We start from the raw sequence: 213953 nt of genomic DNA on the forward strand, positions 1-213953 counted from the left end.
CACGGTTTGGAAACCCAAATCGCCCGCTTTGGCAGACAGCGGATCATGACGTTGAATCACGCGGTTCAATGCAGGTGCAGACAACACTTCAATCGGTAATAAGAATTCCATCTCAACCAAACGTTGCGCCGGACCTTTTTGATTGAGCAGTAGTGCTTTGCTATCCAAAGGCGTTGCCAGCACGGTATCAATCAACTGTTGCAGGATTGGCAGCCACTCTTCATCAAGCTGTTCACTTTCCATCAAGCCGAGGATGATTTGGGTGTTCTCTTCCGTTGTCGCGGGCTGAGTAAACTCAATTTCCTCAAATAAGCTGTGCAGAAAAGTACCCGGACGTGCGCCACGCGGGAAGTTGAAGATAGAGCGTTCTGGCTCAACCAATTCCGCCTCATCTTGCTCTTCTGAAGAATCGATATCAAAGCCGGTAATTTCAATCGTCGCGTCATGCTCAGCATGATGAGAACCTTGTTTAACCAAGCCCGAGTAACTGGTGATTCGCCAGTTTCTATCAATTGGGTTTTGCAGCTCTTTAGCTGTCAACGCTTCTAACTCGGTTTTCTCCGCAACATACATCTCGTCATGTTGCTTTGGAGGATCACAAATCACCACGTTATCGAGATTCTCTTGTTGCTTCTTCAACCCAACAAACAGGTCGTTGATGCCGCCCTCTTGACCATTTTGCACCAAGTAACCAATCGCACTGTGATGCACGCCGGTTGGCTCTTTGGTTGAGCGACCATTGCGCAGCGGCGAAGCGCCAATAAAGCAGGCATACACGGCTCGCGTTAGCGCTACGTATATAAGACGCAAGTCTTCAGCAAGGCGCTCTTTATCTGCTTGTTTTAACGACGCATCATTGCCAGTGATATCGAGTACGGTGCGATCGTTCTCTGCGTCGTAGTATTTGGCTTCACTTGCTTCTCGGTAACCAAACACAAATGGCAAGAAGACCAAGTCATATTCCAGACCTTTAGATTTGTGAATGGTGACGATTTGCACCAAGTTACGCTCTGATTCCAGACGCTGAATTTGGTCATCACTGCCACCTAGCCCATGTTCTGCATCGCTGATGGATTGCGCTAACCAACGCAGCAAACCGTGGTCGCTGTCTAATTCGTTGCTCGCTTGCTGCAATAGTTCACCAATGTGCATCAGATCGGTAAGTACTCGCTCACCGTTCTCACTTTGCGAGCTCGCCCCTTCTTCTAGCAAACGCTCAGCAATATGACGCTTACTGATCACTGCTCGCAGCATAGGTAGCACACCACGTTGCACCCAAAGCTTACGGTATTCTTTGAACTCGTTAACCGCGTTTTCCCACACGGTTTCATCGTTGTTGAGGGCGTCTAAGCTGGCTGCATCTAGAGCGAACAATTCTGATGCTAGGCTGGCACGCAATGCTCTGTCATTTTCTGGCGTTAACACCGCGTGCAGCAAACGCTGTAAGTCTTGTGCGACGGAACTGGTAAACACGCTATCGCGGTTGGACAAATACACACTAGCAATGCCTTGGTCTGCTAACGCCTGCTTGACCATGCGACCTTCGCTACCCGTTCGCACCAATACTGCAATGTCGCCCGCTTTAACTGGCTTCTGCTTTTCGCCATTGACCAGACACGCTTGACCTTGTTGCGCGGAGGTCAAAATGGTTTGAATTTGGCTCGCTGTCGCCTCTGCCATAGTTGTGAGGTATTCACCTTTTGGCAGAGGTTTATCTTCCGCTTCTTGCAGCCAATAAGTCAGTGCAGGCTGTTTTTGACCACCCATGGTCCAAACGCGTTTGTCGGCACTTGGGCTGTAATCCACAGAATGGAATGGAATGTCGGAGTCGTAAATAAACGGGCTATCTGGCAGAGCAAAAATCTGGTTCACAGCCAATACCATATCGGCACTTGAGCGCCAGTTGGTGCCAAGCGTGTAGTGAGCACTAACTTGGTTACGAGCCTTAATGTAAGTGAAGATATCCGCCCCACGGAAGCCGTAAATCGCCTGCTTCGGGTCACCGATCATAAACAAACCGCACTCAGGATTATCTAAATAAATGCGGCTGAAAATGCTGTATTGCAGTGGGTCGGTATCTTGGAATTCATCGATCATCGCAACCGGATAAAGCGTGCGAATGCGCTCTGTCAGTAGTGCGGTTTCATCGGTATCAATCGAGGCAGAAAGCTGAGTCAGCAAGTCATCGAATGATAACCATTGCTTCTGATTTTTTGCTTTTGCCAGCATCACGCGACAATGCTCAATCGCATGAGCCAATAGCGGCGCTTTTAAACTGATTGGGTTGGCAAGGAAGGCTTCTATTGCCTCAAACACCGGGTGCTGTGGCGCAGTGCCTTTCGGGGTTTTCTCAAACAACACATTCTGCGCGAACTTCTCCAGCTTATCTGGATAGTCATAACCCGTGGTTTCTGTCGCAGCCCATGCGTTGACCGCTTCTAACCACGTCGGTAAAGACTTTTTGGTGTAGCTGCGTTTGTTGACGTCGGAATCAGAAATCAGTGCGAGGAAATCCTCTTGGCTATCACACCATTGGGCTTTCAAAGCATCAATTTGCTTTAAGTTTTGCTCATGCAAATCGGCAAGGCTACCTTGCATTGCAGGAACAGAGAGACTTAGCGGCGCGCCCGTGAGGTAGTTACTGATGTCATACAGTAGATCCGATGGCGAGCCCCATAGTTGACGCACTTCTCCTGCCAAAGCGAATGGCAGAGGATAGAAGTTACGACGCCAGTAATCGGCAACCACTTGCGCTTTAAGATGGCTTTCGTCTGTCACAAACTCATTATTGAAACGACTACCAGATTCAAATGCGTTTTGCGTCAGCATGCGTTGGCAGAAACCGTGAATGGTGTAAACCGCGGCTTCATCCATTTGGCGCTCTGCTTGCAATAGGATCTCAGCGGCTTGCTTATGATCCTCGACTTCTTCCAGCAAAGGTTGAATCACAGGATCTGAGCTTTGTCCGCGAGCGAATGCGATCCTCGCGTCGTGAATACGCGCACGAATACGATCACGTAACTCTGCAGTTGCGGCTTCGGTAAAAGTCACTACCAGAATTTGATCCACAGTCAACGGCACGCGATGTTTCGTATCGGCAGTGCCATGCCCTAGTAAGAGTCGCAGATACAAACCTGCGATGGTAAAGGTTTTACCCGTGTTTGCAGTGGAGTTGGAACTGACATTTGCGCCATAACGCTGAATCTCTCCAAGTATTCAACAAGGACATGTGGATCTTCAAAGGCGTTTCGCATCTAAAGATCAACAAACCCTATAATGTGATCTATCGTTAAAAATTTTATTAATGAGTCTAATAGGTTGGAATATTTAAACCTTTGTGGGATCTCACTCACGGTTATCATTACGGAGTACCGTTAGTATGCGCCTCACGAGATAAGCCAAGCCATTCAGGCGGCTACACTCAAACGAATCATGGTCCCTCTGACCTTGTGGCCGTACAGCGAACGCCCTACAAAAAATAATGATTTTCTGGCGGCCACCCTACTCCTTTTCATCCTTAATCATTCCAACTTACTTTTCATCATCAGCATCTTGTGCTGCCAATCTTGCGCCTTGAAGAACCAATGCAGTCAGTGTGCGAACTTCTGCTGCAAGCTCATCATTCCAAGCAGACCAAATACGCGAAATATACGCATTGTTTCCTTCGCCTGGGCTCATGTACCCATCATTGAATGCGTCCGCCATTTTCTTCAGCGATTTCTCTTCGTCATCAGCCCAGTGGTCACGACTAAAGCCCGCCTCGACACACGCCAGTGCTGTTTTCGGGAAATATGGCAATGGCTTAGTCATGCCTTCAAAAAACAGACGTACTAATTCAGCAAGAAATTGTCTCGCTTGCTCAGCGTCTGCCATTGCAGGGTAAACTAAATGCACCGCGCCTTCCTTGCGGTCATAACCGATAACGTGGGTCTTTCTAGCCTGACCAGAGGCAGACATAGCAAGATGATCAATCCATGCAGCAAGGTAATCCTGCGCACGAATTTTACCGCTGCGGTAGCGAATCAACCCAGATTGATAGCATTGAGTTAGCCAACCGGTTAGGCGGATGTTTTTTCCTTCACCAAGCACATCGAAGGTAAGGTCGATTTCTAAATCGTCTTGCGGAGCACCGGATAAGAACGCCAACTTATCCACCAGCTCTTCCGCTTGCACGCGGTTGGTTTCAAACTCGATATCACCAAATGCGCCAACCGGTAATTTGCCCTGCGCGCGTTGCTCACTCATAAAGTGCTTGAGTACGTCTGCTTTTGCGGACGGTTGAGTAATGGCGGTTTCGAGCAAGGTTTCTAGTAACTCATCGCGCATCTGATAGCTTTCTAAGCCGCCTAATACGAAGGGTTCATCATCTTCCATCACGGGCAATGGTGGCTCGAACATCACTTTCAAACGACGGTTAAAGAAATACTGCACAGGCAAACGCCAGAAGCGTTGTAATTCCACCAAATCCAATTCGATTGGGAAGGTTGCGCCAAGCAAGTAATCATCCAATGCGCGGTTAAACTCGCCACGCGCATGACCTTGCGATTGATTGCTTTGGGTCAACGCAGCTGGAATCCACTCTTTAGCATAGCTTGAATGAGAACCTTGGAATGCGCTTGGGCTGAATGGCACCATGGCATGTACGTTCACTAACTCGTTGAGTAGTTTATCTCCGGAGTCATCGACAGGCTGGTCTTGATCGCCATCTAGGCAGTAGTTCTGATGGCAATATTCCATCAACTCCGACACCAACACAGACGGCACGCGCTCAGTGTTGTCTTGGATAGAACGTCCAACATAACTGATGTACAAACTTTGCTGTGCAGACAGCACGGCTTCTAAGAATAGGTAACGGTCATCGTCTCGGCGTGAACGGTCGCCCGGTTTAGTGCGCCCTGTCATTAGGTCAAAACCTTCTGGTGGCATTGAGCGCGGGTAAACACCATCGTTCATACCGAGTAAACATACGGTTCTAAATGGGATCGAGCGCATCGGCATCAGTGTACAGAAGTTCACTTGTCCAGCAAGGAAGCGCTGGCTGACCCGTGTTCCTGACAGCTTGTTTTGTAGATACTGGCTAACAATAGATGGCGACAAGGCATCATCAAATGCCGCATCGGTTAGCTGTTCTTTCAGTTGGCTCAAGGTATCTCGAATCGACTTAAGTGCCATTTCCCCTTCTAGCTCAACAGAGAAGAAGTCATCCAACATTGCCACCAAAGCTTCACGCCATGCATCAATCGACTGAACATGGGAAAGTTTGCGGCGATATTGGCTAATTTGTTGAATAAAGTGGGCTAACTTACCAGCAAGTTCTGCGCCCATGCCTTGCACTTCATTGTATGGCGAGAGGCTACCCTCTTGCGCTTCAAACAAACCGGCAGATTCTGGCATCGCGTAGCCTAATAACATACGCTGAATACCAAATTGCCATGTATTTTGGCGTGTTTCTGGCAGTTCAAATTCGCTGCCCGTATGGCTATCTAGCCCCCAGCGAATGCCGGATTCTTCCACCCATTGTTTGGCTTGAAGGAAATCATCTTCGCTTAAGTCGAATCGCTTCAAAATCGCCGGCGTTTCTAACAACTCAAGTAATTCAGAAGCCAAACAACGTGTATTCGGTAAATTAACAAGTTGCATGAAAGCCGCCAAAATTGGGCTTTCTTGATCGGCCGTTCGGTCTGAAATCGAGTAAGGAATGAATCGTTCACCCGGCGCATTGCCGAATACCGCCTGAATCGCAGGGCTGTAGGCATTGATGTCTGCCACCATGACAATAATATCGCGCGGTTTCAGTGTTGGGTCAGCATCGAACATTGCCAAAAGCTGATCGTGTAGCACTTCCACTTCTCGCATTGGACTGTGGCAAGAGTGCAAGCTCAGAGATTTATCACCCAAACTCACCACTTGTTTGTGCTGACTGCTGTCGATTTGCTCGTCGTCTTGGTGCTCTTCTAAATTAAGAATGTCAGCTTGAAGTTGATGGAGCAGACTGTCGCGCTCAACATCAACAAAAGCTTCTATCTCATGGGATTCAAGCTGCGACAACAGATACATGTTATCGCGCCCAAGTTTGCCCATCGAAGCCAACAAACTGTTACCCACCACATCGGTATGCAGCTCATCCACCACGTTTTCTTCTAGTGAACCTTTTAACTGCTCAGTCTCACCTTGCACTTCAGAATGGTCTTCTTGCCACACCACGTGCTGACGATGTTTTGCTGCTAAGCGAGCTAGGAATTTACGGTCGCGTACTTCACCCCAATAATAACGGCAGGGGTTAGTAAACATTAGATGGACATCAATATGTTCACCAATGGCTTTTAGCGCATCCATGTAACGTGGTGGCAGTGAAGAGATACCAAACACAAACAGACGCTTCGGCAGATGATCAAAATTGCCGTTGAAGTTTTCTAGCGTATCAATGAAGTGTTCGTACAAATTGGCACGATGATAAGGCGATTGCCCAAGAGTAACCGTGTGGTCGTACAATGCTTGCCACAAAATCGGCTGCCATGGATGCTCGTCTTCAAGTTCAGGCACCGTTTCTCCTGCTTCCCAGCTTGCAATCCACTCTGGGCGGTACACCAAATAGCCATCAAAGATATCGGCAATTTTCTCTGCTAATTGATACAGCTTGGAGTTGTCACTGTCGTCTTGAAGATAACGTGCCAAAGGTTCGAATGACGCTTCGTTCAACAAACCCGGAAGCAAATGCATCAGCTTCCACGTCATGGCCTCTTTGTTGAAGGCACTGCGCTTTGGCACATCAGCCAATACTTGGGTAAACATTTCCCAGATAAAGGTCGCTGGCAGCGGAAACTCTAGGTTTGCCGCAACACCAAACTCTTTCGCCAATTCCATTTTTAACCACTGAGACATACCCGGGCTCTGCACCAGAATTTGCTCTTTTTCGAATGGGTTTTCTAATGGGTTGATGCGAATCAGTTCAACAAGAAGTGATTTGAGAACATCGACCTGATTGGAGTGATAGACAGTAAACAAAGTAAGTGCACCGAATGCCAATGGAAACTGCTAGCAAGCTTAGCACAGCCGCATTTATTCCTAGAGCGATCTCGATAGCTTAAATAACAAAAGGTTAGAGAACACTCAAACTGTGCTCAAATAACCAACAACTGACATTTGTAAGCAACGTCTTACACGCAAATACAAAGCGTGACATCAGTCACAAGTATTTCATGATAAAAAACACTGTTTTATAATCATCACAGATTTTTATAACAATACCCATCATATTGAATATTGGTTTGAAACCAACAATTGGAGGCGAAATTGCTCCTCTCTTCGGTGGATATCCACTCTAAGTTCAATTAAATGGGCGAGAAATACTGGAATATCAAAGTATGTTACGCAAACTTTCTTCTAATAGTGCTTGGCTGATGGCTTTTTTTGCCTGCTTTGCTCTTTATCTGTCGATCGCTTGTTACCCATTTTTGCTGTCAAATAGCCAAGCAGAACCGCTCACATTTCTGCAAAAGTACTACTTAGTCGCGACACAACTAGGCTGGCTGGGATTGATTGCTATGCCAATGATGTTAGGTTGTTTATTGCTGTCCTTTCTGCCGACACGCATGTTCAAAGTCGTTGTGATCGCCATTGCAATCGCAATCTTGATCATGCTGAAAGTCGATATCCTCGTTTTCCAGCAATACAAACTGCACATCAATGGTCTATTGATCCGTATGTTCTTTGAAGGAGGTCGTGACGTATTTGAAATCTCTTGGATGAGCTGGTTGATCTTTGTTAGCGACATTGCACTGCTTATCATTGGTCTCGCATGTACCGTTTGGCTTAGTCACAAACTTGTTCAGAGCCGGGGGAAGTTTATCCTGCTCAGCATTTGGTTTACTTTGCTGCTAAGTAGCCAGATGATCCACGCTTATAAAAATGCGCTCTACGATGATGAAGTCAGCCAATTTTCAAATAACTGGCCACTGTATTATCCACTCACTGCACGCCAATTTATCTACCGTCACGGTTTAGTTGACCAAAGCATCGCATCTCAAAACCGAGTAGAACTCAAGAATATTGAAAGCAGTTCACTCAATTACCCATTGGCGCCTATTAGAGTCGAACGTAAAGATAAACAACCTAATGTCCTTTTCATACTGGTTGATGCGTGGCGCTACAGCGATGCAACACCTGACATCATGCCAAATGTCAGCAAGTTCACCGAAAAAACGGTCAACTTCTCTCAACACATGAGCGGTGGTAACTCTACTCAAGCGGGCATTTTCAGCCTGTTCTACAGCTTACCAGCAACGTATTGGAACAGCTTTTATGCGAGTCAGAAATCGCCTGTATTCATGGATACATTGCAAAACCAAGGCTATCGAATGGGCATTTTTGGCTCCGCACCATTAACCAGCCCACCTTTGTCTCGCACTGTCTTTAAGAAGGTGAAAGATCTTACGTTAAAGCAGACTGGCGAAACACAAATCGAACGAGATCAACAGATCACCGATGAGTTTATTCAGTTTCAAAAGCAGGATAGCGACAAACCATACTTTAGCTTCTTGTTTTATGACTCTGCCCACGGCACCAGTTTCCCAGAACCGGAATTTGCCAAATTCAAACCTTACTGGGAGCGCGTCGATCATATTCTGCTCGATAACGATTTTGACGCCTCGCTTTACCACAACCGCTATAAGAACTCGTTATATTTCATTGATAGTTTGATCGAAAAAGTTCTGAAAAACGTTGATCTGGAGAACACCATTGTCGTGATTACCTCCGATCATGGGGAGGAATTTAACGATCATAAAATGAACTACTGGGGTCATACGGGTAACTACAGTGATACTCAAGTACACGTGCCGCTGTACGTTTATCTGCCAGATCATCAGCCGGAACAAATTAATTACCGCACAACGCACTTTGATATCGTGCCAACCCTAATGAACGAGCTATTCGACGTTAAAGGGGAAACCCAATCTTACAGTGTAGGACGAGACTTGTTTGACAATTGCGTTCCGCGAGATTGGTTCATCGCTGGAAGCTATTACAACTATGCGCTGGTAGGTAAAGAAACTATGTTAGTGGTAAACCCTGGTGGGCACTCTCAGCAACTCAATAACCAATTGAAAGTTGATAACGAACACCAAGTACCAGTGAACGCCATCCAACAATCGTTGGATGAAATGTCGCGCTTTTACAACAAGGGATAACCAGTCCCTAGTTTGATGAATTAGTATTGTGTCGAACTTTCCTGCCACCCTATTCGGGTGGCTTTTTTATCTACTCGTCAACATAGAATCTATTCGTCGACGTATAACCTAGTCTACCAATATAAAAAAAGCCTCTTGGCGAGAGAGACCAAAAGACTTTGCTTTACGAGTAAAACTTCAGCTTTATGCGTGATGTGTGGTCATCAAGCGTGGTTGAATGAGCAAGTTATTGATGTATTGCAAACCTACGTAAGTCACCACAATCGTTGCCACAATTAATTCGATGCCTGCTAGACCACGAACTTGTTGTACATAGTGCGCTGCTAGACCATTTGCTTCCATCCAATTTGCTGTTTTGAACAGAGCTGTCGCACCAATCACCATTGGGAAGGTAAACGCTGCATAGCCAGGGCTAAATGGCAGTCTTAGCAGTTTAAAGAAAGCTAAGTAGATGATGGCTGTCATCAATACCGCGATACCAAACAATAGAGCAATAATCACTGGTGAAGGCGTCGCTGTTACAGTTAGGTAACCGGCCAACGATAGGCTTGCTGGTGCCGCCATGATTGCCATTGTTGGTTTTGCTGCATCTGGAATTTCATGAGTGAACATGAAACGGTAGATCATCATTGGCAGCATCACAGCGTAAGCCACCATACCGAAGATCAATGCACCATGTGCAATTGGTGCAAGCACTGGGTTACCAGAGAAAGACACGTCTGCAACGATAATACCCACTGGCGGTACGAACCAGCTTGGCACCATGTGGTGTAGTTCGAAATCTTTCGCGCGGTGGTACAAAAAGCTCACAAGGAACACGATATGTAAAGCTACCGCCACTAACCAAAGCACGTCACCTGCAACAGAGAAGAAATGCCCTAGTGAGTTTGAAACCACCATAGTTCCCATTGCGAAAGTTGGAACGACACTACCCACCACAGGGTGCGCAAGATCTTGTCTTAACAAGTGATTGTGAAAAAGAAATTTAACCGCCAAGATTGCTAGCAATACACTTGCAATACCTGCGCTAATCCACTGTCCATAGCCATGTAATTCGGCGAAGTTTTCCCAACTCCAACCCAAGCTCGCAATACCAAGAGCCAGACCCGCCATTGGGGTTGGTGCTCCCATTACTTTTGCTTTTGTTCTTTGAATCATTACGACCTCAAAATCTAGGCTAACTTTCTATGGGGTGTATATTACTCTTGCACTTCGTTCCAATATATCTAATTATTTAAAACTAACGTTCAGATTTACTTAACGGAATATCATGCCTAGTCATATCTCTCTTAAACAACTGAAAGTTTTTACTACGATCACTCAGCACAAAACGCTGACAGCGGCTTCAGAAAGCCTGTTTCTTTCGAAAGCAGCGGTAAGTATGGCGCTGTCTGAGTTAGAGAAACAAATCGGACATCACCTATTTGACCGGGTGAACAACCGCTTAATTCTCAACCAAGAAGGACAAAAACTTTTGCCCCTCGCGGATGAACTCCTCAACCGAGCTCGGGATATTGAGAGTGTGTTCGATGGCGACCAAACCTTATCGGGGCTGCTACGCATCGGTGCCAGTGACACCATCGGCAACCAAGTTGCGCCTTACCTGTTAAGTGATTTTCGTAATGAAACGAATCACCAATCACAGAGTTTGTTCATCTCCAACTCTGCCCAGATTTGTGACATGTTGATCGCTTACGAACTCGACATCGCGCTCATTGAGGGCAAGACCATACACCCAGAGCTAGAATCAACGCAATTCAGCGAAGATGAAATGTGTGTGATTTGTCCACCTGATTACCCTAACTATGACGAAGGGCCTATCAGCCTAAATGAACTCGAAGACACCGAGTGGATTCTGCGTGAAGCTGGTTCTGGTTCTCGAGAGTTTTTTATGCGCGTTATCGCTCCGCGTTTAGAGCATTGGCATGAGGCTTTTCAGCTCAACACCACTGAAGCGCTGATCAATTCGGTATCTGCTGGGCTTGGTTTAGGTTGTTTGTCGCGCTTATCCGCAGAACCTGCAATTCGCGATGGTCGAGTGAAGATGCTCAACATGCCTTTAGATATGAAGCGCCGCTTCTGGCTTTTGATCCACAAAGAGAAGTATCAAAACCCACTTCTGCGCACGTTTATTGAATTTTGCCAAAATTGGGAACGCCCAGAGAACCCGCACCTTAAAGGTGACTAGTTCGAGGTGGATAGTTCAAGGTAGAGAATCCAAGGTAGATAGCTCAAATGCTGGTCAGTTAGTTGTACCCGGCTCTCATTCTGAGGCTTGTCGCTAGACTTAATTGGTCAAAAACTGTATAAAAAGCCAGTATAAATTCATCAAGTTAGAGGACCAACCATGGCTGTAATCGTCAAGTACGTGGTAGAACGCAATGGAGAAGAGAAAATGACTTTTACCTCTAAAGCGGAAGCTGACGCATACGACAAAATGCTGGATATGGCAGACGAGTTATTCTCACTGCTAGGTAAAAGTGAACTTCTAGAAGACGAAGGTAAGCAAGAAGATCTTGCAATGTTCCTTGCGCAAAACAAAGAAGAAGTACTTTACGCTTTGGGTGCAAAACGTAAGCCTGCGCCAAAAAAAGCAAAGAAGCTTGAAGCTGTTGAAGAAGATAGCGAACAAGAAGACGCTGCGTAAGCCTCTCATTTGTTAAAAAAAACGTCGCACCATGCGGCGTTTTTTTATGCCTTCCGTTTGTCGCCATATATCTCTGAGAATATAAAGAACCGATTTAATATCCCAAATTGCTCTAAATTTCATGTTGCAGATTAGTGTGACTTAGATCTAATCTAAATGGGCACGGTGATGGGGTACCACCGGAATCGAAAGATTCAAACCGCTTTTAAAGCTGATGACTCCTACAGAAACGAGAACAGGTAAGCCCTGTTGGAAGTACTTTTGCCTCTAGTGTAAAAGTAAGAGTTCTGTAGTGAGCAATTCAACTCTTCTCCAACCCCGCTCCTGTTTTCTCAAAAATTAAAAAGATATCCCAAATAGTTGTTAACTCAACAAGGCGACAAACGCGTAAGCCTCCTGAACATAGTTTTTCTATTTGATGGAGAGAATAAGAGCAGTCAACGCCGTTGAGTCTGACCAATATGCTGGATATCGTACACTGGGAAAACATTATGCAATACTCACACGAAATCCAATCAATGTGCCCGATTCAACGCGGCGATCTTCATGCTTCTGCACCGATCCCTGTTGAAGGCGCAATGATCAATCCAAAAGACGTTATCGCGATTTCCGGTCTTAGCCACGGCGTTGGTGCTTGTGCTCCTCAACAAGGTGCAGCAAAACTGACCCTTAACGTCAAAAACGGCATCATCGAAGAAGCTTTGATCGAAACGATCGGCTGTTCAGGCATGACTCAATCTGCAGCGATGGCCGCAGAAATCCTAACCGGTAAAACCATTCTTGAAGCACTCAACACTGACTTAGTGTGTGATGCTATCAACGTCGCGATGCGCGAAATCTTCCTTCAATTTGTTTACGGTCGTACTCAATCTGCTTTCTCTGAAGGCGGCTTGGAAATTGGCGCGGCACTGGAAGATCTTGGTCAAACTCAACGCAGCCAAGTGGGTACAAGCTACTCAACCAAAGCAAAAGGCGTGCGTTACATGGAGTTAGCTGAAGGCTATGTAACCAAACTCGCGCTAGACGAAAACAAAGAAGTGATTGGTTACCAATATCTCAACCTAGGCAAGATGATGAAAGCCATCAACGAAGGCGTATCTGCAGCAGAAGCAGCAGACAAAGCAACGGGTACTTACGGTCGTTTTGACGAAGCCGTAACGACCATTAACCCACGCCAACAATAATTGCCACCAAGAGGAAAGAGATTATGAACACTCCAATTACTGAATCTGTACGTCGCACATTAGACGAAATGCAACTTTCTTCTCTGGAAGAGGCTTACCAATACTGTATGGATCGTGGTATCGACCCTAAAGCACTAGTGATGGACACTCAACCTATCGCGTTTGAAAGCGCGGCAGATGCCTACACACTGGGCACCGCTTTGGCGATTTTCCGCGGAGCAAAAACAGCAGAAGAAGCAGCAAACATCATCGGTGAAGGTCTTCAGGCGTGCACTAAACCCGGCAGCGTGGCAGAGCAACGCCAAGTGGGTATCGGTCACGGTGCATTGGCGGCTCGTCTATTGAATGAAGAAAGTGGCTGTTTCGCTTTCCTTGCCGGTCACGAGTCATTCGCAGCGGCAGAAGGCGCAATCAAAATCGCATTGAACGTGAACAAATCACGCAAAAATCCGTTGAAAGTGATCCTGAATGGTTTAGGTAAAGACGCCGCTTACCTAATCTCACGCATCAATGGTTTCACTTACGTACGCACTCAATACAACTACCAAACTGGTGAGTTAGTGGAAGTAGAACGTCGCCGTTTCTCCCAAGGTCCACGTGGTGAGATCCTTTGCTACGGTGCAGACGATGTACGTGAAGGCGTGGCTATCATGCATAAAGAACAAGTGGATGTGAGCATCACTGGTAATTCAACCAACCCGACTCGCTTCCAACACCCAGTAGCAGGCATCTACAAAGCAGAACGTAACCGTGAAGGCATGCCTTACTTCTCTGTGGCATCAGGCGGTGGTACTGGTCGTACTCTACACCCAGATAACGTGGCGGCAGGTCCTGCCTCTTACGGTATGACCGATACCATGGGTCGCATGCACGCCGATGCACAATTCGCGGGCAGCTCTTCAGTACCTGCACACGTAGCGATGATGGGCTTCATCGGTATGGGCAACAATCCAATGGTAGGTGCAACTGTTGCACTTGCCGTAGCCGTCGGTGAACTTAGCCTTTAAGCCGATTTAATCGCTTTCTATCCAAAGCGATTAAATCCAACAAACCCAGTGTAGGGGGAGTGACTTCGGTCCTCCCCTTATTTTTTGCTATGCCCCTTTTCCAACTTCACTTTGTCTTTACCCCAAATCGGTCTGAGAAGGCTTTTGCGACACATTTCTCATCAGACAAACATATCTCTAAAAAGACAAAAGGTATCCATCTACAGACTTTCTCCATTTCCCCTCTTTAAACTCCCCAACACTCTCTTTATGATGACTGACAACTTAATTATTTCTTGTCAGTGAACAGACGAGACACAAGACTCAACACATGGAGATCAACTATGGCTTTCTTCTCTCTAGCCTTTGGTACGGCAACTAAAAATCGCGACGGCAAAATCATCGAAGCGTTTTTCCCAAACCCAGTTCTTAACCCAAGCGAAGCGCTTGTTAACGCACTAGCAGCAGTAGCAGGTTACGAGCAAGGCAACCAAGCTATCGAGATCTCTGCAGCACAAAGCGCAGAACTGGCAGCAGCATTTGAAGCAAACGGCGATGCGGCAAACGCTTCTTTCGCAGCAAAAGCAGCAGAATCAGCACAACCACTTGTACTGGTTATCCTTGCAACTGACGAACAGCCACAAAGCGTTGCTGAAGGCTTCCTAAAACTTCAACTTATCTCTAACCGCCTAGTTCAACCGCACGGCACGGTACTAGACGGTATCTTCGGTCTACTACACAACATCGCATGGACTAACGAAGGTCCAATCGACCTACCTGAACTGGCAGAGCGTCAAATCGAAGCTCGCCTAGCGGGTCGTGCACTAAGCGTAGATTGCGTAGACAAGTTCCCTAAAATGGTGGACTACGTGGTACCAACTGGTGTTCGTATCGCTGACACTTCTCGCGTACGTCTTGGCGCACACGTTGGCGAAGGCACAACGGTAATGCACGAAGGCTTCATCAACTTCAACGCGGGTACAACTGGCGTGAGCATGGTTGAAGGTCGTATCTCTGCTGGCGTAGTGGTTGGTAACGGTTCTGACATCGGCGGTGGCGCATCTATCATGGGTACGCTATCTGGCGGCGGTAAAGTTGTGGTTTCTATCGGTGAAAACTCGCTACTAGGCGCAAACGCAGGTCTTGGTTTCCCAATGGGTGACCGTTGTACTATCGAATCAGGTCTATACGTAACCGCTGGCTCTAAAGTGCGCATGCTAGATTCTGCAGGCCAAGAAGTAGAAGTAGTAAAAGCACGCGATCTTGCTGGTGTTTCTGACCTACTATTCCGTCGTAACTCTGTAACAGGTCAAATCGAGTGTCTTGCAAACAAGAGCGCGGTTGAACTGAACAGCGAACTGCATAAAAACAACTAATAAGAATACCCAAATAACCTCGAGATACTTGATTCAGCGAGGCTGACTTGGCTTGCAGGCGCAGCAACGAGTTGAAGATCTAGTCAATCTAAATCAAAGCTCGTTAACAAAGCATGAAAGCCAAGACAACTCGCCCTTTGGGAGCGTGTCACTATCACGATTCCCACGTCAAATAACTTGAAAATAGCGAGCTATTTCACTTCGTCATTTTATCAGTGACCAGACTCTGAACTGAGCATCTTGAAGTCATTTAGGTATTGCAGTAAATTAGCCCTACGAAAAATCCCCCAGCAGGAAACTGTTGGGGGATTTTTTATTGCCTGATAGAGGGCACATTGTTACGACATGGCGTGTGACGTAATACTGAGAACTTCAAATACTCAGCTTTTTTGAATTTTACTTGTTCAGAAAGTTGACTGCTTTATCAGGGAAGTCAGTAAACAAACCATCCACTTTCACCTGATTGTAGAAGATGTCCATCATGCCATCGAAGCTGTCGGTGTAAGCAGGAATACGCCCTGGATCCGCGCGGAAAGTATAAGGATGCACTTGCAAACCCGCGTCTTTTGCCGCTTTCATCAAAGGTTTGATGATGATGTTATCCTTGGTTGATTTGTCATCCACCAACATTGGTTTCCAAGGACCGATCCCTTCCGCGTATTCCGCGACCTTCTTCATACCATTGGTTTCAAACATCCAGTCATAACTGTATGGTGTTGCTTTTTCGCCTTTGTACTCCATGGTCTCGTTCCAATCGGTGTAAGCCATGAGCTGAACGAGCTTTAAATCCATGTCCATTGCGGGCATGAGTTCACTGTTGATGCGCTGAAGCTCATTCGCATCAAAACACTGAAGGTATACTTTGTCGTCTTGCGAATCGTAACCGTACTGTTTTAAAACTTTAAGCACCGCTTTTGAGATGTCTTTGCCTTCATGACGATGGAACCACGGCGCTTTGATTTCCGGGTAAATACCGATGTCATAACCCAGCGTTTTGTTTAAGCCTTGGATCAGCTCAATCTCTTCAGCAAAAGTAGGTACGGTGAAGTCTGATTTCCACATTGGGAATCGTGTCGGATAGCCAGCAACCTTGTTACCTTTATCATCAATGTTAAAGCCTTCAGTGACTCGCAATGATTTGATTTCTGCCAACGTGAAATCAATCGCATAGTAACGACCATCTTTACGAGCACGATCCGGGAATCGCTCAGCTACATCGGTCACGCGATCGAGGTAATGATCATGCAATACAACGAGTTGATCGTCTTTGGTCATCACCACATCTTGTTCGATGTAGTCTGGTTTCATCGCGTACGCCAACGCTTTTGCTTCTAAAGTATGTTCTGGTAGATAACCCGATGCGCCACGGTGCGCGATAACAAGCGGTTGTGCAATAGCTCCAGCTGAGATGCTCAGAGCGAGAACCGTCATGCAAACTGACGTTGTTTTCATTGTTCTTTCCTTAGCTTATTGAAGGGGCAGTATTCCACCGCCCCTTTAATGTTTTATGACGCCAATGCTTCTTTCTCACGCACTTTTTGTTCATGGTGAGCACGCTCGCCAAGAAATGCGTAAGTTAGACAAACGATAGAGGTGATACATGAACCAATTAGGATGATAAAGCCGCCATCCCAGCCGAAGTGGTCTACTGTATAGCCAAGAATCGCGTTTGCCGCTACCGCACCGCCCAAGTAACCAAATAAGCCAGTTAGACCTGCAGCCGTACCTGCCGCTTTCTTAGGAGCAAGCTCTAGCGCATACAAACCAATCAACATTACCGGACCGTAAATCAAGAAGCCGATTGCAACCAGCGCCATCATATCTACTGCTGGGTTACCTGCTGGGTTGAACCAGTAAACCAACACCGCTACGGTTACTAACGCCATAAATAGAATACCGGCAGGAGCACGACGACCTTTAAATAGCTTGTCTGAAATCCAACCACACAATAGCGTACCTGGGATACCAGCCCACTCGTATAGGAAGTAAGCCCAAGAAGATTTATCAACCGAGAAGTCCTTCGCTTCTTTAAGGTATACCGGCGCCCAGTCCAGCACACCGTAGCGGATCAGGTAAACAAACGCGTTCGCAATCGCAATTGACCACAACAACTTATTAGAAAAGACATACTTGAAGAAAATTTCCTTCGCCGTCATTTCTTTTTCGTGTGATTTGTCGTAATCGTCAGGGTAATCGTCTTTATACTCTTCAATTGGCGGAAGACCACAAGACTGCGGTGTATCTCTTACGGTGAACCAAATAAAGACAGCTACGAGCGTGGCAAAAAATGCAGGAACATAGAAAGCGGTGCGCCAATCGTCGTTGAATGCCCAAAGACCAAGGATGAACAGCGGACCAATCAAACCACCACCCACGTTATGTGCCACGTTCCAAACCGACACTATCTCGCCACGCTCTTTGCGCGACCACCAGTGAACCATGGTTCGACCACAGGCAGGCCACCCCATACCTTGGAACCAACCGTTTAGGAACAATAGAATAAACATCGCTGTAATGCTGCCAGTAGCCCAAGGCATAAAGCCGAAGCAGAACATCACAAGCGCTGACATTAATAGACCGCCACTTAAAAAGTAACGAGGGTTTGAGCGGTCAGAAACACTGCCCATTAAGAATTTTGATAAACCGTAAGCAATAGATACCGCAGCTAAGGCAACACCTAAGTCACCACGACTAAAACCTTGTTCAATAAGATAAGGCATCGCCAAGCTAAAGTTTTTACGAACTAGGTAGTAGCCAGCGTAACCAACAAAGATGCCGATAAAGAGTTGCCAACGTAAGCGGGAATAAGTGCCATCGATCTTATCGGACGATAAACGATCGATGTGCGCCTTAGGTTTGAATATTCCAAACATAGGAACCTCATTAATAATGTGAGCGATGGTAGGGAGTATAAAATCGCGAACGAGCAAAAAGGAGTTTCGTTCGAAAGTGAATGCATTTTATGAAATTCGATTTTTATTTCTGTGACAAATGTTGCATAAGAATTAAATTTCAGTAAATACAGAAAATTAGAGGCTTTTAATTAGACTGCGCTTCCACTTTCTGCAGATTTCGTTACTGTCCACATAGAACACGAAGTGCGCAAACGAACAAAATCAGCACAATATTAAGTGAATCAAGTGCTCAAATGACCACAAAAATGGATAAAAGATGGAAGTTGAAGAGACGAAGCACGTGATTTAAGCCATCAAACGCCTCAATTGTGGCGTGTTGCAACAATGTCATCGTGTTAACAATTAGGGTCAACATAATCCTACCACTTCCAACGTACATTTAGAGGTCGTCTCCAAGCAAAAGATGGCATATGTGCTACGGGAAACGGTCTTCTTTCTTTGAGACGGCGTAGCTCTTAGCAACGAGCGAATGAATATCAGCAATCCCTTATCATCATTAATGTTAGCTAGCTCTTTAGGGTTAGTTTTCGACCAATAATCTGAGTATTTTCCCACCATTCGCGAAGCAGGTTCACAAAACTCCTCTTACCAGTTTGTGCATTGATTTTCACATCGGTAGTTTTAGTCCATCAAAGCAAAATTGAAGACCATAATTCGTTTTATCGAGTTTCCTTTTTGAGCAAAAGATGCGTCAATTAACAAAAACGAAGAGTTTGATTAACAAATTTATGCTCAAACGCTCATTTTTAGCGCTCGTTTGTTTTCGCAAACGTTTATATATGCACAATAGAACCGTGCTAGATAAGCATAAATATTAAAGGACTCTTAACATGACAACGAACAAACACCCCTCACTGCTCGGAGAATGTTTGGCCGAGTTTATCGGTACAGGATTACTTATCTTTTTTGGCGTAGGCTGTGTTGCTGCACTCGTTTTGACCGGGGCTCAATTTGGTCAATGGGAAATCAGTATTGTATGGGGCTTTGGCGTCGCCATCGCTATTTACTGTACTGCGGGCGTATCCGGTGCACACATCAACCCTGCCGTAACTATCGCACTGGCGATGTTCCATGGATTTGATAAGGCGAAAGTTGTGCCTTATATCATTGCGCAAATGCTAGGTGCATTTTGCTCTGCTGCTTTGGTCTACAGCTTGTACAGCAACCTCTTTACGGATTACGAAATCGCACACAACTTCGTTCGTAGCAGCCAAGACGCATTAGCCACAGCGGGCATTTTCTCGACTTACCCACATGCTTCTCTCTCTTTCTTTGGCGCTTTTGCTGTGGAATTCGTGATTACTGCAGTGCTGATGTTTGCCATTCTTGCTCTTGGTGATGAGAACAATGGCGCACCTCGCGGCGCGATGAACCCTCTACTGATCGGTATCCTAATTGCGGTAATCGGCGGTTCTCTAGGTCCACTAACAGGTTTTGCGATGAACCCTGCACGTGACTTTGGTCCTAAGCTGTTTGCCTACTTCGCAGGTTGGGATTATGCCCTGACTGGCGCGCGTGAAATTCCATACTTTATTGTTCCAATTCTTGCTCCTATCGCAGGTGCTTGCTTCGGTGGTTGGTTGTACCCGAAAGCGATTGCTGCATATCTGCCAAAGCAAGGTCACGGCTGTACAATCCCTAACCAGTGCGAAACCGAAGAAGAAGCAGAACAAGCGCAAGCTTAACCCCTACCAATTCGAACATTTACTAAAATATAAATAACGAAACAAAAGGATTCTTACCATGACTGAGCAAAAATACATTGTTGCCCTAGACCAAGGCACGACAAGCTCTCGTGCTGTCATTCTGGATCATGACGCGAATATCGTAAGCGTCGCTCAGCGAGAATTTACTCAGATTTATCCAGAGGCTGGTTGGGTTGAACATGACCCAATGGAAATCTGGGCAACTCAAAGCTCTACCTTGGTTGAAGCACTTGCGAAAACCGGCATCCGTAGCGACCAACTTGCAGGTATCGGTATTACCAACCAACGTGAAACGACGATTGTATGGAACAAAGAAACAGGCAAACCGGTTTACAACGCGATCGTATGGCAATGCCGCCGCACTGCCGATATTTGTGAAGAATTAAAAGCGCGCGGACTAGAAGATTACGTTCGCGACAATACAGGTCTGGTTCTAGACCCTTACTTCTCGGGTACAAAAGTAAAGTGGATTCTAGATAACGTTGAAGGCGCACGTGAAGATGCTGAAGCAGGCAAGCTGCTATTCGGTACTGTTGATACCTGGTTGGTTTGGAAGATGACACAAGGTCGCGTTCACGTAACCGACTACACCAATGCTTCTCGTACCATGCTGTTCAACATTAATGACCTATGCTGGGATCAAAAAATGCTGGATGAGATGGGCATCCCTGCATCCATGATGCCTGAAGTAAAACGCTCATCAGAAATCTACGGTCAAACCAACATTGGTGGTAAAGGTGGTACTCGTATCCCAATTGCAGGCATTGCAGGTGACCAACAAGCCGCTCTTTACGGTCAGATGTGTGTTGAAGCTGGTCAAGCGAAGAACACCTACGGCACAGGTTGTTTCTTGTTGATGAATACGGGTCAAGAGAAGGTAACATCGAAAAATGGTCTGTTGACCACGCTAGCATGCGGTCCAAAAGGTGAGCCAGCTTACGCCCTTGAGGGTGCGGTATTCATGGGTGGCGCTTCAATTCAATGGCTACGTGATGAAATGAAGATTCTGGCTGGTGCCGAAGATTCAGAATACTTTGCGACCAAAGTTGATACTTCAAATGGTGTTTACGTGGTTCCTGCGTTTACTGGTCTGGGCGCACCATATTGGGATGCTTACGCTCGCGGTACGATTGTCGGTCTAACTCGTGGTGTAAACTCTAACCACATTATCCGTGCAACTTTGGAAGGTATCGCTTACCAAACTCGTGATGTGCTGGATGCAATGCAAGCAGACTCGGGCATCAAGCTCGCGAACCTTCGTGTAGATGGCGGCGCAGTGGCGAACAACTTCTTAATGCAGTTCCAGTCTGATGTTCTTAATACCGAAGTTCACCGTCCTCAAGTAACTGAAGTGACCGCTTTGGGTGCAGCATACCTAGCCGGTCTAGCGGTTGGTTTCTGGAATAGCATTGATGAGCTGCAAGACAAAGCAGTGCTCGATCGCACATTCGAACCACACGATGATGAAGAAAAACGTAACCGTCGTTACAAAGGTTGGAAGCGCGCAGTCAAGTGTGCTCAAACTTGGTCTGAGCTTCACGACGAAGACGATTAATTTCTGATAAACGATTAGTTTCCCCCTGATTAATCGTAAAGAGCGCCGACTTGGCGCTCTTTTTTTGCGTTCGATCGCGGATTCCCTATTCCCACGACTTCTCACAATGCGCTAATTCGAGCACAATAGAGCGAGTTTCTATATTCGAATTTGAAGCATTGGCGATTACCAGTGCACAAGGGAGTGCTAAGTGAAGCAAATACCAAGACACCAACAGATTGTTGAGTTGGTGAAAAAACAAGGCTACGTCAGCACGGATGAGCTGGTAGAAAAATTTAATGTCAGTCCTCAAACTATCCGTCGCGACTTAAACGACCTTGCTGATGAAAACAAGATTCGACGCTACCACGGTGGTGCTACCATTCCTCTCAGTTCAGAGAACACGTCATATAACACGCGTAAAGCGCTTAACTTCAATGAAAAAGATGTCATTGCGGAAGAACTAGTAAAGCACATTCCAGATGGCGCAACCTTGTTTATTGATATCGGTACCACGCCAGAAGCCGTCGCTCGAGCGCTCAATAAAAACCACAAACAACTTCGCGTGGTGACCAATAACATTAATGTTGCCACCATTCTTTTACCAAACCCAGAAATCAAAGTTATTTTGGCGGGCGGTGAAGTTCGCAACCGTGACGGCGGTATTGTCGGTGAAGCGACGCTCGATTTCGTCAAACAATTCCGCCTCGATTTCGGCATTTTAGGCATCAGTGGTATCGATTTTGATGGCTCACTACTGGACTTTGATTATCATGAAGTTCGCGTTAAACAGGCAATTATTGATAACAGCCGCAGTGTGTTCCTTGCGGTTGACCATTCGAAATTTGGTCGCAATGCTATGGTGAAACTGGGCAATATCGCGCAATTGAACATGGTATTCACCAACAAACAACCACCAGAAGAGATTCTTGCGATTCTAAAAGATGCCTCGGTTCCCCTTGAAGTGGTTGATACACAAATAGAAAGATCTGAGAACGAATAGCAAATTACCTCTCTTTCTATACGAATAAATGACCTCTGTCTTAATTAGGCAGAGTTTTTTTTGTGCCCAAATCACACAAAGCGCTCACAAACGAAAATAAATAATGACCACAAACGAAACCTAAGCTAGGATAAACTCATGTTCTAAAATGCTCGTTCGCTCACCAAGAGGTCAAATTTATGAGTATCCAACAAAATGCTTCCACGACTAACGCATCCCCTACTTTAGACCTGATCGTGATCGGTGGCGGCATTAACGGGGCTGGTATTGCTGCAGATGCTGCTGGTCGTGGTTTAAGCGTCGGTTTATACGAAGCTAATGACTTCGCATCGGCAACCTCTTCTGCAAGTTCAAAACTGATCCACGGCGGATTACGTTACCTTGAACACTATGAGTTTCGTTTAGTTTCGGAAGCGCTCGCTGAACGTGAAGTGATCTTACGTAAAGCACCACATGTGGCTCTACCAATGCGCTTCCGTTTACCTCATCGCCCATTTTTACGCCCAGCTTGGATGATCCGCTGTGGTTTGTTCCTTTACGATAACTTGGGTAAACGAACCACACTGCCAGGCAGCAAAACTGTCAACCTAGCAAAATCAGGTCTTTTGAAACCTGAAATGAAAACCGGTTTCGAATACTCAGATTGTTGGGTAGACGATGCGCGCTTAGTCTTACTTAACGTTCTGGCTGCAAAAGAGAATAACGCAGAAGTTCGCAACTACTGCCGCGTAGAAAAAGCACACCGTGAAGGCGGCATTTGGCATGTCACTATTCATGACGTCACAACAGACCAACGTTTCGAACGTAAAGCGAAAGCTCTGGTTAACGCTGCTGGTCCATGGGTGAAACAGTTCTTTGATGAAGGATTAGAGCAAACCTCCCCTCGCAACATTCGTTTGATCAAAGGCTCGCACATCGTTGTTCCTCGTATCCACAACGAGCCGCAAGCCTACATCCTACAAAACAAAGATAACCGCATCGTATTTATGATCCCTTACTTAGATAAGTTCTCGATCATTGGTACCACAGATGTGGAATACAAAGGCGATCCGCGTGAAGTCGCGATCTCCGAAGATGAAGTCGATTACTTGATCGATATTGTTAACCAACACTTTGTCCACCAGCTAAGCCGCGAAGATGTGGTATGGACTTACAGTGGTGTACGCCCACTGTGTGATGATGAGTCTGACTCACCGCAAGCGATCACACGTGACTACACACTAGAGTTGGATGCTGAATACGACCACGCACCTTTACTTTCAGTGTTCGGCGGCAAGCTCACGACATACCGTAAGCTTGGCGAAGCGGCAATGAAGAAACTTGCACCTTACCTACCTGAAATGGGTAAAGACTGGACGGCAAACCAAACCCTTCCTGGTGGTAACTTCAGTTGCAGCCGTGAGCAACTTGCGAAGATGATTCATGCAAAATACTCGTGGGCATCAGAAGCGATGTTGCTGCGCTACGTGACTCAGTTTGGTACACAAACTTGGGATCTGATGGAAGGCACTAACAGCGTAGAAGATCTTGGTCACTGCTTCTCAGAGCAAGCAAGTGGCGTATATCAACGTGAAATTGATTACTTGATGAATCACGAAATGGCGCTAACCGATGAAGACATCTTATGGCGTCGTACAAAACTTGGTTTATACATGAACGAAGAGGAGAAAATCGCACTGGCAGAATATCTAAAAGAGAAGCTGCAACAAAAGGTCGTTAGCCTCTCACAAGTAAGTTAAATTGGACTCTCCTAATACAAAGCCTGCACCCCGCAGGCTTTTTTTTGGAGCTAAATTCTAATATCAACACCTTCTATCGAAAGCACAAAAAGTTTTAATTTCAGACAATTAACACTCTTACTTATTATTTTCTTCAGTCGGCAATTGCCCTCACCTCTAATTAAATCGGTATCCGATGAAGAAATCGCTATTCCTGAGCTTACTTCTCCTCAGTGGTTGCTCTGTTGCTCCTGAAGAAACACCACCTTGCGCATGTGATGACTACGTACCTCCCTATGTAAAGCCGCCAAGTGCATCTAACCAAGAGAATATCCAACAGTTACTGGCTTACATTGCGCAAAAAGCCAAAGATCGCTGGGGTGAAGATGAGTTCGTCGAAGCGGGAAAACACCGCTACGTGAAATACCTTGATGGTTATAACACCCGCGCTCATATCGACTTCGAAGCGGGAAAAATCTACGTTTCGACAATTTCCCAATACCAGCCAACGGAAAAGCTACAAAAAGCGATTGTACAGACACTACTCATGCCTGCCGATCCAGCACATGCGGAGTTGTTTAGTGACAAGGAAGCGGTATTACGTGGTAAGCCTTTTTTATTGGGGCAAGTTCTCGATCACGATGGAAAACCGATTGAATGGGAATGGCGTGCCAATCGTTACGCAGACTACCTACTCGACAACAAACTGCAAAAGAAAGCCATCAAACACGGCAGTGCTTACTATGTCGAAATCAACATGGTGAAAGATCATCTAGAACAACGCGAATACCAGTACGCTGGCTTGATACGTGACGCTGCAAAACGATATGGTTTATCAGAAGATCTGATTTTCGCCGTGATCAAAACCGAAAGTAGTTTTAACCCTTATGCGGTTTCTCATGCTGGCGCTTACGGCTTGATGCAAGTGATTCCAAAAACAGCGGGTGCGGATGTGTTTAATTTAGTAAAAAACAAACCAGGTATTCCTACCAAAGAATACTTATTCGATCCTGCCAATAACATTGATACTGGTGCAGCGTATTTCTATATATTGAAAAACCGCTATCTACGAGACGTGAAACATCCAACCTCGAAGCACTTTAGTATGATTTCCGCCTACAACGGCGGCACTGGTGGTGTGCTTTCGACGTTTGATAGCGACCGTAAGCGTGCAATGAATGAACTTAACAGCCTCAACCCAACTCAAGTTTATGATGCATTAACCACTCAACACCCAAAAGGGGAAGCGAGACGCTATCTACAGAAAGTTCTTTATTTCCAGAAAGACTTCAGCCAAGGGAATATCTAATTTTACCTAGCCACAAAACGAAAAACGCCGCTTAGTTCCACGGAGGTATAGAACTAAGCGGCCATGTAATTACACGAAAGACACCTATGGGTCTAAAACGTCAATTGGCTAGTTAATCACTCATATTCATACGAGCAATAACAGATACAGAGTATCGAACTCCGCCTTTTCTGGCACGAGCAAAACTCAGATTAGAATTCAACGTTTTTCACATTCTTAATAATTCCCTTACTATTAATGGGTTATTTGCTGAAGCAACATCAAACAAAAAAGGCTTAGCATCTCGCCAAGCCCTTCTTCACTTTCATTTTTCTTCGATTATCCCGGATGACCATCCACACGCGGAGTTATCAACATCACACCAAAACGCCACACAAACATACCAAATGCAAGAATCCATAATGCTGCGCTGATATCAATCCAAAAGAACATCTGTGAAGGAGCAAATATCACACCTAAGCTTCTCGCTAACGCCGCAGCAATCACCGCCGCAAACGCGATACTCATGTTCGGACCTTTGTAAATCATACGTCCAGTGTGCCCCATGGTGACACGAGTAATCATTGCTAGGATTAAGCCACCTAGCGCACCAATCGCAAACAAATGAATCAAGTTGTGGTTGGCAAACGCGTTATCCCAGCAGCCACGTAGGATAAGACTTAAAGGCAGACACAAATAAGCCGCATGTAAAGACCAAACAAGTGGCTCGCTCAGAGTCAACCAAGGTTTCCAGCGTAAGAATCGAACCAATTGGGTGATACCAGCAAACAACATCAGCGGCTTCCCAAGTTCAGCAAACGTCACAGGGAAGAAACTCAGTACAAACAACATGACCAATGGTAGGTTGGCGAGCCAATCTAGCCACATCAGCGGTTGAGCTTTTTCAAAGTTGAAACGACGTGCAGTAAAGAAAGGGATTACTCGCCCACCCATGACAGAAAGCAGTAAAGTGAACCACCACAGCATTGCTTGCCACACAGCAGAAGAGGTAAATGGAGGCATACCTTTCACCGTGGCATAACTGGCAAAGTTCGCAAAGATTGCAAGTAAGAATAACGGAACAAAAAATAGGTTACGCCACCCTTTAGCACGATAAACTCGTATGCCGACCTCATACGCTACAAACAGTAAAAACAGCGCTTCAACACTGCTGGTTAACCAAAGTGGTGCAGGCGTCCAAAGTAGAACTCGAGGAGCAAGCCATAACAAAAACAAGGCTAGCAAGGTGTAGTGCTTCGTCCCATTGATCCCCGTCCAGTTTTGTACCGCAGTCAGAACGAACCCCACCACAATCGCCATAGAGAAACCAAACAGCATTTCATGTACATGCCACCACAAAGCCGGAACACTCAACGCGCTAGGCTGCCCTGTTTGAAACATCCATACCCACAACGCAATCGCGATGATGGCGTAAATAGAGCCAAACAGGAAAAACGGTCTAAACCCAAGTCGCAGCCATGCAGGGATTTTTTCTTCCACTTTTTTATCGGTGATATTCAGCATTGTGATGCCCTTACGTACCAATTCGTACTGTCGAAAAACTTAACGTCAGCGATCTTAACACAAACATGCATAAAAAATACATGTTATAAGATAAGACTATCCTTTAGAGGTAAAACATTGCGCCTGATGCCGTGGAGGCATTTCCTCCCAAGAACGTCAAAATGCTGGGCTCAGTAAGAATGACTTAGATATCATATTTAGGTATAACGGATAGAACGGAATTCGTCGAAGTAAAAGGGAACAATCACGATGTATATATTTGGCTACGGCAGCTTAATCAATTCGGCCTCACGTGAGCTTACAGGGCAAACGGGTGAAGCAATTCCCGTTATTGCCCATGGGTTAGTGCGCTATTGGGGCAAAGTCGACGACAGCTATATCTTGTCACCGCTGGTTGTGAATGAAGGCGAAGGGCAAGTGAACGGTGTGCTGCTCGAAGTAGACCACCAAGCGCTGACTGAATTTGACCGCCGCGAACGTGGCTATCATCGTATTCAAATTCGTCCTGAACAAATCGAAACTGACATCAGCTTTAATCCAGATCATGAGATTTGGGTTTACGTGAAAAGCGATCCCCTTCCACCCTGCACGCTCAGCCCAATCATGCAAAGTTATGTAGATACTGTTTTAGCAGGATGCTTGGAAGTCTCTCACGCGTTTGCTGAACACTTTGTTCGCCATACTATAGGTTGGCAACACGCCAAAGAGAATGACCGCCACCAGCCCAAGTATGGCAACCTTGCGGGTGTGCAAGATCATCATTATGAATTAATAGATAACCTGATCAAAAAGGGAGCCTAGTGGCTCCCTTCCATTTTTCATATTCGACAAATATCTGATTAGAATTTGTAGTCTAGACCTACGTAAAAGCCATCAAAATCAAAATCTAAATCGCCGCCATTTTCAACATCAATCGTGACCGAAGACGCACGGTAACCACCAGAAACAATCAGACCAGAAGCAAATTCATAACCTGCTTCAGCACCGTAGTTGAAACCAATATCGCTACCATCTGTTGATATTGAGCTAGAAGATGCAGTTGGAACATCCAACTTCAGGTCAACACCCATCACGCCCAAGCCAGCCACAGCGCCTAAGTAGAAACCTGTGCCTGTGAAGTAGTATTTAGGTTTCGCATTAAGATTCGCAGCGTAACCTTCAACTTCAATGCTCGCATTGTGCGCAGTGCCAAACTGATCGATGAAGTATCCGTTCTCTTTAAAGCTGCCAAAGTGAATAAACTCACCCTCAAAAGCTAATACAAACTGCTGAGAGAGCGCCATCTCTTTACCAACAGCGATACCAAAGCCTGTTGAAGACGATGAATCAATGTTCAACTCTGTATCGATCTCAGTGTTATGAATATCCGCACCAATATACCAACCACTATTTGCTTGAACCGACGCTGAAGCAACCACTGCACCTAAAGCCAATAAAGGCAAAACCTTTTTCATTATAATTTCCTATATTTTCATACTGTTAAACAGTTTTAAATCAAGAAAATTATAAATAAAGGTGAATATGAATCAACTCACTCATTTATAAAATGAGACATAAACCATAAGCATTTGTTATATAAATAAATTTAACTTACAGCTTAAACAATTCGCACGCCTGATGGCATTGCGCGTTCCGGTGTCAGTAATACGCTTTCCGACTCATCATCAGTTTCAGCGCACAGCAGCATACACTCAGAGGTTTCACCACGCATCTTAGCTTTTGCTAGATTACACAGCACTACCACTTGTTTACCCATTAACTCTTCTTCTGTGTAGTACGGTACAAGGCTCGTGACCGTTTGCAGGGTTTTCTCACCGACATCGATCTGCACAATGTACAGCTTGTCTGCATTCTCGTGGCGCGCCACCTCAATAATTTTTCCAGTGCGAATTTCTAACTTTGCAAAGTCTGAGTAAGCGATCGTTTCCATTAATTAAAACTCCGGTAAAATTTTACTAAAACAAGTTCAACATTAACAGTTAAGGCTTTAAATACAAGAGGTGAAGATCGCATTTTGATGCGTAAAGGTCGTATGAATTGCAAATATCCTTTACCAAATATCACTCAGTTTCGGCCATCCCCACGCCGTAATCTCAACACCTTTGAAAATATCTTGAAAGCTTAGTGTTTGTTGATGGTGAAGCATTGGACTAACCAAGCCTTCGTATATGAGGACGGAGCCTAACTGTTCTAATTGATTCAAGTATTCACTAGGAGAAAAGCGCGCACGGATCTGGTTAATTTCGGTGATCAACCACTCTCTCACTTCAGCGCCAATCGACGCATGTAAAACCGGGTCACTGAGGAAATATAAAAGCGCAGATACTTGACGGTTATCATCTAGGTTAAAGCTGCCAAATACGATCTCTTCATCAAAGCTTTCACTCAACGCTTTTTCAATATACGCCTCAAATGAGTAAACAATTATATGCACCTCAATCCCCTCTTTGACCAATATCTCTTGAGTGGCTTTTGCACAACGTTGCAAACCAAGATGGGAATAACAGGCGATGCGAATAGAATCGGGCGGCACCACCTTATGACTTTTGATGTGTTTTACGTTGTGCCAGAAAGGGAAAAAATTGTGTGCAACTTCGGCTCCAAACGTTGTCTTGCTCTGCTCAAGCTGCTGCCAAATCTTGTTCCCATTGAGTTTGTCACTTAACCAACGGCGTTGAGAATAGGAGAGGTTTGAGTTGTGCTGATTGAAAAGCATAATTAAACACCCTTCCTCAATACGAGCTCGAGAACGGGTATGCTCTTTATCTATGCTGAATTGATTAAAGTCGTCATTATGGTTGGTGATAATTTTCTTCGAATATTGTTCAGTCTCAGAGAGCTCACGCGTGGCGTTTTCAGAAGCCGCATGAACACTATTCAACGACCAGATCGTCACTTTGTCTGTCAACGAACGAAACGCATGAAAACGCTCATTCGCAACCAGAGTTAATTTACTATCGGTGTGAGATTCTAAAGAGAAAATCCCGCATCCAACAATATCCGGCGAATGCTTGTTCAATTGCTCTGGTGGTTGCAGAGAATATTTCAAATCACTAAGGAGAGCAGCAAAACCTTTATCAGGACGGCTAAGTTCTATCGATAAACGATAAGGGGACTCGACAATGATGTTTTCAAGGTGATCGAGTTCATTCTTATAATACGAGCGAGCCTTCAGTTGGCTTAGCAACTGTGAAACAACGACGGCATCGACTTTGACGCCCGAATGAAAATAGACGGACGGACGAAGATAAAAAGTCCACGTTCGCCACGCCTCATCCGCCTCCCAATAATGGGCAATATTGGTGACAACTTCCCCTTTTGAGTTCATATCGACCAAACAGGCATGAATTTGACGAATTAAAAATCGCTCGCTATTTCGGTGGGGAGTTGCAGGTGTTAAAGGCGCAAATGTACGATTGTAAGTCAGTTGAACGTTCACTCTTCCTTCGGTGATTTGAGCGCCAGAGGTTTGCTTTAACAGTTGCTCGAACACGGCTTGATCATAATCGAGGAACTCTAAAGCTCGGTCGTATTTTGTCTCTTGAATCCATTCCAACGCGATGGCGCATTTCACCTCTGCTCGATCAAACTTACGGATCAAGGTTGAGCGCTGGTTTCGCCCTACTCTTGGTATCCACGCTATCCAGTTAAGCTCATTCATTTGCTTAAGAATCGTCCGAGCATGTCTTGAACCTGTAAACATCTTCTCTGCTATGTCGGCTAACGTCACAGCGTGCTCTTCTCGCAATTCAAATGTTTCCAAACGTTCGTAGTATCGAAATAGATTAATACTCTCCAAAACAGGCTCTCCAAAGTTCATTTCCTATTCCTTATATTAGCTACAACCCCGCTCCTTCAAGTAAAAAGGTCTAAAAACTTAAATATTAGGAACCAAGAAAACAAAAAACACTCTGTTTTTTCATGCCTTATTTTTAATCAAAATACTCTCAGATTCTGACGCAGTCCTATGGTTGAGTGATTGAAAAATGCCGTTTCAAATTATAAAAGCACCTCGTTCTTTCACTCGAACACGTTATTTATAAAGCTTTAGCGATAGCAACCTGTTTTATGTTTATGCTCCAAACCCCCGCAAACCATAATCGCGATGCTATCGCTAATCCCCTCGCTTCCCACAGTTTGTTCATGACTGCGCCCACCAAGATTTTCATATAACACGTTGGAGTATATTTATGTTTGCTAACTTTTTTGCCAACCTTTCTAAGGTCGGTAAGGCGCTCATGTTGCCAATTGCCTCGATGCCGGCAGCGGGTATTCTTTTAGGTATTGGCTCGGCACAATTTGGTTTTATTCCCCCCGTCGTATCTGAATTGATGGCGGAAGCTGGCGGTGCAGTGTTTGGCAACCTACCACTTATTTTTGCGCTTGGTGTTGCTATCTCATTTACCAACAACGACGGCGTTGGTGCGGTTGCTGCAGGTATTGGCTACTACGTATTAGTCGCGACTTTAAAAGTCATGGCAGGCGTACTGGGAGTGGATCACATCGACACTGGCGTACTCGGCGGTATCATCTCTGGTGCGGTTGGTGCGTATATGTTTAATCGCTTCTACACCATTAAGATGCCAGCTTATTTGGCCTTCTTTGCTGGTAAACGATTTGTCCCAATCGTAACGTCATTTTCTATGTTGTTCTTAGGCATCGCTATTGCCTTTGTTTGGCAACCTATCGGTGCAGGCATTGATTGGTTCGGCACTTGGGCAACAGAACAAAATCCGTTAGTCGCATTCTGGGCTTACGGCACTGCTGAGCGAGCATTGATTCCATTTGGTCTGCACCATGTCATCAACGTGATTATTCAGCTACAAGCTGGGGAGTTTGTGAATGCAGCAGGTCAAGTGTTCCACGGTGAAATCCCTCGTTTCTTCGCCGGCGATCCGAATGCAGGCAACTTGGCAGGTGGTTACTTATTTAAGATGTTTGGTCTGCCTGCTGCTGCGATTGCAATTGGCCGAGCTGCAAAGCCAGAGAACCGTACCAAAGTTATGGGCATCATGATCTCAGCGGCACTGACGTCATTCCTAACTGGTATCACTGAACCTATCGAATTTGCGTTCTTGTTCATCTCACCAGTGCTTTACGTGATTCATGCGATCATTGCAGGTCTGGCTTACCCGCTGTGTATTATGTTGGGTGTCAAACATGGTTACAGCTTTAGTGCTGGTCTGATCGACTACGTGACCTTCTTTGGTATTTCCACCAAAGGTTGGATGATCATCCCATTAGGCTTGGCATACGCAGCGCTCTACTACATCGTATTCACTTGGTTTATTAAGACGTTCGATTTGAAAACACCTGGACGTGAAGAGCAAGATAGCAGCGAAGCCATCAATGACACGAGCTCAGAATTTGCCAGTGAACTAGTCAGTGCATTTGGTGGCAAGCAAAACATCTTAAGCACGGATGCTTGCATCACTCGTTTGCGAATCCAAGTTACAGATCAAGACAAAGTCGACGAAGCAAAACTGAAAGCACTTGGCGCAGCAGGCGTCGTACGAGTCGGCACTGGGGTACAAGCTATCTTCGGCGGAAACAGCGATGTGTACAAAACCCAAATGGTTGACTGGATGAACAATAACTAGTGCCCCAAATGCCATTATCTATGGTCTACATGTTAAAAACATAAACGACAAATCGCGGTGATATCTAATGACCGCGATTTTTGTTTTCTCACTATAAAATGATTCAAACCTTCCTTACATAAGATAACGTTTACACTTAATATATCTCTAATAAATTCATAGAGTAATGAGCCATTGGTTGCAATATAAATAGGTGCCAATTGCACTTATTACACAATGGGTGTTTAATACTCCGGTTAACGTTTTTAGCCAACGAAAGGTTCCTCATGGCAACAATCAAGGATGTCGCGAAAGAAGCGGGTGTATCAGTCGCTACCGTTTCTCGTGTGATCAACAAATCACCCAAGGCAAGCCAAACTTCTATCGATGCAGTGACTAAAGCGATGAGCAAACTTGGCTATCGCCCTAACGCGGCGGCACGAGCGCTCGTCAGTCAAAGTACCAATACGATGGGCGTGCTGGTGAGTGATGTCTCTGACCCCTTCTTTGGCACCATGGTCAAATCAGTTGATAACGTCGCAAGAGAAAATGGTAAACACATTCTGATTGGCAATGGTTATCACAATCCAGAAGATGAACGACAAGCGTTAGAGTTGCTGATTAATAGCCGCTGTGAGGCGATTGTGATCCACTCTAAAGGCTTATCAGATGAAGAATTGATTGGCTATGCCAAAGAAGTAAAAGGGATGGTATTGATCAACCGCCACATTCCTGAGTTAGCAGAGCGTTGTATCTCTCTCGATAACCGTAAAGGTGCGTACCTCGCGACAGAATATTTACTTCGTCATGGGCATACCAAGATAGCTTGTATCGCTTCTTCACATGACATTGAAGATACCGATGAGCGCTTGCAAGGTTACCAAGCGGCGCTGAAAGACCACAAGATTGAACTGTCGAAAAGTTACGTTGAATATGGTGAACCAAACAGTGATGGTGGTGAAATAGCAATGACCAACTTACTGACGAAATCACTCGAAATCACCGGTGTCGTGGCTTACAACGATTACATGGCAGCCGGGGCACTTGCCGTATTAGATCAAAACGGAATCAGCGTACCAGAGAAAGTCTCTATGGTCGGTTTTGACGATGGTTTAATTGCTCGCTTCGTCAATCCAAGTTTGACGACAATTCGTTACCCAATTGAAATGATGGCAGAACGCGCTGCTCGACTAGCGTTGGCATTATCACGAGATGAACAAGTGGAAGAAGACACGATCATCTTCAGCCCAACCTTAGTTCGTCGCAACTCGGTTGACCGCCTCTAACTCTGCACCCAATCTAAAATACGAAATAAAAAAGCTCTGCTACAGAAGTACCAGAGCTTTTTTGTTTTTAGTTCAACTAAGCTTTTGACCTACTGTAGGCAAAAAGCTCATGGCAACCCAAAAGGCTAAAAATCAATACCTTAACTAAAAAGCAAACTGAAACGTGGTACTGAATCGATACGCTTGCTCAGGTTCAAGAATACAACTTGGTTGCCCCCACTCAGCATGGTTCGGTGAATCTGGCAAAAACTGAGTTTCTAACGCCAAGCCCGTGTAGTCTTGGTATTCCCCACCGCGACGGTTTGGTGCACCCGCTAACCAGTTACCCGTATATAATTGCATGGCAGGCTTATTGGTCACGACAGACATATGCACTTTTCCATCCGGAGAAACCACCCGGGCAACGGGTTTTGAAACGTCGCGATGAGCATCAAATAGATAGCTGTGGTCATAACCTTTCGCTGCAATCTGCTGCTCATCTTGTAAGAAATGCTCCGATACTGGCTTTTCATTTCTAAAATCAAAGCCTGTTCCTTTCACATCTTGCAATGTCCCCAAAGGAATACCGACCTCGTTAGTTGGTAGATATTGATCTGCTGCGATGGTTAAACGGTGAGAACGGCAATCCAAATCGGCTTCCGCACCAAGCAAATTAAAGTAAGCGTGGTTGGTTAAGTTCACTGGTGTTGCTTTGTCTGTCTTTGCGAAATACGCAATGCTCACTTGGTTGTCATCAGTCAGGGTATACGTCACATGGACTTCGAGGTTCCCCGGAAAACCTTGATCACCATCTTCAGACAACAAAGAAAACGTCACTTGCTGTTCGGACTGAGACTCAATGTTCCAGCGGCGCTTATCAAACCCTTCCTCACCACCGTGTAAGCAGTTTCCCGCTTGGTTAGTGGAGACTTGAAATGCTTCGCCATTAACCTCAAAAAGCCCATTGGCGATGCGGTTTGCGTAGCGACCAACAGTGACACCCATATAACACTGTTGATGCATGAAACTCCCCATCGTCCCCACTCCGAGAAGCACTTCGCGCAACTCCCCATTCGCCAAAGGTAAACGACAACTCAGCCATGTCGCGCCAATATCCATAAAGGAAACGCTCATGCCTGTGTTATTTTTCAGTTCGACCACTTTGGCAGGCTCACCATCAAAAGCAGCCTGCTGTGTCATCGTGATGGTTAATGGCTCGGTCATATCTCGCTCCTACTAAAGCTGCGGTGCGCTTAAAGCACTTCGACTAAGCTAGCGCCATTTTTCGCTTGGCACACGTAGATAGATTCTTTCAACCCTGTTGCTGCTTGGTATTTAGCTTCAACGGTTGCTTTCACGTCATCCACTAATGCAGGCGGTACAAGAGCGACAATACAACCGCCAAAGCCTCCGCCAGTCATGCGTACACCGCCTTGCTCACCGATGACCTCTTTCACCATCTCAACCAATGTATCGATTTCTTTTACTGTGATTTCAAAATCATCACGCATTGAAGCATGAGACTCTGCCATCAACTCACCCATGCGCTTCATGTCGTGTGCGCGAAGAGCTTGTGCGGCTTCGACCGTGCGATCGTTTTCTGTGATCACGTGGCGAGCACGTTTTGCCACCATTTCATCCAGCTCAGACACTTTCTGGTTAAACTGCTCAATGCTCACATCACGGAGTGCTTTTACGCCGAAGATGCGTGCCGCTTCTTCACACTGCTCACGGCGCGTGTTGTATTCGCTGTCTACCAAGCCACGTTTTTTGTTCGAGTTGATGATCACCACGGCCATGTCTTCAGGCATTGATACCGCTTCAGTTTCTAGGCTGCGGCAATCCAACAGCATGGCGTGATTTTCACGGCCTTCTGCCGAAATCATTTGGTCCATAATGCCGCAGTTACAACCAACGAATTCGTTCTCTGCTTGCTGGCCGTTTAGCGCGATTTCCGCTTGGCTGATTTCTAGATTGAACAGCACTTTGAATGTTTGACCAATCACCACTTCCAACGCTGCCGACGAGCTTAAACCCGCACCTTGAGGCACGTTACCGCTAACAGAAATATCCGCACCAGAGAATTGGTAACCACGAGCAAGAAGACACTTCACCACACCGCGAATGTAGTTCGCCCACATTTTGTCTTGCTGGAATGTGATTTCTTGCGTGATGTCGAATTCATCAACTGCGTTGCCGTAATCCACAGAAACCACGCGCACTAGGTTGTCTTCACGTTTTGCTGCTGCCACAACCGTTTGGTAGTTGATCGCACATGGCAATACAAAACCATCGTTGTAATCAGTGTGTTCACCAATCAGGTTGACACGACCAGGTGCTTGAATAATGTGGCTTGGAGCGTAACCCAGCACTTGTTCAAAAGAGGTTTTAACGTTTTGGATTAAATCAGACATAGTAAAATCTCAGCATAAAATTTTTGTGTGAATTCTCGACAGCTTTCATATCTCGCAATCAGAAACGACATATTTGATTGTCTAACATTTGTCATTCCGGGCGATCCCTAGCGAGCATCCGGAATCTACGTTCAGCGCACTCTGATGGTAGATTCCGTATCACGCTCGTTCCTCGCTGTACGGAATGACATCTTTCGTATTTATCGTTAGTTACTGTTCTTTGTAGTGCACATCGCTTAGGTCACGTAGGCGCTGTGCTGCTTGCTCTGCGGTTAAGTCGCGTTGGTTTTCTGCCAACATTTCATAACCCACCATGAACTTACGCACTGTTGCGCTACGCAGTAGCGGCGGGTAGAACAAGGCATGCAGTTGCCAATGATCGATATCAGTACCTTCTTCAAAGAACGGCGCGTAATGCCAGCCCATTGAGTAAGGGAAAGAGCATTGGAATAGGTTGTCGTAACGGCTAGTTAGCTTTTTGATTGCAACCGCAAGGTCATCACGTTGCTCATCGGTTAGCTCACTCATTCGACGAATGTGCGTTTTAGGCAGTAGCATGGTTTCGAATGGCCACGCAGCCCAGTAAGGTACAACAGCAATCCAGTGCTCAGTCTCAACCACAGTACGTGAGCCATCTTTGAGTTCAGCTTGCACGTAATCCACCAGCAAGTTACTGCCATGGCCTTGGTAGTACGCTTTTAAGTTGTGCTCTTTACGCTCAATTTCATTTGGTAAGAAGCTATTCGCCCAGATTTGACCGTGTGGATGAGGTTGAGAACATCCCATCGCTTCGCCTTTGTTCTCAAATGCTTGCACCCACACGTAGTCTTTGCCAAGCTCTTCGATTTGCTCATTCCAGGTGTCAATCACGCCACGAATTTTGTCGACTGGTAGTTCCGGTAGCGTTTTGCTGTGATCGGGAGAGAAGCAAATCACTCGGCTCAACCCGCGCACGCCTTGAGTCTTGAACAAAGGGCTGTCTGACTCAGGTGCATCTGGAGAATCCATCATCAACGCAGCAAAGTCATTCTTAAATACGTAGGTGCCTTGGTAATCTGGGTTTACATCTCCAGAAATGCGCTCGTTCGTTGGACATAGGAAACACTTCTCATCGTAACTAGGCAGTTGATCGATAGACGGTTTCTCATCGGCACCACTCCAAGGGCGTTTTGCACGATGCGGTGACACTAAAATCCACTGACCCGTTAGTGGGTTGTAGCGACGATGTGGGTGATCCACTGGGTTAAATTCAACATTCGACATCTTACTTACTCAACTTTTAAAATTTCTTTCATCTGCATTCCCCAATGAAATTGGAGTTGCTGCTAGGCGGTAAGCTTTCCAATATCCATGAGCATAGGTTTTCTATGTGATTGGAATTGGAAAGTACAGGCGACAACGCTGCAGCATCAATTACGCAGGGGAATAGCCTTGCGGGTTATTTGACTGCCATTTCCACGTGTCCGCCGTCATTTCAGTAACGCTGCGAGTCGCTTTCCAGCCAAGATCTCGCTCTGCTTTTTCAGTACTTGCCCAACATTCTGCAATGTCACCAGGACGGCGAGGACACAGCTCGTAAGGCACTGGCTTACCGCAAGCCAACGCGAACGCTTCCACCATATCAAGCACGCTAGAGCCTTTTCCCGTACCTAAGTTGTAAATGTGCAAACCGGCTTTATCACCGACCGATTTCAGCGCTGCGATATGACCGTCCGCTAAGTCCATCACGTGGATGTAATCACGAACGCCCGTGCCGTCTGGTGTTGGGTAGTCATTGCCGAATACCGACAGTTTTTCACGGCGACCGACTGCGACTTGTGCAATGAACGGCATTAGGTTGTTTGGAATACCTTGAGGGTCCTCACCCATGGTGCCGGATGGATGTGCACCCACTGGGTTGAAATAGCGCAGTAAAGTAATGCTCCAATCGTTTTCTGCGTTGAACAGATCACTTAAGCACTCTTCCACCATGTACTTGCTACGACCGTATGGGTTGGTGGTTGCGCCCGTTGGCGAGTCTTCAGTAATAGGTACAATGTCAGGGTCGCCGTACACCGTCGCGGATGAACTGAAGACAATGCTTTTCACCCCAGCTTTGCGCATACTGCGTGCCAAAACGAGCGAGCCATTCACGTTGTTATCGTAGTACTCCAACGGCTTCGCAACGGATTCTCCAACGGCTTTTAGACCAGCGAAGTGAATCACGGCTTGGATATCATGCTCAGCAAAAACCGAGTCTAAAAAGGCTTCATCACGAATATCACCTTGATGGAAGACGGGTTGTTTACCTGTCAGCGCTTCAATACGACTAAGCACTTCTACTTTGGCGTTACACAAGTTATCGACAATGATTGGCTCCATACCTGCTTCAATCATCTGTACGCATGTGTGGCTACCGATGTACCCCATACCGCCTGTGATAAGAACTTTCACTTTTGCTTCCCCATTGTTGCTGCTCATGCTTGGTAACGATTTGAGCCTATTAACCAAGCAAATTCGCAGATCGCTTAACTGGTTAAAAGTCTACCAACCAAAACCGATCTAGATCCGTGATCAAATTCAAACTTGTGTAAACGTTTCCACAAAATTGCACAACACATAAAACTTAATAAGATTAAAGAAAACTTATTCATTTAAGGAATCAAAACGAAAAAATACTAGACAAGATGTATAAACGTTTACATCTTCACAGCAACATTAAAAGGTGACGCGCAACGCAAGAAAGATCAGGCTTCGCTTTAGATCCCTGACATTGCTCTTACAAAACAAGGTGCAAAGCTCGTTACAGTAGCCCCGCCCCAAATGTAACCATTTGTAACAAGACTAAAATCCATGTCTTTTCTTTTATTGGGGCACATTGAGCACAAAGACCAAACCTAAAGGGCATCCATGCTACGCAAGCGAAACGAATTCCGAGACCACAATCAGGAAGTAAGATTGTTTAAAAACCGCGCCATCGTTGCTTTTATCGGCATGGTTATTTTGTTGGGAGGACTGGTTGCTAACCTTTATAACTTGCAGGTTAATCACTTCAAAGATTACCAAACTCGCTCGAACGACAACCGAATCAAGATCCTGCCAATAGCCCCTACCCGTGGTCTTATATATGACCGAAATGGCGTTTTGTTGGCTGAGAACCGTCCTGTTTATAACTTAGATATGATCCCAGAACAGGCGGACGATCCAGATGCATTAATTGAAAAACTGCGTCACTATATTGATATCACCCCAGATCAAGTCGAATCCTTTAAAAAGCGTTACAAGCACACTCGCCGCTTTCGTTCTGTCACGATCATGAACGAACTGAATGACAAGCAAGTGGCGCGCTTTTCTGTTCATCAGCACGAGTTTAACGGCGTCTTTGTTACCGCAGATCTCAAACGTTACTACCCTTACGGCGAAGAACTGACCCATGTTTTGGGTTACGTTTCTCACATCAACGATCGAGACTTGCGTCGACTGGATGAAGAAGGCAAAGCACAGAATTATCAGGCAACGCAAAACATCGGCAAGTTAGGTGTTGAACGTTATTACGAAGACATCCTCCACGGCACCAAAGGCTACGAGGAAGTAGAGGTAAACAGTCGCGGTCGCGTGATTCGTACGATCAAATATGTGCCGCCAGTTCCCGGAAAAGACATCGTATTGAATCTGGATATTGAGCTACAAGAGTATGTCTACAAACAACTCAACCATCGCCAAGGCAGCGCAGTCGTGCTCGATCCACGCGACAATAGCGTATTAGCCATGGCATCAAGTCCGAGTTATGACCCAAACCCTTTTGTTAACGGCATATCTAGCAAAGCCTACCGTGCCTTACTCAATGATCCAGCTCACCCACTTGTGAACCGTACAACGCTTGGCGTTTACCCTCCTGCTTCTACGGTAAAACCTTTTATGGCCGTCGCTGGGCTTGAAGAACACGTTATCACACCAAGTACCGTGCGCAACGATCACGGTCTCTGGCGTATTCCTGGCTCTAAACCAAATTCAAAAGCATGGCGAGATTGGAAACGTTGGGGTCACGGCAACGTGGATGTCACCAAGGCAATTGAGGAATCAGTTGATTCCTTCTTTTATCAGACCGCATTTGACCTTGGGATTGACCGCATTTCGAAATGGATGAATAAGTTTGGCTTTGGCTTGCCAACGGGTATCGATATTTACGAAGAAAGCAGCGCAAACATGCCAACACGAGAATGGAAAATCGCACGTCATCGCACCCCTTGGTATCAAGGTGATACGGTGCCTATCGGTATTGGGCAAGGTTATTGGACAGCAACACCAATGCAGATAGCCAAAGCAACATCATTCCTCATTAATCATGGCGAAATGAAAGCGCCACACCTTCTCAAAGCCGTGATTGAACATGGGGAAGACTTCGAAAACCAAGTCGATGTTAAACCAAAAGCGCTGCCTTCTATCGAAGGAGTACCAGAGAAGTTCTGGGATATTCCAATCAACGCCATGCGCTTGGTAAATAATGGGGCTCATGGTTCTGGTCGCCGTGCATTTAGAGGCGCAGAGTACAGCAGTGGCGGTAAGTCAGGTACTGCGCAGGTATTTGGTCTGCGCAAAGACGAAGTCTACAACTCCAAAAAACTCGCAAACCACCTACTCGACCACGCATTGTTTACCGCGTTTGCACCATACGATAAACCCAAATACGTGGCGACCGTGGTTATCGAGCACGGTAATGGTGGCTCTAAAGTGGGCGCGCCGTTCATTCGAAATGTGTTTGATCACTTGCTTGTCCATCACGACAAAGACGACAGCAATAAGGTGAAGTCTTAAATACGCCAGAACAACACCCAATAAACAAAGCCTGAGTGGATGTCCTAGCCACTTGGGCTTTTGTTTGTTTTCCAGCACAACCCCACCCACCCAAATTCTATAAAATACAAAAAATGTGAGATAAATCAGAAGCGAATAACAACGAGAAGAACATCACTATCAATAACCCCCCTTTCGTTTGCTAAAACGAAATCATCAATAGTTCACCCCTCATCACTAAGAAAATAAAGTTTTTGGATTTCACTCTTTTTAAACCGAAAGACAATTTGCGCAAATTGGAAAAGCAGAAGATTTGTGACAGCAAGCTCAACGAAAACAGGGATGGTGATTTCAAATGTAAGAGCAATAAATAATCAGTAAGGGAAAATCAATGAACTACAAGACTTTGAAAGCTAGTGGGTTGGCGGTTATAGTCTCGGCAGCTTACATAGGGAATGCGTACTCAATGGAAATAGCCAATGATGCAATGGCAATAACATTTGATAATAACTCAGGTGTCGTGTCATTGATCAATAATAATACGGATGAACAAATCACCCCAACTGAACTTTTCTTCATTACTCTACCGAATGAAACAACACTTCATACCAAAGATTTTAAGTTGGAAAAGTACAAGAAAGATGGTGACAGCATCAATCTCACTTTTGTTCGCAATGATTTTGAAGTGGATGTCACTTTGAACGTAATCAAACAACGATATGTGAGTGTTGATTACAAAATCAAAGCTGTTGGTAACGATCGCAAGATCAAAAAAATCACTTTCTTGCCAACCAAAAAACAAACGCAAGCGCCTTATGTTGACGGTAGCATTAACAGCTCACCAATTATCGCGGATACGTTCTTCATGCTGCCGCGTAAACCGATTGTAAATACCTATGCTTACGAAACGAAAACCAACCTCAATATTGATATTGTCACTCCAATAAGCACAAACGCCCCATTAAGATATACAACTTATATCGGTACATTTAGCGAAGTCAGTCAATTAAGACGCGACTTCAACAAGTTCATTGAAGCAATGCGACCACGTCCCTACAAACCATATTTACATTACAATTCATGGATGGATATTGGCTTTTTCACTCCTTATACAGAAAGTGACATTAAAGGACGAATGAAAGAGATTTATCATGAGTTGGTGGAAAAACGCGGCGTAGTTCTTGATGGGTTCTTACTTGATGACGGCTGGGATGACTTAACAGGAAACTGGGATTTTGGCTCAGCATTTGCTGATGGGTTTAGGAGCGTAAAAGAGCTAGCCGATTCAATGAATACTAGTGTAGGTTTGTGGCTTTCCCCTTGGGGAGGCTATAACAAGCCACGTGACATTCGCGTTTCACATGCAAAGGAAAATGGTTTCGAAACGGTGGATGGTAAGTTTGCTCTCTCAGGTCCGGTGTACTTCAAAAACTTCAATGACAAAATCACCAATCTAATTAAAAACGAACATATTTCATCGTTTAAACTTGATGGAATGGGCAACGCAACATCTCACTTAAAAGGCAGTCAATTTGCTTCCGATTTTGATGCGTCAGTTCAGTTGATCGAGAACATGCACAAGGCCAATGATAAAGTATTTATCAACCTAACGACCGGGACCAACGCAAGCCCATCATGGTTATTCTTCGCTGACTCAATTTGGCGCCAAGGTGATGATATCAACCTTTATGGTGATGGCTCTCCAACACAACAGTGGGTCACTTACCGAGACGCTGAAACATATCGTTCGATTGTCCGTAAAGGTCCATTATTCCCGATGAGTTCGATAATGCTTCACGGTATTGTCAGCGCCAAAAACGCTTATTATGGACTTGAGAAAGTACAATCCGATCAAGATTTTGCCGATCAAGTATGGTCATATTTTGCAACTGGCACACAACTACAAGAAATGTATATTACGCCAGATATGCTCAATTCAACTAAATGGGACACTCTTGCAAAAGCAGCTAAATGGGCAAGAGAGAACGCCGATGTTTTGGTGGATTCACATTGGATTGGTGGCAATCCAACTAACTTAGCGGTGTATGGTTTTGCGTCATGGAATGAAAACAAAGCCGTAATTTCGTTGCGTAACCCATCGGATAAACCACAAAAATATTACTTGGATCTCAATCGTGATTTTGAATTGCCTACAGGTGCAAATGGGCAGTTCAAGCTAAAAATGGCTTACGGTGAAAACAACACAATTCCATCTCACTACACCGGCCCAGTAGTCATAACCCTGCAGCCACTACAAACTTTAGTCATCAACGCGAATAAATAACCAGTAATCAAAGAAAAGGCACTGTTATGGTGCCTTTGTTCGCTTTTTCTCAGACCTTAATACCATCAAATACGATAGAGCAACGAGTGCTTAACGTATTCTTCCGGCAGATAACTTCACTTCCCCGATCGCACAGTTTTACTAAAAGTTTGTGCATCCATAAGTAGCTGTTTACAATGGTGGGATTATTGCTTTTCTCACTGGGACAGTGAGCTTTGCCTACGGGAAGTGCACATGGCAACACTAAAAGATATCGCTACTGAAGCTGGCGTCTCACTCGCGACCGTATCGCGCGTGTTAAATGATGATCCGACTTTGAGCGTAAAAGAAGAAACCAAACACCGCATCTTAGAAATCGCAGAAAAGCTGGAATACCGCACCAGCAGTTCCAAAAAAGCCACCAAAGAGGCAAGACAAAAACACCACTTCTTAGCCTTGTATAACTACAAGCAAGAAGCCGAGGTGAATGACCCTTATTACTTGTCGATTCGTCACGGGATTGAAACCCAGTGTGACAAATTGGGCATTACGCTAACCAATTGCTACGACAGCATCATCGATGTAGAAACGCAAAAGATCACCGGTATCCTTCTGGTAGGTAAAACTGACAGCGCCGTGATTCGTAAATTGCCTAAACGTCTTACTGACAGCATTTGCTACATCGACTTCTCTGACAGCGATAGCACATACGACTGTGTTGATATCGATCTTGCGCGAATCAGTAAACAAGTGGTCGACTTCTTTGTTGAACAAGGCTACGAACGGATTGGTTTTATTGGTGGTCAAGATGAACCAAACACTGCAGACATTCGTGAAAATGCATTTGTAGAATACGGCAGCTTAAAAGGCGTGGTGTCAGAAGACGATATTTATCGCGGCGACTTCTCTAGCTTATCTGGTTACGATTTAGCAAAAGCCATGTTAGCAAAAGGCGATTTTCCTAAAGCGCTCTTTATCGCTTCAGACTCAATTGCAATTGGTGTTTTACGCGCGATTCATGAATTCGGTTTGAACATTCCACAAGACATTGCCCTAATCAGCGTCAATGACATTCCAACCGCCCGATTTACCTTCCCACCACTCTCAACTGTGCGCATTCATTCTGAGATGATGGGTATTCAAGGGGTAAATTTATTAGTAGAAAAATACCGCGACGGTCGCGCACTGCCTCTACAAGTGCATGTGCCGAGCAAATTAAAACTCCGCGGCACCACTCAGTAATTCCCTTCACATCATCAAATTTATAAAGCACTGAATATTCAGTGCTTTTTTATTATCCCCTCTTTAAATCTAGCTATTTTTTATCCACTTTACCTAAGAAATCGGCTTGGGATGCCATTCCTTTATCCTGATCACATCTTGTTCAATGATCGTCCAATAAAACGTGACCAAGTTAAAGTTAAACGTTTTCACTAATTTATTTTAGTAAAACTTTTACTAAAATCTTTTCCTAGATAATTCATCACTCTTTTTCAAATGACATCGGCTGCATTTCTTTTGGATAGCTTCAAGCATTGGACTCCTCCTTTGCCTGCTACCAAACTAAGCCGAGGGGAGAACAAACGTGAACAATTGGGAAAACTTCCTTCACCTGCATGAGAATCGTATGGCACCACGTGCTTACTTCTTCTCTTACGATTCAATTAAAAACGCACAAACATTCCAACGAGAACTGAGCAGCCGCTTCAAACTGCTAAGTGGTCAATGGACATTCAACTACTTCACCAATCCTCTCTTGGTGCCAGAAGAGTTTTACTCGCAAAAAATGGAAGAATGGGGACAAATTACCGTTCCAAACATGTGGCAAATGGAAGGTCATGGCGACCTTCAATACACAGATGAAGGCTTCCCATTCCCTATCGATGTGCCTTTTGTTCCGACAGATAACCCGACAGGTGCTTACCAACGCACGTTCACTCTGGGTGAAAACTGGAACGACAAACAAACCATCATCAAATTTGATGGCGTTGAAACCTACTTCGAAGTTTACGTAAACGGTCATTACGTTGGCTTTAGCAAAGGCAGTCGATTGACCGCAGAGTTCGACATCTCTTCTTATGTACAACAAGGTGAAAATTTACTGTCTGTACGTGTGATGCAGTGGGCAGATTCGACTTACATTGAAGACCAAGACATGTGGTGGACGGCGGGTATATTCCGCGATGTGTACCTTATCGGAAAAGAGCACGTTCACGTCCAAGATCTGACTGTTCGTACTGATTTCGCCGACGATTACCAAAGTGTCACCTTAAGCTGCCAAGTTGAACTAGAAAACCTATCGACTACGGTTGCGTCTGGTTACACGCTGGAATATGCCCTTCAAGATAAAAGCACTGTGGTTGCAAGCGGTCAATGTGATTCACTGACTATTCAGGACAACAGCCAAGCAAGCTTTGCCATTGATGTGGTGAACCCAACCCATTGGACAGCGGAAAATCCATACCTTTACCAACTGTTCATTACACTAAAAGACACACAAGGCAATGTTGTCGAAGTGATTCCGCAACGTGTTGGCTTCCGAGACATTAAAGTGCGTGATGGTCTGTTCTACATCAACAACCAATACGTGATGCTGCACGGTGTAAACCGTCATGATAATGACCACCTAAAAGGTCGCGCTGTTGGCATGGATCGCATCGAGAAAGACCTGATCTTGATGAAACAGCACAACATCAACTCAGTTCGCACCGCGCACTACCCTAACGACCCACGCTTCTACGAGCTGTGTGACATTTACGGCTTGTTCGTAATGGCAGAAACCGACGTAGAAACCCACGGCTTCGCTAACGTTGGCGATCTCAGCCGCATCACCAATGACCCAGCATGGGAAGGTGTGTTTGTCGATCGCGCAGAGCGCCATGTTCATGCTCAAAAGAACCACCCTTCGATCATCATGTGGTCACTGGGTAATGAGTCTGGTTACGGCTGCAATATCCGCGCGATGTACAGCGCAACTAAGGCGATTGATGACACTCGCTTAGTACACTACGAAGAGGACCGCGATGCAGAAGTGGTTGACGTCATTTCAACCATGTACTCACGTGCTCAGCTCATGAACCACTTTGGTGAACACCCGCACGACAAACCTCGCATCATCTGCGAATACGCACACGCGATGGGTAACGGACCTGGCGGTCTGACGGAATACCAAAACGTGTTCTACAAGCATGACCACATTCAAGGTCACTACGTTTGGGAATGGTGTGACCATGGCGTATTAGCGCGCGATGAAAATGGTCAAGAGTTCTACAAGTACGGCGGCGACTACGGCGATTATCCAAACAACTACAACTTCTGTATGGATGGTTTGATTTACCCAGATCAAACGCCGGGACCAGGCTTAAAAGAATACAAACAAGTTATCGCACCAGTGAAAATTCACGCGGTGGAAGGCACAAAAGACCGCTTTACCATAGAGAACAAATTGTGGTTCACCAACCTGAATGATTACACCATCACTGCAGATATCCGAGCGGAAGGTGAAACGCTGCGCTGCGTGCAGTTTAAGGTCGAAGAGCTTGCAGCGAACAGCGCACGTGAAATCACGATTAATTTGCCTGAACTGGACGAGCGTGAAGCCTTTATTAACTTCACCGTGCGTAAAGACAGTCGAACTCTGTACAGCGAAGCAAACCACGACATCGCGACCTACCAGTTCCAGCTAAAAGAAAACACAGCAAGTGAAGCCGAATTTGTTAACCACAATGCGCAAGCGTTAGTAACAACAGAAAGCCGCTTGGAACACGTGATTGAAGGTCACAACTTCACGCTGATTTTCTCTAAAGTCAACGGCAAGCTGACCTCTTGGCTCGTCAATGGTGAAGAGCTGATTCAATCTGAGCCTAGACTGAACTTCTTCAAGCCAATGATTGATAACCACAAACAAGAGTACGAAGGTTTGTGGCACCCAGCACACTTGCAAATCATGCAAGAGCACTTCCGCACGCTGCAAGTCGAAGCAACCGATGATTCGGTTTCGATCACGACCACCAGCATCATTGCACCGCCGGTGTTCGATTTTGGCATGCGCTGTACCTACCGCTACCAAATCAACGCACAAGGGCATTTGAATGTGGAACTGAGTGGCGAGCGCTACGGCGATTACCCGCATGTTATCCCTGTAATTGGTTTGGATTTGGGCATCAACGGCAGCTTTGACCAAGTCAGTTACTACGGTCGCGGTCCTGAAGAAAACTACCAAGACAGCCGCCAAGCCAACTTGATTGATGTTTACCACAGCACGGTAGCCAACATGTTTGAGAACTACCCGTTCCCACAAAACAACGGTAACCGCCAACACGTTCGTTGGGCATCACTAACGAATCGTCACGGGACGGGGTTGTTGGTGAAACCACAACAAGAAATCAACTTCAGTGCGTGGTTCTACACCAACCAAAACCTGCACGAAGCGCAACACACCATTGAGCTAGAAAAGAGCGGCTACATCACGCTCAACCTTGACCATCAAGTGATGGGACTGGGCTCAAACTCGTGGGGAAGCGAAGTGCTCGACTCATACCGCGTGTACATGGATGAATTCCGTTATGGCTTAACGATGATGCCGCTTCAAGCTGGCGATTGCAGTGCACAAGCCATGGCAAACCATGATTTCGACAATGCGTTCTTCACTCAATCCAATACTCAAACAGCAAACGAGGCGTAATCCATGATCGTGTTAGACAACTTAGACCAATTCAAAGTCGTGTACCGCAATGGGCGTAAATGGCAGCGCTGTGTCGAGGCAATTGAGAACACCGTAAACCTTAAAGATGGCGTGATGTATTCCATCGGAGACTCCTTGGTTTACATGATTCAAGACGGCACAAAACAAACTGAAATGTTTGAAGGCAACCGCCGCTACTTCGACGTGCATTACTACCTTGAAGGTCGCGAAACGGTGGAGTTCGCAGACAAGAAAAACCTACAACCTGAGCAAGCTTACCAAGATGAAACTGACCGCGAGTTCCTTTCTGGCCAAGGGGATACTCGTGAGCTTTGTGAGGGGCAAGTAGCGATTTTCGATAACACCAAAGCCTACCGCTTCCACGGTGATAACCGCGTTAGAAAGGTCGTGCTGAAAGTCACTATCGAAGATGGCTACTTCTTAAATAAATAACAAAAGCAAAGAACAAGAGAAGGGCTGCGCTCACAGCAATGCAAGCCCTTCCTCCCTACAATTCCAACGTGATTCATCGGAGATAGAAAATGTCTGAATCCAAACGTAATACGATAGGCAAATTCGGGTTGTTGTCCCTTACCTTTGCCGCGGTCTTTAGCTTCAACAACGTAATTAATAACAACATTGAGATCGGTCTTGCTTCAGCGCCAATGTTCTTCTTGGCAACCATTTTTTACTTTATTCCTTTCTGTTTGATCATCGCAGAGTTTGTATCGTTAAACAAAGACTCGGAAGCCGGTGTATATGCATGGGTAAAAAGCTCACTTGGTGGACGTTGGGCGTTTATCTCTGCCTACACCTACTGGTTTGTTAACCTATTTTTCTTCACGTCATTGCTGCCACGCGTTATTGCTTATGCGTCATACGCGTTCCTTGGCTATGAATACATTCTGACCCCACTCACCACAACAGCACTGAGTATGATTCTGTTTGCATTCGCAACTTACGTATCAACCAACGGTGCGAAGATGTTGGGTCCAATTACTTCAGTCACTTCTTCTTTGATGTTACTACTGACTATGTCGTACATCCTGCTTGCTGGCGCTGCATTAGTCGGTGGCGTTCAACCTGCTGAACCAATCACAGTAGAAGCCATGGTGCCAGACTTTAGCTGGGCATTCCTAGGCATTACCACTTGGATCTTTATGGCTGCAGGCGGTGCTGAATCGGTGGCGGTTTACGTAAACGACGTGAAAGGCGGCTCAAAGTCTTTTGTTAAAGTGATCATCGTTGCAGGTATCTTCATCGGCGTACTTTACTGTGTCGCTTCAGTGCTGATTAACGTATTCGTACCTAGCGAAACACTTAAATACACGGGTGGTTCTGTACAAGTATTTGAAGGTTTAGCGGCGCACTTCGGCTTGCCTGAAATATTGATGAACCGCTTTGTAGGCTTAGTGTCGTTTACTGCAATGTTCGGCTCTCTGCTAATGTGGACAGCGACACCAGTGAAAATCTTCTTCTCTGAAATTCCAGAAGGTATCTTTGGTAAGAAAACCGTAGAGCTAAATGAAAACGGCGTGCCTGCTCGTGCGGCTTGGTACCAATTCCTTATCGTTATTCCACTGATGATCATCCCGACTTTAGGCTCGAACACAGCGCAAGATCTGATGAACACGGTCATCAACATGACGGCGGCGGCTTCAATGTTGCCACCACTGTTTATCATGTTGGCTTACCTAAACCTACGCCTAAAACTGGACCATCTAGAACGTGATTTCAAAATGGGCTCTCGTATGACAGGTATCGCTGCGGTTTCTGTGCTTATCGTTATCTTTACTGTGGGCTTCCTAGCGTCAACCTTCCCAACTGGCGCAGACATCATGACGATTATTTTCTACAATGTTGGTGGCATTGTGATTTTCCTTGGCTTTGCTTGGTGGAAGTACAGCCAGTACGAAAAATCACTCGACCAAGAAGAGCGCGCCAAAGAAGCAGCGCCAGCAACTCAAGCAATGTAAGCCTTACACATAACGCTTGATAGCACCTGACCACATTCGTCAGACCAAGGGCACCCATCGGTGCCCTTTTTTATACCCAAGTAACCTCGAAATGCTAGGTTCAGCGAGAGTGCGTTGAAGTAACGATATCTGCCACCAACTGACGTAGCCACATCCCTTTGTCTTCATTGTTACGACTGGTGTGCCACAGCATAGCAATATCAAAATCGGCAACCGCAATCGGCGGCAGCACAGACACTAAGCCATCTGAAAAGCCTTCTGCTGATGCCATTTTTTCCGGCACAATAGCAATCAAATTACGTTGTTTAAGCAGATTACGGATCGTCAAGAAGTTACGTGAAGCTACTGTTACCTTGCGGCTTAAACCATGTTCTGCGAGTTTTTTGTCTACCTGTGTACTTAAACTGCCATCCGGGCTCACCAAGGCTTGTTCAATATTGGCAAATGCTTCAATCGATAATTCAGTCTCACCGTTTAAAACCTGCTTATCGCATAGGCACACATGCTTTTCAGTGTAGAGATATTGGCTATCAAAGTTGTCATCGAGTACGGGCATGCTACCAAGAATGACATCGAGCTTGTCGTGTTCAGTAATGGCGACATAGTTGCTACGGTTAACATTGATAAAGCTGATTTGCGCTTCTGGCGCGCGCTTGCGGATTTCATCATAAAGCAGAGGGGCGAAGATGAATTCAGCGTAATCGGTAAGACCAATGCGACACACGCCAGTGTAGTTTTCTGGCTGAAACTCGGACTTAGTCAGCAAGTCTTTGGCAATGGAATCCAATAAATGATGCACTGTTGGCGCGATATGATGCGCGTGCTCAGTCGGATCCATTTTATGTCCTTTACGCTCAAACAGAGGGTCATCAAATAGCACACGTAAACGCGATAAGCTGTGGCTCATGGCGGACTGACTGACAAAACTCTTCTCGGCAGCCAAACTCACACTGCGATAGCGATACAGATAAGAGAAAGTCACCAACAGATTCAAATCGATGTTACGCCACTGAATATCATCTTTCACAAATCACCCAATCCCATTTCATTCATAGATGAAATTAAAACTATTAATTTGAGTCATCTTAGTACATTTCATACAGTAACTGGAGTGTTATTGGAGATTTAACAGGCTCAATATGTTTACCATTTTTAAAACCTTTTTTTGGCTTGGTTGGATCAGTTTCGGTGGTCCTGCAGCACACATCGGTTACTTCCGCCAAACATTCGTAGAAAAACTCAAGTGGATTGATGATAGCGAATACGCACAAATCGTGGCGTTGAGCCAATTTTTACCGGGACCGGGGTCAAGCCAAGTTGGCTTTGCATTAGGTTACAAACGCGGAGGTCTGGGCGGCGCTTGTATGGCGTTTCTTGGATTCACGCTGCCTTCGGTGATCATCATGTTGGCACTTGCAATGGTGAGCAGCCAAATCACGGATACGGCACTGTTCCAAAACATCGTACACGGCTTGAAGTTACTGGCTGTTGTGGTGGTCGCTGATGCGACATGGGGAATGTACAAAAATTTCTGCCAAAACAAACTAACAGCAGGATTGTGTGTAGCAACCGCAATAGCGCTATTGGTTGCACCTAGCATCATGACACAAATGTTGGTCTTAGTAGTGGCCGGTTTGATTGGTACTCAATATCTAAAGAAAGAATCGACCACACCAGCAGAGCCGTTCAAACCAACTATCGCTCCACTCGCTCTGTTTGCCGTACTTCTTGTTGGCTTGCCTTTGGTGGCTCACGCTCTACCGATGTTAGGGTTATTTAGCGACTTCTTTCAAGCCGGCAGTTTAGTGTTTGGTGGTGGTCACGTGGTTCTTCCATTGCTGCAAAATATTGTTGGCGATCAGCTCAGCCAAGATGCGTTCCTAACGGGCTATGCAGCAGCGCAAGCTGTACCTGGACCGATGTTTACCTTCGCAACTTACATTGGCTATGAACTATCGGATACACCAATTCTAGGGGCGCTAGTTGCAACACTGGGTGTCTTTCTTCCGGGCTTTTTGCTGTTACTTGGCGTGCTGAAAAACTGGCAAGCTCTAGCTGGTAAACCTGCGGTATCTGGCGCAATTAATGGCGTGAATGCCTCAGTAGTTGGTTTACTCTTAGCGGCACTTTACCAACCAGTATTCACTAGTGCTGTGATTGCTCCGATTGATATCGCATTAGTCATTGCCGGTTTCTACCTACATAAAAAGCTCAATCTATCTGTACTTTGGATGATCGTATTCTTTGTCGCAGCAGGCATTGTGACCGGCATGATGTAGAGAGTGGCACAGAGCACTGCATGCGCAGTGCTTTTTCATCCCTACTCTGACATTACCGCATTAACATAACCTATTAATTTTATTTAAAAAATTCAATTTTCATTACTATTCAAATTTTCCTCACCAAACTTTAATCTTCATTAATCAAATTACCACCTCTAACTACGACTATACTCAATAGCAACGTTTTCATACTAGGTTAATAATATATGGAAAATGAGTGTGTAAAGTCTGAGGTTAATTTATCTACAAAATTACATCGTTTCTTGAAAGAGATTCAATCTGATCTTAAAGATGACAAGCTCATCTATTACTTTATTATTCTCTCTTCAGTCATTACCTATATTATTTCTTTTTTTTCTCCAGGTGGAATAACATTTTCTTTTTTTACCTATTTGGGAATATTGGGTATTTCCATGTTTGTTTTTTTAAATGCATGGGGAATATATTATTACTTCTATCTTTTATTCAAGCTAGAGCCTCACCCGTTAAAGGCATTTTTTTACAAAGCTAAAAGTTCGTTAACACCAATAAATAGACCATTATATATACTTTTCTTGATCACTGCTGTTCATGTAACTTTCTCTTCTTTCACTTATTTGAAGTCTATTATCCCTTTTCTTCATGCTTTCAAATATGATGAACTCTTTGCAGATATAGATCGTTTATTACATTTTGGCATAGACCCTTGGATCATAACGCATACTATATTTAGTAGTCCGTGGATGAGTCTAATTATTAATATTTTTTATAACCTTTGGTTTTTCTACTTTCTTGGTGTTCTTATTTATTTTATCTGTTCTCAGTCAAACCCTAAGATTAGACTCCAGTTCATTCTTTCTTTTTTGTCTTGCTGGATGATATTTGGCGCTTTATTAGCGACCTTACTTTCCTCTGCTGGTCCATGCTTCTATGAAGCATTACTAGATGATGCACGATATGGTTTATTGATGGATAGGTTACACTCTCAAAATGATTATATATTGAAATACATCGACATGCCCCTGTGGGCTCTAGGAACTCAAGATTCGCTTTGGAATGATTATGTAAACAATGAAAGTGGTGTAGGTTCTGGAATATCTGCAATGCCAAGTATGCATGTCTCTATTGCAACGGTTTCCGCCCTAGCACTATATCAGGTAAAAAAAACAGTCGGACTATTTGCTTGGATATTCACTGCTATTATTCAAATCGGGTCTATACACCTTGCATGGCATTATGCTATCGATGGTTATGTAAGTATTGTCATAACCATATTACTTTGGAAATTAGTCGGAAGATATTTAAAAATGACTAAATAACCCATGTAAAAATACAATAATTCTCACTTTTGATACTGAGACCATTAATAAATAAACCATTGATTAAACTACTTATTCAAATTCGAAAAGTCATTAATCTACTGCTATACCTAAGTATGGGACAAATATTATTATCGCGTTAGAACTATCTATTTGATTTTAGGTGATTTTGATTCACCTTTCGCCAAATTTTTACATCTGGCGCTGTAATACCGGAAAGTTAAGGGTAAGGGGCACAGTTATGGTGGTAAGAAAGATACGCCAGATCGGCACCGCTTTAATTGAATTCACGATAGTAGCCTTCTTTTACATGATCATTTTCTTCACTATTGTCGATTTCGGAGTGTTTGGTTACGTCAAATTGACAATGCAACATGCAGTTAGAGAAGGTGCTCGGTATGCGATCACTGGGCGGACTGACTTAGATCCGAATAACAGTAGCGACCGTAGCGCAGCCGTTATTGCAAAAATTGATAATGCATCCGACGGTCTTTTATCCCGAGTCACCAACACCAGCAACATTCGCGTCGAAGACATCGATGGAAACAGTGTTGCTGGATTTGGACAACCAAGACAGCTCATTTCCATTCATCTGGATTGTGAGTGGCCAAGCTTCAGCCCTTTCATTCGACCATTTGTCCAAAATGGTCATTACAAGTTCACCGTAAGCTCAGCAATGAAAAACGAGGCATTCTAGCACGCCTTTTCTGCTAAACAGCAGTTCTAGAATGAACAAGGATAAGAACATGTTCAAAGCACGACGAAAACAAGCCAAAGGATTCGCATCGATAGAAATGGTCATCATTGCACCTTTGATGCTCATTGTTGCGATGGGTATATTTGAGTTAACTCAGCTACTTCAAGCCAACAGTATTGTGGTGAATGTAAGCCGAGAAGGAGCAAGTCTGATCTCCCGTAGCAGTACGGAAACCCCACAAGAGGTAATGGATGTTGTCGCCTCAACGTCCTCACCGATAGATCTCTCCACTAAAGGAGCAATCTACATCAGCCTTGTTGTTGGGAGACAAAACCAATCTCCCTACCTCTCACGACAAATTCGTTGGAATCAATCTGGTCTTACAATTGCCAGCCAAGTATGGTCAAGTTGCGGCTCATGGCAGAGTAACGGTGAGTGCAATCTTGGAAGTCCAAAACCAGCATTATCAAATTTTCCGATAGCACTAGACGATAGTGAGATTGTTTATGTCGTTGAAGTTTTTTACGACTACGACCCCGTTTCTACATTTGTTTTTGACAGCAGCTTCACCATAGGTGAAGTCACTTATTTGTGAGGTAGTCGCTATGATGAATGTCACAAAAAACCACCGCAAGTCTAAAGGGCTAGTAATTTGGCTAACCGTCATCGCCCTTCCTTTCTTTTTAATGATTACCGGTCTAGCACTAGATTCTGGTCGAGCCTATTTAGTAAAAGCCAAACTCTTCGCCGCTTTAGATGCGGCCGGTATTGCTGCAGCTCGAGCGGTGGCAAATGGGGAATCTGCCGCGAGAGCAGCGGCAAACAAATATTTCTCTGCCAACATTCCAACCAACTACCTCGACAGCAATCCATCATTAGGTCAGATTAATTTTTCCACAGATGCATTTGGCAATGTTTCCATCAATCTGAACGCGTCGGCTAGCTTAGTGAATCCATTCTTGAGTGTGTTTGGTTATAGCAATTGGGACGTGAGTGCTGAGGCTCAAACCATTCGCAGACCGGTTGATTTAGTCTTGGTTGTAGACAACACAACCTCACTACGTTCTGGTTCGATAGGCGATGTAACTCAAGATGTGATTGATCGGTCTAAGTCGTTCGTAAAAAACTTCAACGAAAACTTCGACCGAGTTTCTATCGTGAAGTACGCATACGGCGCGGAAACTCCAGTGACGTTTAACAGCACCAGAGGGCATTCACGACAAGCTTTGATAAGTGCCATTGATAGTTTTACGTTTGGCTCTTTCTCTTCTCCACAATACACGAATGCCTCTGAAGGTCTGTATCGCGCTCTTGATGGGATACGCAATGTTTCCAACCCTGCCAACTTAAAGGTGATAGTGTTCTTTACTGATGGGGCACCAAACACGTTCTCAAGCCGTTTCCGGTTTGTTGGTGAAACGGGCTGGCATAGAGGCTCTATTCGCTCGGGGGATAGTACGTCAAACGGGACCCCTAGAGGACTTTGGCGACATAACCGAGTGAATACGACGGCATCTAACGGTGATTATCATGGCTCGAATATTGACGATAAATTAAGACGCTTCCCCGACTACTATAATACTCACAGCGTTAATGCCTCGGAGTTCAGAGTACTTAACCCAACTCACCCTGTACGTCCTGTCGCTCAGTACAATCCAAATTCTCATACTGCGGCTCAACTTTATCAGCGGGTCAATCGTATTTCCCGCAACTTAGTCGAAGATATGGCGGAAAAAGCCAGACAAGAAGACATCTACGTGTTTACCCTAGGTCTAGGTTCGTCTCTCACCAGTTTTTCTGGTCCCGATATGGAGAAAGGGGAAGACCTATTGTTACGTATGGCAAATGATCCGAGTATGCTCAGTCGCCCAAGCCTTTCTAGCGACTTTAAGCCAACACAACTGCAAGGTGTGTACTGTCACGCGGTTGATGAGGAAGCATTAGGTCCTTGCTTCGACCAGATGCTGGATGTCATTATTCGCCTAACACTGTAGAGTCTGACAACCCGAGCGCGGATGAATGTATAGGTAACTGCCGTTCTAACTGACTTTGCACAAATAGCTTCTAGCTTCTAGCTTCTAGCTTCTAGCTTCTAGCTTCTAGCTTCTAGGAAGCATAAAAAAACAACTCACCATTGAGTTGTTTTTTATGTTCGTAATTCAAAAGTAGGATAAATCAAAAATAGCAACTTACCACGCCGCTGGTTTATCTTTCTTTCTCACTTCAGTTAATGCTCGAGCAAGGTTTTCGTTCGCTACTTTGTAATAGGATGGTTTCTTGTCAATCGCTTGCTGAAGGTACGGAATGGCTTCATCAGGTTTACCTTGAAGCATTAAGAAATAACCGACATTATTGAGTGCTTCAGCATCTGACATTTGACGCTTGAAAAGGCTCAATGCACGCTGGCTTTCTCCCCTTGCAAGATAAATCAATGCCAGATTATTAATTGCTCGCTCATTGTCTGGGTCATATTGAAGAGCCGTAGCGGTCACACGTTTTGCACTTGCATAATCACCACTCATGTAACGTGAATAGCCCATATTGACTAACCCTTTAATTGAGGTTGGATTAGCTTCTAAACATTTCTTGAAAAACTCTTGCGCAATATCGTGCTTTCTTTTGACATCAGAAAAGACCCCTAGCCCCATATAAGCAACAGCAGGCGAGCTACTATCAATGGCAAGCGACCGTATCGTCTCAATGCTATTGGAATCACTCACAGTGGTGCTAGAGTTCAATCGTTTTTGGTCTTGATTTATCGCTTGGACAAAATACTTCTTCGCATCGTTCATTCTTCCTTGCTTCGAATACAGCAGCCCCAACTCTGCCATGGCAGCTGCATTTTCAGGATTGTTTTCAATTGACGCGAGAAACGCCTTTTCTGCCAGTTGATCATTTTGACGCGCTACGTGTATTTGCCCTATCGTCATGAGTGTTTTGTCATGGTACTGCTTTTCTGGATAACTCAACGACCGAATGTATTCGTACAGTGCAAGGTCTAAATTCTGCTCTCGTAGTGCAACATCACCTCGCATAATAGCTTCTTTCTCGGTTGATGGCGGTGCATCACTGGACAAGCTATCTATTGGCTTGCCCGAATACAGCGCAGCATTGAAATCATCGCTTGGCTCTGGTGAGCTCGTACATCCGACGGTCGCTAACGATATGCACAGAGTTAGGGTCGTAAGTTTTAGGTTATTCATAGACTTGCTCCTGGTGCAGACAGTGCATCAAGGACAATCAAGATGCCTGGTCCTAGTGCAACAATGAAAAAACATGGCCAAATAAACAGCAACATTGGGAACAGCATCTTTGTAGGAATCTTAGCGGCAATTTCTTCTGCTGCTTGTTGTCGTTTATCTCTAAAATCGTCGGTATAGGAACGTAAGGTCTCTCCCAAACTACCACCGATTTTAGCCGCGTGGGTTAACACAGAGACCAAACCAGACAGCTCCACCAGCCCAGTTCTAGAAACTAACTGAGCGAGGGCATCTGGCATCGTGACCCCTGCTTGTATTTTGGTACACACGGTATCGAGCTCATCTGCAAATTCCGGATGAGAAACGTACAACTCCCTTGTTACCCTGTTTAATGCAGCGTTAAAACCCAAACCTGATTCTGTACATACAACCAACAGGTCTAAAGCATCTGGTACACCATTGCGTATTTTTCTCTGACGCTCCTTTTTCATATGCTCTAACAATATGTTCGGTAAGAAAACGCCAATAAACACAGCGGTAATAATGAACAAGTTCTGAAACGAACCACCAATATCTAAATAGTAAATGCCAAACGCAATGATCAAACCAAGCAAAGCAGAAAGTCCTTTCAGTGCGTAAAACACTGACAAAGCGCTCTTATTATGAAATCCAGCATGCATCAGTTTCTGTATGTAGGTTTCTTTCTCCTTTTCACTACCCTGAGCAATGTAAGGGCTGAGTGAATCTAACGTGTGAGCAAACTTAGCCGCTGTTGTGTCTTTGCCAGTATTGCCTGAAGTATTAATATCTCGAACACGCTTATCTAACGGAGAACGAAGACCAAAAACAATAAAACCTACAGTGAACGTAAACGCCATTGTGGTTAGCAGAACAAGCCCATAAAACAGATATTGAGCATTAGTATCGAAGTTCAATATCATATTTTGCCAATATGTTAGGTTCAAATATTCCATAATTTATATCTCGATACTGACAATTTTCTTTATCCAAACCGCACCAATTGCAAGTAGGATCACGCCAATGCTGATCATGTTTAAACCCCGAGGATCGGCATACAAAGGTTCGATATATTCTGGGTTAAAAATCTTCAGACCTAAGAACAAGATAAAGGGAGATAAGGTGAGTATCCATGCGGATAAACGACTCTCTGCAGACAAGGTTTTTATTTTTCGTTCTAGCTTAAATCTTGCTCGTAGCACTTGAGATACATTTTGCAGGTTCTCTGTTAGATTCCCCCCAGTCTCTTTTTGCAATAACACGGCACTAGAAAAAGCCAGCATGGAGATCGTTGGCACTCGTTCCGCCATCTGTAAAATCGCTAAACGCAGGTCATAACCAAAATTAAGCAAGTTGTACGTGTTTTGAAATTCGATACTGATAGGTGGTGACATCTCTTCTCCAACTTCTCGAAATGCTTTAACGAGAGGCTGTCCACCTTGTAACGAACGGCGAATAATATCCAAAGCTTCCGGTAACTGCTCTTCAAAAAGGGCTAATCGCTTTTCAACTCTTCTTTGTACGTAAAAGTAAGCACCAGACATAGATAGGAAGAAAAGCGCAACGCAGATATACCATTCCTGTTTGAGCATGATGCCAACAAGGGAAAAGGCGAAGCCCACTAATACAACGGTCATCAAAAAACTTGCGACGCCAACCTTCAAACCTGCTAGTTCAATGACTCTTCTTATATCGGCGAAGAAGGAAAAACGAACTAAGAATTGATCCGTTGGGGAGAGCTCTTTTCGGTAGTGTTCTTTAAGTAAAGATAAACTTTGTTCATCTACATTTCGGTTCTGCTTGAGCCGGTTAGACAGCTCTCGGTGCTTACTTTTCTTACCTACAACAGGAAGCAGTAATGCTTGAGAAATCAGTAATACCGCAGCAAAGAGCAAGATGAGTGAAATCGTAACTTCATCCATGATAGATCTCCTCTAGCTATGCTCATCGGTAAAGAGTTCAAACGGTAAGTTAAACCCTCTTTTTGCTAGAGCATCATGTGCTTGTGGAACCACTCCTGTGGCAACGAAGTGTCCAAGCACATTACCTTCACTATCAAGCCCCTGACGCTCAAACTTAAAGATTTCTGACATGGTGATCACTTCTCCTTCCATGCCGTTGATCTCTTGCACACTCACCATGCGACGTCGACCATCTTCTTGTCTTTCCATTTGAATGACCAAGTGAATCGCAGAAGCAATCTGCGAGCGGATATTCTTTGTCGAGATATTCCAACCAGCCATTGAGAACATATTCTCAATTCGACTTAATGCATCTCTTGGTGAGTTAGCATGTATGGTCGTCAGTGAGCCGTCATGACCTGTATTCATTGCAGCTAACATATCCACGGCTTCACTACCACGAACCTCACCAACTACAATTCTATCTGGGCGCATACGCAGGGAGTTTTTCACTAGCTCACGCTGCCCTATCTCGCCTTTTCCTTCTAGGTTTGCAGGTCGAGTTTCTAGACGAATAACATGAGGTTGTTGAAGTTGAAGCTCGGCGGAATCTTCAATTGTGATGATACGTTCATCTCTTGGGATGTAACCAGATAGGATGTTTAAGGTTGTGGTTTTACCTGAACCTGTACCACCAGAAATAAGAATGTTCAGTTCGCCTTCTACCGCTGCCTCAACAAATGTCGCCATTTGCGGTGAGAGCGTGCCAAAGTCTAAAAAGTTCGACATTTTGAGTCGTTCAACGGCAAAGCGTCGAATAGACACGGAGGGACCATCAAGCGCCAAAGGAGGGATAATGGCATTGACGCGAGAGCCATCAAGTAGGCGCGCATCAACCATAGGGGAAGATTCATCGATTCGGCGCCCTACTTGGCTCACAATCCTATCAATGATGTTCCGCAGATGGCGATCATCAAGAAATGTGTAGGGGGTCTTCTCAAGTTTACCCCTACGCTCTACAAAAACATTCTTGGCTCCATTAACCAAAATATCAGAAACCGTGTCATCACTGAGTAGAGGCTCCAAAGGGCCTAAGCCAAATACTTCGTCTTCAATTTGTTTTATAACTCGCTTTCGCCCTTCAGCGCTGAGCGCTTGTGAAGGATCATCATTCATCATTTGAAGAATGGCTTCATGCAAATCTTTCTTCGCCTGTTCCTGACCTAAATTCGAGAGCAATCCCAAGTCCAATGTTTCTAACAGTTGTTTGTGGTAATAGTGCTTAACCGCTAGCTCTTGTTCCAAGGCTCGTTTTGCCTCTTCAATGGCTTGTTCTTTAGCTTGCTGGGCTTCAAGCTTCTTATCAACACTCGCAGTCTCCTGAGAAGGTTCAACCCCTTCTAGTGCTTTCGTTTTGTCGTCCTCTAAATTCGCTTTATGCTCGAAGTCAGGGTTTAAATTTTTACGTTTAAAGAACATCGTTATCTCCCAAGTTCCCTATGAAAACAGCTTGCTAAACCAGCCTTTTTCCACTTTTTCAGGGGGTACGATTTTGTGAGAAAAGTCGATAATGGAGCGGGTAATAAAGCTTCTTTTTTTAGTACTCACAAATGGCTTGCCTAAATTGGCGCTGTCGATTGCCACTTTAAAATCATTTGGTACCAGATGAAGCTGCTGCCCTTTGAGTGCATGTTCGATGTCTCCGATCTTGATGCTTTGTCTTTTTTCATATCGATTGACGATCACTTCGATGATCTCTTTTTGCAATCCATACTCAAAAGCGAGGGAGTTCAGTAATCTTGCACTGTTTCTTACCGACACTAAATTTTGTTGAGCAACCAAAAAAACGCGCGTCGCAGGAGCAATGGTCGATGCAAACACATGGTCAACTCCTCGCGACAGATCAATAATGGTGTAAGGATAAAAACGCCTTAATATCGGTAATAACCGACCTATTCTTTTTGCCTGCTCAAAATCATCAGCTAAATTTTCATGCTTAAAGCTGAGTATATGTAAGCCAGATTCATGTTTATGAACGAGAGAACCGAGAGACACCTCATCGAGGTCTTTCGATATCGCGATGGCATCCGAAATGCTGTAGGCAGGCTGAACATTTAAATAGTCAGGAATGACACCAAACTGCAGATCGATATCGAGCAGCAAAACTTTATTTTGGTGGTAACTGGCAAGTTCAATTGCAGAATTAAGCGCCAGCGTTGTCGCCCCCATACCACCTTTCGAATTGATAAAAAGAAACAACTCCCCAAAAGACAAGCTGTCCAATTTCTGGGTTGCCGTTTTCTCTAGCATCGGCATCATGCCAGAGATGGTAATCTCCCGAGACAGAAAATCACTGGCGCCGATACGCAGAGCAGTTCTGAGCATCTCGCTATCACCTTCATCACCAAAAACGATTAATGATGATTCGTGCTCGCCCCAAGAGAAGTTGTATTGCTGCATCTCTTGCATCTTTTGCGCCCAACCATCACCAGCTTCGACGAAGATAAGATCTGGTGCAGCAAGGTTGTGTAAAAAGGTTTCGCTAACGTTATTCAAAGAGCAAAAGTCGAGATGTAAGTTACGGCATTTAGCGAGTTCAGACTTCATATGAAGATGAAATGCTTCACTCGAATACACTACCCACACTTTCAAATTTGTCTTCAATCTATTGATTGTTGGCTCACTTTCCGGCTGCATAAAAACGGTTTCACCCATAACTCACCCTTCCATACTGGTGCGTATGCTTCATAAAAAATCACGACGTCTTTGCTTGTTCTTTTTATTCGATTAGTACGCTCTACCGTCACTCGTTTAATTAAACTCCTCAAGCACTTTGCTTGAGCGTGTAGATAGATCATCCGTATCCTTGCCAACATATTGGTCGTAAGACTGCTGCATCTTTTCACCAACACCTTCAGGTACGAGCCCCATGTTTTCTTGCGTCGCTGAAGGGTTATAAGTTTGCAATGTTCTTAGATTGGTTACCGACTCTCCGAGAGGTTCGTTATGGCTGCATCCTGATAAAACTAATATCGCAGTGACAAACACTGGCGCAATCCATCTTGTTGTTTTATAAGTCATGTCCAAATACCCCCTCACTGCCGCCATCAACTTGAATGACCACGCTATCCTCTTCTTGACGCTGAATAGACTCTGATTGTGGTAAGTCTAGATAAGCCCCTCGTCCTAATAAGTAGTACTCGAAGTCATTCGGAGTAACGAATGCATCGGTTGGTAAAGTGACACGCTCTCTATCTATTGGAGTGGCAAGGCGAGGTGTAACAAGGATCACGAGTTCGGTTTCACCAGAGACAAACTCTTGACTGTTAAACAATTGACCCAGTACCGGAATGTCTCCAAATCCCGGCATCTTATTACTGATATCTCGAGCGTTTTCACTTAATAGACCCGCAATCCCAATAGTTTGTCCGTCGGCAAGCTCAAGTGTCGATGATGCACTACGTCGGGTAATTGGAGGGATAAAATAGGTCGCGTTGGTTTCAGTAGGATCAATAGTCAATGAACTGCCGTTTGCAATCTCACTGACATCAACAGCCATGTTTAAATTGATTTTTTTGTCGCTAAGAACGGTAGGAATGAACTTCAAACCAACACCATATTCTTTGTACTCAATGACGATACCGTCATCGTCAGGAACAGGAATTGGGAACTCCCCACCAGCGAGAAACTCGGCTTTGGAACCACTCAGTGCAGTGAGGTTAGGTTCTGCCAATACTTTCGCCACACCATTTTGTTTTGCTATATCTAGTGCAAAAGAAAACAAGGTATTTCCATCAATAAACGAGCCTAACAGCCCATAATCGCTCGCAACGGGAATATCAAAGATAGGCGTTCCATTGAATACACCACCAGGTCCGGCAGTCGCCCCCCAAGAGAAATTAGAGCCCGATGTCTGGAAGAAATGGAAGTTAGCATCAAATTTCTTTACTAAGCTTCTTTGAACTTCGGCAACAGTAACCTCTAGCATCACTTGCTGCGCACCACCAATCGCCATCAGGTTGATAACACCAGTATCTTCTACAACTTCATTCGATGAGCCTTTTTCCTTATCAACGGATCGCCCACCCGAATAACTTTCTGCAATCCTCATCGCGGTGTTCATTCTGGCTTGATTACTGACTAAGCCACTTAAAACAACGCGATTTTGAGCGCTATGGACTTCGATTTTTTCATCAGGAAGAAACTCGTAAAGTTTGGCTTTTAAACTGTTTAAATCATGAGTTACTTCAACATTAATGGATTCAATCAATTGTCCTCTGGAATCCCACGCCATAAGATTTGTAGCGCCAAGTTTTTTACCAATCAAAAACACTTCGTTCGAGCGAAGCATGACGATATCAAGTACCTCAGGATCGCCCAAAGATACTTTTCTTGCCTTACCAGACAGGACAACGTGTGTGGATTTGTGATGAGGTACAACGACGGTTTTTCCTGTCGGTGCAGCTCCATATGCCCCAAATGAGAAACAACATAAGGCAATCAAATACGTTATTATTTTGTTCATATTAACCTCAATTGCTCACTCTAATGTTAGACGTTTCCGTACCTCTAATGATGGTTACGCTCGGTTTTGGAACATAACGGCGCACTTTCTTGTCCACAGCATGTGGATTTCTCAACGCCAATTGCAGTCCACCTTTTGATTGAGCCGTCATCAGTTTTTCAGCCTCTTTTGGGCTAACTTCTAGCGTGACAGCACGAACAATGACTGGAGAGTTTTCTTCTGAACGAGAAGTTTGGTCTACCGCAAGCACCCTAATGTTCTTAAGCACTGTAGACGTGTTAACAATATTTTTTTGGTACTGGATCGTATTTAAAATATCGACCTTATTCCCAGGCAATAGAAAACCGGCAACACCAATAACATCATCTACCCTGATAGTAACTGCTCGTTTGTCTTCTGGGATTAGCGAAGCCAATGTGACGCCCTCTCCGGGCAATGTGAACCTGAGACGGTGAACCACCTCATCTTCGTAAATCGTATTCGCAACAACTTGTCCTACTAGCTCACTTTTATCTGTGTAGTTGTTTTCGTTTATCCAATCTTTTTCCATCAGTTTTAGAGTTAAGTCTTTGTCTTGGACGACAGTACCTGCGGGAATTTCAGTCGCCGCCACGACAACAGGATGACGCTCAATTTCTTCAATCTGAACGGTTGGCTTTTGATTTGCTTCAAGCCACTGTTTAGCAAAAAAGACCGCCCCCAACCCAAATATCACTGACAAAATAAGTAGTAAAAACACCTGTTTACTTCCCATTTTCCTTGTCCTCTATTAATCCTCGGTAAAATACACCTTCCACGCCCTCTCCAATATTTCTGACGTTATAATTGGTGAATATTCCTCAAATTTGATCATATCTTGGCTGATTCCCACCAGGTCTTTCGGTAAACAGGGATAAAACGCAACCTTATTTTTTTGATGTAGATTTAGTACCGTATCTAAAGCATCACTCTCTAATTCTAATGCTTTCTGTTTTGCTGTTTTCAACCACAACTCTTGATATTCATCTTTAAGAATAGGATCGAATTTAATTTTGTACCCAAGCCTTCTTAGAAAGGCAGGGTCGCTTATTTTCTCTGGCGTAAAGTTAGTAGAAAATGCCAGATTTAAAATAAATGGCGCAGTAATTTGTTGACCGTTTGGCAATGAAAATTGGTCGAAAAAATATTCCATTGGCACAATCCAACGATTAAGTAGAGCATCCACTGGAACAGGCTGTCGTCCTAGGTCATCAATCACCAAAATACCGTTATTCGCCATCATCTGCAGTGGCGCCAACCAAACTCTGTTGTGCTCTGAATGGTTCACTTCCAACATATCCAGAGTAAGTTCGCCTCCGACTTGAATATTTGGACGTTCACACAACACCCAGCGATTGTCATATTGCTTTTTATATAGAAATTCTGCTTCTTCGAAATGCCCTTCAACTTTGACATGATGCTGAGGCGAGAACACTTTGATCACATTACCTAAAGCATATACCGCAAAAGGAATATAGACTGAGGTATTTAATGCATTGATAATCTTAGAAGCGACAAACGTTTTACCCGTACCAGCTTCTCCATATAGCAACATTGCACGACCAGAGTTAATAGCGGGTCCCAGCAAAGGCACTAAACGGTCTGCACCATATACATCACTGAGTGCGCTCTCTAACGCTTGCCTAGAGATCGCTTTCGATCGTAAGTCTTGCGCCTCGACGATTTCACAATAGTGCGCAAGAGATACTGGCACAGGTCCAAGATAAGGGTCTTTCACAAAAGCAATTTCTGCTGCCTTTCGTCCTTTCTCAGACAACGAATAACGAATGTGATTGTGAGAAATGCTGGCTTGAAAGCCATGTTCACTAGGTTGAAAAACTTCGATCTCTGAGCGAGCTCTCAACGTTGCAAGAACCGTTTCAACAACGCCTATGACAACCCCTAATAGCTTAGACAATTCAAGCAAATCAGATTTGGGATAGGCTGCCAAATGTTTTAATACCAGGTTTTCTACAACGGCCTCAGGCACGCCTAAAGCGTCACACGAGGTTGGTACAGGAATAGGATCAATGTGAGGGGTCAAGTCTCCAGAATGCAGTTTTTTTCGAATATCCATGGAGATCCCTCGAATAAAATAGATTAATCCAGACTGTTAATCTTTAATGAAAGTAACTAAACATAGCGAGTCCAATAACCACTGATGGAGCAAAAGGCATTGTTAAATTATTCTTGTATCTCACGTGGGTATGAAGGTTAGTAGATCCTTTATCTTTATGACTTTCTATTCCTCTCAGTATCCATCGATTAAAAAAGTAGTTTTTTGCCAAAAAACTCACTTGCTCTCCGCTTTGAGAAATACTGTAGAAAAGATATAACGATCCGACTATCCCACCAGCAACAACAATATATACACTGGATTCAACAAGATTACCCCAACCAACATATGCACCAACAACAAATAAAAGTTTTACGTCACCCGCAGACATCGCTCTGAGAAAAAATAAAATTAACCCAAAAACAAAAAGGGCAATCGCACCATACATTGAATACAATATTTCATTGTAATCAATTGGTGGAATCAAGAGTTTAACAACAAGAAATAGAAGCAAAAGAATGAGTAGGTTATTATGTATTCTATGCCATCGTATATCATTGATAGCAATCATAATCATAACAACCCAAAAAGGAGCATAAATATCCATACTTTTGCTCTATCCCCTCTTTATATCATTGATATTATTGAGCCGACTGTATTAGCTAAATCCACCCACAAGCTTGCGAAAGCAACACTTAGGAAGAAAACTAATAAAGCTGCCCCAATTATATATTCAACAACAGTCAAACCTTTCTGTTTATAGTAATGTGAGTTAGCCACAACTAGTTTCTTGGTCAATGGTTTAATATTTCTACGGAGCTGAGCTCGAAGAGATAGCACTTACAATATTGCCAAGCTTGGCGCTCAATGTACTACTAATGCCCCCGAAAATAGTCGATAAACCGAATACAAGCATCGCCGCGCCGATTACGTATTCGATAACAGTTAAACCTTCTTCATCTTTCAAAAAAGCTTTGCAGCTATCTACAAATTTGCTCATGACAATCACTCCCTTGTCTTAACTTGATAAACAGGTCAATTACCTGTCCTTTAAAACTTAGAGGGCGATTTTCATTGTGGGTAGGACTTTTTTGCCAAGCACTAGCACTTTCTTGCTAGAGACGCCTACAAAGTGCATATGTAGCAAATTTGAGACAAACCAAGCAAGATATGTGACACCTTTCACACTTGAAGTCTATTTATATAAGCCTAAGCTTAATAAACGAAAGGTTGAGTTTTTTGATCTCAGGAATAGAGAGCTAATTTTAGTTTTACGGCTCAAATTGTATAAAGTTCACAATTCATGGAATCATTATGGAAGAACAGGTTAAGGCATACTGGCTCGGTAAAACTGTTGAGTCTCTCCCGAGCACTTTTCGCTCAGAGCTTCTAACCTTTTTCTCTGTTATCGAAAGTTATAACGACATTTCAATCCTAAGCGACAAAGAGTTCACCCACTTCTTTTACTATGCTGAGCCAAAGCATGAGCATTTACATAAGAGCATAATTACTCTTTGCGAGAACCTTGATAAAAAGTTACTCGTGATCCACGACAAGACCAATCCCATCACTCTCCCACCTGAACACATTACAGCTGAGTACTATCACGTTGAATCAAATAATGCTTCAGAATGGTTGTCACAGATAAAGCTCAGATACTTTTCCACCACCATGTCTAGTGAAGCAGTACTTTCAGGTGATTTAGTATTAAAGAAAAATGGCAAGCCTAACTTTTCTGATGTAGTTAGCTATATCGCGAACAATGCACACAAAGATCTAAGAGAGGAAGAAGCCGCAGCACTTTGCCATTATTCCCCGAATTACTTTTCTAAACTCTTTCACCGAAAAGTTGGAATGTGTTTTCGCGATTACATCACGGAAAAGCGCATCTCTCTTGCCAAGAAAATGCTTACAGAAGAAGACTCAATGAAAATTGCCTATATTGCGTATCAATGCGGCTACCGTGACGTCTCGTATTTTTCTCGCATCTTCAAAAAGAAAACCGGACTTTCACCCGCAAGCTATCGGCAACAGTTTTAATGAATGACGACTTGGGCAACTTTGCCTTCTCTAACGTAACCTTTCCCACAGATTTCATCAAAATGCATTCCCGTATAATGATTTAACATGCTAAAGTTAACAATGTTTTAACAACTATAAATACAAACGAGAGAAGACATGGAGTCATCTACAATGAATCAGCCTAACCTAGAACAGACCGCTGGTTGCGCTCTCCCGCCGCCAAATGAAATGATCCTTAAATGGGCAGAGGAACGCCCAAATGAGGTTTACTTAAAACAAATCATTAATCGACAGTTTGTTGAATTTACTTATGCCGAGGTCGCCGATAAGGCGCTTAAATTGGTTACCGCTCTGCGCAACTTGGGTGTTCAACCCGGTGAAAAAGTCGCATTGGTTTCGAAGAACTGTGCCGAATGGTTTATCTGCGATTTAGCCATGATGCTTGGCGACTACGTGAGTGTGCCAATTTTCCCGACAGCTGGCGCTGACACCATTGAGTACTGTGTTACCCACAGCGAAAGTAAAGCACTGATTGGCGGTAAGTTAGATGATCCAGCGGCAACACAACAAGTGATCGATTCAATGCCAGATTTAATTAGCATTGCACTTCCTTACGATACTGCGCCGAAATGCCAATATCAGTTTACTGAGATTATTGCCGACGTAGAGCCAAGCGCAGAGCGTCCACAACACCATGATGACAAGCTTATGTCTCTCGTGTACACCTCAGGTACGTCAGGGCTGCCGAAAGGTGCAATGCTGACATACGGCGCGTTCAGTTGGTCCGTTCAACAACTGATCAATCACATTGGCATCCAAGAAAACGATCGATTGTTCTCTTATTTACCACTCGCTCATATCACAGAACGAGTTTACATCTTCGGTTCATCGATTATGGGTGGCGTAACGACGGCTTTCCCTGAGTCACTCGATACTTTCATTGAAGATGTCAAAATGCATCGCCCGACACTCTTCATCTCTGTACCGCGATTGTGGACACTGTTCCAGCAACGTATTCAAGACAAACTTCCTCAGAAAAAGCTCAATATTCTGCTGAAGATCCCATTCGTTAATTCACTGATTAAGAAGAAATTGGCGGATGGTCTCGGCTTAGATCAAGCCCGCGTCCTTGGTTGTGGTTCTGCCCCAGTGTCACCAGCACTACTTGAGTGGTACCGCAGTGTTGGTCTAAACATCACTGAAGCTTGGGGGATGACAGAGTCTTTCGCCTACAGCACACTAAACTACCCATTCCGCGCCGATAAGATTGGCTCTGTGGGCAATGCCGGACCAGGTATTGAACTTAAGATCGCTGACGATGATGAGATCATGGTTCGCGGCAAAGGGCTGTTCTCTGGCTACTACAAAAATGACATCGCGACACAAGAGTCGTTTGACTCAGAAGGATGGCTTCATACTGGTGACATCGGTTCAATAGATGCGGATGGTTACCTCACCATTCAAGGTCGTAAAAAAGACACCTTCAAAACTGCCAAAGGTAAGTTTGTTGCTCCGGTTCCTATCGAGAAGAAACTGTTTGAGTATAGCCGCGTCGAAATGATGTGTTTGATCGGCTTAGGCTTGCCAGCACCCATTTTATTAGTTGTGCCACATGACTTCCCGAACTTTGATAAAGAACGTTACGCCCGCACCACACGCAAGGTTGTCGCTCGCATGAACCAAGAACTTGAATCGCACGAGCAAATCAAAGGGGTATTGATGATCCAAGACCCGTGGAGTATTGAAAACGGCATTCTAACACCGACCTTGAAGATCAAACGCCACGTTCTTGAGCAGAAATATCATGAAATCGGACACAACTGGCCAAAAGGCGAACTGGTTGTATGGGAAGAAGATTTATAATCTCTTACTCACACTCCGAGAACCAACAATTCAAACGCTCCCATAAAGGGAGCGTTTTTCATTTTCGACGATGATCAATCACGCCAAAATGGTTTCTGAATTTCCTTTTGGACTTCAGTTTCGTTGTAGCCGATATCATCCAAAAGGTGGTGAGGTAACTCAGACAAATGACGGCGTGTACGGTAGTTTTTTCTCCATACGGCTAATTTAGAAAAGATATACTGAACTAAGCTCTTGCGTGGCTTCGATGCTAAGTGACCACAGGTTTGCGTTGCATTGTTCATATACCCTCCTTGATTCATTCACATTGACCACTTAATAATCAGTGACTACCCTGTTATTCTCAAACGATAGAATCTGACATTGAGTTAAGGAAAACTAATGTGAAAGAACGCATGCCTCCGCTACAAGGGCTGTATTATTTCTACATCGCGGCAAAGGAAGGCAGTTTTAAAGCGGCTGCCAAATACTTATTTGTCACACCAGCAGCGATTAGCCAACAGATACGTCAATTGGAAGAATTTCTGGGTACCGACTTGTTTGTGCGCCAACATCGAAAGATACTGCTCACCGCAGAAGGCGACTTGCTGTTTGCCCAAGCCGAACGAGGTTTCAATCACCTCCAACAGGGTGTGCGATTAATTAACCAAGATCCCAACCCAAATCATCTCTCCATCTCAACACTGCCTTCTTTTGCTCATCATTGGTTAGTACCAAGGATTGCTGCATTTCGACAACGACATCCAGATATCTCGCTACTCATGGAGCCAACGAATGAACTGGTTTCATTTCAAGATAGCCAGATAGATCTCTGTGTCCGTTATGGTCATGGATACTACCCGAATCTGGAATCACAATGGCTGATGGATGAAGTCTTCTACCCTGCCTGCCATCCCATCTACCAAAAAGAACATGGTATCTACAGCGTCCAAGATTTAAATAAAGCAGAGTTGATCGAAGATTTATGGCCGGACTTAGACTGGAATATGTGGCTCAACACATTAGGTCATAAAGCGGCAAAACCAACGCTCAAGTACAGTGGCTCGCATTTGGTTTTAGAAGGTGCTCTGTCGTTACAAGGCGTAGCGTTGGTCAAGCACAGCTTGGCTTATCGATACATCCAAGAAGGAAAACTGGTAAGAATTGGTGACATAGGCATTCAGCCTAAGTATGCCTATTACCTTTGCGCGCCGACAGGATATTTGAAGCGTCAAAAAACACAGTTATTTAGTCAATGGATAAAAGAAGAGATTGCTGAATTTGAACGCAGTACCGTTCGAGACTTTGAAACGATTCAATTAAAAGAAGAATGAAGTAAGCAATAAATTTTGGAAAACACCAGCTCCGTTCAGATAGACAAGTAAACAGATGCTAGATAGTAAAAAGCCCCGCACTAGGCGGGGCTTTGATGTCTTACAGAGTTAACTTAAGAATTACTTCTTAGCGTTACGCTCTTTAACGTCAGCAATTACTTGCTCAGCAACGTTGTTTGGACATGGCGAGTAGTGTGAGAACTCCATAGAGAACTGACCACGGCCAGAAGTCATAGTACGTAGAGTACCGATGTAACCGAACATTTCTGATAGAGGTACATCACCCTTGATACGTACGCCAGTAGTACCAGCTTGTTGGTCTTTGATCATACCACGACGACGGTTAAGGTCACCGATTACGTCACCAACGTGATCTTCTGGAGTGAACACGTCAACTTTCATGATTGGCTCAAGAAGTTGCGCGCCAGCTTTAGGCATAGACTGACGGAATGCGCCTTTAGCAGCGATTTCGTAAGCGATAGCTGAAGAGTCAACTGCGTGGAAGCCACCGTCGAATAGTTCAACTTCTACGTCTAGAGTTGGGAAGCCAGCTAGAACACCGTGTTCCATCATGCTAGCGAAGCCTTTCTCTACTGCAGGCCAGAATTCTTTAGGTACGTTACCACCAACAACTGTTGATTTGAACGTGAAGCCTGAACCAGTTTCGCCTGGTTTGATACGGTAGTCGATCTTACCGAACTGACCAGAACCACCAGACTGCTTCTTGTGCGTGTAGCTGTCTTCGATTGCTTGAGTGATAGTTTCACGGTAAGCAACCTGTGGAGCACCTACTTCTAGCTCAACGCCGTAAGTACGCTTAAGGATATCTACCTTGATGTCTAGGTGAAGTTCACCCATACCTTTCAGGATAGTTTCGCCTGAATCTTCATCAGTCTCAACTTGGAATGATGGATCTTCTGCAACCATTTTACCGATCGCGATACCCATCTTCTCGCTGCCGCCTTTATCTTTAGGCTTAACTGCGATAGAGATTACTGGATCTGGGAAGATCATTGGCTCAAGAGTACATTCGTGCTTAGGATCACATAGAGTGTGACCAGTTTGAACGTTCTTCATACCAACTACAGCGATGATGTCACCAGCTTGTGCTGAATCGATCTCGTTACGCTCGTCTGCGTGCATCTCAACCATACGGCCGATACGCTCTGTTTTACCAGTTGCAGAGTTAAGTACTGTGTCACCTTTCTTCATCTTACCAGAGTAGATGCGGATAAAGGTTAGAGCACCAAAACGGTCGTCCATGATCTTGAACGCAAGCGCTTTTAGTGGCTCGTCTGCAGATACTTTTGCTACTTCGCCAGTTGGCTCACCAGTTTCTGAATCTGTTAGAGGTTGTGGATCAACTTCTGTTGGTGATGGTAGGTAATCTACTACCGCGTCAAGAATAAGTTGGATACCTTTGTTCTTGTACGCTGAACCACAGTAAGTTGGGAAGAATGCTAGGTCACGTGTACCTTTACGGATACAACGTTTGATGTCTTCTAGAGATGGCTCTTCGCCTTCTTCTAGGTAAGCCATCATTAGATCTTCGTCTTGCTCTAGAGCAGTTTCGATTAGCATTTCACGGTATTCAGCCGCTTTCTCAACTAGATCAGCAGGGATGTCTTGAACTTCGTAGTTCTCTGGCTGGCCAGACTCGTCCCATACGTAAGCTTGTTGGCTTAGTACGTCAACAACACCTACGAAATCTTCTTCGATACCGATAGGTAGAGTCATTACTAGTGGAGTAGCACCTAGAACGTTTTGTACTTGGTCAACAACTTTGTAGAAGTCTGCGCCCATACGGTCTAGTTTGTTAACGAAGATCAGACGAGATACGTGTGATTCGTCAGCGTAACGCCAGTTAGTTTCTGACTGAGGCTCAACACCACCAGAACCACAGAATACACCGATACCACCGTCAAGTACTTTTAGAGAACGGTAAACTTCGATAGTGAAGTCAACGTGTCCAGGAGTATCGATGATGTTTAGACGGTGATCGTTCCAGAAACAAGTTGTTGCTGCAGACTGGATTGTAATACCACGCTCAGCTTCCTGCTCCATGAAGTCAGTAGTAGTTGAACCGTCGTGAGTGTCACCGATCTTATGGATCTTACCAGTTAGCTTTAGGATACGCTCTGTAGAGGTAGTTTTACCCGCGTCTACGTGAGCAAAAATACCAATGTTTCTGTATTTTGATAAATCAGTCATTGTCTTACTCTGTTAATAAGGTATAAAGTGCGCGCAGAGTATATCACATTCTGTCAATACTGATACCCTTGCGTGCGGATGGAAGAAAAAAAATTTTAACGTCGATTTTCCATCCTCAAATAATAGTCAAACTTCGCAATATGTGTGCTTAATTCGACAATAATGAGGACAGATTCAACATTATTGTTACCCCTAGAATTGGGGCACAAGATAGCGTTTACAACTCATCAAATGCTTCGATAGCTTCCGATAGTTTTTTCACGCCGTGGATTTGCATACCAGGAATACCGCCCTTGGGCATATTCGCTGCAGGAACGATTGCTTTCTTAAAGCCGTGCTTAAACGCTTCATTCAAACGCTCTTGCCCACTTGGTACAGGTCGAATCTCACCCGCCAAGCCCACTTCCCCAAACACCACCACATCTTTTGGTAGTGGACGGTCGCGGAAACTCGATAAAAGCGCCATAACTAACGCAAGGTCAGCACTGGTCTCTGTGACTTTAACGCCACCAACGACATTCACAAATACATCTTGGTCTGCCATTTGTAGACCACCATGCTTATGCAGTACCGCTAGTAATAAAGAGAGACGGTTTTGTTCTAAGCCAACCGCGACACGACGTGGGTTTGCCAGTTGTGAATAGTCTACTAGCGCTTGAATCTCTACTAGTAGAGGGCGCGTACCTTCCCAAACAACCATCACGGAGGAACCCGACGTCTCCTCTTCACCACGAGAAAGGAAGATCGCCGATGGGTTGTTCACTTCTTTTAACCCTTGCCCTGTCATGGCAAAAACACCGAGCTCGTTCACTGCACCAAAACGGTTTTTGTGGCTACGAAGCGTACGGAAACGGCTATCAGTCCCACCATCTAGCAACACGGAGCAGTCAATAATGTGCTCAAGTACTTTAGGTCCCGCAAGGGTACCATCTTTTGTTACGTGACCAACAATAAAGACAGCAACATTGTTTTGCTTTGCGTAACGCGTCAAGGCGGTTGCCGATTCACGTACTTGAGCGACACTCCCCGGTGAGGATTGAACATCAGAAACGTGCATAACCTGTATCGAGTCGATAACCATAATGCGTGGTTGCTCTTTCTCTGCAATTTGACAGATCTTATCGACATTCGTTTCTGACAGCATCTTTAAATGCTCTTTTGGCAAACCAAGACGGGAAGCACGCATCGCAACTTGCTGAAGTGATTCCTCACCCGTTACGTACAGCGTAGGCATTTGCGCCGACAACAAACACATGGTTTGTAGAAGTAACGTTGACTTACCTGCCCCTGGGTTACCACCAATCAAAATCGCCGCACCAGGAACCACACCACCGCCAAGTACACGATCGAGTTCTTTAAACCCACTGGTGAAACGCGGCACTTCTTGCAGATCAATCTCGGAAAGCGTCTGAACTTTTGATTCCGTCGCTGAGCCTGCATAACCAGATAAGCGTTCATTGCGCGCTACCGTTGGCGATGCAGCAATACGAACTTCAGTAATCGTGTTCCATGCACCACACGCATTACACTGCCCCTGCCAACGTGGGAAATCTGCGCCACAATCATTACAAACATACGCTCGTTTTGCTTTCGCCATGATGCCTCGATCTTTTCAACACTCGGTTTTTTCAACAAATGTGACCAAGCACTGCCATGTCTGACCTTATTGGACATGAACTCTTGATATACTCAAGTTTTGCTTTGCTTAGCCGATATAATTCGAATAACGACATACTTTAACAGAAATAATGCAGCAATCTGAAATTCTCTCGCTCGCAGAACGACTCATCCCAGTTTATGGCTCTGATGACTTTGACTTCGTCCTTGGTCAATTGACCGAGGGGGAACCGCCATCGGCCAAAATTCTTGTAAAGATGGAACTCAACCGTGTCATGGCACCTTGCAAGAAAAGCATTGATTTGCGAGGTCGAGTGAAAGGTGAATGTCGTGAATACTTATTAGATGGCATCCCTCATTGGTTGGATGACGTCGCTTTCAACGCTTACCACAAAAACTTAAAAAAATTCGGAGCTTACACTGAAGGCATGTGGGAAGCCTTGGTCAATACACGTAACAACTTTCGTGTAATGAGTAAAAACAACGGTAAGAATGAAGAACAATCGCTGACCGACCCTAAAAGTCCATTCCTTGCCGAACCGGTTCATCTTGGTTACGACTTAAAGCGCCAAGAAAAGCGCTTAAAAGTACAGTCTCAGGTAGAAATCATTCGCTCAAAAAGCCAAGTGATCCACGGTCTGAGTATTGACCTTTCTAGCTCTGGAGCAAAATTCAAAGTCCCAAGTGCATTCAAATACAGCTTGGGCGAAGTCATTCAAGTTACCTTTACCGAGTTTGCCAGCAAATCTCAGGTTGCCGGCGTTGAAAAACCAATCACTTATCGTGTGCTCGCAGTGGATGATTGCTACGAGAACGATGCTGTTCGTTATCTAAGAACCATTCGTTTGACCGAGACCAATGTCGTTGCTCGCTTGATTGATGAAGCTCTCAACAGCGCTGCAAAACGTGCTCGCCATGATAACCAAGATAAAATCATTCGCGCTCGCACGCGTGGTTACGAACATATTGCCCTGAAGCACACCAGCAACCTCCCTCTGTTTTTTGAAGGCAGCGAACTCAAGCTCGCAATGCTGACACCAAATAACCAAAAGATGTGGCAATACTGGCATGATGAGCGTAACCAGCAAGTATTTGGTTCGTTGTTCAATCCGAAAAGGATGGCTTCGTTAATTGCGCCGGGGGTCAAAGGGGCAACCAACGTGCTCTATTCCTTTACTCATGAGCATGACAACAAAACGTACTTCTATTCAATGCTGCGCCCAGAAGCGACCAGAGAGCAGCGTCAATTGTTCTGGCACCTGGGAGCCAAACGCGCCAGTTGGCGTGCTTTCCGCATTTCGATTTTTGAACTGTCTCAACAAGAAAAAGAAGACCTTGCTGCGTTTTCTTCTGAGTTAGCCGAAAGTTCGCAAAAACTGACCCACGTAGGCATTTTGCAAGAAATTGCCGATGAGAAGTCTGGACAGGATTATTTGCTTACTGAAAAACCTCGCGTGCCCGCGAATACACTTAATGCTTTTCGCCATCCACGTAAGATCATCGGCAATCCAAAAGGTATTTACTTTGACGCCCAATCTCGTCGAAAAGAGCCCCGTTATCGCTTCAAAACCCCTTTAGTGCTTAATACCGGAAGTGCGAAAGCTGCAGGCTTTACCATGGATATCTCTAAGCGAGGCTTGGGCTTACGCTTGGATGAGCCGACGGAATTACGCTCAGGGCAAGAAGTACGCATCAACTTCCGAGAGCTACAGTTATACGATAAGAAATTGCCTCTTTCAGAAGTCCCTTATCGGATTATTCGGGTGAGTCCCGATGGTCGTAGCGTGCAACTGGTCATAGATGAAGACAGCAAAACCATGCGTGTTATTGCTTTCTTCAATAGCATTATCGAGCACAACCAAGACAAACTCATCCCACAAAAAGAGATGCTGCCAAGTAACGCATTGTTGGAAAGGCTGCACAGTGTCCTACTCTCACGTATTTTGAGTACGCCAATCTTTATTAGTAAAAGCGCAGCCTCTTCGGTGAAAACTCCCGTTATTGGTGTCAACTTCCCATTAGCGAAGCACATCGAGTTATACGCACGCCTTGGTCACAATCAGCAGTTCTCTCTCGAACCATTATTTAAGGGACGATCTAGCACTCTGATCGCCGAACCAATTAAACGTATTGATGGCGCTCAGGCGAGACATCAAGATGTTTACATCAGCGTGGCGAAAGTTGGTAGCAAAATCACTGGGCTAGAGTCGAAGCTGCAACAAGATTTTACCAGTGTCAAAGAACGTATTCAGTTCATAAAGAAAGCCCGCATGATGGGTGAGTTTTACGCAACCCGTATTTCTACCGCGCCAATCTTTGATCCGATGACTTCTTTGCTGCGCCAGGACTTGAGTGATTTAACCCAATTTGGGGTTCATCAAGCCAGTAAACTAGAAAAAGAGCTGACCGCACTAGTTGGCTACAGCGAATTTGAAGACATTACTGAAGAAGTGATCGTGCGATTAGAACTGACTGAATAACAAAACACCGCCAAACTGGCGGTGTTTTTCTATCGTGTTTCGTCGTGAAAACCCAGATTATGGTTTCGCTTTCCAACTGATTTTCTGCTGCTTAACTAAAGCGCCAGAAAGAATACACAGCACACCACCTAGACCTGCGAATCGAACGGCAGTTTGCGCTTGCTCTTCAACTTTAGGTTTAGCGTGATAAGCCACACCCAGCCCTGCAGCAGACATCATCACCAGATCATTTGCACCGTCACCGACTGCGACGGTATTGTGTTGCTCAATCTCGTACTCTTCTGCAAGCTCTACCAAAATGTCAGCTTTGGTTTGGGCAGATACAACATCGCCAAGCACTTCACCCGTCAATTTGCCATCAACAATTTCTAGTTGGTTGGATTGCGCAAAATCCAATCCCACTTTGTCTTTAATAAAGTCGGAGAAGTAAGTGAATCCACCAGAGGCAATCGCAGTCTTCCAACCCAATGCATTGAAGGTTGTAATCAACGCTTCGAAGTCTGGCATGAATGGCAGTTGGCTTCGTACCCGCTCAAGAATGGCTTCATCAGCCCCTTTCAGCTTACCAACGCGCTGACGTAAACTTTGTTCAAAGTCCAGCTCACCTTGCATGGCTCGTTCGGTGACTTCGGCGACTTCTTCGCCTACACCGGCAAGTTTAGCAATCTCGTCGATACACTCGATTTGAATCGCAGTTGAATCCATATCAAACACAACCAAACCCGGCACAGAAAGATCCGGTACTTCGTTTAAAGAAGCGTAATCCAGATTTAAGCTTTTCAGAATGGTTTCGTGCTCTGGCGTAAGGTTACCCGCCATCAATGCCACTTCATACTGACCTACCTTCCAAGTATCTAAAATTGGGTTATAGAAGCCGGTAAAAAAATCGATGTCTTCAAAATTGCGAGGCTCAAGGTGCTCACCAAATACAATCCAGTTAGCCTTGGCTTTATCGAGCTGAGTAGCAAAGCGAGTTTCGGGTAGTCGTTTTAAAAGAGTCGTATGCCTTCTGATAGGCAAGCTTTTTGACGCGTCCATGTATATAATCCCTTGTGACTTTGCTAAAACGTTACCTCAACAAGCTAAAAAGGCAAGTCTTTGTTTTGTTTTGAATGGACGAGTAAAGAGCATGAGTGAATCCTTATTCTCAGTAAGGAATGCCCTACGAATTCTGGCGCTGATACTGCTGTGTGTGATGCTATTTGTCACCATCAAAAACAGTGTCGTCATCAGTAAGGGTAATGAGAAGATACAAGCGCAGCAGCTTGAAACCCTGACAAAAGTTTTGATTTCACAGGCGTCGTTATCTGCCAGTGAAATGATCATAAATAAAGACCAAGAACGTCTGCTTAAACTGACGAATCAGTTAGCACAAGACCGTCTGGTATTCGATGCGACCATCTATGACGCGCAAGGTGTGCGTCTTGCATCCAGCAAAGAAGCGCTGTCTGTACGAGAGGTACTTGGATTAGATACGCCACTTGCGACAGCGTCGATTGGACGTCAGCAGCTCGTTGAACCGGTACTGGCAGATGGCGCAGTGATTGGCTTTGTACGAGTGACTTTTGAAACCGGTCGTGTAACGGCAATCTCTGATCATCACTACCGTAAAAGTGATCGTTACATGTACATGATGGTACTGATGAGCTTTGCATGTGGCATGCTGTTCATCATGATTTTACGCAGACAGCCGATCCGCCGTAAAAAAGGTGAAAACCTATTGCTAACCAAGTAGTTCAAAAACCAATTTATCAAAATAAAACAGCCCGCATGATGCGGGCTGTTTTTTTATGCTGATAAGCAAAAGAATAGAAGGCTGTTCGCCCTTACTCTTCATCACCTAGCAATACTGAATCAAGTGCGATTAGCATCATGTCGTTGAACGTAGTTTGACGTTCGTCTGATGTGGTTTGCTCGCCAGTTTTGATGTGGTCAGAAACAGTACAGATAGTCAGAGCTTTCGCGCCGTACTCAGCAGCAACGCCGTAGATACCAGCCGCTTCCATTTCAACACCTACGATACCGTACTTGTCCATTACGTCGAACATTTCTGGATCTGGCGTGTAGAACAGTTCTGCTGAGAACAGGTTACCTACTTTTACGTCTACGCCGCGAGCTTTCGCTGCTTCTTCTGCTGCGCGAACCATTTTGTAGTCAGCAATAGCGGCAAAGTCATGACCTTTAAAGCGGATGCGGTTAACTTTAGAATCAGTACAAGCGCCCATGCCGATAACAACATCACGTACTTTGATATCTTCGTTCACTGCGCCACAGCTACCTACACGAATCACTTTCTTCACACCGAAGTCTTTGATTAGCTCAGTCACGTAGATTGAACATGATGGAATACCCATACCGTGACCCATTACTGAGATCTTACGACCTTTGTAAGTGCCGGTGTAACCGAACATATTACGAACGTCACATACTTGAACTACATCTTCAAGGAAAGTCTCTGCAATGTATTTAGCACGTAGCGGGTCACCCGGCATTAGAACGACGTCTGCGAATGCACCCATTTCTGCGTTGATATGTGGAGTTGCCATGTTTCTTTTCCTTAACCTGTCTCTAGCGATCCGCACTGCTACTGGCGGTTTTGGCTAGAATATTCTCATTTCCGACAAGCAACATTTTCATGCTGCCAACATAAAACTAGGAGCAATCAAGCTCCTAGTTTTCAAAACCTACCTAATTATAGGAAGTTCTTACCGTAATCCATTGGTGATGTACCGAAGTAACTTGCCAATGTTTGACCGATATCTGCAAAGCTATCACGACGACCTAGTGAGCCCGCTGGTACTTTCTTACCATAAACAATTACTGGAATGTGCTCACGAGTATGGTCAGTACCAGGCCATGTTGGATCACAACCGTGGTCTGCCGTTAGGATAAGAACATCGTCTTCTTCCATTAGCTCTAGCACTTCGTTGATGCGACCATCGAAATACTCAAGTGCCGCAGCATAACCCGCTACGTCACGACGGTGACCGTACGCTGAGTCGAAGTCTACAAAGTTAGTGAATACGATAGTGTTGTCACCCGCTTCTTTGATTTGCTCTAGTGTTGCTTCGAACAGTGCAGGGATACCTGTCGCTTTCACTTTCTTAGTGATGCCGCAGTTCGCGTAAATATCAGCGATCTTACCGATAGAAACCACATCACCTTGCTTCTCATCAACTAGCTTCTGAAGAACAGTTGCTGATGGTGGCTCAACAGAAAGGTCACGACGGTTACCTGTACGTTCAAATTGACCTTTACCAGGACCAATGAAAGGACGCGCAATAACACGACCGATGTTGTAATCTTCTAGCTCTTCACGTGCAATTTGGCAAAGCTCTAGTAGACGGTCTAGACCGAAAGTCTCTTCGTGACATGCAATTTGGAATACAGAGTCAGCAGACGTGTAAAAAATTGGCTGACCTGTCTTCATGTGCTCTTCACCAAGGTCATCCAATACTTGAGTACCTGATGCATGGCAGTTACCTAGGAAGCCGTCTAAACCCGCACGCTCAAGGATGCGATCAGTCAGCTCTTTCGGGAAGCTGTTCGCTTTATCTGTGAAGTAGCCCCAATCAAACAGAACAGGCACACCAGCGATTTCCCAGTGACCAGATGGAGTATCTTTACCTGAAGAAAGCTCTGCTGCGTGACCGTACGCACCAATGATTTCTGCATCTGCGTCTAGGCCAGGTGCGAAGCGACCTGTTGACTCTTTATGTGCCATTGCCAAACCTAACTTAGATAGGTTTGGAAGACGAAGTGCACCTTTACGTTGATCGTTATCTGCTAAGCCTTGCTCACACTGGTCTGCAATATGACCTAATGTGTCTGAACCTACATCACCAAATTGTTCTGCATCTGCAGCTGCGCCGATGCCGAATGAGTCTAGTACTAAAATAAATGCTCTTTTCATTGCTCGTTCCTTAGGCCCACTCGGCTTCTTATTATGGTTGAGTAGGCCTTGTGTAATTACTTATTCGATTAAAGATCTTCTGCACGGATTTGACGGTAAACCTCTGGAGTTGGTGTGTACTCACCACCTACAGTGATTGCACTGCGAAGTGCTTTAGCGGCTTCTTCCCATTGCTCTTCAGTGCGAGCATGAATAACCGCAAGAGGTTTATCACTATCTGCTACTTCACCTAGACGGATGAAGTTATCGAAACCAACTGCGTAGTCGATTTCATCTGTCGCAACGCGACGACCGCCGCCCATTGAAACAACAGCCATGCCGATAGCACGAGTGTCCATCGCAGATACAACGCCAGTTTCTGTTGCGTATACAGGTTTAATAATTTCTGCTTTTTCTAGGTAGTTATCGTAGTTTTCTACGAAGTCCGCAGGACCACCTAGACCAGCAACCATCTTACCGAAGCACTCAGCAGCTTTGCCGTTGTCTAGCGCTTCCATCAGTTTTGCACGTGCGTCTTCTGTGTTCTCAGCAAGTTTGCCAAGTACCAGCATTTCTGCACATGACGCCATTGTTACTTCAAGTAGACGTGGGTTACGGTATTCACCTGTTAGGAAGCGAACCGCTTCACGTACTTCCACTGCGTTACCCGCAGAAGACGCCAAGACTTGGTTCATGTCCGTGAGGATAGCGGTTGTCTTAGTGCCTGCACCGTTTGCTACCGCAACGATTGATTTTGCTAGCTCTTCAGACGCTTCATAAGTTGGCATGAATGCACCAGAGCCAACTTTTACGTCCATCACTAGAGATTCAAGACCAGCAGCAAGCTTCTTCGATAAAATCGACGCCGTGATTAGTGAAATGTTGTCTACAGTAGCCGTGATATCGCGAGTCGCGTAAACACGCTTATCCGCAGGAGCAAGATCACCCGTTTGACCGATGATAGCCACACCAGCATCTTTGGTCACTTGACCGAATACATCGTTTGTTGGCGTGATGTTGTAGCCAGGGATAGACTCAAGCTTATCCAGCGTACCGCCAGTATGGCCAAGACCACGACCAGAGATCATTGGTACGAAACCACCACATGCAGCCACCATTGGACCAAGCATTAGAGAAGTTACGTCACCCACACCACCAGTAGAGTGCTTATCGACAATTGGACCACCAAAGTTCATGTGGCTCCAATCGATAACCATACCTGAATCACGCATTGCACACGTTAGTGCGATACGTTCTGGCATCGTCATTTCATTGAAGAAGATTGTCATAGCAAATGCAGCGATCTGACCTTCAGATACACTGTTGTTCGCTACGCCTTGAATGAAGAAGTTGATTTCGTCGGCTGTTAGAACTTCGCCGTCACGTTTTTTACGGATAATTTCTTGTGGTAAATACATTAGTGCCTCCCAAGCTCATTTTGAGCCATGGTATAAGTAGGATAGAAGAGGTTTGGTAGCACCAAAGTTGGTGCTACCGTTCAGACGTATTGTTGGAATTAGTACGCTGTTGGATCAGCGACTTCGTCCGATACTTCTAATGTATTTAGTAGGTTTGTAAGCAGGCTAGACGCACCGAAACGGTAATGACGAGCATCAACCCAGTTATCACCTAGGATTTCGTCAGCCATTGCCAGGTATGCCGCTGCATCTTCAGCAGTACGCACACCACCTGCTGGTTTGAAACCAACAGTTTCTGCAACACCCATGTCACGAATAACTTCAAGCATCATGCGAGCGTATTCAGGCGTTGCGTTTACTGGCACTTTACCAGTTGAAGTTTTAATGAAGTCAGCACCTGCTTCAATACAGATTTGAGATGCTTTCTTGATTAGCGCTTCTTCTTTAAGTTCACCAGTTTCGATGATCACTTTAAGAAGGATGTCACCACAAGCTTCTTTACATTGCTTAACTAGCTCGAAGCCCACTTTCTCATCACCCGCCATTAGAGCGCGGTATGGGAAAACTACGTCAACTTCGTCTGCACCGTAAGCGACAGCCGCTTTTGTTTCAGCAACAGCGATTTCAATATCGTCGTTACCGTGTGGGAAGTTCGTTACTGTTGCGATACGAACTTCTGGCGTGCCTTGCTCACGAAGTGTCTTCTTAGCAATAGGAATAAAGCGAGGGTAAATACAAATTGCAGCTGTGTTGCCTACTGCAGATTTCGCGTCATGACATAGTGAGATCACTTTTGCATCAGTGTCATCATCATTTAGCGTAGTAAGGTCCATAAGTTTCAGTGCACGTAGCGCTGCTGCTTTTAAATCGCTCATTTCTATCTCCGATCAATATTCAAAAAATTCACTACTCAGCCTCACATCACTTCTCTAACTATAATCAACAAGTCGAGACAGTGTGAGAAATTGGCTAAACAGTCTATTTATGAACGGACTTGGTTCCCTGAAGACTCGGCATATACTGCGAAAAAGTCATATGCCAATTGCTATCCTTGTCACCGCACAGTACCAGTTTGGCCTATGGCACAACAATCTATGATTGCGGTGTCTTTAATATCACATCAAACAATAAAACGCTTGTTTGATTTGATATTGAGGGCAATTCATTTGCCCATCGAGTATGTAATATTCACTCTATGATTAAGTGGTTATCATAACCACGATCTCGTGATTACTACATTATAGATATTCACCGCAAAACTGTAGCACCAAATAGAGCGCAAACGGTTTGTATCTCAAAATTTTCCAGCCCCTATTCCACCGACTGCGTAAGCCACTCACGTAGACCTACGTGCGGTTAAGTTTTCAGGTCCAAAAAACGAAAAATGCCCCGCAGCAATCTCTTGCTACAGGGCATGGTTTAAAACGGCGTCTATATATTAAGAACCGATTCTAATTAAAATGCTGCAAGGCTAAGGCAGAAGCCTGCAATAGTCGCTGCCATTAGGTTAGACAACGTACCAGCAAGAACTGCTTTAATACCCATGCGAGCGATATCTGAACGACGGTTTGGTGCAAGGCTACCTAGACCACCAAGTAGGATCGCGATAGAAGAAAGGTTCGCGAAGCCACATAGTGCGAATGAGATGATAGCTGTAGTCTTCTCAGACATTACTTCACCAGTTGCCGCAACTACTTGAGCGCTGTCACCTAGGTAAGGTGTGAAGTTCAAGTATGCAACGAATTCGTTAATAACTAGTTTCTGACCGATGAATGAACCAGCAACAACTGCTTCGTCCCAAGGAACACCGATTAGGAATGCTAGTGGAGAGAACGCGTAACCTAGGATTAGTTCTAGAGTCAGTTCAGGCATACCGAACCAACCGCCGATGCCACCTAGCATACCGTTAACAAGCGCAATCAGACCTACGAACGCGATTAGCATTGCACCAACGTTTAGTGCTAGTTGTAGACCAGAAGCCGCACCGCCCGCTGCTGCGTCGATTACGTTAGCTGGTTTGTCGTCGCCACCGTCCATTGCTTCTTCGATGTCTTCGTGAGGCTGATCAGTCTCTGGGTGAAGAATCTTAGCGAATAGTAGACCACCTGGTGCTGCCATGAATGATGCTGCTACTAGGTACTCTAGAGGTACACCCATTGAAGCGTAACCTGCTAGTACACCACCAGCTACAGATGCTAGACCACCACACATTACCGCAAATAGCTCAGATTGAGTCATTTTTGGAACGAAAGGACGAACAACAAGAGGTGCTTCAGTTTGACCTACGAAAATGTTAGCTGCTGCAGACATTGATTCCGCACGAGAAGTGCCAAGCGCTTTTTGTAGTGCACCACCAAGAATCTTGATAACCCACTGCATTACGCCAATGTAGTAAAGAACTGAAATCAGTGCTGAGAAGAAGATCAGTGTAGGAAGAACGCGGAATGCGAAGATGAAGCCGCCGCCGCCGAATACTTCGAACATCTTGTCAGAAACAAGACCACCGAATAGGAATGATGAACCGTTGTTACCGTAGTTGATAACGTTAGAAACACCAGTAGAGAAACCGTTTAGTAGATCACGGCCCCAAGGTACGTAAAGAACGAATGCACCTAGGATGAATTGGATAGCAAATGCGCCACCCACAGTTCTTAGATTGATAGCTTTACGGTTATTGGAAAATGCAAATGCGATAGCAAGAAGCACTACCATACCGACTAGGCTCATAAACAGGCTCATAGTTTATGACTTCCTTATAAGTTATTTATTGGCGTGTTACAAAATGGAGCTATAAAGCGGGGGCAATTATACTCATGCAGAATCAATTAAAGTAATGCCACCCTCACACTTTCTTATAAGATTCATCATTGATTCACTCTCGTTTGTGAGTCAACTCACAATAAGCAGGAAAACGTTTTCGCTTTTAAACAGCTTCTTTAGATTTTATTCACATATAAAGAAAGCAGAATTGCTATTTTCCCACAGCTGAGAAGCAATCGATTGCTTGCTTTTGCTATGTAAAGAAGTCAATTCATTGAGAACATGAATAAGTTGTGAGGGATGATTCGGCTCACCCTGATAGCCAAGTATAGGCATATCTGGGGCATCCGTTTCTAAGACGAGATGTTCAAGGGGTAATCTTTGAATTGCGTCGCGAGTTTTGTTAGCTCTCGGATACGTAATGGTGCCTCCGACGCCAATCGAAAAGCCTAATCGAACCCATTCCATCGCCTGTTGGTAGCTGCCTGAGAACGCATGCAACACCCCACCTTTTGGTAAATGTGCCGCTTTAACCATCTGAATAAGTCGATTGTGCGCTTTGCGGCTGTGCAGGATCACCGGTAAATCAAACCGCTTTGCTAACTCAAATTGCAACTCAAGCGCGCGCTCTTGTCGCTCAACTGGCACTTCAATAGTGAAATCCAAACCGCACTCTCCTATTGCAACGCATTGCCGGTTGGAAGAAGAAAGCAATGATTCCAACTCTGGAGCAAATTGCTCAAACTCTTGTTGGAGAAAATAGGGATGAAAACCCAGTGCATAATAGAGATGAGAATATTGATTGGCGAGGTCTTGAATGCGAGTCCAATTACTTGGCCCGACAGACGGAATAAGGATACGCTCTACTCCTTGCTCACGCGCAAGCTCAACTTGATATGCAAAGTCATCTTGGAAGACATCGAAGTCAAAGTGGCAATGAGTATCAAATAGTTTCATTACTTGGCTTCTCTTGCTCTTCTTTCTTTGTTGAAGGTGGCTCATTAGCTGGGTCTTGTTTGTACGGCACACAACTGCGCTTTTGATCGGGTGTTAGTCCCATCTCTTTGCACCAATCATCGTAGCGTTTAAGTCCTTTTTTAAACCAGTTCATTGCCCACCCTTTTTTTAGCTCATAGAGTTCTTTGTAAACCAAATAAAAAACCGCCGTTAACTAAGTGTATAGCTAACGGCGGCTTATAATCTAGTATGCGATGTAAAGCGAGTTAGATTCGATTAGTGCTCACGTGTCGCACGGAAATCGATATCAGGGAAACGCTCTTGCGCTAGGTTTAGGTTAACCATGGTCGGTGCGATGTAAGTTAGGTTATCGCCACCGTCCAATGCTAGGTTCGTTTGGTTCTTACGCTGGAACTCATCCAGTTTCTTCGCATCGCCACACTCAACCCAACGAGCAGTTGCCACGTTCACGCCTTCATAGATCGCTTCAACGTTGTATTCTGACTTCAAACGAGCTACAACCACGTCAAACTGAAGTACACCAACCGCACCTACGATAAGGTCGTTGTTTTGCAATGGACGGAATACCTGTACCGCACCTTCTTCAGACAGCTGAACCAGACCTTTTAGTAGCTGCTTCTGCTTCAATGGATCTTTTAGACGAATACGACGGAACAATTCCGGAGCAAAGTTTGGAATACCAGAGAACTTCAGCGCTTCACCTTGAGTGAAAGTGTCACCAATTTGGATAGTGCCGTGGTTGTGTAGACCAATAATGTCACCCGCGTAAGCGTGCTCTGCACGAGAACGGTCACCCGCCATAAAGGTTACCGCATCTGAAATACTCACTTGCTTGCCAAGACGAACGTGGTTCATCTTCATGCCTTGCGTGTAAGTGCCCGATACGATACGCATGAAGGCAATACGGTCACGGTGTTTTGGATCCATGTTTGCTTGGATCTTAAATACGAAACCAGAGAACTTGTCTTCTGTTGCTTCAACATCACGCTCAACTGCTTGACGCGTTTTCGGTGCAGGAGCCCACTCCGTCAGACCGTCTAGCATGTGGTCAACACCAAAGTTACCCAGTGCCGTACCAAAGTAAACTGGCGTTAGTTCACCCGTTAGGAATAGCTCTAAGTCAAACTCAGGGCATGCGCCCATGACAAGCTCAAGCTCTTCACGAACGCTTTCTGCTAGGCTTTCACCTACTTTTTCGTCTAGCTCTGGATTGTCTAGACCTTTGATGATGCGAACTTCTTGGATCTCATGACCATGACCTGATTCGTACAGAATCGTTTCGTCACGGTGAATGTGGTAAACACCTTTAAACTCTTTACCACAGCCGATTGGCCATGTGATTGGCGCACACATCATGCCCAATTCGTTTTCTACTTCATCCAATACTTCCATTGGATCACGAACGTCACGGTCAAGTTTGTTCATGAAGGTTACGATTGGCGTGTCACGTAGACGTGTAACTTCCATTAGTTTACGAGTACGGTCCTCAACACCTTTCGCTGCATCGATAACCATCAGACATGAGTCAACTGCCGTTAGAGTACGGTAAGTATCTTCCGAGAAGTCTTCGTGTCCAGGAGTATCAAGTAGGTTTACCAGACAATCGTTGTAAGGGAACTGCATTACAGAAGTAGTAACCGAGATACCACGTTCCTTTTCCATTTCCATCCAGTCTGATTTTGCGTGCTGTGCGTTACCACGACCTTTAACCGTACCTGCTTTTTGGATCGCGTTTCCGAATAACAGTACTTTTTCAGTAATGGTGGTTTTACCCGCATCCGGGTGAGAAATAATAGCGAACGTTCTACGCTTAGAAACTTCGCCTAGAAAAGGTGTATTTGACATGAAACTGGTCTTCTTTGATGTCTGATGACTTGCTCGAAATTCAAACAAGCTTTATTCGATTCAATATTGCGCGGTATTCTCGCTTATTATTGCTTTAGGGGCAACTTTCCTCGTGAGTTTGTCCTCGCGAGTTTATAGATAACTACGTTGCTGAGCTTCGTCCTGCCAGTCCAGCAATTCGACTTCAGCAGCAATGGTAGAAGCCACTACAATTTGGTCCCGCCCATTTTGCTTTGCATCGTACAAAGCAATGTCAGCACGCTTTAGCCAAAGATCTGGTGTGTCATCATCGAGCAAGCACTCAGAAATGCCCACACTCAAAGACACTTTTGCATGGCGAGGATAATGTTTGGCGCGCACCTTATCGCTGATGCTACTCATCATAAATTGCGCGGTTTGATCGGAAAGTCCTTCAAACAAGATCAAGAACTCATCTCCCCCCAATCGAAACAGCAAATCGTACTCTCTTGAATAGTCATTGAGCGTTGTAACGATCTGACTGATCACCTCATCCCCAACATCATGACCGTACAAATCATTTACCTGTTTAAAATGGTCAATATCAATGACTGCTATTGAAGAGGTGGTACCGCTTCTTTTTTCATCTAAGGCTCGTAGAAGAAAAGCTTCTAACTGCCCTCGATTAAGAGCACCTGTCATCGAGTCTCTAGTAGAAAGAAACTTCAACCTATCCTGCAACTCAACAATTTTATGCACTGCCACATGCGCAACTATGGCGCAGCAAATTACCGCAACAACAAAACGTAAAGTGATGCTCCATTCAAGTTGATACCAAGCAGAGAATGTACAGCCAGCTATGATCCACCCGTTGGTAACCAACGCATCTTTACTCGGGATGATAAATACCAAAGCCACAATGACCGGAAATACCCAATACGTCGCGATGATGCCAAAGATATGCACACTTAAAACCACTGATAACCAAAGCAAAAACAGTGGAATACGATATCCAATTTTACTTTCACCAAGGATAAACAATGCAGCAAACTCAATAATGAAACTCAGTTGGAAAGCCAGTAAAACACACCCAAGGAATGTCTCCCCAATCAGGAGATTTTTAATACCAAGTGGCACAAATGTCGCCAAGGTCACCAACATTAAGACAGTTAGAACAGTTCCCCTACTCTGCTCATCAAACAACTGAGCAACAGGAGTATCGAATTTTTGCGGATACGGCATCGTAAATTCTTCCTCCCGACAAGATCTTGTTTCATATAATTTATAAACTTATAACCTACATGGTAATAAAGCGAACAAAAATAAGCTTGGCAAATCGGTCAAAAGGATGAAGTAAAATGCCAGAAAGTAAAAAGCCTCGGGAATTCCGAGGCTTATTAATGTGACGATGAACTTAAGGTGTGTGCAATTTATTTGCTATCTACAGACCTTACTCATTAAAAAACAGGTAGCTCATGATGATGGCATCTTCTTTCCCATTACCCGTTTTAGCTGGGTAATAGTTATAACGACGATCCACTTCATTAAAACCCGCTTGCTCATAAATATGGATTGCCGGGTGGTTGCTTTCACGTACCTCCAACCAAGCGCTTTCTGCTTTGGCTTGCTCGCAGTATTCGATAAACGCATCCAGTAATTTTTGCCCAAGCCCTTTGCCTTGATGAGATGGCGCTACGGCAATATTCAATAACGTCACTTCCCCAACAATATTCTGCCCATAGAAGTAACCCACCACCTGAGTACCTTCCAGCATCACATGATGACAAGCACCGCGACTGGATAAATCACGAACCAAAGATTCTGCCCAAGGGTGAGAATGCGCTTGCTGTTCGATTTGCCAAACTTGGTCAAGGTGCTCCGCACCCATCGGCGTAATTTCAATTGTCACGCGTTAGCTCCGTTAAGAGTACGAACAGATTTGTTGCCACAATGCACGGCGTTGTTCGTTGTTGCCATCAATATCTTGTAATAGCGGTGAAGTCAGTTGCTTGGCATTGATGCTGGCATCTGCCTCACAGCCTGCGAACCACACCCACTCTAGTTGATGCTCACCCAGCATGGATAAGCGTTCAGGCTCTAGGTGCAGCGCGTCGTCAAGCGTGAGCTTAATGCTTTTTAAAACACGCTCAAACATCAAAGCTGTCTCGTTTTCTGGACACGTTGGCGATACCAATAGGAGTTTACAAGAACTTTGCAAATCCAATAATGGCGATTGATAGCCTTCCAGCCTTTCTGGGTGACTCAGCTCCCAAGTGCTGATCCCCATTTCATGTAAATATTGTTTCTCGTTAATTGACATCTTTTGTCACCTATTTGAACGAGGCAATCCTATCAAAATTTCGCATTTAAAGTCAGAGGTGTTATGAAGCTTTTCCAATCAATCGCTATTACGTTACTTATCGCCACCACCAGCTTTACCGCATTCGCTAAGGATAGCAACGATGGTTGGGAGCTGATCGCAGAGAAAACCGTGAACTTCCAAACAGAAACCGACACAGTAGAGCCAAACGGTCTGTTTCAAAACCGTAAATTCAGCAAGATCAAAATTAAGTGCACTCAAGGCACCATGAGTATTAAGAACATGAAAGTGACCATGACCGATGGCAGCGAGAAAAAACTCAAAACCATGGTTGGTACTCTGACCAAAGGCATGTCGACGCGCGCTTGGACACTGCCGGGTTCTGAAGATGCGAAATTCAAACGTTTAGAGATGGAATACAAAAGCTGGGGTAACATGACATTGAATGCTGCTGGCATGAGTAAAAAGGCAAAAATCGAAGTTTGGGGTAAAAAACGCGTCCAAGAACAGGATTAAACCACTTTTACTCTGTACGACTCACTAAGAGTTCAAAAACAAAGCCCGCTTTTTACAGCGGGCTTTGTCATTCAATGTTGGCAATTATAGCTCAGAGAATTCTGGAGAATAATCGATGCGACCAGAACGTCCGTCACACTGACCTTCGACCAATTCTGCTACACGGAACGCACCTTGCGGTACTTCCCACGCACAGTCGAAGCCCATCTCTTCGCTGGCTGTAAAGCCTTGGCGCGCATAGTAACCCGGCTCGCCCAATACCACACACACTGGGTAACCAAAATCACGCAGTGAATCAAAGCCTTCTTTGATTAACTCAGCGGCAATGCCTTGGCGGCGGTAATCTTCATGTACAGCCAAAGGCGCAAGACCTTGCCATGACAAATCTTCACCATTCAACGTCACAGGGCTAAACAACGCGTGACCAACCACTTCACCTTCATCGGTACATGCCACCAAAGACAGAGTGAGCTTACCGTTTTCACGTAAACGCATCACTAGGTTGGCTTCCGCATCCGTTGGGAAAGCGTGTTTTAATAAGCGGTCAATGGTGAGAATGTCCGCAGGGGCTTCAGTTCGAATAAGCATTCGCTACTCCGGTTTCTTGTGCAGGTGCTTGAACCCCTTTCTGAACAAAGTCAGCCAATTGGTTCAGTGCTACTTGCATCGCTTTTGGTAACTGCTCTAAGTCGACACTGTCCATCAGGTTTTTCACTTCTAAGCCAAGCTCAGTGTCGCCCTCGATAGAAAGACGACGTTGGAAGAACAGCGTATCAGGGTCTTCTTTGCGACCAGCAATAAGTACTAGGTCGTTAAGGTTACCACTAAAGCTTACATCTTCCTGAACCGGTTTCTCTGCTACCACTAATTTTTCATCTTGGTAGCTGATGTACCATGCTAAGTTCAAGTCTTTAATCGCAACTTTTAACCACTTGTCTTCAAGGAACTCAAAATCGCCATCTTCTAGGGCTTCTTTGAACACCATTTTCAAACCTTCCAATAAGGCTTTTTTCTGAACAGTTTGTGGCAATAACTGGACTGGAGATCGCAAAATTGATGCTGCGTTCTTTACTAGTTGACTGCGAATCTTGTTTAACACGCTAATTATCCGTTACTTTGTCATAAGGTTGTCTATCTTACGCAATAGAGTAATACCAGTACCTGTTATGTATCAATAAATCTGTTTGTTTTAGAAATAGGCAGTTTTACTCACCCAAGCGTCGTTTTTTTGACCTTACGTGTATTATTGACGCGAAGACGTGGATAAACGCTTTAATAACGGTATGTTCAAAGTTATAGTTATCAAAATAGCGTTTTTATTACACGGACGAATAATCAGGCTCATTGGAGATCGGTAACACCTTAATGCCTTCCCAGCAATTACAACATTGGTTTGCAACGCTTACCTCAAATAGCCCATTCTTTTTTGCCATTCTTGATAAGAAACACAATTATCGAATGGTAAGTGATCGCTATTGTGACATTGCAGGCTTAGGACACGACGACATCGTTGGTCTGAACGACAGCCAAGTACTGGGAGAGCAGTTCTATAAGAAGCTCGCGCCCTACTACCAACGCGCGTTCAAAGGCGATCATGTTGAAGCGGAAATCACGCTTGACGAAACGGACCTTGAAACCAGCCTCCACTTTAGCCTTTCTCCAGTTCATGAAGAAAATGAAATCCGCTTCGTGGTCTTCCACGCCATCGATACGTCTGAGAAACAAATTCTGGTTCGTTCTTTAGAAGAGTCAGAAAGTAAGTTCGCCAAATTAACCCAATTACTGCCTGACGGTTTGTTATTGGTAGAAGATGACATCATCATCTCTGCCAACCCAGCCTCCGCACGTTTACTCGGGTTGAACTCGCCTCATGAGCTACTTGGTGAAGAGCTGACTCGCTTGTTTATCGATGAAAACAGCAAAAAAGTCTTCACCCATCGCATCAGCACATTACTTTCTGAAAAACCTTTTGTGTGTCTGACCAGCGCCCGCTGTGGCTTCGAACGGAAAGTTCAGTTGCATGCTGATACCACAGCAATTCTTGGGAGTGAATCTCAAATCATTTTGATCCAAGATGCCGATGACGCGCCCAAGCTGCTCTCTTCTAATTCCAATGAAGACGCACACATCGATTCACTGACCAAGCTGTATAACCGCTTTGGCTTTACGAAACGATTAGAGCAACTGATTAAGAGCCAGACACCGTTGCTGGTTTTCTACCTCGACATCGATAACTTTAAGAACATTAACGACTCACTTGGTCACCACATCGGTGACAAAGTGATTCAAGAAGTCTCCGCCCGCTTAAAACGATCTTTACCTAATCAAGCCATCATTGGGCACTTGGGCGGCGATGAGTTTGGTATCATTCTGCCTGAGCCAGAAAACACTCGCATGGCGGAGATTCTCTCTGAGCGCATTATTTCTCTGATTAACCAACCTTTCGATCTGCATCACTTCAGTAAACGCCTTGCATGCTCTATCGGTAGTGTGCGTTACCCCGAAGATGGGCAAGATGCACGCATTCTGCTGCAAAATGCTGACACTGCAATGTATGAAGCGAAAGATCGCGGTCGGAACCGTCTGATTAAATTCAACGATCAGATGAACAAAGAAGCGCGCATGCGTTTATGGCTAGAAATTGAACTGCAGAAAGCCTTGCAGCAAAACGGGTTGGAAGTCTGGTACCAACCGAAGGTTAACGCGCGTGACTTCAGCATTAACGGCGCCGAAGCGCTTGTACGTTGGAAGCACCCAGTCGAAGGCTACATCAGCCCGGGCGCATTTATCCCTGTCGCCGAGCGTGCAGGCTTAATTGAACACCTTGGTCGCGTGGTCATGCGCGATGTGTTTAACACAGTAAAACGTTGGAAACTGCAAGGCATTCTACCGGGACGCGTGGCGATCAACCTTTCTCCAGAGCAGTTCGGTAACCCACAACTGATCGACTATATGGAGAAGTTACTGCGCACTACTGAACTTGACCCAAGCTGCATTACCTTTGAGCTCACCGAAAGTGCGGTAATGAGCGATAGCGAACACACTTTGCAAATGCTTAATGCGATCAAGAAGCTTGGTTTTGCGCTGTCTATCGATGATTTCGGTACTGGTTACTCTTCCCTTTCCTACTTAGCACGCTTCCCTATCGATGAATTAAAAATCGACCGTGCGTTTATCAACGACATCGATACACTACCGAAACAGGTGACGGTGATTGAGAACATCATCAATCTTGGTAAATCATTAGATTTGACCGTTGTTGCCGAAGGTGTAGAAACCCACCAGCAAGCAACACTGCTATCGAACCTGCAATGTAACTCGATTCAGGGCTTCCATTTCTACCGTCCTCAACCTAAACACGAAGTGGAAGAGTTGTTTGCGCAAAACCGCCGTCATAAGAACTGATCTCAACTGCAACAAAATCTGAGTGTTACCCCTTACTCTCAAGGGGTAAATCTCAACTTTATTGAGCTAAACCTAACTTAGGTCAATTTCGCTATTCATAATTCTTCATAAAATGCGGGCACCTTTTTATTCTCTATGATTGTGAGCATATGGAACTCTTGTGTCCTGCGGGTAACCTGCCTGCGTTAAAAACTGCGATTGATTGCGGTGCAGATGCCGTATACATCGGCTTTAAAGACGATACCAACGCGCGTCACTTTGCTGGTCTGAACTTCAACGGCAAGAAGCTAGAAAAAGCGGTGCAATACGTTCATGACCGCAACAAAAAGATCCACGTTGCACTCAACACCTTTGCCCATCCAAATGGTTTCGAACGTTGGACAAACGCTGTCGACAATGCAGCAGCACTGGGTGTCGATGCACTGATCGTGGCTGACATTGCGGTACTTGAGTACGCTGCTCGCAAATACCCAGAGCTCGAGCTGCACCTTTCTGTGCAAGCTTCAGCAACCAACGTTGCAGCCGTTGATTTCTACAAACAAAACTTCAACGTAAAACGCGTAGTACTGCCTCGCGTACTGTCTATCCATCAGGTAAAACAGCTTTCTCGCAATATCACCAGTGATGTCGAGCTAGAAGTCTTTGCTTTTGGTAGCCTGTGTATCATGTCAGAAGGTCGTTGCTACCTATCGTCATACATGACAGGTGAATCACCAAACACCGTTGGTGCATGTTCTCCAGCAAAATACGTCCGCTGGCAAGAGACTGAGAATGGTCTGGAGTCTCGTCTTAACGACATTCTGATCGATCGCTACAGCGCAGGTGAAAACGCGGGCTACCCAACCTTATGTAAAGGTCGTTTTGAAGCTGAAATTGAAGGCGAGAAAAAACGTTATCACGCACTGGAAGAACCAACCAGTTTGAACACCCTGTCGATGCTGCCAGAGCTATTTGCCGCTAATGTCGCTTCAGTAAAAATTGAAGGTCGCCAACGGAGTCCTGCGTACGTAGAACAAGTAACGCGCACATGGCGTGCAGCGATTGATCGCTACCAAGCAAACCCAGAAGCTTACCAAGTAGAAGCGGCTTGGGATGCAGCGTTGGCAAACGTGTCTGAAGGCACGCAAACCACTCTTGGTGCTTACCACCGTAAATGGCAGTAGAGGTTAAGATGGATAACTCAATGAAATACGCACTTGGTCCACTGTTGTACTTCTGGCCAAAGCAAGATGTTGAAGCGTTTTATGAACAAGCAAAATCAAGCTCTGCGGACATCATCTACCTTGGTGAAACCGTATGTTCGAAACGTCGTGAAATGAAGCCTGCACATTGGTTCGATATCGCGAAAGAACTCTCTGCATCTGGCAAACAAGTCGTGCTATCAACGATGGCACTATTAGAAGCGCCAAGTGAAGTGAACATCATGAAGAAGTACATCGACAACGGTGACTTCGCGATTGAAGCCAATGACGTGTCCGCGGTTCAACTGGCTTCTGAGCATAAAGTGCCTTTCGTCGTTGGTCCTGCGGTTAATACTTACAACGCTCACACGCTTAACTTGTTTCTAAAACAAGGCATGATCCGCTGGTGCATGCCAGTAGAACTATCACGCGAATGGCTCAGCAACACTCTGGTTCAATGTGATGAACTTGGTATTCGTAATAAGTTTGAAGTAGAAGTCTTCAGCCATGGTTATCTGCCTCTGGCTTACTCGGCGCGCTGCTTTACAGCTCGTGCAGAAAACAAAGCCAAAGATGACTGCGAAACCTGCTGTATTAAGTACCCAACGGGCATTAAAGTAAGCAGCCAAGAGGGTCAGGAAGTATTTAACCTAAACGGTATCCAAACTCAGTCTGGTTACTGCTACAACCTGATCAACGATCTGCCAAGCATGGAAGGTCTAGTTGACGTGGTACGTTTGAGCCCACTTGGTCTTAGCACCTTCTCTGAACTGGATCAGTTCCGTTCCAATGAGAAAGGTACTAACCCTGGCAAGATCCAAGACCGCCAATGTAACGGTTATTGGCATCAACTTGCGGGTCTGGAAGTGAAGAACATCTAACTCTTTCTCACGGGCTTCAAAGCAATAAAAAAGCGAGGTTATAACCTCGCTTTTTTATTTTTGTTCGTCGTTAAGACGCTTGAATACTTGCCTCTACAGAGCTCTCGTTCATTAGCTTCTTAATATCGCGCCACAGCATTGTCATCACCACTAAGCTCAAAGCTATGTTAGATAATGGGAACGCAATCCAGATACCAGTAACACCAAATAGCTTTGGCATAATGAATAAGAACGGCAATTGAATCACCATATTACCAATGGTCACGAACATCGCTTTGCTGCCTTTGTTCACCGATTGGTAGTACGCTGCGGCAACCACCAAGAAGCCATCTAAGAACAGCGCAAACATATGGAGACGAATCCCCACTACCGTCGCATCAATAAGATGTTGGTCGGCGTTGTTAAACACGGACACAAACTCGTATGGGAAAATGTTCATCAGAATAACAAACACAACCCCACCTAGCACCGAAGTCCCCATTGCGACCTTCAACAGCTTACGAATATTGTCTTGATTACGCGCACCATGGTTGTAGCTCACTAGAGGTTGCATACCATTGGCAATGCCTTCCGCAATCAAATAGTAAACCGTCACTATGTAGCCCAAGATAGCGTAAGCGCCAATAAGCAATGCACTGCCGTATTGGGCAAATAGCGCATTGTGCAGTGCGACCATCATTGAGCCATAGGCATACATAAAGAAGCTCGATGTGCCGATCATGACAATCTTAGGGATGACATCAAACTGCATTTTCAGATCGCCAGTCGACAGGCGCATCTTCGCTCTTGCAGTAAAGAAGTAACCAACACCAAGAATCGTCACCACCATCTGCGCTAACGCAGTTGCGATTGCCGCTCCTTTAAGCTCCCAGCCAAGCCAAGCAATAAAGATATAATCGAGCACGATATTGATGACGGCACCAATCACCATCAAGATGGTGGCTAAATTCGGGCTATCGTCATTGCGCAATAAGAACGGCACCGCAATTGACCCAAGCGAGAACACACACGCGACGCTTAAGATGTGCAGATACTGCAAACCAAGTTCATAAACACGACCTTCCGCGCCTTGCCAGCGAATAAAATCATCGGCGAAGAAGAACAATGTTGTTGCTACAACTGGCATCAAAGCGACTAAAAGCAATAAACCAGTAGAAAGGATGCGTTTCGCGCCCTCACGGTCTTTTTCCCCCTGCTTGATAGAGGCTAGAGCGCCCGTACCCACGCCCACCATCATACCGATACCGAGTATCGAGCCAATGATCGGCCACGCAACGTTGATCCCCGCTAATCCATCAGCACCTACATAACGACCAATAAAGATACCATCAACGACTTGGTATAAACCGTTGACCAGCATGGCTGCGACGGTCGGAATTGTGTATTTCCAAAACTGTTTATAAATAGAGTTTTGCATGACTACCACCAATAGTTAGCAAGGCTAACTAAATAGATAAAAGAATAAAAAATAGGTTTAGTTTCCGAGCGCTTTATCTAATAGCGCTTTCAATTGCTGTGCTTCTTTCGCATCCAACTTACACATAAGCTGCTGTGAAATGTCTTTATATACCACCTGTTCCAATGACATTTCTTCGATCACTTCTTCTGTTAGCAGCACGCGCTTAGAACGAGCATCTTCATTACAAGCAATACGCTTCACCAAGCCCTTTCTCTCCAAACGAACCACCATGTTTGAAGCCGAAGGCTTGGTAACTTGAAGCTCTTCCGCCAAGTCAGTAATGCGTATACCTTCTGGATGAAGCTGGATCACTCGCAAGTAATCAAACTCATTAAAGCTTAGATGCGAAAGCGGATCTTCTTTGGCATACACTCGCCACGCCTTTGCACAAAAGCGTTCTAAATCGATCAGGCTTTTTTCTAATGCCATTACGTTCCGCCCATTTAGTTAGCAAGGCTAACTATTTTAGAGAAGCTCACCAAATTCTTCAAGCACAAAAAAGCCGCTCTAGTTGAGCGGCTAATGGCTATTTTTCTTCTTGCTTCTGTTGCTCAGCTTTGAGCTTAGCAAGTTGTTCTTGCTGCAACTGATCGTAGATTTGCGCCAGTTCCAAGAAGGAGTAACGGTGTTCTACGTATTCATAAACGTTGAAAGAGATTGCTAACTTGTACAGTGAAATCGCATCAGCAATATCACCTTCTAGTTGGTAACGCTTACCAAGGTAGAAGTAAGTTTCTGTTAGACGCTCAGCAAGACGGTAGTTTTCACGCGTACCATCCATGATGGCTTTTAACGCTGCGTCATCAGATACATCACGCAACATGATGGCAACTAGAACCCAGCCCCACTCTTCACTGCGATCGCGTTGGTAACGCTTTTCTAGGTTCGCTTTCGCTTGCTCTGGATTTTGTTCTGCTTCGATGATGTACAACCATAACGCGCGGAATGGGTCGCTCGGCATTTCTTGGTAATGCTTGGTCATGTCTTCTAAAGCCAGATCGATACGACCACCATAGTAAAGCGCAATCGCGCGGTTACGCTCTGCGTATGAATTCTCTGGTGCAAGCTCTAATGTCGAATCAAATGCTTCGTAAGCCGCATCAAACTCACCAACTTGAGTGAAATACACCCCTAGTAGGTTAAAGATATCTGGTTGAGCAGGGTTAAGTTGCAAAGACTGATTAAAATCCAAACGGGCAAGATCACGCAAACCAACGCTGTCGTAGTAGTTACCGCGCTCGTAATGCATCTTAGCGCGAACTTCGTCACTCAAATCTGGACGTTGTAATAACTGAGAAAGACGAGCAATCTGGACTTCTTGTTGCACGCTTGGTTGTAGCGGTACCGCCATCGGAGGATAGATCCACTTTTGTGCCGATTGTTGAGAGGTGTTAGCACAACCGGTCAGCGCGATAGCGACACATAAACTTGCGGTTTGAAACCATTTCACTAATTGGTACTCCTGTTTGGACCGCTCTGGGTCTGTTTCTCTTTATGCACTATAGGATATTTAACTTCGCTTGAGGCTAAACTTGACGAAACAGGCCAAAAAAAAGGGGAGCGAAAATGCTCCCCTTTTATAGCATGCTTTCAGGCTCTTAAGCTAATAAAAGACCAAAAGTCGAATCTTAGATTACTCGCCTTTAGCTTCAGATGCGTCAGACGCTTCTTCTGCTGGCTTCTCTACTGCTTCTTTCATGCTTAGGCGTACGCGACCTTGACGGTCGATTTCAAGAACTTTAACTTGAACTTCTTGACCTTCAGTTAGGTAGTCAGACACTTTCTCAACGCGTTTTTCAGCGATTTGAGAGATGTGTACTAGACCATCTTTACCAGGAAGAACCGTTACGAATGCACCAAAGTCAGCTAGACGTGCAACTTTACCAGTGTAGATACGGCCTACTTCAACTTCAGCAGTGATCTCTTCGATGCGGCGGATAGCTTCTTTCGCTGCAGCACCTTCAGTTGCTGCAATCTTGATCGTACCGTCGTCTTCGATTTCGATAGTAGTACCAGTCTCTTCAGTTAGAGCACGGATAACTGCACCACCTTTACCGATAACGTCTTTGATCTTCTCTGCGCTGATCTTCATTGTGTGAATGCGAGGAGCGAATTCAGAGATGTCTTCACGAGCACCAGAGATAGCTTCATCCATTACAGATAGGATGTGCTTACGTGCGCCTTGAGCTTGGTTAAGCGCAATTTGCATGATCTCTTTAGTGATACCTTCGATCTTGATGTCCATTTGAAGTGCAGTGATACCAGTGTTAGTACCCGCTACTTTAAAGTCCATGTCACCTAGGTGGTCTTCGTCACCAAGGATGTCTGAAAGAACAACGAAGTCGTCGCCTTCTTTAACAAGACCCATTGCGATACCCGCAACAGAAGACTTGATTGGCACACCTGCATCCATAAGAGCAAGAGAGGTACCACATACAGAAGCCATTGATGATGAACCGTTAGATTCAGTGATTTCCGATACAACACGTACTGTGTATGGGAACTCATCAACAGAAGGCATTACTGCTGCGATACCGCGTTTAGCCAGTTTACCGTGACCGATTTCACGACGCTTAGGAGAACCTACAAAACCAGTTTCGCCTACACAGTACGGAGGGAAGTTGTAGTGTAGTAGGAAGTGATCTTTACGCTCACCCGTTAGTTCGTCGATGATTTGAGCATCACGCTGCGTGCCTAGAGTCGCAGTTACTAGCGCCTGAGTTTCACCACGAGTAAATAGTGAAGAACCGTGTGTACGTGGAAGAACACCAGTACGTACGTCTAGCGCACGAACCATGTCTTTTTCACGACCATCAATACGTGGGTTACCAGCGATGATGCTACGACGTACAACTGTCTTCTCTAGATCGTGGAAGATAGTGTGGATTTCTTTTGTGTTTGCTTCTGGATCTTCAGCAAGAAGAACTTCGTTAACTTCACCAGCAATCTCGTGGATGCGGTCGTAACGAGCCATTTTCTCAGTGATTTGGTAAGCTTCAACCAGTTTAGCTTCAGCAAGTTCAGCAATCTTAGTTACAAGCGCTGTGTTTTCTTCTGGTGCAACCCAATCCCAAGCAGGAGTAGCGACTTCAGCTTTGAATTCGTTGATTGCTTTGATTACCGCTTGTTGTTGATCGTGACCGAATACAACAGCAGATAGCATTTCTTCTTCAGTTAGGTTGTCAGCTTCTGATTCAACCATTAGTACTGCAGATTCAGTACCCGCAACAACTAGGTCTAGCTTAGATGCTTCTAGCTCAGTGTTGCTTGGGTTAAGTACTAGCTGACCGTCGATGTGACCAACACGTGCAGCACCGATAGGACCGTTGAACGGGATACCAGAGATAGCTAGCGCAGCAGACGTACCAATCATCGTTGGGATGTCTGGTTGAACGTCTGGGTTCACAGATACTACTGTCGCGATAACTTGAACTTCGTTTTTGAATGCATCTGGGAATAGAGGACGGATTGGACGGTCGATTAGACGAGCCGTTAGCGTTTCGCCTTCAGAAGGACGACCTTCACGCTTGAAGAAACCACCAGGGATTTTACCTGCTGCGTAAGTACGCTCTTGGTAGTTAACTGTTAGAGGGAAGAAGTCTTGACCTTCAACCGCTTCTTTTTTACCAACTACAGAAACGAATACTGCTGTATCGTCCATAGTAACCATTACTGCAGCCGTAGCTTGACGTGCGATAACGCCAGTTTCTAGAGTAACTGTGTGGTTACCGTACTGGAACGTTTTAACAACTGGTTTTTCGAACATTGTTATTCCTTGTTTCCAAGCGCATCGATTGATTTGCTTAGAGAGTATTGATTGATACCCAAGGCATTACGAATCGCGACTAGTAAAAACAAACTAACTTAGTATTCAGTTCACTTTTAATAGTCGCGACCTTTTGGTCGACGAGGTTGACTGTAATGCAATGAGCTTAGTGAAAATCTCTAAACGAGATTAAGCCGCGTGTAGTATAACGGCATAAGTCTGATTTGGCTAAGCTATAGCAGTCAAAATAAGTAACAGGCAACAAAAAAGGGGCATAAAGCCCCTTTTAGACAAACTGCTATGCAGTCGCTTATTAGCGACGTAGGCCTAGACGCTTGATTAGGTCTTGGTAGCGAGCTAGATCTTTACCTTTTAGGTAATCTAGAAGCTTACGACGACGAGAAACCATACGTAGAAGACCACGACGGCTGTGGTGATCGCCTTTGTGTGCTTTGAAGTGACCTTGTAGGTGGTTGATAGAAGCTGTAAGTAGAGCTACTTGAACTTCTGGTGAACCAGTGTCGCCTTCGCCTTGTGCGTATTCTGCAACGATTGCTGCTTTAGTTTCTGCATTCAGAGACATAATTCTCTCCTAATAAGAGTAGGTTAATATTTGTGTCAGCCAATCTCTGATTCAGCCGACACGAGGAGCGCGAATTATAAGGAAGTTTCCTCACTCGCGCAATATAAAAATACCGGCAATGATGCCGGTATTTTTTAAGCTTTGCGAAGTTACTCTTCGTCGCGGAAAACCACTAAACGTTTTGGTGCTACTTTTCCATCGTCGTTGACTTCTGCTACACCGATAAACAGCTTCTCTTCACCAGAAGTCATACGAATTGGCGTACCCTCTGGCGCACCCAACACCTGCACGGGCATACCGTGTTGTACTAGGTTAGTCAGCTCTGCGTTTAGGTTTACCTCGGGTAAATCTTCAACGGCAGTATCCATTGGCAGTAGCAGGGGATCAAGCAACTCTTTTGGTGCCACTTCATCACGATGCGCTTGCTCAAGCAGCTCATTAAGTTGCTCTAGCGTCACCATTTTTTCGTACGGGTATTTAGCAACACCAGTACGACGAAGCATAGTCACGTGTGCACCACAACCAAGCATCTCACCTAGGTCATCAACAATTGTACGGATGTAAGTACCTTTTGAGCAGTGCACTTCCATCTCAACTTCATCACCTTCAAAACGGTGAAGTACGATTTCATATACCGTGATCTTGCGAGATTCACGTGGTACTTCAATGCCTTTGCGAGCGTACTCGTACAACGGCTTGCCTTGGTATTTCAATGCTGAGAACATTGAAGGTACTTGGTCTGATTCACCACGGAACGTATCAATGCACGCTTCTAGCTTCTCCAGATTCACATCAATAGGACGTGTCTCTACCACTTCGCCATCAGAGTCAGACGTATCAGTGCGCTCACCCAGTTTTGCGATTACACGGTAGCGCTTGTCTGAATCCAACAAGAACTGAGAAAACTTGGTTGCTTCGCCTAAGCAGATTGGCAACATGCCCGTCGCTAATGGGTCCAATGCCCCCGTATGACCCGCTTTCTCAGCAAAGTAGATACGCTTTACTTTTTGCAGTGCATCATTTGAAGAAATACCTGTTGGTTTATCCAACAAGATAACGCCATTAATTGGACGACCTTTACGACGACGAGCCATTACTCTTCCCCTGCCTGATCTTCTTCGCGACCAGAATCTTGTTGTTTGCGTTTATCTTCGCTCACAACTTCAGAAACTAGGTTCGACATGCGCATACCTTCTACTAGCGTGTTATCGTAGTAGAAACGGATTTCAGGCGTTAGACGTAGGCGAATACGCTTACCTAGCATCATTCGGATGTGCACTTCGTGCTCACGTAGCGCTGCTAGGCATGATTCTGGCGTCTGCTCACCCACGCATAGGAAAGTAACGAATACTTTTGCGTAAGCAAGATCTCGTGATACTTCTACATCTGAAATCGTAACCATGCCTAGGCGAGAGTCACGAACTTCGCGTTGAAGGATCATCGCTAGTTCTTTTTGCAGCTGCTGTGATACGCGCTGCGTGCGGCTAAATTCTTTTGACATATTCATTCTCTTAGATAGAAAGAATGGGGGGATGGTCAAGCCAGCCCCCCATGGTGTATTCAACAACCAATTACTATTTGTCTTTCAGACGGTTAGTAATTTTAGTCAATTAGTCTAGAGTACGTTTTACTTCAACGATTTCGAATACTTCGATCTGGTCGCCCACGCGAACGTCGTTGTAGTTCTTAACGCCGATACCACACTCGTAGCCATTCTTAACTTCTTGAACGTCATCTTTAAAGCGACGAAGTGATTCTAGCTCACCTTCGTAGATAACAACGTTGTCGCGTAGAACGCGGATTGGGTTGTTACGCTTAATTAGACCTTCAGTAACCATACAACCAGCGATTGCGCCCAGTTTCGGTGACTTAAATACGTCACGTACTTCAGCAAGACCAATGATTTCTTGCTTGAATTCTGGAGCAAGCATACCGCCCATTGCTTGTTTAACTTCGTCAATCAATTGGTAAATGATTGAGTAGTAACGTAGATCAACGCTTGCTGCTTCAATCGCACGACGAGCAGATGCGTCAGCACGTACGTTAAAGCCAAGGATGATTGCGTTAGAAGCTTCTGCAAGAACTGCATCAGTTTCTGTAATACCACCAACACCAGAACCAACGATGTTTACTTTCACTTCGTCAGTAGACAGTTTCAGTAGTGAGTCAGCAATCGCTTCCACAGAACCTTGTACGTCTGCTTTAAGAACTACGTTTAGCTCAGCAACTTCACCAGCAGTCATGTTAGAGAACATGTTCTCTAGTTTAGATTTCTGCTGACGAGCAAGTTTCACTTCACGGAACTTACCAGCACGGTAGTTCGCTACTTCACGTGCTTTACGCTCGTCACGTACTACTGTTGCTTCGTCACCTGAAGATGGTACGCCTGAAAGACCTAGGATCTCTACAGGGATAGATGGACCAGCTTCTGTGATTTCTTTACCTAGTTCGTCACGCATTGCACGAACACGGCCGTACTCTTGACCACAAAGAACGATGTCGCCTTTGTTTAGCGTACCTGATTGAACAAGTACAGTTGCTACTGGACCACGACCTTTATCTAGACGAGATTCAACAACAACACCAGACGCCATGCCTTCTGCTACAGCTGTAAGCTCTAGAACTTCAGACTGAAGAAGGATTGCTTCTAGAAGACCGTCGATATTTGTACCCTGTTTAGCAGAGATGTGAACAAACATGTTCTCACCACCCCATTCCTCAGGGATTACGTCGTATTGAGCTAGCTCATTCTTAACGTTGTCTGGGTTCGCGTCTTCTTTATCGATCTTGTTCACAGCAACAATCAGAGGAACGCCTGCCGCTTTCGCGTGCTGGATCGCTTCAACTGTTTGTGGCATCACGCCATCGTCTGCTGCTACTACAAGAACAACGATATCTGTCGCTTGAGCACCACGAGCACGCATAGCGGTAAACGCCGCGTGTCCAGGAGTATCAAGGAACGTGATCATGCCGTTGTCAGTTTCAACGTGGTACGCACCGATGTGCTGCGTGATACCGCCCGCTTCGCCTGAAGCAACGTGAGTACGACGGATGTAGTCAAGTGTTGACGTTTTACCGTGGTCAACGTGACCCATGATTGTTACAACTGGAGCGCGAGGCACTGCTTCTGCGTTTGTATCACGATCAGATAGTACTGCTTCTTCCAGTTCGTTCTCTTTACGAAGAACTACCTTGTGACCCATTTCTTCAGCAACAAGTTGTGCTGTTTCTTGGTCGATCACTTGGTTGATAGTCGCCATAGCGCCCATCTTCATCATTACTTTGATAACTTCTGTCGCTTTAACCGACATCTTGTTAGCAAGTTCAGAAAGAACGATTGTCTCACCAATTACTACATCTTGTTTCGCTACAGTCGCAGACTTGTCGAAACCGTGTTGCATAGAAGTTGGTTTAGCAAGTTTGCCTTTGTTACGGCCCTTGCCACCACGTTGGTTACGACCACCGCGTGATTGTTCTTCTTTGCCAGCTGGTTTCTTCTTCTTACGACGTGCACCGCCTTCTTGTTGACGGTCAGCTGCATCTTCAGCTTCACGTGCGTAACGAGAAGTAGTTACGTGGTAGTCAGAGTTCTCTAGCTCTTTCTTCTTAGTCTCTTCTTCAGACCAACGAGCTTCGTTCTCTTCTGCAAGCTTACGAGCTTCTTCAACGAGTTTTGCAGCTTCTTGCTCTGCTTTACGTTGAGCTTCTTGTTCCTGACGTGCTTTTAGCTCATCAGCTTCTTTCTTAGCTTGCGCATTAGCATCCGCATTTTTTGCATTCATTTCTTTCTTAGCCTTATCAGCTTGTGCGCGTTTTGCCTTTTCTTCAGCTTCACGTTTTGCATCCGCTTCACGTTTCGCTTTCTCATCGGCTTCGCGCTGTGCTTTCTCTGCAGCTTCACGTTTGGCTTGTTCTTCAGCCTCACGCTTCGCAAGCTCTTCAGCTTCACGTTTTGCTGCTTCCTCAGCCTCACGTTTTGCGTCGTCTTCGATAGTGCTGCGCTTCACATATGTGCGCTTCTTACGCACTTCTACTTGAACATCCTTACTTTTGCCGCCACCTGCTGCAACACTTAGCGTGCTACGAGTCTTACGTTGAAGCGTCAGTCTAGTAGGTTCAGATTCGCCCGACTTATCGCCGTGCTCTTTCTTCAGGTGAGAGAGAAGCTTCTGCTTCTCCTCATCCGATACATGGTCAGAACTCGCTTTGTTCATGCCAGCGTCAGCAAGTTGTTCCATTAAGCGGTCGACTGGAGTACCAATCTCTTCACTCAGAGCTTTAACTGTTAATTGTGTCATGCCGCTTCCTCCTTGCTGATATTATGCTTCTTCGCCGAACCAACAGATGTTACGTGCAGCCATGATAAGCTCGCCTGCACGCTCTTCTGTCAGGCCTTCAATACCTTCTAAATCGTCGATACCTTGGTCAGCTAGGTCTTCTAGTGTTGCCACGCCTTTAGCTGCCAGTTTAAACGCCATTTCGCGCTCTAGACCTTCAAGACCTAGCAGATCTTCAGCAGGCTCTAGACCTTCGAATGACTCTTCTTGTGCTAGAGCGATTGTCGTTAGTGCGTCTTTCGCACGGCTACGAAGCTCTTCTACAAGCTCTTCGTTCAGACCATCAACTTCTAGTAGTTCGTTAACAGGAACGTACGCAACTTCTTCTAGTGTTGAGAAACCTTCTTCAACAAGCAATTGAGCGAAGTCTTCTTCAATGTCTAGGTACTTCATGAAGTTTTCGATAGACGCTTGAGACTCTTCAGCGTGTTTCTTCTGAAGATCTGCCACAGTCATTACGTTCAGTTCCCAACCAGTTAGTTGAGACGCTAGACGTACGTTCTGACCGTTACGACCGATAGCTTGCGCTAGGTTGTCCGCTTCAACAGCGATGTCCATTGAGTGAGCATCTTCATCAACGATGATAGAAGCAACGTCAGCAGGAGCCATTGCGTTGATAACGAATTGAGCTGGGTTATCGTCCCAAAGAACGATATCAATACGCTCACCACCAAGTTCGCCAGATACTGCTTGAACACGAGCACCACGCATACCAACACACGCACCTACAGGGTCGATACGTTTGTCGTTTGTTTTAACAGCGATCTTAGCGCGAGAACCTGGATCACGTGCAGCGCCTTTCAGTTCGATGATTTCTTCAGCGATTTCTGGCACTTCTACGCGGAATAGCTCAGCCAACATTTCTGGCTTAGAGCGAGTGATGAACAGTTGGAAACCACGCGCTTCAGGAGCAACTTTGTACAGAAGACCACGAACACGGTCACCTGGACGGAAGTTTTCACGAGGAAGTTGGTCATCACGTAGGATTACCGCTTCAGCGTTGTTACCTAGATCAAGTACAACTGTATCGCGGTTCACTTTTTTAACAACACCAGTGATCAGATCACCTTCGTTGTCGATGAACTGTTCTACGATTTGTGCACGCTCTGCTTCACGTACTTTTTGTACGATAACTTGCTTAGCAGTTTGAGTCGTAATACGGTCGAATGTAACTGACGGGATATCGTCTTCTACGAAATCACCTAGTTGAATGTCTGCATCTTCGTATTGTGCAGCTTCTAGAGAGATTTCTTTTGTTGGGTTTTCAACGTCTTCTACAACCAACCAACGGCGGAATGTTTCAAACTCACCTGTTTTACGGTCGATAGCTACACGTACATCGATTTCGATTTCGTATTTTTTCTTTGTAGAAGTCGCTAGAGCAATCTCAAGAGCTTCAAAGATACGCTCACGAGGTACCGCTTTTTCGTTCGATACCGCTTCTGCTACCGCTAAAATTTCTTTACTCATTGTATTTAGCCTCTAAGCTTCAAATTTTTTAGGGAACTAAAATTTAGGGATCAGGTTAGCTTTTGAAATGTTACTTAGAGCAAACTCTTCTTGTTGCCCTTCACAAGTAACTGCGATTGTCTCACCATCTACGCTGTGGATAGTACCTTTCCACTTACGACGGTTTGCAACAGCCATTTTCAATACGATGCTGACCTCGTGACCAATAAATTGCTCGTAATGTGCTGCTTTGAAAAGTGGTCTTTCTAAGCCTGGAGAAGAAACTTCTAGGCTGTAAGCAACAGAAATTGGATCTTCAACGTCTAGTACTGCGCTAACCTGATGGCTTACTTCTGCACAAGCATCTACGTTGATACCATTTTCATGGTCGATGTAGATGCGTAACGTTGAGTGCGCACCCGCACGAATAAATTCTAATCCAACCAACTCGTAGCCTGATGCCTCTACTGGAGCTTCAAGCATTTCAGTAAGTTGTCTTTCTAAACCAGTCATTTGAACCACTCCAGAAACAAAAAAAGGGCTCAGAGCCCAATCAAAAAACCAAGCAGTATCTGAGTTCATTTACAAAAACTCAGATAACAAAAAACCCCGAAAGTCGGGGTTTTATGCTGCTGGACCCTGATACGTTAAGAATAGCCAAGAAATGCTTTTCTTAACTCACAGTGTGGTTAGCACTGTGCAAACTTGCCAATCGAATCATCCTTTCCAACTGAAAGAAGAGATTGGTTGCGGGGACCGGATTTGAACCGACGACCTTCGGGTTATGAGCCCGACGAGCTACCAAGCTGCTCCACCCCGCGTCCGACTTGATGAGCATTATACGCTCACACAAGTGATTTACAAGTTTGTAAATTCATGGTGCCGAGAGAGGGACTCGAACCCTCACACCTAAGGCACTAGCACCTCATGCTAGCGTGTCTACCAATTTCACCATCTCGGCTACATAAACCTTTACAGCTTATTGTGGAATCTCATCACCTGCTAGTGCTGGAACTTCACTTGCTGCATCTTTAACTTGTTCTACAACTGGTTGACCTAGTGTTGGGTCTACCCATTGTGACTCAGTCTTGTGCGTAGACATACGACCAAGTAGCAAGCTAACGATAAAAAATACGGTTGCTAAAATAGCAGTTGTTCGGGTTAAGAAATTACCTGAGCCGCTTGCACCAAACACTGTGTTTGAAGCACCTGCACCGAACGAGGCTCCCATATCTGCGCCTTTACCTTGTTGAATCAACACAAGGCCAATCACACCAAGCGCCGCCAACAGGTAAATCACAAGTAGAACTGAAAACATTTTTTTCCACCTATGTTCCAAATTGTTGAGCCAGCGCCGTTCAAAAACAATCGTGTTTATTTATGAACAAGGCTAGCGACCTCCTAACGGGAGGCGGAGCAATACTAGCGAAAGCCAGTAACGCTGACAAGGGAAAATTAGTAAAAAGTCACCACTAACGCATTAAGCGCTCAAAAAAAGGGCAAAAGATGCCCTTTTCTCTCGCAAAACAGGTTAAAGCAATGATTAACAACTTGCTTTTACAGCTTCTGCAATCTTAAGCGCAGAGCTTTGTACAAGTTCAGCATCTTCACCTTCTACCATGACTCGGATTAGAGGCTCAGTACCAGATTTACGTAGCAATACGCGACCTTTGTCACCAAGCTCAGCTTCCACTTCCGCTACTGAGTCTAGTACAACCTGCGCTTCAAGTGGGTTACTTTGACCTGCAAAACGCACGTTTTCTAGTACCTGAGGATAAAGCGTCATGCCTTGTGACAAGTCGTGTAGTGTCATATCACTGCCAACTACAGAAGCAAGAACTTGCAGTGCAGCAACAATTGCATCACCCGTAGTGACTTTGTCTAGTAAGATAACGTGACCTGAGTTTTCAGCGCCAATCTTCCAGCCTTTAGCAAGTAGTTGCTCCATCACGTAACGGTCACCAACTGCGGCACGAACAAATGGGATACCCAGTTGTTTTAGACCATTTTCCATACCTAGGTTGGTCATTAGCGTACCAACAACACCGCCTTTTAGTTCGCCACGACGCAGAGCATCACGAGCGATAATGTAGGCAATTTGGTCGCCGTCAATCTTGTTGCCCAAATGGTCAACCATCATGATGCGGTCGCCATCACCATCGAATGCAAGACCAAGGTGAGCTTGCTCTTCCACAACACGCTTTTGTAGGGCACGAACGTCTGTCGCACCGACTTCTGCATTGATGTTAGTGCCGTTTGGCTCAACACCCATAGCAATCACTTCTGCACCTAACTCTTTGAATACGTTAGGAGCGATGTGGTAAGTCGCACCATGTGCACAGTCAACAACGATCTTAAGGTTTGCTAGGCTAAGTTCTGACGGGAAGGTGCTCTTACAAAATTCAATATAACGACCCGCGGCGTCATTAAGGCGAGTTGCTTTACCAAGTTCAGCAGACTCTACACATTCGATATCTTTATCTAGCTCAGCTTCAATAGCCAGTTCGATGTCATCAGGAAGTTTAGTCCCCTCAGATGAGAAGAACTTAATGCCGTTATCGTAGTATGGGTTATGTGACGCTGAAATAACGATACCAGCTTCTGCTCGGAAAGTTTGTGTTAGGTATGCAACTGCTGGCGTTGGCATCGGACCAGTAAAGGTAGCCTTTAGACCTGCCGCAGCAAGACCAGCTTCAAGTGCAGACTCAAGCATGTAACCTGAAATACGGGTATCTTTACCGATGATAACTTTCTTAGTGCCTTGTTTTGCTAGTACACGACCAGCCGCCCAGCCAAGCTTTAGTACAAAGTCCGGAGTAATTGGGTATTGTCCTACTTTCCCGCGTACACCGTCAGTACCAAAATAACGTCTTTTATCAGACATAAAATTTCCTTAATTCTTTTAGATATTATTGTTCGTCATCTCAACAACTTTCATTGCCTCAATGGTTTCTTCAAAGTCATGTACTCGAATGATCTGCGCACCTTTCATCGCAGCAATTGTCGCGCAGACAACGCTAGCATTTGCGCATTCTGCTGCTGGTTTTTCCAACAATTTAAAGATCATTGATTTACGTGACATACCGGCCAAAATTGGCAGACCGAATTCATGAAACTTATCGAGGTGTGCCAGCATATGATAATTGTGTTCAATGGTTTTGCCAAAGCCAAAACCTGGATCAAGAATAAGTTGAGACTTATCGATGCCCACGGACTCACAGGCAGCAATGCGTTCTTGAAGAAATGCAGAGACATCATCCATCAGATCATCGTATTGAGGATTAGTCTGCATAGTGCGCGGTTGACCTTTCATATGCATCAAGCAAATAGGAAGGTTTGCTTTCGCGGCAACTTCTAACGCCCCCGGCTCTTGGAGAGCACGCACATCGTTAATCAAGTCTGCCCCAGCTTCAATAGCTTGACGCATGACTTCCGCTTTACTGGTATCAATAGAAATCCACACATCATGTTTTGCGCGAATCGCTTTGATTACAGGGACCACACGCTGCAACTCATCTTCTAATGCAACATCTGGAGCCCCTGGACGCGTAGACTCCCCGCCAACATCAATAATGCTAACGCCAGCAGCAATCATTTTTTCGACTTGAGCAAGTGCACGCTCTAACGAGTTGAATTTACCACCATCAGAAAACGAGTCTGGAGTGACATTGAGGATCGCCATAACATGCGGGTGGGAAAGGTCGAGAGATTTGTTGTTTGCTTTAATAATCATAGCTTTAATAATCACAGCTTTAATAATCACAACAGAAACAAAAACCCCGAGCCTAACTCGGGGTTTTTTATTAACGCTACTCTTTATTCAGAGTCTTTCTTTTCTGGAGCTTCACTTGAAGTCGCTTCTTGAGACGTTGGTTGTTCTACCGGTTTAGTCGGTTCAACTGGTTTCTCTTCCGCTTTCACTTCAGGTTTAGCCTGAGGCTTATCGTTATCTTCTGGTTTGTTTGCAGGCTTATCACCCCAACCAGCAGGTTCACGAATCTCAGTCTTACGCTCCATCAGGTCATCAATCTGGCCAGCATCAATGGTTTCATACTTCATTAGCGCATCTTTCATCGCATGCATGATGTCCATGTTGTCTTCCAGAATTTGCTTCGCACGGTCGTAGTTGCGGTCGATGATCTTGCGAACTTCATCATCGATTAGCTTCGCTGTGTCATCAGACATATGTTTAGTCTGTGTCACGCTACGTCCTAGGAACACTTCACCTTCTTCTTCCGCATATAGAAGCGGACCAAGTTTTTCAGAGAAGCCCCATTGCGTCACCATCTTACGAGCAATATCAGTTGCACGCTCGATATCGTTCGATGCACCCGTCGATACTTTATCAGCACCGTAGATTAGCTCTTCAGCAAGACGACCACCGTACAAACTAGAAACCATAGATTCTAGGTGTTGGCGAGACATGCTCACACGGTCTTGCTCTGGTAGGTACATAGTCACACCAAGCGCACGACCACGTGGAATGATAGAGACTTTATACACAGGGTCATGTTCTGGTACTAGGCGACCAACAATCGCGTGACCTGCTTCGTGGTAAGCTGTTGACTCTTTTACTTCTTCAGACATCACCATTGAACGGCGCTCTGCACCCATCATGATTTTGTCTTTCGCTAGTTCAAATTCAACCATAGAAACGTTGCGCTTGTTGCCACGCGCAGCAAATAGGGCAGCTTCGTTTACTAGGTTTGCTAAGTCAGCACCAGAGAAGCCAGGTGTACCACGTGCGATTAGAGAAGGCTCTACGTCACCTGCTAGAGGTACTTTGCGCATGTGTACTTTAAGAATCTGTTCACGACCACGTACGTCTGGAAGACCAACAACAACTTGACGGTCAAAACGACCAGGACGCAGTAGTGCTGGGTCCAACACGTCTGGACGGTTAGTCGCTGCGATAACAATGATACCTTCGTTACCTTCGAAACCATCCATTTCAACGAGCATTTGGTTTAGAGTTTGTTCACGTTCATCGTGACCACCACCTACACCAGCACCACGCTGACGACCTACTGCATCAATCTCATCGATAAAGATGATACAAGGTGCCGCTTTCTTCGCTTGTTCGAACATGTCACGCACACGAGACGCACCAACACCAACAAACATTTCTACGAAGTCAGAACCAGAGATAGTAAAGAAAGGCACTTTTGCTTCACCAGCAATGGCTTTCGCTAGAAGCGTTTTACCAGTACCTGGAGGACCAACCATAAGTACACCTGTCGGGATCTTACCGCCCAATTTTTGGAATCGGCTTGGATCGCGTAGGTAGTCAACCAGTTCTTTAACGTCTTCTTTTGCTTCATCACAACCTGCGACATCTGCAAAAGTCGTCTTGATCTGCTCTTCGCTCATCATACGAGCTTTGCTCTTACCGAAAGACATGGCGCCTTTACCGCCGCCGCCTTGCATTTGACGCATGAAGAAAATCCACACACCAATCAGTAAGATCATAGGGAACCAAGAAATGAAGATTGTGCCAAGTAGGCTTTGCTCTTCAGGAGGTGTACCTTGCACTTTCACGTTTTGGTTAATTAGGTCATCTAGAAGCTTTTGATCGTACACAGGCATGTAAGTGACCATTTTGGCACCGCCGCCACGACGAACAAAACTAATTTCACCGTCTTTAAAAGTTGCTTCTTGAATCTGGCCTTGGCCAACTTCCTGTACAAACGTGGTGTAATCCACGGTTCTGCCATTGCTCTCTCCAGGGCCAAAGCTCTGGAATACCGACATCAACACGACAGCGATAACAAGCCACAGAATTAAATTTTTTGCCATGTCACTCAAGGTGTCAGCCTCTCGATAACTAATTGTAATTAAAGGTAGGGTACTACAGTTTATTAGCTGTAGCTATAGTGTTAACCATGCTCTAAACGAGCGAAATAGTTAACCTTTGTAACCAGTGGCTACAACAAAGACTTCTCGTGAGCGAGCTCGCGATGAGTCTGGTTTTCTGATTTTTACGACTTTAAACATGTCTCGGACTTCTTTCACAAATTGATCGAAGCCTTCACCCTGGAAAACCTTTACGACAAAGCTACCATTAGGTGCTAGAACTTGTCGACACATATCTAAAGCCAATTCAACTAAATACATAGCTCGTGGCTGATCTACGGAATTGTTACCAGCGATGTTTGGAGCCATATCAGACATTACTACGTCCACCATCGACGGTTGGATTCTTTCCAATAGAGCGTCTAAAACCGCCTCGTCACGAAAGTCACCTTGCAAAAAGCTTACACCAGCGATTGGATCCATAGGTAATAAGTCACATGCGATGATTTGACCTTCTTCACCTATTATCTTAGCAGCATATTGAGACCATCCACCTGGAGCGGCGCCTAAATCGACGACTGTCATCCCAGATTTCAACAATTTATCTTTTGTTTGGATCTCTTCAATTTTGAAGTAAGCACGAGAACGATAGCCTTTTTTACGAGCTTCGTTCGCATATTTATCGTCAAAGTGTTCTTTCAACCAACGACCAGAACTAGCCGAATGTTTTTGTTTACTCATCTTAATCCCAACAAGGCGTAATTAGGAGCTATTGTTTTAATAGGCTCAACCTATTACTCAATAAATTATAGTCTTCAGCAATAGATGGCGTTAAAATAGCTTTTTTCAACCCTTATTTTAAAGAAAATTGGCCGCGTAATGAACCTAAGCACCAAACAAAAGCAGCACCTAAAAGGCCTGGCTCACAGTTTAAAACCTGTTGTGCTAATGGGCGCAAATGGACTTACAGAAGCCGTGCTAGCAGAAATTGAAATCGCTCTTGACCACCACGAACTGATCAAAATTAAAGTTGCATCAGAAGACCGTGAGACAAAACAGCTGATCATCGACGCTATCGTACGTGAGACGGGCGCTGAAAAAGTTCAGACAATCGGTAAGGTACTTGTGCTATACCGCCAGTCTGAAGAGCGTAAAATCGAAATCCCACGTAAGTAATATCTACTTGCGCAGCGGAAGAAGAAAAGGTCGCCATGGGCGACCTTTTTTGCATCTAGAGTTTATTTCAACTAGCCGTTAGAACACGAAGTTAGATGTACTCAACGCTGTCGATTTCGAAGTCTTTCGCTCCGCCAGGAGTTTGAATAACAACTTCGTCACCTTCCATTTTACCGATCAAGCCACGAGCAATTGGCGAGCTAATCGAAATACGACCCGCTTTAATATCTGCTTCGTCATCACCCACGATTTGGTAGGTTTTCTCTTCTTCTGTATCACAGTCAATCAGAGTAACGGTTGAACCAAAAATCACCTTACCAGTGTTGTCCATCGTTGTTACGTCAATGACTTGAGCAACAGATAGCTTGTATTCAATGTCACGAATTTGTGCTTCACAGATCCCCTGCTCTTCACGAGCGGCGTGGTATTCTGCGTTTTCCTTCAAGTCGCCTAGTTCACGCGCTTCTGCGATTGCTTCTGAAATTTGCGGGCGAAGCTTTAGTAGACGATCGAGTTCTGTACGTAGCAACTGTTCGCCACGTAGTGTCATTGGAACTTTTTCCATTATATAACCTCAAGGCCAAAGGTGTCTTTGGACAAAAAAATCCCACCCAATCATAGGGACTGGGTAGTACGTTCAAAGATTCTGTTTTGGTTAGTTTAAACAAACTAGGGTGTGAAATCACCTTAATTCGATTTCGCGACTCAGTTGTGTGGTTAATACCACGCCATCAATCGTTTTTAGATTTACGCATCATCGCAATTTATTGAAAAACAACACTGTTCATTACACTAAAAACATCAAAAAAGATAAAAACAAATCAATGTCAGACCAATGTTAGGCAAGATATAATCATTTAAAAACAACAATTTAGGATAAATTAACAATCAATTGAACAGTGTTCATTAGTTGGATTTATATCATTTTACTAACTCATAAGGAAACTTTAGCAGTAAAACATGTCCGGCAAGTTATTTCGTTATGGCTTTTTCGAGTGTGGGCATTTGCCGCGAATGAAACTATACGAACAACAATAGCTTGTGAGAGATAACCTCTCCCCCATAAAACAATGATTATGGACAGCTAACTAGGACAAATAAGATGAAAAAGACTCTAATTGCTCTTTCTGTATCTGCAGCAGCTATGGCAACTGGCGTTAACGCAGCTGAACTTTACAACCAAGACGGCACTTCTCTAGAAATGGGCGGTCGTGCTGAAGCACGTCTATCTATGAAAGATGGCGACGTAGCGGACAACTCTCGTATCCGTCTAAACTTCCTTGGCACACAAGCAATCAACGACAACCTATACGGTGTTGGTTTCTGGGAAGGTGAATTTACTACTGCTGAAGATGGCGGTGTAGACGGCAACAGCAACCTTGACACTCGTTACGCATACGCTGGTCTAGGCGGTGCATTCGGTGAAATTACTTACGGTAAAAACGACGGTGCGCTAGGCGTTATCACTGACTTCACAGATATCATGGCGTACGCTGGTAACTCTGCTGCTGACAAACTAGCTGCGGCTGACCGTTCAGACAACATGCTGTCTTACAAAGGTCAATTCGAAAACCTAGCAGTTAAAGCTAGCTACCGTTTTGCTGACCGTACAGAGCTTAAAAAAGATGGTTCTGTAGCAGGTGAAGGCGAACGCGTAGATCACTACGGTGACAATGGTCAAGATGGCTACTCTCTATCTGCTATCTACTCTCTAGCTGACACTGGTCTTGACCTAGGTGCTGGTTACGCAGACCAAGATGAAGCTAACGAATACATGCTAGCAGCTTCTTACACTATGGGCGATATGTACTTCGCTGGTGTATTCACAGACGGTGAAAAAGCGGCTAAAAACGGTGACTACACTGGTTACGAACTAGCAGGTGCTTACACTCTAGGTCAAACAGTGTTCACAACGACTTACAACAACGCAGAAACTAACGGCGAAACTTCAGCAAACAACTTCGCAGTTGACGCGTCTTACTACTTCAAGCCTAACTTCCGTGGTTACGTATCATACAACTTCAACCTAATCGACTCTGGCGACAAACTAGGTCAAGTTGGCATCAACACAACTGCAACTAAAGCTGACGCAGAAGACGAGCTAGCTCTAGGTCTACGTTACGACTTCTAATTCAGTCTTACGACTTGAAGATAAAATGCTCGCTTATGCGGGCATTTTTTATATCCAGAATTCTGCGATTTTTCGGTATATACTCAATTGCATAACTAACCTCACGAACTATTACTATGCGCTTACGTTGGTCATTGTTACTACTCTCTAGCCTTACTCCACTTCTCTCTTTTGCTTATCCCCACCAAGAGGTGCTGCCAGACGGAGCACGTATCAGTTTGGTTGCTGAAAAACTTAATGGGCAAAGTGAGCTAAAAGGCATTCATCCTACTGAGCAGTATTTCCCCCCAGCAAGTACATTAAAAGTTGTCACAGCCTTGGCTGCAAAGCTTGAGCTGGGCAATGGCTTTACTTTTCGTACAACGTTAGAAAGCTCCAACTCTGACGCCGTCTTTACTTTTTCCGGCGATCCTACGCTTGTAACGCAAGATCTTAAAACCATGCTGACACGAGCGAAAAAAAACGGTCTAAACCGAATCAATGGGGATCTTTGGTTAGATAACAGCGCTTTTACTGGCTACAACCGTGCCGTTGGATGGCCATGGGATATTCTAGGCGTTTGCTATAGCGCACCAGCATCTGCTGTGACACTGAATGAAAATTGCGTTCAAGCATCGATATACACACAAAAAAACGGTACAACTCGTGTTTATGTTCCTGAGCATCAACCAATTAATGTCGCCACCAGCGCTCAAACCGTGTCAAAAAGCGTCCAGAAGAGCCGTCATTGTGATTTGGAGCTCATCGCTAACCCAAACAACCAATATCAACTAACCGGCTGCTTAGTAGACCGTGGCGATAAACCACTCCCCCTCAAGTTTGCAGTGCAAGATCCTGAAGGCTACACAAGCCAAAAAGTAGAGAAATTGCTCAAGCAAGTCGGCATTTCATTAAAAGGAAAAATTCGAGTCGGCAAAGCACCTGAAAAGTCACGCAAGTTATTGGCAGTACACAAATCAAAACCATTACCACAGTTGCTTGATGAGATGTTAAAACGCTCAGATAACTTAATTGCCGATACTCTTACTAAAACACTTGGCGCTAAGTTCTTTGTGCAACCTGGCAGTTTTACTAACGGCACTGAAGCAATCAAACAAATCATTTTCTCCAATACGGGGATCGACATTCGCAATGCCCGATTAGAAGATGGGTCAGGTTTATCACGCAATAACCGCATTTCAGCGAAGTCGATGGCTGCTATCTTGCGCTACATTTGGCAACACGAACAAGAACTCAACTTGATAGCAATTATGCCAAAGTCCGGTGAATCAGGAACATTGCAGTACCGCCAGAGTATGCGTAAAGCTCCTATCAAAGGACAGTTGATTGCAAAAAGCGGGTCCTTGTACGGCACGTACAATATGGCGGGGTATGGGCTTGATAAAAACGGCAAACCAAACACGCTATTTGTTCAGTTTGTGTCGGACTATTTCCCAGAAAAAAGGGACGATAACAAGCCTGTCGTCGCCCCTATTACTCGTTTTGAGAAATTGTTCTACCAAGACATTGTGAGTTTTAGTCAGGCAATGCCTAAGAAGTAGTTCACCACGGTAAAGTAGATCCACATACCTGAGATATCGACGATCGATGCTAATACTGGGCTCACCAATACGGCGGGGTCCAGTTTACATGCACGCGCTATGATAGGAAGTAATCCGCCAAGTGTGGTTGAGATAGTCACCTGAATAAATAACGCAACCGCAATGGCTAATGCGATATCTTCCAGTGCAAAGCCCCCTGTTGATTGCCCACCACTAAATAGCATGATTCGACCAATCATCACGATCGCAATCGCCAAGGCAATAAACAGCGCTACGCGACTTTCTTTCCACAAAACTTCTAACCATTGGCGTTTCTTTAACTCTCCAGTGGCGAGTGCGCGAATGACTAAGGTCGCAGCCTGAGTTCCGGTATTACCACCAGCAGCAGCGATTACGGGCATATACACGGCAAGCAATACAAGTTGACTTAAAGTGTCCTCATACTGAGCAATGATCAAACCCGACACTATCCCTAAAAGGGCAAGAGCAATGATCCAACCAATACGCTGCTTCACATGTTCCAACACACTAGTCGATAAGTAGCCATCTGGTGTATCGACTTCCGACATATGCAAACCTAATTGGTGAGCATAGTGACGAGCACGTTTATCATATCCAGCTTGTTCAAGTTGAGCGATAAGGCTATTCACATAGCCAACCGAGCAGTGCTGCAAAATACCAACCGCCTCATCAATAGGCATGATCGTTAGTAGGTGCAATTGTTGCTCTTGTTCGTATTGCAAAAAGGCATTACGAGCGGCACCAATCTCCACTTCTGAGAAGTTTGGTGTTGTTTCAATAAAAGTGTTGTTCATTACCGTCATGGCGAATCTCCCGATTGGCATTGGTAACGACCATCGACAACGCACGCAAAAAGCTTTCTGCACACCCGACTTGTATAAATACAAATGCAGGACGCGCGAAAACATCAATGCCAAAGCACTGTCTATTCAGAATTTATGAAAGGAAATAATAAAAGGAAAACTAGAAGAAAAGATGCCTCACCACTAAGGTAAGGCGGAGATCGCCAATACCGAAGCGGGTTATTTCGCTCCCTTAATCTTACTCACCCAACAACTGGGAGGATGGTCGGTATTGTTCATGTAAATCTCCGATAAAGCTGCTCACGTAGCAGCGCGCGTATAGTAACAAAGTTCGACCATTTTTACAGTCAATCTCGCGTGTATTCACCAAATTTTAATACAAAAAAAGCGCCTATAAGGCGCTTTCATTTTGAACAGTTATTGATTACTTAATAGTAATACGTGCGAATTTACGTTTACCTACTTGGAATACGTAAGTGCCTGCTTCAGGAACAAACTTCGCATCAGCAACTTTCTCGCCTTCGATCTTAGCTGCGCCTTGCTTAACCATGCGCATAGCTTCAGAAGTTGAAGCACATAGACCCGCTTCTTTCAATAGATTTGCTACTGGCGTGCCAGTCTCAAAATCAAACTCTGGCATTTCGTCAGGAATTTGATTTTTCGCGAAACGGTTAACGAACTCTTGCTCTGCCGCATCTGCATCTGCTTCACTGTGGAAGCGTGCAATGATTTCTTTTGCTAGCAGTACTTTGATATCACGAGGGTTCTTGCCTGCTTCTACATCCGCTTTAAATTGTGCAATTTCTTCTAGAGGACGGAAAGACAACAGCTCGTAGTAGCTCCACATTAGATCATCAGAGATTGACATGATCTTACCAAACATTTCGCTTGGTGCTTCGCTGATACCAATGTAGTTACCAGAAGATTTAGACATCTTCTTCTCACCATCTAGACCGACTAGAAGTGGCATCATAAGAACAACTTGTGGTTTTTGACCGTGAGATTTTTGCAACTCGCGACCCATCAGTAGGTTGAACTTCTGGTCAGTGCCACCCAGTTCAACGTCAGTTTCCATTGCTACTGAGTCCCAACCTTGAAGTAGTGGGTACATGAACTCATGGATAGCAATTGGCTGACCACCAGCGTAACGCTTTTTAAAATCATCACGCTCTAGCATACGAGCAACAGTTTGGTTTGCAGCAAGACGGATCATGCCTTCTGCACCAAGCTCAGATAGCCACTCAGAGTTGAACTGAATTTTTGTCTTAGCTGGGTCTAGGATTTTGAACACCTGTTCTTTGTACGTTTCTGCGTTACGTAGCACGTCTTCACGGCTTAGCGGTGGACGAGTTGTGTTCTTACCTGTTGGGTCACCAACCATTGCAGTGAAATCACCGATAAGGAATGTCACTTCATGACCTAGTTCTTGGAACAAGCGAAGCTTATTGAAAATAACCGTATGGCCTAGGTGAATGTCAGGTGCTGTTGGATCGGCGCCCAATTTAATACGTAGAGGACGACCTTCTTTAAGTTTTGCGATCAGCTCTTCTTCTGGAATCAGCTCTTCAACACCGCGCTTAATCTCGGCTAGTGCAGCTTCAATGCTCGCCATTCTTGTTCACTCCCACAGATTTGGCAAAAATATAATAGCTGAACATCTTACTTGAATAGCGATGCATTTTGAAACACGTTAGACTAGGTAGTTGTCAATTTTTACGTTTAATTTAGTAATCAAGTACCTCATGCATTCGATTTTTGTCCGACTCCCACTCTTGCACAAAGTACTGATCGGCTTTTTTAGTGCGCTTATCATCGTCGCGCTATTTTTCTTACCCGATCCGCAAGACCTCGATCCGCAGCAAAGCCGCCTTAAAGTTGGCGAGCATTATCCAGTGTCGATATATGTCGAATCACCAGAGCGCAGCGCTTCTTCTAATCTTCCTTCTGTCTTGCGTTGGGAAACATATAAGGTCAAAAATGGGGAAAGTGCAGCGGTACTTTTTAACCGCGTCGGCTTATCCCCTCGTCTTTTGCATGAACTGATCACTTCAGATAAAGAAATCAAACAGCAGCTCTCTCGTCTTCGTCCAGGAGATAAGCTGAAATTTGGGTTTGATGAAAACAACGACTTTGTTCAACTTCAACGCACGCTGAATGCGTTTGAAACTTTTCGCATTAAGCTGCAAGGCAACAAATACGTCTCAGAGATCGATAAAAAAGAAGTCGATTATCAGTACAACTACGCTGAAGCGACGATTAAATCTAACTTCTGGAATGCCGGTATTTCATCTGGGTTGAATGCAAACCAAATTATGGAGCTGGCAGGCATTTTTGGTTGGGACATCGACTTTGCATTGGATATTCGTAAAAACGATACTTTCCGTGTGCTTTACCAAGAAGAAGTCGTCGAAGGTGAAGTCATTGGGCGAGGAAAAATTATTGCTGCAGTGTTTAAGAACCAAGGTGATACCTTTACTGCAATTTTGGATGAAAAGAGCGGCAAGTATTACGATGAAAATGGTCGAGCTATGAAGAAAGCCTTTTTGCGTGCGCCATTGGACTTCCGTCGCGTAACGTCTAATTTCAACCCTCGTCGTTTACACCCTGTCACTGGTAAGGTTCGTCCTCACCGAGGCACCGACTACGCTGCGCCTGTTGGCACACCGATCTGGGCTGCTGGTGATGGTGTGGTACAAAAGTCTGCCTACAATAAGTTTAACGGCAACTATGTGTTCATCAAACACAGCAACACTTACATTACCAAATACCTGCATTTAACTAAACGCATGGTTAAGACAGGACAGCGAGTGAAACAAGGACAAACCATTGGTACGCTCGGCGGCACTGGGCGGGTTACGGGACCTCACTTGCACTACGAATTCTTGGTAAACGGCGTACACAAGAACGCTAGAACAGTTAAGCTTCCGCAGTCAAAATCTTTAACGGGTAAAGCAAAACAAACCTTCATGGCGAACGCAAAAGTGAGCATGGCAAAACTAGAACGCTACAGTAAGTTGCTCGCAATGAAATAAATAAGTCGTGATTCACGACAATACCTAAGAGGCAGCTTACGCTGCCTCTTTTGTTTCAGGTTCAGGTTCAGGTTCAGGTTCAGGTTCATCAATATTGTGCTCTCTACCTAGCATCAATAAACATGGAGTAAGCACTAGAGTTAACACGGTTGCAAATGCGAGCCCACCAGCAACTGCAGTTGCTAATTGAGACCACCACTGCGTACTCGGCGCACCAAATTCAATCTTCTGGTTAACTAAGTCGATGTTCATCTCTAGCACCATTGGCAGCAAGCCAAGTATCGTCGTTACTGTGGTCAACAATACAGGTCGCAGACGCTGTACTCCGGTACGCAAAATTGCCTCTGACTTTTCTAGCCCTCGTTTACGCATCTGATTGTAAGTATCTATCAATACAATATTGTTGTTCACAACAATCCCGGCCAGTGCGATCACCCCAATGCCCGACATAATAATGCCGAATGGTTTTTGGAAAATCAGCAATCCAGCAAACACACCGACCGTAGAGAAAAGCACTGCACTTAGGATCAAAAAGGCTTGATAGAAGCTATTAAACTGAGTAATCAAAATAAGCGCCATCACACCAAGAGCAACCATAAAAGCATTTTGCAAGAAAGCGGAAGAGTTCTCTTGTTCTTCGTTTTGCCCACGAATTTTAAACTCAATCCCAGCAGGTAAACCCAATTGCGCCACTTCCGCCGTTATCTTTGGTAGCTCCAGTGCGAGGTTATACCCCTCAACCATATCCGCTTTGATATTTACCACTCGGCGCCCATCAACTCGGCGAATCGTATCCTGCTTATGATCCGGTTTAATTTGAGCAAAGTTAGTAATCGGTACTAAGCCCGCAGCCGTTTTCACTCTTAGCTGATCAAAACGCCCAATATCACGCTTATCTTGCGGATAACGTACTAAGATATCGACTTCTTCATCGGCATCATCCGGAAGATAATCACCAATCTTCAAACCGTTGGTAACAAACTGAACGGTGTTTCCAACCAAAGTTGCATCGGCCGCAAAGCGAGAAGCATCGTCTCTGCGGATATCAATCTGCCAATCAATTCCTTCTTTATTCGTTGTATCACTTAAGTTAGTTAACGCAGGGTTACGATCAGCCCAGTAACGAACCATTTTGGCGGCACTGTCCAATTGATCGATACTTGAGTTTTGCGCCGACATTTCAATCACGAGATCATGCTCAACTGGTGGTCCTGCATCGGGGAATTTGTATTCCAACTCAACACCGGAGAATTGATTGGTGGTTTGCTTAAGTTCCTCAATAATATCTTTGACTTTACGGCGATATTGCCAATCCACCGGCGTGATCTGAATTTGACCAATCTCATCACCGTCATTTGAATCGGAACCAGTACGTGTGTAGACGCTTTCAAACTCATCATGCCCTAACATTACTTTTTCAATCTCTTTCATTACGATGTCTTTCTCATTGATCGACAAATCACCATAAGAACGAACTTTGACAGTAAAGAAGGCGGGATCCACTTCAGGAAAGAACTCCGCACCTAAGCCGGCTTTGTTGTAAGTAAAGCCAACACCACCCGCGAGAAAAATTGCGCTGAGTAACACTTTCAATGGATGTCGGATCGCGATAGACAGGGTTTTGTAATAAAGCTTGGTAATGCCTGTCGCTTTATCAAATTCACCATTATGCAGGTCAACCATCTCTTGCTGACGCTGTGCATCGATGACTTGAGGCTTACCAATGATTCCACCAATCACAGGGACGAAAAGTAATGCCATCATTAGCGAAGCACTGAGGGTTGCAATGAGAGTTAATGGTAAGTATTTCATGAACTCACCAGTAATATCCGGCCAAAATAGCAATGGTGCAAACGCTGCCAAAGTGGTTGCTGTAGAAGCGGTAATCGGCCATGCCATACGTTTTGCTGCATCCCTATATGCTTCTTTACGTGGTGTGCCCTCTTGCATCCGCCTATCAGCAAATTCCGTAACAACAATGGCACCATCGACTAACATGCCTACAGCCATAATCAGTGCGAATAGCACCACGATGTTGACGGTCAAACCAAAAACCGACAACACCAATAAGCCAGTTAAGAAAGAGCCCGGAATAGAAATACCAACTAACAGTGCCGTTCGAACACCCAGAATGGCAATGATGACAATAACGACCAGAATAATTGCAGACAGAATGTTGTTTTGCAGATCGCTAAGCATCAGCTTAACGTCATCAGACTGATCCCAAGTGTATTTAACTTGCAGGTTATTCGGCCAACCAGTCTGCTTTTGCGCTTCAATCAGAACTTGTTTAACAAGCTCAACCGTTTCTATGATGTTTTCACCGGCACGCTTTTTCACATTGAGCACCACCGCTGGTTCACCATCTAAACGAGCAAAACTTTCAGGGTCACGGAAGGCTCGGCGCACTGTCGCGACATCACCAAAAGTGATCACCTCTTTGCCATTTACCTTGATCGGCAGCTCTAATACATCTTTTAACGAATCGAATACGGAAGGGACTTTAACCGAGAAGCGACCATAACCAGTATCGACAAAGCCAGCAGCAACCACTCGGTTGTTTAAAGCAATCAAATTGTAGATATCGGCTTGATCCAAACCGTAACTTTCCATCAATAACGGATCGACCACGATCTCAACGATATCTTCGCGATCCCCCGCAATATCGACTTCCAATACCTGACGATAGCTTTCTAACTTATCACGTAAAGCTCGTGCGATTTGTACTGTTGTACGCTCAGGGACTGTGCCATACAGAACCAGAGTGAGGACAGGCTCTTCAGATGCGAATGTTACTTCGTTAACTGTTGGCTCATCACTGTCTTCAGGCAATTTAGGTTTAGCAAGATCCACCGCATCACGAACATCAGCCATAGCTTCAGCTAAGTCAACGCCGACACTGAACTCTAGAGTAACCGACGCATGTCCCTCTGAAGCAATCGCGGTCATCTCCTTAACGCCTTCTATTGAACGAAGCTCTTGCTCTATCGGACGAACCAATAAGCGCTCCGCATCGGTCGGGGAAATACCTTGGTGACTAACCGAAACATAGATAATAGGGATGGTAATGTCGGGGCTCGACTCTTTCGGAATCGTAATGTAGGTGATCACTCCGGCAATCAAAATCATCACCAACAATGTAAGCATGGTACGTGCACGCGATAACGCAGCATCAATCAAAGCAAACATATTGCCTCCTTATTGCTGGTTCGCAGCTTCAATGGCATCGTCGACTTTTGTCGCCATCACTAAATCACCATCACGTGCAAAGCCTTGTCCAAGCACAATGATGTCAACTTGACCTCCTAAGCCGGATAACCAGACACCGTCTTTCTCAGCTTTGACCAGTTGGATAGGCACAAAGTGAACATGCTGATCACGAAGCGTTTTGATACCAAGATTGCCTTCTTCATCTAACGCCAACATGGCTGCGGTTACTTTCACTGCCAGAACTTCACTTAGCGACAGTACCACTTCAGCACTGACACCCGCAGGCATTGCACTCTCTCGATTATCAATCTCGATTTCTATAGGGAATGTGTTGGTCGAAGTTGAAGATACGCGCCCAATATAACGAATGGTGCCTTGATGATGGATGTTATCAATGGTTCTAACATCGGCTTGCTGACCTTGTTTTAAATACTGAATATGACGTTCACTCACATCCGCTTCAATGACTAACTTCTCTAAGTCAATTACAGTGGCTATTGGGTCGCCGACGCCAACGAAATCTCCCACTTCAACGAATCGATGGTCCAGAATGCCGTCAAAAGGGGCTCTTACTTTGGTATTTTTAAGTGCAGTTTCAACATTGCTTAAGTTTGCTCGGGCATCGACAAGTGCCGCTTGAGCAGTGGCAAAAGCAACTTCACCTTGCAACCCTCTATTCTTCAAAGATTCTGCGGCTTTAAATTCTTTTTCTTTTACACGCAGCATTGCTTTGGCGCGTTTAAGTTGAATATCTAGATCGCGCTCATCAATGTTGGCAATCACCTGCCCTTGTTTAACACTTTGTCCTTTTTGCACGTTCAAGCTCACAATCTTACCTGCGACTTCTGCCCCTAAACGAGCTTGCCGGTTCGGCGCAGTTCGACCGTAAAGTTCAATCGTTTTACTGGTTGGTTGTGCTTCAAAAGAGTTGAACATCACCTTTGCGACAGGCGTATCATCTGATTGAGAGGATGGAGAAGAGACCGATTCGTCTTGTGCATTGAGTTGACCCATTGCGAGCCAAGCAGCCAAAGCGATAACAAGCGTTAGAGAGACTAGCCATGGACGTTCGACAAAACGACGTCCGAAAGAAGTTCCAGACATATAAAGTCCTTTTTATTTTACCCCCACTTCATCATGAAAGCGAGGGGGCGTTTACGTGACTTCCTGCTACGTAAAACTCAGGCAGCCGATTGGCTGCCTGTTGTCGTATTAATTACACACTGAATGATGCACCACAACCACAGGTTGTCGTCGCATTTGGGTTATTAACGAAGAAGCGAGCTCCTTCTAAACCTTCTGTGTAATCAACCACGCCACCGATTAAGTATTGCAGGCTCATTGGGTCTACAACCAGTGTTACGCCACTGTTTTCGATCGTAGTATCACCTTCATTTACGCTCTCATCAAATGTGAAGCCATATTGGAAACCGCTACAGCCGCCGCCAGTAATGTATACGCGTAACTTCAGTGCTGGGTTTTCTTCTTCCGCAATCAGCGCTTTAACGCGTGATGCTGCTGCATCAGAAAAAGACAATGGTACGTTTACTTCGCTCACGAAGACCTCTCTCACTCGTGTAATGCGTCAAGCCTGTAGCGAGACGTCAAATTTGTGCTAATTAGAGCGATTATCCAATACCTGACCAACTCGTTCAAGTATTCACCTACGATTCTTTAGATCAGATGCTGATATGTAAGATTACACCGCCAGACAACACATAAATTACCCAAAACGTTTCTAACTTGAGATTAGCTAGGTACAATGCGCTCCACTTGGTCCGAGCAATCAAAAGAGGATAACCCCATGACCAAATCATCAGAGCTATATCAAAAGGCTCAGCAAACCATTCCTGGCGGTGTGAACTCACCAGTTCGTGCATTCAACGGCGTTGGCGGTTCTCCGCTATTTATCGAACGAGCAGACGGTGCCCTGATTTTTGATGCCGATGGTAAAGCGTACATTGATTACGTTGGCTCTTGGGGTCCTATGATTTTAGGTCACAACCACGCAGTTATCCGTGAAGCAGTTATCGATGCTGCACAACGCGGTCTAAGTTTCGGTGCGCCAACTGAAATGGAAATTGCCATGGCCGAGCTTGTATCTGAGCTAGTGCCATCTATGGAACAAATCCGTATGGTAAGTTCTGGTACGGAAGCAACAATGAGTGCTATCCGTCTTGCTCGTGGCTTTACTGGTCGTGACAAGATCATGAAGTTCGAAGGCTGTTACCATGGTCACGCAGACAGCTTGCTAGTAAAAGCAGGTTCAGGTGCACTAACTCTAGGTCAACCAAGTTCTCCTGGCGTTCCTGCCGATTTTGCGAAGCACACACTAACGGCAACATTCAACGACTTAGATTCAGTACGTGAACTATTCGCCGCAAACAAAGGCGAAATCGCATGTATCATCGTTGAGCCAGTAGCGGGCAACATGAACTGTATCCCTCCAGTAGAAGGCTTCCACGAAGGTCTACGCGAAATCTGTGACCAAGAAGGCGCTCTACTGATTTTTGATGAAGTAATGACAGGCTTCCGTGTAGCTCTAGGTGGCGCGCAAGCACACTACAACATCAAACCAGATCTAACGACACTAGGTAAAGTGATCGGTGGCGGTATGCCAGTGGGTGCTTTTGGTGGTCGTAAAGAAGTCATGCAATATGTTGCGCCAACAGGTCCTGTATACCAAGCGGGCACACTTTCCGGTAACCCAGTAGCAATGGCGGCAGGCTTTGCATGTTTGAACCTGCTAAAAGAAGAAGGTAACGAGAAACGTCTTGCTGCAAAAACCAAACAACTTGCTGAAGGCTTCAAAGCTCTTGCTGAAAAACACGGCATCCCAATGGTAGTAAACCAAGTGGGTGGCATGTTTGGTTTCTTCTTCACTGACCAAGAAACCGTAACGTGCTACGAAGACGTGACTAAGTGCGATGTCGAGCGCTTTAAGCGTTTCTTCCACCTAATGCTAAAACACGGTGTATACCTTGCACCATCAGCATTCGAAGCAAGCTTTACTTCTCTTGCTCACGGTTCAAAAGAAATCGACGCAACACTAGAAGCTGCGGATCGTTGTTTCGCAATTCTGGCAGAAGAATCAAAATAAGCGTTCCTTCCCAGAACATAAATTCCCAAAAAAGGACCTTCGAGGTCCTTTTTTATTATTTGAATTATGCTTGCCAATTAAAGATGACTAAGATGGCAAGAATCCCAAGAACAATCCCAAACCAAGGAATGCGTCTGGTCTTCTTTTCGCTCTGGCATTTCTTATCGCTGTTACAACAACCCATTTTTCCATCTCTTGATTGATAACCACCTGATTTGTGGTCATTATAACAAGGTCAACTGCACCTTCCCAATTCAGCTATGTCATAAGCTTGAAAGAATCGTCGGTGCAAAGTAATAAAGATTTTGCGCTGTGGTATAAGGCGTAAACGTAAATATTCCGTAATTTGGATTAATCACATGCCGAATAATGTAAAAATCACGTCGAGTCATCGGGTGCTAGTTGTTGCGCTGCTCGCCGCTGCTTTTGCCTGCTATTTGTTGGTCGAACCTTACATCAACTCGATCGTCATGGCGTTTATCATTTCACTGCTCATGTTCCCAATACATGAATGGTTTGAACGAAAACTACCTAATCACAAAAACTTGGTCTCACTGCTCTCTTGTGTGGTTTTAACCTTTATTATCGTGATTCCATTACTATTTGTTTTTGCCGCTATCGTGCAGCAAGGTTCGGTATTTTCGCAAAATACCTACAAGTGGGTAACCAATGGTGGCATCCAAGATATTTTCCAACATCCTTGGGTAGTCAAAGGTTTAGCGTTGGTTAATGAGTACTTACCTTTCGACAAAATCGAACCACAAGCCATCGCAGAAAAGATCGGGCAATTCGCAACATCATTTGGTTCAAACCTTGTAGCTATAAGCGCAAAAATCCTGGGTGATGCAACGAACTTCCTAATGGATTTTTTCCTAATGTTGTTCGTTTTGTTCTTCCTGTTACGTGACCACGACAAGATCATTTCAGCAATGCGTCATATTCTGCCCCTCTCACGCAGCCAAGAAGACAAAATTCTGACCGAGATTGAACAAGTCTCGAAATCCGCTGTAATGGGGTCATTCTTAACCGCGATTGCTCAAGGCTTTGCTGGTGGTATCGGTATGTGGCTTGCAGGCTTCCCTGGTTTATTCTGGGGAACCATGATGGGCTTTGCATCATTTATCCCTGTAGTTGGCACGGCACTAATTTGGATTCCAGCCGCAGCGTACTTGTTCTTAACCGGTGACACCACTTGGGCAATCTTCTTGACGGTATGGAGTGTCGTGGTAGTCGGCTCTATCGACAACCTATTACGCCCTCTGCTAATGCAAGGCAGCGCGGGTATGAACACGCTAATGATATTTTTCTCTCTATTGGGTGGTTTGCATCTATTTGGTTTGATCGGTCTTATCTACGGTCCACTGATTTTTGCCGTCACCATGGTGTTGTTTAACATCTACGAAGAAGAGTTTAAGGATTTCCTCAACCAACAAGACAACAGTTAGTCGCTGCTTAATCACTTCAAGCTTGGGGCAGATTGTGCGAAAATCTGCCCCTAATTATTTCTGATGAACCAAATTTATGTCTGCTTATATTGCTCCTAGCCAAATAGCTCAGCGCCAACTTGAGTACTTTAACGGAAAACACGTTTTAGTCGCTGGTGAAGTTGAAGATCTATTTCCTCTCGAGTTAGTGGCTCATTGTGAGTCAGTGGAGGTTTTTACTTCTAACTACAGCTACTACCGTCAAATTCGCACATCGAACAAGGTGAAGAGCCACTTTGGCTCAGAGTTTGATATTGAGACACAAGCAGACATGGTGCTTCTGTACTGGCCAAAAGCTAAATCTGAGGCAGAGTACTTGCTGGCAATGTTGATGGCGAAACTTGGCATCAATACAGAAATCGTCGTCGTTGGTGAGAACCGTTCAGGTATCAAGAGCATTGAGAAAATGTTCAAAGAGTACGGTCCAGTGAACAAGTACGACTCAGCTCGCCGTTGCTCATTCTACTGGGGTACTTGCCTTAACCAGCCAAAGCCTTTCAATCAAGCAGATTGGTTTAAATCCTACACCGTCACTTTGGGTGAGCAATCACTTACAGTTAAGAGCCTTCCTGGTGTATTTAGCCATGGTGAGTTTGATTTAGGCAGTCAATTACTGCTTGAGACTTTACCTAAACTATCTGGCAAGGTGCTCGATTTTGGCTGTGGTGCAGGAGTGCTGGGTGCATTCATGGCAAAAGCCAACCCAGATATCGCGATTGAGATGTGTGATATTAACGCTTATGCCATCACATCAAGCCAAGCAACATTAGAAGCGAATGGCATAACTGGACGTGTTTTTGCTTCAGACATCTATTCCGATACGGCAAAAGATTATCGCTTTATCGTCAGTAATCCGCCGTTTCACAGTGGTCTAGATACAAACTACAACGCTGCGGAAACACTCTTGGGTCAAGCACCACAATACATGACTAAACAGGGTGAAATGGTGATTGTGGCAAACAGCTTCTTAAAATACCCACCAATTATTGAGCAAGCATTCAATAATTGCGAGACGCTAAATAAGACCAATAAATTCTCGATATACTACGCGAAAAAATCCTAATCTCTCTTTGCGCAGGTGAAATCCTGCGCAAACCTTTGCCAAAATTCATTCAACTCAACGAAAAACTGCGTCTCTCCCCACGCTTTCCAATCAACTTTCTTGTCAAAGAAAAAAAACTCGTTAATTTTGTTAATTCTATCGAATTTAACTTCTTGTCCGTTTTTAACGAGAACCTTGGCAAGCCCCAGTAAATTGGTCGCTGCCCTTTTATGAGTTGTAATCTTATCCATGTTTAAATTCTACAAAAAGCAGAAATTTAAGCGCCTGCAAAGCACGCTAATGACCGCGTTTTTGGTTCTTAGTATCACGCCACTGACGATAACTGCGATTTTCTTCCTGCAATCACACAGTAAAGATCTTCAAGAACAAAGCACATCGCACCTTCTTTCAGTTCGTGATACCAAACAACAACAAATCATCGACTACTTTGCAGCTCAAGAGACTGAAGTCATGGGCTTCGTACGCTCCGAACTTGCTTACGCCAGCGGCGGACGATTCTACGGTTTGGTCAATGCGTTTAGTCGCTTGGGTCACGATATTGATGAAGCCAGAGAAAACGCACAGCAGCGCTATATCAAAGGCAGTGGCGATCAAATCAAAACCTCGATTTTACCGGAATCATCTAACTACGTTGGCAGCGAACGTTACCGCCTATTGCACAAACGTTACCACTGGGCATACCTAGAGCTGTTAAAGCGATCTGATTTTAATGACATTTTATTGGTTGATATCGATGGTAATGTAACTTACTCAATCAATAAAGACGACAACTATGGCACTAACCTACTGACAGGACGCTACAAAGATACGGCGCTAGGGCACACCTTTAAACGTTTGTCTGAAGATGTGAGTGCACGTCGTAAGGTTAATGAAGATTACACGCCAGTTGTCGTGTCTGACTTTGATATCGAAAACGGTAAACAAGTCGCTTGGCTCGGCGCACCGATTGTCCAACAAGGCTACCTGCACAGCTATGCGATGTTCCGCTTACCAAACAACGGCATTACTAAGCTTATTGCTGAAATCAACCGCGATTCCTCGATTGAAACCTTACTAGTGGGCAGCGATCATAAACCTCGAACCATTAACACCAAACAGGAAGAAATCCAAAACAGCTTAGAGATTGTCGATAAAGCACTCGCAGGCGACACAGAAGTAGGTACTTACAGCAACCGCTTGGGTGAAGAGATGATTGCGGCATTTGCGCCAATTGAAACTCGCGGTCTAACTTGGGCGATTGTCGTACAACTTCCAGAAAAAGAAGCCTTTGCTCGAGTCCACCAGCTCGAGAAGCTGTTTGTTATTGCGATGCTGATTGCGATCATCTTGGTTGTGATCGCCTCACACTACTTATCTAATTTCATCACCTCCCCGCTTCTTAAGCTGACTTGGGCGGCAGAGAAAGTATCTGCTGGTGATCTGGACGAAACGACCTTTAATACAGAGCGTAAAGATGAAATCGGTCGACTCGCGATCAGCTTTGAGCGCATGCAACGCTCAATTCGAGAAAAGATCCAAACCATTAAGCAGCAAAACGAAGAGCTAGAAAGCAACATCAAATTGATCCAAAAGCAAAACGAAGAATTGCAGTTGGCAGATAAGCTGAAAGATGAATTCCTAGCGACAACCTCTCACGAGTTACGTACACCATTACACGGTATGGTCGGCATTGCAGAGACTTTAGTATCTGGTGCTAATGGTGCAATTCCTGCGAGTCAAAAATACCAATTGGATATCATCATCAAAAGTGGTCAACGTTTGGCAAATCTTGTTGACGATTTATTGGATTACCACAAGATGCGCTATGGCAGCATGGATATCCAAAAATCGGCAGTGAGCCTAGCAAGTGCGACTCGCTTGGTGCTTGAGCTTTCAAGTCATCTACTAGGTAACAAGACGATTCGTATCATTAACCAGGTCCCTGCCGATCTAAAAGCGGTGTCTGCCGATCCACAACGCTTGGAACAAGTACTGTACAACCTAATTGGTAATGCAATTAAATATACTTCTGAAGGTAAGATCGTAATTTCTGCCACCGTCGTGGACGATCAAGTCCGCGTACAAGTGGTTGATACTGGTCAGGGGATCCCGGCTGAACATCTTGAGCATATCTTTGAACCTTTAATTCAAGCCGGTCAAGACGCTAGTCGCTACCGTCAAGGCGCTGGTTTGGGTTTATCAATCAGCCGTCAACTTATCGAATTGATGGGTGGCTCGTTGTATGTAAGTAGTCAACCAATGGTCGGCACTACATTTAGCTTTACTCTGCCACTTGCTAATGAAGAAGAGATTCAAGCAACACAGAGCCTTGCGGCGCGTGGACACTTCCAAATTCCAGAAGCGAACTTTGAAAACAACGACGACTTATCATTACCAGAGAACCCTGATGGTCCGCTGTTGTATGTTGCTGATGACGAACCGGTTAACTTACGCGTTCTCGAAAGCTTCCTAAGGCTTGAAGGCTACCGCGTACGCACTATTTCTGATGGTCCTGAAACACTTGCTTTAATCGAGCAAGAAAAACCAGAGTTGCTTCTACTCGATATCATGATGCCAGGCATGAGCGGCTACCAAGTATGTAGTGAGCTTAGAGAGACCTATGATCACGCAGAGCTTCCAATCATTATGTTGACAGCATTAAGTCAGACAGAAGATCGAGTAAGAGGCTTCGAAGCAGGTGCGAATGACTACTTAACCAAGCCATTCAATAAGCAGGAACTCGCCGCACGTATTCAAGCGCACTTAACCGCAAGTAAAGCAGAAATGCGCCACATCGAGAACAAGTTACTGGAATCGGAGCTGCGCCAGCGTGCTGAAGTAGAAGCTAGCTTGCTTGAGACTCAAGGTCGATTATTAGAACAACTAGAATCAGCACCTGAAGCCATTATTTGCCTTCGCGAGGATCAACGTATTCGCTTTGCGAACGAAGCGGCATGCAAGCTATTTAAACGCAGCTTAGAGCAGTTAAAACGCTCTTCGGCAGATGAACTTATTGCACCTAAATTCCTGACAGTTAAACAACCACATTACTGTGGCAAGATTGATATTTACATCGAAGATATTCGTCAAAACATTGAAGCAGACATTCTCAAATTACCTGAAGGCTCTGGTCTAGATGTTATGTACATCTTTAACGTAGGTGGGGGTGCAAACGCAGCTCGTATCCATAATCTAGAAACCGCGGTTGAAGTTCTATCAAGTTATGCGTTTGATGGTGATAAAGACCAATTGCAGAAGCTGAAAGAACTTGGCGGTGAGTTTACTCGCCTTGCAGATAAAGCATTGGGGAACAAGAAAGATAAACAAGAGCTGATGCGCGAAGTATTAGTCGATACGATGACTCATGCATTGGAATACTGGGAATCAGTGACTGGAGAAACTAAGTTTGCTTTTGCGGAGCAAAGTGGTTTATGGCGTGTCTACCTCGACCGCAGTACGTTGCAAACTCGGACACTCGATAAATACATGCGCATTGAGACATTACCAAAAACACCGCGCTGGAGAACAGTTCTAAGCTCAATCGAGTTCATTCTTGAGCACTGTAAAGAACAAAGCCCTGAACGAGCTTACATTGAAGCGCAACGCGATAAAATGCAAAGGCTCCTTACAAGTTAATACCAAACAGCAAATACTAGCCCCGCCACTTAGGCGGGGCTTTTTTATCCCTGCCATTATCCATTGCGCAGTAATGCTTCTCCATACTCACAGTAAGAAGCAAGCAATGGAGCTTACAGAGCAGCGATGGGACTGAGCAATTAACGTATAAGAAGCTGGAAGCAAGCTATCAAAACCAAAAGCAACGGCATTTGTAGAAACAATTCAAGTCGTGTTATTCCTTGCTCATTCCTTACCGTAAATTTTCTTAAAAAGTACCTTTAAAACACTTCCTTTCCTGAATAAAAAAAGCATAATCAGCAGCCCATTTTTGCTGTTAAAACGCACTTATTTTTCCTCAACAAGGGAAAATTGAGCAACATTTGATACAGATTGCGAAGTCAATCACAACAGAACGGCAGATTAAATTTCACCTAGTTAATTAACAAAAATTTCAGGTGTGAGCCAGATCCCCAATGCAATACAACCACAGAAAAGCCGCTATATGACTACATAATTAAGTAAGTGAACACTAACACACAATATTAAAGCGGATATAAACTGCGACGCATATCAACGTTTATTTTTTAGCCTTGGGTGACTTAAAAACGAGCAAAATGACGTTTATGACGGAGTTGGTATGGTTTTTAACGTTTTTAACGGGAATCGAGTTTGATTATTTTGTGGATAAGGTGTTTTCTTACTCCTGCCTAAGGCCTACAGGCCACTCTTAGAGCGACGCAAATTACAGTGAAGCGAAGAGGTGGGCCTTGGAGAGTGTTTATCAATTGATGACATTCAATTCCATTAGTGAAATGAAAGCAAATAGTAAGGAACAGCTATGCTTGCCAATATTAAAAAAACAGCACTAGCAACAGCAATTATTGCAACGGCTACTACAGGTTTCGCATCAGTAGCTACAGCCGCTGAGCGCAGTGAACTGACTATCCACCCTAAAGAGTTTACAACTTTTGTTCGTAACTTTAACCCTTTCTTGGGTGCAACAAACCTGCACACAACTACTGACTTTATCTACGAGCCACTAGTTGTTTTCAACGAAATGCACGGCAACACGCCAGTATTCCGTCTAGCAGAAAACTTCCAAATGTCTGACGACCTAATGAGCGTAACTTTCGACATTCGTAAAGGCGTGAAATGGTCTGACGGTCAAGCGTTTACCGCTGATGACGTTGTTTACTCTTTCAACCTAGTAAAAGAGAAGCCAGAACTAGACCAATCTGGTATCAACTCTTGGGTTACTGGCGTAGAGAAAGTTAACGATTACAAAGTTAAGTTCCGTCTAAGCGAAGCAAACTCAAACGTTCCTTACGAAATTGCTAAAGTACCAGTCGTACCTAAGCACGTATGGAGCAAAGTAAAAGATCCTTCAACGTTCACGAACGAGAACCCAGTAGGTACTGGTCCGTTTACAGAGATCGACACTTTCACTCCGCAACTATACATCCAGTGTGAAAACCCGAACTACTGGGATGCAGCTAACCTAGACGTTGACTGTCTGCGTGTTCCTCAAATCGCGAACAACGACCAGTTCCTAGGTAAGATTGTTAACGGCGAAATGGACTGGACTTCTTCATTCGTTCCAGACATCGACCGCACTTACGCAGCAGCAAGTCCTAAACACCACTACTGGTACCCGCCAGCAGGTACTCAAGCGTTCGTAGTTAACTTCAAGAACCCAGATGCAGCGAAGCACGAAGCACTAACTAACGTTGACTTCCGTCGCGCATTCTCTATGGCTCTTGATCGTCAAACTATCATTGATATCGCATTCTACGGCGGCGGTACAGTGAACGACTTCGCATCAGGTCTTGGCTATGCATTCGAAGCTTGGTCTGACGAGAAGACTCACGACAAGTACAAAGGTTACAACTCGTACAACGCTGAAGGTGCTAAGAAGCTTCTAGCGAAAGCTGGCTTTAAAGATGTAAACAAAGACGGTTTCGTTGATACGCCATCTGGTAAGTCTTTCGAGCTACTGATCCAATCTCCAAACGGTTGGACTGACTTCAACAACACTGTACAGCTTGCTGTTGAGCAACTTGCAGAAGTAGGCATCAAAGCACGTGCTCGTACGCCAGACTTCTCTGTGTACAACCAAGCAATGCTTGAAGGTACTTACGACGTTGCATACACCAACTACTTCCACGGTGCAGACCCATATACTTACTGGAACAGTGCTTACAACTCAGCACTACAATCTGGTGACGGTATGCCTCGCTTCGCGATGCACTTCTACAAGAACGACAAGCTAGATGGTCTCCTAAACAGCTTCTACAAGACAGCTGACAAGCAAGAGCAGCTAGAAATCGCTCACGGTATTCAGCAAATCATCGCTCAAGACCAAGTTACTATCCCTGTGATGTCTGGTGCTTACATGTACCAATACAACACAACTCGCTTCACTGGTTGGTGGAACGAAGAAAATCCTAAGGGCCGTCCAAACATTTGGGCTGGTATCCCAGAGCGTCTACTTCACGTACTGGACCTAAAACCAGTTAAATAAGTAGAAGTTCATTTCTAGCGGCACACATCCCGTGTGCCGCCTATAAAAATCCCCTTGTGACCAAACCAACATATGGCGCTCGTCGTCAGGGGATTTTTCGCTCTAAATTTCGCTAGGAGCGACCTGAAACCAGAAACAGGGAAAAAATCTGGGTGAGTAAGGTGTGAGTTATGGGTTATTTTTTAAGACGTTTGTCGTTCTATCTTGTCGCGCTCTTGGTTGCAGCGACGTTAAACTTCATTATTCCGCGAGCAATGCCTGGTGACCCAGTTACCATGATGTTTGCTAACGCATCAGTACAGGTAACGCCAGAGCGAATCGCAGCAATGAAAGAGCTGCTAGGTTTCGTAGATGGTCCAATTTACATTCAGTACCTGTCATACATCAAAAACATTCTAAGCTGGGAGCTAGGTACTTCTATCCAGTTCTACCCGCTTTCAGTTAACTCTCTACTAGGTGGTGCATTCGGTTGGTCATTGTTCCTAGCAGGTACTGCAGTAGTGCTATCGTTCTCGATTGCTTCTGTACTAGGTATCTTCGCAGCTTGGAAACGTGGTAGCCGATACGACGCATTCGTAACACCGGGCACACTTATTGTTCAGGCGATTCCACAAATGGTAATCGCGATGCTAGCACTGTTCATCTTTGCCATCGGTCTTAAGTGGTTCCCATCAGGCTACGCATACACCCCGGGTACTGTGCCAGATTGGACAAGCTGGGAGTTCCTAAAAGACGTTGGTTACCACGCTATTCTTCCATTGTTCTGTGCGACGATTGTTCAGATCGGTGGCTTCCTAGTAAACATGCGTAACAACATGATCAACCTTCTTGCTGAAGACTACATCACGATGGCAAAAGGTAAGGGTCTGAGTGAAAACCGTGTGGTATTCAACTACGCAGCTCGTAACGCACTACTACCAAGTGTAACCGCACTTTCAATGTCTCTAGGTATGGCAATCGGTGGTCAGCTAATCATCGAAATGATCTTCAACTACCCAGGTCTAGGTACGGTTCTTCTTAACGCAATTCACGCACGTGACTACCAAGTACTTCAAGGTCAGCTAATCATCATGACGATGTTCATGCTTTGCTTCAACCTAATGGCTGACATGCTGTACATGATTCTAGACCCTCGCCTACGTAAGGGAGGCAAATAATCATGAAAGAACTATTTAAACTGATTTTAGGTAACACGTTCGCACGTGTTGGTTTGGCAATTATCTCGGTATTCATCTTTGTAGCAGTAGCTGCACCTTTGATTACTCAACATGCGCCAGATAAGCGCACTGGTAACCCACATGAATACCCTGGTTTTGTTGTAAAACAAGCACAAAATAACCCTGATGGCTGGGTTGCAAAAAACCTAGCAGATGATCGTCGCACGCTGCTGATGTCGAAAAAAGCAGACCACGTTCTAGGTACATCTCGTATGGGGCGTGATATCTGGTCTCAAGTTGCTTACGGCGCTCGAGTATCGCTGGGTGTTGGTTTCGGCGCGGGTATTATCGTGTGTTTCTTAGCAACAGTTATTGGTATCTCAGCGGGTTACTTTGGCGGTCGTGTCGATGACGTATTGAGTGCTGCAATGAACATTATGCTGGTAATTCCACAATTACCATTGCTCTTTGTACTCGCAGCCTTCATCGGAGAGGCTGGACCGCTCACCATTGCATTGATTATCGCCGGTACCTCCTGGGCTTGGGGTGCACGTGTTGTGCGAGCTCAAACCATGGCACTACGCGAGAAAGAATTCGTTAAAGCAGCAGAGGTTCTTGGTGAATCATCCATTCGCATCATCTTCGTTGAGATTTTGCCAAACCTTATCCCAATCGTAGGCGCAAGCTTCATCGGTTCGGTAATGCTAGCAATCAACACAGAAGCCGTCATCTCGTTCCTAGGTCTAGGCGATGCCAATACCATCAGTTGGGGCATCATGCTGTACAACGTACAAACTTCATCAGCAATGCTTATCGGAGCATGGTGGGAAGTGCTAGCTCCTTGTATTGCACTGACTCTATTGGTTACTGGTCTTGCTCTACTGAACTTTGCAGTAGATGAAATTGCTAACCCACAACTTCGTTCTCACAAAGGCATGAAGCGCTGGAAGAAAATGGCAGCACAAGACAAGAAAGAGCGTGAGCCAGAATTGGCACCACAAAATGCACTATGGAGCGGAGATAAATAATCATGACTGCACCACTAATTTCTATCCGTAACCTATGCGTAGACTACATTACAGACGCGGGCGATGTCCGCGCATGTAACAACGTTAGCTTCGACATTGCACCAGGCGAAGTATTCGGTCTGGCTGGTGAATCTGGCTGTGGTAAATCCACTGTTGCTTTCTCGCTAATGCGCCTTCATAAGCCGCCAGCGTTTATCACAGGTGGTGAGGTTATTTTCAATGGTGAAGATATCCTCAAATACAGCGATGAACGCATGCAAGCGTTCCGCTGGAGCGAAATGTCGATGGTATTCCAAAGTGCGATGAACGCTTTGAACCCAGTACTAACGATGGAAGAGCAGTTCTGTGACGTCATTATGCGCCACACCAACATGACTCGCGCTCAAGCAAAAGTACGTGCAGAAGGTCTGTTGGAAATCGTAGATATCCACCCTAGTCGTCTGAGCGATTACCCGCACCAGTTCTCTGGTGGTATGCGTCAGCGTCTGGTTATCGCTATCGCTTTGGCTCTGAATCCAAAAATGATCATCATGGATGAACCAACAACAGCGCTAGACGTTGTGGTTCAACGCGAAATCCTGCAAAAGATTTACGCTCTTAAAGAAGAATTTGGCTTCTCGATTCTGTTCATCACCCATGACTTGTCATTGATGGTCGAGTTCTCTGACCGCATCGGCATCATGTACTCGGGTGAGTTGATTGAAGTCGCGCCTTCTAAGCAAATTTTGGAAAGTCCTTACCACCCTTACACCAAAGGTTTGGGTAGCTCTTTCCCTCCACTAACTGGTCCTAAGACCAAATTAACTGGTATTCCGGGCAACCCTCTGAACTTATTAGAAGTTCCACAAGGCTGCCGTTTCCAAGCTCGCTGTGACCGCGTCCATGAAGCTTGTACAAGAGTACCAACTCAGCTACGTCAAATAGAACCTGGTCGTCTCTCAAACTGCCACTTGTACGGCGACACCATTGCTCAAGCTAAGGTTTAACAACAAAAAATAACGCTAGCTAAGAAGAAAATTACACTGGAGAGAATTATGAGCAAACAATTCGGCGAACTGCTGATTGAAGGTAAAAATGTCGTTAAAGACTTCCCTTTAAACAGTAACTCAATCAAACAATCTAAGATGCGTGCAATCAACGACGTATCTTTCAAAATGTACAAAAGCCGCGGTTTGTCAGTAGTAGGTGAATCTGGTTCAGGTAAATCTACTACCGCAAAAATGATTGCGAAAATGTATGCACCAACGGATGGCATCATCGAATACAAAGGGCGTGACATCCAAGACATCACCTCTCGACACGATTTGATGACCTACCGTGAAGGCGTACAAATGGTATGGCAAGACCCGTTTGGCTCGCTAAACCCAACACACAACATCTTCCACCATATTGCTCGCCCACTGCTGATCCACAAAAAGATCGCTCCGGGCAACAAGAAAGAGTTGGAAGAACGCGTGTATGATTTGTTGGAACAAGTTGGTCTGATTCCACCAAAAGAGACGGCACAAAAGTTCCCGCACCAGCTTTCTGGTGGTCAGCGTCAACGCGTGAACTTGGCTCGCAACATTGCGGTTGGTGCTGAAGTGGTATTGGCTGACGAACCAACATCAATGCTTGATGTATCGATCCGTGCTGGTGTTCTCAACCTAATGGAAGAGATGAAGTTTGAGAAGCAAATGTCTCTGCTTTATATCACTCACGATATCGCGACAGCACGTTACATTGCTGAAGATCTTGCAGTTATGTACGTGGGTCACATGGTTGAATGGGGAGACACTGAAGAAATCATCCACGATCCGCAACACCCATACACACAACTACTGGTTTCAGCGGTACCCGATCCATCGAAGTCAATTCACGAGAAGTTGAAAGGTAACAAAGGTGAAATCCCACTGTGGACACCAGAATCAGTCGGTTGCCCATTTGCAGGACGCTGCGTTCATGCCACAGAAAAATGTCGTGAGCGACTGCCAGGTGTGACTCAATTGTCCGATAACCATTTTGTTCGTTGTTACTTATTCGAAGATTAATCATAACGAGGGTCAGGTATCAATCTGACCCCTTTTTCCCTTTGTATTTTATTGTTTCCCGGAGAAATTGAATGCTGCTACTGACTAACCATATTGGTTACGAGCGTCTGGGTCCTAAGAAAGCGATCATCCAGACGAGTCAACCACGTCTGTCTTCTTATACTGCTTTATTGGTTTGTGCCGACAGCCACCAAACTGTTGCGACACTGACAGTAGAAAAGCAAGGCAAAGTGGCAAACTGGCATCAAGGTCATTTTTACCTTGTCGACTTTTCTTCATTTAACACTCCCGGTAACTACTACCTTCGCTTCGATCATTTGCGCTCATCTCACTTTGAGATTGGAGAGCATGTTCTTCTCGATCGTACGCTGTCTGATGTGATCCATTATTTTAAATCTCAACGCTGCGGCGGCATTTTCGATCAACAAGATCGCCAAGCACCGCTACTTAACTCTAGCGAAACCGCAGATATTCACGGCGGTTGGTATGACGCATCGGGCGACGTCAGTAAATATCTAAGCCATTTGTCATACGCAAACTACCTAAATCCACAACAGACACCGATGGTAGTTTGGAACATGTTGAAAGGGTTATCTCTGCTCGAAGGTAACGACAAACTGGCTAAGTTCACGGCCACTCGTCTTGTTGAAGAAGCGTTATTTGGCGCAGACTTCCTTGTTCGTATGCAAAATGAAAAAGGCTTCTTCTACATGACCGTGTTCGACAAGTGGAGTAAAGATACAGCGCAACGCGAGATTTGCGCGTACGAAACTCAACTTGGTCATAAGTTCGATGACTATCAAGCAGGCTATCGACAAGGTGCAGGCATCAGCATTGCAGCATTAGCTTCAGCAGCACGACTAGATGTTCATGGCGAATTCGACCAACAAAAATACCGTAATGCGGCAGAAAACGGTTACTGGCACCTAAAAGAACACAACACCCAATACTTGAACGATGCTGAAGAGAACATCATCGATGAATACTGTGCGCTTCTTGCCGCTGTAGAGCTATTTAAGACCACCAAAGAGGTACGCTACCTAGAAGAAAGCCGCGTATGGGCAAAACGTCTTTCAACTCGCCAAACAAGTGATGAGTACATTCAACACTTTTGGAGTGCTAATCAAGATGGCAGTCGACCTTACTTCCATGCAGCAGAAGCAGGACTTCCAGTGATCGCACTATGTGAATACTTAACCATCGAAGACGACTCTGAGCGCGCATCGGTAGCAAAGCAAATCATCACTCAAGCGTGTGAATTTGAAGTCTCTATCACCAACAAAGTTAAGAACCCATTTGGGTACCCACGCCAGTACGTTAAAGGCGTAGATGAAGCGAAACGTGATGCGTTCTTTGTCGCACACAACAACGAATCAGGTTACTGGTGGCAAGGTGAAAATGCTCGCTTAGGTTCACTGGCAACCATGGCTTATGGGGCACTCCCTTTCATTGAGTCAAAAGCACTAAAACAGCAGCTTTCTAAACTCGCACAAGATTCTATTAACTGGATTGTGGGGCTGAACCCATACGACATGTGTATGTTGGATGGTCATGGTCGTAACAATCCGGACTATCTTCCTCAATACGGTTTCTTCAATGCAAAAGGTGGCGTGTGTAATGGCATTACCGGCGGTTTCGAAGATGAGGAAGACATTGCATTTAATCCACCAGCGCAGAAAGACGACATGCTTCAGAACTGGCGCTGGGGTGAACAATGGATCCCACATGGTGCTTGGTTCCTACTCGCGGTGATGAGTCAGGCTCAGCACATCTCGACTTTAGCCAACTCTCAAGCCTTCAAGGAGCAATAAACATGGGGATGTATTTTGTAGGTATTGATGGAGGCGGTACGTCATGCCGCGCTCGAATCAAAGATGCACAAGGCAACTTCATTGGTGAAGCCAAAAGCGGCAGTGCAAACATCATGCTGGGCGCAGACATCGCGATGGCGTCGATTCTTGAATCTATTGCTTCAGCGGCAGCACAAGGCGGGCTAACTCAACAAGATTTCGCTTCTATGCACGTAGGTCTGGCTCTAGCAGGTGCGGAACATAAAACCTCTTGGCAAGCATTCATGGCTTTGGAACACCCATTTGCCAGTATGACACTCAATACCGATGCTTACGGAGCATGTATTGGTGCGCATAACGGTGAAGATGGCGCAATCATGATCGCAGGAACAGGTTCATGCGGCATTTTCCTCAAAGGTCTCGAGCAACATGTCGTTGGCGGTCGTGAGTTCCCAATCTCCGATCAAGGTGGCGGCGCAGTCATGGGGTTGCGTCTAATCCAACAAGTCTTGCTGGCAGAAGACGACATTCGCGAAAAAACACCTCTAGCAGCACACGTAATGGCACATTTTGAAAATGATATCGACAACGTAGTGGCATGGTCTAAGCAGGCTCTACCTCGCGATTACGGTCAATTCTCTCCAGCAATTTTCCAACATGCTGAACAAGGTGATGCACTGGCGATTGAAATGCTAAAGCAAACCGCAGCCGATATAGAAATGTTCTTAGTCGCGCTGAATAAGCGTGGGGCTACTCGTATCTGCCTAATGGGCAGTATCGCAGAGCGAATCCTGAACTGGTTATCTCCACCAGTTCAACAGTGGGTGGTTGAACCTCAGTTTGATGCGATTGAAGGGGCCATTATGTTTGCTGGTAAGCCAGAACATAACCTTTACTCGGTGAGTGTTGAGTAGGAGTGAACATGGAATATCGTGTTGATTTAGTGGTCCTTTCTGAACAAAAACAAAACTGTCGCTTTGGACTCACCTTTCATAATTTGAGCGACCAAGACCTAAACAGCTGGGGCTTAACTTTTGCTTTCGATCGTTACATTCTTCCAGATAGCGTTTCAAATGGTCAACTTACTCAGATTGGTAGTTTTTGCACACTCAAACCAGAAGGTATAGTGCTGGCTGCCAACCACCACTATTACTGTGAATTCAGCATTGGCTCTAACCCATTCCGTTATTATTCGGATGGCTTTAATGAAGCGATGATCGACTTTGTTGTTGATGGTCAACCTCAACGTGCTCAGGTCGATGTTACCCCTATTGTTTTGGCTTCACCATATCGGGAACGCAGCGATATTCCAGCAAGCTTAACGCACGCTCAACCGTTATTGCCAAAACCAAACCATATTGAAGTCAGCGACCACTCGTTCACTTTTGACGAACAAGCTGGCGTTGCAATTTATACCGACTTAGCTAACTCAGCAAAAGCGTGGTTACTAGAAGAGCTCCAGCGTATTCACCAATTTACACTTTCTTCTTCTAACAGCGGCAAAATCATTTTCAAAAGCAACCCAACACTGGATGAGGGGGCATATAAGCTCAAAGTATCAGAAGAGTCGATCAAGATTGAAGCAGGCTCTTCATCTGGCTTTACCCATGCTTGTGCAACTTTATTGCAGCTACTAAAACGAGATGAAGCAACCAAAACCATGGAAGCAGTGTGCTGTTCGATTATAGATAGCCCACGCTTTCGTTATCGCGGCATGATGTTGGACTGTGCTCGCCATTTCCATTCCGTAGAGCAAGTAAAACGCCTGATCAACTTGTTGGCGCATTACAAGTTCAACACGTTCCATTGGCATCTCACTGACGATGAAGGCTGGCGTGTCGAGATCAAATCACTGCCTCAGCTTACGGAAATTGGCGCATGGCGTGGTATCGATGAAACCATCGAGCCACAATACACCCATTTATCTCAACGCTACGGCGGCTTCTACACGCAAGAAGAAATCCAAGACGTTATCGCATTTGCAGAGCAACGTGGTATCACCATCATTCCTGAAATTGATGTACCTGGTCATTGCCGCGCCGCAATTAAGTCTCTGCCTCACCTGTTAATTGAAGCAGAAGACACCACTGAGTACCGCAGCATTCAGCATTACAACGATAATGTCATTAACCCAGCTCTTCCGGGCAGTTACGAGTTTATCGACAAAGTACTTGAAGAGATCGCTGCTCTATTCCCTGCTCCTTATGTTCACATTGGCGCGGACGAAGTGCCTAACGGCGTGTGGTCGAAAAGTCCTGCTTGCCAAGCCCTAATGGAGCAATTGGGTTACACCGATTACAAAGAGCTGCAAGGTCACTTCCTGCGTCATGCAGAAGACAAACTGCGCAAACTGGGTAAACGCATGCTGGGTTGGGAAGAAGCTCAACACGGCAACAAGGTCAGCAAAGATACCGTGATTTACTCATGGTTGAGCGAAGAAGCAGCATTGAACTGTGCTCGCCAAGGCTTTGATGTGGTGCTGCAACCTGCACAAACTACTTATTTGGATATGACCCAAGACTACGCACCAGAAGAGCCTGGAGTAGACTGGGCTAACCCGCTGCCATTAGAGAAAGCTTACAACTACGAGCCGTTAGCAGAAGTGCCTGCTGACGATCCAATCAGAAAACGCATTTGGGGCATTCAAACCGCTCTATGGTGCGAAATCATCAACAACCCATCGCGCATGGACTACATGATTTTCCCTCGCCTGACTGCCATGGCAGAAGCATGTTGGACAGAAAAACAACACCGCGATTGGACCGACTATTTATCACGGTTGAAAGGACACCTACCTCTGCTTGACTTGCAGGGAGTGAATTACCGTAAACCGTGGAAGTAATACCAAGCCAGATGCCAACGCATCACGCTTAAAGAGTTTTTAAATTTTTGGCTGCAGGCGCAGCTTAGTAAAAAGGAAATACACAAATGAAATACGGCTATTTCGATAACGAGAATCGCGAATACGTCATCACTCGCCCTGACGTACCAGCACCATGGACAAACTACCTAGGTACTGAGAAGTTCTGTACAGTTATCTCGCACAACGCGGGTGGCTACTCGTTCTACAACTCTCCAGAATACAACCGTGTTACTAAATTCCGTCCAAACGCGACATTCGATCGCCCAGGACACTACGTTTACCTGCGTGATGATGAGACAGGTGATTACTGGTCAATCTCTTGGCAACCTGTTGCGAAAAGCCTAGATGAAGCAAACTACGAAGTTCGTCACGGCTTGTCTTACTCTAAGTTCAAATGTGAATACAGCGGTATTACCGCGACGAAAACATTGTTCGTTCCAAAAGGTGAAGACGCTGAAATCTGGGATGTAGTGATTAAAAACACCTCTGACAAACCACGCACGATCAGCGCATTCTCATTTGTTGAGTTCTCATTCAGCCACATTCAATCTGATAACCAAAACCATCAGATGTCTCTTTACTCAGCAGGTACGGCTTACAACGAAGGCGTGATTGAGTACGACCTGTACTACAACACGAACGATTTCGAAGGTTTCTACTACCTAGCTTCAACATTTGACCCAGATTCATACGACGGTCAACGTGACAGCTTCCTTGGTCTATACCGTGACGAAGCAAATCCGTTAGCAGTGGAACAAGGTAAGTGTTTCAACACCGCACAAACTTGTTACAACCACTGTGGCTCTCTGCACAAGCAATTTACCATCCAACCAGGTGAGGAAGTTCGCTTTGCTTACATTCTAGGTATCGGTAAAGGCAACGGCGAGCGTCTGCGTGCTAAGTACCAAGATCTTGCAGAAGTTGACAACGCATTTGCTGGTATCAAAGCACACTGGGATGAGCGTTGTGGCAAGTTCCAAGTGAAATCACCAAACGAAGGTCTAGACACCATGATCAACGCTTGGACGCTATACCAAGCGGAAACTTGTGTCGTTTGGTCTCGCTTTGCTTCATTCATCGAAGTGGGTGGTCGTACTGGTCTGGGTTACCGCGATACAGCGCAAGATGCGATCTCAGTTCCTCATGCTAACCCTGCAATGACGCGTAAACGTATCGTTGACCTGCTACGCGGTCAGGTGAAAGCGGGTTATGGTCTACACCTATTTGATCCAGATTGGTTCGATCCAGAAAAAGCTGACGTTAAACCATCGAAATCACCGACAGTTGTTCCTACTCCGTCTGATGAAGACAAGATTCACGGTATCGAAGACACATGTTCGGATGACCATCTATGGTTAGTCCCAACCATCTGTAAGTACGTGATGGAAACGGGTGAACATAGCTTCTTCGACGAAGTGATCCCTTATGCTGACGGGGGTGATGCCACGGTTTATGACCACATGAAGGCAGCACTAGACTTCTCGGCTGAATACGTAGGTCAAACCGGTATCTGTAAAGGTCTGCGTGCAGACTGGAACGACTGTCTAAACCTCGGTGGTGGTGAATCTTCAATGGTGTCGTTCCTACACTTCTGGGCACTGCAAGAGTTCATCGACCTAGCGAAATACTTAGGTAAACAAGCTGACGTTGAAAAATACACGGAAATGGCAGCAAACGTTCGTGAAGCATGTGAAACACACCTTTGGGATGACGAAGGTGGTTGGTACATCCGTGGTCTAACGAAAAATGGTGACAAGATCGGTACAGCGCAACAAGCGGAAGGTCGAGTACACCTTGAGTCAAACACGCTTGCGGTACTTTCAGGTGCGGTATCTCAAGAGCGCGGTGAAAAAGCGATGGACGCAGTCGATGAGAACCTGTTCTCTGAATATGGCTTACACCTAAATTCACCATCATTCGCAACACCAAACGATGACATCGGCTTTGTGACTCGCGTTTATCAAGGCGTAAAAGAAAACGGGGCAATCTTCTCACATCCAAACCCATGGGCTTGGGTAGCTGAGGCTAAATTAGGTCGTGGTGACCGTGCAATGAAGTTCTACGATGCACTAAACCCATACAACCAGAACGACATCATCGAAAAACGTATTGCAGAACCTTACTCGTACGTACAGTTCATCATGGGTCGTGACCACCAAGACCACGGTCGTGCAAACCACCCATGGTTAACAGGTACATCTGGTTGGGCTTACTTCGCCGTAACCAACTTTATCCTCGGTGTGCGTACAGGCTTCGATGGCCTGACCATCGATCCTTGTATCCCAACGAACTGGCCAGGTTTCGAAGTGACTCGTCAATGGTTAGGTGCAACGTACAACATCAAAGTCGTTAACCCTGATTCAGTGAGCAAAGGTGTTAAGTCGATTACCGTAAACGGTGAGGCGGTAAGTGGTGCATCGGTGCCAGTTCAAGCACAAGGTTCAGTAAACGAAGTTATCGTTACTCTAGGTTAATCATCTTTTAGGGGAGTCCTTCTCCCCTTTTGGTTTATCCGGTGCACTTGAGTTTGATAAGCGCATCGGTTCGCTAGCAAAGATTTAAGAAGCGGTGGGATGCCGCTCTTATCGAGGATCGAATTATGATCAAATTTGGTACAGGTGGTTGGCGTGCATTTATCGGTGAGGAGTTCACCAAAGATAATGTACGTTTGGTTGCTCAAGCAGTCGCAAACATTACGAATAACGAATCCGTGGCTGATCGTGGTTTTGTCATTGGTTATGACCGCCGCTTTCTTTCTGATAAAGCTGGTCGTTGGTTCGCTGAAGTACTAGCAGCAAACGGCATTGTGGTTAGCTTTATCGACAAGTTTGTTCCAACGCCTATTGTGATGTTCAAAGCGAAGGAAATGGGTTGTGCTTACTCAGCATGTATTACCGCATCACACAACCCTGCCGATTACAACGGCATCAAAGTCTTCATTGAAGGCGGTCGCGACGCTGATGAAATCATCACACAAAAAATCGAATCACAAATATCAACGCTAACGACACAAGATGTAAAAAGCGTCGACTTTGAACAAGCGGTTGAAGATAAGCTGATTCAAATCATCAACCCGATGAACGAGTTTGTTGACTCAATCATTGACTTTATCGACATCGAGGCGATCAAAAAGGCAAATCTACGCGTATTGATCGACCCTATGTTTGGTGTTGCAAAAAACGCACTTCAAACGGTACTGATTAATGGTCGCTGTGAAGTCGACGTGATCAACGATGGCAAGAACCCAGACTTTGGTGGATTGATGCCATCGCCAAGTGCAGCAACGCTTTATCGCTTGATGCATCTTGTTGAGCAGGAAGGCTATGACATTGGTATCGGTACCGATGGCGATGCAGACCGTCTTGGCATTATCGACGAGAAAGGTAACTTCATTCATCCAAATGAAGTGTTACTGCTGCTTTACTACTACTTGCTTGAATACAAAGGCTGGACAGGCTCAGTAGTGCGTAATATCGCAACTACACACTTACTCGACAAAGTCGCGGAAGACCACGGAGAAAAGTGCTTTGAGGTTCCTGTAGGCTTTAAACATATCAGTTCTCAAATGGAAGCTGACGATTCACTGATTGGCGGTGAAAGTTCTGGCGGTCTAACCATTCGCGGTCACATCAAAGGTAAGGATGGCGTATTCGCATCAAGCCTATTGGTGGAAATGATTTCAGTAACCGGTAAAAAACTGTCTGAGTTACTCGATGAAATCTACGGTAAGTACGGCTATGCGTATATGGCTGAAGGCGATTGCAAATTCAAACCTGCGCAAAAAGACGCGTTGTTCAACAAGATTTATATTGAGAAGCAGTTACCTGAGTTTGAGTTTGAGATCGAAAAAGTCAGCTACGAAGATGGTGCGAAAGTTTACTTCAAAAACGGTGGTTGGATTATCGCTCGTTTCTCTGGTACCGAACCGTTGCTACGTATTTTTGCAGAGATGCAAGATAAGGACACTGCGGAACGTGTTCTTCAACAGTTTAAAGACTTCTTGTCTTTATAACTGACACCTTGTGCCCGCTTCGAGCACATAACCTATAGGTGAAGAACACTTGCCCGGCTTTAGCGCCGGGCTTTTTTATGGTGCTGAATTTGGGCTTAACTGATTACGCAAAAGCCAACACGCCTTGTGTTTCCACTTTCACTGCTACGCTATCACCGACATTCAACGCTTGCGTTGACGTCGCTAATAAACGGTCGCCGTTAACATCAATCACATAACGGCAGTGATCACCCATAAAGTGTTGCTCAAGCACTTTGACCGCACTTTCTTCATCAGCGGCAATCTGTACATGCTGAGGACGAAGTAACAGCGCACAGTCTCCATCCATCTTAATGTCTTGCTGAGCGTTCGCTTCCACCACGCCAAGGTGTGTATCAAATTCGCTCTCAGAGATTCGCTTTGCAGCAAGGTAGCTACCACCACCTAGGAAGTCAGCAACAAACTTACTCGACGGTTGGTAGTAAAGTTCAGAGGCAGTACCGTACTGTTCAATCACACCATGGTTCATCACTGCCATCTTATCGGCAAAAGCAAAAGCTTCTTCACGACTGTGAGTTACAAAGATCGCAGTAACTCCCTGCTCCTTAAAAATCTTGCGAATTTCACGGATCAGCTCGTGACGCACCTGAGTATCGATGTTAGAAAATGGTTCATCAAGCAACAGAAGATCCGGCTTATAAGCCAGTGAACGAGCAATCGCAACACGCTGTTGCTGACCACCCGACAGCTGATGCGGGTAACGGTCACCGTAACCTTTAAGATGAACCAAGCTGAGCATCTCTTCGACTTTAATCAGCTTTTGCTGCGCCGATTCGTTCTTTAAGCCAAAAGCAATGTTCTCAGCGACTGTTAGATGTGGGAACAAAGCGTAATCTTGGAAAATCATACCAATATTACGCTGCTCTGGTGGCAACCAGTTTTTTCCGTCATCAATAGTCAGGCAGTTCAAGCTCATTTGACCGGAACTCAGAGGAAGCAGCCCAGCAATGGCTTTCAAAAGTGTCGTCTTACCACAGCCACTCGCACCGAGTAGACAGACAATCTGTCCTTGTTCAACCTCTAGAGAAAGAGACTCAAGAACAGTCTGATCGTCATACTGACAAGTTAGGTTTTTAATCGATAATGCGCAGCTCATCAGTGACTTTGCTCCAGTGAACGGTTAACAACAACAAGCGGGATTAACCCAACAAGAACCAGTAATACGGCGGGTAATGCAGCAAGTTCTAAATGCTCATCCGAGGCAAAGTTATACACGTACGTCGCCAAGGTTTCGAAGTTAAATGGGCGCAGCAATAACGCGGCATTGAGTTCTTTCATCGACTCAATGAACACCAACAGACCAGCAATTAAGGCACCACGCTTAACCAATGGAAAATGCACACGCCACAACATAGTGTTTGGTGTACAACCCATCGTACGCGAAGCCATATCCAACGATGGCGAAATCTTATTTAGGTTACTCTCAACGCTACCGATCGCGACAGCAGAGAAACGAACAACCATCGCGAAAATCAGAGCAAACATAGATCCTGAGAAGATCAGTCCCGGTCTACCCCACTCCATCGCTTTAGCAATATCGTTCACGCGATGATCCATAAACAGCACCGCTACCATCACACCTATGGCGAGCACAGTACCAGGTACCGCATATCCCATTGAAGATAGGCGCATAAAGGCTAAACTTGAACGTCCACCATTGACTCGCTGACTAAAGTTTACCGTTAAAGCAATCGCAACACCGATGATTGCAGCCACGACTGACACCACCAAACTATTCCATGCATATTCACGAAACTCCGGTGTCCAGCTTTGCGCAAAGTAAGTAATAGCGTAATCAATCAACTGTAGCAGAGGAAAAATAAATGCGATCGCAACCAAGCCCCAACACCAAACTAATGCGCCCCACTTTTGCCAACCTTGAAGTTCATAGCGAAAATCTTCATGACTATTAAACTGGCTTTGGAACAGCTTCTGCTTGCGGCGACTGTAGCGCTCAGCACTTAACAGCAACACAACTATCACCAACATCATGGCTGAAATTTTCGCTGCGGCATTCAGGTTCGAATACCCAAGCCAAGTATCATAAACCGCAGTGGTAAGTGTGTTCACTGCAAAATAGCTGACAGTGCCGAAGTCACCAATGGTTTCCATCGCGACCAGAGACAAACCAACGGCGATAGAAGGTCTAACAAGCGGTAAAGAGATACGCCAAAAGCTCTCCCAAGGAGAACACTTCAGTAAGCGTGCACTTTGTAACAAAGAGACGTTCTGTTCCATAAATGCCGCTCGGCAGAGTAAGTAAACATATGGATAAAGAACCAGAGAAAGAACAAAGGTCGCACCACTCAAGGTACGAATATCAGGAAACCAGTACTCACCAGGTCCCCATCCGGTTATATCACGTAAGAAGATCTGGATCGGTCCGGCAAAATCAAACCAATCCGTAAAAATGTAACCAATGATATAACCCGGCATAGCAAGAGGCAGAACCAATGCCCATTGTAACCATTTCTCGGTTGGCAGTTTGCACATAGCCATAAACCAAGCGCTTGGGATACCGAGAATCAAAGAAAGAATCATCACACCAGAGGTCAGAGCAACGGTGTTATAGATGTAGGTTGGCATGACCGTCGACATCAAATGCGTAAACAAGTCATCCGTCTCGCCAATGGCGGTATAGAAGATCGCTAAGATCGGCAAAACCAGTAACAGGGTGATCACCCCACTACTGGTTTTCCATAGAGAATGTTTATTCTTCATTGCCTAAATACTGCAAGGCTTTATGAAATACAAATGCAGTTGCAAATACATCTCATATCCTTTAATCAAATGGGGGTATAGTTATACCTCCACATGGAATTAAAGGTCAAATTTCACTTCATCTAGTAGCTTAATTGCAGCTTCGTGGTGAGAAGCAATGTCATCTAGAGAGATAGTATCTGCTTTGAAGTCACCCCAAGATTCCACAAGTTCAGAACGCTTAACGCCTTCTTTTACTGGGTACTCGTAGTTTACTTCTGCATACATTTGCTGCGCTTTGTCACCCGTTAGGAATTCCATTAGCTTCACAGCGTTGTCTTTGTTTGGAGAGAACTTCGCCATTGCCATACCAGAGATATTTACGTGAGTACCTGTTGTCTCTTGGTTAGGGAAGTTGATGTATACCGCGTCAGCCCAAGCTTTTTGCTCTTTGTCGTTAACCATCTTACCTAGGTAGTAGCTGTTACCTAGAGAAACGTCACATAGACCTTCTTTGATTGCTTTAACTTGAGCGCGGTCGTTACCTTGAGGCTTACGAGCTAGGTTCGCTTTAACGCCTTCTAGCCACTCTTTTGTTTCAGCTTCACCGTGGTGCGCGATCATAGAAGACACTAGAGATACGTTGTAAGGGTGCTTACCGCTACGTGTACAGATTTTACCTTTGAATTCAGGCTTTGCTAGGTCTGCATAGTTGAAATCGTTACCTAGCTTACCAACACGGTCACGTGAAGAGTAAACGTTACGAGTACGTAGAGTGAGAGCAAACCACTCGTTTTCTTTATCTTGGTACTGTGCAGGTACGTTTTCTTCGATGATTTTGCTGTCTACCTTTTGAACCAGACCTTTGTTTGTCAGTTCAGCTAGACGGCTGATATCTGTAGTAAGGATTACGTCAGCAGGGCTGTATTCGCCTTCCTGAGCCAACTTCTCTGCTAGACCTTTTTTCGCAAACTTAACGTTTACTTTGATACCAGTTTCTTTAGTGAACTCGTTGAACATAGGTTCAACTAGGAAAGGTTGACGGTAAGAGTAGACGTTCACTTCTTCAGCAGCCATTGCTGTTGGAGCTAGAGTTGCGCAAGTAATCGCTGAAAGAGTTAGCAGTTTTTTCATTGTTTAATCCTTTACCATGCTAATGATAACGTTTATCAGTTGCGTTATTATATGCATGTTCAATAAGAAAACAATTAATCCATAAAAAAAACCTACTCGTCAGAGCAGGTTTTTGATGATTAACTTTGTAACGAATTGTGTCGTTATGACTGTTATTTCACAGTCACGAATTCTGGGTAAGCGCCAACACCACAGTCGTGCATATCCATACCTTCCAACTCTTCGTCTTCCGACACTCGGATACCAATTGTTGCCTTCAGAATTGCCCATACCACAAGGCTTGCACCGAATACCCAAGCGAAGATAACAGCAGCACCTAGAAGCTGTGCACCAAATGTGGCATCACCATTACTTAGCGGCACAACCATAAGACCAAAGAAGCCACACACACCATGAACTGAGATAGCACCTACAGGATCATCAATCTTCACTTTATCCAGACCAATGATACTGAACACAACTAGCGCACCAGACACCGCACCGATAGCCACAGCATAAAGTGGTGATGGTGATAGAGGATCGGCAGTGATTGCTACAAGACCTGCCAAGGCACCGTTCAGAATCATCGTTAGGTCAGCTTTACCCCAAGTGGTTTTACACACTAGTAGAGCTGCAATTGCGCCTGCCGCTGCCGCTGCGTTAGTGTTCAAGAAAATTTGACCTACCGCTGTCGCGTTCTCAAAGTCAGAGACCATTAGTTGAGAACCGCCGTTGAAACCGAACCAACCAAACCAAAGGATGAATGTACCTAATGTCGCTAGAGGCATGTTTGAACCTGGAATTGGGTAGATTTCACCATTTTTGCCATATTTACCTTTACGAGCACCCAGTAGTAATACGCCAGCTAACGCTGCTGCTGCACCCGCCATGTGTACAATGCCTGAACCAGCAAAGTCACTAAAGCCAGCTTCTGATAAGAAACCACCGCCCCAAGTCCAGTAACCTTCCATAGGGTAGATAAATGCCGTCAGTACCGCAGAGAAGATAAGGAAAGACCAAAGCTTCATGCGCTCAGCAACTGCACCAGATACGACTGACATTGCTGTAGCTACGAATACAACTTGGAAGAAGAAGTCCGACTCTAGAGAATGATCTGCCCCTTCACCTTGTGTGCCAATTAGCGTACCAAATGATGGTAGCCAGCCGCCTTCGCCATTATCAACATACATAATGTTGTAGCCGACCAATAAGAACATGGTACAGGCAATCGCATATAGACAGATATTTTTGGTTAGAATTTCGGTGGTGTTTTTAGAGCGAACTAAGCCCGCTTCCAGCATGGCAAAGCCTGCTGCCATCCACATTACCAACGCACCGGAAATGAGGAAGAAAAAGGTGTCGAGTGCGTAACGTAATTCCGTTACCGTTGTTGTTAATTCCATGATAGTTCTCCAATCCCTTGAATTCTTAAAGTGCTTCTGCGTCCATTTCACCAGTACGAATACGCACGGCTTGGTTTAGGTCGTAGACAAAAATCTTGCCGTCACCAATTTTTCCGGTTTGAGCCGCTTTAGTGATGGCTTCTACCACGCGTTCCACATTGTCTGCATGGGTCGCGATTTCTAGTTTTACTTTTGGTAGAAAGTCGACTTGGTATTCAGCACCACGATATAGTTCCGTGTGCCCTTTTTGGCGACCAAAACCTTTAACCTCTGATACTGTCATCCCTTCAATACCGACATCAGCCAATGCTTCGCGCACATCGTCTAATTTAAAAGGCTTTATAATGGCATTAATGATTTTCATTGAATCTTCTCCGCAGCTTTCATCCTGAAACACTTGTATTAATCCAAGCTGCGTGCCAACTTTTTATCTACTTGATTTATATGAACTTATTAAAAATAATAATCTTATAAACAAAAAGGGCGCACCACATCGGTGCGCCCTTTTCACAAATATAAGGCAACCCTAATTAGACTACCCAAAATTGTGCATTAAATGTTCAAAAAGTCTTTCCACTGCTCTATCAAGGCACAAAAGTCCTCAATACCACAACTCGCAGTACTCTCAGCATCATAGAAATCGAACTCACTTTCCATCTCGACTTCATAGTCGTGACCCAGTACGTTTTCTTGAACCAGAACTTCATCGCCGACGATCATTAAACTTATCTCAGATCCAGTTAATCTATGCTCTTGAGATGGCGAAGAAAATGCCTGTTCAACCAAGCTTTCAACTTGCGCAATCTTAGCCGGATCTTTGCCAATTTCTTCTTGTAGCCAGCGACCTACAATCTCATGCCCCATACTGCATTTGACATAATATTCGCCCATCAATGTATTGCGGATGAATTCAAACTCCATCGAGATCGCCTTTTCGTATCAATTTGGTGCGGAGTATACAGGGAGATATGGGATGGGAGAAGCGCGAGACGCAGAGCTCTCTCAATCGCTTGTTTAAAAGAGATTCCCGACAGCACTCTTTTGTCGTTTTCGGGAATGACATCGTTTTTACTCTTGGCTATTTAATCGTCATCCTCAAGAGCGAGGTACGAGCGAGCTGGGGATCTCTCGCAATGCGTTATCTAAAAAAACGCCCACCAAATGGTGGGCGCTTATCAAGTATTAGCAAAGCTCACTAAGAATTATGCAGGCTCTTGGAAAATCACTTCTGCCGCTTTCTTGGTGTACTGATCCATCTTGTGGAAGTTCAAGTAGCGGTATGTGTCTGCTGCTGTCGCATCAATTTGCTTCGCGTATTCTAAGTACTCTTCTTTGGTTGGAATCTTACCTAGAATTGCACCTACCGCTGCTAGCTCCGCAGACGCAAGGTAAACATTAGCACCCGTACCAAGACGGTTCGGGAAGTTACGCGTTGAAGTCGACATTACCGTCGCTTTATCTGCTACGCGTGCTTGGTTACCCATACATAGAGAACACCCTGGCGTTTCAATACGTACACCAGCACGACCATAGATACCGTAGTAACCTTCCTCTGTCAGTTGATCACGGTCCATCTTGGTTGGCGGTGCCACCCATAGACGAGTATCTAATTGACCACCGTATTGCTCTAGCAATTTACCTGCTGCACGGAAGTGACCAATGTTAGTCATACAAGAACCGATAAACACTTCATCAATCTGTGTACCTTGAACTTCAGATAGAAGACGAGCGTCATCTGGATCGTTCGGTGCACATAGGATTGGCTCGTGAATATCTGCTAGGTCGATTTCAATGATGTGCGCATATTCTGCATCCGTATCTGCTTCCATCAACTCTGGGTTTGCTAACCACTCTTCCATCGCTGTGATACGACGCTCGATAGTACGACGATCGCCGTAACCTTCCGAGATCATCCACTTAAGCATAGTGATGTTTGAGTTTAGGTATTCCTCGATAGACTCTTGAGATAGCTTAACTGTACAACCTGCCGCAGAACGCTCTGCTGATGCATCAGACAGCTCGAATGCCTGCTCTACAGTTAGGTGCTCAACGCCTTCAATTTCTAGTACACGACCAGAGAATTCGTTGATCTTACCTGCTTTCTCAACCGTCAGTAGACCTTGTTGGATTGCGTAGTAAGGGATGGCATGTACCAAGTCACGTAGCGTGATACCTGGCTGCATTTCACCTTTAAAGCGTACCAAGATTGACTCTGGCATATCCAGTGGCATAACACCTGTCGCAGCTGCGAATGCTACGAGACCTGAACCTGCTGGGAATGAAATACCAAGAGGGAAACGTGTATGTGAATCACCACCCGTACCAACGGTATCAGGTAGAAGCATACGGTTTAACCATGAGTGAATTACACCATCACCAGGACGAAGCGATACACCGCCACGGTTCATAATGAAGTCAGGTAGTGTATGGTGCGTATTTACATCGACTGGTTTTGGATAAGCAGACGTGTGACAAAATGACTGCATCACGAGATCAGCAGAGAAGCCTAGACACGCAAGGTCTTTTAGTTCGTCACGTGTCATTGGACCGGTAGTATCCTGAGAACCTACCGTTGTCATCTTCGGTTCACAGTATTGACCTGCACGTACACCTTCTACGCCACATGCTTTACCCACCATCTTCTGAGCCAAGGTGTAACCTTTATCAGAAGCTGAAGGGTCAACAGGCTTAGCAAAAAGATCGGTTTCTTCTAGACCAAGTGATGCACGAGCACGGCTTGTTAAGCCACGACCAATAATCAGTGGAATACGACCACCAGCACGAACTTCATCAAGCAACACTTTGCTCAGTTCAAAGCTAGAGATCTCTTCACCGTTTTTACGCACAACACCTTCGTATGGGAAGATATCAATCACATCACCCATGTTCATGTTTTGCACGTCTAGTTCAATTGGTAGTGCACCAGAATCTTCCATCGTGTTGTAGAAAATTGGGGCGATCTTACCACCTAGACAGATACCACCCGTGCGCTTATTTGGTACAAATGGGATATCTTCACCCATAAACCAAAGCACTGAGTTAGTTGCTGATTTACGCGAAGAACCGGTACCAACAACATCACCTACGTATGCTAGTGGAATGCCGTCTTTTTGCAGTTCTTCAATTTGATTGATAGGACCAACGCTGCCTGGTTGATCCGGTACAATGCCATCACGTTCCATTTTCAGCATCGCTTTTGCGTGTACAGGAATATCTGGACGAGACCAAGCATCTGGAGCTGGAGACAAGTCATCGGTGTTGGTTTCACCGGTTACTTTAAATACTTTAACAGTAATCTGATCCGCGACTTTCTTCTTCGATGTGAACCATTCAGCATCAGCCCACGATTGTAGAACTTGTTTCGCGAATGCATTACCTGCTTTAGCCTTCTCTTCAACATCATAGAAAGCGTCAAACATCAGTAGAGTATGAGACAGCGCTTTTACAGCAATAGGCGCTAGTAGGTCATCTTCTAGGAATTCAACTAGAGGAGCGATGTTGTAACCGCCTTGCATTGTACCTAGTAGCTCAGCTGCCTTTTCACGGCTCACAAGTGGTGATTCCACTTCACCTTTTGCTACCGCCGTCAGGAAACCCGCTTTTACATAAGCAGCTTCATCTACACCTGGTGGGATACGGTTCTCTAGTAGGTCAAGAATAAAAGCTTCTTCACCTTGCGGGGGATTTTTCAGAAGTTCAACAAGTCCAGCAACTTGTTCAGCGTCTAGCGGTTTAGGAACAACTCCTTCGGCAGCACGCTCTTCGACGTGTTTACGGTAGGCTTCAAGCACGACTTTTTTCCTCTCATTGCGGTTCCTCCTTTTTAATTACTATTTTTCAAAGTAAAGGAGTGAACATCCTTGGAAACTTGGCTCTCCATTGCCCTTGTTTTCATTCAATTCTGATTGAGAAACAGCGCCGTAGAGGCCAAACTGTGGGCGAAAGGATAGCAAATTTAACGTTAAATTAAAATCTCATCATTTTGACCAACATAGCAACTTACGACTAAAGTCCGGTAAATTTTGGCTAAATATGCGGAGATTTTGCTGTCCTATTCCCGGTTATTTAAATGATGTTCCAACGATCAAGTACACAGCATCTAAATTCTGCTCTGTACGACCGTATGCCAACATAACGGGTCCTATTGGCGAATCAACACCAAAGAAAATTGATGCGGCATTGTACAGCGGTGCCTCATTCAGCTTGAGATCGTTATCCGACCAAACACCACCATGTTCAAGGGATGCACCAAGGTAAACTGGCGCTTCAAACAGCCCAAAGTCGTTATCCATCCATTTATAACGATACACCAAACTGGTATAGAATAAGTTTTGTCCAATCAGACTGTTACGAGGGATACCGGACAAATTTAAGAAACCACCTAGCTCTCTAGGGTCCAAAGGTACAAAAGAGTTTTTACTCTCAACAAAGCTGTATTCCGCTTGACCGACTAAAGTATGACGACTGTGAGTCACCGCCCCCTTAAAACGAGCGGTAATTTCATAAACCGTATCTTCAATACTGTTTTTTGCGTTTTCACCTCGGAGATCTTCTGGGGTTTTGTCATGAGAAACAAGGTAGTCCAAGTCAATCAGCATGCCACGAGTCGGAAATGCAAAGTCATCCAGTGTATCTAAGCGATAGTTGGCAAATACCCCCAATCGCTCGTAGTCGAGCTCACCCGCAGACTGAATGGTGGAGGCCTCTATCGTCCCTTTGGTATAGCGACCACCAACTCGGAATTCTTGCCACAAGGTTGGTTGCACACCCGCTGCCAGCTCAGTGATAAACTCGGTATAAGAAACGGGTAAATAGTCATAAACGGAGCCGATATCGGGGTTTTCAAACTCGTCATCGATAGGTAAGTTCCGGTTCTCAGTGTTGTAATTGAGTTTTCCAGAAACAAACAATTCCTGACTCGAAAGTACTGGAGAGTACAACTCCGCTTCAATCAGTTTATCAGTGCCCATATCAACATTTAGAGTCAGTTCCGCACCGTGAGAGTTCAGATTGGTGAAGTTTGCTGACACGCCGATTCCGTACTGGCTGTCAGTGTTAAAGTCATCTTCTAGGAAGAAGCGAAAATTGAGGTAGTTCGGTCCCCATGACTTTTCGTTTACCTCAAAGACCAATAGATTAACGTCATCGATCTCTTCGAAGTGGTAAGTGATCAATTCAAAGCGATCCAGCGCATAAAGGTTTTCGACCGCTTTTTCGATTTCGTCTGTTTTTAATGGTCGCCCAGTATCAAGCTCTAGACGGTTAGTCAGCAACACATCGCTATAGTGCGTATTGTTCACCAATACAATCTGATCAACCACGCGCTGATCACCATATTCCAGATTTTTACGCGCATCTTGCTTGTGCTCAATGTACTTTTGGTACTCGGCATTCGACACACTCAAGCCTTTCAATTTGGACCCAAGACTCTTGGTGATCTCATAACCAGCCTGAAACGCATCGGGCATTTTATTGAACTCAACCGTCTCCATTTGCCCTACATTAGGACGAATATAAACATCATCTCCGCTTAGTGTTTCGGCTTGCTCTTGGGTACTACGACGAACAAGATAGTTAGAAAGCTGATCAGCAACGGTAAACAAACCGGTAAAGTCTTCTTTGCTTTTGTAGTCAGTACTGATATCCACCGCAATAACGATGTCGGCCCCCATAGCACGAGCGACATCTACGGGCATGTTATTGACCACACCGCCATCCACCAGCATATGACCATTTAGTTCATAAGGAGGGAGTGCGCCTGGAACAGACATACTTGCCATCATTGCATCAACAAGATAGCCGTTATCAAGCACCACTTCTTCCAATTCAACAATGTCAGTGGCGACTGAGCGGTATGGGATAGCAAGGTCATCGAAAGAGTCAAAACGACCAAGGTTACCTGTCGTTTCACGCAAAATACGAAGCATATTCTGCCCTTGAACGACACCAGTCGGTGAACGAACTTCACCAAACCTTAAGCCTAGATCTGTCGTGATTTGATAACGGTCTTCATATTCTTTGTCGCGGACGCGACGTTGGCTGCGGTCAACACGGTCTCGATAGCCGCTGTTCCAATCCACACTGTAGATAAAGCTTTCAATTTCATCCGCGCTCATGCCAGTTGCATATAAACCACCGACATAAGCGCCCATGCTAGTGCCGGTAATGATATCAACCGGAATATGCATCTCTTCAAGCGCCTTTAAAACCCCGATATGGGCGGCACCTTTTGCACCACCACCAGCAAGCACGACGGCAATTTTAGGGCGAGGATGATCATCACTGATGTGTTTGGCAAAGGAAGGAGTGGCAATCAAAAAGGAGCAGACCCACAGTGCAATAAAACGCAACCATGAGCTTGAGATCGACTTTTTGAACATTCACTTCTTCCTTTATTGAATATTTAACACCTACTTGTACTAAGAATTGAACAACTGCACAAGTCAGTGATGGTGTTTTTGATGGTCTTACCAATCAAATAAATTATTCAACCAGTTCGACTTTTTCTCGCATTGTTGTTTGATTTGCCCAGTTTTGTCCCACACTGGCAATTTGTACTCACTACGACAATTGATTTCTAACGCGCCGTTCGCTGCTTTTTGGAAGCCAAGTGTCGTCACCTCTTTTGGCCAAGGTAGCTCCAACCTTTCAGGAATACGCTGTTTCAAGTATTCCGCGTAAACACGCAATGCACCGCTTGAACCTGTCAACTTGGTAGACTTATTGTCATCGCGCCCAAGCCAAATCGTGGTAACTTCACGCCCATCAATCCCCACAAACCAACTGTCACGACTGTCGTTACTCGTACCCGTTTTTCCTGCTAGTGCTGCCCAAGCAAACTGACTTTGTAGGAATCGTCCTGTCCCTTGTGCGACACCTTGCTTCATAGCATAGGTCGTTAACCAAGCCGCTTGTTCATCTACTGCTGGGGCTGACCGAGGGAGAGATTGATAAAGCACATTGCCGTCCATATCGACAACCGAACGCAGCGCCGACAGCTTGGCACGCTTACCAGAGTTAGTCAGCGTTTGATACATTTGCGCTACTTCAAACGGTGTTAATGAAAATGAGCCCAAGAACATGGATGGCACAGGGCGAATTTCATTCTTATCAACACCAAGGCGTTCTAAGGTATTAGACACCTCTGGGATACCAAGCTGCATCCCCAAACGAACGGTTGGTACATTCAATGATTTTGCCAAGGCTAAATACAACGGAACATCACCACGAAACTTACGGTCAAAGTTGCGTGGCGACCAAACGGAGCCTTTGCTCCCCTTCAAACTCAGAGGCGTATCATGAAGCGTTGTCCCAAGGTTGTATTTTTCAGGTTGCTCCAATGCCGTCAGATAGATAGCAGGTTTAACCAATGACCCAATTGGACGACTGGCATTCAGTGCACGGTTAAAGCCTTCATACCCGACACGTTTACCGCCAACCATTGCGCGAATTTCACCGCTATGACGATCCACGGCAACAGCAGCCGCTTCAAGCTCCTTACCCGCACGTTTTGCCAGTTCAGGGACTTTCTTCGCAATGGCTTTTTCGAGTTTACTTTGCGATACAGGATCAAGAGAGGTAAATAAGCGTAATCCGGTTTCTGCTTTGAAGTTGTCACCCACCTTCTCTTTCAGTTCGATATTCAGTTGTTGGAAATACGCAGGCTGTCGACTAGCGATACGTGGCTTGCTTTGTGTATCAAGTGGACGACTCACCGCTTGTTCGTATTGCTGCGCAGTCAGCATGTCTTGTTGCATCAGTAGACGCAGTACTAAGTCACGACGCGTCTTAGTACGTTCTGGGTAGCGAATAGGGTTGTAGTAAGATGGTCCTTTTACCATTCCCACTAGCATTGCAAGCTGATCGATACGTAGCTCTTGGATAGGCTGACCGAAGTAATAGCGTGATGCCAAAGCGAAACCATGAATCGCATCACCACCGCTCTGACCCAAATATACCTCGTTGAGGTAAGCTTCCAGAATACGGTCTTTGCTGTAACGATAATCGAGAATTAAAGCGATATACGCTTCACGTACCTTACGCCACAAGGTTTTATCACGAGTCAGGAACAAGTTTTTCGCCAACTGTTGAGTTAGCGTACTGCCGCCTTGTACGGTACGACCCGCTTTGATGTTCGCCACTAAAGCACGTGCAATGGCAAGTGGTGATACACCATCGTGTTGATAAAAGTCGCGATCTTCCGTCGCTAATAATGCATCAACTAAGATCTCCGGGAATTGATCGCGGCGTAAGAACAAACGTTGCTCATTTTGGTCTTTTTCCAGCATTCCCAACATCTTAGGTTCAATGCGTAAGTAGCCAAGATCACCTTTCGACTCTAAAGATTGAATACGTTGTAAGCCGCTGCTTGAGAAATGCAACATCACATGACGATCAGGCTCTGGTCCGTCAGCAAATTCAAACGGACGACGAATCAGTTCAATACGCGTTGAAGAGGATGAATACTCACCTGGGTAACGAGGCTGGCTGACTTTACGGTAATTCAGCACATCGAGTTCATTACGCATCTCTTTAATCGTAATGTTCTGTCCCGGACTTAAATTGAGAATGCGGGCGTAAACCACCGTAGGCAGATCAAACAACTGACCATCAAAGCGATCTTTAACCACACTATCTAGGTAAATACCGACAAACAATAACACCGCAGCCAAGGCAACGCCGGCTTTCCAACTGAACGACCAAATGACTTTAAGCCAAGAACGTTTACCATTGTTTGTTTTTTTCGCTGGTGATTTTCTTGGGCGTTTTGCGCCACTTTTCTTAGTCGTCGTTTTACTTGACGCGGTCTTCTTGGCTGGCGCTCGCTTTGCACCGGGCTTTTTAGTATCAGTCATTGTTCAATTGTCTTTTTGTTTTGGTTGTCGCTACATGCGTCGCTGGATCGTCAGGCCAAACATGCTTAGGGTAACGACCTTTCATTTCTTTCTGTACTTCTTTGTAGCTTCCCACCCAGAATGCGGCGAGATCTGTCGTCACCTGAAGAGGGCGTTGTGCTGGAGAGAGTAATTCAAGCACCAGGCGCTTTCGTCCCTGTGCCACAGTTGGTGAAGTACTTTCACCAAACACCTCTTGCATACGGACAGAAAGCACAGGCTCATGACCACACTGATAACGAATTCGCTTTTTCGAACCAGTTGGCAGGCGGTACTCTTCAGGCAACCACTCATCAATATGCTGATTCAACGGCCATCCCAATCGAGCATTTAGTGCTTCCACTAAATTTACCTTTGCCAAGTCTTTCACTGAGGCAACCGTACTCATGTATGGCTCTAACCACTCTTCTAAGCTCGCCAGCAAATCAACGTCATCAAAACTTGGCCAAGCCTGCTCTGGTAACCATTCCACTGCGCAGCGAATACGTTCTAGTAAATTCTCCGCTGCTGGTGTCCAGTTTAGACTTTGTAAGCCCTGACGGCGGACATAGGTGAGTAAAGCTTGTGTCATTTTTTCTTTGCCTGGGCTTGGCAAGGCATCCCGCTTGATAATCAAACGCCCAAGCTTAACTTGACGCTCAGCCATCAATCGACCTTTTTTCTCATCCCAATCAACCACGTTATCTGTTGTAAAGAGATGAACAAACACTTCTTCTAACTCATTGATATCTAGTTCACAAGCCAGATTAATTTGACTAGAGTTGGAATGCGATCGCATTAAATCAATCGCGATTAAGTAATCACAATCGCCTAAAGTTTCTTCTGGTCGGCACTCAGCACCATGTCCGTTGGACAATGTAAAACGCCCATGTTGATTCGAGCGTTGCTGCGCGACACGATCAGGAAATGCAAGGCTTAATACTAACGGCAGTGCTCGCTCATCAACCTCTGATAGACTGAACAGCGTATCCAGTTTAAGGGCGACGGTTTGAGATCGCTTATGCAATATCGATTTTTTCGGATGTGTACCACTCACCCAACGATGTAAGCTGTGTGCGATATTCGTGATATTACGCTCTGGCTCTTCAATAAGAGCGACCGCAGCCAGTGCAGTGTTTAGCATTTTTACGTCATGTTGCTGTGCTTGAATTAGCATAGCTGCCGAGCGAGGTTCTACGCCAAGCTCATGAGCAATTTTGCCCTCAGGAGTCAGTTGACCTTGCTCAGAAACCAGCCCTAACGCAATTAACAACTGCTTAGCTTGAGCAAGAGATGCCGCCGAAGGAGTGTTGAGCCATTTGAGCTCGGAAATATCTCCCGCTCCCCAAAAGGCTAACTCCATCACTAGGCTCGCTAAGTCTGAGTGCAGTATTTCTGGCTGTGGCACTTGTGGTTGCTGCTTAAATTGGCTTTCAGAGTAAAGGCGAACGCAAATCCCCTCTTCAATACGCCCTGCACGACCAGAACGTTGAATCGCAGACGATTGTGCCACTCGTACTTGCTCTAATCGCGTAAGCCCATTCTTCAAATCAAAACGCGCCACACGCTCTAATCCAGAATCAACAACTAGTCGAATACCTTCAATGGTCAAAGAAGTTTCGGCAATGTTAGTCGCGAGCACGACTTTGCGTTTATCTCCAGAAGCAGGAGCGATGGCTTTTTGCTGCTCGGCAAAGCTAAGTTGACCGTATAACGGACACACTTCTACGTTATCAGGTAGGTGTACTAAACGCTCTTGCACTTGCTTGATGGCACCAACACCCGGAAGAAAAGCAAGCAAAGAACCAGACTCTTTCTGAATTAAACTTTCTATTGTTTTTGCCATTGATGTCGGTAGGTGATCGTTGACTCCTAGCGGCAAGTAACGAGTCTCTACCTCAAAACTGCGACCTTGAGACTCTATATATGCCGCCTCTGGCAGCAAGGTTTGCAACGCACCTTGATCGAGCGTTGCCGACATCACAACAAGCTTTAAATCATCTCGTAATGCCTCTTGAACCTCTAAACTGAAAGCCAACGCCGTGTCTGCGTGAATGCTACGCTCATGAAATTCATCAAAGATCAGTAAATCGATGCCGTTTAATTCAGGGTCACTTTGGATCATACGGGTCATGATCCCTTCAGTCACAATTTCAAGTTGCGTATTTTTACTCACCTTCGTTTCACCGCGAACTCGGTACCCAACACGTTCTCCGACTTGTTCACCTAACTGCTGTGCGAGATAACGAGCGATATTACGCGCCGCCAGACGTCGAGGCTCCAGCATCACGATTTTGCCTGTCACAGATTGTTTTTGTAGAAGTTGCAGTGGGAAGTACGTGGATTTACCAGCACCTGGTGCGGCTTTGAGGATCACTTGATGTTGATTTTTGACCGCCGTAAGTAATTGTGGCATCACGGCTTCAATCGGCAATTGTGACAAAGGAAATACCCTGTGGTGTAATGTTGGCAACATTGTACATAAAAACACTCTTGGCTAAATAAGCAAATGCAATTCGAACCCGCTCTAGAGTCAGCGACTCTGCTCAAACGCTACAAACGCTTTCTTGCCGATATCGAACTGGATAACGGTGAGATTCGAACAATTCACTGTGCGAACACTGGCGCAATGACAGGCTGTGCCACTCCGGGCAACAAAGTTTGGTACTCCACTTCCGATAACCCAAAGCGCAAATATCCGAACAGCTGGGAACTCAGTGAAACCGCACGAGGGCATCGGATCTGCATTAATACCGCTCGCGCGAACCAATTAGCCGTAGAAGCAATTGAAAATAATGTCATTTCAGAGTTGTTGGGATATGACCAACTTCAAACTGAGGTGAAATATGGCAATGAAAATAGCCGAATTGATATCTTGCTCAGCGCAAGCGACAAATCAAAGTGTTATATAGAAGTGAAGAGCGTCACCCTACTTGATGAAGAAAGCTCATCAGGACAAGGTTATTTCCCTGATGCCGTGACTACCAGAGGGCAAAAGCACCTGAGAGAGCTCACAGAAATGGCACAAAATGGAAGTAGAGCCATACTTTTATTCACTGTTTTACATTCAGGTATTGAAAAAGTATCCGCGGCGCACCATATAGACGCGAAATATTCAACGTTACTAAAACAAGCACAAGACGCTGGTGTGGAAGTTCTCTGCTATAAAGCTGAGTTAAGCAACACTGAAATCAAACTAATCTCGGCGATTGAATTTATCAATTAAGAGAAAAAATGATGTCATCTTCACAATGATGATAAGTTTGCAATTCAGTAATTGCCTGCACCGCCTCTTTTTGCTATAGATACCCGCCTTAAATTGACTGCAAAGCAGTTGACTAGGTGTAAGTAGGAGATGCTGTATGCCAGAATCAAAGAAGAAAACGATAGGCATCCTAGCCATTGCCGGTGTGGAGCCATATCAGGAAAAGCCTGGTGAAGAATACATGTCACCAGAGCAGGTTGAACACTTTACAAAGATCTTAACAGCTTGGCGTAATCAGCTCAGGGAAGAAGTCGATCGCACTGTACACCACATGCAGGACGAAGCAGCAAACTTCCCAGATCCAGTTGACCGTGCTTCTCAAGAGGAAGAGTTCAGCTTAGAACTGCGTAACCGTGACCGTGAGCGTCGTCTGATCAAGAAGATCGAAAAGACTCTAGATAAAATCACTGAAGACGACTTTGGCTTCTGTGAATCTTGTGGCGTAGAGATCGGCGTTCGTCGCCTAGAAGCGCGTCCAACTGCAGACCTTTGTATTGACTGTAAAACACTTGCAGAGATCAAAGAGAAACAGATGCAAGGTTAATCAATCTGGCATTATGATTATTGAAAGGGAGCTCAGGCTCCCTTTTTGTTTTAGCTAACTTCGCAACGTCGAGTTTGTCGCTTTTTATACCCGTATAATTTCGAGATATACGCATGACACGCTATGTAGGTCGATTCGCCCCATCCCCTTCTGGTCCATTACATTTTGGTTCCCTCGTTGCTGCATTGGGCAGCTATTTCCAAGCGAAAGCTAACCAGGGTACTTGGCTCGTTCGTATTGAAGACCTTGATCCACCAAGAGAGATGCCAGGAGCGGCTGAGGCTATATTGAATGCGCTAAAAGCATATCAACTGCATTGGGATGGCGAAGTGGTCTATCAAAGTGACCGTCACGACCTTTATCAGACGCAAATTGATACTTGGTTAGAGAATGGTGACGCTTACTATTGCCAATGCACACGCAAACAAATCAAAGAGCATGGTGGTTATTATCCCGGCACTTGTCGCGACAAAGGCTTGAAAGAAGGCGCGATTCGCCTAAAAATGACCAAGCCCATCGCTAATTTTCTCGATCAGAAGCATGGCTTGATGACCATGCCTCCTGCGTTAGTAAATGAAGATTTCATTATTAAACGTCGAGATGGATTATTTGCCTATAATCTTGCGGTAGTATTAGATGACATTGACCAAGGGGTGACTGAAGTCGTCCGTGGAGCCGATTTAATTGAACCTACAGGTCGTCAAATCAGCTTGTACCAAATCCTTGGAAAACCAGAAGTTAGCTACTTACATTTGCCATTAGCGATGGATACTAATGGCAACAAGCTGTCGAAACAAAATCATGCGACAGCGATTGATGTCGATAATCCGAAGCCTGCTCTGCTGCACGCCATGACGTTTTTAGGCTTCCATATTCCAGAAGCCATTCAAGCCGCTAATGTAGATGAAATACTGCGTTGGGGATGTAAAAATTGGTGTTTAGAGCAGCTTCCAGCAGAGATCGAGATCACACCGAGATTCTCAAACGGCACTGCGTAGGCTATCATTAGCCGCAAAATTGGCCCTAGAGGCGTAAAAAACTAACCAAAGCAAGATTGGATTAAACCCAGTTATTGCCAGATGCACATGAATACAAACGACTATACAACAAGCGAATCTGCCATGATCCCAGAACTCGCTCTCAATGTAATTACTCGTGAAGAGCACAACATTTCGCGTAAGCAGATCAGTGACAATGCACTGAAGGTGCTATACCGACTAAACGGTGCCGGTTTCGATGCTTTTCTTGTGGGTGGCGGGGTTCGAGACTTACTGCTTGGACAGAAACCAAAAGACTTTGATATCGCAACCAACGCGACTCCAGAACAAATCAAGCAACTGTTTAGAAACTGCCGTTTGATTGGTCGTCGCTTCCGTCTCGCCCACATTATGTTTGGACGTGACATCATCGAAGTTGCGACTTTCCGCGGTCACCACCAAGAGCAAAAAAACAAGAACGTTTCACAGCAGTCTAAAGAAGGCATGCTGCTTCGTGACAATGTTTACGGCACGATTGATGAAGATGCAGAGCGCCGTGACTTCACGATTAACTCGATGTACTACAACATCGCAGACTACTCAATTCACGACTACGCGCGTGGTATTGAAGACCTAGAAGACCGCCTTGTTCGCCTGATCGGTGATCCAGAAACCCGCTATCGCGAAGACCCTGTACGTATGCTGCGTGCGATTCGCTTTGCCGTGAAACTCGACTTCGACATCGAAGAAGACACCGCCGCACCAATTGAAGAGATGTCAACGCTACTACGCGACATCCCATCTGCGCGCCTGTTCGAAGAATCGTTAAAGCTGCTTCAATCAGGTCATGGCCTAGAGACCTATCACCTCCTGCGTGAGTACAACCTATTCCAACAGTTGTTCCCAGCAATTGCTGAGCACTTCACGGAAGAATACGAATCTCACACCGAGCAAATGCTCGATTTAGTGCTTGATTCAACCGACATGCGTATTGAAGAAGGCAAGCGCATTAACCCAGCATTCATGTTTGCTGCAATGCTGTGGTACCCGCTATGTGCGATGGCAGATAAGTTAATGGAACAGCGTAATCTGTGCCATTACGATGCCATCATGGAAGCGAGCAACATCATTCTTGATGACCAAGTTCGTACGATTGCTATTCCACGCCGTCATACCGCCACTATCCGTGAAATTTGGCAACTGCAATTACGTCTTCCTCGACGTAATGGTAAGCGTGCATTCCGCCTAATGGAGCTCAACAAATTTAGAGCTGGCTTTGATTTTCTTGAAATGCGCGGTGAAATTGAGGGTGGCGAGACTCAGAAGCTTGCCAAGTGGTGGGAAACTTTCCAAAATGCAGGCCGAGAAATGCGCCAAGCAATGGCAGGTGACCTTGATAGCCAAGCACCTAAAACCGGTCAACGCCGCCGCAAAACCTATCGCAAGAAAAAGAGTAAGCCAAAATCATGATCACAGCATACATTGCGGTAGGCAGTAACTTGGCTGATCCCGTCAGCCAAGCGAAACAAGCGATTGAGGCTCTAAAATCAATCCCAAACTCTGAGTTTGTGCAAGCCTCTTCGCTCTACAGCAGTACGCCGATGGGACCACAAAACCAACCGGATTACATCAATGCGGTTGTGGCGATAAAAACCAATTTGACGCCTCTTGAGCTACTCGATTGCACCCAAGCGATTGAGCAAGAACAAGGGCGTGTCCGTAAAGATGAACGTTGGGGACCAAGAACCTTGGATCTCGATATAATTCTTTACGGCAATGAGGTGATTGATTCCGAAAGACTGACAGTTCCACACTATGGAATGAGAGAGCGCGAGTTCGTACTCTACCCTCTTGCGGAAATTGCACCAAGTTTACAACTCCCAGACGGGACCGAGGTATCGTCACTACTTGAGCAAGTAGATCGTAACGGCCTCAGCATTTGGCAGTCATAGCCAACTCCTAGTGAGGAAAAAACAATGAAAAAAATGACCATTAACGACCTGATTAAGTGGAAGCAAGAAGGTCGTAAATTTGCTACTTCAACTGCATACGATGCGAGCTTTGCCCAACTTTTTGAAAGCCAAGAAATGCCTGTTTTATTAGTAGGTGACTCTCTAGGTATGGTTCTGCAAGGTAAATCAGACACGTTACCAGTTACTGTTGAAGATATCGCTTATCACACCCGCTGTGTACGCGCAGGCAGTCCAAACTGTCTATTGATGGCTGATATGCCATTCATGAGCTACGCTACGCCAGAGCAAGCGTGTGAGAACGCAGCAACGCTAATGCGTGCTGGTGCAAATATGGTAAAAATCGAGGGCGGCGACTGGTTAGTTGATACCGTTAAGATGCTAACTGAACGTGCTGTACCAGTATGTGCTCACCTTGGTCTAACCCCTCAATCAGTCAATATCTTTGGTGGTTACAAGGTGCAAGGCCGCGATCAAGAAAAAGCCGATCGTATGGTAAAAGACGCACTGGCACTGCAAGAAGCTGGTGCTCAAATTGTTTTACTAGAGTGTGTTCCTGCTGAATTAGCGGCTCGCATTACGCAAGTTCTTGATGTTCCAGTAATTGGTATTGGTGCAGGTAATGTGACAGATGGTCAAATTCTTGTAATGCACGATATGTTTGGAATTTCGGCGAACTACATGCCAAAATTCTCGAAAAACTTCCTTGCTGAAACAGGCGATATGCGCAAAGCCGTGGCTCAATACATGGCTGATGTTGAAAGCGGTGCATTCCCAGACGAAGCTCATACCATTGCCTAGAGGATAAATGCATGCAAACTTTTGCGGAAATCTCAGCGATTCGTGAACAAGTAAAAACCTTTAAGCGTGAAGGTCGTAAAGTGGCGTTTGTTCCAACTATGGGCAACCTCCATGAAGGTCACTTAACACTTGTTCGTAAAGCTCGCGAATACGCGGATGTCGTTGTTGTAAGCATCTTTGTAAACCCGATGCAGTTTGACCGTGCAGACGATTTAAACAACTACCCTCGAACTCTAGAAGAAGATTTGAGCAAGCTAGGTGGTGAAGGCGTAGAAATCGTGTTCACACCAACACCTGAAATCATCTACCCAGAAGGCTTGGATAAACAAACGTTTGTTGATGTTCCTGGTCTATCTACCATTCTTGAAGGTGCTTCTCGCCCAGGTCATTTCCGTGGCGTTACTACCATCGTAAACAAGCTTTTCAACATCGTTCAACCTGATGTTGCGTGCTTTGGTGAAAAAGACTTCCAACAACTTGCCGTGATTCGCAAGATGGTTGAAGACTTGGCAATGGACATCGAGATTATTGGCGTACCAACAGTACGTGAGATGGACGGTCTTGCAATGAGCTCACGCAATGGTCTTTTGACGATTGATGAGCGTCAACGTGCACCAGTGCTAGCTCGTACAATGCGTTGGATCAGCAGCGCAATACGTGGCGGTCGTGATGATTACGCATCAGTGATTGAAGACGCAAGCGATCAGCTTCGTGCAGCAGGTCTTCAACCAGATGAAATCTTCATCCGTGATGCTCGTACACTTCAAGCAATCACTGCAGAGACAACCCAAGCGGTAATCTTGATGTCAGCATTCTTAGGAAAAGCCCGCCTAATCGACAACCAAACGGTTGATATGGCAGTAGAAACCAAAGAAGATGAATCAAGCGAAGAAAGCTCAGCGAGCGCAGAGTAAATCTAAGTCTTAAATAAAAAGGTCGGCACTAAGCCGACCTTTTTTGTATCTGGTAATGAGATTTATGAGTAGACGCATTGAAGTCCTTCAGGGCGAGTCTTAAATCGCTTGTGCAACCACATCCACGCGGGAATATCTCGTTTTATCATCCCTTCAATCTCTTGATTCAAAATACTCGCGGCTTTAACTGGATTTCGTCGTTCAAACTGCCCACTCAGATCCTCACCAATGTAAAGCGTATATCGGTTATCGTTCATGACCGTCACTCCGGACATCACCGCACACTTGGTTGCATCAATTAATACACTCGACCCCGCCGTACTTGCCGCCTGTTCAACAGCAAAGAAAGGAGCAAACACCGAATTGTTCACCCCGTAATCGTGATCTGGTAGGTACCACAGTCGCTGACCATTTTTCAGAACTTTAAGCATCGACTTTACGTCTTTTCGGTCTATCATTTGATGCCCACAGCGCGTTCGACCGCGATGCTGAATAAACTCATAAGCAGGGTTTGAGTTCGGGCGATACACACCGTACCCTTTCGCAAATTGGCTAAAAATACGCGCCGTCATCTCTAAGTTAAGATGGTGGCTGCATATCACCAGCACACCACGTCCATTTCTTTCTTGTTCAAGAATGCGCTCTTTACCAACCACCGTCACCAAACGTTTTACCCGCCAATCGGGCCAAAACCAAGCCATGCCCGTTTCAATCAGTGCCATGCCGGTGTATTTAAAGTTTGCCTTCACCAACTCCTCACACTGTTGTTCATTATATTCAGGGAAGCAGAGCTTGAGATTACGCTTAGCAATTTTCCGGCGGCGCTTCATTGGCAGCATTGCAAGGGAGCCAATACCTCTTCCCAGAGCTCGCAGTAGCGGATACGGTAGCGCATTAACAACAAACGCGAGCAAGCCAAATGCAAACCAGACAGACCAGTATTTAGGGAGAAGCAATTTCAAGGTGAAAGGTGGGGACGGAACGGTATTCATGGCTTGACTCATTTACAACAAATGCATTTACAGAAATGAGTAAAACCTAGCATGTAAAAAGTCGAAAAATTGTATGGGAATGTATAGAAATGCATAAAGAAAGAGCAGCTCTCATCGCTGCTCTTTCAACATCTGTTTATGTTAGCTTCTCAAGCCAATTCCTTTGGTCACGAGGTAATGTGCCACGGCATAAAGCGCAACAACGAATACCGTCAGCACGCTAAATGACGTCACAATGCCAACATCAGAAACCCCGAGGAAACCGTAACGGAATGCGTTCACCATGTAGACGATAGGGTTCAGCTTCGACACACCTTGCCAGAACTCAGGCAACAGGCTGATAGAGTAGAACACGCCACCTAAGTAGGTCAGAGGTGTCAATACAAACGTCGGGATTATAGAGATATCGTCAAACGTTCTTGCATAAACTGCGTTGATTAAGCCACCTAGTGAGAACACAACTGATGTCATAAATACCGTCGCGATAATGATGCCCCAGTGGTCGACTTGCAGATCCACAAAAAACAGAGACACAAACGTCACAATAGTTCCCACCAATAAACCACGCACAACGCCTCCCATGACAAAACCGAGGATGATCACGTAGTTTGGTACCGGTGCAACCAGAAGCTCTTCAATATTACGCTGAAATTTCGAGCTAAAGAACGATGAGGCCACATTGGAATACGAGTTGGTGATCACCGACATCATAATCAGACCAGGCACAATGTACTCCATGTAACTAAAACCGTTCATGTCGCCAATACGAGAGCCAATCAAACTACCAAAAATGATGAAGTACAGCGTCATTGTAATCGCTGGCGGAACTAGCGTTTGTACCCAAATACGAGTAAAGCGATTGATTTCTTTGGTGAGCAGGCTGCAAAAAGCCGTCCAATATAACTTGTACATTATTGGTTACCTCCGCGAACGATGCTGACAAACAACTCTTCCAAGCGGTTCGCTTTGTTACGCATAGACAGCACTTTTACGCCATGTTCGGAAAGCTGACTAAATACTGAGTTCAACCCTTGGCTCTTATCCAGTTCAATTTCTAGCGAACCATTTATCATCACCTGACTATTCACCCCTTTAAGCTCTGGCATCTCACCGTCAAACTCAACATCAAGAATGAAGGTTTCAACACGAAGCTTACCAAGCAGCGCTTTCATCGTCGTATTCTCAATAAGCTCACCTTTGTTGATGATGCCGATATTGCGACACAACATTTCTGCCTCTTCAAGGTAGTGAGTCGTTAGGATGATAGTAATACCCTGCTCTTGGTTAATCTCTTTTAAGAAATCCCACATCGAGCGACGCAATTCGATATCGACACCAGCGGTTGGTTCATCAAGGATCAACAACTGTGGCTCATGCATTAAAGCGCGAGCAATCATAAGACGGCGCTTCATACCACCAGATAGATTACGCGCACGTTCTTTGCGTTTTTCCCACAAATCGAGCTTTGTCAGATACTTCTCGGCACGTTCTTTCGCCTGAATCTTTGACACGCCATAGTAGCCTGCTTGCTGCATCACAATCTGTTCAACCGTCTCAAATTGGTTGAAGTTGAATTCTTGTGGCACCAAACCTAGGTTTTGCTTTGCTAGTTCAAGATGCGTATCAATGTCGTAACCAAAGACCTTGGTCGTACCTGAGGTTTTGTTTACCAAAGAAGAGATAATGCCAATCGTAGTGGATTTACCTGCACCATTTGGTCCTAAAAGCGCGTAGAAGTCACCTTTTTCTACTGTTAGGCTAATACCCTTCAACGCTTCAAATCCGCCCGCATAGGTCTTGCGAAGCTGTTCAATTTCTAATGCGTACATTGCGTAATAATTGCCATCTGTTGATGAATCGTGAATGCCAATACCGATAGAGAGTTGATATGACTCAGCGGTCAAAGCGGTATTGCACTGAAGTTGAATTAGTTTATCGTTGAATAACGATGAATACAAATAAACCTTTCTATAAAATTAGAAATAACTATAAATCCCCGATTCTGTATACTAAAAAGCGCCGCCAAACAACTTTGGCAGCGCTTTTAAAAAACAAAACAAGATTACATTGTTAGCATTTGATGCTCATCTGTTTCTACATGCTTTATCGCAGCATTCAATGCCTCATAACGGAACTTGTAAGTGTTCTGATCAGGGACTAAATCAATCACGTGGAACTTCTCTAATTGCTCACGTGTGCGTTGGTTTGGACACAGCAAGTAAACTTCACACTCCGCATCCAACGCATCTTTGATCGCATTCTCAAGCGCTAAGCCTACCGTAACATCAATCATCGGCACATCAGTCAGATCGAGGATCATCACTTCGTAATCCGAAATACTGGAGTGTTGGCGAGAAATGGCTTTCGAAACACTGAAGATCATTGGTCCAGACAAGTAGAAGAACAAGACTTTACCATTGGCTCGATCAAGCAGTCCTCGTTCACTGTCCGTAAGCGGAACATCATCTTCATCGGCATCACTGATGGCCTTAACTTGGCGTGCTTGCTCACGACTCAAACGCTCAATGATGATGATATTAGAAATAAATACCCCTAACCCCACAGCAACAATCAAATCAACAAAGACCGTCAGCAGCATGACGCCATACATAACCGCCATACCTGGGAAGCTCACCTTATGAGCACGTTGGATAAAACTCCAATCAAGAATATTGAAGCCAACATACACTGCAATACCCGCCAGCACAGCCATCGGGATAGGTTCGGTCAAGCCACTTGCAACCAAAACCACCAGCGCGAGAATCAGCGCACGAATAACACCAGACAAAGGGGAACGAGCCCCTACTTGGATATTGGTTACTGTACCCATTGTGGCACCAGCACCTGGTAAAGCGCCAAACAAACCAGAAATCATGTTTGCCAAGCCTTGACCACGTAGCTCCTTGTCTGAGTCATGCTCTTTACGTGTTAATGAATCACCGATTACCGCGGTTAATAGCGTATCAATACAACCCAACGTACCCAGAACTAATGCATCAATGACCATCTCGGTGAACATCGCAGGATCGATATGTGGCACGACCAAAGAAGGTAAACCTGCGGGGATTTCACCAATTCGACGAATGTCTTCTGCATCAAACAAAATCACCGATAGCAACGTAACCGCTACTAGCGCGACAAGTTGGGCGGGTACGTACTTACGATACTGCTTCGGAAAGAAGAATAAGATGCCTAACGTCAGCAAGCCCAAAAACAACTCGCTAAACTTCAGGTTAGAAATGGTATCAGGCAATGCAGATAATGTGCCTATAACCCCACCAGAAGGTGCAGCATGACCGAGTAAAGGCGACAACTGCAAGATAATCAGAATCACGCCAATCCCTGACATGAATCCCGAGATGACACTATAAGGCATGAGTGTCACGTATTTACCGAGTTTCAATGTACCAAGCACAATTTGAAACGCCCCGGCCATCATCACAACGGTGAATGTCATTGCCATTCCCGTCTCTGGGTACTTCGCCATCATGCTAGTCAACACGGCGGTCATGATCACTGTCATAGGACCGGTAGGCTCAGAAATCAGAGTATTGGAACCACCAAACAGTGACGCGAAAAGCCCCACCATGATCGCCCCCCATAAACCTGCTTCTGCGCCAGCGCCAGATGCGACACCAAAGGCTAACGCAAGAGGAAGTGAAATAATGGCCGTGGTGACGCCACCAAACAGATCCCCTTTCAAGTTGATATCCTTAAAGCGACTACCGAACATTGAATTTGCTCCCTGCATTAAAAAGACAAAATGCCATCAATCTAACAAATATTTCGTCAAAGAAAAAAACACAATAAAACCACGAATTCGCTAGGCTTATTCGCATACTGAATGATGTCTGCATATTTTATGATTTTCACAGCGAGAACTAGTCAGATGAGTCATCTTGAATGAATATTTAACGGGATCGAAATTGTAACATTGTGTATAGTTACAGCGCTGATCGCTTTATAAGCACTGGTGAGTGGTTGGTTTTTTTAATTTTTAGGGAAGTAGATGTCAGATGCCGGAAATTAAACAATTATTCGAAAATAACTCTAAGTGGTCAGAAGAAATTAAATCTGATCGTCCAGAATACTTTGCAAAGCTTGCAGAAGGTCAGAAACCAGACTTTCTTTGGATTGGATGCTCAGACAGTCGCGTTCCTGCAGAGCGATTGACCGGTCTTTTCTCTGGCGAGTTATTTGTTCACCGAAACGTTGCGAACCAGGTCATCCACACAGACCTAAACTGCCTCTCTGTGGTGCAATACGCCGTGGACGTATTGAAAGTAAAACACATCATCGTATGTGGTCACTATGGCTGTGGTGGCGTTAACGCCGCTATTGATAATCCTCAGCTAGGTCTTATCAATAACTGGTTACTTCATATCCGTGACCTTTACTTTAAACATCGCCCATACCTAGACCAGATGCCTCTTGAAGACCGCGCTGACAAACTGGGTGAAATCAACGTAGCTGAGCAAGTCTATAACTTAGGCAACTCCACCATCATGCAAAATGCGTGGGAGCGTGGTCAGGACGTTGAGATTCATGGCGTAGTTTACGGGATTGAAGATGGTCGCCTTGAATACTTGGGAATTCGTTCAAACTCAAAAGAGACCGTGGAAGCCTCTTACCAAAAAGCGCTCTCAACCATTCTTAACTCAGACAACAAATTGCTTTGTCGCTGAGTTAAAAACATAAGCCGAACCAAATAAAAGAAAACGCCCGTTAATTGCTTAACGGGCGTTTTTTGTATTCTTCTATCAAGACTAATGACTACTCTTGAGGCACCACTTTACCAATGAACGGTAGATGACGGTATTTTTGAGCATAGTCGATACCCACACCAACTACGAATTCATCAGGAATAGCAAAACCAACATAATCAACTGGCACTTCAACTTCACGACGTGATGGCTTGTCTAGCAGCGTACAAATCGCAATAGACTTCGGCTCACGTAGAGACAGGATTTCACGGATCTTGTTCAGTGTGTTACCTGTATCAATGATGTCTTCCACGATCAGTACGTCTTTGCCTTTGATGTCGTCATCAAGGTCTTTCAGGATACGTACGTCACGAGAGCTTTCCATCGTGTTACCGTAGCTAGAAGCGGTCATAAAGTCGACTTGGTGAGTCAGTTCGATTGCACGAGCCAAATCGGCCATAAATACAAATGAACCGCGTAGCAAACCAACCAGAACCAGATCTTCGCTACCTTGGTAACGTTCTGTAATTTGCTTGCCTAATTCACGAATACGTTCCTGAACTTCTTGCTCAGAAATCATGACTTCTACTGTATGTTTCATACTGTGCTCAATTTTCTTTGTGGGTTGAGGTAGGTCGTACGCAAACGATCACCTTATCTTGCGGCGTGTAGTGTAACACCCCACTCAATAGGTGGAAAGTCGCATCCCATTTCGTTGAATTCTTGGATGAAAGTCTTAATTTTAGAACTTATATCATTGAATGAAACATCAATAATGACATTACTGTCTATAAATTACGCATCAGATGTTGACCTTGCACATATGCACCATTACACTCATCAATGCTTTAAGCAACTATTAAAATAATCAATTAGGGGACTATCCCCAAAATATCAACTCAAATGGCAAGGAAAATGGATTATGGACTCAATTGCAAAGAGACCTCGTACTAGGCTTTCCCCTCTAAAACGTAAACAGCAACTAATGGAAATCGCTCTTGAAGTGTTTGCTCGTCGCGGCATTGGTCGTGGTGGTCACGCTGATATTGCAGAGATTGCTCAAGTTTCTGTTGCGACAGTATTTAACTACTTCCCAACTCGCGAAGACTTGGTGGATGAAGTTCTGAATCACGTGGTTCGTCAATTCTCGAACTTCTTATCAGATAACATCGACTTAGACATTCATGCACGCGAGAACATCGCTAACATCACTAACGCAATGATTGAACTAGTAAGCCAAGATTGCCATTGGTTGAAAGTTTGGTTCGAGTGGAGTGCATCAACACGTGATGAAGTGTGGCCACTATTCGTAACGACAAACCGCACCAACCAACTGCTGGTGCAAAACATGTTCATCAAAGCTATCGAACGTGGGGAAGTTTGTGACCAACATGAACCGGAACACTTGGCGAATCTGTTCCATGGTATTTGTTACTCTATCTTCGTACAAGCAAATCGCTCTAAGAGCGAAGCCGAGCTATCAACACTCGTTAGTGCTTACCTAGATATGTTGTGCATCTACAACCGCGATCACTAAGCTAAAACGCGAGTTTAACTAAATGAAAGGCTGACACTGGAGTGTTGGCCTTTTTCGTTTTAGACAGCTGCGAAGCTGGATTTTATTTTGCCTTTCTAGGAACAAATTCAGCCACCCCCTTCTTAATCGAAACTCCTTTCATGATTATCCAAATACATACCTCTCGACTCCTTGGTGTTAAACCAAGAGATTCCCAACTATCAAGCACAATCGCCTAAAAGGAGACCTCATTCCCTCTTTAAGTTCCGCGCATAAAAAAACCGCTGACGAATCAGCGGTTTTTATCATTCAAGTTTTAAGACTCTCGGTCTTCAAAAGAAATTATTTTTTCTTTTTAACTGCTTTTTTGTTTGGAAGGTCAGTGATTGAACCTTCAAATACTTCAGCAGCGAGACCCACTGACTCGTGTAGAGTTGGGTGAGCATGGATAGTTAATGCGATATCTTCAGCATCACAACCCATCTCAATAGCTAGGCCGATTTCACCAAGCAGTTCACCACCGTTAGTACCAACGATTGCACCACCAATAACACGGTGAGTCTCTTTATCGAAGATTAGCTTAGTCATACCGTCTGCACAGTCAGATGCGATTGCACGACCTGATGCAGCCCATGGGAATGTTGCCACTTCGTAGTTGATGCCTTCAGCTTTCGCTTCTTTCTCAGTCTTACCAACCCATGCCACTTCTGGCTCAGTGTAAGCAATTGAAGGAATAACTTTAGGGTCGAAGTAGTGCTTCTTGCCAGAGATAACTTCTGCAGCAACGTGACCTTCATGCACACCTTTGTGAGCAAGCATTGGTTGACCAACTACGTCACCGATCGCGTGGATGTGAGGAACGTTAGTGCGCATTTGCTTATCAACGTTGATAAAGCCACGCTCGTCCACTTCAATGCCCGCTTTTTCAGCGTCGATAAGCGCACCGTTTGGAACACGACCGATAGCAACAAGAACCGCATCGTAGCGCTCAGCTTCTGCTGGTGCTTTTTTGCCTTCCATTGAAACGTAGATACCATCTTCTTTCGCTTCAACTGCTGTTACTTTCGTCTCAAGCATTAGCTTGAACTTGTCTTTAATACGCTTAGTGAAGACTTTAACGATGTCTTTGTCCGCAGCAGGGATAACTTGGTCAAACATCTCAACTACGTCTACTTTAGAACCTAGTGAGTGGTAAACCGTACCCATTTCTAGACCGATGATACCACCGCCCATGATAAGCAGCTTTTCAGGTACTTCTTTCAGCTCTAGAGCATCCGTTGAATCCCAAATACGTGGGTCTTCATGCGGGATGAATGGCAGTTTGATTGGGCGAGAACCCGCAGCAATGATAGCGTTGTCGAAGTTAACCGTTGTTGACTCGCCTTCGCCTTCTACAAGGATAGAGTTAGGGCTTGTGAACTTACCGTAGCCGTTTACTACAGTAACATTACGCATCTTAGCCATACCGCTAAGACCGCCAGTCAGTTGGTTTACAACTTTCTCTTTCCAGATACGGATTTTGCTGATGTCTGTTTGCGGTTCGCCAAACACAACACCGTGCTCAGCCATCGCTTTCGCTTCTTCGATAACTTTTGAAACGTGAAGAAGTGCTTTAGATGGAATACAACCAACGTTTAGACATACACCACCAAGAGTGCTGTAACGTTCAACTAGTACTGTTTCTAGACCTAAGTCCGCACAACGGAATGCAGCTGAGTAACCAGCAGGACCAGAACCAAGTACAACAACTTGGGCTTTAATTTCTTTGCTCATTGTGACCTCTTGTAGTCATTATCCCTAACAGGCTGAGTAGATGTTCTTAAATTATTAGGCTTTCAAACGATCAATATTTTACAGAGATGTTAACAGTGTGAAAGCAGCTTTAAGTTAGCCTGTGAGCTAGACAACAATTCATCTTTCAGATTCTTAACGATGTGAGAAATTGTCGTCTAAAAATAGTCTTTTATATAAAGAAGTAAGGTGACCCGAAAGCCACCTTAACTATTACTTTCTATATTACAGTACTAGGCGACGAATGTCTGATAGTGCACCGTTTAGGAAAGTAATGAAGCGTGCACCTTCTGCACCATCAATCACACGGTGGTCGTATGATAGAGACAGTGGAAGCTGTAGACGTGGTTCGAACTCTTTGCCGTTCCACACTGGCTTCATTTCAGATTTAGATACACCTAGGATACCTACTTCTGGCGCGTTTACGATTGGCGTAAACGCTGTACCGCCGATACCGCCAAGGCTAGAGATTGTGAAACAACCGCCTTGCATGTCAGCTGCCGTTAGCTTACCTGCACGTGCTTTCTTAGAAACTGCCATTAGCTCTTCAGATAGCTCGTAAATGCCTTTCTTGTTCACGTCTTTAAATACCGGAACAACAAGACCGTTTGGCGTATCTACTGCGATACCTACGTTCACGTACTTCTTAAGAATGATGCTTTCGCCATCTTCAGAAAGTGAAGAGTTAAACGCTGGGAACGCTTCTAGTGCTTTCGCTACTGCTTTCATGATGAACACAAGAGGAGTGATCTTCATGCCAGTGTCTTTCTTCGCTTCGATTGCATTCTGCTCTTTACGGAATGCTTCTAGCTCAGTGATGTCAGCGTTGTCCCACTGTGTAACGTGAGGGATCATTACCCAGTTACGGTGTAGGTTTGCACCAGAAATCTTCTTGATCTTAGAAAGCTTCTGAACTTCCGTCTCACCGAACTTGCTGAAGTCAACTTTTGGCCAAGGTAGTAGACCAAGCGCTGCGCCGTCGCCCTTACCAGATGCTGCCGCACCAGCGCCAGACTCAAGACGCTTAAGCGCATCTTTAACGTAAGCTTGAACGTCTTCTTTTAGGATACGGCTCTTACGACCAGTACCTTTAACCTTAGATAGGTTAACGCCAAATTCACGAGCAAGACGACGGACAACTGGAGACGCGTGTGCGTAGTCGTTGTTCTCTTGGAAATCGTTCGCTGCAGGTGCCGCTTCAACTTTTGCTGCTGGAGCAGGAGCCGCTGCAGGTGCTGGAGCTGCTGCTTGTGCAGGTGCTGCAACAGGAGCTGGAGCTGCGCCAGCTACTTCGAATACCATGATTAGAGAGCCAGTCGTTACTTTATCGCCAGCTGCAATCTTGATTTCTTTTACCGTACCAGCGAATGGAGCTGGAACTTCCATTGAAGCTTTGTCACCTTCAACAGTGATTAGAGATTGCTCTTCTTCTACTGTGTCGCCAACTTTAACCATGATCTCAGTAACTTCAACTTCGTCACCGCCGATATCTGGAACATTCACTTCTTTGTCAGCTGCTGCCGCTGGAGCTGCTGGAGCTTCTACTCGGTCCGACGCCTCGGCTGCTGGAGCCGCTGCTGCGCCTGAACCGGCAGTTTCGAATACCATGATTAGAGAACCAGTTGTTACTTTATCACCAGCAGCAACTTTGATCTCTTTTAGAGTACCAGCGAATGGTGCTGGAACTTCCATTGATGCTTTGTCGCCTTCTACCGTTAGAAGAGATTGCTCTTCTTCGATGCTGTCACCAACTGCAACCATGATTTCAGTAACTTCTACTTCGTCGCCACCGATATCTGGAACGTGAACTTCTTTCAGTTCTGCCGCTGCAGGAGCTGCAACTGGTGCTGCTTCAACTGCTGGAGCTGCCGCAGGAGCCGCTTCTGCAGCGGCACCTTCAGCTTCGAAAATCATGATTAGAGAACCAGTCGTAACAGAATCACCTTCCGCTACTTTGATTTCTTTAACGATACCTGCTTGAGACGCTGGAACTTCCATAGAAGCTTTGTCGCCTTCAACAGTGATAAGAGACTGCTCTTCTTCAACCTTGTCGCCAACGCTTACAAGAATCTCAGTAACTTCAACCTCATCCGCACCGATGTCAGGTACATTAATTTCGATTGCCATTGCTTATTTACCTTCTAGTTAAGCGCTGTATTAAGCGTAAAGTGGGTTTGTTTTTTCAGTGTCGATGTTGAACTTAGCAATCGCTTCAACGACGACTGACTTCTCAACATCACCACGTTTCGCTAGTTCAGTAAGAGCTGCAACAACTACGTAGCCCGCGTTAACTTCGAAGTGACGACGTAGGTTCTCACGGCTGTCAGAACGACCGTAACCATCAGTACCAAGTACTTTGTAAGACTCAGAAGGCATGAACGCACGAACTTGCTCAGAGTAGTTCTTCATGTAGTCAGTCGCTGCGATTGCTGGCTCAGTACCCATTACTTGTGCAATGTAAGGTACTTTTGCTTCTGCTTCTGGGTGAAGCATGTTGTAACGCTCTGCGTCTTGACCGTCACGAGTTAGCTCGTTGAACGATGTAACAGAGAACACGTCAGATGCGATGCCGTACTCTTCGCTTAGGATAGTCGCTGCTTTACGTACTTCGTTCATGATAGTACCAGAGCCCATTAGCTGAACTTTAGACTTGTCACCTGCGTAAGACTCAAGCTTGTAGATACCCTTACGGATGCCTTCTTCAGCGCCTTCTGGCATTGCTGGCATTGCGTAGTTTTCGTTCATTACCGTTAGGTAGTAGAACACGTTCTCTTGGTTCTCACCGTACATGCGACGGATACCGTCTTGCATGATTACTGCAACTTCGTAAGCGAATGTTGGGTCGTAAGAGATACAGTTAGGAACTGTATTCGCCATGATGTGCGAGTGACCATCTTCGTGCTGTAGACCTTCACCGTTTAGCGTTGTACGACCTGCAGTAGCACCTAGTAGGAAACCACGAGCTTGTTGGTCACCAGCCATCCACGCCATATCACCTACACGTTGGAAACCAAACATTGAGTAGTAGATGTAGAACGGGATCATTGGTAGATCGTTCGTGCTGTATGACGTTGCTGCTGCAACCCATGAAGCCATTGAACCTAGTTCGTTGATACCTTCTTGTAGAACCTGACCTGAAGTTGCTTCTTTGTAGTAAGAAACGATGTCGCGATCTTGAGGTGTGTAGTTCTGACCGTGCGGGTTGTAAATACCGATCTGACGGAATAAACCTTCCATACCGAACGTACGAGCTTCGTCACAGATGATAGGAACGATGTTCTTACCAATGTTCTTGTTCTTAAGCAGGATGTTAAGGGTACGAACGTAAGCCATTGTTGTAGAGATATCACGCTTCTGCTCACTTAGTAGCGGAGCGAACTCTTCTAGCTCAGGTGTTTTGAATTCTTGAGTAAACTTAGGTAGACGCTGTGGCGTGTAACCTTTTAGTTCTTTACGACGAGCGTGTAGGTATTCGTACTCCGCTGTACCTTCTTCAAGTTTCAGGTATGGAAGTTCTTTCACTGCTTCGTCAGTTAGGATGTCTTGAAGACCTAGACGATCACGTAGGTGTAGTACGTGAGTCATATCCATCTTCTTAACTTGGTGCGCGATGTTCTTACCTTCAGCCGCTTCACCCATGCCGTAACCTTTAACAGTCTTCGCTAGGATTACTGTTGGACGACCTTTAGTTTCTGCTGCGTTTTTGTAAGCTGCGTACAGTTTAGAAGACTCGTGACCACCGCGCTTAAGTGCGAAGATTTCGTCATCAGTCATGTCTGCAACTAGTGCTGCAGTCTCTGGGTACTTACCAAAGAAGTGTTCACGTACGTAAGCACCGTCTTTAGATTTAAATGTTTGGTAGTCACCATCTACAGTTTCGTTCATCAACTGTAGAAGCTTGCCTGTTGTATCTTTAGCAAGTAGAGCATCCCAGTTGCTACCCCAGATAACTTTAACAACGTTCCAGCCAGCGCCTTTGAATAGACCTTCTAGCTCTTGGATGATGCTACCGTTACCCATTACAGGACCGTCTAGACGCTGTAGGTTACAGTTGATTAGGAATGTTAGGTTGTCTAGTTTCTCACGCGCAGCGAAAGAAAGTGAACCACGTGATTCTGGCTCATCCATTTCACCGTCACCTAGAAACGCGTATACACGCTGTGCAGACGTGTCTTTCAGACCACGACCGTCTAGGTACTTAAGGAAACGCGCTTGGTAGATCGCAGAAATTGGGCCAAGACCCATAGATACTGTTGGGAACTGCCAGAACTCAGGCATCAATTTAGGGTGCGGGTATGATGGGATACCTTTACCATCTACTTCTTGACGGAAGTTGTCTAGCTGCTCTTCAGTTAGACGACCTTCAACGAATGCACGAGCGTAGATGCCCGGAGAGATGTGACCTTGGTAGTAAACTAGATCGCCACCGTCCGTCTCGTTTGGAGCGCGGAAGAAGTGGTTGAAACAAACTTCGTAGAACGCCGCTGCTGACTGGTAAGAAGCCATGTGACCACCTAGGTCTAGGTCTTTCTTAGAAGCACGCAATACGATCATGATTGCGTTCCAGCGAATAATCGAACGAATACGACGCTCAAGAGTTACGTCACCAGGGTAAGCTGGTTCTTGTGCTGCTGGAATAGTGTTGATGTAGTTTGTGTTGATGCCAGTTGGCATATCAACGCCGTCTAGACGTGCTTTTTCTAGAACGGTTTCTAGTAGAAACTGTGCACGTTCTACACCTTCTTCACGAACAACTGATTCAAGGGCTTGTAGCCAATCTTGAGTTTCCAGTGCATCTACGTCATGCTTCATGTCAGACATGGCGATCTATCCTTCTGTTGGTTGGATCTACTTATTTAAGTAAGCGGTTCTTGTATTAAGAATCGTTACCTTGCTGAATTCGACGCAGAGAACGCTCTCGTCGAGACTCTTCTCGAGTCAAATCCAACAATGTTTCTTCAATATAAGCTAAATGTGAGTGAGACATTTCACGTGCCTTTTCAGGCTGACCAGAAACAATCGCATCCACGATATTAGCTCTGTGTTTACTTACTTTATCGACCACTTCATCGCGGCGATGTAAGAGCTTTAGATTCTGTAGAACATTTTGCTCAAGCAAAGGCGCAAGACTGCGAACAATATGAAGCAGGACGACATTGTGTGCCGCTTCGGTCAAAGCAATCAGAAACTGCATCACTGCAGCGGCTTCTGCCTCAACGTTATCGCCTTTTTGCTCTTCGCTAATTTGATTCAAACAAGCTTGAATGCGTGCAAAATCTTCATCGGTACCACGCAAAGCTGCAAAGTACGCTGAGATCCCCTCCATCGCATGGCGCGATTCAAGTAGGTCTAACTGCGTTTCTGAGTGAGTCGACAACAAGTTCAACAACGGATCTGAAAAGCTTTTCCAGATGTTTTCACTAACGAATGTGCCACCGCCTTGACGACGAGTAAGCAAACGCTTTGCTTCTAAGCGTTGAATGGCTTCACGGACAGATGGACGAGACACATCGAACTGCTTAGCGAGTTCGCGCTCTGGTGGCAACTGCTGCCCCGGAGACAATGTTCCTTCCACAATCAACCTTTCTAGCTCTTGTTCAATAACATCAGAGAGCTTTGGCTGACGAATCCTTTGATAAGCCATAATTTATTGTTCTTCTACTCTTGCAGGTAATTGGTAATACCAATTTTAAGATGGTGCAGAAATTAACATAATTAAAACGCCACTGTCCAGCCAAAAATTGACCTAAATCATAGAATGGACTTACAACCAACACTCTGATAACAATCGACTATTAAAACAGCAATAAAATTGGTCTTACCAATTACATAAACAAAACAGATGGGAGCTCTGCGTGCTAGTAATTTTGATCAACAAAAACAAAAAATGACAAAATTATCCGTACATTTTTTCACCAACCGCTGTTTTGAGCGTTTAAAATGTAGTTAACTTTTAACAAGCATTCATATTTCTCGTATCAAAAAAAGGCATACTTGAGTGTATGCCTTATTTATTTCTGCTTTTTGAATTTACACTTTCGCTACAAGTTAGCGTTGTATTTGTTGCCTGAACTTGAGCCAGTCAAAGCTTAGACCAGGATCGGCTTTTCTCAAGGGAGCGATATACTGATGCCCCGTGATTCGGGGTAAGGTGATTTTGGGGTAAGAATGCATGACCGCATGAGCCAAAGCTGTAAGTGATTGATATTGCTCTTCTGTATAAGCCACAAACTCAGTGCCTTCTAACTCAATACCAATCGAATAGTCATTGCAACGTTCGCGACCAGCAAAGCTAGATTGCCCTGCATGCCAAGCTCTATCTAAAAACGAAACAAACTGAACAATTTCGCCATTACGCTTTATTAAGCAATGTGCCGAAACGCCCATTTTGTGAATTACTTCAAAAAATGGATGTGCTTTAGGATCGAGATTGCCAGTAAAAAAGTCCTCTATATATGAACCACCAAACTGCCCTGGCGGCAAACTGATGTTGTGAACCACCAGCAGAGAGATGTCATCTTTGCCTGAACGAGCATCAAAGAATGGCGATGGAACATGCTTTGCTTGCGTCAACCAACCATTCTCGATTTTTAGGCACATATCAACCTCTCTACTTTGCAAATTAACTGCTGAAATTATTGACACCGGAGAGTATCATTCGTTGCCATCTCCCTTTCAAGACAAGATTTGCGATGAAGAACACACACAACAGCCAAGAACGCCTAGAATACCTTAAGCAACAGCTTCCATTAGAAATCACTCGCGCCGTAGCCGATACCCTAAAAGAAGACCTAGGTGGCACATTGGATGCAGACAAAGACGTCACCGCATCGCTTATCCCAGCAGACGCTATTAACACAGCAACCATCATTACTCGTGAACACGGTGTATTTTGTGGTCAAGCATGGGCAGATGAAGTATTTAAACAACTGGGTGGCAAAGTCGCGATCGAATGGCATGTAAAAGATGGCGACAAGGTTGAACCAAACCAAACACTTTGCACACTGACTGGTCCTGCTCGTGATTTGCTCACTGGCGAGCGCAACGCGATGAACTTTATTCAAACCCTTTCAGGTTGCGCGACTATTACCGCTGAGTACGCAGAGAAAATTGCTCACACTGAGTGCCGTCTATTAGATACTCGTAAAACCATTCCGGGCTTACGTAGTGCGCTAAAATACGCAGTAGCCTGTGGCGGTGGTTTCAATCATCGTATCGGTGTATTCGATGCCTACCTTATTAAAGAAAACCACATCATTGCATGTGGCGGGATCACTCAAGCGATTACCACAGCAAAATCATTGAACCCAGGTAAACCAGTTGAAGTGGAAACGGAAAGCTTGGACGAGCTAAAAGAAGCGATTGAAGCAGGTGCAGATATCATCATGCTCGATAACTTCACCACAGATATGATGCGTGAAGCCGTCGCTATCAATGCAGGACGTGCTGCGTTAGAAAACTCTGGCAACGTGACTCTAGAAACCATCGCTGAATACGCAGAAACAGGCGTAGATTACATCTCGGTGGGCGCTTTAACTAAGCACCTAAAAGCGATGGATCTTTCGATGCGCTTCAAGTAATCCAAACTAAATAAGCAAAAGTAATTCTCGTTAACTCATAGAGTTACTGCCATTAAACACCAATAAAGAGCCGCACGGCTCTTTATTTTTATCCGCATAAAAAATAACACCACTCGCAAAACCTTGCATGCAATATGCAACTTGAGTGTAAAGATTTTTATCTCAGTCGAGAGCTTCTCCCTTCCCAGTTTTCTCTTTCCTCTACTCTTTTTAATCTTCTGCCCCATGCATAAGCATTAACTAAATTTATCTTAAGGAAACAAGATGAAAACGAATAAACAGAAGAAGCAGCAGGGTTTTACTCTAATTGAATTGATGATCGTGGTAGCGGTTATTGGTGTTTTGGCAGCGATTGCCGTCCCGCAGTACCAAAAATACGTAGCTAAAAGTGAAGCAGCTTCAGCACTAGCATCAATTACTGGACATAGAATAAATGTTGAAACTTATGTTGTTGAAAATGGATCATTTCCGACAGCAGCACAGCTACCTGTTCCGACCTCACCACTCGGTGTAATTAGTTACACTGCCTCAGCTTCAGGAGCAAGCTCATCATCAGGTGCAATAAAGTTTACGTTCAATAGTTCAGGTGTAAGTCCAGACGTAATCAGCAAAGACGTAACCCTTGGGCGAGATGGTACTGGTCAATGGAACTGCACCTCTGGCATCACTGCTACAGGTGTAAAACCTAAAGCATGTTCATGAGAAATTAAGCAGTGCTAACCAACCTTTCAACGGTTCTTCGCCAAGCTGGAATACTGACCTTTTCCCAAGAAGAATCGTTACTTGAGCAAGCAAAAGCTTCTGGCATTTCGATGCCGGAGGCTTTACTCAGTTCTGGCTTTTTCCAATCACATGAATTGACTGAGCACCTTAGCTCCATCTTTGGGCTTTCCTGCACATCACTCAGTCAGTATGAGTACTCGTCGCTGTGCCAAAAGCTTGGCTTACGCGATCTGATCACTCGACATAATGCCTTGCCACTCAATCGCACATCTTCGACATTAATACTCGCGGTTGCAGACCCAACTAACTTACAAGCGGAAGATGACTTTCGTTTTGCTACCGGTTTACAAGTCGAGCTAGTTCTGGCGGACTTTAAAGAACTCACCGCAGCCATTCGTCGTTTATATGGTCGTGCACTCGGTCAAGAAAAGTCCGGTCTTAAAGAAATCAACCAAGATGAACTGGCAGGTCTCGTTGATATTGGTGAGGACGAAATTGAGAACATTGAAGATCTCAGCCAAGATGAATCGCCTGTTAGTCGTTATATTAACCAAATCCTGCTCGATGCCGTTCGTAAAGGGGCTTCTGATATTCACTTCGAGCCCTATGAAAACATGTATCGAGTGCGTTTGCGTTGCGATGGCATCTTGATCGAAATTCAACAGCCTCCGAGCCATTTAAGCCGTCGCCTCTCAGCCCGAATAAAGATCCTATCTAAGCTTGATATCGCTGAGCGCCGTTTACCACAGGATGGTCGCATCAAGCTCAAATTAAACCAAGACACCGCGATTGATATGCGCGTTTCTACACTGCCAACTCTGTTTGGGGAGAAAATCGTATTGCGTTTGCTCGACAGCAGTTCTGCAGCATTAGATATCAATAAACTCGGATACAGCGATCATCAAAAGCAATTGTATTTAGAAGCACTGCGCCGCCCACAAGGCATGATCCTAATGACAGGACCAACGGGCAGCGGCAAAACGGTTTCTCTTTACACTGGTTTGAGCATTCTCAATAAAACCGAGATCAATATTTCCACCGCTGAAGACCCCGTTGAGATCAACTTACCTGGCATTAACCAAGTTCAAGTTCAACCTAAGATCGGCTTTGGCTTTGCAGAAGCGCTTCGCTCTTTCTTACGTCAAGATCCCGATGTAGTCATGGTGGGTGAGATCCGAGATCTCGACACGGCAGAAATCGCGATCAAAGCGTCACAAACCGGACACTTAGTCCTTTCTACCCTGCATACCAACTCCGCCGCCGAGACGGTCATTCGCTTATCAAATATGGGGGTAGAAAGCTTTAACCTCGCATCCTCTCTTAGCTTGATCATCGCTCAGCGTTTAGCACGAAAGCTTTGTCCACATTGCAGACAACCTCAAGAACCTAACAGCCAACTTCAACATATTGGAATTACCAGCACTGAAGATATCTTCCAAGCGAATCCTGATGGTTGTAACGAATGCACCCAAGGATACTCTGGTCGCACTGGCATTTACGAAGTGATGAAGTTTGATGAATCCCTGTCAAATGCGCTCATCAAAGGCGCTTCAGTACATGAATTAGAAAAGCTAGCGATTGCCAATGGTATGCAGACTCTACAAATGTCCGGCATTGAAAAGCTCAAACAAGGCGTCACCAGCTTTAGTGAGCTGCAACGCGTTCTCTATTTTTAACTTCTCAGATTTTATTAGGCAGTTACTTACACTATGAAAACCATCGCTCCACAACTTAAGAACTACCGTTGGAAAGGCATTAATAGCTCGGGTAAAAAAACCTCTGGTAATGTGCTCGCAATGACAGAAGTCGAGGTAAGAGAGCGCCTTGATGCTCAGCACATCAAGATAAAAAAACTCAAAAAAGGCAGTATTTCTTTTATCACCAAGATAAGTCATCGAGTAAAAGGCAAAGACATTACGGTGTTTACTCGTCAAATCGCCACCATGTTGATGACTGGCGTCCCTATTGTTCAGGCACTCAAGTTAGTTTCAGAGAACCATAAAAAAGCTGAAATGAAATCGATTCTAATGAGTGTGACGCGAGCGGTAGAAGCAGGGACACCGATGTCGAAAGCCATGCGTACCGCTAGCACGCACTTTGATCCACTTTACACCGACTTAATAGCAACAGGTGAGCAGTCCGGTAACTTATCCCAAGTCTTTGAGCGTCTGGCAACCTACCGAGAAAAAAGCGAGCAGTTGCGTGCAAAGGTTATTAAAGCGCTCATTTACCCGGCGATGGTGGTATTAGTAGCACTTGGGGTTTCTTATTTAATGCTGACAAAGGTTATTCCTGAGTTTGAAAAAATGTTTACAGGTTTTGGTGCCGAATTACCCGCCTTCACCCAGATGGTACTCAACCTTTCTGCTTGGACCCAAAATTGGGGTCCCTTCATTGGGCTGAGCTTTGTGAGCTTACTCATTTCTGGCAAAATCATGTCACAACGCTCCGACTCATTTCGTCTTTTGACTGCACGGTCGAGTTTAAGAGTACCTATTTTAGGACCAGTTTTATCCAAAGCTGCCATTGCGAAGTTTAGCCGTACTTTGGCGACCAGTTTTAGCGCAGGTATTCCTATCCTAACCGCCTTGAAAACTACCTCAAAAACCTCTGGTAACATGCATTATCAATTGGCAATCGAAGAGGTATATCGAGATACTGCCGCTGGTATGCCAATGTACATTGCCATGCGTAACTGTAACGTCTTCCCAGAATTGGTATTGCAAATGGTCATGATTGGTGAAGAGTCAGGTCGCTTAGATGACATGCTCAACAAGATAGCCGCTATTTATGAGTTCGAAGTCGATAACACCGTCGACAACCTAAGTAAGATTTTGGAACCGTTGATCATTGTTTTTCTGGGTGTCGTTGTCGGTGGTTTGGTGACAGCAATGTACTTACCAATCTTTAACTTGATGAGCGTATTGGGATAGAATGATCCTTTAGCAAATTAATTCTATCAAAACAGCACCTTGCTCGTTTGATTTACCGCTCAAGAGACTGATATGGAAGTATTCCAGTACTACCCATGGCTATTCGTTGTATTTACCGCTATTTTTGGTTTGATCGTGGGTAGTTTCCTCAACGTAGTTATTTACCGTTTACCTAAGATCATGGAACTAGAATGGCGACGCGAGTGTGCTGAATCATTCCCTGAATACAAGATCGAGCCACCAAAAGAGACATTAACCTTAAGCGTGCCACGTTCATCTTGTCAGCAATGCGGTACACATATCCGCATTAGAGACAATATCCCTGTGATTAGTTGGTTATTGCTAAAAGGTAAATGCCACAACTGCCAATCGCCTATCAGTGCTCGCTACCCTCTTATCGAACTGCTTACCGCTTTTTGTTCGGGTTTTATCGCTTTTCATTTCGGTTTTAGCTACTTCACTGTGGCGCTGGTTTTCTTTACCTTTGTATTGATTGCTGCCACATTTATCGACCTTGATACAATGTTGCTGCCAGACCAACTCACACTACCATTGATGTGGGCGGGTATTGCTCTTGCTCTTGCCAGTATCAGCCCTGTGAGTCTTCAAGATTCTATTATTGGAGCAATGGCAGGCTACTTATGTCTTTGGAGTGTTTATTGGTTATTCAAACTCCTCACAGGCAAAGAGGGAATGGGCTATGGCGACTTTAAACTCCTTGCTGCATTAGGAGCTTGGTTGGGCTGGCAATCTCTGCCGATGATCATTTTGCTTTCTTCGGTAGTAGGCGTCATTTTTGGTCTTATCCAACTGCGCTTGCAAAAGCAAGGTATCGAAAAAGCCTTTCCTTTTGGTCCTTACCTTGCAATTGCAGGATGGGTGAGCCTAATTTGGGGCAATCAAATCCTCAACTGGTACTTTACGTCGATTCTAGGAGTGTAAATGGCTTTTGTTATTGGCCTAACCGGCGGTATTGCGAGCGGCAAAACCACCGTGGCAAACCTATTCAAACAACAGTTCAAAATAGACATCGTTGACGCTGATATTGTGGCTCGTGAAGTCGTAGAGCCAGGCACACCTGGACTTAATGCCATCATTGAGCACTTTGGCACTGATATTGTCCGAGATAATCAAACACTTGATAGAGCCAAATTGAGAGAAAAAATCTTCTCTAACCCAGAGGAGAAAGCATGGGTGAATGGGGTATTGCACCCAATGATTCGCGAAAAGATGATCGAAGACTTGGAGCAAGTCACATCAGACTACGCTCTTTTAGTTGTACCTTTATTGGTAGAAAACAAGCTCGATAGTTTGTGCGATCGTGTACTTGTTGTTGATGTCGAGCCACAAACCCAGATCTCAAGAACGGTGAAACGCGATAACGTGAGCGAAGAGCAAGCAAAAGCTATCTTGGCATCTCAAGCATCTCGTGAACAACGACTTGCTCTGGCTGATGATGTGGTTAAGAATAATCCAGATGACCCAGATCTTTTGCTTCAAATCACAGATTTACACGAAAAGTACCTAGCCATGTGTAAGAAAAATCTGCGAAAATAGGAATGAAACTCACCAAGGCTACTGTCGATGACCACGCACAAATTTGAACATCCGCTAAATGAAAAAACTCGCATTTATTTAAGAGTTGAGTCTTTGTTGCGTCAGGCTCACCTAGCCTCTGGTTTTGCTGACAATCATCAGTATCAACTGTTCTTCCGTGCACTCTTTGATATGATCGAGATCTTTGAGCAAATTCAATTAAAAAGCGAACTGGCAAAAGATCTTGAAAAGCAACGTTTAGCTTATCGCAATTGGCTTAATGTCGATGGTGTCGATCAGCAAGCCCTTAGCGAACTCTTAAAAGAGATCGACGTGGTCCATAGCCAACTGATGACTGCTGAGCGTTTTGGTCAGGCACTTAAAGAAGATCGCTTCTTAAGTTCAATTCGCCAACGCTTTAACTTACCTGGTGGGTCATGTTGTTTTGATCTTCCTGCGTTGCACTACTGGCTTCATTTACCTATTGAGCGTAAAAAACACGATGCAGAACAGTGGCAAGCGAGTTTAAAACCTTTGTCTGATGCCTTAGCACTCTGGCTCAAGCTGACTCGCGAAACAGGACATTTCAAAGCACAAATCGCTCGCACTGGATTCTTCCAAAGCGACGCGGACGAAGCCAACATCCTGCGTTTACACATTCCAATGGAATACGGTGTCTACCCGATGATCTCGGGTCATAAAAACCGTTTTGCCATCAAATTCATGGCTTTTGAAAGCGGTCAAGCTTGTACTCAAGACGTTGAGTTTGAACTCGCTGTTTGTAGCTAAGCGCAACTCGCACTACTATTGCCATAACACCTTTGAACACCGAATAAATAGGACGAATGACGATGTCTAAAATTACAGTCGTTCCATGCCCACAATGTGGTGCCGACGTAGAGTGGGGAGAGCAAAGTCCTCACCGCCCTTTCTGTAGCAAACAGTGCCAAATGATTGATTTTGGCGAATGGGCTGACGAAGAAAATACCATTCCTGGCGCACCAGATATGTCGGACAGTGATGGTTGGTCTGAAGACCAATACTAAGAAGCTAGAACTCAGAAACGAGAGCACCACGCTTCGAGAATAAAAAGAAGGGTTGATGTGAGAACATCGGCCCTTTTTGTTTTTTATTACGCCGAAAGAGAGATTCCGACAATGCGCATTCGTCGCTTTCGGGAATGACACCGTTTGGGTTCATTTGTTTTTTATTCATCATCCTCAAGGGCGAGAAACAAGTGAACTGGGGAGCTATTACTCTAACCTCGCGAAGAGCAAACCCACCGCCCAGCTAAAGAGCTCTGTATTCCTATTCAACGCAACGCAAGAGTTCCACTCAAAGAGATTTCTGACGATGTACCTTCGTCGCTTTCGGGAGTAACGTTGTTTGAGTTCATTTATTTGTTTTTTATTCGTCATCCTCAAGAGCGAGGAACGAGCGAGTTGGGGATCCCTTTTTTACTCTCTCGCAGGACAAATGCCGCTCACTAACCGAAGCGCTCTACTATATCAGAGCAAGTATTCCTGACTCTCGAAGCATAACGTCCTTTTTCGCGCATAAAAAAACGGAGCCCAAATGGGCTCCGTTTACTATGAGAACGCTAGTTATAGCATTACTTCTTAGCAAGTTTCTCTTTGATACGAGCAGACTTACCAGAACGCTCACGTAGGTAGTACAACTTGGCACGACGTACTGCACCACGGCGTTTAACTTCGATGCTATCAACGATTGGAGAGTGTGTTTGGAACGTACGCTCAACACCTTCACCGTTAGAGATCTTACGTACAGTGAAAGCAGAGTGAAGACCACGGTTACGGATTGCGATTACAACGCCTTCGAAAGCCTGTAGACGCTCACGGTCACCTTCTTTAACTTTAACCTGAACTACAACAGTGTCACCTGGTGCAAATTTAGGTAGGTCTGATTTCATTTGCTCTTCTTCAAGAGCCTTGATGATGTTACTCATTTTTTAAATTCCTAGAATAAACTGATACTAAATAAATTAGGTTACTTTGCACTATGTTCACTAATGAACTCAGCAAGTAATTGTTCCTGTTCGTCAGTCAGAGCTAGGTTTTCCAGGAGCTCTGGTCTTCTAAGCCAAGTTCGGCCCAGCGACTGTTTTAGTCGCCATTGACGAATGTCCTTGTGATTGCCTGACATCAGTACCGCTGGTACTTCTTTGTCATCCAATACTTCTGGACGCGTATAGTGAGGGCAATCTAACAAACCATTTGCAAAAGAATCTTCTTCTGCTGACGCGAAATCCCCTAGTACACCCGGAACAAACCGAGAGACAGAATCGATTAACGTCATGGCAGGTATCTCACCACCCGTCATCACAAAATCTCCAATCGACCATTCTTCGTCGACTTCAGATTGAATGATGCGCTCATCTACCCCTTCGTAACGACCACAAATCAGAAGTAAATTCTCATTCGTTGCCAGTTCTTCAACGCCTTTCTGGTCGAGCTTACGACCTTGAGGAGAAAGGTAAATGACTTTCGTCTTACCCGGTGAGGCTGCTTTCGCGGTATGAATGGCATCGCGCAAAGGCTGAACCATCATTAACATACCAGGACCACCACCGTAAGGTCGGTCATCGACAGTGCGATGTTTGTCATGAGTGAAATCACGAGGATTCCAAGTCTCAATCGACAAAAGGCCTTTTTTAACCGCTTGACCTGTTACCCCAAAATCAGTAACAGAACGGAACATTTCAGGAAAAAGGCTAATAACGCCAACCCACATGTTTATCTCGCTCTGTAATTTTGGAGATTAGAATCCAGGATCCCAGTCAACTTCGATCCGTTGAGCTTCGCGATCAACTTTGATGATCACTTGCTCTTCAAGGAACGGGATTAATCGTTCCTTTTGCCCGAAAGCATCTTTTAGATTTGCTTTAACAACCAGAACATCGTTTGAGCCAGTTTCTAGAATGTCAGATACGACACCGAGATCGTAACCTTTAGTGGTTACTACTTGCATCCCAAACAATTCACGCCAGTAGAACTCATCCTCTGACAATTCAGGTAGTACCGCAGGGTCAATAGCAATCTCAAAGTTCGTCAGTAAGTGTGCGTCTTCACGAACTTCCAGACCTTCAAGCTTAGCCACCATACCTTTGTTATGGCGCTTCCAGCTTTCTACTTTGAACTCAACCCACGTACCCTTTTGGTTAATAAACCAAGGGCTGTAATCGAAAATGCTTTCAGCATTGTCTGTGTAGGAAAAAACTTTAAGCCAACCACGAATGCCGTAAGTAGCACCAAACTTGCCTACAACAATCTTTTCGTTGCTCATTGTTTCTTTACCTTTCATCGACATAAACTAGTTTCTACTTCTAAAGTAAAAATTAAGCCGCTTTTTGAGCGTCTTTAACTAGCTTAGCAACGCGGTCAGATAGAGACGCGCCTTGACCAACCCAGTGGTTAACGCGGTCTAGGTCTAGACGTAGACCTTCTTCTTGACCTTGTGCAGTTGGGTTAAAGAAACCAACTTTCTCGATGAAACGGCCAGTTGCAGCGTTGCGGCTGTCCGCTACTACGATTTGATAAAATGGACGCTTCTTAGCGCCGTGACGTGCCAAACGAATGGTTACCATGTCGTCCTCTTTGCTTTCTCAAAAATAAAATTAACCCCAACAATCATCCAAAAAACTGAATAATCTGGGGTCTCGTGCCAAAATAAAGCTCCGGAATTTTACTCTTATCCCGGAGCAATGCAAGGGGTTTAGTTACTTTTTCACCAACATAAATTGAAATCCAAGTTTGTGACGTAGCTAACACCCTGAAACTAAAGTCTAGGCAATCGTTTAACGACCAAATGGGTTGAAGCCACCGCCTCCGCCCATGCCACCCATCATGCCTTGCATGTTACGCATCATGCCTTTCATGCCGCCCTTCTGCATTTTCTTCATCATCTTCTGCATTTGGGTGAACTGTTTCAGCAGACGGTTAACGTCTTGAACCTGAACACCAGAACCCGCAGCGATACGTTTCTTGCGCGACCCTTTGATGATTTCCGGGCGTTGACGTTCTTTCATTGTCATTGAGCTGATGATCGCTTCCATTTGCTTGAACATCTTGTCATCAACTTTGTCTTTCACATCTGATGGTAACTGAGACATGCCTGGAAGCTTGTCTAGCATGCCCATCATGCCACCCATGTTTTGCATTTGACCCAGCTGTTCACGGAAGTCTTCAAGGTCGAAGCCTTTCTTCTCTTTGAACTTCTTCGCTAGCTTCTCTGCTTTGTCTTGGTCAACATTGCGTTGTAGGTCTTCAATCAGTGACAGTACATCACCCATGCCTAGAATACGCGATGCAACACGATCAGGGTGGAATGGTTCTAGTGCGTCGGTTTTCTCACCCACACCGAGGAATTTGATTGGCTTACCCGTAATGTGACGAACTGATAGCGCCGCACCACCACGAGCATCACCATCCACTTTAGTCAGAATCACACCAGTTAGTGGTAGTGCATCACCGAATGCTTTTGCTGTGTTCGCCGCATCTTGACCTGTCATTGCATCAACAACGAACAGTGTTTCAACCGGGTTAATCGCTGAGTGAAGATCTTTAATCTCACCCATCATTTCTTCATCGATAGCCAAACGACCAGCGGTATCGACAATTAATACGTCGTAGAATTTCTTCTTTGCGTGGTCAATTGCTGCATTAGCAATATCAAGTGGCTTTTGATCTGGTGAAGATGGGAAGAAATCGACACCGATGTCTGATGCTAGGGTTTCTAGCTGCTTGATCGCTGCAGGACGGTAAACGTCGGCAGACACAACCAAAACTTTCTTCTTATCACGCTCTTTTAGAAGCTTAGATAGCTTACCTACCGATGTAGTTTTACCCGCACCTTGTAGACCCGCCATCAAAAGCACTGCTGGCGGCTGCGCTGCTAGGTTCAGTGCTTCATTAGATTCACCCATTACCGCTTCAAGCTCAGCTTGAACGATCTTGATGAACTCTTGACCCGGCGTTAGGGATTTAGAAACTTCTACACCTACCGCTTTTTCTTTAACGCGGTTTACAAATTCACGTACAACAGGAAGCGCAACGTCCGCTTCCAATAGTGCCATGCGTACTTCACGTAGGGTTTCTTTAATGTTGTCTTCGGTCAGACGACCTTTACCACTGATATTCTTCAGCGTTTTGGATAATCGATCCGTTAAATTCTCAAACATCTTTGTCTCTTCGCTAAAATGGCGATTAATTAGTGTGAGTATACCTTAGCCAACGTCACAGTCATACCCGAACACGGCTCTTATCCTTAACTTGAGGGCTAACTCGTTAATTTCAATATCTCATCTCTCGTGATTGATGAGGCATAGCCCATAGCCCCAAAGAGTAATGCAAGGTATAATTTTCACCATTGTGCACAATAACTCTTAAGATTCATGGATAGCTTAATTGCCATCGCAGCCGCCATTCTTTACGTTCTGGCAATTGCGACCATCATTCCCGGACTCTCTCAACAGTCAGGAATTAAAGCGAAAACCGTATTTGCCAGCGCGGCATGTGCGTTGGTTTTTCACGCTTGGATTCTGAGTGATCTGATTTTCGACGGTTCAGGGCAAAATCTCAGCATTCTTAATGTCGCCTCTCTTATCAGCTTTATTATCTCACTGGTGATGAGCGTTGCGATGTTGAAGAACCGCTTGTGGTTCCTTCTTCCTGTGGTTTATAGCTTTGCTGCCATCAATTTAACTGCTGCTACTTTCTTACCAAGCACTTTTATTAAGCATTTAGAGAACGACCCTAAGCTACTTATACACATTTCATTTGCGCTCTTTTCCTACGCAACTTTAACTATCGGTGCCCTATACGCACTGCAACTTGCGTGGCTCGACCACAAACTAAAAGCCAAGAAGTCGTTAGCAATTAATCCGAATTTGCCACCTTTGATGATGGTAGAGCGTCAACTGTTCAAGATTATTTTGATTGGTAACTTGCTCCTAACGGGAACCTTGATTACTGGTTTTGTTTTTGTACAAGACATGTTTGCTCAAGGAAAAGCTCATAAAGGTATCCTTTCTTTCATCGCTTGGGTTGTGTACTCAATTCTACTTTGGGGGCATTACCAGAAAGGCTGGCGAGGCAAGAAAGTGACATGGTTCGCGGTAGCAGGGGCGACCTTGTTAACCTTAGCGTACTTCGGTAGTCGCTTTGTGAAAGAAATCATCTTAAGTTGATGTTCTCCATCTATAAAATGCAATTAATAAGGAGCCTAGGGCTCCTTATCCTTTATATTAAAGGGCAAATAAAATAGAGTAACCCTTATTGCATTGACTTAATGGCCAAGCTCGGTCATAAATTAACCAAACACATACAAGGAACAGCAGCGTTTTGGACGACATATCTACGGGTATCTTATTTGCGCTACTCGCGTGTCTTATCGTCATATCAGGTTACTTCTCCGGTTCAGAAACAGGGATGATGTCTTTGAACCGATACCGCTTAAAGCACTTAGCCAATAATGGGCATAAAGGGGCGAAGCGAGTCGAAAAACTACTAGACCGCCCAGATCGACTGATTGGTCTTATTCTTATCGGTAACAACCTCGTCAATATTCTCGCGTCTGCCATCGCGACCATTTTAGGTATGCGGTTATACGGAGACTTAGGGGTTGCGATTGCCACTGGCGCACTCACCATGGTTGTCCTTGTGTTTGCAGAAGTCACACCGAAGACCATCGCCTCGCTTTACCCTGAGCGCGTCTCTTACGCGAGCAGCATTCTTCTCACCATTCTAATGAAAATTCTGTCACCTCTGGTGAGGTTAGTTAACTTCATTACTAACGGTTTTATCCGTTTAATTGGTGTGAAAGCCGATCACACCACAGAAGATCATCTAAGCTCAGAAGAACTGCGCACCGTCGTTAATGAAGCAGGCGGCCTTATCCCTCGTCGTCACCAAGACATGCTGGTATCGATTCTGGATCTAGAACACGTCACCGTTAACGACATCATGGTGCCACGCAATGAGATCACAGGGATCGACATCAATGATGATTGGAAATCTATCGTCCGTCAGCTGACTCACTCTCCTCATGGTCGCATTGTGTTGTACCGTGATCAGATTGATGAAGTCGTTGGCATGCTGCGCCTACGTGAAGCATACCGATTAATGCTAGAGAAGAACGAATTCAACAAAGAAACACTACTGCGCGCTGCTGATGAGGTGTACTACATCCCAGAAGGTACGCCACTGAATGTGCAGATGCTGAAATTCCAGCGTAACAAGCAGCGTATCGGTTTGATTGTCGATGAGTATGGTGACATTAATGGTCTCGTCACTTTGGAAGATATCTTAGAAGAGATTGTTGGTGAATTTACGACTTCCATTGCACCAAGCTTGTCAGAAGAGATTACTCCTCAAGGTGACGGCAGCTTCCTGATTGAAGGTAGCGCCAACATTCGTGACATCAACAAAGGCTTGAAATGGAAACTACCAACCGATGGTCCACGCACTTTGAACGGTCTGATTCTAGAGCATTTAGAAGACATTCCTGAAAGCCACTTGAGTGTGCAAGTTGCCGGACATCCAATGGAAATTGTCGATATTGAAGAGAACCGCATCAAGCTGGTGAAGGTGTACCCAAAGCTCAAGAAGAGCAGTTAACTTCACCACTTTAAATATTCTAATCAACAAAAAAATAGCCTGACACTGTCAGGCTATTTTTTTGTTTTCAGAGATCTAAACTCAAAGCTAAGTTAGTCGATACGTAACTCTTTCAGCATAGATTCTGGCAGTGCCAAATCATCATTCTTATTGACTGCAACGCCCGCTTCTAGAATGTTTTTCGCGATTTGCTTTGCCTCATCTAAAGAGTGCATTGCTGCTGTACCACATTGGTATTCATTCAGCTCAGGGATCTTGTTTTGACTTTCTACTTTCAATACGTCTTCCATTGCTGCAACCCAAGCATCCGCCACTTGCTGCTCTGAAGGCGTACCAATCAAGCTCATGTAAAAACCGGTACGGCAACCCATTGGTGAGATATCGATGATCTCAACGCTATCACCGTTTAAGTGGTTGCGCATAAAGCCAGCGTACAAATGCTCTAAAGTGTGAATTCCCTTCTCAGAAAGGATGTCTTTGTTCGGTGCAGTAAAACGTAAGTCAAATACTGTGATGGTGTCTCCCTTTGGAGTTTGCATCGTTTTAGCTACACGAACTGCTGGCGCATGCATACGTGTGTGGTCCACGGTAAAACTGTCTAATAAAGGCATTACATCTCTCCTGATTGTAACCTCCAATACTTACACGTATTGGTCATTATTTCTGTTCATTTCCCCTCTGACTATTAGGGGGGAGACTAAAAGAACCAGCTGCTGTTGTCTTCTAATTCCTGACGACATTGCTTCAGCTGCCAGCCATAAGTCTTGGCGGTTTGCTCCACGCGTCTTGCAACTTTAACTAAGCTAGGTTTGCTTTTATAGGTCCCACGCTTATAGCCACCACGTCCTTCATGGTACGCAAGATACTGGTTGTAAGGGTCCCATAACGAAATGCCTAATTGACGACGAGTCTCATGGGTATACCAACCGACAAACATCATTGAATCGTCAAAATTGGTGCGTGAACCACCTTGTCCTGTCGCTTTTTGAAAATCTTCCCAAGCAGGGTCTTGAGCTTGAGCATAACCGTAAGCACTGCTGACACGTCCCCATGGAATAAAACCGAGAATGTAATCTTTTGGCGGTCGAGCATCATGACGAAAGCTACTTTCTTGCTTAATGATCGCCATGGCAACATTTATCGGTGTGCCCCACTCTTCTTCCATGTCTTTGGCATCTTCGTACCAACCGGATTTTTCTCGGAATATTTCACATAGGTTATCTTGTTGCTTTGGGGGCGCAGTTGCACAACCGGCTAACATCACGCTCCCAAGCACAGACACCACTAACGGCTTAATGTCCAATCCCTGCCCTTACTGCTGGTTATTGTTTTAAGTAAGCAAAGTAATCTTCTAGGAAATCATCGAACGATAGAGTATCGCTTTGCTCTGCTTGTTTTTGTTTCTCTACCGATGTTGCAACTTCCGTTTCCATTGCATCGGCTGAATATTGTTCATAGTTGTGTGCTAGGTTTTCTTCGCGGAATTTCATGCCAAGCGCACACCCCACTTTACCTAAACCACCATGCTCTTTTGTCAGCTCAAGCAACTGACCAGAAATGGTTAGCTCTGGCTCATCAATCCAAGACTCAAGTTTGTCACAAACTGCTTGGTACGCATTTCCACCAGCAACCGAGTCCATTTCAACCGCAATCTGACGAAGGTCAGCAAACACACGATGTGCCCAGTCTTGTAGAGACAGGCGCTCACCTTGGCAACCGATTTGTAGCATCAAACCTTTCTCACGACCAGACACAATGACCTTGTTCCAGTTGTCACGCCAGCATTCGAGCTCACAGTTGTCCATAGGGTCAGAATCTGAAAGTGCTGCCCAAGTAAGGAATAGATCAAGGAAGCGAACCTGCTCTTCACTCACACCAACGGCGCTGAACGGGTTCACGTCTAGCGAACGAACTTCAATGTACTCTACACCGCTACGTTTAAGCGCTTCAGAAGGTTTTTCACCGCTCTTAGTTACACGTTTAGGACGAATTGGCGCGTACAGTTCGTTTTCAATTTGCAGAATGTTCGAGTTAAGTTGACGGTATTGGCCATCCACTTTTACCCCAATCTGAGCAAACTCTTCCGATGGGTGACGAATTGCATCGTCTAGACCATCAAGATACTGCTCGATAGAGTTAAAGCCAATCTTAAGTACGCTTTGTGCGCTGTTGGTGTAACCGAGATCACTTAGGCGCAGCGACGTCGCTTTAGGCAAGTATAGAGTGCCGCCAACTTTCTCAAATGGTAGGTCAGTTTCACGACCTTGAATGAATGAACCACAAAGTGCTGGTGACGCCCCAAAGAAGTACGGAATCATCCAGCCAAAACGGTAGTAGTTACGAATCAGCGCAAAGTACGCAGCAGATTTCGTTTCTTGGCGTGCTTCTTCATCTTGTTCACCATGCAAAGCGTCCCAGAATGATTCAGGAAAAGAGAAGTTAAAATGCACGCCCGAGATAATTTGCATCAGGCTACCGTAGCGGCGTTTTAGACCTTCACGGTAAAGCGTTTTCATTTTAGCTGAGTTCGATGAGCCATATTGTGCCAGCTGAATATCATCCTCCGAGCCCACGTAACATGGCATTGAAAGTGGCCACATTTTCTCTTCACCCATTTTGGTTTGAGTGAAGTGATGGATATCTTTCAACTGCCCCATTAATTCAGGGATCTCGTGCGATACAGGAGTAATGAACTCCAGCAGAGATTCTGAAAAGTCGGTCGTAATCCATTTGTTTGTGAACGCTGAGCCCAAACCCTCGGGATGAGGTGTTGTTGCTAGGTGTCCATCCTGACGATAGCGCAAAGTTTCTCGCTCAACACCGCGTCCAAACTGCTTAAATACTTCTGGGTTTGATGCAACTTGTTTTAGTCGCGCAGCAAAATCAGTCAAAATGAGGTTCGCTTATATTGGGAGCAGGACACTCGCCAAGCGTGGCAAGTGAAAGCTAAGTTATTGATATATAATCCATCTAGATAAATAACCCATCAAAAAGTCATTTATCTAGTTAGAAACGAATAGCGGAGAGTCTCCTCTCCGCTATTAAATGTGTACTCTATCGAATGATTTCAAGCTCTTCCACGTCTTTCCCTAACTTTTCTAGTTGAGGGCGAAGGGATTTCGCGTCCCCGACAACAACTATCTGGTAGTCATTCGGGTCGAACCATTTCTGTGCTAGAGCGTTGAGAGTCTGTTTGTCGACAGTCTCAACAATAGCGTTTCGTTGCTGTAAGTAGTCTTTGTCTAAGTTGTATTTCAAAATATCACTGATGAGTTTGCTTTTCTGTGTAGGCGTCTCATATTTCAGTGCATCTTTTTGACCGACTGCTTGGCGCATAAATTTCAATTCATCTTCAGTCATGCCCGATTGTGAGAACTCATTCAACTCATTCTCCATTTCTACAATAGAGGCAATGGTCGAATCCGCACGCACTTGCGCTGTAAATACAACAGAACCCGTTTCTACATTTCCAGAGAAATAGCCATAGGCACCATAAGTGTAGCCTTTGTCTTCACGAAGGTTTTGGTTGATACGACTGTTAAAGTTACCGGCTAAGTTGAAGTTTGCTAACTGACCCAGATAGAAATCTCCCGTCGCATCATAAGGCATGCCTTGACGGACCATCATGACCACACTTTGCGGAGCTCCTGGCTTATCCACCAAATGAACTTTTTGTGGACCTAGCGGAGCAATGGCTTGAGGGGCATACAAAGGTGCCGCTTCATCTTCCCAATTTGCCCAAAACGACAATTGTTTCTCAACGTCAGCTTTGCTGATATCACCAACCGCAATAATTTGCGCACTTTGAGGTGTGTAGTGCTTCGCATAGAAATCACGCACGTCATCGAGAGTCAGAGCTTGGAGCCCCGCTTTGGTGCCATCTTTTGGACGAGCAAAAATAGAATCTCCGTACAATACTTGACGGCTAGCTTGCGACGCCATCCAACTAGGTTTTTGATGCTCATACACCAAGCCTTCTAACGCTTGCGTCTTAACTCGGTCAAAGTCTTCTTGCTTAAATGCCGGAGACAACAACATCTCTTCGACAATCTTAAGTGTTGGCGCTAGGTTTTTCTTCAGGGCGGAAACACTAATGTCGGTTGTGTAACCTGTCGCATCGACAGAAATAACACTACCCAACTTATCAAGTTCAGCTTGAATCTCTTCTACTGAACGTTTGGTTGTTCCTTCTTGCAGCATAGCGGCAGTCATTTGAGCCAAACCTTCCTTACCAGCTTCAACGAAACGTGTTCCAGCAGGTAAACTAAACTGCATGGTGACGGTTGGTGTTTCACTGCTTACTGTACCCAGCAACTCAGAACCATTGTTGAAGTGGATGTCATACAACTTCGGCATGGTTGCCTCAACAGGCGCCCCCACAGGAGGTTGAATAGAACGGTCAAAGTTGTCAGTTGCTCGGCGGTAAGCCAATTGATCGTCTGAGATTTTTTCATACTTAGGAAGAGTGCGTTTTGGTGTCACGAATGTCGCTGGTTTCACAGCAAGCTCTGTTTTACCTTTTGGCACAACACTCAAGGTAACCTTGTTCTTACCTTGAATAAAATCACTGTATGCTTTTTCTACCGACTCAGGCGTTACAGCACGAAGTTGCTCAAGCTGTTCCTCAATCAAATCTGGCTTGCCGAAGAAAGTTTGATTCGACGCTAGCTGTGTCACTTTACCTTTCACACTTTCTAAAGCGAAAATCGCATCGGCTTCAGATTGACCTTTAAGTTGCTCCAAACGATCTTTCGTCACCCCGTCCTTCGCAAACTTACCCAACGATGTCATCAGCTCATCATATAGCTTGGTGAGGTCGCCTTTATCACCAGAATCACCCATCGCGTAGACGTAAAAATTACAAGAAAGCTCAGCACAGTCATGGAAAGAACCTGCATCTACTGCTTTTTGTGTTTTTACTAGGTCTTGGTAAAGCACGCTGTTAGTACCACTACCTAACACGCTTGATAGAGTATCAAGTGACGCTTGAGTGGCTTCGCCATTGTAGGTTGTCGGCCATGCCACCATAACCATTGGTTGCTGGATACGATCTTCTAAGGTGATGAATTTGCTTTCTGCTAGCTTTGCAGGCTGCTTAGGTGCATTTTCCACTTCAGGTCCGCGAGGGATTGAACCAAAGTACTTATTCACCCACGCTAATGTTTGCTCAACATCGATATCACCACCAATGGTTAGTACTGCGTTGTTTGGACCATACCAACGTAGGAAGAAGGCTTTCAGATCGTTCACATCAACGCGGTCAAGATCTTCAACGTAACCGATCGTTTGCCACGAGTATGGATGACCTTCTGGGTACAGCGCCTCTGCCATGCGTTCCCAAATCAAACCATAAGGACGGTTGTCATAACGCTGCGCGCGTTCGTTTTTAACTGTTGAGCGTTGAATTTCAAACTTATGCTGTGAGACGGCATCGAGCAAAAAGCCCATGCGGTCTGACTCAAGCCACAACATTTTTTCTAACTGATTAGCAGGAACAGTTTCAAAGTAGTTCGTGCGGTCACGGTTAGTCGTGCCGTTTAGTGTACCGCCAGCTTCTGTAATGATCTTAAAGTGCTCTTGGTCACCAACGTTCTCAGAACCTTGGAACATCATATGCTCGAAGAAGTGAGCAAAACCAGATTTGCCAATTTCTTCACGTGCCGAACCAACGTGATATGTCACATCAACGTGTACAAGTGGATCCGACGCTTCAGGTGCCAGAATGACCGTCAAACCATTGTCCAACTGATACTTCTGGTATGGAATTTTCACTTTGCCTTCTTCCGCTTTTGATGACTCTACGAAAGTAACTCCATCAGGCAATGATGATACAGGGGAGTTTGATGCACAGCCCGTGATCACTAATAGTGAACACGCGCTAACCCAAAACATTCTCATGCGCTTTCCTTAAAATAAACCGAGATAGATGGCGGCCAACAAGCTATACCTTGCGGCTTTGCCTAAAAATATAAGAACCAAACACGGCAGAAATTTCATCCTTAACCATCCTGCCGCTAAACATAGCGGGTCGCCAATCACTGGCAACCAACTAAAAAACAATCCCCAATACCCATATTTGGACAGCCACTTCAATGCGGTATGCCCATGCTTCTCATCCTGAGTTCTATTTGGAATCCACAAACCCAACCAATAGTTGGTGAGACCGCCCAAGGTATTACCAATGGTGGCAACAATAATGATGGAAGAAACCGAGTATTGGTTTAACGATAAGGTGGCAATCAATCCAGCTTCAGAGCCACCCGGCAATAGAGTGGCACTAAGAAAACCAGTAATGAATAGCACCCACAATGCGGAGTCAGAAAACCATAAAGCTAAGTTTTCAAAGGCAGCATTAAATGCCTCTAACATGTCATATCAAGCAAGATCTTGCCTCGCGTCCGCCCCGATTCGACTTGTTTGTGAGCTTCAATAACATCGGTCATCGGATAGACGTGTTGTACTTCAGTTTTTAACAGCCCAACGCCAACCATGTACAACAAAGTGTCAAGTTGTTCACGGTCAGGTTCGACTAACATACCGCTGGCTTCAAAACCAAGTAACTTGGCTTTTTCACAAATCAGTTCTGCAGTAATCGTTGGAACAGTAATGACTCGAGCGTTATCTGTCAGGCATTTGAGTGCGTCTAAAGCGGCATCGCCACCAACAAGATCAATCAAAACATCCACATCTTCAACACGTTCTGACACTGGTGCAAATTGATAGTTCACTGCGTGTGCACCTAAAGTAGCGAGGTAGTCCAAATTTCGTTCACTACAGGTGGTAAACACTTCTGCTTTGGTCGCAACTGCAATTTGCACGGCTAAGTGACCAACACCACCCGCTCCGGCAAGTATCAATACACGGTCACCTTCAGTCACATTAGCTTTACTCAGCGCTTGAGCCGCAGTTTGACCTGCAAGTGGCAATACTGCCGCTGCCTCTAAGGCGACCGAATTGGGAACGTGACTTAATTCAGATTCAGGAACACAAACGTATTGGCTGTAACCGCCTCCTCGAATAGGGAAACCGATAAAGCCAGCTACCTCATCCCCCTCTTGAAAACGAGAGGTATCTTCGCCACATGAAACGACTTTCCCCGAAATATCATAACCGGGTACCCAAGGTAAGTTGTCTTTGTTTTGTGCCGCAGCCCAACCAAGCCCCGCTCGCGTTTTGACATCAATAGGGTTAACGCCAGAGTATGCCACTTTAACTAAGACTTCCCCTGTTTGTGGGGTTGGTGTTGAGGTAGTTTGAATTGCAAGAACTTCTGCGTTGCCGAATTCGGTAATAGCGATCTGTTTGTGTTCCATAACCCATTCCCTGAGAGAAAACAAAAAGGGATGCAAGAGCATCCCTTTGACTATAAACCATTTTGTTTACCGAAGTTAATCGTCAATTTGTAAATTGGTAGATAATTCTATTTCACCAATTTTCCAACAAACAACTCAAGATGGTGTACTACCCCACCAGTGCCAGTAAGATACCAGCGGCAACCGCCGATCCAAGAACACCGGCTACGTTTGGTCCCATTGCGTGCATCAGCAAGAAATTTTGTGGGTTTGCTTCCAAACCGACCTTGTTCACAACACGCGCTGCCATTGGTACTGCAGAAACGCCTGCAGCACCGATAAGTGGGTTGATGTCTTCTTTCGAGAACTTATTGAGAAGCTTCGCCATCAAAACACCTGCCCCAGTACCGATACTGAATGCGACTGCACCGAGTCCCAAGATACCTAGCGTTTCTAGATTCAAGAACTGCTCAGCTTGCAGCTTAGAGCCCACACCAAGACCTAAGAAGATCGTTACGATATTGATCAGCTCGTTCTGAGCGGTTTTCGATAAACGATCCACCACGCCAGCTTCACGCATCAAGTTACCCAGACAGAACATACCAACCAACGGTGTCGCGGAAGGTAAGAACAAAATCGTCATCAGTAACACAGCAAGCGGGAAGATTACTTTCTCCCACTTACCAACGTGACGAAGCTGGGCCATCTTGATCTGGCGTTCTTCCTTCGTGGTTAGGGCTTTCATGATCGGCGGCTGAATGATCGGCACCAGTGCCATGTAGCTGTATGCCGCCACGGCAATCGCACCTAACAGGTCTGGAGAGAGCTTACTCGCTAAGAAGATCGCCGTTGGGCCATCCGCACCACCGATAATCGCGATAGACGACGCATCCGCCATGGAGAACTCCATACCCGGAACATAGTTAAGCAGAATCGCCCCAAACAGCGTCGCGAAAATACCAAACTGCGCCGCAGCACCTAGCCACAAGGTTTTTGGGTTTGCAATCAAAGCACCAAAATCAGTCATCGCCCCCACGCCCATGAAGATCAGCAGCGGGAACACGCCCGATTCGATACCAATGTAATAAACGTAGTAGAGCAAACCACCTGGTTCGGTAAAGCCAGCATTGGGAATGTTCGCTAAAATGGCACCAAAACCAATAGGTAATAACAGTAAGGGTTCAAAGCCTTTTTTGATCGCCAAAAACAGCAAGGTGCAACCAACCAGCATCATACAGATTTGGCCGAACTCAAAGTTAGCGATCCCTGTTTCTGACCATAAGGTCATCAATCCGTCCATGATACTCCCTTACGCCAGACTCAGCAGCGGTGAACCAACAGTAACGGCATCACCTTCTTTCACGTTCAGTTCTTGAACCACCCCACCGCGCGCAGCACGAACTTCAGTTTCCATCTTCATAGCTTCTAGGATGAGTAGAACGTCACCTTCCGCTACTTCAGCACCGGGCTGAACATTCACTTTAAAGATGTTACCAGCAAGAGGTGCAGGAACCGCTTCAGCAGCACTATTAACAGGAGCATTTGGCGCTGCAGGTTGAACCGGTGCGGTTGCCCCACTTGGCGTTACCGATGTTAATTGCCCCTGCGGACCTACTTCAACTTCATAAACTTGCCCATCAACTCGCACGCTGTATGTTTCAACACCACCAGCAGCAGCCTGTGTTACTTGTGCAGCGACAGGTTTCGCAGCTTCTAACGTTGGTGCTGGCTCAAACGCATCTGGGTTGCCACGGTTTTTCAGGAATTTCAGACCAACTTGAGGGAATAACGCGTAAGTTAATACATCATCGACACGTTCGCTCGCAAGCTTAATGCCTTCAGATTGCGCTTTCTCCATCAAATCAACAGTTAGGGTTTCCATTTCCGCTTCAAGCAAGTCCGCTGGACGACAGGTAATTGCCTCTTTACCATCAAGTACTTTCGCTTGTAATTCAGCATTAACTGGCGCAGGAGCGGCACCGTATTCACCTTTTAAAACACCTGCCGTTTCTTTGGTGATGCTCTTGTAGCGCTCACCTGTCAGAACGTTGATTACCGCTTGAGTACCAACAATCTGAGATGTCGGCGTGACCAGTGGAATAAAGCCAAGATCTTCACGTACACGTGGGATCTCTTCCAATACTTCATCAATTCGGTCCGCAGCGCCTTGCTCTTTTAACTGACCTTCCATGTTGGTCAGCATGCCCCCTGGAACTTGGGCGATTAGAATGCGTGAATCCACACCTTTTAGCTGACCTTCCCACTTCGCGTATTTTTTACGTACTTCACGGAAGTAAGCCGCGATAGGCTCGATTTGGTCTAGTTTCAGATTAGTATCTCGCTCAGTGCCTTGCAGCATCGCAACCACGGTCTCAGTAGGCGTATGACCGTATGTACAACTCATCGAAGAAATCGCAGTATCAAGAATATCGATACCCGCTTCTACAGCTTTCACGGCAGTAGCAGTAGATAGACCGGTCGTTGCATGACAGTGAAGCGCTAGTGGCACATCACAAGATGCTTTGATGCGTGTGATCAGCTCTTCCGCTTCATAAGGTTTAAGCAGACCAGACATATCTTTAATACAAAGAGAGTGACAACCTAAGTCTTCAAGACGTTTAGCAAGGTCAACCCATGTGTCTGCGTTATGCACTGGGCTCGTGGTATAAGACAATGTTCCTTGCGCATGTGCACCAACATCAACAGTGGCTTTCACCGCTTTTTGGAAGTTACGTACGTCATTCATTGCATCAAAGATACGGAATACATCCATACCATTCACGTGCGCACGCTCAACAAACTTCTCTACTACGTCATCGGCATAATGGCGGTATCCTAAAAGGTTTTGACCACGCAGTAGCATTTGCATTGGTGTATTTGGCATTGCTTTTTTCAATTCGCGTAGGCGCTCCCATGGGTCTTCACCCAAGAAACGGATACACGCATCAAATGTTGCGCCACCCCAGGTCTCTAACGACCAGTAACCAACCTTATCTAACTCAGCTGCGATAGGCAGCATATCTTCGATACGCATACGCGTAGCAAACAGGGATTGATGGGCGTCACGAAGGACCACATCAGTGATAGCTAGTGGTTTAGACATGCTCTTAAACTCCTTTTTAATCCTATCTTTCGGCTACTTCGCGACTGAGGCGCGATGTTTATGAATCGCAGCCGAGATCGCCGCCACTACTTGTGGACTAACAGCTGAAGAGGTTGATTGAACGTTGGTATTTGTTTTCGGTGCTGCGATCGGCGCTGGTACTTCTTCTGGCACCAATTTAGACATTAGCCGAACGAGATAAACTAGAATGGTGAGGAAAATAAATACGACCGCCATCCCTGTTAGCATCAGGGTGGCCGCATCTACTAGCAGGCTTCCTATATTCGTCATGTTGCTTCCTTTCTTTGTCATCCTGACAATGCGCAGGACTTTAATAGCGTCAAATCCCGACCAATGGATTATCTCGATTGGTTAAATTTTGTCAATTTTGTTTAAGGAAGCTTTTAAATAATCTCTAACATTGATTATTTATTCACTACTCAGATCACAAATTGCACTAAAATTCACTTCCCTAGTGGGATCGCTCAACATATAACCACACTAAATTAAAGTACTTGCAAAAACTGCGATTGGGATTTCAAAATGAAAAGAGGCTTTAAGAATAAAGTAAAATAAAAACAAAAGGATAGAATAAATTAACACACCAAAAACACGACATTAACAACAATGAAACATCAGTTTTATTATCGATGTTTGGATGGGGTTCTCTACCATCGTAAATCAATCAGGCTCGAGAAAGCGCAAGGTGGAGCTTTAAGATGACTATTTAAGCGAAACAAGCGTATTAGCGAAAATAGCTCAGGATCAGGCGCTTGAAGCAGAATCTAGCGCGAAGAAGCGGTGATAAATACGCAAGAGAGACACAATATCTTAGCCAAGCAGCAGATACAAAAAAGCCTCGCATAAGCGAGGCTTTTTTAAAGAGTGGCGCGTCCTGGAGGATTCGAACCTCCGACCGCCTGGTTC

The 213953-nt window shown here is 45.1% G+C and carries 169 protein-coding genes, 2 tRNA genes and 1 riboswitch (1 of these 172 cut by a window edge); of the genes, 71 read left to right on the plus strand and 100 right to left on the minus strand.

The genetic code is table 11. From position 1 onward, the window contains the following. On the minus strand, positions 1 to 3204 hold the 5' portion of the coding sequence (gene recB, locus AACR11_RS10545) for an exodeoxyribonuclease V subunit beta (RefSeq protein ID WP_114145641.1). It extends 396 nt beyond the left edge of the window; only the first 3204 of its 3600 coding nucleotides appear in the window; it begins with the start codon at positions 3202 to 3204; the stop codon falls past the left edge of the window. A gap of 327 nt (positions 3205 to 3531) precedes the next feature. After that, a complete protein-coding gene (recC, locus tag AACR11_RS10550) occupies positions 3532 to 7005 on the minus strand; it encodes an exodeoxyribonuclease V subunit gamma (protein ID WP_029790415.1) in 3474 nt (1157 codons plus the stop codon). Positions 7006 to 7364: 359 nt separating this feature from the next. Between recC and AACR11_RS10555 the strand changes: the two genes are divergently transcribed. Next, a complete protein-coding gene (locus tag AACR11_RS10555; RefSeq protein WP_029790414.1) occupies positions 7365 to 9188 on the plus strand; it encodes a DUF3413 domain-containing protein in 1824 nt (607 codons plus the stop codon). Positions 9189 to 9371: 183 nt separating this feature from the next. Here AACR11_RS10555 and AACR11_RS10560 read toward each other — a convergent pair whose 3' ends face one another. Next, a complete protein-coding gene (locus tag AACR11_RS10560; RefSeq protein WP_005450908.1) occupies positions 9372 to 10346 on the minus strand; it encodes a TDT family transporter in 975 nt (324 codons plus the stop codon). 112 nt (positions 10347 to 10458) lie between these two features. On the opposite strand from AACR11_RS10560, the gene AACR11_RS10565 reads away from it, so the two are divergent. The 5 genes from AACR11_RS10565 (at position 10459) to dapD (ending at position 15381) form a co-directional block, all read left to right on the plus strand. Further along, on the plus strand, positions 10459 to 11376 hold the full coding sequence (locus AACR11_RS10565; RefSeq protein WP_029790413.1) for a LysR substrate-binding domain-containing protein: 918 nt from the start codon (positions 10459 to 10461) through the stop codon (positions 11374 to 11376). Positions 11377 to 11535: 159 nt separating this feature from the next. Beyond that, complete coding sequence (locus AACR11_RS10570) at positions 11536 to 11835, plus strand: YebG family protein (protein WP_005380208.1); 300 nt, start codon at positions 11536 to 11538, stop codon at positions 11833 to 11835. A gap of 155 nt (positions 11836 to 11990) precedes the next feature. Next, a riboswitch (Fluoride riboswitch) is annotated at positions 11991 to 12066 on the plus strand. A 260-nt stretch (positions 12067 to 12326) separates the two neighbouring features. After that, complete coding sequence (locus tag AACR11_RS10575) at positions 12327 to 13019, plus strand: iron-sulfur cluster assembly scaffold protein (RefSeq protein ID WP_005386501.1); 693 nt, start codon at positions 12327 to 12329, stop codon at positions 13017 to 13019. Between the two features lie 23 nt (positions 13020 to 13042). Further along, complete coding sequence (locus tag AACR11_RS10580; protein WP_009698677.1) at positions 13043 to 14026, plus strand: GGGtGRT protein; 984 nt, start codon at positions 13043 to 13045, stop codon at positions 14024 to 14026. Between the two features lie 323 nt (positions 14027 to 14349). Next, a complete protein-coding gene (dapD, locus tag AACR11_RS10585; RefSeq protein ID WP_005391708.1) occupies positions 14350 to 15381 on the plus strand; it encodes a 2,3,4,5-tetrahydropyridine-2,6-dicarboxylate N-succinyltransferase in 1032 nt (343 codons plus the stop codon). Between the two features lie 396 nt (positions 15382 to 15777). Here the strand turns inward: dapD and glpQ are convergent, their stop codons facing one another. Further along, complete coding sequence (gene glpQ / locus AACR11_RS10590; protein ID WP_009699864.1) at positions 15778 to 16833, minus strand: glycerophosphodiester phosphodiesterase; 1056 nt, start codon at positions 16831 to 16833, stop codon at positions 15778 to 15780. A gap of 53 nt (positions 16834 to 16886) precedes the next feature. Further along, positions 16887 to 18254: a glycerol-3-phosphate transporter gene (gene glpT, locus AACR11_RS10595; RefSeq protein ID WP_029790411.1), complete on the minus strand. Its 1368-nt coding sequence runs from the start codon at positions 18252 to 18254 to the stop codon at positions 16887 to 16889. A gap of 872 nt (positions 18255 to 19126) precedes the next feature. Between glpT and AACR11_RS10600 the strand changes: the two genes are divergently transcribed. The 5 genes from AACR11_RS10600 to mltC all read left to right on the plus strand — a co-directional run bounded on the left by AACR11_RS10600 (position 19127) and on the right by mltC (position 25566). After that, positions 19127 to 19981 (plus strand): MIP/aquaporin family protein, encoded by an 855-nt coding sequence (locus tag AACR11_RS10600; RefSeq protein WP_005450895.1) that lies wholly within the window; start codon positions 19127 to 19129, stop codon positions 19979 to 19981. Between the two features lie 58 nt (positions 19982 to 20039). Next, entirely contained in the window at positions 20040 to 21557 is a 1518-nt protein-coding gene (gene glpK / locus AACR11_RS10605) for a glycerol kinase GlpK (RefSeq protein ID WP_005450894.1), read from the plus strand. Positions 21558 to 21747: 190 nt separating this feature from the next. Continuing rightward, complete coding sequence (locus tag AACR11_RS10610; protein ID WP_005450892.1) at positions 21748 to 22539, plus strand: DeoR/GlpR family transcriptional regulator; 792 nt, start codon at positions 21748 to 21750, stop codon at positions 22537 to 22539. A 179-nt stretch (positions 22540 to 22718) separates the two neighbouring features. Continuing rightward, on the plus strand, positions 22719 to 24278 hold the full coding sequence (gene glpD / locus AACR11_RS10615; protein WP_005450890.1) for a glycerol-3-phosphate dehydrogenase: 1560 nt from the start codon (positions 22719 to 22721) through the stop codon (positions 24276 to 24278). A 175-nt stretch (positions 24279 to 24453) separates the two neighbouring features. After that, positions 24454 to 25566, plus strand: coding sequence for a membrane-bound lytic murein transglycosylase MltC (mltC, locus tag AACR11_RS10620; RefSeq protein ID WP_017189193.1), 1113 nt, complete (start codon positions 24454 to 24456; stop codon positions 25564 to 25566). A gap of 318 nt (positions 25567 to 25884) precedes the next feature. Here mltC and AACR11_RS10625 read toward each other — a convergent pair whose 3' ends face one another. Continuing rightward, positions 25885 to 27069, minus strand: coding sequence for an NnrS family protein (locus AACR11_RS10625; protein WP_029790410.1), 1185 nt, complete (start codon positions 27067 to 27069; stop codon positions 25885 to 25887). 249 nt (positions 27070 to 27318) lie between these two features. Here AACR11_RS10625 and AACR11_RS10630 point away from each other — a divergent pair, with 249 nt between their 5' ends. After that, positions 27319 to 27870, plus strand: a complete 552-nt coding sequence (locus tag AACR11_RS10630; protein ID WP_005450884.1) for a gamma-glutamylcyclotransferase family protein — start codon at positions 27319 to 27321, stop codon at positions 27868 to 27870. A gap of 38 nt (positions 27871 to 27908) precedes the next feature. Here the strand turns inward: AACR11_RS10630 and AACR11_RS10635 are convergent, their stop codons facing one another. The 3 genes from AACR11_RS10635 to AACR11_RS10645 all read right to left on the minus strand — a co-directional run bounded on the left by AACR11_RS10635 (position 27909) and on the right by AACR11_RS10645 (position 30889). Next, positions 27909 to 28523, minus strand: a complete 615-nt coding sequence (locus tag AACR11_RS10635) for an outer membrane beta-barrel protein (protein WP_005450882.1) — start codon at positions 28521 to 28523, stop codon at positions 27909 to 27911. 143 nt (positions 28524 to 28666) lie between these two features. Further along, on the minus strand, positions 28667 to 28999 hold the full coding sequence (locus AACR11_RS10640; protein WP_009698684.1) for a tRNA-binding protein: 333 nt from the start codon (positions 28997 to 28999) through the stop codon (positions 28667 to 28669). Positions 29000 to 29119: 120 nt separating this feature from the next. After that, complete coding sequence (locus tag AACR11_RS10645) at positions 29120 to 30889, minus strand: SgrR family transcriptional regulator (RefSeq protein WP_029790409.1); 1770 nt, start codon at positions 30887 to 30889, stop codon at positions 29120 to 29122. A gap of 370 nt (positions 30890 to 31259) precedes the next feature. Here AACR11_RS10645 and ptsG point away from each other — a divergent pair, with 370 nt between their 5' ends. Continuing rightward, a complete protein-coding gene (gene ptsG / locus AACR11_RS10650; RefSeq protein WP_017189189.1) occupies positions 31260 to 32669 on the plus strand; it encodes a PTS glucose transporter subunit IIBC in 1410 nt (469 codons plus the stop codon). 266 nt (positions 32670 to 32935) lie between these two features. Continuing rightward, the gene (locus tag AACR11_RS10655) at positions 32936 to 33934 is read left to right on the plus strand and encodes a substrate-binding domain-containing protein (RefSeq protein ID WP_009698687.1); all 999 of its coding nucleotides are present in this window, start codon (positions 32936 to 32938) and stop codon (positions 33932 to 33934) included. Positions 33935 to 34078: 144 nt separating this feature from the next. Here the strand turns inward: AACR11_RS10655 and galM are convergent, their stop codons facing one another. The 4 genes from galM to galE form a co-directional block, all read right to left on the minus strand. Beyond that, complete coding sequence (gene galM / locus AACR11_RS10660; protein WP_029790408.1) at positions 34079 to 35137, minus strand: galactose-1-epimerase; 1059 nt, start codon at positions 35135 to 35137, stop codon at positions 34079 to 34081. A gap of 29 nt (positions 35138 to 35166) precedes the next feature. Continuing rightward, on the minus strand, positions 35167 to 36327 hold the full coding sequence (gene galK / locus AACR11_RS10665) for a galactokinase (protein ID WP_029790407.1): 1161 nt from the start codon (positions 36325 to 36327) through the stop codon (positions 35167 to 35169). 210 nt (positions 36328 to 36537) lie between these two features. Continuing rightward, positions 36538 to 37590, minus strand: a complete 1053-nt coding sequence (locus AACR11_RS10670; RefSeq protein WP_029790406.1) for a UDP-glucose--hexose-1-phosphate uridylyltransferase — start codon at positions 37588 to 37590, stop codon at positions 36538 to 36540. Positions 37591 to 37740: 150 nt separating this feature from the next. Further along, positions 37741 to 38760 (minus strand): UDP-glucose 4-epimerase GalE, encoded by a 1020-nt coding sequence (galE, locus tag AACR11_RS10675; RefSeq protein WP_050921731.1) that lies wholly within the window; start codon positions 38758 to 38760, stop codon positions 37741 to 37743. Positions 38761 to 39216: 456 nt separating this feature from the next. Between galE and mrdA the strand changes: the two genes are divergently transcribed. The 6 genes from mrdA (at position 39217) to AACR11_RS10705 (ending at position 50023) form a co-directional block, all read left to right on the plus strand. After that, entirely contained in the window at positions 39217 to 41121 is a 1905-nt protein-coding gene (gene mrdA, locus AACR11_RS10680) for a penicillin-binding protein 2 (protein WP_029790404.1), read from the plus strand. A gap of 370 nt (positions 41122 to 41491) precedes the next feature. Further along, positions 41492 to 43384, plus strand: coding sequence for an enterotoxin (locus tag AACR11_RS10685; RefSeq protein WP_029790403.1), 1893 nt, complete (start codon positions 41492 to 41494; stop codon positions 43382 to 43384). A 234-nt stretch (positions 43385 to 43618) separates the two neighbouring features. After that, positions 43619 to 44605, plus strand: coding sequence for a transcriptional regulator EbgR (gene ebgR, locus AACR11_RS10690; protein ID WP_005449063.1), 987 nt, complete (start codon positions 43619 to 43621; stop codon positions 44603 to 44605). 343 nt (positions 44606 to 44948) lie between these two features. Continuing rightward, positions 44949 to 48047: a beta-galactosidase subunit alpha gene (gene ebgA, locus AACR11_RS10695; RefSeq protein ID WP_029790402.1), complete on the plus strand. Its 3099-nt coding sequence runs from the start codon at positions 44949 to 44951 to the stop codon at positions 48045 to 48047. Between the two features lie 3 nt (positions 48048 to 48050). Next, a complete protein-coding gene (locus tag AACR11_RS10700; protein WP_009698695.1) occupies positions 48051 to 48500 on the plus strand; it encodes a beta-galactosidase subunit beta in 450 nt (149 codons plus the stop codon). 89 nt (positions 48501 to 48589) lie between these two features. Beyond that, entirely contained in the window at positions 48590 to 50023 is a 1434-nt protein-coding gene (locus tag AACR11_RS10705; protein ID WP_079324721.1) for an amino acid permease, read from the plus strand. Positions 50024 to 50123: 100 nt separating this feature from the next. Here the strand turns inward: AACR11_RS10705 and AACR11_RS10710 are convergent, their stop codons facing one another. Next, complete coding sequence (locus tag AACR11_RS10710; protein WP_029790401.1) at positions 50124 to 51050, minus strand: LysR family transcriptional regulator; 927 nt, start codon at positions 51048 to 51050, stop codon at positions 50124 to 50126. Positions 51051 to 51162: 112 nt separating this feature from the next. On the opposite strand from AACR11_RS10710, the gene chrA reads away from it, so the two are divergent. From chrA to AACR11_RS10735, 5 genes are all read left to right on the plus strand, one after another. After that, positions 51163 to 52302: a chromate efflux transporter gene (chrA, locus tag AACR11_RS10715; protein ID WP_009698697.1), complete on the plus strand. Its 1140-nt coding sequence runs from the start codon at positions 51163 to 51165 to the stop codon at positions 52300 to 52302. Positions 52303 to 52511: 209 nt separating this feature from the next. After that, on the plus strand, positions 52512 to 53603 hold the full coding sequence (locus AACR11_RS10720; RefSeq protein WP_029790400.1) for a phosphatase PAP2 family protein: 1092 nt from the start codon (positions 52512 to 52514) through the stop codon (positions 53601 to 53603). Positions 53604 to 53844: 241 nt separating this feature from the next. Continuing rightward, the gene (locus tag AACR11_RS10725) at positions 53845 to 54300 is read left to right on the plus strand and encodes a TadE/TadG family type IV pilus assembly protein (protein WP_033001634.1); all 456 of its coding nucleotides are present in this window, start codon (positions 53845 to 53847) and stop codon (positions 54298 to 54300) included. A gap of 49 nt (positions 54301 to 54349) precedes the next feature. After that, positions 54350 to 54895: a TadE/TadG family type IV pilus assembly protein gene (locus tag AACR11_RS10730; protein WP_029790398.1), complete on the plus strand. Its 546-nt coding sequence runs from the start codon at positions 54350 to 54352 to the stop codon at positions 54893 to 54895. A 10-nt stretch (positions 54896 to 54905) separates the two neighbouring features. Then, positions 54906 to 56294: a vWA domain-containing protein gene (locus tag AACR11_RS10735; protein ID WP_029790397.1), complete on the plus strand. Its 1389-nt coding sequence runs from the start codon at positions 54906 to 54908 to the stop codon at positions 56292 to 56294. 195 nt (positions 56295 to 56489) lie between these two features. Here the strand turns inward: AACR11_RS10735 and AACR11_RS10740 are convergent, their stop codons facing one another. The 11 genes from AACR11_RS10740 to AACR11_RS10790 all read right to left on the minus strand — a co-directional run bounded on the left by AACR11_RS10740 (position 56490) and on the right by AACR11_RS10790 (position 67018). After that, positions 56490 to 57503, minus strand: a complete 1014-nt coding sequence (locus AACR11_RS10740) for a tetratricopeptide repeat protein (RefSeq protein WP_050582053.1) — start codon at positions 57501 to 57503, stop codon at positions 56490 to 56492. Beyond that, positions 57500 to 58474, minus strand: a complete 975-nt coding sequence (locus AACR11_RS10745) for a type II secretion system F family protein (protein WP_029790394.1) — start codon at positions 58472 to 58474, stop codon at positions 57500 to 57502. Before AACR11_RS10745 ends, AACR11_RS10740 begins: the two co-directional genes overlap by 4 nt. Before the next feature lie 3 nt (positions 58475 to 58477). Continuing rightward, positions 58478 to 59440, minus strand: coding sequence for a type II secretion system F family protein (locus tag AACR11_RS10750; RefSeq protein WP_029790393.1), 963 nt, complete (start codon positions 59438 to 59440; stop codon positions 58478 to 58480). A gap of 12 nt (positions 59441 to 59452) precedes the next feature. Then, positions 59453 to 60898 carry a CpaF family protein gene (locus AACR11_RS10755; RefSeq protein WP_029790392.1) on the minus strand — a complete coding sequence of 482 codons (1446 nt, stop codon included), beginning with the start codon at positions 60896 to 60898 and terminating at the stop codon, positions 59453 to 59455. Positions 60899 to 60916: 18 nt separating this feature from the next. Continuing rightward, on the minus strand, positions 60917 to 62134 hold the full coding sequence (locus AACR11_RS10760; protein ID WP_029790391.1) for an AAA family ATPase: 1218 nt from the start codon (positions 62132 to 62134) through the stop codon (positions 60917 to 60919). 96 nt (positions 62135 to 62230) lie between these two features. Beyond that, positions 62231 to 62500 (minus strand): hypothetical protein, encoded by a 270-nt coding sequence (locus tag AACR11_RS10765; RefSeq protein WP_029790390.1) that lies wholly within the window; start codon positions 62498 to 62500, stop codon positions 62231 to 62233. Beyond that, positions 62490 to 63944, minus strand: a complete 1455-nt coding sequence (locus tag AACR11_RS10770) for a type II and III secretion system protein family protein (RefSeq protein WP_029790389.1) — start codon at positions 63942 to 63944, stop codon at positions 62490 to 62492. Before AACR11_RS10770 ends, AACR11_RS10765 begins: the two co-directional genes overlap by 11 nt. Before the next feature lie 7 nt (positions 63945 to 63951). Next, positions 63952 to 64698 (minus strand): Flp pilus assembly protein CpaB, encoded by a 747-nt coding sequence (gene cpaB, locus AACR11_RS10775; RefSeq protein ID WP_029790388.1) that lies wholly within the window; start codon positions 64696 to 64698, stop codon positions 63952 to 63954. Positions 64699 to 64713: 15 nt separating this feature from the next. Beyond that, positions 64714 to 66039: an ATPase AAA gene (locus AACR11_RS10780; RefSeq protein WP_033001625.1), complete on the minus strand. Its 1326-nt coding sequence runs from the start codon at positions 66037 to 66039 to the stop codon at positions 64714 to 64716. A 43-nt stretch (positions 66040 to 66082) separates the two neighbouring features. Beyond that, entirely contained in the window at positions 66083 to 66625 is a 543-nt protein-coding gene (locus AACR11_RS10785; protein ID WP_029790386.1) for an A24 family peptidase, read from the minus strand. 204 nt (positions 66626 to 66829) lie between these two features. Beyond that, positions 66830 to 67018 carry a Flp family type IVb pilin gene (locus AACR11_RS10790; RefSeq protein WP_029790385.1) on the minus strand — a complete coding sequence of 63 codons (189 nt, stop codon included), beginning with the start codon at positions 67016 to 67018 and terminating at the stop codon, positions 66830 to 66832. Positions 67019 to 67332: 314 nt separating this feature from the next. On the opposite strand from AACR11_RS10790, the gene AACR11_RS10795 reads away from it, so the two are divergent. Further along, entirely contained in the window at positions 67333 to 68058 is a 726-nt protein-coding gene (locus tag AACR11_RS10795; protein ID WP_029790384.1) for a helix-turn-helix domain-containing protein, read from the plus strand. Between the two features lie 153 nt (positions 68059 to 68211). Next, positions 68212 to 69903, plus strand: a complete 1692-nt coding sequence (locus AACR11_RS10800) for an AMP-binding protein (protein WP_005449101.1) — start codon at positions 68212 to 68214, stop codon at positions 69901 to 69903. Positions 69904 to 69977: 74 nt separating this feature from the next. Here the strand turns inward: AACR11_RS10800 and AACR11_RS10805 are convergent, their stop codons facing one another. Then, positions 69978 to 70187, minus strand: coding sequence for a DUF1127 domain-containing protein (locus AACR11_RS10805; RefSeq protein ID WP_009698710.1), 210 nt, complete (start codon positions 70185 to 70187; stop codon positions 69978 to 69980). Positions 70188 to 70286: 99 nt separating this feature from the next. On the opposite strand from AACR11_RS10805, the gene AACR11_RS10810 reads away from it, so the two are divergent. Continuing rightward, on the plus strand, positions 70287 to 71216 hold the full coding sequence (locus AACR11_RS10810; RefSeq protein ID WP_029790383.1) for a LysR substrate-binding domain-containing protein: 930 nt from the start codon (positions 70287 to 70289) through the stop codon (positions 71214 to 71216). 120 nt (positions 71217 to 71336) lie between these two features. Here the strand turns inward: AACR11_RS10810 and fusA are convergent, their stop codons facing one another. Beyond that, positions 71337 to 73427: an elongation factor G gene (gene fusA, locus AACR11_RS10815; protein ID WP_029790382.1), complete on the minus strand. Its 2091-nt coding sequence runs from the start codon at positions 73425 to 73427 to the stop codon at positions 71337 to 71339. 217 nt (positions 73428 to 73644) lie between these two features. Continuing rightward, positions 73645 to 75024 (minus strand): DNA repair protein RadA, encoded by a 1380-nt coding sequence (radA, locus tag AACR11_RS10820; RefSeq protein WP_005439523.1) that lies wholly within the window; start codon positions 75022 to 75024, stop codon positions 73645 to 73647. 151 nt (positions 75025 to 75175) lie between these two features. Between radA and AACR11_RS10825 the strand changes: the two genes are divergently transcribed. Beyond that, positions 75176 to 77524: a PilZ domain-containing protein gene (locus AACR11_RS10825; RefSeq protein ID WP_005449113.1), complete on the plus strand. Its 2349-nt coding sequence runs from the start codon at positions 75176 to 75178 to the stop codon at positions 77522 to 77524. 57 nt (positions 77525 to 77581) lie between these two features. Here the strand turns inward: AACR11_RS10825 and serB are convergent, their stop codons facing one another. Further along, complete coding sequence (gene serB / locus AACR11_RS10830; RefSeq protein WP_029790381.1) at positions 77582 to 78562, minus strand: phosphoserine phosphatase; 981 nt, start codon at positions 78560 to 78562, stop codon at positions 77582 to 77584. A 91-nt stretch (positions 78563 to 78653) separates the two neighbouring features. Between serB and AACR11_RS10835 the strand changes: the two genes are divergently transcribed. Further along, the gene (locus tag AACR11_RS10835; RefSeq protein WP_009698713.1) at positions 78654 to 79259 is read left to right on the plus strand and encodes a YtjB family periplasmic protein; all 606 of its coding nucleotides are present in this window, start codon (positions 78654 to 78656) and stop codon (positions 79257 to 79259) included. 91 nt (positions 79260 to 79350) lie between these two features. On the opposite strand, the gene deoD is transcribed toward AACR11_RS10835, so the two are convergent. From deoD to AACR11_RS10890, 11 genes are all read right to left on the minus strand, one after another. Beyond that, a complete protein-coding gene (gene deoD / locus AACR11_RS10840; RefSeq protein WP_005449118.1) occupies positions 79351 to 80070 on the minus strand; it encodes a purine-nucleoside phosphorylase in 720 nt (239 codons plus the stop codon). Between the two features lie 146 nt (positions 80071 to 80216). Next, positions 80217 to 81437, minus strand: coding sequence for a phosphopentomutase (locus tag AACR11_RS10845; RefSeq protein WP_005449119.1), 1221 nt, complete (start codon positions 81435 to 81437; stop codon positions 80217 to 80219). 68 nt (positions 81438 to 81505) lie between these two features. Next, on the minus strand, positions 81506 to 82834 hold the full coding sequence (gene deoA / locus AACR11_RS10850; protein ID WP_005449121.1) for a thymidine phosphorylase: 1329 nt from the start codon (positions 82832 to 82834) through the stop codon (positions 81506 to 81508). 98 nt (positions 82835 to 82932) lie between these two features. Next, entirely contained in the window at positions 82933 to 83709 is a 777-nt protein-coding gene (deoC, locus tag AACR11_RS10855; protein WP_005449122.1) for a deoxyribose-phosphate aldolase, read from the minus strand. Positions 83710 to 84289: 580 nt separating this feature from the next. After that, positions 84290 to 85573, minus strand: a complete 1284-nt coding sequence (locus tag AACR11_RS10860; RefSeq protein WP_005449124.1) for a NupC/NupG family nucleoside CNT transporter — start codon at positions 85571 to 85573, stop codon at positions 84290 to 84292. A 204-nt stretch (positions 85574 to 85777) separates the two neighbouring features. Then, on the minus strand, positions 85778 to 86551 hold the full coding sequence (locus AACR11_RS10865; RefSeq protein ID WP_029790380.1) for a TatD family hydrolase: 774 nt from the start codon (positions 86549 to 86551) through the stop codon (positions 85778 to 85780). Beyond that, positions 86538 to 86705 (minus strand): DUF5363 family protein, encoded by a 168-nt coding sequence (locus tag AACR11_RS10870; protein ID WP_162860700.1) that lies wholly within the window; start codon positions 86703 to 86705, stop codon positions 86538 to 86540. The genes AACR11_RS10865 and AACR11_RS10870 overlap by 14 nt, the downstream gene beginning before the upstream one ends. Positions 86706 to 86827: 122 nt before the next feature. Next, a complete protein-coding gene (gene prfC / locus AACR11_RS10875; RefSeq protein ID WP_005449129.1) occupies positions 86828 to 88417 on the minus strand; it encodes a peptide chain release factor 3 in 1590 nt (529 codons plus the stop codon). A 132-nt stretch (positions 88418 to 88549) separates the two neighbouring features. Then, the gene (locus AACR11_RS10880) at positions 88550 to 89617 is read right to left on the minus strand and encodes a GGDEF domain-containing protein (RefSeq protein WP_009698716.1); all 1068 of its coding nucleotides are present in this window, start codon (positions 89615 to 89617) and stop codon (positions 88550 to 88552) included. A 208-nt stretch (positions 89618 to 89825) separates the two neighbouring features. Then, complete coding sequence (gene rimI, locus AACR11_RS10885; protein WP_017189163.1) at positions 89826 to 90284, minus strand: ribosomal protein S18-alanine N-acetyltransferase; 459 nt, start codon at positions 90282 to 90284, stop codon at positions 89826 to 89828. 12 nt (positions 90285 to 90296) lie between these two features. Continuing rightward, entirely contained in the window at positions 90297 to 90695 is a 399-nt protein-coding gene (locus tag AACR11_RS10890) for a DNA polymerase III subunit psi (RefSeq protein ID WP_005449132.1), read from the minus strand. A 63-nt stretch (positions 90696 to 90758) separates the two neighbouring features. Here AACR11_RS10890 and AACR11_RS10895 point away from each other — a divergent pair, with 63 nt between their 5' ends. Further along, positions 90759 to 91211 (plus strand): hypothetical protein, encoded by a 453-nt coding sequence (locus tag AACR11_RS10895; RefSeq protein ID WP_005449133.1) that lies wholly within the window; start codon positions 90759 to 90761, stop codon positions 91209 to 91211. Between the two features lie 84 nt (positions 91212 to 91295). On the opposite strand, the gene AACR11_RS10900 is transcribed toward AACR11_RS10895, so the two are convergent. Together AACR11_RS10900 and ubiT are read right to left on the minus strand one after the other, a co-directional pair. Beyond that, positions 91296 to 91799: a GNAT family N-acetyltransferase gene (locus tag AACR11_RS10900; RefSeq protein ID WP_009702025.1), complete on the minus strand. Its 504-nt coding sequence runs from the start codon at positions 91797 to 91799 to the stop codon at positions 91296 to 91298. Beyond that, positions 91783 to 92310 carry a ubiquinone anaerobic biosynthesis accessory factor UbiT gene (ubiT, locus tag AACR11_RS10905; protein WP_005431915.1) on the minus strand — a complete coding sequence of 176 codons (528 nt, stop codon included), beginning with the start codon at positions 92308 to 92310 and terminating at the stop codon, positions 91783 to 91785. The genes AACR11_RS10900 and ubiT overlap by 17 nt, the downstream gene beginning before the upstream one ends. Before the next feature lie 266 nt (positions 92311 to 92576). Between ubiT and AACR11_RS10910 the strand changes: the two genes are divergently transcribed. The 3 genes from AACR11_RS10910 to AACR11_RS10920 all read left to right on the plus strand — a co-directional run bounded on the left by AACR11_RS10910 (position 92577) and on the right by AACR11_RS10920 (position 96678). Next, on the plus strand, positions 92577 to 94616 hold the full coding sequence (locus tag AACR11_RS10910; protein WP_005449136.1) for a sensor domain-containing protein: 2040 nt from the start codon (positions 92577 to 92579) through the stop codon (positions 94614 to 94616). Between the two features lie 149 nt (positions 94617 to 94765). Further along, positions 94766 to 95779 (plus strand): ubiquinone anaerobic biosynthesis protein UbiU, encoded by a 1014-nt coding sequence (gene ubiU / locus AACR11_RS10915; RefSeq protein ID WP_005431919.1) that lies wholly within the window; start codon positions 94766 to 94768, stop codon positions 95777 to 95779. A 20-nt stretch (positions 95780 to 95799) separates the two neighbouring features. Continuing rightward, positions 95800 to 96678: a U32 family peptidase gene (locus AACR11_RS10920; protein WP_005449138.1), complete on the plus strand. Its 879-nt coding sequence runs from the start codon at positions 95800 to 95802 to the stop codon at positions 96676 to 96678. 70 nt (positions 96679 to 96748) lie between these two features. On the opposite strand, the gene vmrA is transcribed toward AACR11_RS10920, so the two are convergent. The 17 genes from vmrA to rlmE form a co-directional block, all read right to left on the minus strand. After that, entirely contained in the window at positions 96749 to 98095 is a 1347-nt protein-coding gene (vmrA, locus tag AACR11_RS10925; RefSeq protein ID WP_079324723.1) for a sodium-coupled multidrug efflux MATE transporter VmrA, read from the minus strand. A gap of 57 nt (positions 98096 to 98152) precedes the next feature. Then, a complete protein-coding gene (locus tag AACR11_RS10930) occupies positions 98153 to 98566 on the minus strand; it encodes a MarR family winged helix-turn-helix transcriptional regulator (protein ID WP_017817698.1) in 414 nt (137 codons plus the stop codon). Between the two features lie 97 nt (positions 98567 to 98663). Then, positions 98664 to 99587, minus strand: a complete 924-nt coding sequence (gene nlpI, locus AACR11_RS10935) for a lipoprotein NlpI (protein WP_005449143.1) — start codon at positions 99585 to 99587, stop codon at positions 98664 to 98666. Positions 99588 to 99770: 183 nt separating this feature from the next. After that, complete coding sequence (gene pnp, locus AACR11_RS10940) at positions 99771 to 101903, minus strand: polyribonucleotide nucleotidyltransferase (RefSeq protein WP_005449145.1); 2133 nt, start codon at positions 101901 to 101903, stop codon at positions 99771 to 99773. A gap of 313 nt (positions 101904 to 102216) precedes the next feature. Then, positions 102217 to 102486 carry a 30S ribosomal protein S15 gene (gene rpsO / locus AACR11_RS10945; protein ID WP_005449146.1) on the minus strand — a complete coding sequence of 90 codons (270 nt, stop codon included), beginning with the start codon at positions 102484 to 102486 and terminating at the stop codon, positions 102217 to 102219. 149 nt (positions 102487 to 102635) lie between these two features. Next, on the minus strand, positions 102636 to 103580 hold the full coding sequence (gene truB / locus AACR11_RS10950; protein ID WP_005449147.1) for a tRNA pseudouridine(55) synthase TruB: 945 nt from the start codon (positions 103578 to 103580) through the stop codon (positions 102636 to 102638). Beyond that, the gene (gene rbfA, locus AACR11_RS10955) at positions 103580 to 103987 is read right to left on the minus strand and encodes a 30S ribosome-binding factor RbfA (protein WP_005449148.1); all 408 of its coding nucleotides are present in this window, start codon (positions 103985 to 103987) and stop codon (positions 103580 to 103582) included. The genes truB and rbfA overlap by 1 nt, the downstream gene beginning before the upstream one ends. 109 nt (positions 103988 to 104096) lie before the next feature. After that, positions 104097 to 106784 (minus strand): translation initiation factor IF-2, encoded by a 2688-nt coding sequence (gene infB / locus AACR11_RS10960; protein ID WP_005449149.1) that lies wholly within the window; start codon positions 106782 to 106784, stop codon positions 104097 to 104099. Positions 106785 to 106805: 21 nt separating this feature from the next. Beyond that, entirely contained in the window at positions 106806 to 108293 is a 1488-nt protein-coding gene (nusA, locus tag AACR11_RS10965) for a transcription termination factor NusA (protein ID WP_005449151.1), read from the minus strand. Positions 108294 to 108329: 36 nt separating this feature from the next. Beyond that, positions 108330 to 108785 (minus strand): ribosome maturation factor RimP, encoded by a 456-nt coding sequence (gene rimP, locus AACR11_RS10970; RefSeq protein WP_029790374.1) that lies wholly within the window; start codon positions 108783 to 108785, stop codon positions 108330 to 108332. Between the two features lie 231 nt (positions 108786 to 109016). Next, positions 109017 to 109093, minus strand: a tRNA-Met gene (locus AACR11_RS10975). Between the two features lie 56 nt (positions 109094 to 109149). Further along, positions 109150 to 109233: transfer RNA gene (locus AACR11_RS10980), tRNA-Leu, on the minus strand. Between the two features lie 18 nt (positions 109234 to 109251). Beyond that, entirely contained in the window at positions 109252 to 109590 is a 339-nt protein-coding gene (gene secG / locus AACR11_RS10985) for a preprotein translocase subunit SecG (protein WP_029790372.1), read from the minus strand. Between the two features lie 225 nt (positions 109591 to 109815). Next, positions 109816 to 111156, minus strand: coding sequence for a phosphoglucosamine mutase (glmM, locus tag AACR11_RS10990; RefSeq protein WP_005449157.1), 1341 nt, complete (start codon positions 111154 to 111156; stop codon positions 109816 to 109818). Positions 111157 to 111174: 18 nt separating this feature from the next. Then, complete coding sequence (folP, locus tag AACR11_RS10995; RefSeq protein ID WP_029790371.1) at positions 111175 to 112005, minus strand: dihydropteroate synthase; 831 nt, start codon at positions 112003 to 112005, stop codon at positions 111175 to 111177. A gap of 83 nt (positions 112006 to 112088) precedes the next feature. Beyond that, positions 112089 to 114068 (minus strand): ATP-dependent zinc metalloprotease FtsH, encoded by a 1980-nt coding sequence (gene ftsH / locus AACR11_RS11000; protein ID WP_009698724.1) that lies wholly within the window; start codon positions 114066 to 114068, stop codon positions 112089 to 112091. Positions 114069 to 114176: 108 nt separating this feature from the next. Continuing rightward, entirely contained in the window at positions 114177 to 114806 is a 630-nt protein-coding gene (gene rlmE, locus AACR11_RS11005; protein WP_005439450.1) for a 23S rRNA (uridine(2552)-2'-O)-methyltransferase RlmE, read from the minus strand. Positions 114807 to 114944: 138 nt separating this feature from the next. Between rlmE and yhbY the strand changes: the two genes are divergently transcribed. Then, positions 114945 to 115241, plus strand: coding sequence for a ribosome assembly RNA-binding protein YhbY (yhbY, locus tag AACR11_RS11010; RefSeq protein ID WP_005425257.1), 297 nt, complete (start codon positions 114945 to 114947; stop codon positions 115239 to 115241). A gap of 91 nt (positions 115242 to 115332) precedes the next feature. On the opposite strand, the gene greA is transcribed toward yhbY, so the two are convergent. Beyond that, positions 115333 to 115806, minus strand: coding sequence for a transcription elongation factor GreA (greA, locus tag AACR11_RS11015; protein ID WP_005439449.1), 474 nt, complete (start codon positions 115804 to 115806; stop codon positions 115333 to 115335). Positions 115807 to 116343: 537 nt separating this feature from the next. Between greA and AACR11_RS11020 the strand changes: the two genes are divergently transcribed. Further along, positions 116344 to 117372 (plus strand): porin, encoded by a 1029-nt coding sequence (locus AACR11_RS11020; RefSeq protein WP_029790370.1) that lies wholly within the window; start codon positions 116344 to 116346, stop codon positions 117370 to 117372. A 116-nt stretch (positions 117373 to 117488) separates the two neighbouring features. After that, entirely contained in the window at positions 117489 to 118913 is a 1425-nt protein-coding gene (gene dacB / locus AACR11_RS11025; RefSeq protein WP_009698726.1) for a serine-type D-Ala-D-Ala carboxypeptidase, read from the plus strand. On the opposite strand, the gene AACR11_RS11030 is transcribed toward dacB, so the two are convergent. Together AACR11_RS11030 and tyrS are read right to left on the minus strand one after the other, a co-directional pair. After that, positions 118892 to 119737, minus strand: coding sequence for a magnesium transporter (locus AACR11_RS11030; protein WP_005449167.1), 846 nt, complete (start codon positions 119735 to 119737; stop codon positions 118892 to 118894). The two genes, dacB and AACR11_RS11030, sit on opposite strands and share 22 nt — an antisense overlap. 424 nt (positions 119738 to 120161) lie before the next feature. After that, positions 120162 to 121349, minus strand: coding sequence for a tyrosine--tRNA ligase (tyrS, locus tag AACR11_RS11035; RefSeq protein WP_005449169.1), 1188 nt, complete (start codon positions 121347 to 121349; stop codon positions 120162 to 120164). Positions 121350 to 121479: 130 nt separating this feature from the next. Here tyrS and AACR11_RS11040 point away from each other — a divergent pair, with 130 nt between their 5' ends. Continuing rightward, a complete protein-coding gene (locus AACR11_RS11040; RefSeq protein WP_029790369.1) occupies positions 121480 to 122769 on the plus strand; it encodes a peptidoglycan DD-metalloendopeptidase family protein in 1290 nt (429 codons plus the stop codon). Between the two features lie 36 nt (positions 122770 to 122805). Here the strand turns inward: AACR11_RS11040 and AACR11_RS11045 are convergent, their stop codons facing one another. From AACR11_RS11045 to erpA, 3 genes are all read right to left on the minus strand, one after another. Further along, entirely contained in the window at positions 122806 to 125958 is a 3153-nt protein-coding gene (locus tag AACR11_RS11045; protein ID WP_079324725.1) for an efflux RND transporter permease subunit, read from the minus strand. 9 nt (positions 125959 to 125967) lie between these two features. Further along, positions 125968 to 127083, minus strand: a complete 1116-nt coding sequence (locus AACR11_RS11050; RefSeq protein ID WP_029790367.1) for an efflux RND transporter periplasmic adaptor subunit — start codon at positions 127081 to 127083, stop codon at positions 125968 to 125970. A gap of 112 nt (positions 127084 to 127195) precedes the next feature. After that, positions 127196 to 127537: an iron-sulfur cluster insertion protein ErpA gene (gene erpA / locus AACR11_RS11055; protein ID WP_005449174.1), complete on the minus strand. Its 342-nt coding sequence runs from the start codon at positions 127535 to 127537 to the stop codon at positions 127196 to 127198. A gap of 246 nt (positions 127538 to 127783) precedes the next feature. Here erpA and hemL point away from each other — a divergent pair, with 246 nt between their 5' ends. The 3 genes from hemL (at position 127784) to rsmC (ending at position 131626) form a co-directional block, all read left to right on the plus strand. After that, positions 127784 to 129079, plus strand: coding sequence for a glutamate-1-semialdehyde 2,1-aminomutase (gene hemL, locus AACR11_RS11060; RefSeq protein WP_005449175.1), 1296 nt, complete (start codon positions 127784 to 127786; stop codon positions 129077 to 129079). A 359-nt stretch (positions 129080 to 129438) separates the two neighbouring features. After that, the gene (locus AACR11_RS11065) at positions 129439 to 130524 is read left to right on the plus strand and encodes an AI-2E family transporter (RefSeq protein WP_005449176.1); all 1086 of its coding nucleotides are present in this window, start codon (positions 129439 to 129441) and stop codon (positions 130522 to 130524) included. A 76-nt stretch (positions 130525 to 130600) separates the two neighbouring features. Then, on the plus strand, positions 130601 to 131626 hold the full coding sequence (gene rsmC, locus AACR11_RS11070) for a 16S rRNA (guanine(1207)-N(2))-methyltransferase RsmC (RefSeq protein ID WP_009698733.1): 1026 nt from the start codon (positions 130601 to 130603) through the stop codon (positions 131624 to 131626). Here the strand turns inward: rsmC and AACR11_RS11075 are convergent. Then, a complete protein-coding gene (locus AACR11_RS11075; RefSeq protein WP_029790366.1) occupies positions 131623 to 131856 on the minus strand; it encodes a hypothetical protein in 234 nt (77 codons plus the stop codon). The two genes, rsmC and AACR11_RS11075, sit on opposite strands and share 4 nt — an antisense overlap. On the opposite strand from AACR11_RS11075, the gene AACR11_RS11080 reads away from it, so the two are divergent. The 11 genes from AACR11_RS11080 (at position 131855) to AACR11_RS11130 (ending at position 150624) form a co-directional block, all read left to right on the plus strand. Then, positions 131855 to 135241 carry a response regulator gene (locus AACR11_RS11080; RefSeq protein WP_029790365.1) on the plus strand — a complete coding sequence of 1129 codons (3387 nt, stop codon included), beginning with the start codon at positions 131855 to 131857 and terminating at the stop codon, positions 135239 to 135241. The two genes, AACR11_RS11075 and AACR11_RS11080, sit on opposite strands and share 2 nt — an antisense overlap. Before the next feature lie 820 nt (positions 135242 to 136061). Further along, complete coding sequence (locus AACR11_RS11085) at positions 136062 to 137744, plus strand: ABC transporter substrate-binding protein (protein ID WP_005446317.1); 1683 nt, start codon at positions 136062 to 136064, stop codon at positions 137742 to 137744. Between the two features lie 170 nt (positions 137745 to 137914). Continuing rightward, positions 137915 to 138901, plus strand: a complete 987-nt coding sequence (locus tag AACR11_RS11090) for an ABC transporter permease (RefSeq protein ID WP_005446316.1) — start codon at positions 137915 to 137917, stop codon at positions 138899 to 138901. A gap of 2 nt (positions 138902 to 138903) precedes the next feature. Continuing rightward, positions 138904 to 139929 carry an ABC transporter permease gene (locus tag AACR11_RS11095; protein ID WP_009698735.1) on the plus strand — a complete coding sequence of 342 codons (1026 nt, stop codon included), beginning with the start codon at positions 138904 to 138906 and terminating at the stop codon, positions 139927 to 139929. Between the two features lie 2 nt (positions 139930 to 139931). Further along, complete coding sequence (locus AACR11_RS11100; protein WP_005446313.1) at positions 139932 to 140915, plus strand: ABC transporter ATP-binding protein; 984 nt, start codon at positions 139932 to 139934, stop codon at positions 140913 to 140915. A 48-nt stretch (positions 140916 to 140963) separates the two neighbouring features. After that, the gene (locus AACR11_RS11105) at positions 140964 to 141959 is read left to right on the plus strand and encodes an ABC transporter ATP-binding protein (RefSeq protein ID WP_005446311.1); all 996 of its coding nucleotides are present in this window, start codon (positions 140964 to 140966) and stop codon (positions 141957 to 141959) included. A gap of 71 nt (positions 141960 to 142030) precedes the next feature. Further along, on the plus strand, positions 142031 to 143770 hold the full coding sequence (locus AACR11_RS11110; protein ID WP_079324727.1) for a glycoside hydrolase family 9 protein: 1740 nt from the start codon (positions 142031 to 142033) through the stop codon (positions 143768 to 143770). 2 nt (positions 143771 to 143772) lie between these two features. After that, positions 143773 to 144663: an N-acetylglucosamine kinase gene (locus AACR11_RS11115; protein ID WP_029790361.1), complete on the plus strand. Its 891-nt coding sequence runs from the start codon at positions 143773 to 143775 to the stop codon at positions 144661 to 144663. An 8-nt stretch (positions 144664 to 144671) separates the two neighbouring features. Then, positions 144672 to 146591, plus strand: coding sequence for a beta-N-acetylhexosaminidase (locus tag AACR11_RS11120; RefSeq protein WP_029790360.1), 1920 nt, complete (start codon positions 144672 to 144674; stop codon positions 146589 to 146591). Between the two features lie 86 nt (positions 146592 to 146677). Beyond that, positions 146678 to 149086, plus strand: a complete 2409-nt coding sequence (locus tag AACR11_RS11125) for a GH36-type glycosyl hydrolase domain-containing protein (RefSeq protein WP_009703764.1) — start codon at positions 146678 to 146680, stop codon at positions 149084 to 149086. Between the two features lie 125 nt (positions 149087 to 149211). Continuing rightward, positions 149212 to 150624: a phosphoglucomutase/phosphomannomutase family protein gene (locus tag AACR11_RS11130; protein ID WP_009698740.1), complete on the plus strand. Its 1413-nt coding sequence runs from the start codon at positions 149212 to 149214 to the stop codon at positions 150622 to 150624. A 103-nt stretch (positions 150625 to 150727) separates the two neighbouring features. Here the strand turns inward: AACR11_RS11130 and AACR11_RS11135 are convergent, their stop codons facing one another. The 10 genes from AACR11_RS11135 to hrpB all read right to left on the minus strand — a co-directional run bounded on the left by AACR11_RS11135 (position 150728) and on the right by hrpB (position 167195). Continuing rightward, a complete protein-coding gene (locus tag AACR11_RS11135) occupies positions 150728 to 151759 on the minus strand; it encodes an ABC transporter ATP-binding protein (protein ID WP_029790358.1) in 1032 nt (343 codons plus the stop codon). Further along, positions 151759 to 153384 carry an ABC transporter permease gene (locus AACR11_RS11140; RefSeq protein ID WP_017189149.1) on the minus strand — a complete coding sequence of 542 codons (1626 nt, stop codon included), beginning with the start codon at positions 153382 to 153384 and terminating at the stop codon, positions 151759 to 151761. The genes AACR11_RS11135 and AACR11_RS11140 overlap by 1 nt, the downstream gene beginning before the upstream one ends. 99 nt (positions 153385 to 153483) lie before the next feature. Beyond that, positions 153484 to 154497 (minus strand): Fe(3+) ABC transporter substrate-binding protein, encoded by a 1014-nt coding sequence (locus tag AACR11_RS11145; RefSeq protein ID WP_005446300.1) that lies wholly within the window; start codon positions 154495 to 154497, stop codon positions 153484 to 153486. A 152-nt stretch (positions 154498 to 154649) separates the two neighbouring features. Further along, the gene (locus tag AACR11_RS11150; RefSeq protein ID WP_029790357.1) at positions 154650 to 155879 is read right to left on the minus strand and encodes an ammonium transporter; all 1230 of its coding nucleotides are present in this window, start codon (positions 155877 to 155879) and stop codon (positions 154650 to 154652) included. A gap of 25 nt (positions 155880 to 155904) precedes the next feature. Continuing rightward, entirely contained in the window at positions 155905 to 156243 is a 339-nt protein-coding gene (locus AACR11_RS11155) for a P-II family nitrogen regulator (protein ID WP_005439398.1), read from the minus strand. Positions 156244 to 156431: 188 nt separating this feature from the next. Continuing rightward, positions 156432 to 156800 (minus strand): YacL family protein, encoded by a 369-nt coding sequence (locus AACR11_RS11160; RefSeq protein ID WP_009698742.1) that lies wholly within the window; start codon positions 156798 to 156800, stop codon positions 156432 to 156434. Positions 156801 to 157081: 281 nt separating this feature from the next. Next, positions 157082 to 159670: a bifunctional aconitate hydratase 2/2-methylisocitrate dehydratase gene (acnB, locus tag AACR11_RS11165; protein ID WP_029790355.1), complete on the minus strand. Its 2589-nt coding sequence runs from the start codon at positions 159668 to 159670 to the stop codon at positions 157082 to 157084. Positions 159671 to 159940: 270 nt separating this feature from the next. After that, positions 159941 to 162259 (minus strand): patatin-like phospholipase family protein, encoded by a 2319-nt coding sequence (locus tag AACR11_RS11170; protein ID WP_029790354.1) that lies wholly within the window; start codon positions 162257 to 162259, stop codon positions 159941 to 159943. 87 nt (positions 162260 to 162346) lie between these two features. Beyond that, entirely contained in the window at positions 162347 to 164734 is a 2388-nt protein-coding gene (gene mrcB, locus AACR11_RS11175) for a penicillin-binding protein 1B (RefSeq protein WP_009698745.1), read from the minus strand. Further along, positions 164727 to 167195, minus strand: coding sequence for an ATP-dependent helicase HrpB (hrpB, locus tag AACR11_RS11180; RefSeq protein WP_029790352.1), 2469 nt, complete (start codon positions 167193 to 167195; stop codon positions 164727 to 164729). Before hrpB ends, mrcB begins: the two co-directional genes overlap by 8 nt. Positions 167196 to 167261: 66 nt before the next feature. Between hrpB and sfsA the strand changes: the two genes are divergently transcribed. The 7 genes from sfsA (at position 167262) to panC (ending at position 173223) form a co-directional block, all read left to right on the plus strand. After that, positions 167262 to 167978, plus strand: a complete 717-nt coding sequence (sfsA, locus tag AACR11_RS11185; protein ID WP_029790350.1) for a DNA/RNA nuclease SfsA — start codon at positions 167262 to 167264, stop codon at positions 167976 to 167978. A gap of 136 nt (positions 167979 to 168114) precedes the next feature. After that, positions 168115 to 168561, plus strand: a complete 447-nt coding sequence (gene dksA, locus AACR11_RS11190; RefSeq protein ID WP_005439389.1) for an RNA polymerase-binding protein DksA — start codon at positions 168115 to 168117, stop codon at positions 168559 to 168561. Positions 168562 to 168674: 113 nt separating this feature from the next. Beyond that, positions 168675 to 169559 (plus strand): tRNA glutamyl-Q(34) synthetase GluQRS, encoded by an 885-nt coding sequence (gene gluQRS, locus AACR11_RS11195; RefSeq protein WP_005446291.1) that lies wholly within the window; start codon positions 168675 to 168677, stop codon positions 169557 to 169559. Between the two features lie 81 nt (positions 169560 to 169640). Then, on the plus strand, positions 169641 to 171008 hold the full coding sequence (pcnB, locus tag AACR11_RS11200; protein ID WP_005446289.1) for a polynucleotide adenylyltransferase PcnB: 1368 nt from the start codon (positions 169641 to 169643) through the stop codon (positions 171006 to 171008). Then, complete coding sequence (gene folK, locus AACR11_RS11205) at positions 171005 to 171490, plus strand: 2-amino-4-hydroxy-6-hydroxymethyldihydropteridine diphosphokinase (RefSeq protein ID WP_029790349.1); 486 nt, start codon at positions 171005 to 171007, stop codon at positions 171488 to 171490. Before pcnB ends, folK begins: the two co-directional genes overlap by 4 nt. A gap of 24 nt (positions 171491 to 171514) precedes the next feature. Continuing rightward, positions 171515 to 172309, plus strand: a complete 795-nt coding sequence (gene panB, locus AACR11_RS11210) for a 3-methyl-2-oxobutanoate hydroxymethyltransferase (protein WP_009698748.1) — start codon at positions 171515 to 171517, stop codon at positions 172307 to 172309. A gap of 11 nt (positions 172310 to 172320) precedes the next feature. Further along, positions 172321 to 173223, plus strand: coding sequence for a pantoate--beta-alanine ligase (panC, locus tag AACR11_RS11215; protein ID WP_029790348.1), 903 nt, complete (start codon positions 172321 to 172323; stop codon positions 173221 to 173223). Between the two features lie 62 nt (positions 173224 to 173285). Here the strand turns inward: panC and AACR11_RS11220 are convergent, their stop codons facing one another. From AACR11_RS11220 to AACR11_RS11235, 4 genes are all read right to left on the minus strand, one after another. After that, positions 173286 to 174215, minus strand: a complete 930-nt coding sequence (locus AACR11_RS11220) for a Kdo(2)-lipid IV(A) acyltransferase (RefSeq protein ID WP_005446281.1) — start codon at positions 174213 to 174215, stop codon at positions 173286 to 173288. 141 nt (positions 174216 to 174356) lie between these two features. Then, positions 174357 to 175127 carry an ABC transporter permease gene (locus AACR11_RS11225; protein ID WP_005446280.1) on the minus strand — a complete coding sequence of 257 codons (771 nt, stop codon included), beginning with the start codon at positions 175125 to 175127 and terminating at the stop codon, positions 174357 to 174359. Beyond that, on the minus strand, positions 175127 to 176044 hold the full coding sequence (locus AACR11_RS11230; RefSeq protein WP_005446278.1) for an ABC transporter ATP-binding protein: 918 nt from the start codon (positions 176042 to 176044) through the stop codon (positions 175127 to 175129). The genes AACR11_RS11225 and AACR11_RS11230 overlap by 1 nt, the downstream gene beginning before the upstream one ends. Positions 176045 to 176277: 233 nt before the next feature. After that, positions 176278 to 177948: a SulP family inorganic anion transporter gene (locus tag AACR11_RS11235; protein WP_005446275.1), complete on the minus strand. Its 1671-nt coding sequence runs from the start codon at positions 177946 to 177948 to the stop codon at positions 176278 to 176280. A gap of 283 nt (positions 177949 to 178231) precedes the next feature. On the opposite strand from AACR11_RS11235, the gene can reads away from it, so the two are divergent. After that, positions 178232 to 178900, plus strand: coding sequence for a carbonate dehydratase (gene can, locus AACR11_RS11240; protein WP_005446273.1), 669 nt, complete (start codon positions 178232 to 178234; stop codon positions 178898 to 178900). An 88-nt stretch (positions 178901 to 178988) separates the two neighbouring features. Here the strand turns inward: can and hpt are convergent, their stop codons facing one another. Next, the gene (hpt, locus tag AACR11_RS11245) at positions 178989 to 179519 is read right to left on the minus strand and encodes a hypoxanthine phosphoribosyltransferase (RefSeq protein WP_005446271.1); all 531 of its coding nucleotides are present in this window, start codon (positions 179517 to 179519) and stop codon (positions 178989 to 178991) included. 321 nt (positions 179520 to 179840) lie between these two features. Here hpt and opaR point away from each other — a divergent pair, with 321 nt between their 5' ends. Then, positions 179841 to 180455 carry a transcriptional regulator OpaR gene (gene opaR / locus AACR11_RS11250; protein WP_005446268.1) on the plus strand — a complete coding sequence of 205 codons (615 nt, stop codon included), beginning with the start codon at positions 179841 to 179843 and terminating at the stop codon, positions 180453 to 180455. A gap of 321 nt (positions 180456 to 180776) precedes the next feature. On the opposite strand, the gene lpdA is transcribed toward opaR, so the two are convergent. The 5 genes from lpdA to ampD all read right to left on the minus strand — a co-directional run bounded on the left by lpdA (position 180777) and on the right by ampD (position 188825). Next, complete coding sequence (lpdA, locus tag AACR11_RS11255) at positions 180777 to 182207, minus strand: dihydrolipoyl dehydrogenase (protein ID WP_005446266.1); 1431 nt, start codon at positions 182205 to 182207, stop codon at positions 180777 to 180779. Positions 182208 to 182450: 243 nt separating this feature from the next. Continuing rightward, complete coding sequence (aceF, locus tag AACR11_RS11260; protein WP_017817680.1) at positions 182451 to 184352, minus strand: pyruvate dehydrogenase complex dihydrolipoyllysine-residue acetyltransferase; 1902 nt, start codon at positions 184350 to 184352, stop codon at positions 182451 to 182453. A 30-nt stretch (positions 184353 to 184382) separates the two neighbouring features. Beyond that, entirely contained in the window at positions 184383 to 187046 is a 2664-nt protein-coding gene (aceE, locus tag AACR11_RS11265; RefSeq protein ID WP_005446262.1) for a pyruvate dehydrogenase (acetyl-transferring), homodimeric type, read from the minus strand. 55 nt (positions 187047 to 187101) lie between these two features. Continuing rightward, complete coding sequence (gene pdhR, locus AACR11_RS11270) at positions 187102 to 187869, minus strand: pyruvate dehydrogenase complex transcriptional repressor PdhR (RefSeq protein WP_005446261.1); 768 nt, start codon at positions 187867 to 187869, stop codon at positions 187102 to 187104. A 404-nt stretch (positions 187870 to 188273) separates the two neighbouring features. Then, a complete protein-coding gene (gene ampD, locus AACR11_RS11275) occupies positions 188274 to 188825 on the minus strand; it encodes a 1,6-anhydro-N-acetylmuramyl-L-alanine amidase AmpD (RefSeq protein WP_029790347.1) in 552 nt (183 codons plus the stop codon). 92 nt (positions 188826 to 188917) lie between these two features. Here ampD and nadC point away from each other — a divergent pair, with 92 nt between their 5' ends. The 8 genes from nadC to yacG all read left to right on the plus strand — a co-directional run bounded on the left by nadC (position 188918) and on the right by yacG (position 196043). Next, positions 188918 to 189805: a carboxylating nicotinate-nucleotide diphosphorylase gene (nadC, locus tag AACR11_RS11280; RefSeq protein ID WP_029790346.1), complete on the plus strand. Its 888-nt coding sequence runs from the start codon at positions 188918 to 188920 to the stop codon at positions 189803 to 189805. A 264-nt stretch (positions 189806 to 190069) separates the two neighbouring features. Further along, a complete protein-coding gene (locus AACR11_RS11285; RefSeq protein ID WP_029790345.1) occupies positions 190070 to 190507 on the plus strand; it encodes a pilin in 438 nt (145 codons plus the stop codon). Positions 190508 to 190518: 11 nt separating this feature from the next. Then, positions 190519 to 192204, plus strand: a complete 1686-nt coding sequence (gene pilB, locus AACR11_RS11290; protein WP_005446257.1) for a type IV-A pilus assembly ATPase PilB — start codon at positions 190519 to 190521, stop codon at positions 192202 to 192204. A gap of 33 nt (positions 192205 to 192237) precedes the next feature. Continuing rightward, positions 192238 to 193461, plus strand: a complete 1224-nt coding sequence (locus tag AACR11_RS11295) for a type II secretion system F family protein (RefSeq protein ID WP_005446256.1) — start codon at positions 192238 to 192240, stop codon at positions 193459 to 193461. Between the two features lie 72 nt (positions 193462 to 193533). Next, entirely contained in the window at positions 193534 to 194403 is an 870-nt protein-coding gene (locus AACR11_RS11300) for a prepilin peptidase (RefSeq protein ID WP_079324729.1), read from the plus strand. Beyond that, positions 194404 to 195018 carry a dephospho-CoA kinase gene (gene coaE, locus AACR11_RS11305; protein WP_029790343.1) on the plus strand — a complete coding sequence of 205 codons (615 nt, stop codon included), beginning with the start codon at positions 194404 to 194406 and terminating at the stop codon, positions 195016 to 195018. Between the two features lie 27 nt (positions 195019 to 195045). Then, positions 195046 to 195786: a cell division protein ZapD gene (zapD, locus tag AACR11_RS11310; RefSeq protein ID WP_005446251.1), complete on the plus strand. Its 741-nt coding sequence runs from the start codon at positions 195046 to 195048 to the stop codon at positions 195784 to 195786. Positions 195787 to 195848: 62 nt separating this feature from the next. Further along, positions 195849 to 196043: a DNA gyrase inhibitor YacG gene (gene yacG, locus AACR11_RS11315; protein ID WP_005446249.1), complete on the plus strand. Its 195-nt coding sequence runs from the start codon at positions 195849 to 195851 to the stop codon at positions 196041 to 196043. Positions 196044 to 196609: 566 nt separating this feature from the next. On the opposite strand, the gene rplS is transcribed toward yacG, so the two are convergent. The 5 genes from rplS to ffh form a co-directional block, all read right to left on the minus strand. After that, positions 196610 to 196963, minus strand: coding sequence for a 50S ribosomal protein L19 (gene rplS, locus AACR11_RS11320; RefSeq protein WP_005379971.1), 354 nt, complete (start codon positions 196961 to 196963; stop codon positions 196610 to 196612). A gap of 41 nt (positions 196964 to 197004) precedes the next feature. Next, a complete protein-coding gene (gene trmD / locus AACR11_RS11325; protein WP_005446247.1) occupies positions 197005 to 197748 on the minus strand; it encodes a tRNA (guanosine(37)-N1)-methyltransferase TrmD in 744 nt (247 codons plus the stop codon). Positions 197749 to 197775: 27 nt separating this feature from the next. After that, entirely contained in the window at positions 197776 to 198324 is a 549-nt protein-coding gene (gene rimM, locus AACR11_RS11330) for a ribosome maturation factor RimM (protein WP_005446245.1), read from the minus strand. 28 nt (positions 198325 to 198352) lie between these two features. Next, positions 198353 to 198601 carry a 30S ribosomal protein S16 gene (rpsP, locus tag AACR11_RS11335; RefSeq protein WP_004410028.1) on the minus strand — a complete coding sequence of 83 codons (249 nt, stop codon included), beginning with the start codon at positions 198599 to 198601 and terminating at the stop codon, positions 198353 to 198355. A gap of 210 nt (positions 198602 to 198811) precedes the next feature. Further along, on the minus strand, positions 198812 to 200194 hold the full coding sequence (gene ffh / locus AACR11_RS11340; RefSeq protein WP_005446242.1) for a signal recognition particle protein: 1383 nt from the start codon (positions 200192 to 200194) through the stop codon (positions 198812 to 198814). Between the two features lie 213 nt (positions 200195 to 200407). Between ffh and AACR11_RS11345 the strand changes: the two genes are divergently transcribed. Together AACR11_RS11345 and AACR11_RS11350 are read left to right on the plus strand one after the other, a co-directional pair. Next, positions 200408 to 201202, plus strand: a complete 795-nt coding sequence (locus AACR11_RS11345; protein WP_005446240.1) for a cytochrome C assembly family protein — start codon at positions 200408 to 200410, stop codon at positions 201200 to 201202. A 154-nt stretch (positions 201203 to 201356) separates the two neighbouring features. Then, positions 201357 to 202631, plus strand: coding sequence for an HlyC/CorC family transporter (locus tag AACR11_RS11350; RefSeq protein WP_005446238.1), 1275 nt, complete (start codon positions 201357 to 201359; stop codon positions 202629 to 202631). A gap of 92 nt (positions 202632 to 202723) precedes the next feature. Here AACR11_RS11350 and luxS read toward each other — a convergent pair whose 3' ends face one another. The 9 genes from luxS to AACR11_RS11395 all read right to left on the minus strand — a co-directional run bounded on the left by luxS (position 202724) and on the right by AACR11_RS11395 (position 213317). Continuing rightward, a complete protein-coding gene (gene luxS / locus AACR11_RS11355) occupies positions 202724 to 203242 on the minus strand; it encodes an S-ribosylhomocysteine lyase (protein WP_005448429.1) in 519 nt (172 codons plus the stop codon). 86 nt (positions 203243 to 203328) lie between these two features. Then, on the minus strand, positions 203329 to 203934 hold the full coding sequence (locus AACR11_RS11360) for a transglycosylase SLT domain-containing protein (protein ID WP_029790340.1): 606 nt from the start codon (positions 203932 to 203934) through the stop codon (positions 203329 to 203331). Positions 203935 to 203953: 19 nt separating this feature from the next. After that, positions 203954 to 205522, minus strand: coding sequence for a glutamate--cysteine ligase (gene gshA, locus AACR11_RS11365; protein WP_029790338.1), 1569 nt, complete (start codon positions 205520 to 205522; stop codon positions 203954 to 203956). Between the two features lie 163 nt (positions 205523 to 205685). Further along, positions 205686 to 208529: a M16 family metallopeptidase gene (locus AACR11_RS11370; RefSeq protein WP_017817671.1), complete on the minus strand. Its 2844-nt coding sequence runs from the start codon at positions 208527 to 208529 to the stop codon at positions 205686 to 205688. A gap of 9 nt (positions 208530 to 208538) precedes the next feature. Further along, a complete protein-coding gene (locus tag AACR11_RS11375; protein ID WP_009698760.1) occupies positions 208539 to 209000 on the minus strand; it encodes a YqaA family protein in 462 nt (153 codons plus the stop codon). Beyond that, on the minus strand, positions 208994 to 209944 hold the full coding sequence (locus AACR11_RS11380) for an NADP-dependent oxidoreductase (RefSeq protein WP_009701936.1): 951 nt from the start codon (positions 209942 to 209944) through the stop codon (positions 208994 to 208996). The genes AACR11_RS11375 and AACR11_RS11380 overlap by 7 nt, the downstream gene beginning before the upstream one ends. Positions 209945 to 210092: 148 nt before the next feature. Beyond that, a complete protein-coding gene (locus tag AACR11_RS11385) occupies positions 210093 to 211223 on the minus strand; it encodes a sodium ion-translocating decarboxylase subunit beta (protein ID WP_005448436.1) in 1131 nt (376 codons plus the stop codon). 9 nt (positions 211224 to 211232) lie between these two features. Further along, complete coding sequence (gene oadA, locus AACR11_RS11390) at positions 211233 to 213026, minus strand: sodium-extruding oxaloacetate decarboxylase subunit alpha (RefSeq protein WP_029790337.1); 1794 nt, start codon at positions 213024 to 213026, stop codon at positions 211233 to 211235. A 33-nt stretch (positions 213027 to 213059) separates the two neighbouring features. Next, positions 213060 to 213317: an oxaloacetate decarboxylase subunit gamma gene (locus tag AACR11_RS11395; protein ID WP_005448441.1), complete on the minus strand. Its 258-nt coding sequence runs from the start codon at positions 213315 to 213317 to the stop codon at positions 213060 to 213062. Positions 213318 to 213953: the final 636 nt, after the last annotated feature.

The organism is Vibrio sp. L85, from assembly GCF_963871815.1.
Lineage (GTDB): Bacteria > Pseudomonadota > Gammaproteobacteria > Enterobacterales > Vibrionaceae > Vibrio > Vibrio harveyi.

Coding starts and splice junctions, on each gene's coding strand:
- AACR11_RS10555 (WP_029790414.1), top strand. CDS start 7,365: ATGTTACGCAAACTTTCTTCTAATAGTGCTTGGCTGATGGCTTTTTTT.
- AACR11_RS10560 (WP_005450908.1), bottom strand. CDS start 10,346: ATGATTCAAAGAACAAAAGCAAAAGTAATGGGAGCACCAACCCCAATG.
- AACR11_RS10565 (WP_029790413.1), top strand. CDS start 10,459: ATGCCTAGTCATATCTCTCTTAAACAACTGAAAGTTTTTACTACGATC.
- AACR11_RS10570 (WP_005380208.1), top strand. CDS start 11,536: ATGGCTGTAATCGTCAAGTACGTGGTAGAACGCAATGGAGAAGAGAAA.
- AACR11_RS10575 (WP_005386501.1), top strand. CDS start 12,327: ATGCAATACTCACACGAAATCCAATCAATGTGCCCGATTCAACGCGGC.
- AACR11_RS10580 (WP_009698677.1), top strand. CDS start 13,043: ATGAACACTCCAATTACTGAATCTGTACGTCGCACATTAGACGAAATG.
- dapD (WP_005391708.1), top strand. CDS start 14,350: ATGGCTTTCTTCTCTCTAGCCTTTGGTACGGCAACTAAAAATCGCGAC.
- glpQ (WP_009699864.1), bottom strand. CDS start 16,833: ATGAAAACAACGTCAGTTTGCATGACGGTTCTCGCTCTGAGCATCTCA.
- glpT (WP_029790411.1), bottom strand. CDS start 18,254: ATGTTTGGAATATTCAAACCTAAGGCGCACATCGATCGTTTATCGTCC.
- AACR11_RS10600 (WP_005450895.1), top strand. CDS start 19,127: ATGACAACGAACAAACACCCCTCACTGCTCGGAGAATGTTTGGCCGAG.
- glpK (WP_005450894.1), top strand. CDS start 20,040: ATGACTGAGCAAAAATACATTGTTGCCCTAGACCAAGGCACGACAAGC.
- glpD (WP_005450890.1), top strand. CDS start 22,719: ATGAGTATCCAACAAAATGCTTCCACGACTAACGCATCCCCTACTTTA.
- mltC (WP_017189193.1), top strand. CDS start 24,454: ATGAAGAAATCGCTATTCCTGAGCTTACTTCTCCTCAGTGGTTGCTCT.
- AACR11_RS10625 (WP_029790410.1), bottom strand. CDS start 27,069: ATGCTGAATATCACCGATAAAAAAGTGGAAGAAAAAATCCCTGCATGG.
- AACR11_RS10630 (WP_005450884.1), top strand. CDS start 27,319: ATGTATATATTTGGCTACGGCAGCTTAATCAATTCGGCCTCACGTGAG.
- AACR11_RS10635 (WP_005450882.1), bottom strand. CDS start 28,523: ATGAAAAAGGTTTTGCCTTTATTGGCTTTAGGTGCAGTGGTTGCTTCA.
- AACR11_RS10640 (WP_009698684.1), bottom strand. CDS start 28,999: ATGGAAACGATCGCTTACTCAGACTTTGCAAAGTTAGAAATTCGCACT.
- AACR11_RS10645 (WP_029790409.1), bottom strand. CDS start 30,889: ATGAACTTTGGAGAGCCTGTTTTGGAGAGTATTAATCTATTTCGATAC.
- ptsG (WP_017189189.1), top strand. CDS start 31,260: ATGTTTGCTAACTTTTTTGCCAACCTTTCTAAGGTCGGTAAGGCGCTC.
- AACR11_RS10655 (WP_009698687.1), top strand. CDS start 32,936: ATGGCAACAATCAAGGATGTCGCGAAAGAAGCGGGTGTATCAGTCGCT.
- galM (WP_029790408.1), bottom strand. CDS start 35,137: ATGACCGAGCCATTAACCATCACGATGACACAGCAGGCTGCTTTTGAT.
- galK (WP_029790407.1), bottom strand. CDS start 36,327: ATGTCTGATTTAATCCAAAACGTTAAAACCTCTTTTGAACAAGTGCTG.
- AACR11_RS10670 (WP_029790406.1), bottom strand. CDS start 37,590: ATGTCGAATGTTGAATTTAACCCAGTGGATCACCCACATCGTCGCTAC.
- mrdA (WP_029790404.1), top strand. CDS start 39,217: ATGCTACGCAAGCGAAACGAATTCCGAGACCACAATCAGGAAGTAAGA.
- AACR11_RS10685 (WP_029790403.1), top strand. CDS start 41,492: ATGAACTACAAGACTTTGAAAGCTAGTGGGTTGGCGGTTATAGTCTCG.
- ebgR (WP_005449063.1), top strand. CDS start 43,619: ATGGCAACACTAAAAGATATCGCTACTGAAGCTGGCGTCTCACTCGCG.
- AACR11_RS10700 (WP_009698695.1), top strand. CDS start 48,051: ATGATCGTGTTAGACAACTTAGACCAATTCAAAGTCGTGTACCGCAAT.
- AACR11_RS10705 (WP_079324721.1), top strand. CDS start 48,590: ATGTCTGAATCCAAACGTAATACGATAGGCAAATTCGGGTTGTTGTCC.
- chrA (WP_009698697.1), top strand. CDS start 51,163: ATGTTTACCATTTTTAAAACCTTTTTTTGGCTTGGTTGGATCAGTTTC.
- AACR11_RS10720 (WP_029790400.1), top strand. CDS start 52,512: ATGGAAAATGAGTGTGTAAAGTCTGAGGTTAATTTATCTACAAAATTA.
- AACR11_RS10725 (WP_033001634.1), top strand. CDS start 53,845: ATGGTGGTAAGAAAGATACGCCAGATCGGCACCGCTTTAATTGAATTC.
- AACR11_RS10730 (WP_029790398.1), top strand. CDS start 54,350: ATGTTCAAAGCACGACGAAAACAAGCCAAAGGATTCGCATCGATAGAA.
- AACR11_RS10735 (WP_029790397.1), top strand. CDS start 54,906: ATGATGAATGTCACAAAAAACCACCGCAAGTCTAAAGGGCTAGTAATT.
- AACR11_RS10740 (WP_050582053.1), bottom strand. CDS start 57,503: ATGAATAACCTAAAACTTACGACCCTAACTCTGTGCATATCGTTAGCG.
- AACR11_RS10745 (WP_029790394.1), bottom strand. CDS start 58,474: ATGGAATATTTGAACCTAACATATTGGCAAAATATGATATTGAACTTC.
- AACR11_RS10750 (WP_029790393.1), bottom strand. CDS start 59,440: ATGGATGAAGTTACGATTTCACTCATCTTGCTCTTTGCTGCGGTATTA.
- AACR11_RS10755 (WP_029790392.1), bottom strand. CDS start 60,898: ATGTTCTTTAAACGTAAAAATTTAAACCCTGACTTCGAGCATAAAGCG.
- AACR11_RS10760 (WP_029790391.1), bottom strand. CDS start 62,134: ATGGGTGAAACCGTTTTTATGCAGCCGGAAAGTGAGCCAACAATCAAT.
- AACR11_RS10765 (WP_029790390.1), bottom strand. CDS start 62,500: ATGACTTATAAAACAACAAGATGGATTGCGCCAGTGTTTGTCACTGCG.
- AACR11_RS10770 (WP_029790389.1), bottom strand. CDS start 63,944: ATGAACAAAATAATAACGTATTTGATTGCCTTATGTTGTTTCTCATTT.
- cpaB (WP_029790388.1), bottom strand. CDS start 64,698: ATGGGAAGTAAACAGGTGTTTTTACTACTTATTTTGTCAGTGATATTT.
- AACR11_RS10780 (WP_033001625.1), bottom strand. CDS start 66,039: ATGGATATTCGAAAAAAACTGCATTCTGGAGACTTGACCCCTCACATT.
- AACR11_RS10785 (WP_029790386.1), bottom strand. CDS start 66,625: ATGGATATTTATGCTCCTTTTTGGGTTGTTATGATTATGATTGCTATC.
- AACR11_RS10790 (WP_029790385.1), bottom strand. CDS start 67,018: ATGAGCAAATTTGTAGATAGCTGCAAAGCTTTTTTGAAAGATGAAGAA.
- AACR11_RS10795 (WP_029790384.1), top strand. CDS start 67,333: ATGGAAGAACAGGTTAAGGCATACTGGCTCGGTAAAACTGTTGAGTCT.
- AACR11_RS10800 (WP_005449101.1), top strand. CDS start 68,212: ATGAATCAGCCTAACCTAGAACAGACCGCTGGTTGCGCTCTCCCGCCG.
- AACR11_RS10805 (WP_009698710.1), bottom strand. CDS start 70,187: ATGAACAATGCAACGCAAACCTGTGGTCACTTAGCATCGAAGCCACGC.
- fusA (WP_029790382.1), bottom strand. CDS start 73,427: ATGACTGATTTATCAAAATACAGAAACATTGGTATTTTTGCTCACGTA.
- radA (WP_005439523.1), bottom strand. CDS start 75,024: ATGGCGAAAGCAAAACGAGCGTATGTTTGTAATGATTGTGGCGCAGAT.
- AACR11_RS10825 (WP_005449113.1), top strand. CDS start 75,176: ATGCAGCAATCTGAAATTCTCTCGCTCGCAGAACGACTCATCCCAGTT.
- serB (WP_029790381.1), bottom strand. CDS start 78,562: ATGGACGCGTCAAAAAGCTTGCCTATCAGAAGGCATACGACTCTTTTA.
- AACR11_RS10835 (WP_009698713.1), top strand. CDS start 78,654: ATGAGTGAATCCTTATTCTCAGTAAGGAATGCCCTACGAATTCTGGCG.
- deoD (WP_005449118.1), bottom strand. CDS start 80,070: ATGGCAACTCCACATATCAACGCAGAAATGGGTGCATTCGCAGACGTC.
- AACR11_RS10845 (WP_005449119.1), bottom strand. CDS start 81,437: ATGAAAAGAGCATTTATTTTAGTACTAGACTCATTCGGCATCGGCGCA.
- deoA (WP_005449121.1), bottom strand. CDS start 82,834: ATGTATTTACCACAAGAAATTATCCGTAAAAAACGTGACGGCGAAGTT.
- deoC (WP_005449122.1), bottom strand. CDS start 83,709: ATGAGCGATTTAAAAGCAGCAGCGCTACGTGCACTGAAACTTATGGAC.
- AACR11_RS10860 (WP_005449124.1), bottom strand. CDS start 85,573: ATGAGCCTGTTTATGAGCCTAGTCGGTATGGTAGTGCTTCTTGCTATC.
- AACR11_RS10865 (WP_029790380.1), bottom strand. CDS start 86,551: ATGAAACTATTTGATACTCATTGCCACTTTGACTTCGATGTCTTCCAA.
- AACR11_RS10870 (WP_162860700.1), bottom strand. CDS start 86,705: ATGAACTGGTTTAAAAAAGGACTTAAACGCTACGATGATTGGTGCAAA.
- prfC (WP_005449129.1), bottom strand. CDS start 88,417: ATGTCAAATACACCTTTTCTAGGCGAAGTTTCTAAGCGTAGAACGTTC.
- AACR11_RS10880 (WP_009698716.1), bottom strand. CDS start 89,617: ATGCCGTATCCGCAAAAATTCGATACTCCTGTTGCTCAGTTGTTTGAT.
- AACR11_RS10890 (WP_005449132.1), bottom strand. CDS start 90,695: ATGTCAATTAACGAGAAACAATATTTACATGAAATGGGGATCAGCACT.
- AACR11_RS10895 (WP_005449133.1), top strand. CDS start 90,759: ATGAAGCTTTTCCAATCAATCGCTATTACGTTACTTATCGCCACCACC.
- AACR11_RS10900 (WP_009702025.1), bottom strand. CDS start 91,799: ATGCTTATTCGAACTGAAGCCCCTGCGGACATTCTCACCATTGACCGC.
- AACR11_RS10910 (WP_005449136.1), top strand. CDS start 92,577: ATGCCTTCCCAGCAATTACAACATTGGTTTGCAACGCTTACCTCAAAT.
- ubiU (WP_005431919.1), top strand. CDS start 94,766: ATGGAACTCTTGTGTCCTGCGGGTAACCTGCCTGCGTTAAAAACTGCG.
- AACR11_RS10920 (WP_005449138.1), top strand. CDS start 95,800: ATGAAATACGCACTTGGTCCACTGTTGTACTTCTGGCCAAAGCAAGAT.
- vmrA (WP_079324723.1), bottom strand. CDS start 98,095: ATGCAAAACTCTATTTATAAACAGTTTTGGAAATACACAATTCCGACC.
- AACR11_RS10930 (WP_017817698.1), bottom strand. CDS start 98,566: ATGGCATTAGAAAAAAGCCTGATCGATTTAGAACGCTTTTGTGCAAAG.
- pnp (WP_005449145.1), bottom strand. CDS start 101,903: ATGTTCGAAAAACCAGTTGTTAAAACGTTCCAGTACGGTAACCACACA.
- rpsO (WP_005449146.1), bottom strand. CDS start 102,486: ATGTCTCTGAATGCAGAAACTAAAGCAGCAATCGTTGCAGAATACGCA.
- truB (WP_005449147.1), bottom strand. CDS start 103,580: ATGGCTCGTCGTCGTAAAGGTCGTCCAATTAATGGCGTTATCTTGTTG.
- rbfA (WP_005449148.1), bottom strand. CDS start 103,987: ATGTCAAAAGAATTTAGCCGCACGCAGCGCGTATCACAGCAGCTGCAA.
- infB (WP_005449149.1), bottom strand. CDS start 106,784: ATGACACAATTAACAGTTAAAGCTCTGAGTGAAGAGATTGGTACTCCA.
- nusA (WP_005449151.1), bottom strand. CDS start 108,293: ATGAGTAAAGAAATTTTAGCGGTAGCAGAAGCGGTATCGAACGAAAAA.
- rimP (WP_029790374.1), bottom strand. CDS start 108,785: ATGACTGGTTTAGAAAGACAACTTACTGAAATGCTTGAAGCTCCAGTA.
- secG (WP_029790372.1), bottom strand. CDS start 109,590: ATGTTTTCAGTTCTACTTGTGATTTACCTGTTGGCGGCGCTTGGTGTG.
- glmM (WP_005449157.1), bottom strand. CDS start 111,156: ATGTCTGATAAAAGACGTTATTTTGGTACTGACGGTGTACGCGGGAAA.
- folP (WP_029790371.1), bottom strand. CDS start 112,005: ATGATTATTAAAGCAAACAACAAATCTCTCGACCTTTCCCACCCGCAT.
- ftsH (WP_009698724.1), bottom strand. CDS start 114,068: ATGGCAAAAAATTTAATTCTGTGGCTTGTTATCGCTGTCGTGTTGATG.
- rlmE (WP_005439450.1), bottom strand. CDS start 114,806: ATGAGTAAACAAAAACATTCGGCTAGTTCTGGTCGTTGGTTGAAAGAA.
- yhbY (WP_005425257.1), top strand. CDS start 114,945: ATGAACCTAAGCACCAAACAAAAGCAGCACCTAAAAGGCCTGGCTCAC.
- greA (WP_005439449.1), bottom strand. CDS start 115,806: ATGGAAAAAGTTCCAATGACACTACGTGGCGAACAGTTGCTACGTACA.
- AACR11_RS11020 (WP_029790370.1), top strand. CDS start 116,344: ATGAAAAAGACTCTAATTGCTCTTTCTGTATCTGCAGCAGCTATGGCA.
- dacB (WP_009698726.1), top strand. CDS start 117,489: ATGCGCTTACGTTGGTCATTGTTACTACTCTCTAGCCTTACTCCACTT.
- AACR11_RS11030 (WP_005449167.1), bottom strand. CDS start 119,737: ATGACGGTAATGAACAACACTTTTATTGAAACAACACCAAACTTCTCA.
- tyrS (WP_005449169.1), bottom strand. CDS start 121,349: ATGGCGAGCATTGAAGCTGCACTAGCCGAGATTAAGCGCGGTGTTGAA.
- AACR11_RS11040 (WP_029790369.1), top strand. CDS start 121,480: ATGCATTCGATTTTTGTCCGACTCCCACTCTTGCACAAAGTACTGATC.
- AACR11_RS11045 (WP_079324725.1), bottom strand. CDS start 125,958: ATGTTTGCTTTGATTGATGCTGCGTTATCGCGTGCACGTACCATGCTT.
- AACR11_RS11050 (WP_029790367.1), bottom strand. CDS start 127,083: ATGTCTGGAACTTCTTTCGGACGTCGTTTTGTCGAACGTCCATGGCTA.
- hemL (WP_005449175.1), top strand. CDS start 127,784: ATGACCAAATCATCAGAGCTATATCAAAAGGCTCAGCAAACCATTCCT.
- AACR11_RS11065 (WP_005449176.1), top strand. CDS start 129,439: ATGCCGAATAATGTAAAAATCACGTCGAGTCATCGGGTGCTAGTTGTT.
- rsmC (WP_009698733.1), top strand. CDS start 130,601: ATGTCTGCTTATATTGCTCCTAGCCAAATAGCTCAGCGCCAACTTGAG.
- AACR11_RS11080 (WP_029790365.1), top strand. CDS start 131,855: ATGTTTAAATTCTACAAAAAGCAGAAATTTAAGCGCCTGCAAAGCACG.
- AACR11_RS11075 (WP_029790366.1), bottom strand. CDS start 131,856: ATGGATAAGATTACAACTCATAAAAGGGCAGCGACCAATTTACTGGGG.
- AACR11_RS11085 (WP_005446317.1), top strand. CDS start 136,062: ATGCTTGCCAATATTAAAAAAACAGCACTAGCAACAGCAATTATTGCA.
- AACR11_RS11090 (WP_005446316.1), top strand. CDS start 137,915: ATGGGTTATTTTTTAAGACGTTTGTCGTTCTATCTTGTCGCGCTCTTG.
- AACR11_RS11095 (WP_009698735.1), top strand. CDS start 138,904: ATGAAAGAACTATTTAAACTGATTTTAGGTAACACGTTCGCACGTGTT.
- AACR11_RS11100 (WP_005446313.1), top strand. CDS start 139,932: ATGACTGCACCACTAATTTCTATCCGTAACCTATGCGTAGACTACATT.
- AACR11_RS11105 (WP_005446311.1), top strand. CDS start 140,964: ATGAGCAAACAATTCGGCGAACTGCTGATTGAAGGTAAAAATGTCGTT.
- AACR11_RS11110 (WP_079324727.1), top strand. CDS start 142,031: ATGCTGCTACTGACTAACCATATTGGTTACGAGCGTCTGGGTCCTAAG.
- AACR11_RS11115 (WP_029790361.1), top strand. CDS start 143,773: ATGGGGATGTATTTTGTAGGTATTGATGGAGGCGGTACGTCATGCCGC.
- AACR11_RS11120 (WP_029790360.1), top strand. CDS start 144,672: ATGGAATATCGTGTTGATTTAGTGGTCCTTTCTGAACAAAAACAAAAC.
- AACR11_RS11125 (WP_009703764.1), top strand. CDS start 146,678: ATGAAATACGGCTATTTCGATAACGAGAATCGCGAATACGTCATCACT.
- AACR11_RS11130 (WP_009698740.1), top strand. CDS start 149,212: ATGATCAAATTTGGTACAGGTGGTTGGCGTGCATTTATCGGTGAGGAG.
- AACR11_RS11135 (WP_029790358.1), bottom strand. CDS start 151,759: ATGAGCTGCGCATTATCGATTAAAAACCTAACTTGTCAGTATGACGAT.
- AACR11_RS11140 (WP_017189149.1), bottom strand. CDS start 153,384: ATGAAGAATAAACATTCTCTATGGAAAACCAGTAGTGGGGTGATCACC.
- AACR11_RS11145 (WP_005446300.1), bottom strand. CDS start 154,497: ATGAAAAAACTGCTAACTCTTTCAGCGATTACTTGCGCAACTCTAGCT.
- AACR11_RS11150 (WP_029790357.1), bottom strand. CDS start 155,879: ATGGAATTAACAACAACGGTAACGGAATTACGTTACGCACTCGACACC.
- AACR11_RS11155 (WP_005439398.1), bottom strand. CDS start 156,243: ATGAAAATCATTAATGCCATTATAAAGCCTTTTAAATTAGACGATGTG.
- AACR11_RS11160 (WP_009698742.1), bottom strand. CDS start 156,800: ATGGAGTTTGAATTCATCCGCAATACATTGATGGGCGAATATTATGTC.
- AACR11_RS11170 (WP_029790354.1), bottom strand. CDS start 162,259: ATGTTCAAAAAGTCGATCTCAAGCTCATGGTTGCGTTTTATTGCACTG.
- mrcB (WP_009698745.1), bottom strand. CDS start 164,734: ATGACTGATACTAAAAAGCCCGGTGCAAAGCGAGCGCCAGCCAAGAAG.
- sfsA (WP_029790350.1), top strand. CDS start 167,262: ATGCAATTCGAACCCGCTCTAGAGTCAGCGACTCTGCTCAAACGCTAC.
- dksA (WP_005439389.1), top strand. CDS start 168,115: ATGCCAGAATCAAAGAAGAAAACGATAGGCATCCTAGCCATTGCCGGT.
- gluQRS (WP_005446291.1), top strand. CDS start 168,675: ATGACACGCTATGTAGGTCGATTCGCCCCATCCCCTTCTGGTCCATTA.
- pcnB (WP_005446289.1), top strand. CDS start 169,641: ATGCACATGAATACAAACGACTATACAACAAGCGAATCTGCCATGATC.
- folK (WP_029790349.1), top strand. CDS start 171,005: ATGATCACAGCATACATTGCGGTAGGCAGTAACTTGGCTGATCCCGTC.
- panB (WP_009698748.1), top strand. CDS start 171,515: ATGAAAAAAATGACCATTAACGACCTGATTAAGTGGAAGCAAGAAGGT.
- panC (WP_029790348.1), top strand. CDS start 172,321: ATGCAAACTTTTGCGGAAATCTCAGCGATTCGTGAACAAGTAAAAACC.
- AACR11_RS11220 (WP_005446281.1), bottom strand. CDS start 174,215: ATGAATACCGTTCCGTCCCCACCTTTCACCTTGAAATTGCTTCTCCCT.
- AACR11_RS11225 (WP_005446280.1), bottom strand. CDS start 175,127: ATGTACAAGTTATATTGGACGGCTTTTTGCAGCCTGCTCACCAAAGAA.
- AACR11_RS11230 (WP_005446278.1), bottom strand. CDS start 176,044: ATGTACGCATTAGAAATTGAACAGCTTCGCAAGACCTATGCGGGCGGA.
- AACR11_RS11235 (WP_005446275.1), bottom strand. CDS start 177,948: ATGTTCGGTAGTCGCTTTAAGGATATCAACTTGAAAGGGGATCTGTTT.
- can (WP_005446273.1), top strand. CDS start 178,232: ATGCCGGAAATTAAACAATTATTCGAAAATAACTCTAAGTGGTCAGAA.
- hpt (WP_005446271.1), bottom strand. CDS start 179,519: ATGAAACATACAGTAGAAGTCATGATTTCTGAGCAAGAAGTTCAGGAA.
- opaR (WP_005446268.1), top strand. CDS start 179,841: ATGGACTCAATTGCAAAGAGACCTCGTACTAGGCTTTCCCCTCTAAAA.
- lpdA (WP_005446266.1), bottom strand. CDS start 182,207: ATGAGCAAAGAAATTAAAGCCCAAGTTGTTGTACTTGGTTCTGGTCCT.
- aceF (WP_017817680.1), bottom strand. CDS start 184,352: ATGGCAATCGAAATTAATGTACCTGACATCGGTGCGGATGAGGTTGAA.
- aceE (WP_005446262.1), bottom strand. CDS start 187,046: ATGTCTGACATGAAGCATGACGTAGATGCACTGGAAACTCAAGATTGG.
- pdhR (WP_005446261.1), bottom strand. CDS start 187,869: ATGGCTTATCAAAGGATTCGTCAGCCAAAGCTCTCTGATGTTATTGAA.
- ampD (WP_029790347.1), bottom strand. CDS start 188,825: ATGTGCCTAAAAATCGAGAATGGTTGGTTGACGCAAGCAAAGCATGTT.
- nadC (WP_029790346.1), top strand. CDS start 188,918: ATGAAGAACACACACAACAGCCAAGAACGCCTAGAATACCTTAAGCAA.
- AACR11_RS11285 (WP_029790345.1), top strand. CDS start 190,070: ATGAAAACGAATAAACAGAAGAAGCAGCAGGGTTTTACTCTAATTGAA.
- AACR11_RS11295 (WP_005446256.1), top strand. CDS start 192,238: ATGAAAACCATCGCTCCACAACTTAAGAACTACCGTTGGAAAGGCATT.
- AACR11_RS11300 (WP_079324729.1), top strand. CDS start 193,534: ATGGAAGTATTCCAGTACTACCCATGGCTATTCGTTGTATTTACCGCT.
- coaE (WP_029790343.1), top strand. CDS start 194,404: ATGGCTTTTGTTATTGGCCTAACCGGCGGTATTGCGAGCGGCAAAACC.
- zapD (WP_005446251.1), top strand. CDS start 195,046: ATGACCACGCACAAATTTGAACATCCGCTAAATGAAAAAACTCGCATT.
- yacG (WP_005446249.1), top strand. CDS start 195,849: ATGTCTAAAATTACAGTCGTTCCATGCCCACAATGTGGTGCCGACGTA.
- rplS (WP_005379971.1), bottom strand. CDS start 196,963: ATGAGTAACATCATCAAGGCTCTTGAAGAAGAGCAAATGAAATCAGAC.
- trmD (WP_005446247.1), bottom strand. CDS start 197,748: ATGTGGGTTGGCGTTATTAGCCTTTTTCCTGAAATGTTCCGTTCTGTT.
- rimM (WP_005446245.1), bottom strand. CDS start 198,324: ATGTCGATGAAAGGTAAAGAAACAATGAGCAACGAAAAGATTGTTGTA.
- rpsP (WP_004410028.1), bottom strand. CDS start 198,601: ATGGTAACCATTCGTTTGGCACGTCACGGCGCTAAGAAGCGTCCATTT.
- ffh (WP_005446242.1), bottom strand. CDS start 200,194: ATGTTTGAGAATTTAACGGATCGATTATCCAAAACGCTGAAGAATATC.
- AACR11_RS11345 (WP_005446240.1), top strand. CDS start 200,408: ATGGATAGCTTAATTGCCATCGCAGCCGCCATTCTTTACGTTCTGGCA.
- luxS (WP_005448429.1), bottom strand. CDS start 203,242: ATGCCTTTATTAGACAGTTTTACCGTGGACCACACACGTATGCATGCG.
- AACR11_RS11370 (WP_017817671.1), bottom strand. CDS start 208,529: ATGAGAATGTTTTGGGTTAGCGCGTGTTCACTATTAGTGATCACGGGC.
- AACR11_RS11375 (WP_009698760.1), bottom strand. CDS start 209,000: ATGTTAGAGGCATTTAATGCTGCCTTTGAAAACTTAGCTTTATGGTTT.
- AACR11_RS11380 (WP_009701936.1), bottom strand. CDS start 209,944: ATGGAACACAAACAGATCGCTATTACCGAATTCGGCAACGCAGAAGTT.
- AACR11_RS11385 (WP_005448436.1), bottom strand. CDS start 211,223: ATGGACGGATTGATGACCTTATGGTCAGAAACAGGGATCGCTAACTTT.
- oadA (WP_029790337.1), bottom strand. CDS start 213,026: ATGTCTAAACCACTAGCTATCACTGATGTGGTCCTTCGTGACGCCCAT.
- AACR11_RS11395 (WP_005448441.1), bottom strand. CDS start 213,317: ATGACGAATATAGGAAGCCTGCTAGTAGATGCGGCCACCCTGATGCTA.